The organism is Halomonas sp. LC1, from assembly GCF_030247125.1.
Classification (GTDB): domain Bacteria; phylum Pseudomonadota; class Gammaproteobacteria; order Pseudomonadales; family Halomonadaceae; genus Vreelandella.
Window position 1 is genome coordinate 173,014 of sequence record NZ_JASSPG010000005.1, and the last position, 167,831, is coordinate 340,844.

148 protein-coding genes, 1 tRNA gene and 2 riboswitches (1 of these 151 running past the window's edge) are annotated in these 167,831 nt (G+C 58.8%); of the genes, 62 read left to right on the forward strand and 87 right to left on the reverse strand.

The window, feature by feature from the left end:
* The 5 genes from QIT27_RS09790 to QIT27_RS09810 form a co-directional block, all read left to right on the forward strand.
* Nucleotides 1-717, forward strand: the 3' portion of a protein-coding gene (locus QIT27_RS09790) for an aminotransferase-like domain-containing protein (protein ID WP_285263667.1). Its footprint begins 702 nt before the window's first position; the window shows 717 of its 1,419 coding nt (coding positions 703-1,419); the start codon falls outside the window, past its left edge; it ends in the stop codon at nt 715-717.
* A gap of 77 nt (nt 718-794) precedes the next feature.
* Nucleotides 795-1,490, forward strand: coding sequence for a transglycosylase SLT domain-containing protein (locus QIT27_RS09795; protein WP_217352972.1), 696 nt, complete (start codon nt 795-797; stop codon nt 1,488-1,490).
* Between the two features lie 11 nt (nt 1,491-1,501).
* Nucleotides 1,502-2,242, forward strand: a complete 741-nt coding sequence (locus QIT27_RS09800; RefSeq protein ID WP_285263668.1) for a sulfite exporter TauE/SafE family protein — start codon at nt 1,502-1,504, stop codon at nt 2,240-2,242.
* 70 nt (nt 2,243-2,312) lie between these two features.
* A complete protein-coding gene (locus tag QIT27_RS09805; protein WP_285263669.1) occupies nt 2,313-3,509 on the forward strand; it encodes a M24 family metallopeptidase in 1,197 nt (398 codons plus the stop codon).
* 135 nt (nt 3,510-3,644) lie between these two features.
* Nucleotides 3,645-4,016: a hypothetical protein gene (locus QIT27_RS09810; RefSeq protein WP_253506391.1), complete on the forward strand. Its 372-nt coding sequence runs from the start codon at nt 3,645-3,647 to the stop codon at nt 4,014-4,016.
* A gap of 25 nt (nt 4,017-4,041) precedes the next feature.
* Here QIT27_RS09810 and QIT27_RS09815 read toward each other — a convergent pair whose 3' ends face one another.
* Nucleotides 4,042-5,598 carry an RNA/DNA-binding domain-containing protein gene (locus tag QIT27_RS09815; RefSeq protein ID WP_285263670.1) on the reverse strand — a complete coding sequence of 519 codons (1,557 nt, stop codon included), beginning with the start codon at nt 5,596-5,598 and terminating at the stop codon, nt 4,042-4,044.
* A 298-nt stretch (nt 5,599-5,896) separates the two neighbouring features.
* Here QIT27_RS09815 and QIT27_RS09820 point away from each other — a divergent pair, with 298 nt between their 5' ends.
* From QIT27_RS09820 to QIT27_RS09830, 3 genes are all read left to right on the forward strand, one after another.
* Complete coding sequence (locus QIT27_RS09820) at nt 5,897-7,015, forward strand: alkene reductase (protein WP_285263671.1); 1,119 nt, start codon at nt 5,897-5,899, stop codon at nt 7,013-7,015.
* Nucleotides 7,016-7,182: 167 nt separating this feature from the next.
* A complete protein-coding gene (locus QIT27_RS09825; protein ID WP_285263672.1) occupies nt 7,183-7,650 on the forward strand; it encodes a TspO/MBR family protein in 468 nt (155 codons plus the stop codon).
* Nucleotides 7,651-7,678: 28 nt separating this feature from the next.
* A complete protein-coding gene (locus QIT27_RS09830; protein WP_159343360.1) occupies nt 7,679-8,269 on the forward strand; it encodes a cell division protein ZipA C-terminal FtsZ-binding domain-containing protein in 591 nt (196 codons plus the stop codon).
* A gap of 3 nt (nt 8,270-8,272) precedes the next feature.
* Here QIT27_RS09830 and QIT27_RS09835 read toward each other — a convergent pair whose 3' ends face one another.
* The 3 genes from QIT27_RS09835 to QIT27_RS09845 all read right to left on the reverse strand — a co-directional run bounded on the left by QIT27_RS09835 (nt 8,273) and on the right by QIT27_RS09845 (nt 11,777).
* Nucleotides 8,273-9,859, reverse strand: coding sequence for an ABC-F family ATPase (locus QIT27_RS09835; RefSeq protein WP_159343361.1), 1,587 nt, complete (start codon nt 9,857-9,859; stop codon nt 8,273-8,275).
* 128 nt (nt 9,860-9,987) lie between these two features.
* Nucleotides 9,988-10,839 carry a sirohydrochlorin chelatase gene (locus QIT27_RS09840; protein WP_285263673.1) on the reverse strand — a complete coding sequence of 284 codons (852 nt, stop codon included), beginning with the start codon at nt 10,837-10,839 and terminating at the stop codon, nt 9,988-9,990.
* Nucleotides 10,840-10,865: 26 nt separating this feature from the next.
* Nucleotides 10,866-11,777 (reverse strand): histone deacetylase family protein, encoded by a 912-nt coding sequence (locus QIT27_RS09845; RefSeq protein WP_285263674.1) that lies wholly within the window; start codon nt 11,775-11,777, stop codon nt 10,866-10,868.
* A 38-nt stretch (nt 11,778-11,815) separates the two neighbouring features.
* On the opposite strand from QIT27_RS09845, the gene QIT27_RS09850 reads away from it, so the two are divergent.
* Nucleotides 11,816-12,403, forward strand: coding sequence for a gamma-glutamylcyclotransferase (locus QIT27_RS09850; RefSeq protein ID WP_062374154.1), 588 nt, complete (start codon nt 11,816-11,818; stop codon nt 12,401-12,403).
* On the opposite strand, the gene QIT27_RS09855 is transcribed toward QIT27_RS09850, so the two are convergent.
* The gene (locus QIT27_RS09855; RefSeq protein WP_016915214.1) at nt 12,394-12,921 is read right to left on the reverse strand and encodes an HPP family protein; all 528 of its coding nucleotides are present in this window, start codon (nt 12,919-12,921) and stop codon (nt 12,394-12,396) included. The genes QIT27_RS09850 and QIT27_RS09855 overlap by 10 nt on opposite strands.
* A gap of 158 nt (nt 12,922-13,079) precedes the next feature.
* Complete coding sequence (locus QIT27_RS09860; protein WP_044630200.1) at nt 13,080-13,373, reverse strand: hypothetical protein; 294 nt, start codon at nt 13,371-13,373, stop codon at nt 13,080-13,082.
* Between the two features lie 228 nt (nt 13,374-13,601).
* Nucleotides 13,602-13,692, forward strand: a riboswitch (glycine riboswitch).
* 8 nt (nt 13,693-13,700) lie between these two features.
* Nucleotides 13,701-13,808, forward strand: a riboswitch (glycine riboswitch).
* Between the two features lie 59 nt (nt 13,809-13,867).
* On the opposite strand from QIT27_RS09860, the gene QIT27_RS09865 reads away from it, so the two are divergent.
* Complete coding sequence (locus tag QIT27_RS09865; RefSeq protein WP_285263675.1) at nt 13,868-15,109, forward strand: D-amino acid dehydrogenase; 1,242 nt, start codon at nt 13,868-13,870, stop codon at nt 15,107-15,109.
* A gap of 66 nt (nt 15,110-15,175) precedes the next feature.
* Here the strand turns inward: QIT27_RS09865 and QIT27_RS09870 are convergent, their stop codons facing one another.
* The 3 genes from QIT27_RS09870 to QIT27_RS09880 all read right to left on the reverse strand — a co-directional run bounded on the left by QIT27_RS09870 (nt 15,176) and on the right by QIT27_RS09880 (nt 20,478).
* Nucleotides 15,176-16,093 carry a GGDEF domain-containing protein gene (locus QIT27_RS09870; RefSeq protein WP_285263676.1) on the reverse strand — a complete coding sequence of 306 codons (918 nt, stop codon included), beginning with the start codon at nt 16,091-16,093 and terminating at the stop codon, nt 15,176-15,178.
* A 187-nt stretch (nt 16,094-16,280) separates the two neighbouring features.
* Nucleotides 16,281-19,334 (reverse strand): efflux RND transporter permease subunit, encoded by a 3,054-nt coding sequence (locus QIT27_RS09875; protein WP_285263677.1) that lies wholly within the window; start codon nt 19,332-19,334, stop codon nt 16,281-16,283.
* Nucleotides 19,324-20,478 (reverse strand): efflux RND transporter periplasmic adaptor subunit, encoded by a 1,155-nt coding sequence (locus QIT27_RS09880; protein ID WP_285263678.1) that lies wholly within the window; start codon nt 20,476-20,478, stop codon nt 19,324-19,326. The genes QIT27_RS09875 and QIT27_RS09880 overlap by 11 nt, the downstream gene beginning before the upstream one ends.
* A 99-nt stretch (nt 20,479-20,577) precedes the next feature.
* On the opposite strand from QIT27_RS09880, the gene QIT27_RS09885 reads away from it, so the two are divergent.
* Nucleotides 20,578-21,228: a TetR/AcrR family transcriptional regulator gene (locus QIT27_RS09885; protein WP_159343369.1), complete on the forward strand. Its 651-nt coding sequence runs from the start codon at nt 20,578-20,580 to the stop codon at nt 21,226-21,228.
* Between the two features lie 70 nt (nt 21,229-21,298).
* Here QIT27_RS09885 and QIT27_RS09890 read toward each other — a convergent pair whose 3' ends face one another.
* A complete protein-coding gene (locus tag QIT27_RS09890; protein ID WP_285263679.1) occupies nt 21,299-23,431 on the reverse strand; it encodes a PhoX family protein in 2,133 nt (710 codons plus the stop codon).
* A gap of 216 nt (nt 23,432-23,647) precedes the next feature.
* Here QIT27_RS09890 and QIT27_RS09895 point away from each other — a divergent pair, with 216 nt between their 5' ends.
* Nucleotides 23,648-23,986 carry a DUF6482 family protein gene (locus QIT27_RS09895; RefSeq protein ID WP_285263680.1) on the forward strand — a complete coding sequence of 113 codons (339 nt, stop codon included), beginning with the start codon at nt 23,648-23,650 and terminating at the stop codon, nt 23,984-23,986.
* A 156-nt stretch (nt 23,987-24,142) separates the two neighbouring features.
* A complete protein-coding gene (mgtE, locus tag QIT27_RS09900) occupies nt 24,143-25,501 on the forward strand; it encodes a magnesium transporter (protein WP_159343372.1) in 1,359 nt (452 codons plus the stop codon).
* 66 nt (nt 25,502-25,567) lie between these two features.
* Here mgtE and QIT27_RS09905 read toward each other — a convergent pair whose 3' ends face one another.
* The 8 genes from QIT27_RS09905 to QIT27_RS09940 all read right to left on the reverse strand — a co-directional run bounded on the left by QIT27_RS09905 (nt 25,568) and on the right by QIT27_RS09940 (nt 36,182).
* Nucleotides 25,568-26,689, reverse strand: a complete 1,122-nt coding sequence (locus QIT27_RS09905) for a Gfo/Idh/MocA family protein (protein WP_285263681.1) — start codon at nt 26,687-26,689, stop codon at nt 25,568-25,570.
* A gap of 78 nt (nt 26,690-26,767) precedes the next feature.
* Nucleotides 26,768-28,270, reverse strand: coding sequence for a CoA-acylating methylmalonate-semialdehyde dehydrogenase (locus QIT27_RS09910; RefSeq protein ID WP_285263682.1), 1,503 nt, complete (start codon nt 28,268-28,270; stop codon nt 26,768-26,770).
* Between the two features lie 35 nt (nt 28,271-28,305).
* Nucleotides 28,306-29,208, reverse strand: a complete 903-nt coding sequence (iolE, locus tag QIT27_RS09915) for a myo-inosose-2 dehydratase (RefSeq protein ID WP_285263683.1) — start codon at nt 29,206-29,208, stop codon at nt 28,306-28,308.
* An 83-nt stretch (nt 29,209-29,291) separates the two neighbouring features.
* The gene (iolD, locus tag QIT27_RS09920; RefSeq protein ID WP_285263684.1) at nt 29,292-31,139 is read right to left on the reverse strand and encodes a 3D-(3,5/4)-trihydroxycyclohexane-1,2-dione acylhydrolase (decyclizing); all 1,848 of its coding nucleotides are present in this window, start codon (nt 31,137-31,139) and stop codon (nt 29,292-29,294) included.
* A gap of 1 nt (nt 31,140) precedes the next feature.
* Nucleotides 31,141-33,099, reverse strand: coding sequence for a bifunctional 5-dehydro-2-deoxygluconokinase/5-dehydro-2-deoxyphosphogluconate aldolase (locus tag QIT27_RS09925; RefSeq protein ID WP_285263685.1), 1,959 nt, complete (start codon nt 33,097-33,099; stop codon nt 31,141-31,143).
* A 67-nt stretch (nt 33,100-33,166) separates the two neighbouring features.
* On the reverse strand, nt 33,167-34,051 hold the full coding sequence (locus QIT27_RS09930) for an ATP-binding cassette domain-containing protein (protein ID WP_285263686.1): 885 nt from the start codon (nt 34,049-34,051) through the stop codon (nt 33,167-33,169).
* Between the two features lies 1 nt (nt 34,052).
* The gene (locus QIT27_RS09935) at nt 34,053-35,183 is read right to left on the reverse strand and encodes an ABC transporter permease (RefSeq protein ID WP_285263687.1); all 1,131 of its coding nucleotides are present in this window, start codon (nt 35,181-35,183) and stop codon (nt 34,053-34,055) included.
* Between the two features lie 54 nt (nt 35,184-35,237).
* The gene (locus QIT27_RS09940) at nt 35,238-36,182 is read right to left on the reverse strand and encodes a sugar ABC transporter substrate-binding protein (protein ID WP_285263688.1); all 945 of its coding nucleotides are present in this window, start codon (nt 36,180-36,182) and stop codon (nt 35,238-35,240) included.
* 229 nt (nt 36,183-36,411) lie between these two features.
* On the opposite strand from QIT27_RS09940, the gene QIT27_RS09945 reads away from it, so the two are divergent.
* From QIT27_RS09945 to QIT27_RS09965, 5 genes are all read left to right on the forward strand, one after another.
* Nucleotides 36,412-37,275 carry a MurR/RpiR family transcriptional regulator gene (locus QIT27_RS09945; protein ID WP_285263689.1) on the forward strand — a complete coding sequence of 288 codons (864 nt, stop codon included), beginning with the start codon at nt 36,412-36,414 and terminating at the stop codon, nt 37,273-37,275.
* Nucleotides 37,276-37,318: 43 nt separating this feature from the next.
* Nucleotides 37,319-38,326, forward strand: coding sequence for an inositol 2-dehydrogenase (gene iolG, locus QIT27_RS09950; RefSeq protein ID WP_285263690.1), 1,008 nt, complete (start codon nt 37,319-37,321; stop codon nt 38,324-38,326).
* An 11-nt stretch (nt 38,327-38,337) separates the two neighbouring features.
* Nucleotides 38,338-39,141, forward strand: coding sequence for a 5-deoxy-glucuronate isomerase (gene iolB / locus QIT27_RS09955; protein ID WP_285263691.1), 804 nt, complete (start codon nt 38,338-38,340; stop codon nt 39,139-39,141).
* A 121-nt stretch (nt 39,142-39,262) separates the two neighbouring features.
* On the forward strand, nt 39,263-40,006 hold the full coding sequence (locus QIT27_RS09960) for a sulfite exporter TauE/SafE family protein (RefSeq protein ID WP_285263692.1): 744 nt from the start codon (nt 39,263-39,265) through the stop codon (nt 40,004-40,006).
* A gap of 135 nt (nt 40,007-40,141) precedes the next feature.
* The gene (locus QIT27_RS09965) at nt 40,142-41,533 is read left to right on the forward strand and encodes an alpha-amylase (protein WP_285263693.1); all 1,392 of its coding nucleotides are present in this window, start codon (nt 40,142-40,144) and stop codon (nt 41,531-41,533) included.
* Nucleotides 41,534-41,611: 78 nt separating this feature from the next.
* Here the strand turns inward: QIT27_RS09965 and QIT27_RS09970 are convergent, their stop codons facing one another.
* Together QIT27_RS09970 and QIT27_RS09975 are read right to left on the reverse strand one after the other, a co-directional pair.
* On the reverse strand, nt 41,612-42,313 hold the full coding sequence (locus QIT27_RS09970; protein WP_285263694.1) for an HAD family hydrolase: 702 nt from the start codon (nt 42,311-42,313) through the stop codon (nt 41,612-41,614).
* A gap of 76 nt (nt 42,314-42,389) precedes the next feature.
* The gene (locus QIT27_RS09975; protein WP_285263695.1) at nt 42,390-45,089 is read right to left on the reverse strand and encodes a bifunctional diguanylate cyclase/phosphodiesterase; all 2,700 of its coding nucleotides are present in this window, start codon (nt 45,087-45,089) and stop codon (nt 42,390-42,392) included.
* 204 nt (nt 45,090-45,293) lie between these two features.
* Here QIT27_RS09975 and QIT27_RS09980 point away from each other — a divergent pair, with 204 nt between their 5' ends.
* Entirely contained in the window at nt 45,294-46,823 is a 1,530-nt protein-coding gene (locus QIT27_RS09980) for a sensor domain-containing diguanylate cyclase (RefSeq protein ID WP_285263696.1), read from the forward strand.
* 9 nt (nt 46,824-46,832) lie between these two features.
* Here QIT27_RS09980 and QIT27_RS09985 read toward each other — a convergent pair whose 3' ends face one another.
* From QIT27_RS09985 to QIT27_RS10005, 5 genes are all read right to left on the reverse strand, one after another.
* Nucleotides 46,833-48,137, reverse strand: a complete 1,305-nt coding sequence (locus tag QIT27_RS09985; RefSeq protein WP_253018436.1) for a TRAP transporter large permease — start codon at nt 48,135-48,137, stop codon at nt 46,833-46,835.
* A 23-nt stretch (nt 48,138-48,160) separates the two neighbouring features.
* Complete coding sequence (locus QIT27_RS09990) at nt 48,161-48,724, reverse strand: TRAP transporter small permease (RefSeq protein WP_285263697.1); 564 nt, start codon at nt 48,722-48,724, stop codon at nt 48,161-48,163.
* A gap of 76 nt (nt 48,725-48,800) precedes the next feature.
* On the reverse strand, nt 48,801-49,790 hold the full coding sequence (locus QIT27_RS09995; RefSeq protein WP_253018441.1) for a TRAP transporter substrate-binding protein: 990 nt from the start codon (nt 49,788-49,790) through the stop codon (nt 48,801-48,803).
* Nucleotides 49,791-49,803: 13 nt separating this feature from the next.
* A complete protein-coding gene (locus tag QIT27_RS10000) occupies nt 49,804-50,796 on the reverse strand; it encodes a LysR family transcriptional regulator (RefSeq protein ID WP_285263698.1) in 993 nt (330 codons plus the stop codon).
* 5 nt (nt 50,797-50,801) lie between these two features.
* A complete protein-coding gene (locus tag QIT27_RS10005) occupies nt 50,802-50,960 on the reverse strand; it encodes a hypothetical protein (RefSeq protein ID WP_285263699.1) in 159 nt (52 codons plus the stop codon).
* Between the two features lie 363 nt (nt 50,961-51,323).
* Here QIT27_RS10005 and QIT27_RS10010 point away from each other — a divergent pair, with 363 nt between their 5' ends.
* The 3 genes from QIT27_RS10010 to QIT27_RS10020 are packed head-to-tail and all read left to right on the forward strand — an operon-like array spanning nt 51,324 to nt 53,706.
* Nucleotides 51,324-52,076, forward strand: coding sequence for a 5-oxoprolinase subunit PxpA (locus QIT27_RS10010; RefSeq protein WP_285263700.1), 753 nt, complete (start codon nt 51,324-51,326; stop codon nt 52,074-52,076).
* Nucleotides 52,073-52,777 carry a 5-oxoprolinase subunit PxpB gene (pxpB, locus tag QIT27_RS10015; RefSeq protein ID WP_058577450.1) on the forward strand — a complete coding sequence of 235 codons (705 nt, stop codon included), beginning with the start codon at nt 52,073-52,075 and terminating at the stop codon, nt 52,775-52,777. The genes QIT27_RS10010 and pxpB overlap by 4 nt, the downstream gene beginning before the upstream one ends.
* Nucleotides 52,774-53,706 (forward strand): 5-oxoprolinase subunit C family protein, encoded by a 933-nt coding sequence (locus tag QIT27_RS10020; RefSeq protein WP_285263701.1) that lies wholly within the window; start codon nt 52,774-52,776, stop codon nt 53,704-53,706. Before pxpB ends, QIT27_RS10020 begins: the two co-directional genes overlap by 4 nt.
* A gap of 42 nt (nt 53,707-53,748) precedes the next feature.
* On the opposite strand, the gene QIT27_RS10025 is transcribed toward QIT27_RS10020, so the two are convergent.
* The 6 genes from QIT27_RS10025 to QIT27_RS10050 form a co-directional block, all read right to left on the reverse strand.
* A complete protein-coding gene (locus QIT27_RS10025; protein WP_285263702.1) occupies nt 53,749-55,269 on the reverse strand; it encodes a sodium:solute symporter family protein in 1,521 nt (506 codons plus the stop codon).
* Nucleotides 55,262-55,450, reverse strand: coding sequence for a hypothetical protein (locus QIT27_RS10030; RefSeq protein WP_159343386.1), 189 nt, complete (start codon nt 55,448-55,450; stop codon nt 55,262-55,264). The genes QIT27_RS10025 and QIT27_RS10030 overlap by 8 nt, the downstream gene beginning before the upstream one ends.
* Before the next feature lie 139 nt (nt 55,451-55,589).
* A complete protein-coding gene (gene katG / locus QIT27_RS10035) occupies nt 55,590-57,746 on the reverse strand; it encodes a catalase/peroxidase HPI (protein WP_285263703.1) in 2,157 nt (718 codons plus the stop codon).
* Between the two features lie 247 nt (nt 57,747-57,993).
* Complete coding sequence (locus QIT27_RS10040) at nt 57,994-59,436, reverse strand: NAD(P)(+) transhydrogenase (Re/Si-specific) subunit beta (protein ID WP_285263704.1); 1,443 nt, start codon at nt 59,434-59,436, stop codon at nt 57,994-57,996.
* Nucleotides 59,437-59,452: 16 nt separating this feature from the next.
* Nucleotides 59,453-61,024: a Re/Si-specific NAD(P)(+) transhydrogenase subunit alpha gene (locus QIT27_RS10045; RefSeq protein ID WP_285263705.1), complete on the reverse strand. Its 1,572-nt coding sequence runs from the start codon at nt 61,022-61,024 to the stop codon at nt 59,453-59,455.
* Nucleotides 61,025-61,239: 215 nt separating this feature from the next.
* The gene (locus tag QIT27_RS10050) at nt 61,240-62,163 is read right to left on the reverse strand and encodes a LysR family transcriptional regulator (protein WP_285263706.1); all 924 of its coding nucleotides are present in this window, start codon (nt 62,161-62,163) and stop codon (nt 61,240-61,242) included.
* A gap of 168 nt (nt 62,164-62,331) precedes the next feature.
* Between QIT27_RS10050 and speB the strand changes: the two genes are divergently transcribed.
* Nucleotides 62,332-63,234: an agmatinase gene (gene speB / locus QIT27_RS10055; protein ID WP_285263771.1), complete on the forward strand. Its 903-nt coding sequence runs from the start codon at nt 62,332-62,334 to the stop codon at nt 63,232-63,234.
* A gap of 29 nt (nt 63,235-63,263) precedes the next feature.
* Here the strand turns inward: speB and QIT27_RS10060 are convergent, their stop codons facing one another.
* The 8 genes from QIT27_RS10060 to QIT27_RS10095 all read right to left on the reverse strand — a co-directional run bounded on the left by QIT27_RS10060 (nt 63,264) and on the right by QIT27_RS10095 (nt 74,137).
* On the reverse strand, nt 63,264-63,494 hold the full coding sequence (locus QIT27_RS10060) for a hypothetical protein (protein WP_159343394.1): 231 nt from the start codon (nt 63,492-63,494) through the stop codon (nt 63,264-63,266).
* Between the two features lie 87 nt (nt 63,495-63,581).
* The gene (locus tag QIT27_RS10065; RefSeq protein WP_285263707.1) at nt 63,582-65,345 is read right to left on the reverse strand and encodes an ABC transporter transmembrane domain-containing protein; all 1,764 of its coding nucleotides are present in this window, start codon (nt 65,343-65,345) and stop codon (nt 63,582-63,584) included.
* A gap of 90 nt (nt 65,346-65,435) precedes the next feature.
* Complete coding sequence (locus QIT27_RS10070; protein WP_159343396.1) at nt 65,436-66,119, reverse strand: LuxR C-terminal-related transcriptional regulator; 684 nt, start codon at nt 66,117-66,119, stop codon at nt 65,436-65,438.
* Nucleotides 66,120-66,324: 205 nt separating this feature from the next.
* A complete protein-coding gene (locus QIT27_RS10075) occupies nt 66,325-66,882 on the reverse strand; it encodes a response regulator (protein ID WP_253018469.1) in 558 nt (185 codons plus the stop codon).
* A 352-nt stretch (nt 66,883-67,234) separates the two neighbouring features.
* The gene (locus tag QIT27_RS10080; protein WP_285263708.1) at nt 67,235-69,205 is read right to left on the reverse strand and encodes a diguanylate cyclase; all 1,971 of its coding nucleotides are present in this window, start codon (nt 69,203-69,205) and stop codon (nt 67,235-67,237) included.
* Between the two features lie 108 nt (nt 69,206-69,313).
* Nucleotides 69,314-71,431, reverse strand: a complete 2,118-nt coding sequence (locus QIT27_RS10085) for a putative bifunctional diguanylate cyclase/phosphodiesterase (protein ID WP_285263709.1) — start codon at nt 71,429-71,431, stop codon at nt 69,314-69,316.
* A 122-nt stretch (nt 71,432-71,553) separates the two neighbouring features.
* Complete coding sequence (locus QIT27_RS10090) at nt 71,554-73,293, reverse strand: methyl-accepting chemotaxis protein (RefSeq protein ID WP_350338769.1); 1,740 nt, start codon at nt 73,291-73,293, stop codon at nt 71,554-71,556.
* A 637-nt stretch (nt 73,294-73,930) separates the two neighbouring features.
* Nucleotides 73,931-74,137, reverse strand: coding sequence for a cold-shock protein (locus QIT27_RS10095; RefSeq protein WP_159343401.1), 207 nt, complete (start codon nt 74,135-74,137; stop codon nt 73,931-73,933).
* Between the two features lie 306 nt (nt 74,138-74,443).
* Between QIT27_RS10095 and QIT27_RS10100 the strand changes: the two genes are divergently transcribed.
* Nucleotides 74,444-75,613: a M20 metallopeptidase family protein gene (locus QIT27_RS10100; protein WP_285263711.1), complete on the forward strand. Its 1,170-nt coding sequence runs from the start codon at nt 74,444-74,446 to the stop codon at nt 75,611-75,613.
* Nucleotides 75,614-75,681: 68 nt separating this feature from the next.
* Nucleotides 75,682-77,187: an AbgT family transporter gene (locus QIT27_RS10105; RefSeq protein WP_285263712.1), complete on the forward strand. Its 1,506-nt coding sequence runs from the start codon at nt 75,682-75,684 to the stop codon at nt 77,185-77,187.
* Nucleotides 77,188-77,189: 2 nt separating this feature from the next.
* On the opposite strand, the gene QIT27_RS10110 is transcribed toward QIT27_RS10105, so the two are convergent.
* Nucleotides 77,190-78,086, reverse strand: coding sequence for a LysR family transcriptional regulator (locus QIT27_RS10110; RefSeq protein ID WP_285263713.1), 897 nt, complete (start codon nt 78,084-78,086; stop codon nt 77,190-77,192).
* Between the two features lie 266 nt (nt 78,087-78,352).
* On the opposite strand from QIT27_RS10110, the gene dctP reads away from it, so the two are divergent.
* The 4 genes from dctP to QIT27_RS10130 all read left to right on the forward strand — a co-directional run bounded on the left by dctP (nt 78,353) and on the right by QIT27_RS10130 (nt 82,049).
* Nucleotides 78,353-79,393 carry a TRAP transporter substrate-binding protein DctP gene (dctP, locus tag QIT27_RS10115; protein WP_285263714.1) on the forward strand — a complete coding sequence of 347 codons (1,041 nt, stop codon included), beginning with the start codon at nt 78,353-78,355 and terminating at the stop codon, nt 79,391-79,393.
* 84 nt (nt 79,394-79,477) lie between these two features.
* The gene (locus QIT27_RS10120; protein WP_285263715.1) at nt 79,478-79,999 is read left to right on the forward strand and encodes a TRAP transporter small permease; all 522 of its coding nucleotides are present in this window, start codon (nt 79,478-79,480) and stop codon (nt 79,997-79,999) included.
* Entirely contained in the window at nt 79,996-81,273 is a 1,278-nt protein-coding gene (locus QIT27_RS10125; protein WP_285263716.1) for a TRAP transporter large permease, read from the forward strand. Before QIT27_RS10120 ends, QIT27_RS10125 begins: the two co-directional genes overlap by 4 nt.
* Before the next feature lie 50 nt (nt 81,274-81,323).
* Nucleotides 81,324-82,049, forward strand: coding sequence for a M15 family metallopeptidase (locus QIT27_RS10130; protein WP_285263717.1), 726 nt, complete (start codon nt 81,324-81,326; stop codon nt 82,047-82,049).
* Here QIT27_RS10130 and QIT27_RS10135 read toward each other — a convergent pair.
* Together QIT27_RS10135 and QIT27_RS10140 are read right to left on the reverse strand one after the other, a co-directional pair.
* Entirely contained in the window at nt 82,046-82,969 is a 924-nt protein-coding gene (locus QIT27_RS10135) for a LysR family transcriptional regulator (protein ID WP_285263718.1), read from the reverse strand. The two genes, QIT27_RS10130 and QIT27_RS10135, sit on opposite strands and share 4 nt — an antisense overlap.
* Nucleotides 82,970-83,733: 764 nt before the next feature.
* Nucleotides 83,734-83,810, reverse strand: a tRNA-Arg gene (locus tag QIT27_RS10140).
* Between the two features lie 155 nt (nt 83,811-83,965).
* Between QIT27_RS10140 and QIT27_RS10145 the strand changes: the two genes are divergently transcribed.
* Genes QIT27_RS10145 through QIT27_RS10155 form a run of 3 tightly spaced genes read left to right on the forward strand, consistent with a single transcriptional unit; the run spans nt 83,966 to nt 86,744 of the window.
* Nucleotides 83,966-84,964 carry a TRAP transporter substrate-binding protein gene (locus QIT27_RS10145; protein ID WP_285263719.1) on the forward strand — a complete coding sequence of 333 codons (999 nt, stop codon included), beginning with the start codon at nt 83,966-83,968 and terminating at the stop codon, nt 84,962-84,964.
* Nucleotides 84,964-85,488: a TRAP transporter small permease gene (locus QIT27_RS10150; RefSeq protein ID WP_230834376.1), complete on the forward strand. Its 525-nt coding sequence runs from the start codon at nt 84,964-84,966 to the stop codon at nt 85,486-85,488. The genes QIT27_RS10145 and QIT27_RS10150 overlap by 1 nt, the downstream gene beginning before the upstream one ends.
* Nucleotides 85,485-86,744 (forward strand): TRAP transporter large permease, encoded by a 1,260-nt coding sequence (locus QIT27_RS10155; protein ID WP_285263720.1) that lies wholly within the window; start codon nt 85,485-85,487, stop codon nt 86,742-86,744. The genes QIT27_RS10150 and QIT27_RS10155 overlap by 4 nt, the downstream gene beginning before the upstream one ends.
* Here QIT27_RS10155 and QIT27_RS10160 read toward each other — a convergent pair.
* The 10 genes from QIT27_RS10160 to QIT27_RS10205 form a co-directional block, all read right to left on the reverse strand.
* Entirely contained in the window at nt 86,711-87,160 is a 450-nt protein-coding gene (locus tag QIT27_RS10160) for a carboxymuconolactone decarboxylase family protein (protein WP_285263721.1), read from the reverse strand. The two genes, QIT27_RS10155 and QIT27_RS10160, sit on opposite strands and share 34 nt — an antisense overlap.
* Before the next feature lie 3 nt (nt 87,161-87,163).
* Nucleotides 87,164-88,117 carry a D-2-hydroxyacid dehydrogenase family protein gene (locus tag QIT27_RS10165; protein ID WP_285263722.1) on the reverse strand — a complete coding sequence of 318 codons (954 nt, stop codon included), beginning with the start codon at nt 88,115-88,117 and terminating at the stop codon, nt 87,164-87,166.
* A gap of 99 nt (nt 88,118-88,216) precedes the next feature.
* Nucleotides 88,217-90,001 (reverse strand): methyl-accepting chemotaxis protein, encoded by a 1,785-nt coding sequence (locus QIT27_RS10170; protein ID WP_285263723.1) that lies wholly within the window; start codon nt 89,999-90,001, stop codon nt 88,217-88,219.
* Between the two features lie 298 nt (nt 90,002-90,299).
* Complete coding sequence (ureG, locus tag QIT27_RS10175) at nt 90,300-90,932, reverse strand: urease accessory protein UreG (protein WP_159343460.1); 633 nt, start codon at nt 90,930-90,932, stop codon at nt 90,300-90,302.
* A gap of 26 nt (nt 90,933-90,958) precedes the next feature.
* The gene (locus QIT27_RS10180; RefSeq protein ID WP_285263724.1) at nt 90,959-91,672 is read right to left on the reverse strand and encodes an urease accessory protein UreF; all 714 of its coding nucleotides are present in this window, start codon (nt 91,670-91,672) and stop codon (nt 90,959-90,961) included.
* On the reverse strand, nt 91,662-92,207 hold the full coding sequence (gene ureE / locus QIT27_RS10185; protein WP_285263725.1) for an urease accessory protein UreE: 546 nt from the start codon (nt 92,205-92,207) through the stop codon (nt 91,662-91,664). The genes QIT27_RS10180 and ureE overlap by 11 nt, the downstream gene beginning before the upstream one ends.
* 157 nt (nt 92,208-92,364) lie before the next feature.
* Nucleotides 92,365-94,080 (reverse strand): urease subunit alpha, encoded by a 1,716-nt coding sequence (ureC, locus tag QIT27_RS10190; protein WP_058579803.1) that lies wholly within the window; start codon nt 94,078-94,080, stop codon nt 92,365-92,367.
* 161 nt (nt 94,081-94,241) lie between these two features.
* Nucleotides 94,242-94,550 carry an urease subunit beta gene (locus QIT27_RS10195; RefSeq protein ID WP_285263726.1) on the reverse strand — a complete coding sequence of 103 codons (309 nt, stop codon included), beginning with the start codon at nt 94,548-94,550 and terminating at the stop codon, nt 94,242-94,244.
* 23 nt (nt 94,551-94,573) lie between these two features.
* A complete protein-coding gene (gene ureA, locus QIT27_RS10200; protein WP_016915359.1) occupies nt 94,574-94,876 on the reverse strand; it encodes an urease subunit gamma in 303 nt (100 codons plus the stop codon).
* A gap of 33 nt (nt 94,877-94,909) precedes the next feature.
* On the reverse strand, nt 94,910-95,794 hold the full coding sequence (locus QIT27_RS10205) for an urease accessory protein UreD (RefSeq protein WP_285263727.1): 885 nt from the start codon (nt 95,792-95,794) through the stop codon (nt 94,910-94,912).
* Between the two features lie 317 nt (nt 95,795-96,111).
* On the opposite strand from QIT27_RS10205, the gene QIT27_RS10210 reads away from it, so the two are divergent.
* Nucleotides 96,112-96,522: a DUF2946 family protein gene (locus QIT27_RS10210; protein ID WP_285263728.1), complete on the forward strand. Its 411-nt coding sequence runs from the start codon at nt 96,112-96,114 to the stop codon at nt 96,520-96,522.
* Between the two features lie 128 nt (nt 96,523-96,650).
* Nucleotides 96,651-98,015, forward strand: coding sequence for a PepSY-associated TM helix domain-containing protein (locus tag QIT27_RS10215; RefSeq protein WP_285263729.1), 1,365 nt, complete (start codon nt 96,651-96,653; stop codon nt 98,013-98,015).
* 17 nt (nt 98,016-98,032) lie between these two features.
* Here the strand turns inward: QIT27_RS10215 and QIT27_RS10220 are convergent, their stop codons facing one another.
* The 6 genes from QIT27_RS10220 to QIT27_RS10245 all read right to left on the reverse strand — a co-directional run bounded on the left by QIT27_RS10220 (nt 98,033) and on the right by QIT27_RS10245 (nt 107,418).
* Nucleotides 98,033-98,578 carry a copper chaperone PCu(A)C gene (locus QIT27_RS10220; protein ID WP_285263730.1) on the reverse strand — a complete coding sequence of 182 codons (546 nt, stop codon included), beginning with the start codon at nt 98,576-98,578 and terminating at the stop codon, nt 98,033-98,035.
* Between the two features lie 48 nt (nt 98,579-98,626).
* A complete protein-coding gene (locus tag QIT27_RS10225) occupies nt 98,627-100,000 on the reverse strand; it encodes a diguanylate cyclase (RefSeq protein ID WP_285263731.1) in 1,374 nt (457 codons plus the stop codon).
* A gap of 264 nt (nt 100,001-100,264) precedes the next feature.
* On the reverse strand, nt 100,265-103,486 hold the full coding sequence (locus QIT27_RS10230) for a type I restriction endonuclease subunit R (protein ID WP_285263732.1): 3,222 nt from the start codon (nt 103,484-103,486) through the stop codon (nt 100,265-100,267).
* A gap of 89 nt (nt 103,487-103,575) precedes the next feature.
* Nucleotides 103,576-104,514, reverse strand: coding sequence for a COG2958 family protein (locus QIT27_RS10235; RefSeq protein WP_285263733.1), 939 nt, complete (start codon nt 104,512-104,514; stop codon nt 103,576-103,578).
* Nucleotides 104,511-105,857 carry a restriction endonuclease subunit S gene (locus tag QIT27_RS10240; RefSeq protein ID WP_285263734.1) on the reverse strand — a complete coding sequence of 449 codons (1,347 nt, stop codon included), beginning with the start codon at nt 105,855-105,857 and terminating at the stop codon, nt 104,511-104,513. Before QIT27_RS10240 ends, QIT27_RS10235 begins: the two co-directional genes overlap by 4 nt.
* Nucleotides 105,847-107,418, reverse strand: a complete 1,572-nt coding sequence (locus QIT27_RS10245; RefSeq protein WP_285263735.1) for a class I SAM-dependent DNA methyltransferase — start codon at nt 107,416-107,418, stop codon at nt 105,847-105,849. The genes QIT27_RS10240 and QIT27_RS10245 overlap by 11 nt, the downstream gene beginning before the upstream one ends.
* A 193-nt stretch (nt 107,419-107,611) precedes the next feature.
* On the opposite strand from QIT27_RS10245, the gene QIT27_RS10250 reads away from it, so the two are divergent.
* On the forward strand, nt 107,612-108,061 hold the full coding sequence (locus tag QIT27_RS10250; protein ID WP_285263736.1) for an Xre family toxin-antitoxin system antitoxin: 450 nt from the start codon (nt 107,612-107,614) through the stop codon (nt 108,059-108,061).
* Nucleotides 108,058-108,522: an RES family NAD+ phosphorylase gene (locus QIT27_RS10255; RefSeq protein WP_285263737.1), complete on the forward strand. Its 465-nt coding sequence runs from the start codon at nt 108,058-108,060 to the stop codon at nt 108,520-108,522. The genes QIT27_RS10250 and QIT27_RS10255 overlap by 4 nt, the downstream gene beginning before the upstream one ends.
* Before the next feature lie 16 nt (nt 108,523-108,538).
* On the opposite strand, the gene urtE is transcribed toward QIT27_RS10255, so the two are convergent.
* The 10 genes from urtE to QIT27_RS10305 all read right to left on the reverse strand — a co-directional run bounded on the left by urtE (nt 108,539) and on the right by QIT27_RS10305 (nt 120,500).
* Entirely contained in the window at nt 108,539-109,246 is a 708-nt protein-coding gene (gene urtE / locus QIT27_RS10260) for an urea ABC transporter ATP-binding subunit UrtE (protein ID WP_188639728.1), read from the reverse strand.
* Nucleotides 109,246-110,082 (reverse strand): urea ABC transporter ATP-binding protein UrtD, encoded by an 837-nt coding sequence (urtD, locus tag QIT27_RS10265; protein WP_159343467.1) that lies wholly within the window; start codon nt 110,080-110,082, stop codon nt 109,246-109,248. Before urtD ends, urtE begins: the two co-directional genes overlap by 1 nt.
* Nucleotides 110,079-111,224 (reverse strand): urea ABC transporter permease subunit UrtC, encoded by a 1,146-nt coding sequence (gene urtC, locus QIT27_RS10270; RefSeq protein WP_062359185.1) that lies wholly within the window; start codon nt 111,222-111,224, stop codon nt 110,079-110,081. Before urtC ends, urtD begins: the two co-directional genes overlap by 4 nt.
* 3 nt (nt 111,225-111,227) lie before the next feature.
* Nucleotides 111,228-112,838 carry an urea ABC transporter permease subunit UrtB gene (urtB, locus tag QIT27_RS10275; RefSeq protein WP_285263738.1) on the reverse strand — a complete coding sequence of 537 codons (1,611 nt, stop codon included), beginning with the start codon at nt 112,836-112,838 and terminating at the stop codon, nt 111,228-111,230.
* A gap of 83 nt (nt 112,839-112,921) precedes the next feature.
* Complete coding sequence (gene urtA / locus QIT27_RS10280; RefSeq protein ID WP_285263739.1) at nt 112,922-114,274, reverse strand: urea ABC transporter substrate-binding protein; 1,353 nt, start codon at nt 114,272-114,274, stop codon at nt 112,922-112,924.
* 377 nt (nt 114,275-114,651) lie between these two features.
* Nucleotides 114,652-116,151, reverse strand: coding sequence for a tripartite tricarboxylate transporter permease (locus QIT27_RS10285; RefSeq protein WP_253018525.1), 1,500 nt, complete (start codon nt 116,149-116,151; stop codon nt 114,652-114,654).
* 49 nt (nt 116,152-116,200) lie between these two features.
* Nucleotides 116,201-116,683 carry a tripartite tricarboxylate transporter TctB family protein gene (locus QIT27_RS10290; RefSeq protein ID WP_159343471.1) on the reverse strand — a complete coding sequence of 161 codons (483 nt, stop codon included), beginning with the start codon at nt 116,681-116,683 and terminating at the stop codon, nt 116,201-116,203.
* Nucleotides 116,684-116,790: 107 nt separating this feature from the next.
* Complete coding sequence (locus tag QIT27_RS10295; RefSeq protein ID WP_285263740.1) at nt 116,791-117,786, reverse strand: Bug family tripartite tricarboxylate transporter substrate binding protein; 996 nt, start codon at nt 117,784-117,786, stop codon at nt 116,791-116,793.
* Nucleotides 117,787-118,035: 249 nt separating this feature from the next.
* Nucleotides 118,036-118,767, reverse strand: a complete 732-nt coding sequence (locus tag QIT27_RS10300) for a response regulator (protein WP_253018529.1) — start codon at nt 118,765-118,767, stop codon at nt 118,036-118,038.
* A 38-nt stretch (nt 118,768-118,805) separates the two neighbouring features.
* Nucleotides 118,806-120,500 carry an ATP-binding protein gene (locus tag QIT27_RS10305; RefSeq protein ID WP_285263741.1) on the reverse strand — a complete coding sequence of 565 codons (1,695 nt, stop codon included), beginning with the start codon at nt 120,498-120,500 and terminating at the stop codon, nt 118,806-118,808.
* Nucleotides 120,501-120,629: 129 nt separating this feature from the next.
* Between QIT27_RS10305 and QIT27_RS10310 the strand changes: the two genes are divergently transcribed.
* Nucleotides 120,630-121,376, forward strand: coding sequence for a DUF481 domain-containing protein (locus QIT27_RS10310; RefSeq protein ID WP_253018533.1), 747 nt, complete (start codon nt 120,630-120,632; stop codon nt 121,374-121,376).
* Between the two features lie 12 nt (nt 121,377-121,388).
* On the opposite strand, the gene QIT27_RS10315 is transcribed toward QIT27_RS10310, so the two are convergent.
* From QIT27_RS10315 to QIT27_RS10325, 3 genes are read right to left on the reverse strand one after another with little or no spacing between them, the layout of a single operon-like run.
* Nucleotides 121,389-122,159, reverse strand: a complete 771-nt coding sequence (locus tag QIT27_RS10315; protein WP_159343475.1) for an ABC transporter permease — start codon at nt 122,157-122,159, stop codon at nt 121,389-121,391.
* A gap of 11 nt (nt 122,160-122,170) precedes the next feature.
* Entirely contained in the window at nt 122,171-122,953 is a 783-nt protein-coding gene (locus tag QIT27_RS10320) for an ABC transporter ATP-binding protein (protein ID WP_285263742.1), read from the reverse strand.
* Nucleotides 122,953-124,008, reverse strand: coding sequence for an ABC transporter substrate-binding protein (locus QIT27_RS10325; protein ID WP_285263743.1), 1,056 nt, complete (start codon nt 124,006-124,008; stop codon nt 122,953-122,955). The genes QIT27_RS10320 and QIT27_RS10325 overlap by 1 nt, the downstream gene beginning before the upstream one ends.
* Before the next feature lie 394 nt (nt 124,009-124,402).
* Between QIT27_RS10325 and QIT27_RS10330 the strand changes: the two genes are divergently transcribed.
* The gene (locus QIT27_RS10330) at nt 124,403-125,956 is read left to right on the forward strand and encodes a BCCT family transporter (protein ID WP_285263744.1); all 1,554 of its coding nucleotides are present in this window, start codon (nt 124,403-124,405) and stop codon (nt 125,954-125,956) included.
* Between the two features lie 20 nt (nt 125,957-125,976).
* Here QIT27_RS10330 and QIT27_RS10335 read toward each other — a convergent pair whose 3' ends face one another.
* Nucleotides 125,977-126,798 (reverse strand): flagellin N-terminal helical domain-containing protein, encoded by an 822-nt coding sequence (locus QIT27_RS10335; RefSeq protein WP_285263745.1) that lies wholly within the window; start codon nt 126,796-126,798, stop codon nt 125,977-125,979.
* 109 nt (nt 126,799-126,907) lie between these two features.
* Nucleotides 126,908-127,354: a 2-amino-4-hydroxy-6-hydroxymethyldihydropteridine diphosphokinase gene (gene folK / locus QIT27_RS10340; protein WP_253018539.1), complete on the reverse strand. Its 447-nt coding sequence runs from the start codon at nt 127,352-127,354 to the stop codon at nt 126,908-126,910.
* Nucleotides 127,355-127,620: 266 nt separating this feature from the next.
* On the opposite strand from folK, the gene QIT27_RS10345 reads away from it, so the two are divergent.
* Nucleotides 127,621-128,373 carry an SDR family oxidoreductase gene (locus QIT27_RS10345; RefSeq protein ID WP_285263746.1) on the forward strand — a complete coding sequence of 251 codons (753 nt, stop codon included), beginning with the start codon at nt 127,621-127,623 and terminating at the stop codon, nt 128,371-128,373.
* 55 nt (nt 128,374-128,428) lie between these two features.
* Here QIT27_RS10345 and ybiO read toward each other — a convergent pair whose 3' ends face one another.
* From ybiO to trhO, 5 genes are all read right to left on the reverse strand, one after another.
* The gene (ybiO, locus tag QIT27_RS10350) at nt 128,429-130,792 is read right to left on the reverse strand and encodes a mechanosensitive channel protein (RefSeq protein WP_285263747.1); all 2,364 of its coding nucleotides are present in this window, start codon (nt 130,790-130,792) and stop codon (nt 128,429-128,431) included.
* A 199-nt stretch (nt 130,793-130,991) separates the two neighbouring features.
* Nucleotides 130,992-131,423, reverse strand: coding sequence for a YqaA family protein (locus QIT27_RS10355; RefSeq protein ID WP_159343483.1), 432 nt, complete (start codon nt 131,421-131,423; stop codon nt 130,992-130,994).
* A 19-nt stretch (nt 131,424-131,442) separates the two neighbouring features.
* Nucleotides 131,443-132,267, reverse strand: coding sequence for an IclR family transcriptional regulator domain-containing protein (locus tag QIT27_RS10360; RefSeq protein WP_159343484.1), 825 nt, complete (start codon nt 132,265-132,267; stop codon nt 131,443-131,445).
* A 102-nt stretch (nt 132,268-132,369) separates the two neighbouring features.
* Nucleotides 132,370-133,170: an enoyl-CoA hydratase gene (locus QIT27_RS10365; protein WP_285263748.1), complete on the reverse strand. Its 801-nt coding sequence runs from the start codon at nt 133,168-133,170 to the stop codon at nt 132,370-132,372.
* 107 nt (nt 133,171-133,277) lie between these two features.
* Nucleotides 133,278-134,237 (reverse strand): oxygen-dependent tRNA uridine(34) hydroxylase TrhO, encoded by a 960-nt coding sequence (gene trhO / locus QIT27_RS10370; RefSeq protein WP_285263749.1) that lies wholly within the window; start codon nt 134,235-134,237, stop codon nt 133,278-133,280.
* 225 nt (nt 134,238-134,462) lie between these two features.
* On the opposite strand from trhO, the gene QIT27_RS10375 reads away from it, so the two are divergent.
* Complete coding sequence (locus QIT27_RS10375) at nt 134,463-135,152, forward strand: pirin family protein (protein ID WP_285263750.1); 690 nt, start codon at nt 134,463-134,465, stop codon at nt 135,150-135,152.
* An 81-nt stretch (nt 135,153-135,233) separates the two neighbouring features.
* On the opposite strand, the gene serA is transcribed toward QIT27_RS10375, so the two are convergent.
* Nucleotides 135,234-136,478, reverse strand: coding sequence for a phosphoglycerate dehydrogenase (gene serA, locus QIT27_RS10380; RefSeq protein WP_159343488.1), 1,245 nt, complete (start codon nt 136,476-136,478; stop codon nt 135,234-135,236).
* Nucleotides 136,479-136,755: 277 nt separating this feature from the next.
* Here serA and xseB point away from each other — a divergent pair, with 277 nt between their 5' ends.
* The 5 genes from xseB (at nt 136,756) to QIT27_RS10405 (ending at nt 141,342) form a co-directional block, all read left to right on the forward strand.
* Nucleotides 136,756-137,031, forward strand: a complete 276-nt coding sequence (gene xseB, locus QIT27_RS10385; RefSeq protein WP_159343489.1) for an exodeoxyribonuclease VII small subunit — start codon at nt 136,756-136,758, stop codon at nt 137,029-137,031.
* The gene (gene ispA / locus QIT27_RS10390; protein ID WP_253018542.1) at nt 137,025-137,918 is read left to right on the forward strand and encodes a (2E,6E)-farnesyl diphosphate synthase; all 894 of its coding nucleotides are present in this window, start codon (nt 137,025-137,027) and stop codon (nt 137,916-137,918) included. Before xseB ends, ispA begins: the two co-directional genes overlap by 7 nt.
* Nucleotides 137,919-137,921: 3 nt before the next feature.
* Nucleotides 137,922-139,847: a 1-deoxy-D-xylulose-5-phosphate synthase gene (gene dxs, locus QIT27_RS10395; RefSeq protein WP_285263751.1), complete on the forward strand. Its 1,926-nt coding sequence runs from the start codon at nt 137,922-137,924 to the stop codon at nt 139,845-139,847.
* A gap of 43 nt (nt 139,848-139,890) precedes the next feature.
* Nucleotides 139,891-140,652, forward strand: coding sequence for a co-chaperone DjlA (gene djlA / locus QIT27_RS10400; RefSeq protein ID WP_285263752.1), 762 nt, complete (start codon nt 139,891-139,893; stop codon nt 140,650-140,652).
* Nucleotides 140,653-140,715: 63 nt separating this feature from the next.
* Complete coding sequence (locus tag QIT27_RS10405) at nt 140,716-141,342, forward strand: glutathione S-transferase family protein (RefSeq protein WP_159343493.1); 627 nt, start codon at nt 140,716-140,718, stop codon at nt 141,340-141,342.
* Here the strand turns inward: QIT27_RS10405 and QIT27_RS10410 are convergent, their stop codons facing one another.
* From QIT27_RS10410 to ribA, 3 genes are all read right to left on the reverse strand, one after another.
* Nucleotides 141,343-141,882, reverse strand: coding sequence for a hypothetical protein (locus QIT27_RS10410; protein ID WP_285263753.1), 540 nt, complete (start codon nt 141,880-141,882; stop codon nt 141,343-141,345). It abuts the gene before it with no gap.
* A gap of 20 nt (nt 141,883-141,902) precedes the next feature.
* On the reverse strand, nt 141,903-143,072 hold the full coding sequence (locus QIT27_RS10415) for a zinc-dependent alcohol dehydrogenase (protein ID WP_285263754.1): 1,170 nt from the start codon (nt 143,070-143,072) through the stop codon (nt 141,903-141,905).
* A gap of 164 nt (nt 143,073-143,236) precedes the next feature.
* Nucleotides 143,237-143,872 carry a GTP cyclohydrolase II gene (ribA, locus tag QIT27_RS10420; RefSeq protein WP_253018552.1) on the reverse strand — a complete coding sequence of 212 codons (636 nt, stop codon included), beginning with the start codon at nt 143,870-143,872 and terminating at the stop codon, nt 143,237-143,239.
* Nucleotides 143,873-144,093: 221 nt separating this feature from the next.
* Here ribA and hemE point away from each other — a divergent pair, with 221 nt between their 5' ends.
* The 8 genes from hemE (at nt 144,094) to QIT27_RS10460 (ending at nt 152,120) form a co-directional block, all read left to right on the forward strand.
* Nucleotides 144,094-145,209, forward strand: coding sequence for a uroporphyrinogen decarboxylase (gene hemE, locus QIT27_RS10425; RefSeq protein WP_159343496.1), 1,116 nt, complete (start codon nt 144,094-144,096; stop codon nt 145,207-145,209).
* The gene (gene speE, locus QIT27_RS10430) at nt 145,206-146,066 is read left to right on the forward strand and encodes a polyamine aminopropyltransferase (protein WP_285263755.1); all 861 of its coding nucleotides are present in this window, start codon (nt 145,206-145,208) and stop codon (nt 146,064-146,066) included. Before hemE ends, speE begins: the two co-directional genes overlap by 4 nt.
* Nucleotides 146,067-146,154: 88 nt before the next feature.
* On the forward strand, nt 146,155-147,180 hold the full coding sequence (locus tag QIT27_RS10435; RefSeq protein WP_285263756.1) for an amino acid ABC transporter substrate-binding protein: 1,026 nt from the start codon (nt 146,155-146,157) through the stop codon (nt 147,178-147,180).
* A gap of 214 nt (nt 147,181-147,394) precedes the next feature.
* Complete coding sequence (locus QIT27_RS10440; RefSeq protein ID WP_159343499.1) at nt 147,395-148,420, forward strand: amino acid ABC transporter substrate-binding protein; 1,026 nt, start codon at nt 147,395-147,397, stop codon at nt 148,418-148,420.
* Between the two features lie 84 nt (nt 148,421-148,504).
* Complete coding sequence (locus tag QIT27_RS10445; protein WP_285263757.1) at nt 148,505-149,695, forward strand: amino acid ABC transporter permease; 1,191 nt, start codon at nt 148,505-148,507, stop codon at nt 149,693-149,695.
* 20 nt (nt 149,696-149,715) lie between these two features.
* Nucleotides 149,716-150,816, forward strand: a complete 1,101-nt coding sequence (locus tag QIT27_RS10450; RefSeq protein ID WP_159343501.1) for an amino acid ABC transporter permease — start codon at nt 149,716-149,718, stop codon at nt 150,814-150,816.
* A gap of 85 nt (nt 150,817-150,901) precedes the next feature.
* Entirely contained in the window at nt 150,902-151,630 is a 729-nt protein-coding gene (locus QIT27_RS10455; RefSeq protein ID WP_139526244.1) for an amino acid ABC transporter ATP-binding protein, read from the forward strand.
* Nucleotides 151,631-151,727: 97 nt separating this feature from the next.
* Nucleotides 151,728-152,120, forward strand: coding sequence for a RidA family protein (locus QIT27_RS10460; protein WP_083023016.1), 393 nt, complete (start codon nt 151,728-151,730; stop codon nt 152,118-152,120).
* Here QIT27_RS10460 and QIT27_RS10465 read toward each other — a convergent pair.
* A complete protein-coding gene (locus QIT27_RS10465) occupies nt 152,117-152,704 on the reverse strand; it encodes a histidine phosphatase family protein (RefSeq protein WP_285263758.1) in 588 nt (195 codons plus the stop codon). The two genes, QIT27_RS10460 and QIT27_RS10465, sit on opposite strands and share 4 nt — an antisense overlap.
* 89 nt (nt 152,705-152,793) lie before the next feature.
* Here QIT27_RS10465 and QIT27_RS10470 point away from each other — a divergent pair, with 89 nt between their 5' ends.
* The 3 genes from QIT27_RS10470 to QIT27_RS10480 all read left to right on the forward strand — a co-directional run bounded on the left by QIT27_RS10470 (nt 152,794) and on the right by QIT27_RS10480 (nt 157,445).
* Entirely contained in the window at nt 152,794-153,225 is a 432-nt protein-coding gene (locus tag QIT27_RS10470) for a host attachment protein (protein ID WP_044629926.1), read from the forward strand.
* A gap of 101 nt (nt 153,226-153,326) precedes the next feature.
* On the forward strand, nt 153,327-155,195 hold the full coding sequence (locus tag QIT27_RS10475; RefSeq protein WP_285263759.1) for a methyl-accepting chemotaxis protein: 1,869 nt from the start codon (nt 153,327-153,329) through the stop codon (nt 155,193-155,195).
* A 144-nt stretch (nt 155,196-155,339) separates the two neighbouring features.
* On the forward strand, nt 155,340-157,445 hold the full coding sequence (locus QIT27_RS10480) for a methyl-accepting chemotaxis protein (RefSeq protein WP_285263760.1): 2,106 nt from the start codon (nt 155,340-155,342) through the stop codon (nt 157,443-157,445).
* Nucleotides 157,446-157,448: 3 nt separating this feature from the next.
* Here the strand turns inward: QIT27_RS10480 and QIT27_RS10485 are convergent, their stop codons facing one another.
* Nucleotides 157,449-158,375 carry a LysR family transcriptional regulator gene (locus QIT27_RS10485; RefSeq protein WP_044629892.1) on the reverse strand — a complete coding sequence of 309 codons (927 nt, stop codon included), beginning with the start codon at nt 158,373-158,375 and terminating at the stop codon, nt 157,449-157,451.
* A 191-nt stretch (nt 158,376-158,566) separates the two neighbouring features.
* Here QIT27_RS10485 and QIT27_RS10490 point away from each other — a divergent pair, with 191 nt between their 5' ends.
* Nucleotides 158,567-159,343, forward strand: a complete 777-nt coding sequence (locus tag QIT27_RS10490; protein WP_159343505.1) for a ferredoxin--NADP reductase — start codon at nt 158,567-158,569, stop codon at nt 159,341-159,343.
* A 161-nt stretch (nt 159,344-159,504) separates the two neighbouring features.
* Here the strand turns inward: QIT27_RS10490 and glnK are convergent, their stop codons facing one another.
* The 3 genes from glnK to QIT27_RS10505 all read right to left on the reverse strand — a co-directional run bounded on the left by glnK (nt 159,505) and on the right by QIT27_RS10505 (nt 161,753).
* Nucleotides 159,505-159,843: a P-II family nitrogen regulator gene (glnK, locus tag QIT27_RS10495; RefSeq protein WP_009098335.1), complete on the reverse strand. Its 339-nt coding sequence runs from the start codon at nt 159,841-159,843 to the stop codon at nt 159,505-159,507.
* 263 nt (nt 159,844-160,106) lie between these two features.
* A complete protein-coding gene (locus QIT27_RS10500) occupies nt 160,107-161,354 on the reverse strand; it encodes an ammonium transporter AmtB (protein ID WP_159343506.1) in 1,248 nt (415 codons plus the stop codon).
* Between the two features lie 60 nt (nt 161,355-161,414).
* The gene (locus QIT27_RS10505; protein ID WP_058579766.1) at nt 161,415-161,753 is read right to left on the reverse strand and encodes a P-II family nitrogen regulator; all 339 of its coding nucleotides are present in this window, start codon (nt 161,751-161,753) and stop codon (nt 161,415-161,417) included.
* 371 nt (nt 161,754-162,124) lie between these two features.
* Here QIT27_RS10505 and QIT27_RS10510 point away from each other — a divergent pair, with 371 nt between their 5' ends.
* The 5 genes from QIT27_RS10510 to QIT27_RS10530 all read left to right on the forward strand — a co-directional run.
* A complete protein-coding gene (locus QIT27_RS10510; RefSeq protein WP_159343507.1) occupies nt 162,125-162,466 on the forward strand; it encodes an accessory factor UbiK family protein in 342 nt (113 codons plus the stop codon).
* A gap of 245 nt (nt 162,467-162,711) precedes the next feature.
* On the forward strand, nt 162,712-163,647 hold the full coding sequence (locus QIT27_RS10515) for an AraC family transcriptional regulator (protein ID WP_285263761.1): 936 nt from the start codon (nt 162,712-162,714) through the stop codon (nt 163,645-163,647).
* Nucleotides 163,648-163,789: 142 nt separating this feature from the next.
* Nucleotides 163,790-165,886 carry a TonB-dependent siderophore receptor gene (locus tag QIT27_RS10520; RefSeq protein WP_285263762.1) on the forward strand — a complete coding sequence of 699 codons (2,097 nt, stop codon included), beginning with the start codon at nt 163,790-163,792 and terminating at the stop codon, nt 165,884-165,886.
* A gap of 109 nt (nt 165,887-165,995) precedes the next feature.
* Entirely contained in the window at nt 165,996-166,865 is an 870-nt protein-coding gene (locus QIT27_RS10525) for an ABC transporter substrate-binding protein (protein WP_285263763.1), read from the forward strand.
* A gap of 117 nt (nt 166,866-166,982) precedes the next feature.
* On the forward strand, nt 166,983-167,831 hold an 849-nt coding region (locus tag QIT27_RS10530), incomplete at its 3' end, for a YifB family Mg chelatase-like AAA ATPase (RefSeq protein WP_285263764.1).

Below are 167,831 nucleotides of genomic sequence, written 5' to 3' on the forward strand. Positions count from 1 at the left end.
CGGCCTGAAGCTGGTCATGCCTTGCCCGCCACTCCCGGCCCCGTGGCGCTGGCTTACCTCACCGGCTCGCACCACTATCCGCTCAGCGTGCCGACCAGCGCCGAGCATAAACAGCGGCTGTGTGAGGCGTTATCGCCCACCTACGTGGTGGAAGATGACTATGAATTTAACCGCGACGACCACCCCAACCTGCTGTTCGATGCCCACTCTGAACGCCATTTGCTGGTAGGCTCTTTCTCTAAGATGATGTTTCCCGGCCTGCGGCTGGGCTACTTGGTGGTGCCGCGCCATTTGGCAGGGCCCATGAACCGCCTGCGCAGCGAGCTGTTTCGCGAGGGCCGTATGCTGGACCAAGCCGTGCTGGCCCAGTTTATTTTTGATGGTGATTTGGATGCCTGGTGTCGGCGCATTCAGCGGGACTATTTAGGCCGCCAGCAGGTGCTGCACGACCAGCTGCGCTCGCTGCCCCACGTGCGCTCGGTGTCGGCTCCCAGCAGTGCCATCAGCCTTTGCGTGGAGTTCGAGCCGGGCATTAACGATGTGGCCATCGCGCAATCGTTACTGAAAGAGCACTTAATCGTGCGGCCGTTAAGCCCAGTGTGTGCGCCGAACGACCCACGCGTTGGTTTGGTGATGGGGGTGGGCATGCTCTCTGGGGAAACGCTGGTGCGAGAGGCACAGCGCCTGCGCCGCTGCCTGGAGCCGCTGCTGCGCTAAGCGCCCAACGCGCTTTATCCGTCATCAGTACACTACACAAAACGTGAGCAATACGTCTTATCCACAAGGACCGTCCTATGCATCGCCCTGTTGATAGCTTTTGGGTCTCTACGCTCTCTTCCGCTGCTTCCTCTTCCACCGCCCAGCTACGCGGTTGGCTGGCCGTCGCTGCCCTACTGCTGCTCTCTGGGTGCGCTACTTTTGCGCCCAGCCCGCCGGAGGATCAGACCAATATCTGCGAGATTTTCCGCGAACAGCCTAGCTGGTACGACTACGCGCAAGCGTCGGAAGAGAAGTGGGGAACGCCCATCGCGACCCAAATGGCGTTTATTCAGCGGGAGTCCTCGTTTCGCAGCCACGTGCGCCCAGACCGCAAATACTACCTTGGCTTTATTCCCGGCCCGCGCCCCTCTTCCGCCAAAGGCTACGCCCAAGCTCAAGACCCGGTGTGGGGCGAGTACGAAGACCAAGCGGGCAGCCTATTTGCCCGGCGCACGCATATGAAACACGCCACCGATTTCATTGGCTGGTACAACGCCCGCACTCGCGCGCAAACGGGCATTTCGCTCAACAATCCTGAGCACCTCTATTACGCCTACCACGAGGGCGCAGGCGGCTATCAGCGGGGCACTTATCGCAGTAAACCCCAGGTGCTCAACGCAGGCCGCCAAGTGGCGAGCCTTTCCAACCGCTACCAGGCCCAGCTCAACAGCTGCCAGGCAGAGTTCCAGTGCCGCAAGTTCTATCAGGTGTGGCCATTCTGTCGTAGCTGAGGGCGTCTTTCATGACACTGTTAATGGGATTCGCCTTTGTCGGCGTGGTGTTTTTCACTTCCATGCTCTCCGGCGTATTTGGTATGGCGGGCGGGCTGGTGTTGCTGTGGTTCCTGCTGGTGATATTCCCCGCCAGTACTGCCATGGCCGTGCATGGCGTCATTCAGTTAACGGCCAATGCCTCTCGGGCGTGGCTTTCGCGGCGCTTTATCGTGTGGCGCATTGTGGCGCTTATGGCGCTGGGCGTACTCAGCGCGGCTGGGCTTCTGCTGCTGTTTAACTACACGCCCAATGCGGCCACTGTTTCTTTATTAATCGGGCTGCTGCCCATCTTGGTCTGGACGCCCAAGCACTGGTTCCAGCTCGATGCCCATCGCGCCAGCCACGCGTTTTGCTGCGGCATCGCCTCGGGTGGCCTCACGATTGCCGCCGGGGTATCCGGCCCGCTGATCGATATCTTCTTTGTGCGCTCGCAGATGGACCGCCGCCAAGTCGTGGCCACTAAGGCCATGATTCAAGTGGTCGCCCACTCCATTAAAATTCTCTTCTACTTAGGTGCCGCCCTTGCGCTCAGCGTGGGTGAGTGGAGCATCGTGCTACTGGCCGCCCCATTTGCCATGCTGGGCACCCAAACCGGCACACGGATTCTGCACCGCCTGACCGACGCCAATTTCCGCACCTGGACCCGCTGGATCGTCACCGGCATTGGGGTGTTTTACTTCCTGCAGGGGGTGTATCTGTTAACCCGTTAATCGTTGAGGGCCTTCGCGGCACGCTTTAGAGGGCGACCTATACTGACCTTACCTAACGCTGGAGGTCGCCATGGATTACCACCACTACCGCGAAGCCCTTGCCGCATCGCTTGCCCAAAGCGAGCTACCCTTTTCCCCCGCTGAGTATCAAGCGCGCCTTGAGAAGGTGCGCCACGCCATGGCCCAGCGCGAGCTAGACGCGCTGCTGCTCACCGACCCCGCTGATATTAACTACCTCACCGGTTATCACACCTTTGAGGTGTCGGTGCATGCCTGCTTGGTCTGCACGCAAGACAAGCTCGTTCTTCAAGTGGCTTCGATTGAAACGGGGGCTGCGGTGGTGACCGCCCGCGTCGACGAAATTATTGGCTACCGGTGGGAAAACCTGGATGAAATCATCGCTCCACTAGCCGACCTGTTAACCCCCTGCCCGCGTATTGGCATCGACGGCTGGAGCAGCGGGCTGCGGGTGGGCGTGATGGACGCCTTAGCCAAGGCGGTGGGTAAAGAGCGCTTTTTTGAAGCGGGCGAACTGCTTGATGCCATCAAAATCGTCAAAAGCAGCGCCGAACTTGAGATGCTCAAAGAGAGCGCCCGCATCACCGCCGCTGGCTTAGAGACGGCGATGGCCGCCATTCAACCCGGCATGACCGATAACGACATTGCCGCCATTGGCGCTAAAGCGCTCCTCGAAAACGGCAGCGAGTTTATGAGCCTGCAGCCTATCGTGACCAGCGGGCACCGCATTGGGGTGATTCACGTGAACCATAAACGCCGCGTGATTCAGGCCAACGAGCCCGTGTTTTTAGAGTTCGGCGCAGCGTATCAGCGCTACACCGCACCGATGATGCGCACCGCCGTAACCGGCACCCCGAACGCCGCTCTCACCGCCACCCAAGAGCTCTGCCGCTCGATGTTTGAAAACCTCTGCGAGGCCATGCGCCCCGGCCACTCTTTTGATGCCGCCGCCCAGGCCGCTGATACCCTGCTGGCCCCTCAACGCGACCAACTGTTTTTCTCCGGAGTGTTTGGCTACGCCGTGGGCGCGCAGTTTCCGCCGAGTTGGGTAGAAGGCACGGGCTACATTGCCAAAGGCCAAACGCGCACCTTTGAAGCCAACATGGTGTTTCATTTACCGCTCTGCCTGCGGGTGCCCGGCCAGTGGGGCGTTGGCTTAAGCGATACTGTGGTGGTCACCGAACAGGGTGCCAAGCCGCTCACCAACAATGATTGGCAGCTTTATCAGGCCCGTGATAATGGCCCTTGAATAGTTCGAGACAATAGCCTGAGATTGACACCGCGATTGAGGGAGGCTATCTTCACCATAAATGCAAATGAGAAACACTCTCTTTTTAGCCAACACCTTGGTAGATAAAGAGCCGTTGAGGTAAAGGGACGTCACATGACCAGTGAACAGCGCCAGCTTCGTCAAACCCTGCTGTTTTTACGCACATCGTTTGAAGCCGTTCAGCACTCGATTGCCGGACGGCTAGAAGACCCGCTTCCCTGCTGGCTAGACACCAGCATGCTCTCAATGCTCTCCCGAGAGCTGACCCGCTGCTGCCAGCAGGCCAAGCCGCTGTTCGCGCCTGCGGTTGTGGAGCAGCTCTTTATCGCCTCCCAACAGTGCGACCTGCTGCTCAAACAGTGCCCCGGCGTACTCAGCAGCGCCGTCTGCCACCGCCAGCTCAGCGCCATTATGCTGCCGCTCACCAGCGCCATCGGGCAGATTGATACGCCGGTTAAACGTCGCTGGCCTTGGTCGAGAGGATAGCCACGAGCAAACCACGCTCAGTCAATTAACCTTTATTTTTGGCAAGTATTTGCTTACCCAACGCGGTTAATCGATATTTCTGAGTTGGGCTACGTGGCGAGTCGGGCTGAGTCATTTCAATCAACCCAGAATTAAGCAGTGGATTCAGCACCGCCGCACGGAACTTGGTTCTGTTGGAGCGCCCCACTACGTTCATCAAACGTGTGATAGGGGCTTCTTCAACACAAGCCTGAAGCAGATCTACTTGCTCCTTACTTAGTCCTTGCTTAGTCCCTACTTGGTCAGTGACATCAGGGGTGCCCTCAACCGCAGTAACCTCATCAATCAAAAAACCTGTATGAATAGGCAAGCGAATTAAGAAGTAGCTACGCTCATCGTCGGTTTCGAATATCGGCTCTGGAGAATTGTTCGCCTTCATCACGCGAAGAATCTTTGGCACACCCGTTGAACGTCCTTCGGTTAAATCCAGCTCTTTTAAAAACTCACCAATGCGCCGATTGCGGTAACGGCGGCTGACGGCTTTACCTGCCTGCAGGTCTTGCAAGCGGATAGAGCGATCTGGCCCTGGGAAACTCAGTACCATCAGCTCTTGACCATCAATACGTATTTCAATGGGTTCACGAATTTCATAGGAGCGATGGTACACGGCATTTACCACCGCCTCTTCAATAGCAGCCAGCGGAAAATTCCAGAAACGCTCAGCCTGAGGACGATCAGCGTGTTTGGTTACGCCCTCTTTAAGGTAGTTGCGATTGATATAGTCCAAGGCATCACGAGTGATGCGGCCAAGCGGCCCCTTAAACACTTTTTCTTCGAAATGATCACCACCAGCTCCGTCTGGAAAGTACACCACGTCTATTTGGGTGGCTGGAAAGAAGTGCTCAGGTTGTTCATTAAAAAACAGCAGACCTACATGCTTGGGGAAAGCCATTTCGCTTGGGCCACCCACCACGTTCATGCGGCGACCCAGGGTTTCAATATCCAACTCGCGGGCTTCAGCCAATAACTCACTACCAATGTCGTGCAAAAAATCACGCATTAAATAGGGAGAAAGGTCGCTTAATTTTGCCGATTGGCGATAGCGATCATCAAAAGGCACGGTGGCTGCTAAGCTCAGCAGCTCACGCTCATCCTGCCCCGAGGCCTTCACCGTGCTGGTATGTTTACGCAGGTAATAGGCCCAATCACTCTTCTTGCTCAGGCTAGTTTTGGCTTTATAAGGGCGTGTTTCTCCGCCAGGAGCCCACAACACCAGAATTGTGGCCCCCTGAATCTCGTAGGTAGCGGTGAGCGGATGATAGTGCGGCGCAATGGCTGAGTGCCCAAGATTTAACAGCTCTTTTTGAATGGCATCGATTTGCTCAGGTAACAGACCAATAGGTGGCAACTGCGGCTGGCCATTTTCTTCAGCAACCCCCACCAACACATAACCGCCACCCAAGTTGTGGAAGTCATTAGCGAAAGCACACAAGGTGTGCAGGATGGACTCAGGGTTCCAGCCCTCCTTGTACTCGACCCTCTCGCTTTCTACGGTGCGGTGATGGAGCAGGTCATTAATATTGATGGGGAGCTTAGGTTTCATGCTGCTTGCTCGGGCACTGGATTGAGGTATTAAGCACGCGTTAGCCCCTATCATGTTTAAGTTAACCTCATGATGTAGAACGGTGCTGGCAAATGCAATTCTGTGATGAGAGACCACACCAGAGGCATTCTCCACCGCCTTGCCCCCTCCTCAACCACGCCTCATTTACTCGGCGGGGTTTTGTTTTGCGCGTCCGTCCCCATTAACTAGGGCATAGCATCGTCGTTGGCGCTTACTAGTAAACTGGTCTATTCTATTCGCCACGATGATAACCACTGCTTCAAAGGAGTTTTGCCCTATGGCGTACGAGACGCTGTTTACCCCTACCACGCTAGGTAGCCTGAACATTCCTAACCGCGTCATCATGGCGCCGCTGACCCGTTCGCGCACGCCGGATAGCGTGCCGGGCAAGATGCAGGAAGCTTATTACGGCCAGCGCGCCGGTGCGGGCCTGATCATTAGCGAAGCCACCAATATTTCTCCCACTGCCCGTGGTTATGTGTACACACCCGGCATCTGGACCGATGAGCAGGAAGCAGGCTGGAAAGGCGTCGTGAATGCCGTTCACGCCAAGGGTGGTCGTATTGCTCTTCAGCTGTGGCACGTGGGCCGCGTTTCCCATGAGATGGTGCAGCCCAACGGCCAGCAGCCGGTAGCCCCTAGCGCGCTGAAAGGTGAAGGCGCTCAGTGCTTTGTTGAATTCGAAGACGGCACCGCTGGTCAGCACCCCACCAGCACGCCACGTGCGCTGGAAACCGACGAGATTCCTGGCATCGTGGATGATTACCGCCAAGCGGCCATCCGTGCCAAGCGCGCCGGGTTCGATATGGTCGAAGTCCACGCTGCCAACGCTTACCTGCTGAACCAGTTCCTGGCCACCGGCACCAATAAGCGCACCGACCAGTACGGCGGTTCGCTGGAAAACCGTGCCCGCTTCCCGCTGGAAGTGGTCGATGCGGTCGTGGAAGTGTTTGGTGCTGAGCGTGTCGGCATTCGTATGACGCCGTTCATCGAGCTGTTCGGCTTGACCGACGATGAGCCGGAAGCGATGGCGTTCTACATGGCAGAGCAGCTCTCCAAGCGCGGCCTCGCCTACCTGCACCTCAACGAGCCGAACTGGGCGGGCGGCGACATCACCTTCCCTGCCGGTTTCCGTGAGCAGATGCGCGAACGCTTTAGCGGCAGCCTGATCTACTGCGGCAACTACGACGCCGAGCGCGCCGAAGCACGCATCAGCGAACATACTGCCGATGCCGTGGCCTTTGGCCGCCCCTACATTGCCAACCCGGATCTTCCGGAGCGCTTCCGCGTGAACGCCCCGCTCACCGAGCCGAACCATGAAACGTTCTATGGCGGCGATGAGAAGGGCTACACCGATTATCCGTTCATGGATAACGGCTATGACCGCATGAGCTAAGCCTCTTCGCGATGCGCAGGGCTGGGTTTCCCCTTTTGGGGGAACCCTTATGGACGAAAAGCATCACTTAGGTGGTGCTTTTTTTATGCCTACGTGTTTTAAAACGCTGCTAGGCTACTGATTCTCTCGTTTTAACGCGCGTTTCTTTACTCACGAACAGGTGGTTTATGCTCGCTTCGCTGTTGGCGCTGCTGGTCTCATTGCTACTGGTGGGTGCCGCTGCCGCCACGGGCGCACGCTTTCGTCCCGATGGTTGGTACCGGGCGCTGCGCAAACCTCGCTGGACGCCGCCCGATCTCGCGTTCCCCATCGCCTGGGGGATTCTCTATCTCTTGATGGCGATTGCGGCTTGGCGGATTTATATGGCGGACGACTCGCCACTGCGTAGCGCGGGCCTTGCTGTGTATGGTGTGCAGCTGTTGGTCAATGCGGCGTGGTCATGGCTGTTTTTTGGGCGCAAACAGATGGCCGCCGCGCTGGTGGATATCGTGCTGCTGTTGGGGCTGATTACGCTGGCCATTGGCCTGTTTGCCCAGGTGAATAGCCTCGCCGCGTGGCTAATGGTGCCTTACTGGCTGTGGGTCGCTCTCGCGCTGGCACTCAACGCCACCATTTTGCGATTAAATAGCGCCTAAGGGTTAACTAACAAAAGGGTGTTACCCCATGGATACAACGTCACTGCCCGTTCTACTGGCCTTTGCCTCGCTGCTGTTAGGGGTGCTGGCCGTAGTGATTTTCGCTTACGTCGTAGTGCCCAAACGACGTCGCGCCAAGGCCAAGGCCGAAGCAGCAGAGGCACCGGTCGCCGCGCCTACGCCGCCGCCAGCGGAAGAGCCGCCGCCCGCTCCCGCCAAGCGCACGGGGAAGGTCAAACAGCACTCGCTGTTCGTCATTTTCAACCAGCCGGATGTCACCACCGATGAGCGATTGACCGAGTGGCTGCGTGGCAAGGGCGCCCATTACGACGCCATCAAGAAGGTGTTTTTGATCGACGGCCAGCAGGCATCTAACCCGATTACCGTGGCCAACGCCTTCCCGCCTGGGGAAATGCCCGACCTGCTGCGCGGGGAAACCCACGAGCCCATTCGGGGGGTTAGCCTGCTGGTGAAGCCGCCGCTGCACAAACGCCGCAATCAGCAGATGCACGTGTATGTGGAACTCGCCAAAGAGATGAACGAGACCTTCAGCGGCGACATGCTGGATGCCGACCGAGAGCCAGCCACCGAGGCCACCTACGCTCAAATCATTGGTTAAGCGCTACACCACGCCCTGGCTGCGCAGGTAGTCGTCGTAGCTGCCGCTGAAATCGACGATGCCATCCGGCTGCATGTCGATGATGCGGGTGGCGAGGCTGGAGACGAACTCCCGGTCGTGGCTAACGAACAGCAGCGTGCCGGGGTAGTTCTCCAACGCCAGGTTGAGCGCCTCGATGGACTCCATATCCAGGTGGTTGGTGGGCTCGTCCATCAGCAGCACGTTGGGGTTGGTGAGCGTTAGCTTACCGAACAGCATTCGCCCCTGCTCGCCCCCCGAGATCACCTTCACCGACTTGTTGATGTCGTCGCTGGAGAACAGCATGCGGCCCAACGCGCCGCGTACCACCTGCTCACCGCCTTTGGTCCACTGGCCCATCCACTCGAACAGCGTGGCGTCATTGGCGAAGTCATCGGCGTGGTCTTGGGCGAATACGCCAAGCTCGGCGGCATCGGTCCACTTCACTTCACCGGCGTCTGGGCGAAGATCCCCCGCCAGCGTTTTCAGCAGGGTGGTTTTGCCAATGCCGTTAGGGCCGATGATGGCAATGCGCTCACCTGCTTCCACGGTCATGGAGAAACGCTTGAACAGCGGCTCGCCGTCGTAGCCTTTGGTAATCGCCTCCACGTTCACCGCGTTACGGTGGATCTTCTTGTTTTGATCAAAGCGGATAAACGGGCTCACCCGGCTGGAGGGTTTGATGTCCTCCAGTTTGATCTTGTCGATCTGGCGCGCCCGCGAGGTGGCCTGCTTCGCTTTGGAGGCGTTGGCCGAGAAGCGGCTGACGAACTGCTGCAGCTCGGCAATTTGCGCCTTCTTCTTGGCGTTGTCCGCATGCTGACGTTCGCGGGCCGCAGTGGCCGCTGTCATGTAATCGTCGTAGTTGCCGGGGAACAGGGTGATTTCGCCGTAATCCAGATCCGCCATGTGGGTACACACACTGTTCAGGAAGTGACGATCGTGGGAAATGATCACCATGGTGCTGCTGCGCGCTTTTAGAATCTCTTCCAGCCAGCGGATAGTATTGATATCCAGGTGGTTGGTGGGTTCGTCCAGCAGCAGCACGTCTGGGTCGGAGAACAGCGCCTGGGCCAGCAGCACGCGCAGCTTCCAGCCAGGCGCGACTTCACTCATGGGGCCGGTGTGCTGTTCGATAGGAATGCCCAGGCCCAGCAGCAGCTCGCCCGCGCGGGACTCGGCGGTGTAGCCATCCAGCTCGGCGTAGCGCACTTCTAAATCCGCTACGGCCATACCGTCTTCTTCGCTCATTTCAGGCAGCGAGTAGATGCGCTCGCGCTCGGCGGCCACTTTCCACAGCTCGGCGTTGCCCATGATAACGGTGTCGATGACCCGTTCGTTTTCGTAGGCAAACTGGTCCTGGCGCAGCTTACCCAGCCGGGTACTGCTATCCAGCATCACCTGGCCAGACGAGGGCTCCAACTCGCCTCCCAGGATTTTCATAAAGGTGGACTTACCGCAACCATTCGCGCCAATCAACCCGTAGCGATTGCCGTTATTAAATTTGACGGAAACATTTTCGAACAGGGGCTTGGCCCCAAACTGCATGGTGATGTTGGCGGTTGCGATCAAGATAGAGGCCCTGGTTAACGAGGAAGCGCTGTTGGAGAAACGAGCACGCTTGCAAAAGCTCGCGATTCTACGCGCCTTTGGGCAACGTTACATCTCCCCTTGCGCGCTTCCCTTAACCGGGCACTTGACTACTGCGCAGGCATTTCAAGCAGAAAGCGTTCTCCGTCAAGCGCTTGGCGCAGGCGTGAGTGTAAAATCTCAACGATCCCCTGGTGCTCGCCGACCAACGCGGTGGTCGTCACCGTCAACCCACTGTGGCGCTGTTCGGCGGCGGCGCAGATCTCGGCGATATCGCCACCCTCACCGGCATGACGACCTGGGGAGAGAAACAGCATCGCCAGCACCACGTTCCCGCTGCTGAATTCAGGCGTATCCAGCAGGTGCTCCAATAGCGGCTCGTTAAAGCGGTACTCGTCGCCGTCACGTCGCTCCATGGAAGCCGCCGCCACGCAGCGCACGTCGTCGCCCAGCAGCACGCTCAATTGCCCAGCCAGGCGGTTACGCACGGCGGTAACGTCGGGAATGGGGCTGCCGTGGTCCACCAGCGCGACCTTGGCAGCGCCTTGTTCAGGCAACTGCGCACGTACGTTATTGGCCAACAGCTGTGCCAAGCGCAGATCGTTACTCCCAAGTTCATCTACCAGTGGCTGAGCAACCCGCACCGACACGTTAGGAAAACGGGCCTGTAGCGCGGCCATTCGCTCCGGCAAGTACCCCGTTAGCGCTTTACTGGGGCCGAAGAAAAACGGCAGCACGATAATCTCGGTGGCGCCTGCCTCGGCGCTGCGTTCGGCGGCGGGGCCTAACGTAATGGCGGGAATGCCATCGACCTCTTCAGCGGGGATTTTATTGGAGTGCAGCAGCGAGGCCGCCTGAACAGTCTCCCCTAGCGTCTCGCTCAACGCGGCCGCCACCCGGCGCAGATTATGGGTCGCCTGGGGGCGCAGAGAGCCGTTATCGACAAGAAAAATAGCGCGCATCGCGTTCGTCCTTTTCAATCAAAGCGTTAATGAGCCGCCAGCACATCCGCAGCGGCTCGATGTAGCTGGGCGTGACGTGTAGCCAGGGCGGCAATATCGCGGTCGTAGCCGCCGCCGATGACCGCCGCCACGGGAATGTCAGACTCACGACAAAGGTTCAACACGTAGTGATCCCGGGCATAGAGCCCGTCGCTGCTGAGCGATAAGTAGCCCAGTCGGTCATCGTGATGCACATCCACCCCGGCATCATAGAGCACTACGTCTGGCTGGTACGCGGCGAGTACCCCAGGCAGCCAAGACGCGAGTTCGGCCAGATAAGCCGCATCCTCCATGCCGTTGGGCAGGTCGATATCCAGGTCGCTTTTTGCTTTGCGGGCGGGGAAGTTACGCGCCGCGTGCATGGAAAAGGTAAACACGCCGGGTTCGTTGGCAAAGAGCCGCGCGGTGCCATCGCCTTGATGCACGTCGCAATCCACAATCAGCACCCGCTCTACCCAGCCCTGCGCCAGCGCGTGGGCGGCGGCCACGGCTAAATCGTTGATCAAACAGTAGCCGCTGGCGGCATCCGCATGGGCGTGGTGCGTGCCGCCCGCCGAGTTGCAGGCAAGCCCGGTGGTCAGGGCCGCTTCCAGGGTGAGCAGCGTGCCGCCGGTTTCCAGCCGCACTCGTTCCACCAAGGCTTGCGACCACACGAATCCACTACGTCGCTGAGCGGCACGATCGAGCTGGCCGTACAAAAACGCCTGGACGTATTCACGGGTGTGCACGCGCTGGAGGCTTTCTATGGTAGCCGGTTGGGGCGTGTGCCACTCGATGGGGCAGGCCAGCGTTTGCTCACCCAATAGCTGCCGAAGCAACCGAAACTTTTCCATGGGGAAGGGGTGATTGGCTGGTAAATCAATCGTATAACCCGGATGATGAACCACCGTTAACGCCATGCGCGTGCAGCCACTTTGGTCACAAATGTAGATCGCTTATGTTGCTTGATACCACGACGTTAAACCAGCAAAGAAACTTCTTCGACGGCCATGCGGATATCTGGCTTTTTGGCTACGGTTCGCTGATTTGGAAGGCCGATTTTGACTATTTAGAGCGCCGGCCTGCGGCGATTACCGGCTGGGCGCGGCGCTTCTGGCAGGGCTCCCACGACCACCGCGGCACGCCGGAAGCGCCGGGGCGTGTGGCGACGCTGATTCGTGCCGAAGGTGCGGTATGTCACGGCATGGCCTACCGCATCACCCCAGAGGTGCTCGCACCGTTGGATGTGCGGGAGAAAAACGGCTACCTACGGGAAAAAGTCACGCTGACGTTTTTGGATGAAGCGGGTAACCCTGACGCCGACCAAGCGCCTAGCGAGGGGCTGATTTATCTGGCCAGCGAAGACAACCCAGCGTTTTTAGGCGATGCCCCGCTGGCCGACATCGCCCAGCAAATTGCCCAAGCCCACGGCCCCAGCGGCCCCAACAGCGCTTACTTGCTGAACCTCGCCCAAGCGCTGCGCGAGCTGGGCACCGAGGATGCGCATATTTTTGCCCTGGAAGCGCAGCTACAGCGCTACCAGTAGCGCGGATAGCGGCGGTGGCGCGCCAAGTTATTGACCAGAATCGCCACCACCAGCATGACGATGCAGCCTGCGCCAATGGGGATCAGAGGATACCACCAGCCCAACTGATGCACGCTGGCACCGCCTGCCACGGCAATCAGCGCAGCGGCAGCCCCTGGCGGATGAACGGTATGGGTAAGCTGCATGACCAAAATGGAGAGCGACACCGCCAACGCCATCGACAGCGGCGTGGCCCCCAGCAGTTGGTAGCAGCCCACGCCCACACAGGCAGAGAGCACGCTGCCAAACAGCACATGGCTGGGCTGGGCAAAGGGGCTTTCCGGGGCGGCATAAATCAGCACCGAGGTTGCCCCGAACGAGCCCACGATCAACAGCTGCTGGGAGAGCCACTCGGCGCTTAGCCAGCAAATCAGCGCCATGCCAGTAAAGGCACCCAGCCACGACCAGCAGGCATCCTGCCAGCCCACCCGGGGGCGCGGCGTTCGTTCTCCGCGCATCTTGCCAAGATACGTTTTCATCGCACTCGCCTTTGCACAAAAAGAGTGCAGATGATGACAAAATGCACCAAAGAAGCAAATGACGATGCGTCATAGTGACATGAATGAGGCTCAGGACCTCTTTTACGGATTCTAGCTACGCACGAGGGAAACGCTTTATTTTCCCTATCGTCTTAGTACTACATCATCAGCCACGATAGGATAAAGAGCCCAATCAGCGTGCGGAAAATGCCGCCAATGATGGAGCCACGCAAAAACGCACGCAGCCCACCCCACAGCACCAGCAGGCCGATGAGCAGTATCGCGAGGCTCAAGAACGAGTCGTTGATCCCCAGCGAACGCGTCAGACCGCCGATAAAGTCGTCAAAAGCACCGAAAAAGTTGGTGAAGAGCCCCACCAAAAACTCCACCACCACGCGAATGGCATCGCCTATCGCCTCGCCGATGCCCTCAAAAAATCCGTTTGCCTGCATGCGCGTTGTCCATTGCTTGAAGATGATTGATCGAAGGTAATCGCTCGAAAATAGCTCGTTGAAGATAGTTCGTTGCAGATAGTTCGTTGCAGATAGTTCGTTGCAGATAGTTCGTTGCAGATAGCAAGCATTGTGTGTGAAAACACGCAGCCTGGCAAAGCCACGCGATTGAGCGGCTTCCACCTTTCGCCTATTCCCTTTTTAGCACCGCCGCGTTACAACGTTAAGTACGCAGTTGCGGGAGAGACTGGTACACGACACCAGCGCCGAAGGAGCAACGACCCCGGAAACTCTCAGGCCAACGGACCGCAGCCGCTAACGTTTTTACCAATACGTTCCGAAGAGCGGTTGATGACGGCGTCACTCAGCCCACCGAAGGAGCAAGCGCCACATCATCGGCGTGAATCTCTCAGGTTCCATGACGGAAGGGGTACGCCTAGCAAACACGTTTGCTGGGGTATCACCCGACGCTCATACAATCTGTGGAGAGACTCATGCAACGCATTGCAATTATTGGCGGTGGTATTACCGGTATTACCAGCGCCTACGCCCTCGTGAAACGCGGCTTTGACGTCACTGTGTTTGAAAAGCATCGCTACGCCGCGATGGAAACCTCGTTTGCCAACGGCGGGCAGCTTTCTGCCTCCAACGCTGAGGTATGGAACCACTGGCCAACGGTCATCAAAGGCCTGCGCTGGATGCTAAAAAACGACGCCCCACTGCTCGTCAACCCTCGTCCTACCTGGCACAAGCTGAGCTGGTTTGCGGAATTTATCGCCGCCATCCCCCGCTATGCCGACAACACCATCGAAACGACGCGCCTCGCCATTGCCGCCAGGGAGCATCTGTTTCAGTGGGCGCAAGACGAGCAGATCGATTTCGACGTGAAACAAAAAGGCATTCTGCATATCTACCGCGATAAAGCGGGCTACGAGCATGCCGCTAAGGTCTCACAGCTTCTGCACCAAGGCGGGCTCGAGCGTAGGGCGGTCACACCAGAAGAAATGCGCGCCATCGAACCCACGCTCGCGGGTAGCTACTACGGCGGCTTCTTCACCGAAAGCGACGCTACCGGGGATATTCACAAATACACCAACGGCCTCGCCAAGGCCGCGGCCAAACGCGGCGTGCGGCTGAACTACGGCCACCAGGTGACCGACCTGGGTGCGGATGAGAACAGTGCCTGGGTCAGCGCTTCCGTCGACGGTGAAAAGGTACGCCAAAGCTTTGATAGCGTGGTGGTGTGTGCCGGGGTCGGCAGTCGTGCCATCGCCGCCCAGCTGGGCGACCGCGTGAACATCTACCCGGTCAAAGGCTACTCCATCACCGTGCAGTTGGACGATGCAGCCTCACAGCAGGCCGCACCGACGGTGAGCTTGCTGGATGACGAGACCAAGCTGGTGACCAGCCGTCTGGGGAACGACCGTTTCCGCGTGGCCGGTACCGCTGAGTTTAATGGCGCGAACCGCGACATTCGTAACGACCGGATTCAGCCGCTGGTGCGCTGGGTAGAGCAGTGCTTCCCCGGCGTGAGTACTCAACGAGTGGTGCCTTGGGCGGGCCTGCGCCCGATGCTGCCGAATATGCTGCCTAAAGTCGGCCCTGGCAAATTGCCGACCGTTTTCTACAACACGGGCCACGGCCACCTGGGCTGGACGCTATCTGCGATTACCGCTGAAATGCTCGCCGACGCCGTAGATCACTCCACCGCCACCTCGCTAATCGCGACGCACTAGGCAGAGCCATCACTCAAAACGACCAAAGGGGCCGCTGGGCCCCTTTTTGCTAACATGCCATATTTGCTAACACGCGACGCGGTCTCGTCCGCTCTCTTTCGCTTGGTAGAGCGCGTTATCGACCCGTTTCATCATGCTTTTGGGCGTGTCGTTCGCAGCCGCTTCTGCGACGCCTAAACTGACGGTCACGCGCTCGGCGCCTGGAAAGGCGGCGCTTCCGATACATTGACGAATTTTCTCGGCAAGCCTGGCGGCCTGCTCAAGGGACGTTTCCGGGGCCAGAATGATGAATTCCTCCCCTCCCCAGCGGGCGCAGTAGTCCGCACTACGCAGATTGTCTTCCAGCAGTGCCGCCAAGGCGCGCAGGACCTGGTCGCCCACATCGTGGCCTTGGCTGTCGTTGATCGCCTTGAAGTAGTCGATATCGAGCATGATGAGCGAGAAAGGCCGCACATAGCGGTTCAAGCGCCCTAGCTCGTGTTTTAACAGGTAATCGAACCGGGCGCGATTCATCAACCCAGTCAGCATATCGGTGGTGGCGAGACGCTTGAGCTCGGCCTCTTTTTCCACCCGTTGGGTGATGTCGCGCTGCACCAATACCAACACGTTATCGGCATATCCGGGCATCGACATGGCGGTGACACGCCACTCGATGAGCGGCCGCGGCGCCTTGGAGAGCAGCGCTTCCTCAGCGTGGTCCAAGCCGGAGAGAGAGCATCCCAGGCCCAGCTTGCCACCCGACAAGGCGTGGTGGAGCTGGGTCAAGAGCTGCTCGTTCGCCGCCTCTTGATGGACGATTTTAGGCGACGCGCCCAACCAGTGGTCGCGATCTCCTCCCCAAAACTGCACGTACTCCTCGCTGACGTCCAGTATCCGAATGCCCTGGCCGTTAGGCCGTCCGCCGAGTACCGCGACGGCCTGACTGCTGGGTTCGCTGATGGACAGCGGCGCTCCTTGCGTTTGATTTTGCGGGGTTTCTACCATAGTTCATCCAATGAAAGTCGGCGCCTGGGCCGTTTCGTCCCAGAAACGAGCCGTGATCCAAGCGCGATATGCCTCTCGACAATACGTACCCTTTCTGCGCCGACCACGTCGCCATTACACAAAGGATACGCTCGTTTACTAAATAGCAATATAGTCCACGTTATGAATAAGCGAAAAGGGCTGACCGTTACTCGGCCCTAGCGACCCACAGCCGGTAAAGCGCTGGCGTGAAGAAAAACGACACCAGTGTGGCCAAGAGTAGTCCAAAGCCCACGGTTTGCGCGAAAGGTGGCCAAAGCCCACCGGCGGCCACCATGAGTGGAATGAGCCCGGCAAAGGTCGTGATGGTGGTCGAGACGATGTGCCGACTGGTCGGCCCGCTAATGACCGCCAGCATGGCTTCCCTATCGCCTTGCCGAGCCGCAGGATCATCATCGAACGCGGCAATGATGATGATCGTTGCGTTGATCGCCACCCCCACCAACCCCATGATGCCGACGATGATCACGAAGCCGAAGGCGTGGCCGCTCAGCAGCAGTGCTACGACCCCCATGCCCATCGCCTGGGCACCGGCAATGAACACAATGGCGGCGCGGCGGAAGGAATTAAAGGCCAGTACGACCGTGGCCACCATGGCAATCACTAGCAGCACGACCGAGGCGAGCAGTTGGCTAACCGCTTCGTCACGCTCGGCGGCTTCCCCACCGGTCTCGATCCGATAACCGGGAGGCAGGCGTATCTCACCCGCATCGATGGCTGCTTGCAGCTTGGCATCGAGCTGCGCCATGGAGACGGCCGGCAGCGCATCGGCCACCAAATAGCCCTGCACGAGCTGCACGCGCTCGGCGTTACGGCGGGTAATGACGCTCCACGACGGCGCCAGATAGCTCTCGGCCACGGCGGCCAGCGGTAACCCCTCGCTGACCTGGTCGCTGACCAGGCGCAAGGCGGCCAGCTGCTCGGCATCGGTGCGCCACGCATCGGCATAGCGCACGCGTACCGGCAACTGCTGAGTATCTTCCAGCAAAACACCCGCAGGCTGGCCAGAGAGTGCGGCCCCCACCTGCTCGGCTAGGGTCTGGGGCGACAGTCCGGCATCGCTCAGCGCTGTTTGGTCGATCTCCAGCATCAGGCGTGGCAGGTCCTGCTGCATCCCGGCACGCACGTGGGTCACCTGGGGAAGCTGGTGCATCAGGCCCGCCAGCTCTAACCCCAGAGAAGAGAGTATGTCGAGATCGTCACCGTACACCCGTAGTTCGATAGGGGCTTGGAACGGCGGCCCCTGCTCGTACTTGCGTACAACGCTCTGGGCTTGGGGAAAGCGTTGGTCAAGCGCTTGCTGCAGTTGGGGCACTTGCTGGCGAGTGACGTCCAGCGATGCCGTATCGACGATGAGGTGTAAAAACGCCGGGTTGTTGTCCTCGTTCGTTAGCACGTTGTAATACATCATCGGCGCGCTTTCACCGACGAACGCAGACACACGCACCACGCCCGGCAGCTCGCGCACCATACGCTCGACGTCGTGGGCCAGCGATTCCGTTTGCGCCATGCTGCTGGCAGGAGGCAGGCGTACTTCCACGTGGAACTGATCGCGGTCGGCGGGCGGGAAGAACGCCACGTCCAGCGTGGGCATCAGCGCCATGCCCCCCACCGGCACGCAGAGCGTGATCACCATGGCGGCCACTGGGTGGCGCAGTGCACTGCGCACCGTACCTCGGAAGGCACGCTTGAGCGCATTATCCCGCGGGGCGGGCGGTTTGGCCGCCACTTTGGCCAGCAACATGGGCGATAGCGCGGGCACCAGAAACAGGGAGATCAGGTAGGAGCTGACCAGGGCCACCATCACCGCCATGGCGAGCGGCCCGACGAACTCGCCCGCCGGGCCCGGCATGAGCACGATGGGCATGAAGGCCAGCACGGTCGTCAGCGTGCTAGCAAGCAGCGGCACCGCCAAATGGCGCAACGCATCCCGAGTCGCGACCAGCGCGGAATCGCCCTGCAGAAAGCGCTCCCGCAGGGCATTGGTCATCACGATCGCGTTGTCCACCATCAGACCCAGCGCGACGATGATGCCGATAATACTCATCTGGTGGATTTCCATGCCCAACGGCCGGAACAGCGCCAATGTCAGCAGGGCGGTGGCGGGAATGGCCAGCCCCACGGTGAGCGCCGAACGCCACCCCATGGTCAGAAACAGAATACCCACCACCAGCACCAACCCCATCAGCAGGCTAAGCGCCACGTCGCTCAACCGCTGATTGGTGTAGCTGGCCTGCTCGAACACTTCCTCGACGGCGAGCCCCACCGGCAGCTCATCGGCGAAGGCCGCGAGTCGCTCCTGCGCCCGTGCCACCCAGAGATCGATCCGCTGACCAGGCGCCATGCGCGCGCCCACGAACACCGCTCGCTCACCGTTGAGCAGCGCCACGGCGCTGGGTGGGTCTTGTACACCGCGGCGCAGTTCGGCAATTTCGCCCAATTTGACGCTTTGCCCCTGCCGAGTCGTCACGTTGATCTCCCGCAGACGATCCAGCGCGTCGAATTCCCCGCTCAGCCCTACCGTGAGACGGTACCCTTGGGTGACCACCTCGCCAGCGGTGCGTCGTCCATCGCTGGCGTCGATGGCGGCAGCCAGTTGGCCCACGGAAAGTCCGAGGGCATTGAGCTCCAGCGGATCGACCATCACCTCGACCTGCTCGCCGGCCACGCCAAAGCGGTGGGTATATTCGGTGCCGGCCACCTGCCGAAACGCATCTTCCAAGCGTTCGGCGTAACGCTCCATGAGCTGTGGGTTGGGCGGCGTATCCAGCGTCCAACGCAGCGCGGCCACGAGGCTGAAGGCGTAGCCGCGATCATCTAACAACTCTGGAGTGTCTACCCCTTCCGGCAACGACGGTGCCACATCGCCCAGCTTATCGCGCACGCGGCTCCATACCGGCGCCACGTTGGTGACGTCGTCACCCAGTTCGAGACTCAGCAGCGCGATGCCTTGGCGAGACGTGGATTCCAGCACGCTGATCTCGGAAATGGTGCGTAGTTCTTGCTCGATCGGCCTGGCCACCAGCGCTTCGATCTGCTCTGGGGTGGCGCCTGGGTACGGCGCCAGTACCGTGGCATTGCGCGCGATGAGGTAGGGATCTTCTGCGCGCGGCAGCGTTTGAACGGCCGACAGCCCGGCGGCGATGAGCAGGCCCAGCGAGAGGGCCAGCAGGCGGCGATTGAACAACCACTCAATGCGCATGGGCCACGTCCTCGCTCAGCGTGACCTGCTGCCCGGGCGTAATGCGGTGAGTACCACTGCGAATCAAACGCATACCCGGGGCCAAAGTGCCCCGCACGAAGGCGTCATCCCCTTCGGTGTGCAGTAGCTCGACGCTAGCTTGCGCAACGCGGTAGCGGTCGTCCTCGTCTGGCTCGACAATCAATACGTTCCACAGACCCCGGTCGGCAGCACGCAGCGCCGCTAGCGGTACCCAATAACCGCTCGCGGGTTCGGTCATCGAGTAGCTCAACTCGGCCAAATCGCCAGGCACGGCAGCATGGTCGCCCGTCATCGCCACGACCAAGGTTTGTGTACGGCTGTCGCCATCCACTTGGGGCAACCGGGCACGCACGCTGCCCTCGATCGTTTGATCGTTCACCTGCAGCATCACGGCCTCCCCGACGGCAAACGTCGCCGCCAGCCGCGCGGGCAAGCCAAGGTGAGCCTCCAACTGGCGCGTATCGATGACATCGAACGCCGCCGTGCCGCTCGTCACGAGGCTTCCTACATCGATGTAGCGCTCGACCACTCGGCCCGCAAACGGCGCTTTGAGCGTGCTGTCTTCTAGATCGGCCGTGAGGCTATCGCGCTCGGCGGCCAACGCAGAGAGTCGCGCTTGCAGGGTCAACCGGTCGGTGCGGGCCTGATCCAACGCCGTACGGCTCGCAAAGTTGCTCTGGTTCAACTGCGCTTCGCGCTCTTCCTGACGCTGGGCCAGAGCGAGGCTCGCGCGTGCCTCTTCGCTGCGTGCTGCCACTTCGGCTAGGCGGCTCTCTAGCCGGCGGGTATCAAGGGTGGCCAACACTTCGCCCTGCTCAACTGCATCGCCTCGGTCGGCCAGCAGAGTCTCCACTCGCCCGGCCGGTTCGAAGGCCAACGATACCGACTGGCGCGCCACCACTCGGCCGGTTAAACGCACTTCTCGCGTCAGCGTGTCAGCCTGCGCCAGCGGCTGCGCCACGACCTGGAGCAGGGCGTTATCCGCGCCCTCCTGACGCGCCTGCTGAGCGCTACTACGCTGACTGGACACCAGCGCCACCACGACCAGCGTTACACCGATCATTAGCAACGCCGCCAGCGCACCGCGCAGCCGGTGCCCCCAAGAAGTCTTCAACGTACCCATGTTGGCCTCGAAATGGTTTATTCTTGAACGATAGCGTTCACTATAATATGTGTACATTACCGTTCAATAACTATTTACGTATGGGCATGGATTTCTTGCATGACAGACGCTCGACCGACGTCGCCTGACCAAAAACGCAGCGCAGGCCGCCCCAAAGACATGGCAAAACGCGATGCGATGCTGGACGCTGCGGCCTGCCTCTTTTTTCGCAACGGTTTGGAGGCCGTCACCATGGAAGCCGTCGCGCGGGAAGCCGGCGTGTCGAAAGTGACGGTGTACGGACATTTCGCGACGAAAGAGACACTGTTTGGCAGCGTCATCCGCCGCGAAACCGCGACGATCCGTCAAGGGCTGGCCCAACTTCCCGATACCCACGACGCCGTGCGCCAGTCACTGATCGAGGTAGGGGTCTGCATGCTGCGTTTTTTGCTGGAACCCCACGTTCTGGCGGTAGAGCGAGTCATGAGCCACCAGGGCGAGCAGCACCCCAAGCTGCTGAGGGCCTTTTTCGACGCGGGCCCGTGGGCTATCAGCCAGTGGCTGCGCGAAAAACTGGAAGGATTGGCCAGCGCTGGCCACCTGAGCCTACCCGACCCGGCACGCGCCGCCGACCAGCTCTGCAGCATGTGGCAGGGTATGCTGATTAAGGAGGTGCGGATGGGCGTGCGCCCCACGCCCACCGAGGAGGAAATTCAGCGGCAAATCACCAGCGCCGTCGATGTTTTTTTGGCAGCGTATGGGCGGCGCTGATGCGCATTAAAAAGCCCCGCCTTCGCGGGGCTTGGAGCATGGTTTAAACCGTTGATCGCGTGTTCGTGGTTCACACCCCCACCGGCCCACCATCGCGCTTCTGAATCACCACGGTGGCGGCACGCGGGCGTACTTGCCCACTCGCCGCCGCAGTGGCGTCTTGCACCAGGGCACTGCCATCCGCGGGCCAGTTGTCGGGGTGCTGGATGTTGATGAACAGCGCGGTTTTATCCGGCGTGGCAAAGATGCCGGTCACTTCGCAGCCGTTCGGCCCCACCGCAAAGCGTTTGAGCTGCTGCTGGTTGCTGCTGTTGATCACCGGCCCCGTACCGCGAATATCCTCTAACCCTTGGGGCACCACGGCCAATAGCTGGTCGTTGGTGTGCTCGGTAACGCCTTCATAGCCGTTGTCGGTCTGAATCCACAGGATGCCTTGGCCATCTTCACGCTCATCGAACCACAGGCCATCGGGGCTGGCGAACTGGTTCATCTCGTTTAGCCCGGAGTGGTTATCCGCGTCATCGGCCGCTGCGCCGAACACAAATACTTCCCAGGTGAAGGCGTTGGGCAAGCGGCTCTCCCGCCAGCGAATCACGTGCCCGGCCTCGTTATTGGCGCGGGGGTTCGCTGCGTTCGCCGGGGCGGTAGCGAACCCGACACCAGGCTGGCTAAGCTCGCTGCCGTCATTAGTGAAGGTGGCATCGCTGCCCTCGTCACTGCGCTGGGTGTTGTTCGTCAACGTGAGATACACCTCACCCGAGGCCGGGTCTACCGTGGCCCACTCGGGACGGTCCATCGGCGTGGCGCCCAGCAGGTCGGCGGCATCGCAGGTGTTGATGATGATGCCTGCCAAATCGTTCTCGGCTAGGCCAAGTGCGGCGGCCAGCGTGCGGCCATCCTGGGTCTTGGCGCTTGGTGTGAGTGGCAGCCACTCGCCGCTGCCATCGGCATGGAAGCGCGCCACGTAGAGCGTACCGTTATCCATGTATTTATTGCCGATGGCGAGGCGGTCGTAATCAGCGCCGGGGCGGTTGGCATCGGCGGGATCCCAGGCGGCATCAGAGACGTACTTGTAGACATACTCGTTACGGGCATCGTGGCCTGAATAGTAAACGATGGGCTTGCCCGCTTCTAATTTGCCCAGCCAGCACCCTTCATGACGAAAACGTCCCAGCGCCGTACGCTTCACCGCGCGAGCACCGCTGTAGGGGTCGACTTCTACTTGGTAGCCGAAGGTACGTGCCTCGTTGCGGTAGTCATCTTCGGCACGCTCACCGCGTGGAGTGATGTCAAAGCGCGCAAACTCACCGTTTTGCTCGGTGGCGTCGCCCGCTGAGGTGTCCCAGCCGTAGCGGCTTTTATCCGTGGGAATACCGATACGCGCATCATCCTGGAAGCGCTCGCCACGATTGACGAAGATATCGGGCCAGTTCTCTTCACAGGCGATATAGGTGCCCCAGGGCGTCACGCCGTTACCGCAGTTGTTGTTGGTGCCGCGGGTTTGCGTGCCGTCAGGGGAGAACTGGGTTTTTACGTAGTCGCTACCCGCCACGGGGCCGGCGAGATCCATCACCGTGGCGCTGGTGAAGCGGCGGTTATAGGGCGAATTGGCAACGTGAGACCACTGGCCGTTAGCGTCTTTCTCAACTTCAACCAACGTGACGCCGTGGGCATTGATTTCGGTGCGTGATTCGTCTGCGGGGCGCGCGCCCGCTTCGGCATTGGTCGGCCCACCTTGGGGTGCCCACAGCGCGTCTTGATCGATGTACTCGTTGTTCAGCGCCAGCACAAAACGGCGCGAGGCGTTATCCGCATCCAGGGCGAAACCAGCCATGCCGTCGTGGTGCATGCCCACGCTCATCGCCTGACGCTCGGGTGTCATGGGCTGGTCGGCCTGCCACTCCTGGCCTGCCTGCAGCGGCGTACCCCAGGGCACTAACACCTGGGCTACGTAGCCCTCCGGCACGACCACGGCATCGGTGCGGGAACCGCGTACGGCCTCAAAGGCCAGTGTGAGCGGCGTTTTCGCCTGCTCGCCTGCGAGCGCCTGCGCAGCCCCGCCAAACCCCAACATGGACGCTGCCGCCAACCCCAGGCCGCCTCGCATTACGTCGCGCCGAGAGACGTGCTGAGCCAACACCTCGGCAAACGGCTGGTTATGGCTGTGGTTAAACAGGCGGTGATCTTCGATTTCCTTGCTCATGGTGCTCTCCTCGTCATCGCTGGTCAGAACGGACGTCTGCGTTTGGGAAGAGACTATTAGGCAAAGATGAATTAACCATGACGCATTCACGACCGTTATATGACGATCCGTGCGCAAACGGTTGACCCTTGCCCACCAACACGCACCAAAAGCTATACAAATCCATCACACTCATTAGACTCTACATAAACACAGTTGAGCCAATGAGGTGCCGCTATGTCTTCACCACTCCCCCCTCGTTTGACCCTGGAAGAGCTTTCCCAACTGACCGCACCGCTGCCTGACGTCGAGCTGCATGGCATCGATATGGGCTGGTACATCGTGCGCCTGCATAGGGGCGCGTCGGTCAGCTTACTGGTCAACCCACAGGGCGAAACGAAAAGGTTCAGCGGCACTCAGTGGGTCAGCCGCGCGCTGGCACCGCTGGGCTTTACCCACGGCATCCTCACCTGGGCCGATGCCGCCGATGAGATGATTGGCAACCCGACACCACCAGTGTCAGCCCAGCAGCGGCTTGAGCATGGCGTCCGCGTGGCCTTTGCAACTCGGCACTAACACGTCCCGGTCTTACCTCCGCGATGCGGCATGACTCGCCATGATGGTAAAAAAGCCTTCATGGCTTTCAACCCCGCCTGTCGATAAGATTCATAACGAGCCATCAAGCGCTTTCAAGTAGTTGTGTCAAAAATTAATGATCAAAGGATGGACTCTATGCGCGATGAAGAGAAGTACACCAACACCGAGGAGCAGTTGCTCTATCTTCAAAAGTTGCTCGACGAGGAAGATACGGCTGCCCTGAACGAGCTATTCAACGAGCTCGATATCTTAGCGATTGCGCGCACCCTTGAGTCTTTTCCTGCCAAAACGCGTGACCTGCTGTGGGAGTACATTCCAGAGACGCTGCTCGGGGAAGTGCTCGCCGAGGTCGACGAGGACATTCGCGCCGATTACATCGAAGACCTAAGCGCCAGCGATGTTGAACAGATCGTCAAGGGGCTGGACGCGCAAGAAGTCGCGGAAGTTCTCGATGTCGCCGACGAAGAGATCAAAACCACCGTCTATGCCAGCCTCGATCAGGAAATTCGCGCCCAGGTCGAGAACCTCTACACCTACGAAGAGGACATGGTCGGCCGCTACATGGACCCGGAGACGGTCAATGTAAAACAGGGGGTATCACTGGAAGCGGTACAGCGCTATATCCGCATTCACCACCTGTTGGACGACGATTCTCAGCAGGTGATGATCACCGACAAAGACAAGCGCCTGCTCGGCACCCTGACGCTGATCGACTTGGTCAAGCAGCCTCAGGAGAGCACCGTCGACGAGTTTATGGACGATGCGCCTTACACGCTGAATGATCAGATGAAGGTGAGCGACGCCGCCGCCCTGCTGCGCTCCAAGGAGCTGCCCTTCGTGCCGGTGTGTAACAGCGACGGGCTACTGGTAGGCCAGCTGAACGCCGCCGACGTGCTGGAAATTACCCAAGACGATGCGGACATGACCTTGAAGCACATGTCCGGCGTCAGCGACGAAGAAGAGGTGTTCACCCCAATTCTGCGCAGCGCCAAGAGCCGTGGCATTTGGCTTGGTATCAACCTATTAACCGCGTTCTTAGCCGCCTTTGTGATTGGGCAGTTCGAAGCGGTGCTGGATCAAATCGTCGCCCTCGCCATCCTGATGCCGGTAGTCGCCAGCATGGGCGGGATTGCAGGCAGCCAAACGCTCACAGTGGTCATCCGCGGCTTGGCGTTGGGGCAAATTGCCGGTAACAACAAGCAGTGGCTCTATAATAAAGAGATGTGGGTCGGCATGAGCAACGGCTTAGTCTGGGCCCTAGTAGTAGGCGGCATTTCCTACCTGTGGTTTAGCGACCCGCTCATCACCCTCGTGATTACGTTGGCGATCTTCATCAACATGAGCCTCGCCAACCTTTCCGGCGTTCTCATTCCTTTGGTACTGAAACGCTTACAAATCGATCCCGCCCTCTCCGGCGCGGTCATCCTCACCACGGTCACCGACGTGGTGGGCTTTCTCTCGTTCTTAGGGCTGGCGACGCTGATTATTTTGTGATCAACGCGATGGAAAGGCGTTTGGGCCTTAATGTGAAGGCCCAAGCGCTATGTGCCGTAGCAACGGCTATATCATCACCCACTGCCCCGACTGATCTGACCTTTCGATGGCATCAATCAATCGGTTAACGCGTGCTGCTTCACGAAAGTCGGGGTAAAGGGGGCGATCATTGATAATGCCTTCGACCAGGTCGCGCACCTCAATAATTTTCTGATCGTTATAGCCCAAGCCGTGTCCGGCCGCAGGGCTGAAAGCAGCATAATCGGGATGTTCTGGGCCTGCTAACAGAGTGGTGAACCCGCGCCTACCGTTAGCATCAACATGACGATATAGCTGCAGTTCGCTCATGCGCTCCTGGTCAAACACAATGGCGCCTTTGGTGCCCGTGAGTGTGTAGGCCAAGCCCATTTTACGGCCAGCCGCCACCCGTGAAGTTTCGATATTGCCAATTAACCCCTGGTCAAACCGCAGCATGGCCTGAGCGTGATCGTCATTTTCAACTGCGGCCATTCCACTCCCGTCAGCCTTCGGTCGCATTGGGATAACGGTCTGCAGTTGTCCGCATACCTCTTTAATGCGCTGCCCAGTTAAAAACTCAGCCATGTTGAGAATATGTGAGCCAACATCGCCTAACGCACCGGTGCCTGCGGTCGCACGCTGTGTATGCCAATCGTGGGGCTTTTGCGGGTCAAGCAGATAATCCTCGTTGTGCCGCCCACGAAAATGAATCAGCTCACCAATTTCACCGCTGGCGACAATCTGGCGGGCAAGCTGGGTGGCGGAATTGCGAATATAGTTAAAGCCCACCAAGGTTTTGACACCCGCCTTTTCAGCCGCGGCGACCATCTCGTCAGCGTCTGCCGTGCTCAGCGCCAGCGGCTTTTCAGCATAAACATGCTTGCCAGCGGCAATGGCGGCCAGGGCCATCTCTTTATGTAGGAAGTTGGGCGCGCAAATATCCACTACGTCCACCGCACTATCTTCTACCAAAGCGCGCCAATCGTCGGTGGCGCGAGCAAATCCCCAGGCAAGTGCTCGGTTCTCCGCAATGGTAAGATTAACGTCCGCCAGCAGTTCGCAAACAGGTTTGGCGGGCAGCTCAAAAACGCTGGGCGCTGCGTTAAAGGCAATGGCGTGGGCTTTGCCCATAAAACCGGTACCAATGAGGCCAATCTTGAGGGTTTTCATTGTGATTATCCCTGTTGTTATAAAACAATAACGCCGAGCTGAGCCCGGCGTTGGTTGGTGTCATGCCCCGTAGCCTGTTTACATGGTCGGCATGGTGAAATGGTTGGTCTCTTCACGAATGCCGCTAGGCCAGCGCTGGGTGATGGTCTTCATGCGGGTGTAAAAACGCACACCGTCCGGACCGTGCATATGCAGCGGGCCAAACAGCGAGCGCTTCCAACCGCCGAAGCTGTGGAACGCCATGGGTACTGGGATCGGTACATTAACGCCGACCATGCCGACCTGGATTTGCTCGCAATACTGACGTGCGGCATCGCCATCGCGGGTAAAGATTGCCGTGCCATTGCCGTATTCATGGGCATTGATCATGCTGACCGCTTCGTCGAAGCTAGCCACGCGAGCAATCGCCAGCACCGGGCCGAATATTTCTTCAGAGTGAATTCGCATGTCTGGCGTTACATGATCGAACAGCGTGCCGCCGATAAAGTAGCCATCGCCCGCGCCATCAATCGTTGTTTGGCGACCATCGACTACGAGTTCTGCGCCCTCATCCACCCCGGACTGGATATAGCCCGCCACTTTATCGCGGTGCTCGCGGGTGATCAGCGGCCCCATATCGTTATCTGGGCCATCGACCAGCCCTGGCCCAACCGTCAGCTTATCCAGTTCGGCCACCAGTTTTTCGCGCAAACGATTGGCGGTCTCTTCGCCCACGGGTACGGCTACCGAAATCGCCATGCAGCGCTCGCCTGCCGAGCCATAGGCCGCGCCCATCAGGGCACCCACAGCTTGATCGAGATCCGCATCGGGCATGATCACCATATGGTTTTTGGCACCGCCCAGGGCCTGAACGCGCTTGCCATGGGCTGATGCGGTAGCATAGATGTACTCGGCGATGGGCGTGGAACCCACAAAGCTCACTGCCTGAACACGCTCATCAGTAAGCAGTACATCCACCGCTTCTTTATCGCCATTGACGACATTGAAGACGCCATCTGGCAGACCCGCTTCTTTAAGCAGCTCGGCTAGGCGCAGGGGTGTGGAGGGGTCTTTTTCAGAAGGCTTCATAACGAAGGTGTTGCCGCAGGCCAGGGCGATGGGGAACATCCACATGGGTACCATGGCAGGGAAGTTGAACGGCGAGATACCAGCGCATACACCCAGCGGCTGCATCATCGAGTAGCTATCCACGCCGGTGCCGACGTTCATGGAGTGCTCGCCCTTCTGCAAGTGGGGAATGCCGCAAGCAAACTCGACTACTTCCAAGCCCCGGGTCACTTCACCTTTGGCGTCAGAGAACACCTTGCCGTGTTCGCTGGAAATCATTCGCGCCAGCTCATCGGTGTGTTCCTCGACCAGCGCTTTAAACTTAAACAGGATGCGCGAGCGCTTCAGCGGCGAGGTTTTTGACCAGGCGACAAAGGCCTCGTCGGCGATGCGCACCGCTTCGCTGGTTTCGTCAGCGGTGGCCAGCGCCACCTGGGCGCTCTGCTCACCGGTGGACGGGTTATAAACCGGGGAAGTGCGCTGGCTCTGACCGGCGGAGAGCTGACCATTAAGATAGTGGGATAACGTTTGCATATAGGCTCCTGATTAAAAGGCGGCGCTGGCGCTGTTTAGCTGGCAATGTCGAAGCCTGCCTGCTCGGCAAGTTGACGTAGGTTGCGATAACCCAGGCGGGCGTAAGTCAGCGGGTGGGCGACTTCCGGGTCTTGTTCGGCTTCAACCACTAACCAGCCCTGGTAGCCCTGTTCGCACAGGTGGGTTAAGGCAGGCAGGAAATCCACATCGCCATCCCCTGGCACCGTAAACAGGCCGTCTAGCACGCCGTTTAAAAAGCTTTTATCGCGGTTGCGTACCGCATCCAGCACTGGGAAGCGCAGGTCTTTGCAGTGCACGTGATGAATCCGCTGGCTATAGCGTTTGGCAATGGCAAGCGGATCGCCGCCAGCCCCGCGCAAATGACCAAAATCAAGCAGCAGCCCTACGCCTTCGCCGGTGTTGTCCATTAAGCGTTCAACGTCGGTCTGGCTTTCGATCACCGTGCCCAGGTGGTGGTGATACACCAACTGAATGCCCTGGGATGTCAGGTAGTCGCCCACCACCTCTAAACCACTCAGCAGGCGCTGCCACTCTTGCTCGGATAGATGCGGACGCTGTGAGAGCGGGCGCTCCTGATCGCCATGCACACAGTGGGTGACTTCACACAGCACCATCACCTTCGCGCCGCACTCTTTGAGCAGGTTCATATGATCCTGAATGGCGTCAATCTCCTCTTCAGGCGTGCGCTCCAGCAAGCGTGCGGAGTACCAGCCAGACACAAGCGCCAAGTCGTGGGCGGTAAGCACCTGATTCAAGGCGTCGGGCGTTCGGGGAAATTTATTACCTAATTCAAAGCCGCTAAAGCCTGCTTCGCGGCCCTCTTGCAAGCAAGTTTCCAGCGGTGTTGCGCCGCCCAAACTGGGCAAGTCGTCGTTCGTCCAGGTGAGGGGATTGATGCCTAAAGTCACCGTTGGCATAGAACATTCCTTATGAGTGTTTGAGCATTCTCGGCGTTAGAGCGCTTTACCCTATCGCCGACTCTCTGCTGTATGGCATTCGATTAGCGGGCTTGGCGCTGCTTGGCCTCGCGATAACCCTGATAGGCGTCATTGACCTGCTCACGCTCGGAGACCTCGGGCACGGCGACGTCCCACCAAGCCCCGCCTTCCTCGGTGCTGGGTAACGGGTCGGTGTCCAGAGCGATCACGTACGTCGTGGTGGCGCTGCGGGCGCGCACCAGCGCTTGCTCCAGCTCGGCAATGCCGCTCACTGACTCACCCTCACAGCCCAGAGCTTTGGCGTGGGCGGCAAAGTCGGTTTTGGGGGCGCCCGCCTCGATAGTGCGGCAATCCTGCAGCAGGTTGTTGAATCCGGCACCGCCGGTGGCGTGCTGTAAGCGGTTGATACAGCCATAGCCGCGGTTATCCAACACCACGACGATCAGCTTGTGGCCCAGCATCACCGAGGTCGCCAGCTCTGAATTGTGCATCAGGTAGCTGCCATCACCCACCATCACCACTACTTCCCGTTCTGGCTTGGCCATCTTGACGCCCAGCCCGCCTGCTATTTCATAGCCCATGCAGGAGAAACCGTACTCGACGTGGTAGCTGCCGGGGCCCGAACATTGCCAGAGCTTATGCAGCTCGCCGGGCAAGCCACCGGCGGCGCATACCACGGTGGTATCGTTGCTAGCCTGGCGATTGACTGCACCGATCACTTGAGCATCAGTGGGCAGCACCAACCCTTGGTCGGCGGTCACTTTGCGTACGATTTCGGCCCATTCGCGCTTGAGTGTTCCGATTCGTTCGCGCCATTCATCGCCGCCGCGCCACTCGCCCAGCGCCGCATTGAGTTGGCCAAGCCCGATCAAGGCGTCGCAGCTAAGCGGCAGCGCTTGATGCTTGAGGCTGTCGAAACGGCCAACGTTGAGGGCGATAAGCGTTTTTTCGCTGCCGTCAAACAGCGCCCGGGAGCCGGTGGTAAAGTCCTGCAGCCGCGTCCCTACTGCCAGAATGACATCCGCCTGCTCCGCTAACTGGTTAGCGGCTGCGCTGCCGGTCACCCCAATGGCACCCACCGCGCAAGGATGGCTATCCGCCAGTGCGCCTTTTCCCGCCTGGGTTTCAGCCACCGGGATGCCCCGTATTTTGGCAAACTCGGCCAAGGCGTCGCAGGCGGCGGCATAATGCACGCCGCCACCGGCAATGATCAGCGGGCGTTTAGCCTGTTGCAGTGCGGCGATGGCTTGGCGAAGCTCGACAGCATCCGGCGGCGAGCGGCGAATGCGATGTACCTTGGGGGCAAAAAAGGCCTCTGGGTAATCGTAGGCAAAGGTTTGCACATCCTGGGGCAGTGCCAGGGTCGCGGGGCCACAGTGCTCGGGATCAAGCAGGGTGGCAATCGCCTGGGGCAGGCTGGTCAGCAACTGCTCGGGGCGATTAATACGGTCGAAGTAGCGCGATACCGGGCGAAAACAGTCATTGACGGTAATGGTCGGATCACCGAAATGTTCCACCTGCTGCAGTACCGGATCCGGTTCGCGGGTGGCAAAGGTGTCCCCCGGCAGCAGCAAGATCGGCAAACGGTTGGCGTGAGCGAGCGCCGCAGCGGTGACCATATTAGTCGCCCCTGGGCCAATGGAACTGGTCGCCGCCATTAAGCGCTGACGGCCATTAGCTTTGGCAAAGGCAATCGCAGCGTGGGCCATGGACTGTTCGTTATGGGCGCGGAAGGTGGGCAGCGTGTCTTGCACGTGGTAGAGCGCTTCACCCATTCCCGCCACATTGCCATGGCCAAAAATAGCAAATACGCCTTCAAACAGCGCCACTTCCTGGCCATTTATCTCAATACGCTGAGCGGAGAGATACTTGACCAGCGCCTGGGCCATGGTGAGTCGAATGGTGCCCATCTTACACCTCCTCTGTGTGAGCCAGGGTTTGCGGTCGCGCCTGCTTTAATTGCCGCCACGCCTTTATCAGTTCGGCATAGTTCTGGGCGACCCTCTCTATCAAGCTATCGTCGTCGATACGTCCCGCAAGCCAATCGCGGCTAGCACTGGAAAATAGAGTGCGCCCAACGGTGAAGCCTTTACAGCAAGCATGATTGGCTGCCGCTTCAAAGCCTCGTTTCATGTCGGCCATGGGAGCATCTAGACCAAGCAGTACGACCCCACGGCAATGAGCATCCTCACGCTCAATCGTCTCGCTCACCGCCTGCCACGCCGCATCTGACATGGCGGGAAGCTTCCACCAATCGGGGCGAATGCCCAGGTTGTAGAGCCGCTGCAGGCTGCGCGGCAGCGTGGTGTCATCGCTGGGCATATCGGCGGGAGGAATGACCTCAACCAACAGCTCAAGCCCATAAGCGCATGCCGCCTGATAGAGCTGGCGCAAACGTTCTTCTTGCTCCAGGCGCAGGGCAATCTCATCGTCTGGATGGTAGAACACCAGACATTTGATGATGTGTTCCCGCGGCCAGTGTCGCAGGCAGGCACCCAAGTCATCGCCATGCTGGAAACGCAGCGGACGTGAGCCGGGGAGCTCCACCGGGCGACCGATCCACCAGCCTTTGCCGCTGGCGTGATTGAGTGCGTCCTGGCCCAACACATCGTCGACCAGAATCGCAGGCGTGGAAACACCGCCTCGCTTGGCTCCCTGCTCGGCGGCGGTGACTAAGAGTTTTTTCAGCGCGGGGAGTCGCGCGCTATCCGCATGCTCGGTGCGGGCCATATCGGTGAGCTGGCGGCGATGGTCAAAGGCCAGTCCCAGTACTTCGGGCCACTGGGTTGGCACTCGGGTAGTAACGCGGTGCAGATGATTCAGTCGTTGATCGATATCCGGACGGGGCACCTCATCACGCCTAGTTAGATAATCGAATAACTCGGCCTCGGTGGGCATGGCGGGCGCGCAGCCGTGGCGAGAGACCACCAGCGCACCGCAGGCGTTGGCATAGGCAGCGCTGGTTTGCCAAGATTCGCCTCGCAGCCAGCCCCGCAGAAGTCCGCTCATAAAGGCATCACCGGCACCCAGCACGTTGAGCACCTCGACCTGTACGCCCTTGACCAAAATGCCGTCGTCGATGCGCTCAGGTATCGCGCCTTCAAACACCACGCACCCCATGGGCCCCAGCTTGCATACCAGGGTGGCGTCGCTCACGTCGCGCACCGCGCGCAGGGCCGCCAAGGTGTCCGTACTGCCTCCAGCAATGTGGAACTCCTCTTCGGTGCCCACGATCAGGTCGAAATCCGGCAGCCAATGCTGCAGGTCGGTGGTGACGGTGTCATCGGCGATAAAGCGGGTTTCACCGTCGCCGGGATTGGTCAGCCCCCACAGCACGGGACGGTAGTCGATATCCAGCACTCGCTTCACACCATAATGGGCGGCGGCGTCTAGTGCTTTGCGGCAGGCCCTGCGAGTGGTATCGGTAGACAGATGCGTACCGGTAATCGCCAACGCTTTGGCCCGGGCAATGAATTCAGGGTCGATGGCCTCGGCATCGATCGCCATATCGGCACAGTCGCGGCGGTAAAACAGCAGCGGGAAGCTCTCGCGGTCTTTTAACGCCAGCAGCACCAAGCCGGTATGGCGCTCTGGGTCGGTTTGTAGCGCGCTGGTATCCACGCCCACCCGCTCCAGCTCTTCGCGCACGAAGTTGCCCATCTGTTCGTTGCCCACCCGCGAAAGCATGGCAGACGTCAGCCCAAGCCGTGCAGTGCCGTAGGCCATATTGCCCGAGCTCCCCCCCAAGTACTTGGCAAAGCTCGCTACGTCCTCCAAACGACTGCCAAGCTGTTCGGCGTAGAGGTCAACCGCCACGCGGCCTAGACAAATAAGATCAAGCGGTCGGTGTTGCATAGTGTTGTCCAGCATAAACGTCTCCCCACGTTACTCCCCGTGGTATGGGGTCATCGCGATATACGTGAATGGCCGTAACGGATTAGTAACCGCCAGCAATACGTGGTGAAGGCTGCCCAGCACGGGGTGCCTCCTCATGAGCAACTTGACCGGCCACGCTGGTCTTCTTGGCGCTATCTTCTCGCTGGAATTCCGCAAGCTCCGCGTCCAGACTCTCAAGCTCGGCGCCCCCCGCCATCATGTTGAGTACCTCTTCGCGGGTGATATCTTCTTTGCGGAAGGAGCCCAAACTGCCGCCGCGTGACAGTAGGGTGAAGGCATCCGCCACGGGATAAGCGTGGTGGACGTTGTGGGTAATGAAGATAACCGCCAAGCCGTCGGCGCGCGCTTTGGCGATGTAGCGCAGCACCACGGAGGCCTGCTTGACCCCAAGGGCGGATGTTGGCTCATCCAAAATCAGCACTTTGGCGCCAAAGTAGACGGCTCGGGCAATGGCCACACACTGGCGTTCGCCACCGGAAAGCGTGCCCACCGGCTGGCTTGGGTCGCGTACGTCAATACCGATTTTGGCCATTTCTTCCTTGGCGATCCGATCGGCATATTTCCAATCGATACGCTTCAAGGGCCCCCAACCTACCGTTGGTTCACGGCCCATGAAGAAATTACGGGTAATCGACATTAATGGCACCATCGCCAAATCCTGAAAAACGGTGGCGATACCGGCGTCGAGTGCATAAGCCGGAGACTTGAAACGGGCGGGCTTGCCATCCAGCAGCATCTCGCCGTGGGTAGGCTGGTGAACACCGGAGAGGGTTTTGATCAGCGTCGACTTGCCAGCGCCGTTGTCCCCCAAAAGGCACATTACCTCACCGGAATAGACCTGCATCGAGATATCGCTCAAAGCGATCACACTGCCGAAGTGTTTGCTGACACTGCGCATTTCGATCATGGGCGTACGAGTGGTCATCTTATTTGGCCTCCATCGCCTTTTTGCGCATGTAATTGTTGAAAAGCACCGCCACCAGCAACATCACGCCCAGGAAGACCTGGAACCAGTCAGTATTGACACCGGTGTAAAAAATGCCCATTTGCACCATGCCGAAGATCAGTGCGCCCAGCGCCGCGCCAATGGCAGATCCATAGCCGCCAGTCAGCAAAGCGCCGCCAATGACCACGGCGATGATGGCCTCTAGCTCTTTCAACAAGCCGCGAATGGTATCCGCCGAGCCGGTATCCATGACCTGAATGCAGGCGAAAATGGTGGCGGAGAACGCGGTGAACATGAATAGTGAGATTTTGACGCGATGGACGGGCACCCCCGAGTTGCGCGCCGCATTGGCATCGCCGCCACTGGCGAATATCCAGTTACCGTAAGGCGTACAGAGCAGCACCCAAGTGGCTACAGCGGTTAAACCGAACCACCAGACGATGGAGACCGGAATGCCTGAGACGACAGGGTTGCCCGCAAAGTTGGTGGCGATCCAGCCATTGGCCGCCATCCAACTAAAGAGCCCCGTCGCGACTTCGCCCGAGAAGAGCGCCGCGAACCAATCACCGGGGATATGATCCTTAACGCCCCCCACCTGAGTACGCCCTGTCAGTAAGCGACTGATACCGATCGCCAAGCCACGCAGAATGAAGAGAAATCCCAGCGTGACGATGAACGAAGGCAACCCCGTGCGGTTCACCAGATTACCATTGATCCATCCCACGAAAGCGGCACATGAAAACGCTAGCAAGATGGCCGCCCACAGTGGCCAGCCATACTCGACGGCGGGTATGGCGATCAGGATGCCGGCCAAGCCGATCATCGACCCAATCGAGAGATCGAACTCCCCTCCAATCATTAGCAGCGCAGCCGCCGTGGCGATAATGCCTAGCTGGGCCGACACTTCGAGAAAATTGATGATGCCTGCGGGGGTAAACATTCCCGTGCCACTAGAGGCCACGATGAAGAAAGCAAGCACCAATACCGCACCGGCTAACGCCCCCAGCTCTGGGCGATTGAGGGCCTTCTTCCAAAAAGAGACGCGCTGGATACGTTCATCTTGATCCGCCGCGGCTGGTGCAACCGATTGTTTCGTTTCAGTGGAACTCATGGCGATCGACTCCCAAGGCCCGGCACCGCCGAGCCCTTTCCGATTAGCTCGTTATCAACGGATACCCTGGCTACTCAGCTCAATCACCTGAGCGGCGTTTTCCTGAGTGACAAATCCTGGGCCAGTGGCAACGTCTCCCGCAGGCAGCAGACCATTCTTGACGAACTGACCTAGGAACATGACGGGCAAGTAGCCTTGCAGGTACTGCTGCTGGTCGATCGCAAAATCGAGCTCTCCCGCATTCAAAGCTTCCAAAATGCCGGGGGAAAGGTCGAAGGTGCCAAGCGTGAACATCTCGGTGGCCCCCTGCTCTCGCAGGGCACGAATCATGGGGTCTGCCGTCAGAGCACCCAGCGTTAAAATACCCCGCACGTCACTGTTCTGGTTGAGATAGGCCACGATGGCATTGCGAATCGCCGTGGGGTCATAAGTGGTGGCTAGCTGTTCGGCGTTGCCATCGAAACCGTCTACAAAGCCGTCACAACGTTGATCCAACCCTTGATTGCCTTGCTCATGGTTGACGCAGACACCTTTCTCAACGCCCATTTCCTGCATTCGCTCAGCAGCCTGCCGGCCCGCTTCGTACTCGCTCTGTCCCACGTGCAAACGGGCACCATAATCCCTGGCCACATCACCACCCGAGTTGATGGTAATGACCGGAATGCCGTTATCGACGGCATTCTGAACCACGCTACCCAGCGCATTTTCATCGGTGAAGGAGAGAATCAAACCGTCGGGGTTAGAGGCTACCGCCGCCTGAACGAGCTGTTGCATTTGGGCCATATCGAATGTGGAGGGTGCGCGATACTCCAAACTCGCCCCAACGGTTTCAGCCGCCGCTTCAGCGCCGTTTTTCACCACTGACCAAAAGGGGTCAGAGGGGACGCCATGCGTCACCATCACGAAACGACTGCTTTCCTGTTCTTGTGCCTGAGCAGCACCGGTTACTAATGCCGTCGCCGCAGCAGACGCGAGTAGCCATTGAGATAGACGTGCCATGAGTCATTCCTCTTAACGTTATCGTTGTTGGTAGGGAGGTGGCATTCGATGCCTTGACGCAATGGAATATAGGTTCCAAATACAAACCCTTGCAAATTATTTATTCTATACTTTGGTATAAATGGAACATTTATTCCAATCAACTAGACTGCATGACAACCAGCCATTTTGCTCGGCCCGTCGCGCCTGAGTGAATGAGGGGTACATGAGTTAACGCTAAGGAATTCGTATGCCGCAGCCACCACAAAGCTACCGTGAGCTGGAAACGCTGATCACCGCCGAGTACGCCACTTTAAGCAAACGTTTGCAGCAAACCGCGCGTTTTATGCTCGATCACCCTCAAGAAGTTGCTTTAGCGACCGTCGCTAAAATTGCCGAGCAGGCGGATGTCACACCCTCCACCTTGATTCGCTTGGCCAATAGCCTGGGCTTTAAGGGCTTTTCTGAAATGCAGCAGCTGTTTCGCAGCCGCCTGGTCGATGAGTTGCCCAACTACACCGAGCGCATTCGCGCGGTGCGCAGCGCTACCGGAGAAACCCCAGATAGCACCCAGCTATTGTGGGAGTTCGCCGATGCCAATCGCGCCGTTTTAGAGCAGCTTCCCAGCCGCATCAATCCAGAGAGCCTGGAGAAGGCGCTGGATATTTTTGAGCAGGCCCGCGCAATTCATGTGATGGGCGCCCGGCGAAGTTTCATGGTCGCCAGTTATATGACTTATGCCTTGGCGCATGTTGAGAAGCCCGCTTTACTGGTCAGTGGGTTAGGGGGTATGTACGGCGAGCAGCTACGCGCCATGGGCCCACACGACGCCCTATTGACGATTAGCTTCTCCCCCTACGCCGAAGAGAGCCAGAAAGCCTGCGAAGACGCCCATCAGCGCGGCCTCCCCATTGTGGTGATCACCGATTCGAACCTGAGCCCGCTGGCCCGTTTCGCGGATGTCGTCTTCGTGGTCAGCGAAGCCGAAGTAAAAAGTTTTCGTAGCTTGACCGCGTCGCTCTGCTTGACCCAGACCTTGGCAATTGCCCTGGGGGTGCGGCAAGACAAAACACGCGACAAAGAAAAGGGCCAGGACAAACAACATAAGGCCTAAACACCAAAAGCAAGCCAACAGTAAAAACAAAACAGGAGAGCTTATGAAAATCGCACTCATCGGCGCAGGTCGCATCGGCAAGGTGCATGCCCAGGCCATTCACTCGCACCCAAACGTAACCCTGGCCGCCGTGGCCGATTGTCATCAGCCTGCCGCAGAAGCGTTGGCCGAGCAGTACGCCAGCCGAGCGGTCTCTATGGATGAAATCTTCGCGGACGACGCCATTGACGCCGTACTGATTGCTTCAAGCACGCCCACCCATGCGGAGTATCTGGAGCGTGCCGCACGCGCGGGCAAGGCGATTCTGTGCGAAAAACCCATCGCCCTGGATTTAGCCCGCACGCGAGACGCTCTGCAGGTACTCAGTGAGCATCCAGTGACCTGTGCGCTAGGCTTTAACCGCCGCCACGACCCTCAGTTTTCGGCACTGAAAAAAGCGATTACCGAAGGCCGTATTGGCGCGTTGGAAACGCTGACCATCATTAGCCGCGACCCCTCTCCCCCGCCTGCCGAGTACGTGGCCGAATCCGGCGGCCTGTTTCGGGACATGATGATCCACGATCTGGACATGGCACGCTGGCTACTCGATGAACCCATCGAAAGCGTCTTTGCCGTCGGCAGTAGCATCATCGACCCAGCGATCGGCGAAGCGGGGGATGTGGATACCGCCATGGTGACCCTTACCACGACCAGCGGAAAGCTTTGCCAAATCAGCAACTCACGACGCGCCAACTACGGCTACGATCAGCGTATCGAAGCCTTCGGCAGCCAAGGCATGCTGCAAGCCCAAAACGAGAGCGATACACGGTTACGCTTTACCGGCGAGGCGGGGCAAGTGGAGGAGAAACCCAAGTGGTTTTTCTTGGAGCGCTATGCCGAGGCTTATCGGTTAGAGATTGGTGACTTTGTCGATGCTTGGCGCGAAAAGCGTGCTCCTCTAGCAGGCGCCCAGGATGGCTTGGAAGCCTTGCGATTAGCCGATGCAGCGGAGCGCTCGCTGCGCGAAGGCCGCAAAATCCTGCTTCAGGCTGATGCCAACCTTGATAAATAAAGGAGCAACGTATGGCTTCTCTACTAGTACGCCCCACCGCCCCAGATGCCCAAGGCATCGTGATCGACGTTACCCCAACATCGGCTGGCTGGACGCACGTTGGCTTCCGGGTGCACAAACTCGCCAAAGGTCAGTGCCTGGAGGCCAGCAGCGATTACCAGGAAGTGTGCCTGGTGTTGCTCACTGGGCGTGCCACGGTGACCAGCGGCGAGCACCGCTTTGAAGATATCGGCGAGCGCATGGATATCTTTGAGCAAATCCCGCCCTACGCGGTTTACCTACCCAATGAGGTTAGCTACTCGGTGGAAGCGACAACGGACTTAGAGCTAGCGGTGTGCGCCGCCCCTGGGCATGGTAACCATGCCCCACGGCTCATTACGCCTGGAAACATCAAGCAGAGCACCCGCGGCCAGGGCACCAACACCCGCCATGTACACGACATCCTGCCGGAAACCGAACCCGCCGATAGCCTGCTGGTGGTCGAAGTATTCACACCCGCAGGCAACTGGTCGAGTTACCCGCCGCACAAACACGATGTGGATAACTTACCCCACGAGTCGCTGCTGGAAGAGACCTACTACCACCGCATTAACCCTGAACAAGGGTTCGCCTTCCAGCGCGTTTACACCGATGACCGCAGCCTTGATGAAACCATGGCGGTGGAAAACGGCTGCTGCGTGCTGGTGCCTAAAGGCTACCATCCGGTGGGCGCTTCCCATGGCTACTCGCTCTACTATCTGAATGTCATGGCGGGCCCCAAGCGCGTCTGGAAGTTTCATAACGATCCCGATCACGAGTGGTTGATGAACACATGATGCGCTAGTGCTTTGCCCGCTAACATTTATCTAATGCTATCCTGTGTTGCCCCACTTCTGCGGGGCTTTTTTGTGACAGCTGTTTTCAATCACCCTATTTTTATCACCCTTTGAGGCCTCCATGCTCCCGGATTACTCCCTTATCGCCTGGCTGTTGATCGTTTTTTCGGTGTATCTCACCGGCGTCTCTAAAGGGGGCTTTGCGGGCGGCTTTGGTACGCTCTCGGTGCCGCTGATGGCGCTGGCGATTAGCCCCACCCAAGCAGCGGGGCTGCTGCTGCCGTTACTGCTGGTGATGGACGTCTTTGCCGTCAAAGCGTGGTGGGGCAAGCACGATCGCGCGGAGGTATGGCGCTTTGTGCCGGGGCTGTTCATTGGCGTGACGGTGGGAACGCTGCTGTTTGGCAGCCTGAGCGAGCAGGGCGTGCGGCTGGTGCTGGGTGTTCTATCGGTCATGTTTGCGGCCTATATGCTGCTCAAACCCGTGGCGAAAAAACCCATCTCCACCTACTGGGCGCTGCCCGCCGCAAGCGTGTGCGGTTTTACCAGCTTCATTGCCCATGCGGGCGCGCCGCCGATGAACATGTACCTGATGCCGCGCAAGCTCACTAAAGAAACGTTCATTGCCACCTGTACGGTGACCTACGCGGTGGTAAACACTATCAAACTAGGCCCGTATTTGTGGCTAGGCGAGGTCAATATGACCAGCGCCTGGGCATCACTACTGTTGGTGCCCGTGGCTTGGATTGGGGTACGTAACGGTCTTTGGCTACAGAGTCGCGTCAATGAAAAGCTGTTTTACCGCCTGGTCATTCTGGCCATGTTCCTGGTGGGCCTTAATTTGGTATGGCAAGCCGTGCGTTAGTCACCGGGGCCGATGGTGCGGACAAGCAGGCGCCCTCCTCCTCTTGTCTACGCCCCTCGGCGCTCTCGTAAGGAGGGTTTGAGTCACTCTGTATACCGTCATGTTATTCGCCACAATGACAACAAAGGTGATCTCATGTTTGCGAAATACTCCGTTGCCCTGGCTGCCAGCGCGGCACTGAGCATAGGGCTTTCCGCGCAACCTGCTAGCGCTGATACGTTCGTGCACTTATTTGAATGGCAGTGGGAAGATGTTGCCCAGGAGTGCGAAAATTGGCTAGGACCAAAAGGATTTAAAGCCGTACAGGTCTCGCCCCCACAAGAGCACATTCGGGGGGATGCTTGGTGGACTCGCTACCAGCCGGTCAGCTATCAGCTGGAAAGCCGCAGCGGCTCCAGCGACGCCTTTGCTGATATGGTGCAGCGCTGCAATGCAGCGGGGGTCGATGTGTACGCGGATGCGGTGATTAACCATGTGGCCCACGGCAAGGGCCAGGGCATTGCCGGCTCGTCTTATGACAATGAAGCACTGAACTATCCCCATTATCAGCGCGATGACTTCCACGAACCCTGCGGCATCGAACAGAGCGACTATACGCAAAATGCTGAGCGCGTTCGGCAATGTCAGCTAGTCGGCCTACCCGATCTGAACACGAGCGACCCCACCGTGCAGAGCCATATTGCGGATTACTTGGATACCTTGGCAGCACTGGGTGTGAGGGGTATTCGGGTCGATGCAGCCAAGCATATGGCCCCCAGCGATATTGCGGCCATTCTGGCGCAGGTAGATGAGCCGCTTTACGCCTTTCAGGAAGTCATCGACCTAGGCGGTGAGGCGATCAGTGCCACGGAGTATCAAGGTACGGCGGATATCACCGAGTTTCGCTACGGCGCGTCTCTTGGTGATATTTTCAACAATCGAGCCCTGGCCAACCTTCAGCAGTTTGGCGAATCGCCTGCCCTGCTGCCGAGCGATCAAGCCGTCGTATTTACCGATAACCATGATAATCAGCGTGGCCACGGGGCGGGCGGCAGCAATATTCTGACGCATCGAGATGATGCGCTTTATCGCTTAGCCAACGTGTTCATGCTGGCATGGCCGTATGGATACCCGAAAGTCATGTCGAGCTACGCCTTTTCCGACAGCGACCAGGGTCCGCCACAAGTCGCCGTCTACCAGCAGGGCGAGGCCCAATGTGGGGAAGCCTGGGTATGCGAACACCGCTGGCCCGAGATTGCCAATATGGTCGCGTTTCGCCAACAAGCCGACGGCTCAGAGGTCACCCACTGGTGGGATAATGGCCATCATCAAATCGCCTTCAGCCGCGAAGCCCAGGGCTTTATTGCGATTAACCGGGAGCCGCAAGCGCTCACCCACACCTTTCAAACCGATATGGCAGATGGCCACTATCAAAACGTGACGGCTGAGGGACAGTGTATCGTGGTAGAGGATGGTCAACTGACGTTGAGCGTTCCCGCCATGTCTGCGGTAGCCCTGCACGTCGGCGCTCCCTGTCCAGCCTCATAGCCTGGTCGTCTAACGGGCTCTGCCAGCAGAGCCCTTCAAAGAGATGTTATGGCGCGACTGGCAACTCTCGCCATGCGCTTAAATTGCCTTAGCAACTTGGGCAAGTGCGGATGCCCGCCAGTCTAAGCGTCGCCACCCTTCTACGCTAGCCACCTCGGCCAATACCGGGTCTGGGTTGACCGCTACGGCGCAATCCACGTACTGCAGCAGCGGCAGGTCATTGCGGGAGTCGGAGTAGAAAGTGGTATGGCTTGGGGTGATGGCGTGTTCTGCTAACCACTGCTGAAAGCGGATCACCTTGCCGCCTCGGTACGAGAGCACGCCTTGGCTAGCGCCGGTATACACACGCCCCTCCTCCGAAGTGGCGACTTCCAGCTCCACCGCGAGCACGTGCTCGATGCCCAACGCCGCCGCAATGGGGGCCACCAAATGGTGGGATGAGGCAGAGATCAGCACCAGGGTATCGCCCGCCTTTCGATGGCTTTCTAGGCAGCGCCACGCCTGATCGAAAATGCGCGGCTGCAAATGGGTGTCGACGAAGCGCTCCACCTCTTTTTCGACGTCGGACACTCGCCGCCCTTTCAAGGGAGCCAACGTCATGGCGAGGTACTCTTCCAACTTGAGCTTGCCCGCGTGATAGGCCTGCTGCATCTGCTCCGCACGCGCCATGAAGCGCTCCGCGTCGCTGATCCACCCTTGCTCAATCATCCATAAATTCCAGCGGTCGCTGCAGTCTCCATCCAGGAGGGTGTCATCAAGGTCAAACAGGGCCAGGCGCATGGGAAACTCCTATCGTCGCGGTTTGGCGCGCGTAGGGTATGCCAAGCATGATGACAGTAAGATGACGAACGCGCGCCTAACGGCTCAGCCAGGTACGGGCAAAACTGTCGGCCGACAGCGGTTTGCCAAACCAATAACCTTGCGCCTGATTGCACCCCATCTCGGCCAGTAGCGCTGCCTGGGCGGCACTCTCGACGCCTTCGGCGAGGGTTTTCATATCCAGCGTGTTGGCCATGGCGATGATCGTTTGCACGATGGCGCGATCGTGGTGGTTATCCAACATATCGCGCACGAACGAGATGTCGATTTTGAGCGCATCGGCTGCGAAACGACGCAGGTAAGAGAGCGAAGAGTAGCCGGTGCCAAAATCGTCGATGAACAGCGCATAGCCTGCTTGCCGCATGGCCTGGGTGATGATGACCGCCTGATCGGGGTCGCGCATGAAGTCGCTTTCGGTCAGCTCGATGGCAATCGCACTGGGCGAGACGCTGGAGGTGAGCGTGGCAATATGGGTGGTCAAGCGCGGGTCGGCAAACTGCTGCGCGGAGATGTTGATCGATAGCCGTCCAGGGAGCGGTGTACCCGCCGCCTGCCACTCGCTCAGCTGGCGAGCGGCCTCTTCCAGCACCCAGTCGCCGAGTAAACGAATCAGCCCGCGCTCCTCTGCCAGGGGGATGAACTCGCCCGGGCTTACCCAGCCCCACTCGGGATCGTGCCAGCGGCACAGCGCCTCTGCCCCGGTCAACGCTTGAGTGTGTAAATCCACTTGGGGCTGGAAGTAGAGTTCCAGCCGCCGCTCCAAGATCGCCACGTGCAGCCGCTCGGTCATCCATTGGCGGCGCTCCAGGGTATGACGCATGGTTTGCGTATAAGGAGAGATGTTGGTGTCGCGCTTTTTGGCATGGTGTAGCGCGATGCTAGCCGCATTGAACAGCTCGCTGGCCTTGGCGACATCGCCAGGGTAGCGCGCAAAGCCAATGCTCACGTCCAAATTGAAGACGCGATGATCCAAACGAATCGGCCGCTTGACCAAGCTGCACAGCTGTTTGACCACGTCATCCACGCTCGCGCGATCGATGTGAGGCAACAGCAGCGCGAACTCGTCCCCCGACAGTCGCGCGCAGTGCACGTTCGGCAGGTCCAGGTGACGCAAACGTCCCGCCACGGTGGCCAATAACTGATCACCAATGTGATGGCCGTGCAGGTCGTTGATCTCTTTGAAGCGGCGCAAATCCAACAGCAGCAGCGCCAGGGGCGACGTCTGCTCATGGGCAAGCTGGCCCATGTCGCGCAGATACTCCATGAACTGCACCCGGTTGGGCAAACCGGTCATGCTATCGGTGTAGGCCAGCTGATGCATATGGCGATGGTCACGGCGTCGCTCTAGCTCCGCGGCCGCTCCCGTGGAGAGAATCTGTAGCACCGACGTAGCAAAGGCATTGGTGGTTAACGGCGCTTGGTAAAACACCATCATCGCCCCAATGGCTTCGCCTTTCGCGTTATCCAGCCGTCGACCAATCCAGGCTTGTGCGCTCAGCGTAGCGCCCGGCAAGGTGAAGCGCTGGCCATGATGGACGACGCTCTCTTGTTCGAGTACGACGCGTTCGACCGGCGTATCGCGCAGCAAAAAGGTGTGATTCTTGCGAGGCTGACCGGCGACGACCAGGCTCACGGTATGGCCCGTGGTGGCGGGTAGCACATTATTGGGGTGGGGTGACGCTCCCTGGGGCGGCGGTACGGGCTGATCCAGTAGGGCAATGAACCCTGCATCGGCTTCCAATAGCGTGGTCAGCGTGGCGATCAGCTGCTGAAAGTAGTCATCGCCTACCCGGGAGGTCACGGTCGAGGCGACTTGTACGACCGCCTGCTGCACTCGCTGCGCCTCTTGCTGGTCGGTCACGTCGGTAATGAAGCCTTCCAAACAGAGCACGTCCCCTTCGTCGGAGAAAATGGCCTGCCCCTGTTCCCACATCCAGCGCTCGCTGCCGTCGCGATGCCGGATACGAAACGTCACCCGATAAGGGCGGCGCTGGCGAATCGCCGCCTGCACCTCCTGGAACAGCCGCTCTTGATCCTCCTTGTGCACGAGACTGGCAAAACTCGTCACTCGGCTGTGTTCCAACTCCTCCGGCCGATAACCGGTCAGCGCTTCGGCACCTTGACTCACTAACTGCATGGTCCAGTCGTGGTCATTCAGACAGCGGTAGGCCATGCCGGGCAAGTGATTGAGCAGGGTGTTCAGCCGCCGCTCGCTCTCTTTGGCGGCAGCCTCGCTTTTGCGCAGCGCGGCTTCTGCCTGCCGACGACCCAGCTCGGCACCCGCTTGTGCGGCGGCAATACGCAGAATTTCGTTCTCTAACCCATCGAATGCCATGGCACGATTGTTGAGCACGGCCAGTAGGCCAATGGCCGAGCCATCGGGTCCAAACAGCGGCAAGCCCATGTAGCTATCGGCACCGAGCTGGCTCAGGAGATCGTCTTCTGGAAAGCGGGACTGCACATCGCAGGCGTACAGGCAGGGCTCACGACCTACCACGGTTTCACAAGGGGTGCCCGCCAGCGGATAGGAGAGATTGGCTTGCAAGCCCCCTCTTGACCAAACGGCCAGGGTTTCCGCTATATTGGCATCAGTGACGACCGCCACCAGCGCATGGTCGACGGCCAGTAGATGAGCAAGCTGTTCCACCAGGGTAGCAAAGAAACAGGGCTGACCACTGCGTCCGACCCCTTCTGCCAACTGGCGAAAAATCTCTGCTGCTTCTTTCCTTGTGTGCATCGTTGCACTCGCTTATGTCGTTATAGAGCAGCTAAGCTTTGCCACTGTTTTAACAAAGCACGGCGACGTTTGCACCATAAACAGCTACCTTATGGAAGATGTCGAAAATGCCCAAGCGTATCGGTGGCCTTGGCATTATGATAAAAACATCTATCGCTATTCAGTTGACTGCCCGCTTCGCTGCACGGCATTTGAGGAGACACTATGACGGGGCCTACCGCCGTCAGCGAAACACTCTACACCTCGCTGGCTAACCAGCTTCCCAGCTTTCTCAGCAGCGCCTTGCTGCAATGCAAGCGACTACCGACCCTACCCGCCGTAGCGCTCAAGGTGCTAGACATCTCGCGCAGTGGCGACGCCACTTTGAGCGATTACGCCCGCGCCATCGAACACGACCCTGCCCTGACGGCCCGGGTCATGAGCGTGGCCAATAGCGTGCACTACCTGCGCGCGGCTCAGCCGCCTCATACCTGTTTCGAGGCGACCCAGCGCCTGGGGCTGGATGTCACCCTGGCCACGGTACTGAGCTTTTGCCTGTTTGAACATGGCCACACCGCCCGCAGTCGCCAGCACTTTTGGCAGCGCGCCGTCACGGCGGCCGTCGCCGCGAGCTACCTCGCGCAGCAGCTCTGCCCCCACCAGTCTGGGAGCGTGTTTACCTCGGCGCTATTGCAAGACATTGGCATGTTGGCCCTGCAAACCGCCTACCCCACCGACGCTGACCTGCTGTATGGCACCGAGCACACCTCCCACCTACATACCCTTCAGGTGGAAAGGCGCTATTTCGGCTGCGACCACGCTCTGGTGGGCGCTTGGTTGCTGGCAAAATGGGGCGCCCATGACGCGTTAGTGCAAGCGATTCACGGTAGCCACGACGGGCTCGATACCGAGGATAACGCTGCGCTCTGCCTACGGGTCTCCGGCTCGGTGGCCGATGCTTGGTTATCGGCCAATCCCGCTCAAGCATTAGCAGGCGTGATACGCCAGCTCCAGGCGTTAGCGCCTGCGAGCGAGTGGGCCATGTCGGGGCTGCTGGCACACCTGGAGCAGTCCCTTCCCCCCTTGATGGACACCCTCGGACTGAGTCAGCCCGTCCCGGTCGACAGCGTAGCGCTACTGCAGGAGGCTCAGCAGCTGCTCTTTGAGCACACCTTGGTGCTCAGCGCTCGCTTGGACGCTCAGCAAAAAGCACGCAAAACGCTGCTCAACGATTACGCCATGCTAGAGCAGCGCAGCCGGATCGACCCGCTGACCCAACTGGCCAATCGCGCTTGGCTGGAGGAGCAGCTACGCGCGCGCTTTCACCTCTGCCTATCGACCAAACGCACCATGTCAGTGGTGTTCATCGACCTGGACCACTTCAAAGTGCTCAACGATCGCTTCGGCCATCAGGCGGGCGATGAAGTGCTCACCCGTTTTGGCAAAATGCTCGCCTCGCTGATTCGCGTGGGCGACCTGGCGGGCCGCTACGGGGGTGAAGAGTTTCTGGTGATTCTGCCGGACGAGGATGCCGAGGGCGCGAGACGTTTTGCCGAACGCATTACTCGACGCTTGCAGGAGCGCCCCATGGCACGGATCGAGCAAGAGGCGCTTTACGTCTCCGTGTCGATTGGCGTGGCTTGCCTGACCGACGGCGGCTTTGGCAACGAGCGAGAACTGATCGATGCCGCCGACCAGAGTATGTACTTCATCAAACGCTCTGGCCGGGGCGGGGTGTCGGTGTATGGTCACTAACCCTGGCCGTCAGCTCGTCATGGCATAGGGCAGGTAGAGCGCGATGCTGGGGAAGAGATGCATGAGCGCAATGGCCAGCAGCATCAGCAAAAAGAACGGCAGCGTCGCTTTGGTGATGGTCAAAATATCCTTACCGGTCAACCCTTGGATGACGAACAGGTTAAAGCCAACCGGCGGCGTGATTTGCGACATCTCGACCACGATCACCAGGTAAATGCCGAACCAGATCAGATCGAAGCCCGCAGCGCTGATGACCGGCATGATAATCGCCGTCACCAGCAGGATCAGCGAAATACCGTCCAAAAAGCAGCCCATGATGAGCAGCAGCAGCGTCAGCGCAATGAGCAGCATCGTAGGCGAGAGCCCCATCTCACCAATCGCCTGCGCCAGCTTCATGGGAACCTGAGTAAAGCCCATGGCCGAAGTGAGGAACGACGCACCGGCAATGATGAAGGCGATCATGCACGCCGTACGCACCGCCGCAAACAGCGAGTCGGTAAAAATCCCTCGATTGAAGTGGCCGTTGAACCGGGCAATGATCATCGACAGCACCACGCCCACCGCAGCCGCTTCCGTCGGCGAGGCCAGCCCGCCGTAAATCGAGACGATGATGCCGCCGATCAGCAGCAAAATAGGCACCAGCGCCCAGGTATTGCGCAGCTTTTCGGCGAAGCTCATATCGGATTCATCGGCACCGGTGAGGCCTTCGCGGTTGCCTTTGAGCAGCGCCCACAGCACCAAATACGCCATGAACAGCGCCAAAATCATTAAGCCGGGACCAATGCCCGCCATAAAGAGCCGCGAGATCGACTGCTCCGTGACCACACCGTAAACGATCAGCACGATCGAGGGGGGAATCAGCAGACCCAGCGTGGACGCACTGGCCAGCGTGCCAATCGCCATATTGCTGTCGTAGCCACGACGCTCAAGCTCTGGCAGGGTCATTTTGCCCACCGTGGCACACGTTGCTGCCGATGAGCCGCACACCGCTGCAAACATCCCGCTACCAATGATATTGGTATGCAGCAAACGGCCCGGCAGGCGATTCAACCAGGGGGACAGTCCACGGAACATGTTGTCCGCCAACCCCGAGCGAAACAGAATTTCGCCCATCCAGATAAACATCGGCAGTGCCGTCAAATCCCAGCCATAGCTTGCCCCCCAAAAATCGGAGGCCAGAATGGGACCGGGGTCAAACGGGCTGAAAAACTGCAACGCAATCCATGCGGTGCCTATCAAGGCAAAGGCAATCCACACCCCGCTGCCCAATAGCAGCACCAGGGTCAACATAGTCGCTAAACTTAGTAGTAGCACGAGGGTCTCTCCCGAGTCGCTGCTTAATGCGCGTCGTTATCGTCGATGGACATGGCTTCCCGAAAGCTTGCCGGGTCGCGTATGGCAATGCGCCCAGCCATCCATAGCGCTTCTAATAGCGCCAAGGCCAAAAGCCCTACCCCAACGGCGAGCACCACCTGGGGAATCCATAGAGGAATCGACATAAAGCCCGATGACACATCGTTGTACTGCAGGCTTTCCCTCGCCAAACCGATCAGGCCATAGGCCAGCAAAACGCTGATGACCAACGCGACCAACAGTCCGAAGACCTCAAACCACACGCGCACGGCTGACGGCAGGCGTGAAATCAGTAAGGTCACTCGGATATGGGCATGATGAACAAAGGTGTAAGCCAGCCCCAGAAACGTGGCGCCCACCAATAAATAGGAGGCCATTTCCGACACCCCCGTAATACTGATACCGAGTCGGTTAACGCCCACCAGCACCAGTAGGGCATCCACTAAACGGAAAGTGACTTGGAGCGCGATCAGCGCACAAATGGCCACCATGCACGCTGCTGCGCCCCAGGCACCCAGGCGATAGAGTTTGTCGAATTTAAACGTCATGTTCGCAGTCTCACAGAGCGCGTAGGGGAAGGGGCAGCCCGCGAGCTGCCCCAGGCGTTACCGAAGCAACGAAGCTTTAGTTGCCACGCTGCGAGCGGTAGGTTTCCAGTGCCGCTTTGGCTTCATCGTCTGCACGAGACTGCCAATCGGCGAATAGCTCGTCACCGGCCGCCTGCAGTGCAGCCGCTACGTCAGCATTGGGCGTCGATACGCTAATGCCATTCTCTTGTAGCGCCGCCAGGCTTTCCTCGTTGTTCTCACGGCTCATCTGCCAACCGCGCTCTTCGGCACGCGCCGCTGCTTCCATCAGCGCGTCTTGAGTCGCTTCGTCTAAGCGGTCAAAGCTGCGCTGGCTGATGAAGACGATGTTCTTCGGCAGCCACAGGTTGGCATCGGTGTAATCGGTCACGTAATCCCACGCGGCCATCGAGTTACCGGTAGAGCTGGAGGTAATCATGGCGTCCACACGGCCCGTGCTGAAGGCAGTGGGAATATCGGACTCCTCGGTTTCAGTGGGGCTACCGCCCAGGTTATCGACGAAGCGCTGGGTGTTGATGTTCGGCGCACGCACGCGCAGCCCTTCGAACTGGGCCGGATCCGTCAGCGGCTCGGCGGTATAAATACCCTGCGCAGGCCAGGCGACGGCGTAGAGCGGAATCAGCCCTTCATAGGCGAACAGCTCGGTGATCATTGGCTTGGTGGCTTCCCACAGCGCGTAAGCATCGTCGTAGCTACCGGCCACACCGGGCAGCGTATCGACTTCGAAAATCGGGTCGTCGTTGGAAAGGATCGACAGGAACACTTCACCGGCATCGATGGTGCCGCGACGCACCGACGGTTTGATCTCCCCGTGGGACACCAGCGAACCGCCGCTATGGACGGTAATGGTGAGCTCGCCATCCGTGGCTTCTGCCACGTCTTCCGCGAACTGCTTGGTGTTTTGGGTATGGAAGCTGGCATCGCCGTAGGGCGTCGCCATGGTCCATTCAGCGGCCTGAGCGGTCGCGGCGGCGGCAAGGCTGCAAGCCGTGGCAAGAAGTAGGGGGGTAGCCAAGCGGGTACGCATAGGAAAAGTCCTCTTATTCATATTGATGGAGGTGCTGCACGGGGGTGGAGGAAGGAGCGCTAGGTGTGACCCAGCGTCCGGTAAAACACGTGTTCGTGATCTCGGTATGCTTTTCGGCGGCATACGCCAGCGCGCACTCCTGCGCTAAGCGCCCAACGCCGCGGCAGAAGCGCGGATGATTGGCGCTACGCCAAATCACATCATAGTGCATGGCGGGTAACGGCGCGGGGAGGGCCAAGCGGTAGAGCTCGCCACGCCGCCACTCATCCAACACGGTAGCGACCGGTAGCGCGCCAATCCCTAGGCCTTCGGTGGTCAAACGCACGATGGTCATCAGCGTACTGACGCTATGAATACGCGGCTGCGGCACCCCTTGCGCGGCGAGATAGCTCACCAGCTCTTCGTAAGGGCGCGCCAGCTTGCCAAAGGAGATGAACGGCAGCGTGGTGCACCACGCGTGGGGGCGTGCGCTCAGCATTTGGGCATGGCGTGGCGAGACGAACATGCCCATTTCGTAGGGGCTTAGCGTCTCTTGGTCGATCTGCTCGGGGGGCAGGTAGCCGTTCATGGCCAAGAGAATATCCAGCTCGTTGCTCATCAACCGCTCGTTAAGCGCGGGAGAGTAGTCGACGGTCAGTTCGATGATCAGCTTGGGGTAGCGCTCGGTGAGGCGCTGCATGAAGCGAGGAAACCAGCTATGGGCAATCGTCTCGATCGTGCCGAGCCGCAACGGTGCCGAGAAATCCTCTTCGCTGTCGAACAGCTTCAAGGCTTCATCGCGCTGAGCCAGCATACGCTCGGCGTGGAGAAAGAACTCTCGACCGCGCATCGTGGGCTGAATAGGCCGCGCCGAGCGCTCTAACAGCAGCTCGCCCACCGTGCTCTCTAGCCGTGAGATACGCTCGGAGACGGAGGGTTGCGTGATGTGTAAGCGCACCGCCGCTTTACGAAACGAGCCAAGCCTGACGGCCCATACGAAGGCGTCGAGTTCCTTAAAATCCAGCATCGTCTTCACCAGCCTATCAAAAGCGCATTCATGGAAGGCACCGCATCAGGCGCTTTCACCACGCCGCCCACCGCGGGTAACCCTGGTGAAGCGTCGCTATGCAAATGTGTGTGCAACCTGCCGTGCTGGGCACGGGCAAGCTGTCGCGGGGCTGGCAACCGCATGTGGTACTCCTCGGAAATCACCCTTCCCTAACCATTGTTATAAGTGTCGCAAACGCGCGACATACGGCGGATCAGGGCGTCTCTTTTGTAATCTTTTTTGAGTCGCTTTCTTTAGTTGATAATCGTATCACGCCCTAGCGTCAACTATTTTTCTACTAAATAACAGCATGATAGGAACCACCGATACTTAATATCGCTAAAAACGATTGGCACTTGAGACACAGGCTCCATATATTATTTTTGCGTTAACACAACCATAAACATACTGACTAACGAGTCATCATGATTAGCAAATGGTTTCCTCATTTAGCTGATTAATTGCGATATCAATTACTAACAACACGCAATCCTGCAGGAGACGTTATGGCGATTCCGCTGCTTAACTGCGATATGGGCGAAAGTTTCGGCAACTGGTCGATTGGTTTGGACGCCGATGTCATGCCCTACGTTGACTGTGCCAACATTGCCTGCGGTTACCACGCATCCGACCCCCACGTGATGCGCAAGACAGTAAAGCTTGCCGTTCAGCAAGGCGTAAAAATTGGTGCGCACCCTGGCTACCCGGATTTAATGGGCTTTGGCCGCCGCTCCATGGCCTGCTCGCCTGCCGAAGTGGAAGACATGATGCTCTACCAAATCGGCGCACTAGCGGGCATTTGCCAAGCGGAAGGCACCGCGCTGAGCTACGTCAAACCCCACGGGGCGATGTACAACGACATGGCTGCCAATCTGGCATTGCTGGAAGGTGCCATGCGCGCCGTGAAGGCGTTCGATGCCCGCTTGCCGCTCATGGTGATGGCCACCGCCAACCCAGAGCCGCATCGTCAATTAGCGGCAAAAATGGGCGTGACGCTGTGGTTTGAAACCTTCGCAGACCGCGCGTATGAGGCCACTGGGCACTTAGCCTCTCGCCGCCTGCCGGGGGCCGTGCACCACGACCAAGCCACCATCGTCGCCCAAGCCGTCACGCTTGCAAAAGGGGAACCCCTCACCGCCCGGGATGGCAGCGCCTTGTACCTGCCCTGCGACACGCTCTGCGTGCATGGCGATAACCCCGAATCCGTGGCCGCCGTGCGTGCCATTCGTGAGGCCTTTACGGCGCTGGAGTCCGCGTGAAACTGCGCTTAGAAACGGCAGCGATGGACGCCCTGACGGTGCGTCTGTTCGATGCCATTGATGAAAGCAATATGGCGTGGATCATGGCCGCCGACGAGGCGCTACGGCGCGCCTTCGATCACGCGCTGATTGATCTCATTCCGTCGTACACCACCCTGCTGGTGCACTACGACTGCCAAAAGCTCACCTTTGCCCAGGCCTCGACGCTCGCGCGCAGTGCGCTGCGCAATTTAACGCCCGCCGATGCCCAACAGGGCCAGCTCCACGAAATCCCCGTATGGTACGACGAGCGCGTTGGCCCGGAGCTACCCACCGTTGCCCAGCGCGCTGGGCTCAGCGTCGAGGCGCTGATTGAGCGCCACTGCAGCCACGACTACTGCGTGTTTGCACTGGGCTTTGCCCCTGGCTACGGCTTTATGGGCCTGGTGGATGAAGCCATTGCCACGCCGCGTTTGAAAACGCCCCGCCGCCGCGTGGCGGCAGGAAGCGTAGGCATTGCCGACCGGCAAACCGCGATTTACCCCCTGCTTTCGCCGGGTGGCTGGAACATTCTTGGCAGAACAGCCGTGCCGCTTTTCGAGCACGCCAAACGTGGCGAGCCGCTGCTGCGCCCGGGTGATAAAGTGCGCTTTAAGGCGATATCCCAATCAGAATTTGAAGCGGCCGGGGGCGATACGACCCCGCTGGAGGAGCGGTCATGAGCCAACCCATGTTGACCGTCAAGCAAGCCGGACCGCTGGCACTGATCCAAGACGCGGGCCGCTTCGGCGTCGGCCACTTAGGCGTGACTCAAGGCGGTGCCGCCGACTGGATCGCCTTCCGCTGGGCCAACTGGCTGCTGGGCAACCCGCTGGAGAGCGCCGCGCTGGAAATCGTCATGGGCGGCAACCTCACCCTGGTGGCCAATAGCGATGTGCGCCTTGCCCTCACCGGAGCCGACCTTGCCACCACGCTGGAGGGCCAACCGCTGGCGCCCAACGACAGCTTTAGGATGCAGGCGGGCCAAACGCTGGTCTTTCGCCAGCCGAAAAAGGGCCTGCGCGCGTACCTCGCCTTTCCTGGCGGGTTGGATGCGCCAACCGTGCTGGGCAGCCAAGCCTGCACGGCAAGGGAGCACATCGGCGGCCTCCACGAAGATGGCAAACCGCTCAAAACCGGCGATCAGCTCACCTGGAAAGGCAGCAGCGCCACGCCACGACAGTTACCTCAAGGCACCCAGCTTCCCCTGCCCGACTCAGAAGAAACCGTGCTGGACATGGTGCTGGGCTCCCAAGCCGCGCACTTTGCCGGGCGCAGCCTGTTCGATGCCTTCAACCAGCCCTGGACCGTGGACCAACGCGCCGACCGCATGGGCATTCGACTCACCGGCAAAGCGCTGAACAGCCGCCTGGGCGGCATCGTCTCTGAGGGGATTCCGTTAGGGGCGGTGCAGATTCCTCCCGATGGCCAGCCGATCATTCTGATGAACGACCGCCAAACCATCGGCGGCTACCCGCGCCTGGGTGCTTTGACGCCCATGGCCTGCGCCCGCCTCGCCCAGTGCTTGCCGGGCACCACGGTGCGTTTGCAGCCCATCAGTGCGACGCAGGCGCAGGCGGCCTACAGAGCGCAGTTATTGAAGTGGCAGTAAGGCTAAAAAGCCCCTAAGTAGGGGCTTTTATCGCTAGGGTGCCTAATGAGCCGCTTGCTTGGCCGCTGGGTCACTGGCGGGGCGGTGCTGTTTACCCAACTCTTCCGCGATGGCTGTAAAGAAGGCATCGGTAGCGGCTTGATGAGGCTTGGTCACAAGACTAACGCCAACAAACAGCACACTCGCGACCACAATTCCCCATACACCAGCAGGCAGGCCCAGCAACGAGTTACCGGTGGCATACATCAGCAGCACAAAGGCGCTGGTACCCACCACGCTGGTCAGTGCACCGGCAGCCGTGCCGCGCTTCCAATAGAAAGCACCGATCAGCGCAGGCACCATGGCCACCAAGCCCGATGAGGCGGCCACCGACAGCACCGCAATCAGGTCAAGCTGCAGCTCGGCGAACGCCAGCGCCATCAGTGCAATCACTGGCACCACACACTTACCCACCAGCAGTTGACGCTTTTCACTGACGTTCGGCTTGAGGTTGGCATAGACGTCGCGGGAGACCATGGACGCCAGGGTCAGCATGATCGAGTCGATGGTGGAAACGGCCGCCGCCATGATGCCGATCATCACTATTACACCTAATACGGGCGGCACGAACTCTGAGGCCAGTAGCGTGGGCGTGGCTAAATCGGCGCGCTCTAGGCTAGGGAAAGCGGCCAACGCCGAGAACCCCCACAGCACGGAGACCAGAGTGTAAATAAACCCGAACACCAAAAAGCCAATCAGCATGTGGCGCATTGAGCGCAGCGACGAGGGCATGAAAAGACGCTGACTGACCTGCGGATTCGACAGGCTAAAGAAGAACCAGGGAATGGTGAGCCCTAGGAAGGTCACAAAGCTGAATAGCCCTGGGCCGGGTACCGTCAGGGACTGAGGGTGCTCCGTTGCCAACGTATCGAAGAGTACGCTAAAACCGCCCAGGTGTTGGATCACCAAGAGCGCGACCAACGTGGACGCCACGATCATCATGATGGCCTGGAGCGAGTCGGTCCACATGACCGAACGAATCCCCGCGATATAGGAGAAGAAAATGGCGATCACCGTAGCCAGCACGACCCCAGTGGTAAACGTGATGGTGCCATCCGTCATCCCCTGAAGCAGATAACCCACCCCGGCGAGCTGGACGGCAGAATAAGGAATCAGGAAGATACAGCTCGCTATCGACACGGCCATGGCCACCGGCTTGCTATGGTAGCGGTGGCCCAGCATCTCGCTGGGCGTCACGTAGCCAAACTTTTTGCCAACTGCCCAGAATTTAGGGCCGAAAACCGCCACCAGCGAGACACCGGCAAAATAGATGATTTCAAAACCGAAGGCGCCCACGCCGCCCGCATAGGTCAGGCCTGCCAAGCCCACCATCATAAAGGCGCTATACGTCGTGGCACTGTAGCTCAGCGCCGAGACCAAGCCGTTCATTTGGCGGTTACCCAAAAAGTACCCCGACATGCTGTCTGAGCCGCCTTTCGCCGAGCGTTGGCGCGACAACATAGCGATGCCAATCGCGACGACCACATAGATAGCGATAGACCACCCAATGAGCGACTCAGTCATCGCCATGTTCCTTAAAATCTGAGGTGATGAACACGTTCAGCGCAATGATGACCAGTCCGGCCACGGTCCAGAACAAAAAGCTGCCGTACCACCGCGACACGTCGCTCAACAGCGTGTAAGGCACTAAATAGCTCAACAAGACAACGGCCCATACGAGCCATATCCATTTACTGCGTGTCATCGTCGATCTCGTGTTGTTACATGGGAGGGAAAGCACACGCTACTGTAGCAAAGCTGACGAACCAGCGGTGCCCAGACACGCATACAAAAAAAGGCACCCGCTAGGGGTGCCTTGGATAGTACGAAGAACCGTTGTTGGCTTACGACGCGACGTCGAAACGGTCGGCGTTCATCACTTTGGTCCAGGCGGCGACGAAGTCTTTAACGAACTTCTCACCGTTATCGTCCTGGGCATACACTTCTGCGTATGAGCGCAGCAGCGAGTTGGAACCAAACACCAGATCCACCCGCGAGGCGGTCCACTTCACGGCACCGGTCTTGCGATCACGGATCTCGTAGGCGTTGCTACCTACCGGCTTCCAAGTGTTCCCCATATCGGTCAGATTCACGAAGAAATCGTTGGTCAACTGGCCTTCGCGGTCGGTGAAAACGCCGTGTTTGGTGCCACCGTAGTTGGTGCCCAATACGCGCATACCGCCCAGCAGCACGGTCATTTCCGGGCCGGTTAAGCCCATCAGCTGCGCACGATCCAGCAGCATCTCTTCCGGCTTCACCACGTACTCTTTCTTCTGCCAGTTACGGAAGCCATCGGCCAGCGGCTCCAGCGGTGCGAAGGAGTCCGCGTCGGTCATCTCGGCGGTCGCATCGCCACGGCCTTTCAGGAAGGGCACGCGTACTTCGTAACCTGCTGCTTTCGCGGCTTTCTCGATACCGACGCTACCGGCCAGTACGATCACGTCGGCCACGCTAGCGCCGGTGTCTGCCGAGATCTGCTCATAGACGCTCAGCACTTTCGCCAAACGCTCCGGCTCGTTGCCCTGCCATGTATTCTGCGGAGCCAGACGGATACGGGCACCGTTGGCACCACCGCGCATGTCGGAGCCACGATAGGTACGGGCGCTGTCCCAAGCGGTGGCGACCATGTCGCTGATGCTCAGACCGCTTTCCGCGATTTTCTGCTTGACCACTTCTTCGCAGTAGTCGGTGTTACCTGCCGGAATCGGGTCTTGCCAAATCAGGTCTTCTGCCGGTACTTCCGGGCCGATGTAACGTGCTTTCGGACCCAGGTCACGGTGCGTCAGCTTGAACCACGCCTTCGCGAAAGTCTTCTTGAAGTACTCCGGATCGGCCATGAATTTTTCGCAGATGGCGCGATAGGTCGGATCCATCTTCATCGCCATATCCGCATCAGTCATGATCGGGTTGTGGCGAATCGAGGGGTCGCTGGCGTCAACCGGCTTGTCTTCTTCCTTAATGTTGATCGGCTCCCACTGATGGGCACCGGCAGGACTCTTTCTCAGTTCCCACTCGTAGCCGAACAGCAGATCGAAGTAGCCCATGTCGAACTTCGTAGGGTTGGTGGTCCACGCCCCTTCGATGCCCGAGGTCACGGCGTTACTCGCCTTGCCCTGCATGTTGGGGTTGCCCCAGCCAAAGCCCTGGTTTTCAACGTCAGAGGCTTCTGGCTCAGCGGCCAACGCAGAGGCATCACCGTTACCGTGACACTTACCGACGGTGTGGCCACCAGCGGTCAGAGCCGCCGTCTCTTCGTCGTTCATCGCCATACGGGCGAAGGTTTCACGCACCTGCTGGGCGGTTTTCAGCGGGTCCGGCTGACCGTTGACGCCTTCCGGGTTTACATAGATGAGCCCCATCTGGACGGCGGCCAGCGGGTTTTCCATGGTTTCGGGTTTGTTGACGTCGTCGTAGCGCTCGTCAGAGGGCGCGAGCCACTCTTTTTCGTTGCCCCAGTAAATGTCTTTCTCGGGCTCCCAAATATCGGCGCGACCGAAGGAGAAGCCGTAAGAGGGCAGGCCCATGGACTCATACGCCACGGTACCGGCCAAAATCATCAGATCAGCCCAGCTGATTTTGTTGCCGTACTTCTTCTTGATCGGCCACAGCAAGCGACGTGCTTTATCCAGGCTGACGTTGTCCGGCCAGGAGTTGAGCGGTGCAAAGCGCTGCGCACCGGTACCACCACCCCCACGGCCGTCAGCAATACGGTAGGTGCCTGCGGAGTGCCAAGCCATACGGATCATCAAACCGCCATAGTGCCCCCAGTCAGCGGGCCACCACTCTTGGCTATCGGTCATCAGCGCGTGAACGTCTTTTTTCAGCGCGTCGAAATCGAGCTTACGGACTTCATCACGGTAGTTGAAATCCGGGTCCATCGGGTCTGATTTGCGATCTTGCTGATGCAAAATATCCAGGTTCAACCCTTCCGGCCACCAATCCTTGTTGGACGTACCGGTCGAGGTGTTACCACCATGCATGACAGGACATTTACCGCTCATAGCTCTCTCCCTTATTGCTCTTAGCCTTGGTGATACCAAGGGAACAAATGCTGTGCATCTTCACGCTAGATGAGGTATCGACGCCCACCGTCGCTAGCGCAGGAATGCGTTATTCACGTGTCACAGTTTTAAAGCACCTTCGCAATAGTCACAATTTGCATTTAACCAACACGCTAATAGCTATTCCCAATCGTAAGGAACGGGGTGCCATGCGTCCCGTTCCTTAGCAGTCTACTGCGACACGGACTTACTCCACCAGCGGTAGCAGCGCATTCAGACTATCGCGGGCATCGCCGTAGAACATGCGCGTGTTCTCTTTGAAGAACAGCGGATTCTCGATACCCGAGTAGCCGGTGCCCTGACCACGCTTGCTGACGAACACCTGCTTTGCTTCCCACACTTTGAGCACCGGCATCCCCGCAATGGGGCTGTTGGGGTCCTCTTCGGCGGCTGGGTTCACGATGTCGTTGGAACCAATAACGATAACCACGTCGGTCGTGGCGAAGTCGTCGTTGATTTCATCCATCTCCAGCACGATATCGTAGGGCACCTTGGCTTCCGCCAGCAGCACGTTCATATGCCCTGGCAAGCGCCCGGCCACCGGGTGAATGCCGAAGCGTACGGTTTTGCCAGCGGCGCGCAGCTTGCGGACTAAATCGCTCACCGCCGTTTGGGCTTGCGCCACCGCCATGCCGTAACCCGGCACGATGATGATGCTGTCGGCATCGTTGAGCGCCGTGGCAACGCCGTTGGCATCGATGGACACCTGCTCGCCTTCGATCTCGGCAGCAGGCCCTTGGGAGCCTCCAAAGCCTCCCAAAATCACGCTGACGAAGTTGCGGTTCATCGCCTTACACATGATGTAAGAGAGAATCGCCCCGGAGGAGCCCACCAGCGCCCCGGTCACGATCAGTAGGTCGTTGGAGAGCGTGAAACCAATCGCCGCCGCCGCCCAGCCGGAGTAGCTGTTCAGCATCGAGACCACTACCGGCATGTCCGCCCCGCCGATGCCCATGATCAGGTGGTAACCGATAAAGAACGCCAGCGCCGCAATCACCAGCAGCGTCCAGAAGCCTGCGCCGTTGAGGTACATAATCGCCAGCAGCAGCGAAAGCACCGCCGCACCGGCATTCAGCATGTGGCCGCCAGGCAACTGCTTTGGCTTGCCATCCACTTTGCCAGCGAGCTTGCCGAAGGCTATCACCGAGCCGGTGAACGTCACCGCGCCGATAAAGATGCCTAGCACCACCTCGATTTGCAGGAACATCAGCTCATCGGGGGCTTTGGTCGCCACCAGCGCCGCAAAGGCGGAGAACTGGTCCAGCGATGCCTCAGCGGCACGAGCTGCCATCACCCGGCGACGCTCTAGGTCCGCGCTCCAGGCAACGAAGACCGCTGCCAAGCCCACGAAGCTGTGCAGCGCGGCCACGAGCTGAGGCATTTCGGTCATTTCGACCTTGCCCGCCACGTAAGCCCCGATGGCCGCGCCAATCAGCATCATGGGAATCAGCCACCAGTAGGCGCCAATACCGGGGCCGAAGGAGGTGAAAAACACCGCCAACGCCATCCCGACGATGCCGTACCACACGGCTCGCTTGGCCTTTTCCTGATTACTCAGCCCGCCCAGCGACAGAATAAACAGCACGCTTGCCGCAATCGCCGCGGCAGATACGAATCCTTGCTCTAACATATCGTCTCTCCGCCGCTTAGGATTTTTGGAACATGGCCAGCATCCGGCGTGTCACCAGGAAGCCACCCACGATATTGATAGACGCGATCAGTACGGAAATACCCGCCAGCACGCTCACCACCGCGCTGCCCGAGCCAATTTGTAGTATCGCTCCCAGAATAATGATGCCGGAAATGGCGTTGGTTACCGCCATCAGCGGGGTGTGCAGTGAATGGCTCACTTTCCAAATCACCTGGAAGCCAATGAAGCAGGCCAATACGAAGACGATAAAGTGCTGCATGAACGAAGCAGGCGCCACAAGTCCCAACAACAGCATGAGCGCGCCCCCTACGGCCAGCATGGTGACCTGGCGCTTGGTTTGCGCCTTGAAGGTGGCCAGTTCGGCGGCTTTCTTCTCTTCGGGCGTGGGCTCTTTCTCTTTTTTCTTCGGCTTGGCCGCGCCAATGGCTTTCACCTTCGGCGGCGGCGGTGGGAAGGTGACTTCCCCTTGGTGCGTCACCGTCGCGCCGCGAATCACATCGTCATCCATGTTGTGATGGATCACGCCGTCTTTCTCCGGGGTAAGGTCGGTGAGCATGTGGCGAATATTGGTGGCGTAAAGCAGTGAGGCCTGTGTCGCCATGCGCGAGGGGAAGTCGGTGTAGCCAATCACCACCACGCCGTTATCGCTCACCACGCGCTCGTCGGGCTGCGTCAGGTCGCAGTTACCGCCCTTCTCGGCGGCCAAATCCACGATCACCGAACCGGGTTTCATGGCGGCGACCATGTCTTCCAGCCAGAGCTTGGGCGCGGGCTTGCCGGGAATCAGTGCCGTGGTAATCACGATATCCACGTCCGGAGCCTGTTCACGGAAGCACGCGAGCTGCTTTTCGCGGAACTCAGGGCTCGAAGGGGCCGCGTAGCCACCGCTCTCGGAGCCGTCCTGGCTATCCTCGAAATCGAGGAACAGGAACTCGGCGCCCATGGATTCGATCTGCTCGGAAACCTCAGGGCGCACGTCAAAAGCGCGCACTACGGCGCCTAGGCTCGTCGCAGTGCCAATCGCCGCCAAACCTGCCACCCCAGCACCGATCACCAATACCTTGGCAGGCGGTACTTTGCCTGCGGCGGTCACTTGGCCGGTAAAGAAACGGCCGAAGTTATTGCCCGCCTCGATCACTGCGCGGTAGCCCGCAATGTTGGCCATGGAGGAAAGCGCATCCATCTTCTGCGCCCGAGAAATACGCGGCACCATGTCCATCGCGATGACGGTGGCACCCTGGGCTTTGCAGGTTTCCAGCAGCGCTTCGTTTTGGGCTGGCCAGAAGAAGGCAATCAGCGTTTGGCCTTCGCGCAGCCGCTTGGCCTCTTCATCAGAGGGCTCGCGAACTTTGATGACCACCTCAGCGTCGCGCCACAGCGCGTCGGCGCTCTCGATCACGGTGACGCCAGCATCGCGATAGGTGTCGTCATTGAACCCGGCGGCCAAGCCCGCCCCCGTTTCGATGAGGCACTCATGGCCCAGCTTTTGAAGATGCTTTGCGCTCTCGGGGGTCAGCGCGACCCGCGCTTCTCCCCGGGCACTCTCTTTTGGTGCGCCTATTTTCACACGCTTTCTCCCTTGGTTTGTCCCGCCAACAGCGCCGCACCCTCACCGCCAGCGTGTCATCGCTAGCGTCGTTGAGCGCTGTTCATTCACTGCGGCGCCAAACAACGCGCCAGCTAGCAGTTTAGGATCTAACGCCGAGCCTGCCAGTGACCATTCAACCTTTGCTTCAACTGCGTTGTTTATCTACAACACGTTGATCTGGAAAAGGGAGTGCTTTAACGGCGCACGGTGTTGGCAAAGGCGGTGAGTTCTTCGTACAGCCATACGTTGGCAGGCGCATTGGCGTAGAGGCTGTGCTGGATCAGCGTCATGGTCAATTCGGGAAGTTCGTCCGGTGGGGCCACCATGCGTACGGGCAGCATGGCAACGAAGCGATCGGCCATTTGGCGAGGCAAGGTAATGATCGCGTCGGTCAGCGCCACGACCCGTGCGGCGGCGATGTAGTTGAGGTTTTTCGAGATCACCCGGCGGCTCAATCCGTGCTGGGCGAGACAGCTCTCGATACGGCTGGGCAGCAGACCACTGATATCGGCGAGTTCTACGTGGAGCTGGCGGGCAAATGCCTCGAGTTCCAGCGCTTCCCCCACGTGCGGATTGTGCTGGGCCGCCAAACACACCAGCTCTTCGTGCATCCAGGGCGTTTGCACCACGCCGCTAGGGAGCGATGACTGGCGATCCAGCCCTACCACCATGTCTACTTGGCGCTGTTCTAGCGCGTCGCTGAGGACGTCGGGAGTAATCAGCTCGATGGAAAAACTAATCCCGGGGGCATAGCTCAACAGTTGGCTCAGAAACGCCGGGTACATGACCTCTTCGAAGTAGTCGGTGGTCGCCAGGGTAAAGTGCCGAGTGCTGGTCGCGGGGGCAAAGGTGGCTGGCGGTGCCAACCCCGCCTGTAACGACGTCAATGCCTGTTGCACCACGGGGAGCAGCGCCATGGCGCGGGGCGTGGGCTGCAGGCCCTGCTCGGTGCGTACCAATAGCGGGTCGTCTAGCGCGTCACGCAGGCGTTTGAGCGAATGACTGAGCGCTGGCTGGCTCAAGTGAAGCTTTTCGGCAGCGCGAGTGACGTGTCGCTCACGCATGAGCATCTCGAAGACCAGCAGCAAATTCAGATCAAAGTGGCGGAGCGACCGCATAGCGCCTCACTATTTATACAATGAATGATTTCATTCTAAACATTCATTTCATTCATCGCGAAAAATTCCTTATCGTCGCGCTGCGTCGAGCCATCCGCTCGCTTTCCACTCAACGCCCGTTTGCCGGTCAACCATAGGAGCACACGCTAGGTGACCCCATCACAGATCATGCCCAGCCTGTTTGGTGACGTTATCTCCACGTTTATGGGCGTGCCCAAAGCCACCGATCCCAACGCCACCGATGCCGACGTCGTGGTCAGCGGCGTGCCGTTCGACCTGGCGTGCTCTGGCCGTTCTGGCACGCGGATGGGGCCGAACGCGATTCGCCAAAGCACCGCCAACCTGATTTGGGAAGGCAAGCGCTGGCCGTGGGATTTTGCTCTGGAAGATCGCCTGCAGGTGTGCGATGCCGGCAACCTGGATTACGCCTACGGCGAGCCGGAGAGCCTGGTGGATAACCTGGAAACCCACGCCATGCGCTGGCTGAAAGCGGGTAAGAAAATGCTGACGCTGGGCGGTGACCACTACATCAGCCTGCCGCTGCTGCGCGCTCACGCCCGTGAGCACGGCCCGCTGGCACTGATTCATTTCGATGCCCATACCGATACCTATGAGCAAGGCACGCGCTTTGACCACGGCACCATTTTCCACCATGCCTTACAGGAAGGCTTGGTCGTGCCGGAGCACTCGCTGCAAATCGGTATTCGCACTAGCTATGACCGGAGCAACCATCCTTACGAAGTACTGGATGCCGATTGGGTGAACGACCACGGCCCGGCGGCGGTGCTGGAGCGGATTCGTGCGCGAGTGGGTCACCACCCGGCGTATGTCACGCTGGATATTGATGGCCTGGACCCCGCCTTCGCACCGGGCACCGGCACGCCGGTATGCGGCGGCATGTCCACCGACCTGATGCTGAAAGTGATGCGCGGCATGGTCGGTATGGAGCTGGTCGGCATGGACTTGGTGGAGGTGAACCCGGCCTACGACCACGGCGATATTACTTCGCTGGCGGCAGCCACGCTGGGATTGGAGTTCCTTTACACCCTCGCGGCCTCCAAAAAGGCGTAGGCGTTTCGCCGCTCACCTTGCGGAAGCGCTCAGCGTAGGGTCAGGTCAATGACCAGTAGCAGCGCCAGTGCCCCGACGGCCGGCCAAGGACTTTTCAGCACGACGCCAAACAGGGTGAGCGGAATCAAAACGGTCAGCGCTGCCAGCACATGCGGCAGCGCCGCCGCGCCGCTTGTCCACATACTGCCAATGACGAGCAACCCCAGTAGGCCTAAGCACAGCCCCAGCCAAACACCTCGTTGACGATATCTTGATGGCATTTTCTCGCCTCTCCTTACCCTATCCAACTGCCCTATCAGGTACCGTGCGTGGCCGCTGGCCTGTCATGGTGGCCAGTGGCGTGTCGCTCATGCGTGTTGTCCGAACTGCAGCGCCGCGAGGTGACGATAGAGATCACTGCGCTCCATCAGCGAGGCGTGCGTGCCGGACGCCACCAGCCGCCCCTCTTGAACGACCAGTAAACGGTCTGCATGCACCACCGTTGCCAAACGGTGCGCAATCACGATGCTGGTTCGCCCCTGCATCAGCCGGTCTAACGCGCGCTGCACCAATCGCTCGCTCTCTGCATCCAGCGCGCTGGTGGCTTCATCCAACAGCAGCACCGCTGGGTTTTTCAGCAGCGCACGGGCAATAGCCAACCGCTGACGCTGACCGCCCGAGAGCTGCACCCCGCCCGGCCCCAGCGGCGTATCGAACCCTTGCGGCAGCGCCTCAATGAACGCGAGCGCGTTGGCGTCTTGGGCGGCAAGGCGAAGCTGCGCTTCAGTGGCTTCTGGGCAGCCGTAGCGCAGGTTCTCCGCCACGGTGCCACTGAACAGTACCGGCGACTGAGCGACCAAGCCCAGCGCACCGCGTAGCTCGGACAGCGCCAAGGTGCGAATATCCACGCCATCCAGCATGACGTGCCCCTGATCAGGATCGTAAAAACGCAGTAGCAGTGCCAGCAACGTGCTTTTACCCGCACCGGAGGGGCCCACCACCGCGACCCGCTCACCAGGTCGAATATGAAGATCGATCGCGTCCAGCGCGGGCGTAGAGCGTCCAGGATACGTGAAGCGCACCTGCGCAAGCGTCAGCGCTCCTCGAAGTGGCTGAGCCAGCGTGACCGGCTGCGCCGGTGACTGAATGGTAGGTGGCGTCTCGAGCAGCTCCAGCAGACGCTCGGCAGCGCCAGCGGCGCGCTGCACATCGCCCGCCACTTCGGCCAGCGTCGCAACCGCGCCAGCGGCTAGCACGGCGTAGAAGATGAACGCGGAGAGTTCACCGGGGCTCATACTGCCTTCCAGCACCGCAAGACCGCCCTGCCACAGCATCACCCCCACAGCACTGAATACCACCAGCATGGCCACACCGGTCAGCCATGCCCGCTGGCGGGTACGCGCCACGGCGCTGCCAAACGCCTGTTCGACCCGCTGGCCGTAGCGGTGGCGCTCACCGGCTTCCTGAGTGAACGCTTGCACGGTCGGCAAGCCGCTGAGCGCCTCTTCGGCGTAGCGGCCTACTTCCGCCACGTGGTTCTGGCTGGTGCGCGAGAGCCGTCGCACCCGCCGCCCATACCACACGATGGGCAGCAGCGTCGCGGGAATGCCCACCAGCACCAGCGTAGAAAGCCAGGGCTGGGTCAGCAACATGAGTACCACGGCGCCAACCAGCATGACGCCATTGCGCAACGCCAAGGAGATCGATGAACCAAACAGGCTCTGCAGCACACTGGTATCCGCCGTCAGGCGCGAGGCGATCTCTCCGGCGGCACGGCCGTCGCTCGCGCTTTCGAAAAAGCTGGGCTCCAATGAGAGCAGATGCTCGAACACCCGCTGGCGTAGATCCGCCGCTAATCGCTCCCCAATCCAAGTGACTTGGTAGTAACGCAGCGCCGAGGCGGCCGCCAATAGCGCCACGATGCCAAGCAGGACCCCCAACGTCGTGGCAAGCGCATGGGCATCGGCCGCGAGAAAGCCTTGATCGATGACGCGTCTCAGGCCATGGCCCAGCAACAGCACGCTACCAGACGCGACCAATAGCGCGCCCCCCGCCAGCGCTACGCGCAGGCGATAGGGGCGAAGAAAATGCAGCAGCCGAAGAAGAACACGCGGACGAGAAGAGTGACTCATGGGGAGGACTCGGCAGCAGGGAACAGCCGTTGACCATAGCAGGCATCAGGCGTTTCTGCAGGGCCTACATGAAAACGTGACTGCCCGCGCCTAGACGGACTCACCGGTATCGTGAGGAGACGCCAGTAATCCCAAACGAATGGCTTCGTGCACTAGGCCCGCCGTGTGACGGACGCCCAGGCGACGCATGATGTCGGCGCGATGTGTTTCGATGGTTTTAATGCTGACATTGAGCTGGTCGGCAATCGCTTTGCTGCGAAACCCTTGGGCCACCAGCTGCAGCACCTCACACTGGCGCGCGGTGAGCGGATTGTCATGGGGCGCCTTCACGCCCAGCCATGACGCCACACTAACGAAATGCTCAGGCTCCATGGCCGTCAGCATGAACTGCTCGCCCCGGGCAGCCTTTTGAATGGCGGCCTCTAACGCCGCCACGTCGGCGTTCTTATGCAGGAGGCCGCATATGCCCGCTTCGAAAAGACGGTGTATGTAGCTATCGCTGGAGTAGCTGGAGAGAATGACGATGCGCAGCGTGGGACACAGCGATGTGAGCTGTGCCAGCAGTTCAACCCCTTTCAAGGACACAACGGCTGCGTCGATGAGCGCCACGTCCATGTCTTGGTTGGCGACTTCGCTTATCAATTGTTGCTCAGACCCGACCTCTGCCACCACGGTCATCTTGTCGAAGGTTTCAATCAAGGAACTGATCGCGGAACGCACAAGCCGATGCTCATCGGCCAGTAATATCCGAGTCGTATTATCTGAACGTTTCATGGAATATGCCAAAACCTTGACAAGGTAAAAACCTGCTGTAGAACCCCCTCGCAAGCACGGGTCCATTGTTATCTTGGTACCGGTCGAACGTCGGCACACCTCGTCACACAAACGTAAGGAAAACCCGCCACAAGCAACTAACTAAGCTTATTTGACCCGCACGTTAACTCACTGACCTGCAAAGCAGTATAAGCAAAAACCCTGATTATCGTTCCGATTCCAGGATGCCCAGGCGCAGCGCTTTTTCAAGCATGTCGTGTAATGCATCAAGGGTTTGTGGAGCGTTTGCCGATGCGCTGGTTCTATGCAACAGCGTACCGACATCTGGGCGACCAAACAGCCGCTTCAAAATGGTAGGACACAAAAACATCTCCCCCTTAGCCGCAGCGTGAAGGGCGACTTCCAGCTCGTCAACGCCCGCCTCCCGCAGCAAAAAACCGTGAGCCCCTGACTGAAAGACGCGCTTGACCTCGTCAACGCTTGGGTTGACGGAAATGATCACCACCCGCGTATCCAAACCAACGTTACGCAGCCGCTTGATGACCTCGACGCTGGTTTGACTGGGAAACTGGGCATCGATCAGGGCCACATCGACCGGTAACGCCGCCGTAATGGCATCCAACAGATGCGGGCAGGGCACGCTGGCCACGACATCGACCTGTGGGAAACGCTCGAGGACACGGCACAGCCCTTCTCGTATAAAGCCGCTTTCATTGACGACGACGACCCTAATCGTTGCCCCAGCACTGCTGTGCGAACTCATTGCGCACTTCTCCCAAAACCTGACTATCTTGCGGCGCGCCCTGCCGGTTAGAACGCTCCCTGTACTTGCTAAAGTGAATATCTTGGCCCGCTTTTATTGTTCATGAGCGTACGTTGGCTGGGTTAACCGTTATCGACATTGGATCAGGTCATTCTCTACATAAAAACCCTGAGTCGACGTTAAAAACACGGCTGACTGATCAGCCCTTAAATACGCTTATAGTTTAAAGCATGAGCGAAGACACGCCGAGATTTAGACTTAAGTTAAGAGCAGTTTAGTGGAACATAAGACGGTGTAGGCTTTATTTCATCAGGGAACTATTCGCACGCCAGCCTACTTTCAACGCTCGCGCTCAGTCATCGTTGACCTCGACCCGGTTGCGCCCCGACTCTTTGGCTCGGTAAAGCCCCACATCGGCACGCTTTAGCGCGGCTTTGAGCGAGGTTTCCTCGACCGATACCGACGTTACTCCTAGCGAGGCGGTGAGCCATAGCGTTCGCTCGAGCGCTCCTTCATGCACGGAGAAGGGCGTGGTTTGCACGGTGTGCCGAATACGTTCCGCCACCTGTACGGCCTGAGAGAGCGGCGTCGTGGGCAGCAAGATGGCAAACTCCTCGCCCCCCACGCGGCACAGCAGATCCTCTTGACGCAGTAACCGGGAAACGATGCGGGTAAACGCCTGCAGTACGTCGTCACCGGCATCGTGCCCATACTCATCGTTGATGTGCTTGAAATGGTCGAGATCAATCGTCACTAGCGCAATGGCATAGTCCTGGCGACGCGAACGGGCGATCTCAATGGCTGCCTGGGCCTGAAGATAGCGACGGTTGAACACCCCGGTGAGCGGGTCGGTCATGGCCTGTTCGCGCAGCTTCTCTTCCAGCTTTTTACGCTCGGTCAGATCGAACACGGTCGCCCGGGAGTGCACGAACCGCCCACCACGACGATAGGCAGAGGCTTGAATCATCACATGGCGCTGTTCACCGCTGCGGGTCAGCAGGCTGCACTCTGCACTACCGGACTGGTGCTCCAGCACGTCTTGAAACGCTTTATCGAATGCCGGTCGTGTCTCGGGTGTGATGAGCTCACGATACGCCATGCGCTGGAGGACTTCATCGGCCGAGTAACCTAGCCAGGCCAGCTCGGTGCGATTCATCTTGACCACGCGCCCAGCATCATCCAACGAGTGGTAGCCGCAGGGGGCGTTTTCGTACAAATCGCTCACTTCAATGGCGTGCCGCTGAGCCGCCCGGCGCAGCGTTCGCTGCCGCTGGCTGCTGATGGCCCACAGCATGCCAAACGCCACCGCCACCGCGTAGATCAACAGTAAGAACCACAGCACGGTCGTCTCTTCGTCGATCAGCGACGTCCAAGAGGGGGTGGGCAGCAGCACCCCCAGTTTCCAGGGGTAGTACGCATGCTCGCTATAGATATTGCCTGCCAAGCTACGATAGCGCTGGGTGCGAATATCTTCTGTCTGAAAATAGAGCAGTTGTCGATCCGCATTGACGAACCCTTCGCTGCGTTGTGCCATCGCCTGCCAGTAGTCGGGCGCCAATGTCGCCAGCGTCTCGCCAAAGTGCGCCGTTCCCTGGGGCAGCGCTGCTTTGTTCAATAGCCACTGTCCCTGGGCATTCACCAGCAGACTATGACCTTCGTGCCCCAGCCGCATCGCCTGCTGCAGGCCGCTGGTGAGATACCGCCAGTTGAGACTGAGCAGCACCACTCCTTGACGGCGCCCAGCCGCGTCAAACACCGGGGTCGAGACGTTCACGACGGGGATGATCTCGCCATCGAGCAGTTCGTAGTGAAGGTCTCGCCCGAGAGGGGTGAGATACAGATCTCTAGGCAGCAGTTGGCTGGCTTCTTGAAAGTAATCCATCTCCTGGTGACGGCGGCCGCTGACATGGGCGCCAGGCGCCACGCTCTGTGGCGCGCGCAACACCTCATGGCCCTGATTGTCGATCAGCACCAGTTTGGTATAGCGCGGGTGGTGGCTGATGATGGTATCCAGAAAACGGGAGAGCTGGGTCAGATCACCTGGCGGATAGCCCGGCTCGAGCAGTGGCGGCGCATTGTGTGTGGCAAGGTAGTGCCGCAGCGCGGGCATTTCCGCAATGGCCAGCACGGAGTTCAGACTTTCATTGATGTCGCGCGTCAACGCTTCCTGGCCTGCCTTCAACACGGCTCGCGCCTCGGTATGAAGGCTCTCGACACGTGTCTCCATGTGCACATGGAGCACGGGCAACAGCATGGCCGTTACTAAAATAAGCGGAACGCTCACGGCCAACAGCAAGCGAGTAGTTAAGCGGCGCAGTGACACTGGCGTATTTCCTGTCTTGGAGCCTGTCGCAAACGCGGGCTCTCATTACTGTTATTAGGAGGTCATATCGCGCTGCCGATATCATTTAGCAGCGCACTGGCGCGATCGTTAGGGTTGTGAGGGCGGGTTGAGCACCGGCGGTAGCTGGGTCAATACATCAAACGGCACCGGCTTGGAGAAATAGTACCCTTGCAGCAAGTTGCACTGGCGCTGCTGAAGGTCGCGCTGCTCCTCTTTGGTTTCGATGCCTTCGGCGACCACGGCCAGTTCCAAGTGGTGCGCCATGGTGATCACCCCCTGAACGATCGCGGCATTCTTAGCATTTTGGGCAATCCCACTGACGAACAGCCGGTCGAGCTTGACCTTGCTGATCGGCAAATCACGCAGGTAGCTCAAACTGGAGAAGCCCGTTCCAAAGTCATCCAACGCCACGCTGATGCCCAAGTCGCGGACATCGTTCAACAGCGCCACCGCCTGTTCGGTATTCGACATCAGCGTCCCCTCGGTCACTTCCAGCTCCAGCAAGGCGGGCGGCAGACCGCTGTTAGCCAGGGCGGCTTTGATCTCATCCATAAAGCCGCTGCGGCGAAACTGCATGGGGGAGATATTCACCGCCACGGCCAGCGGCGTTTCTCGCGTGGCATTCAGCTGGGCAATATCGTGACAGGCACGCTCTAACACCCAACGGCCGATGGCGATGATCTGCCCGGTTTGCTCGGCGATGGGCATGAACAGCGCAGGCGAGACTAGCCCCTTGGTGGGATGGTGCCAGCGAATCAACGTCTCTACGCTGCGCACACAGCCGCTGTTCGCATCGACGATGGGCTGGTAGTACGCTTCGAACTGCTGCTGTTGTATCGCCTCCTGCAGCTCACGGCGAATGATGACGTGCTCGGCGATATTGTCGATAGAGTCACCGCAGTACCACTGCCAGGTATTGCGCCCCTGACGTTTGGCGTCTTCCATGGCAAGGCTGGCGTGGTGCAAGAGGTCGTGGGGTTTCGTCACGCTACCTTTGTTCGACGCAATGCCGATACTGGCGCTGATGTGCAAGCAGTGCTGATAGAGCGTGAAAGGCTGCGCAATGACGGTCAATAGCCGCCCCGCGAGCGCAATGACGTCGTGCTCGTTTTGGAAAGGAGCCACTAGCACGACGAACTCATCGCTGGACAAGCGGGCCACGTGGGCACCGGCTGGCACGGTGTCCAGCAAGCGCTGCGCGACCGTTTTCAGCAGCAGATCTCCCATCCCGTGCCCTAAGGCATCGTTCACCGGTTTGAAATCGTCGAGGTCGAGATGCAGGACCGCCATCGACTGCGCCTGCTGGAGGCACTGCTGAAAACCGTTCTCCAAGCGTGCCTGCAGCGCCCCAAGGTTCGGCAGCCCGGTCAACGGGTCGTGGGAGGCTTGATAGGCCAGCCGCGCTTCTTGATCGCGCTGCTGGGTAATGTCTTGCTGGATACCGATGAAGTGTGTGCACAGGCCGTGCTCGTCGAACACCGGGCTGACCGATAGCTGGTTCAAAAACAGGCTGCCATCCCGGCGGTAGTTACGTAGCAGCACCTGAACGTCCTGATGCTGCGCGATGCCGCGCCGCATCGTCTCGATGGCCTCTCTATTGGTATCCTCGCCTTGTAAAAACCGGCAATTGCGCCCCAGCGCCTCGTCAGCGGCATAGTCGGTAATCTCGGTAAACGCGCTATTTACGTACACCAGCGGCAAGTGCGGCTGCGTCGCATCGGCCATCACCACCCCGTTAGGGCTTGCCTCGATCCCACGCTTGAGCAGGCGCAGCTCGCTCTCATCTTTTTTGCGCTGGGTAATGTCGCGAAAGATCGCGTACACCCCTATCAACTGGTCGTCCGCGATGATGGGAACGTGGCTAATGTCGAGCTGCACGGGCTCTTGGCAACCCACGCAAAGCGCTTGGTAATACTGATGCTCGCCGTTTAGCGTGGCTTCAAAGGCCGCTTGCGCAACCGCGAAGGACTCTGGATGCAGCAGCCGACGATACGCCATCCCCGCCAACTCGTCCGCCGCTTTCCCGGTGATGCGGGATGCCGCCAAATTGCTGTGTACGATGCGGCCATCACGGTCCAGCTCGCAAATCCCATCTGGGTGATAGGTAAACAGCGAGTGATAGCGCGCCTTCGCGTACAACGACACCGCCTGCGTGAGAAAGGTGAGAGATTTTTCCTTGGTACTGGCCAAGAACGGTATTTTCACAAACGTATCCACGGTGCTAAATCACAAAAGGCATTCACAACAGACAGCAATGAACGGCGAGCCATACGCCACGCCTCTACGACGGCCATGCCGTCGTAGAGGTCATGTCGGCGTCTGAGGTGTTAGAACGTTTCCCAATCATCCGTGGCCGCAGCCCGGCGAGCAGCGGGTACCGATGACGGTGCAGACGTTGACGCAACCGCAGGAGCCATCGCTTGCTGGCGCGGCTGAGTCGCGGTCGTGCTGAGCTTGAAGGTGGCGATCAACGCCGCTAGCCGATCGGCTTCCTCCTGTAACGATGCCGCCGATGTGCTGGTCTCTTCCACTAGCGATACGTTCTGCTGGGTGGCAGAGTCCATCTGGGTAATGGCGGTACTGACCTGATTAATGCCGCTTTCTTGTTCATTCACCGCCAGCGCGATCTCTTTCATAAGGTCATTGACCTGCTTCACGGCGGCCACGGTGCTCTCGATTCCCTCGCCGCTCTGCGCAGATTGCTGTGCGCCCTCTTTGATACGCGTGGCGATATCATCGATGATGCCGCGAATTTGCCCAGACGACTCCGAGGTCTTGGTGGCCAGCTTGCGCACCTCACCTGCCACGACCGCGAACCCACGGCCATGCTCGCCCGCGCGGGCCGCCTCTACTGAAGCATTCAGCGCCAGAATATTGGTTTGAAAGGCAATGCCTTCGATGACTTGAATGATGTCCTGCACGTGCTTGGAGTGTTGCTCCATTTCGCTCATGAGGGCCGTGGTTTGCAGCACCTCTTCACGGGCGTGGCTTGCCCGCTGTGAGGCCGTCATGGTGAGCTCGCTGGCCGAGCTAGCCGTCTGGTTGTTATGGGTAACGGTGGAGGACATCTGCTCCATGCTGGAAGCGGTTTCCTGGAGAGCGCTGGCCTGTTCTTCGGTACGCGAAGCCAAATCTTCGCTACCGCTGGCAATTTCGCGGGCGCTGTTCGCCACCATTTGGCTGGTGTGTGTCAGCGTCACCATCATATCGGTGAGCTTGGTCTGCATGGCACTCATGGCGCGATACAGCTGACCTACTTCGTTATTACCTTCGTCATGAATCGTGCTGGTCAGGTCACCCTGAGAAATATGCTCACAGATCGTCACGGCGCGACGTAGCGGTGAAACGATCAAACGACGCAAGCCCACCTGCAGCCCCACGAACAGCAGCAGAGACAGCACTAACACCGCAACGACGGTCCAGATGATGCGTTGACTCGCGGTGGAAGCCTCACTCTGCATCTCTTCGGCTAACTGCTCTGCAAAACGGGCAAACGCACGGGTGGCTTCGGTCATGGCACCCGCGCCCGCCTCCAAGCGACGCTCTTCTTCTGCCAGTTGCGCGACGTTGCCAGCAGCCACGGCATTTTTAAGCGAGGTAGTCACCAGTTCATTGAAACGTTCCACGACGTCCGTAAAGTAAGGATAGCGACGCTGCGCTTCGGTAATCTCGTAGGCCGTCAGCTCGGCAAACCGCTGCTCGGCCCGCTCCAGGCTATTGTGGGTTTGTTCGAGCGCCGTGGCGGCCTCAGGGTTTCCCTCAGTGCTGTAATCCACGAAGCGCGACAGCCGTAGTCGCATCTCCATGAGGTTGACTTCCATACGGTTGGCCGAATTGACTTGATCAGCACTCAATTCAGCTATTTCATTAATATCACTCAAACTATTACGCGAGGCGTTAATCGCAAGCGCGCTAATGACTATTACCATAATAATCAATAGTGTCATGGCAGCCGTTAAACTGTGCTGGATACGTATGTTTCTCATCACCCTGATCCCTTTCATAAGTTTATGGCAATAGACAAGCACGCCTGCGCTTTGAAGAGACGTGTGTTTAAGCAGAGGCATTCATTGGCTTAACGCCAATGGACGCTCAGAGAATATTCTTTTTGATTGAGAACACGGAGAAGGACGAAAGGCATACTTTGGTCCTATTTTTTATATGTTATAGGTATTATTTTACTTAGACCCCAAGAGGTCAATTGTGGTTACTATGTATATTCTTCGACAAGAAAAACGATAAAAATCATCTAATAAACAAAATACTTATATTAAAAAGCAATATAAAACCCTCTTGACATTATCGTTACTACCATAAAAATCAATGCGTTAACGGCATTTTGGAATATTTATACCCTCGTTCTCGTTTAGCGCTAAGCTTATACCGACTAGGCCACACCTCCTTCATCCTCTTCTACCACCAACGTCGATCAGGGTTTTTACTGATAAAGGTGTCTGATTGGCGACGCATAACAACACTCATACGAGAGACCGATGACCATGACCACCCCGACGCCTTCTACTGCGCCGCCCGCTGCGAACCGCCTACCCTGCCGAGGCTGCCTAGCAAACTGCCACCACTACCCTACCTGTGAAGGTAAGCCTTGGCGGTCATCGTCGGTACCGCAAACGCAAAAAACCCCGCTATAAGCGGGGTTTTTAAAGCTGACCGGCTAAGCCGGCTGCTAACATTCAATCTATGTGATTAATCCATCACTTGAATGTTCGATGCCTGAAGGCCTTTTTGCCCTTGCGTGACATCAAAAGCCACCTTTTGACCATCTTGCAGGGATTTAAAGCCATCAGCCTTAATTTCGGAGAAGTGAGCAAACAGATCGTCGCCGCCCGCTTCAGGAGAGATAAAGCCGAAGCCTTTTGCGTCGTTAAACCACTTGACGGTACCAGTTGCCATGATCGAAATCCTCGATGTAGCGAAAGAAATGCCGGGAAATACCCGAGTGACATTGGGTACAACAAGAAACTTTCACCAGGCTCAAACGCTAAATGCTTCGATACAGCTGACAACGTGCAACTTGCTAACCAACGAAGGGCAGTCTGCGCTTCTCAAAGCAGGACGTCAACCACATCACCAAAACGACTTTTGGGCAACGTTGCTCTCAAAGCAACAAACTCGCCCTTCAAAGCACTCGTTCCTACTCGCCAGGTCGCTTAGCGTTACCTACGCCCATAACGACACAGACAACGGCAAGGACAGGACATGCGTTCATCACCCTTTTTCACTTCACAACAAATCAGCGATGCGGTGGCTGTACGCCACCAGCTACACCAGAATCCAGAACTAAAATTCGAGGAAGCCGATACGGCTAAGCTAGTGGCTGAGCGGCTGAAAGCGCTGGGCTATCAAGTGACAGAAGGCATTGCCACGACCGGCGTACTGGCCGAGCTGGACACCGGCCGCGAAGGCCCAGTGATTGCCTTTCGGGCCGATATGGATGCGCTGCCCATCAAAGAAGCCAACGGTTTTGCGCACCGCTCCCAACGAGAAGGGCTGATGCATGCCTGCGGCCACGATGGCCACACCGCGACGCTGCTGCTCGCCGCTGAAGCCATTATTGCTAAGCGCGACCAGCTTTGCGGCTATATCAAACTGCTATTCCAGCCGGGCGAAGAAGGCGGCAACGGGGCCGATGAGATGGTGAAAGCGGGTGTACTCCAAAACCCACAGGTAGACGCCATTTTTGGCTACCACAACCGCCCTGGCTTTCCCGAAGGGCAGTTGTTCGTCAAACCCGGCCCCGCTATGGGCGGTAACGACACCTTCAAAATCACCATTGAAGGCGTCTCTGGCCACGCGGCCATGCCGCATTTGGCGGTAGACCCGATCTATGTAGGCGCTTCACTCGTGCAGCAGCTGCAAGGGCTAGTGGGCCGCCATAAATCACCACTGGAAGCAGGCGTGATTACCGTCGCGGCGTTTCATGCGGGCGACGCCGCCAATGTGATCCCAGGCCAAGCAGAGCTGCTGGTGAATATTCGCAGCGACCGGGAAAGCTCCCGCGCTGCATTGGTCGGCAAGCTGGAACAGGTCATTAACGGGGTGTGTTCCGCCCACGGCGCTCGTTTTCAGCTCGAGCATCAACACCAAATCCCTCCGTTAGTAAACGATACCGGTTGGTCGGAGCGTGTGTTGGCGATTGCCGCCGAACAAGGCGTCAGCGCCGATATTCAGCAACTGGACTATATGCCCACCATGGGGGCTGAAGATTTTGCGTTTTACCTGCAAGAAGTACCGGGGTGTTTCTTCTTTGTGGGGAACGGCGACAGCGCTTACCTACATAACGAACGCTACGACTTTAACGATGCCATTCTGCCCATCGCAGGCGGCATGTTTGTGGCACTTGCCACATCCCTGCTTAAGCGCGACTAAAAGCGCTAGCCGCCACGTTAAGTGGCATAACAACTTTGAATAACAAGGCTTTTTATAAGGAAACTGTCATGCAAGGTGTCCTCGCTTCCATCGAGCGGGTAGGCAATAAGCTGCCTCATCCGTTTATCCTATTCGCTATTTTGGCCGCCCTGGTGGTGGTCATTTCCGCTATTTTAGCCACGCTAGGCGTCTCGGCGATCAACCCACAAACCGAGGCAGAAGTGACCGTTCGCAGCCTGCTCTCCGCGGATGGTGTCGAGTTCATGCTGACCAGCGTGGTCAGTAACTTCGTCAACTTCCCACCGCTGGGGCTGATTCTGGTGGTGATGTTCGGCATTGGGCTAGCCGATAAAGTGGGCCTGATGTCGACGCTGATGCAGGTGAGCGTCGCCAAAGCGCCGCCCTCGCTGCTAACGTTCTGCGTATTTATGGCCGGTATTTGCGGCAGTATCGCCTCCGATGCCAACTACCTCATCCTGATTCCGTTGGCCGCCATGGTGTACTACTCGGTGGGCAGGCACCCGGTGGCGGGGGCTGCCGCCGCTTACGCAGCTGCCGGGGCTGGGTTTGATGCCAGCCTATTCATTACCGTGGGCGATGCGCTGTTTGCAGGTATCACGACCGATGCCGCACGCCTGGTAGACCCCGACGCTTACATCTCGCCCGTAGATAACTACTACTTTGTGGCCTGCTCAGTCTTTGTACTGGCCGCCGTCGGCACCCTGCTGGTCGATAAAGTGGTAGAACCTCGGCTACAGCGCACGCTCCCCATGGGTAAAGATTTCAAAACCGAGGTGGTCACGCCAACGCTGACGGAAGCCGAAAAGCGCGGCCTTAAGCGTGTAGGGTTGGCAACGCTAGCCTATATCGTCTTGGTACTGCTGGTGGTGGTGCCCGAAGCTTCGCCACTACGCAACGAAGATGGCGGTTTGATTCCTTCGCCGTTTCTGCGCTCGCTCGTGCCGCTGATGTTTATCTACTTCGTCACCATTGGGTTGGTGTACGGCATCACCACCGGCAAGATTACCAGCAGCCGCGATGTGCCCCAGCGCATGGCGGAATCGGCCAGCGACCTCGCCCCCACCCTGGTGCTGTTCTTCGCGATCTCGCAGTTTATTGCCTACTTCCGCTGGTCGGAGCTTGGCCAGTTTATCGCCATTGAAGGTTCAAACGTGCTGCAAAGCACCGGCTTTACCGGGCTCCCCCTCGTCGGGGCGTTTATCGCTATGAGTGCGGTGCTGAACGTCTTTATGACTAGCGGCTCGGCTCAGTGGGCGCTGATGGCTCCTGTGTTTGTTCCCATGCTGATGATGATCGATTTCGACCCTGCCTTCGTGCTGGCGATGTTCCGCATTGGAGATTCCAGTACCAACATCATCTCGCCCATGAGCCCCTACTTCTCGGTAGCACTGGTGTATATGCAGCGCTACAAACCGGACATGGGTCTGGGCACGCTGATCGCCACCATGCTGCCCCTTGCCATGGGCTTCTTGCTGGCGTGGTCAGCGTTTTTGATGTTCTGGCTGATGATGGGTTGGCCCATTGGCCCGGGTGTTTACATGATGGCGAACTAGCGCTACTGCATCGTCATCATCAACTTCCATAAATAGTCGGCAGCGGGCGAGAGCCTTCTGCCGACACGCTTCACCAAGTTGCCCTGGCTGCTGGCCGCCATGGGGTGATCAATCGGGATCGCTTTCAGCAGCCCCGCCTCAATCTCGCTGCGTGCAGCGGCCGCCGTCATGAACGAAACCCCAATCCCTGCGCTCGACATGCGCCGCGAAACAGAGTGCAAATTACAGCGATACGCCGGTGTGGCAGGCTGCCCCGCCGCGCCAAATAGCGCGTTTACAAACTGCTGAGAGCCAGACACATCGGGCAGAAAAATTAGCTTATGCTGCAGCAGTTCCGCCACGCTCACGCGCTCATGCCTTGCCAACGCATGGGAAGGCGCCACGAGCGCACACAGCGGCCCCCGCTCAAAAGAGTGGACCACCAAGCGCGGGTCGGAGATCGGCCCATAGGTAATGGCAATATCCACCTCGTCGCTGGCCACCATCTCATGGGGTTCACGGGGGTAGTAAATGCCGGTTTTGATCTCGATAAGCACATCTGGGTAGTGCTCAGAGACCCGCTTCATCACATGGTTGATAAAGCTATCCACAAAGCCATCGCCCACCGACACCACCACCTTCCCAGCCTGCAAGTTACGCAGCCGCGACAGCGTATCACCCAGCTCAGAGTTCAGCCGCCGCTGGGCCAAAAAGCCATCCACCACCAGCTGACCCGCCTCAGTGAGCATGACATGCCGCCCCTGACGCTCCAGCAACGCCATGCCCAGCGCCTGCTCCAATGAGCGGATCTGACGGCTAACCACCGACGGGTTGGTATGCAAATGCTCCGCCGCCGCGCGAATACCGCCGCAACTGCTGACTTCTAATAAGTAGAAAGCGCGTTTATCGAGTAGGGTCATTGAGGAAAGCTCTTTTACCTGCGCTGGAAATGCCTTAGACACATCATCTTTTGATAACGGAGTGAGCCTCATGGTTGTTGCAATAAAAACAACACATTCAGTATTGCATAGTCAACACAGCAACCTCTAGGCTGCATTGACGCTAAAAGATAAAAACTAAAAAAACCGAGTGATGCAACGCCAGTTGGCTATCGAGCCATATCACAAAAAAAGTAACTCAATGAATAGCGCCTTAGTTGGCGTTTAAGAGGCCAAAGGAGATCATAATGACACTTAACTTCTCTCGCGTTTCAATGAAAACACTTGCTGCTGCATGCCTTGCTGGTAGCGCGTTAATGGCAAGCCAAGCCATGGCGCAAACGACCATCAACCTAGGCTATAACGGCGCCCCCGATCCCGATAAAAATGCTGTACATGTGTTTGCAGAAAACCTAAAAACGCTGGTCGAAGAAAAAACCGATGGTGATATTCAACTGCGTTTATTCCCGAATAGCACCCTTGGGGAAGAGCAAGAGCGCATGGAACAAACCATGAGTTCGCCCATGTTGAACATTGCCTCGTTTGCAGGCGTATCGCCTATTGCCGATGAAATCTTCGTCAGCGCTATCCCGTTCTTGTTTGATGACTTTGAAGCTGCTCGTACGTTTTTTGATGAGGGTAGCTACTGGGAAGAAGTGGAGAACGTTGTTAAGGAGCGCGCCGGTATTGAAATGCTGGCAGTGGTAGAAGAAGGTGGCTTCCTTGCATTCACCAATGATGAAAAACCCATCTCACACCCGGATGATTTTGAAGGCTTACGCTTTCGTGCCATGGACCCAAGTCAGGTAGCGCTTTACGAATCCTTTGGCGCATCTGGTACGCCTATCCCCTGGACAGAAGTATATATGGCCCTGCGTACTGGGGTTGCTGATGGCCAAATGAACCCGCCCATGTATATCATTCTGGGTAGCCTCTATGAAGTGCAGGACTATTTGACGCTGGCCAATATCCAGTACTCCAATCAATTTTTGGTTGGCAACAGCCAAATGATGGAAAGCTGGGAGGCAGAGACCCGTAACGCCTTTATTGAAGCGGTGACAGAGGCGAACAAACAAGCGCGAGAGCATAACGAATCTCAGGTGGAAGAACGTATTGCTTACCTAGAAGAGCAAGGCATGGAAGTGATTCGCCCTTCTGAAGAAGACCTAACCGCCTTTCGAGATATTGGTCAGCCCGCCTACTTAGAGTGGCTAAAGGAGCGCGAGATCGATCAGCGCTGGATTGATATGGCGCTGGAAGATGCAGGCATGAGTGACCTGCTGAACTAAGCCTGTTCATCATTCATTGCGTTAGACAGGGCCGGATACGCCCGGCTCTGTCATCACCTTCCTTACCTAGCGGATAAGACTCTAATGCACGCGCTTCAAACTCGCATGCTGGCGATCACTCGCTCGCTTTCCCTTACGGTGGCTGCCGCTCTTTTGCTCACAAACTTGGGAGCCATTCTCTATGGCGTTTTTATGCGCTATTTCGTGGGCGGCGCACCGATATGGACCGATGAACTCTCACGTTTCCTCATCATTGGCACTGTGATGATTGCCGCAGGGGCGGTGTGGATAGAGGGCAGTCATATGCGTGTGGCATTGATAGAACGCCTACTCCCGAGACCTCTTGCGCGCCTACTCAACCTGTATCAATGGCTACTCACACTTGGTATCGCTTTAGGAGGTGCCTGGGTGAGCTACCACTATGCACAGTCAGTAGGCATGTTCACGACGTCTGGCCTAGGGGTTAGTCGCACAATACCAGTCATGTCGATGCCCATAGGGTTTACCTTGCTGGCATGGCACGTGTTCTGGTATGGCCCAGCACCATTGCCAACGCTAACCGAGCAAGGCGTTGAAGAGACTCATCCCGAGGAGCACTCCCAATGATTATGACAATGCTTGGTGTGTTTCTTATTCATGTACTCTTCGGTCTACCGCTATTTATCGCTTTATTAACCACCTCACTGGTCGGCTTTATGTTTGTCGACCCGGCCATGATCCCACGCATGATGCCGCAGCAATTTTTTGGCGGCATCAATGCCTTCTCGCTCATGGCGATTCCGCTGTTTATCCTCGCTGGTAATTTGATGAATGTGAGTGGCCTAACCGAGCGCCTCATGGGGCTCGCACGCTTACTCGTGGGACACATGCGCGGCGGAATGGGCCACGTCAACGTAGTATCGAGCGTTTTTTTTGCCGGGGTTAATGGTTCCGCTGTGGCAGATACCTCCGCCCTTGGTTCTCTATTGGTGCCCGCCATGGAAAAAGAGGGATATTCGCGCGCCTTTGCCGCTGGGCTCACGGCTGGCAGCTCACTGATCGGCCCCATTATCCCCCCTAGCATATTTATGATTCTATACGCCTCGCTTACCAACACCTCGGTGGGCGACCTTTTTCTAGCGGGGGTGATTCCTGGCCTACTGCTAGGTGTGGCGTTTATGGGAATGAATGCCTGGTACGCCTGGAAAAAGCGCATGCCCAAAAGCGGCCAGTTGCCTAGCGCAAAAGCCCTGGGCATCGCCACTGTAGTAGCACTACCCGCCTTAATTGCCCCGGTGATTATTGTGGCAGGCATTGTGCTGGGCGTGGTCACACCTACCGAGTCCGGCGCACTTACGGCTCTTTATGTAGCCATGTGCGGCGTTATGCTAGGCGGCTTAAAGTTCACCCAATGCTGGCAAGCCATCAAAGACACCGCTCGCCTTACTTCTGCCATTTTTCTAATTATGGCGGCCTCGGCCACCATTAGCTGGCTACTCTCCTACGCACAGGTGCCGCAGCAGTTTGTCTCTCTGCTAGCCCCTTATGCCGAAAGCCCGATCATCATCCTCTTGCTGCTCAGCGCCATTACCTTCGTGACCGGCATGTTTATGGAAGAAGTCTCGGCGCTAATGCTACTTACCCCAATTTTTGCACCGGTTGCCATGATGGCAGGCATCGATCCCGTTCACCTGGGGGTGATTATTACGCTCAACATCACCATCGCACTCATTACACCACCTATGGGTGCCTGCGTGTTTGTAGCAGCAGCGGTGAGCCGTATAGAAATAGTCTCGCTCTTTAAGACCATCTGGCCCTTTGTACTCACTGCTATTGCGGTATTACTGCTACTGATTTTCTTCCCGTCCCTAACACTCGTACTACCCCGAATTCTTGGATAATGATGATGCCCACTGCTTCTATAAACTCAGTCACCTCGGTCTTAGCACCTGTGCCCAGTTTGCCTTCGCCCGAGTGGCCAACCGTTAGCCGCATCGCCATTCAAGAGTGTCATGAGCGCCTGCTGCCCATGAGTTTAGCGCCTTCGCCCATCATGGTGTTTCCTGCCTACCAGCGGCTAGGAATTCCAGGGGCAATCCCAGAGTGTTTTGTGCGCGAAGGGGTGTATCTAGCCTTATTAGCGGCGGCAAGAAGTTTGCCCGAAGGAATTAATCTACTGGTTCTAGATGGCTGGCGGCCGTGGCGCGTACAGCAATACTTGTTCGATACGCTGCATGAAGCGATTAAACATCGTCACCCCAACGCTACCGAAGATGAGCTATTAAATCGTACACGTGAGTTTGTGTCGCTGCCCAGCCGTGACCCCTGCGCGCCAAGTCCTCACCTCACGGGCGGCGCAGTAGATGTCACTCTATGCAATGCTGACGGTATACCACTCGATATGGGTACGTTGTTTGATGAAGCGATCCCTGCCTCACATACCGACCACTTTGAGCAACTCATTGAACTGACGCCCGCCCAGCAACACGCGAGAGACAACCGCCGCTTGCTTTACCATGCGATGCATCAACAAGGCTTCACCAACCTACCTAGCGAGTGGTGGCACTTCGATTTTGGCGATCAGCTTTGGGCTCACTACGGAGGGCATAGCACAGCCTGCTATGGCCCTGCTGAATTAGACACCATTGAAAACCGCTGGCGGCGACAAATCGGCTAACAAAGCCGGGGCGCATCCGCAGAGAAAAAGCGCATACCGGTTCGTAAATGCTCTACGCACGTGGTGGCGGCAACCGTGAGCTGGCGGCCTTCTAAACTCACAATCTGCGCCCTGGCTCCGCTCATTACTGGGTAGGCCATGGGCAACGCCACAATCTCCCCACGGCTTATCTCATCAGCGACGGTTAGCTCGGGCATGAACGTGATACCAATGCCCGAGCGCACAAAATTCTTCAATACGGCCACGGAGTTAGTGTGCAAACGTGCATCCAAGTAGCGGCGCTCCTGGTGAGCCACCATGTTGACCATCTGACGCATCCCAAAAGGGTTATCCATTAACGCCAACGGCCACTGTTCGATATCGCTCAAAGCCGCTGGTCGAACCAAGTCGCTTAGCTCATGCCCCGGGGGCACAATAAGATCTAGCGGCTGAAGGGTTTCCACATGGCAATGAATTTGAGGGTCAACCGGAGGGGCATATAACAATGCGAGATCTACCTCCATTTCCTTGACCAGCGTCATCGCCTCGTTCACACCCGCCATACGGATTTCTACATTTATGCCGGCAAAGCGCGACATGAATGCCCCCAAGGGCGCTGCAATTAAATCGGCAATAAAGCCTTCCCCTACGGCAATTCGAACCTCGCCACGGGCCATTTCCTGAATCGCCATGAGCTGTGAAAGTACCGCTTCTTCTGATAGGCGCTGGGTATGGTAATGCTGAATTAGCAACCTGCCTGCTTCTGTCGCACGCATGCCACTACCGTGACGTTCGCACAACATAACGCCCAGCTCCTCTTCCAGCCCCTTCAGTTGGCGGCTAATGGCCGACGCATCCACATTAATATGCGCCGCCGCACGCCGAAGAGAACCCCGGCGCACTACCTCATTGAGATAAGCCAATGCTCGTTGGCTAAGCATGAATAAATATTCTCCCAAATGAACTCACCAGCCATAGGAAGCATTGCCGTGCTTCAGGATATTTTTACCCAATGACCATGGTCATTCACTATCCTGCCGAAGTGAGAAAGCATTACGTTTGAAGGTATAGGGTCTAGTGCTCAGAGCAATATGCCACTATCAGTGTGACTACCTCCAACTTCTATCCTCCCCATTCCTCTATGGTTTAGGCATGCTTCACCCAAGCCTGAAAAAATGCCTAGCAAGCCTGCCAAGCAAGACCACCTGTGCTTTTGGGACTCGCCTCCAGCAATAGAAATTGAACGATACACTGTAGCAGGATGAGCCCATTACCATCACATGACCAACCAACATCCAGATCTGATGGAAGTATAAGTACCATAAACAATCACAATAGATTTATTGCGACAGCTTGCAATATCAAGCCGACAAGAGCACAAACAACGAAGCCATATTAGACACGTTTTTTAGTGTTAACTACCTTGAATATTGGAAAGCGTTTCACTATCGCTCGCTTTCTGAACTCAACGTACAACTAAAAGAAAGGGGGTTAAAATGGCGGTTAAACACACTCCAACAAACGAAGTACATAAAGGCACTAAAGGCGGCAAGACAGGGTGTGGGTTCGATACCCGCGAACATGCCACTCACTGGGTAGCCACGTCAGAACGCATTACCTGTGCGAAAAACGGCTGCAAAAACTAAGACGAACGCTCAAAAACCAAAAAGCCCACGATCAACATCGCGGGCTTTTTAAGAAATTCTGGCGCGCCCGGCAGGAATTGAACCTGCGACCTTCGGCTTCGGAGGCCGACACTCTATCCAACTGAGCTACGGGCGCTTTGGGTGCGTATCGTACCCGTGTGGGCGGGCTGTGTCTAGCGGCGGGGCGGTTTTAGGCCGCCTTGTGATTGACCGTTTTCCCTGCGGTGGTGCATGCTCTGGGGGCAATTTTGCACCTCTTAACCACCCTTGGTTCGATTGGGAACATAATAAATGAAAACATTTGCACGTAGTACGCTGGCACTGGGCATCTCACTGGCGCTGGTTAGCGCCGCGAACGCCAACGATTTTGCGGATATGGACCCGGTCACGCTGCGTTTGGCCCACGTGGTCAACGAGCAGGATGGCTTCCATATTGCTGCCACCAAGTTTGAAGAGCTGGTGGAAGAGCGCACTGATGGCAAAGTGAATATCGAGATCTTCCCCAACGCCTCGCTGGGCGATGAGCGCACGCTGCTGGAAGGCATGCAGATTGGCACCGTAGATATGGGCGTGATCACCAACGGGCCGGTGGCCAACTTTGTGGAAGAGATGGCGGTGTTTGAACTGCCGTTCCTGTTCCCCTCCCCGGAAGCCGCTTATAGCGTGCTGGATGGCCCCATCGGCCAGGAGCTACTGGATAAGCTGGCAGACGTGAACCTGAAAGGCTTGGCTTACGCTGAGCGCGGTTTCCGTAACCTGACCAACAGCGAGCGGGCGGTGAATTCCCCAGAAGATCTGGATGGTCTACGTATTCGCGTAATGGAAAACCCGGTGTACACCGATACCTTCCGCGAGCTGGGTGCCAACGCGATTCCGATGGCGTGGACCGAAGCGCTCACCGCCATGCAGCAGGGCACCATCGACGGCCAGGAAAACCCGGTGAACGTGATTCACTCGTTCAAGCTGGATGAAACCCAGAACTATATGACGCTCTCTCGCCACACCTATGCGCCGGCGATTTTTGTGATGGGTATGCCCGCCTGGAACCAGCTCCCCGAAGCCGCCCAAGCGGTATTGGAAGAAGCCGCCCAGGAAGCCGCCGAGCATGAGCGCCAGGTGAACGCGGATATGGAAGCCGAGCAGCTGGCAGCACTGCGCGAAGCAGGCATGGAAATTAACGACACCCCGAATATGGAAGCCTTCCAAGCCGCCGTTGCGCCGGTGTACGAGAAGTACGGCGAGCAGTTCGGTGATTACCTGCCGCGTATCCAGGAGGCGCTGCAACAGTGATGTCGTTTGCACAGCCTCTTTTGACGCTGCTGCAACGCATTGAACGCGGGCTGGATGCCATCATCCAGCCCGTGGTGTTTGCGGGCATGGCGGCTTTAATTGGCGTAATCACGCTACAGATCGTTTCGCGGGTGCTGTTCAGCGCCGTGGGCTGGACCGAAGAGGTCGCGCGGTTTCTGCTGGTGTGGATCACCTTTTTAGCGGGTACGCTGGCGTTTCAGCGCGGGCGGCATATTGCCGTCACCTTTGCAGTAGATGCCCTGCCACTGCCGCTGCGTAAGCTGGCCAGGCTCGCGGCGCTGGCGATTGTGGTGGCGTTTATGATCACGCTGATCGTGATTGGCTACCGCTATATGCAGGTGCAGAGCTTCCAGAAATCCGCCTCGCTGCGGCTCTCGATGACGTATGTGTATGCGGTGATGCCGCTCGCGGCGGGCATCATGGCATGGTACGCCCTGGTGGATATGGTCGAGGTACTGGTGAACGGTGAACCCACGGCAGCCGACCAGGAGGAGCCGCTATGACGCTGGTACTCTTTGGGCTGTTCTTCCTATTTATGCTGCTGGGCGTGCCGATTGCCTTCGCGATTGGGGCCAGCTCGCTCTACGCGCTGTACCAATCCGGCGTGCCGTTGATGGTGGTCACCCAGCAGATGTTCCAGGGCATTAACTCCTTTGCTCTGGTGGCTATTCCAATGTTTATCCTGGCCGGGGATTTAATGGCTCAGGGTAAAGTCAGCGAGCGGCTGGTGAGCTTTGCCGATTCCCTGGTGGGCTTTATGCGCGGCGGGCTGTCGGTGGTTTCGGTAATGGCGGGCATGTTCTTTGCGGCCATTTCCGGCTCTGGTGCGGCCACGACGGCGGCGGTGGGTTCTAGTTTAGTGCCAGAGCTTAAGCGCAAAGGCTACGACCCCGCCTCAGCCGCCAGCCTGATTGCCGCCAGCGGCACCATTGGCGTGGTGATTCCCCCGTCGGTGCCGATGATTATCTACGCGGTGATTGCCCAGCAATCGGTCTCCCAGCTGTTCTTGAACGGCTTTTTGCCGGGGCTGGCGATGGGTATAGCACTCATGGCCATTGCAATTACCCAGGCGTATAAACGCAAGTACCCGAAAGGTACGCCGCTCTCGTTGGCCACTATTTGGCGCACGTTAAAAGCGGCCAGCTGGGGGCTGATGACGCCGGTGATTATTCTGGGGGGGATCTTTTCGGGGATTTTCACGCCGTCGGAAGCCGCCGTGGTGGCGGTGAACTACGCGCTGCTGGTGTCGCTGTTTGTGTATCGGGACCTAACCCTGCCCCAGGTGTATAAGCTGCTGATTCGCTCGGCGATGACCACGGCGGTGATTATGCTGGTGATTGCTATGTCGGCGGTGCTGAGCTGGACGCTCTCAAGCTGGCAGGTGCCCGGCGCGATTGCCCAGGCGGTACTGTCGCTCTCCACCAACCCCTACGTGATTATGCTGCTGGTGGTGGCGGTGATCCTGCTGACCGGGGTGTTTATCGAAACGGCCAGCGCTTTGATCATTCTGACCCCGGTGCTGCTGCCGCTGGTGCTGCAGCTGGGCATCGACCCGATCCACTTCGGGCTGATCATCGTGGTGGGGCTATCGATTGGCATGATTACCCCACCCGTCGCCATCAACTTGTACGTGGCATCGTCCGTTACCCAACTGCCGCTTGAGCGGATTACCCGCGCCATTATCCCTTACCTACTAGGGCTGATTGGCGTGCTGCTACTGGTAGTTTACGTGCCCATACTGCTGGGCTGGTCAGGCTGACGCGCCGCGTTAATCACCTCGCGGGCCGTGCGTAGCCCATCTATCGCGGCAGGGAAGCCGCAATAGGGCACGCACTGCAGCAGCACCTCGCGGATTTGCTCTTCGCTACAGCCGTTATTCAGCGCCCCACGTACGTGTACTTTGAGTTCGTGGGGTCTGTTCAAGGCCACCAGCATGGCAATGTTAATCAGGCTGCGAGTGTGCCGCTCTAGGCCAGGACGGTTCCAGATATCGTTCCAGCACTGTTGCGTCACTAGCTCCTGCATTGGCCAGCCAAACTCGTCGGCTTGGGCCAGCGCGGCGTCGACGTACTCATCCCCTAACACTTCGCGGCGGGTGGCTAACCCATCGGGGTTGAGCGCATCCCGCTTGCTCTGCAAAGAGCGCTCTGCTGAAGCATCACTGTTTGACGTCATGACTTAGCTCTCCTCTGCCAAGTTACGCCCTGGCGTGCCGGCATCAAACGCCAGCACGTTATCGAACGCATCGCCAAAGTAGAGCTCGTAGCTGTCTTTCTCCACGTAGCCCAGGTGCGGCGTGGCCAAGAAGTTGGGCAGCGCCAGCAGTGTATGCTCGATCACTGGCTCTTCATCGAATACGTCCACAGCGGCCATGCCGGGCCGCCCGGCTTTTAGTGCAGCCTCTAACGCGCCCGCCTCCACTAACGGCGCGCGGCTGGTATTTACCAGCACGGCCGTGGGCTTCATGCTGGCCAAATTCGCCGCTGTGACGATGCCGCGGGTTTCCGGGTTTAAGCGCAGGTGCAGGCTCAGCACGTCACTGCGCTCGAAAAACTCCTCTTGCGAAACCGCGACCTCTAGCCCTGCCGCTGCGGCCCGCTGGCGGGTGCCTTCGCGGCCCCATACCAGTACGTTCATTTCAAACGCTTGGCCGTAGCGGGCCACTAACTGGCCTATTTTTCCATAGCCAAATACGCCCAGCGTGCGCCCTTTCAGGCCGGTGCCCAGGGTGCGCTGCCAGCGGCCTGCCTTGAGGTTTTCCACCTCTTCAGGAATGCGCCGCATGGCAGAGAGCACCAGCCCCCAGGTCAGCTCGGCCGCCGCATAGGGCGAGCCAGTGCCTGCCAGTACCACCACGCCGTGCTCGCGGCAGGCGGCCATGTCCACATGCGCCGCGCCGCCACCGGTTTGGCTGATCAGCTTGAGCTTAGGCAGCCGCGCCAGCAACAACGCGGTAATTGGCGTGCGCTCACGAATCAGCACCAGCGCATCGGCGTCTTTGAAGCGTTCAACCAACTCGTCTTCATCGCTCACGGTGTCGGTGTAAATCGTGACCTGGTGCCCCGCCAGCTTGGCGAAGGCATCGAGTTCACGCACGCAGTCCTGGTAATCATCGGGGATGACAATATGCATCAAAGCGGCTCCTTGCTTAGTGAGCATTCAAAAAAGGGCTTACCGATTGGTAAGCCCTCCGTACAAGATCGCTGAGTGGCGGAAACGCCAGCTTAACGCTTAAAACTCTTCCCAGTCCTCTTCGCTGCCTTTGGCAAGCGCTGGTTTGGAGGAGAGCGTCGGGCGTTTGAGCTCTGGCTGGGGCTTGGCGCTGCTGGCAGGCAAGGCTTGCCGTGCGGCGCTGGCCGATGAGCGCGATGACGTTTGCGGGCCATCCTCGCCAAGCACAAACGAGTTGATCAGCTCGTTCAGATGCTCGGCATGACGGCGCATATCCGCTGCGGCGGTGGTGGACTCTTGCACCATGGCCGCGTTCTGCTGCGTCATGGTGTCCATTTCGGCCACGGCGGTGTTGATCTGCCCAATACCGCTGCTCTGCTCCTTGGCGCCGGCGCTGATTTCACCGATCACATCGGTGACCTTCGATACGCTTTCCACGATTTCACGCATGGTGGCGCCCGCATTGCGTACCAGCTCCGCGCCGGTGTGGGTATGCTGCACGGACGCATCGATCAGCGCGCGGATCTCTTTCGACGCGTTGCTGGAACGGCTCGCCAGCGTGCGAACTTCCTGCGCCACGACCGCAAACCCACGGCCATGTTCGCCCGCGCGGGCGGCTTCGACCGATGCATTCAGCGCCAGGATATTGGTTTGGAAAGCAATCGCATCGATCATCGTAATGATTTCACTGATGCGGGTGGCGGAATCGTTGATATCGCGCATGGTGCTTTCCACCTGCCCCATGGCCTCTTCGCCCTGGTGGGCCACTTCGGCGGTGGACTGCACCAGCTTGTTGGCCTGCTGGGCATTGTCGGCACTGTGGTTCACGGTGGAGGTAATCTCCTCCATGGAGGCCGATGTCTCTTGCAGATTGGCCGCCGCCTGCTCGGTGCGAGTAGCCAGCTCCTCGGAGCTACGCGAGATTTCACCAGCGGAGTGATAAACGCTGACCGTGCTGCGGCGTACGTCGCGCAGGGTATCCTGCATGCGGCTGACAAAGGCGTTGAACTGCACAGCCAAGTTGCCCACTTCGTCGTTGCTCTCGACCGAGAGACGGCGGGTCAGGTCGCCACGGCCTTGGGCAATGTCGCCCATGGCATCGGCCGTGCGCTTGATCGGGCCGACGATACGGCGCACCACGCCAAACGTCACCAGCGCAACCACGACGAACAGGATCGCTGCAAGCAGGGTCGCAAACATGATCGCGTCCCGCAGGTCGGCATTGGCCGCCGCTTCCAGCTCCGCCAGCGCCTCATCGACATCCGTGACGTAAACGCCAGCGCCCAGCATCCAGCCCCATTTCTCTAAGCGGTCCACATAGGAGTGCTTGGGCTGTGGCTCGTCGGTACCGGGATACTCCCAGGGATACTCGTAAAAGCCGCCGCCATCCTGGGCAATTTGAATCATGTCGCGGATCAGATAGTCGCCGTCGGGCGTCTGCAGATCGATGAGGTTGGTGCCCTGACGATCAGGCGAGTGCGGCAAGACGATATTGGTACCGTCATACTCGTACACGAAAATGTAGTTATTGCCCTCAAAGCGCATGGCCCGCAACATTTCCGCTGCTTGCGCCTTGGCATCGGCGTCATTGGCACCCGCCCGATCATAAATAGGCGCGATGGCGGTCGTCGCCATCTGAACGATATCGCGTACGGAGTTGCGGCGCTCTTCGATCAGCATCTCACGCTGTTCGGCAAGCGTATCGTTGGTATCTCCTATCCGGTCGTAGGCTTTGTAGGCCACTAAGACCAGGGTCACCAATAACAGTGGAATCAGAATCAGCATCAGCACCTTCGTTTGAAGGCTGAGGCCACGTTGTTGCTTCGTCTCGGAGAGGCTTGCCATTGTGTATCTTCCGGTTAAGTCATGGTTATATTATTGAATTTTTATGTGTTTATTATCGACTTAACGTACTTCAACTTTAACCCTCTTCCGCGATTTTCTTCTTTATAAGCAGCAAATTAAGGCACGAACGCGATTTTCATAACATACGTTAAGGTTTTCAGCCGCTTATCAGTTCACTGTAGCGATGTGGTGGCCAGGGACGGCCCGTTTTGGCACGACGCCAACCACAAAACAACGCTGCCCAGCGCCGGACTCACCGGGGCTGGGCAGCTTTTTTATGCGCAAAAACCGCTGGGGGCTATGCGGTGGCCGCCTGCGGGCGACGCTCGTCCAGCATGCCTTTATCGAGAATGAAGCGGATGATCTCTTCAAGCCCCACGCCATCGTAGAGATTGGTGAACACGAACGGGCGCTCACCGCGCATCTTTTTCGAGTCGCGCTCCATCACCTCCAGTGAGGCGTGAACCTGCTCGGCAATGTCGATTTTGTTGATAATCAGCAGGTCGGATTTGGTGATGCCGGGGCCGCCTTTGCGGGGAATTTTGTCGCCTGCCGACACGTCGATCACATAAAGCGTCAGATCAGAAAGCTCGGGGCTAAACGTGGCCGAGAGGTTGTCACCGCCGGACTCTACAAGCACCAGTTCAAGCTTCGGATGACGGGCGTGTAGCTCGTCAATTGCCGCTAGGTTCATGGAGGCATCTTCACGAATCGCTGTGTGCGGGCAGCCGCCGGTTTCAACACCCAAGATGCGATCCGCTGGCAGCGCATCGTGCTTGAGCAGGAAATCGGCGTCTTCGCGGGTATAGATATCGTTGGTGACAACAGCAATGTCATAGTGGTCCCGCAGCGCGGTACAGAGCTGCTTGAGCAGGGCGGTTTTACCTGAACCGACCGGGCCACCCACGCCAACGCGTAAACAGTGAGTCATGATTTTCTCCTAAATAACAACGCTCGTTAGCTTCTAAACAAGCGGGAATATTGGGTTTCGTGTAGGGCGCTGGCCAGCGCGACGCCGGGAAGCGCGGGGCCAATTTCGTCATCGTCTAGCCGCTGAGCCTTCTCGACGGCATTCACCAGCTCGCCACGTAACTGTTCGATAATGCGCTGGGCAGCAGTGTGGCCCAGCGGCAGCGCTTTACAGGCCACCGCCAGCTGGTTTTCCAGCCACGCCCAGCTAAAGCCGAGCTGCGCTTGACGCACAGGGATGCCGCGCTGGTAAGCCGCCCAGGCAAATAGGGTCACATAGCCTGCCTGCACCGGTAGCAAGGGCGTGAGTGAGTCTTCACTGGGCAGCCCTTCATGTTTGGGTAACAGGTCGAGACTGCCCAGTAGCCGCTTCAGCGATGCGCCCAGGCGGCTGTCTTCAGCGGCCAGTTCCGCGGTTTCACGGGTGGCGGCCAGCCAGTCGTCCCACTCTGCCACCGCAGCGCCATCCTGCTCCTCGAAAGCGCGATATAGCCGCTCGATCAGCGGCAGTTCACAGCAGCTTATGCCATCTTCCAGCACGCCGGATAGCCAATGAGAGAGGCTTGGCTCATCACTCACCCAGCCTAGTTCAAAGGCGCTCTCTAGCCCTTGGGAAAAGGCAAAGGCCCCAATGGGCAGCGCGGGGCTGACGAGCTGCATCAGGCCTAGCAGGGCGAGGTCTGAGGGCTGTTCAGTGTGCATGGTGGTGCTCATGCGCGTGGTCGTGGTCGTGGTCGTGGTCGTGGGAATGAGTGTGGCTATGACCGTGCGAATGGCCGTGCGAATGCCCACCGCCCACTTGGTTGTAGGCTCCCGGTTCGGGGTCGAAGGTGGCGTTGTGGTGCTCAAGCGTGGCACCCAGCAGCTCGGCCAGCTCTTCGAGGACATGGTCGGGTGGGAAGCGTACCCAGCCTCCTTTCGAATCTTCACCCAGCGCGAGCTGCACATGGCGGTTGCCGAGGTGGTAAGCAAGCCGTGCCAGGGGTAAGCCAGTACTCACTCGCGCGGTCACCACGGGTTCGATCGCGGCGCAAATGCGCACGATCTCGCCGTTTTCGGCTTTTAGGCCTTCACCATCGCGCAGTACGGGGCCGCGATCCAGAAACAGCCCCAGCGGCTGGCCACTGTCGCTCTCGGCTTTTAAACGGCCGCGAATGCGTAGCTCGAAGGGCAGTGTCAGCGTGTCGCTGGCGGTGCCCTCATCTATGGGGCCGAGGCGTTCAATCAGTTTCAACATCGATATCGTCCTGGTATAGCCTTTGAGGCTCGCCGGGAGCAGCCCTACGAGAGGGCGCTGTGAATACGTCCCTGTACGCTACTTTTGCCATCCATGGCAAAAGACCCTCTCTACGGGCTGCTCCCGGCTCTCGTGTCACGTGGGGTATACCCTACATTCAAAACAAGTGATACCGCTGCGCCAGCGGTAGCTCGGTCGCGGGTTCGCAGGTGAGCAGTTCGCCGTCGCAGCGCACTTCGTAGGTTTGCGGGTCGACGGTGAGTTCTGGGCAGGCATCGTTGAGCTTCATATCTTTTTTACGCACGCCGCGCACGTTTTTACAGGCGGAAAGCGTGCTTTGTAAGCCAAGGCGCTCTTTGATGCCTGCGTCAATCGCCGCTTGGCTGACAAAGTTGAGCCGGGTCTGGCTGGCGGCGCGGCCAAAGGTGCCGAACATGGGGCGGTAGTGCACCGGCTGCGGCGTGGGAATCGAGGCGTTGGGGTCGCCCATGGGCGCACCGGCAATCATGCCGCCTTTCAGAATCAGCGCGGGTTTGACGCCAAAGAAAGCAGGCTTCCACAGCACCAAATCCGCCAGCTTGCCGACTTCAATCGAGCCGACTTCATGGGCAATGCCGTGGGTAATGGCGGGGTTAATGGTGTACTTGGCGATATAGCGTTTAGCACGCAGGTTATCGGCCCCCAGCGCTTCATCTTCCGGCAACAGGCCGCGCTGCACTTTCATTTTGTGGGCGGTTTGCCAGGTGCGGCAGACCACTTCACCCACGCGGCCCATGGCCTGGGAGTCGGAGGCGATCATCGAGATCACACCTAGGTCGTGCAAAATATCCTCGGCGGCGATGGTTTCGCGGCGAATGCGTGAATCCGCAAAGGCGACATCTTCGGGGATATTGGGGTCCAGGTGGTGGCAGACCATGAGCATGTCGAGATGCTCGTCGATGGTGTTCACCGTATAGGGCCGCGTGGGGTTGGTGGAGGACGGCAGCACGTACTCTTTGGAGCAGGCGGTGAGGATATCCGGGGCGTGGCCGCCGCCTGCGCCTTCGGTATGGTAGGTGTGAATGCCACGCTCTTTAAACGCCGCTAGGGTGTCTTCCACGAAGCCGGATTCGTTGAGCGTATCGGTGTGGATGGCGATCTGCACATCGTACTTTTCCGCCACGCTTAAGCAGGTATCAATCGAGGCGGGGGTGGTGCCCCAGTCTTCATGCAGCTTGAGACCCATCGCGCCCGCTTCCAACTGCGCTTCGAGCCCTTCCGGCAGGCTGGCGTTGCCTTTGCCGAGCAGGCCGATGTTCATTGGCAAGTCGTCCACCGCTTGAAGCATTTTGCCAATGTGCCACTCGCCGGGGGTGCAGGTGGTGGCGTTGGAGCCAGTGGCGGGGCCGGTGCCGCCGCCGAGCATGGTGGTGACACCGCTCATCAGCGCTTCTTCCACCTGCTGGGGGCAGATGAAGTGGATGTGGGCGTCGATGCCACCTGCGGTGAGGATTTTGCCTTCACCGGCAATCACTTCGGTGCCGGGGCCAATCACGATTTCCACATCGGGCTGGGTATCGGGGTTGCCTGCTTTACCAATGGCGGCGATGCGGCCGTTTTGCAGCCCCACATCGGCTTTGACGATGCCCCACCAGTCTAAAATCAGCGCGTTGGTGATCACGGTGTCCATCACCGTGGCATCCTGGCGCTGACTTTGGCCCATGCCATCGCGGATGACTTTGCCGCCGCCGAACTTTACTTCTTCACCGTAGTGGGTGGCGTCTTTTTCGACTTGAATCCACAGCTCGGTGTCGCCCAGGCGCACGCGGTCGCCTACGGTGGGGCCGTACATATCGGCGTAGGCTTGCCGACTGATCTTGTTTACCGGTTTCATATTTGCCTCTGCCTCAAGCGTTGAGTCCAGTGCTGGGCGGCCATCGTCTGTGTGACACGCTGTGAATACATCCTTGTACGCTTGACTGCGCCATCCATGGCGCAGACAGTCACCCAGCCGATGCCCGCCCTACCGTCGGTTGTTCTTTATTAATCCGTTGGCTAATCGAGCGGCCCCATCACATCGCCACGGAAGCCGTAGATTTCCCGCTTGCCGACAAACGGAATCAGCGTGACTTCGCGGGTTTGGCCGGGCTCGAAGCGGATGGCGGTGCCGGCAGCGACGTCCAGGCGGTAACCCCAGGTTTTATCGCGGTCAAACACCAGCGCGGGGTTGGCTTCGGCAAAGTGGTAGTGGGAGCCAAGCTGAATGGGGCGGTCGCCGGTGTTGGCCACCTCCACGGTGATACGCTCGCGACCCGCGCACAGCTCGATATCACCCTCTTGTAACTGATACTGTCCTGGAATCATGGCGCTCTCCTAACGGTGGATGATTAGTTGATCGGCGTGTGAACGGTGACCAGCTTGGTGCCGTCGGGGAAGGTGGCTTCCACCTGCACTTCATCGACCATCTCCGCCACGCCTTCCATCACGTCGTCTCGGGTGAGGATTTCGCGGCCGTAGCTCATTAAATCCGCCACGCTGCGGCCATCTCGCGCACCTTCCATAATCTCAAAGCTGATCAGCGCTACCGCTTCGGGGTAGTTCAGTTTTAAACCACGCGCTTTGCGGCGCTCGGCAAGCTGGGCGGCGGTAAACAGCATCAGCTTGTCTTTGTCTCGTGGGGTCAGTTCCATGGAGTGTCTCCAGCGTTATCAGCGTGTTGCCAATTAAGTTAGCCAAATGCGCGGCGTATGCGCTTCGCGCTCGATCCAGCGCGGCCGAAGCAGGTGCCAGGCCTGTTCACACAGCGCCCAGGCTTCGTTACGGGATGTGCCTAGATAGCGCATCAGCAGTACGCCGTGGCGCACGGTTACCGCCCAGCGGGGGTTATCCGGCAGCGCTTCGCGCAGTGCTTCAATAGCCGCAGCGGCATCGTCAATACCCACCGCCCAGAGCGTGGCCTGCACCGTGGCGCCGCCCTGCCCCCAGCGGCCCGCAAAGCGTGGGTGCGCGGGGTCCAGCGGCTGGCGTTCAAGCCACAGCGGCTTGCCATCTAGGGTTAAGCGAAAGTGCTGTTCGATGCGCCCCGTGACATAGGGCAGATCGCTGGCCGGGCGTCCGAGCGCCATCACTTCCCAGCCTAGGCAGCGGGCATTACCCTGCAGCACAATATGGGTGCGCTGAGTACCCTTTGAGCCGTTAAACGCGATGGTTTCCTGGGGCAGCCACTCTAAGGCGCCGCCCTCTTCTACCGTCAGCTCGGTGTGCTGTGTCCAGGCCACGCCTTGGCTGTCGGCTTTGTAGAGCTTATTGGCAGCGGGTGTGGTGAGCAGCGCATGGGCTCCGCGCTCGATATGAGCACGGATGGTCAGCGCATCGCCGCTCACGAGCCCGCCGGGCGGGTGCAATACGTAAACGTGGCACGCTTCCTGGCTGCCTTCTGGGTAGAAGGGGCGCTGTACCCGTAACGGACCTTGGTGGCGCGCTTGCACTAACCGGGTCACGCCATCGCGGTTGGCAAAACGCAGGGCCAGCGAGGCGGCCCAGCGGCGCTCGGCGTCAAAGCGGTGGCCGGAACCAGCAGCGGGTGGGGCAAGTTCGCTCAACATCATGGGGCGCTGTCGCTTCCTTGTGGATAAATCATTACCTTACAAATGCAAGGAGTGCGCCAAAATGGTGAAAGTGCGATTCAGGCAGCGCCAAAACGCTTTTATAGCCTGAAGCGGCTCCCTTTATGCTGTTCAATCAGGGCAAAAAGCACCATAAACGAGCAAAAATACCTTCAAACGCACCAAATAAGTGCGGATACAGCACCCTCTTTCGCGGCAATACACCACAGCGTTAATCGCAGGCATCGGGTACTTTGCATCGGTATGACGCTGTAAACTGCTTAGCCGTCATTCAGGCAGCTCACAAAGCGTAGTTTGAGATGCGACCTTTCCGCTCAGCCAACTCTTTTTGGTATCGCACAGCGCTCTATTTAGCGTTCGTGGCGATCTACCTGCTCTTTGCTGGGCCGCTGTTCTCTCAATTGCAGTCTCAATGGCAGGCATTAGACCACTCTTCAGAACATGCACACGGACATGATGCCGCGTCGCATGAAACATCGGCGGGTCCGTCAGCTCATCACGATGACCCGCTGCATCACTGGTATCACCCGTGTGACTATTGCGGTATATGGCAAAAAACGCCTACCGCCCCTCTCCATTTACCCGCCATTGGCAGCGTGGCCTTTATCACACGTACGCCGCTGCCAGCGGCCTTTGCCCAGCGCGCTGCTGCGGTACAAGCCTACCCCCACGCCTATCCTCGCGCTCCGCCCTCGTTAAAGGTCATTTAACTCAAAGGGTTTACCTAACTGGCCAGCTAAAAACGGGCTTGGCTGGCAAATAAATATTGCGTCTTGAACGCCGTGTGAGCGCCGCTACGTGAGGGCAACACGGTGCTTTAAGCGCTTGGAGCGTGTGCATGACGACAATGAGTTCCACACAGACAACGCGCAAAGCGTCGCTTGATCTGTATCGCGCCGTTTGGCGCTGGCATTTTTATGCAGGCCTATTAGTCCTGCCTTTTTTAATCACGCTCTCGCTGACCGGGGCGCTCTATTTATTCGATGACGAGCTGGATGCGCTGATTCATTCAGATCTCAAGCGCGTGGAAGTTCAGCAGACCACCCAGCCTGCCGCCTCACTCGTTAGCTCGGCACTGCAGGATTACCCCGGCACGGCGGTGACATACACCTCGCCCGCCACCCCGGGAAGCTCAGCGGAAGTGACCGTTAACTCACTAACCGGCGAACGGCTGGCCGTGTACGTCAATCCCTATACGGCTGAGGTGCTTGGTTCGTTGGATGACCGGGGCACGGTGATGTGGACCGTTCGCTACCTGCATAGCTTCAAGTTCTTCGGGCAAACCCCGCGCAAGCTGATTGAGATTGCCGCGGGCTGGTCGATTTTATTGGTCGCCACCGGCATTTATCTCTGGTGGCCGCGCAACGGTAGGGGCGGCGTGGTGAGCGTGCGCGGCAAACCCAAAAGCCGAGTGTTCTGGCGCGACCTGCACGCGGTGCTGGGTATTTTTATTGGTGGGTTTATCGTGTTTCTGGCCATTACCGGCATGCCGTGGTCGGGCGTTTGGGGCGCACAGGTGAACGAGTGGGCCAACGGCAATAACTTTGGCTACCCGGCTGGCGTTCGGGTGGACGTGCCGATGTCCAACGCCTATTTAAGCGACCAGGGCAGCACCAGCTGGTCGCTGGAGCAGGCGCGAGTGCCTGAATCCATACAGCCTGCCGTGCCTGCCCCGCGCATTGGGTTGAACAACGCCGTGGCTCAGTTAGAAGCGCTGGGCCTGCAGCAGGGCTACAGCGTCAATCTGCCCAACACGGCTGCCGGGGTGTATACCGGTTCGATTTATCCCGATCACTTAACCCAGCAGCGGGTGATTCACCTTGATCAATATAGCGGTGAGCCGCTGCTCGATATGAGCTATGCCGACTATGGCCCGCTAGGCCGCTGGCTGGAGTTTGGGATTAACGTTCACTTGGGGCAGGAGTTTGGGCTTATCAATCAGCTCTTCCTGCTGGCGGTATGCATCGCCATCATCGTGATGTGCGTGGCCGCAGGCGTGATGTGGTGGAAGCGTCGCCCATCAGGTGCCATGGGCGTGCCGCCCTTGCCCACCGATAAACGCGTATTTCGTGGGCTGATCGCCCTTCTCGTGATTGGCGGCGTGCTGTTTCCGCTCGTTGGGGCGTCTTTGATCGTGATGCTGATCATCGACTGGCTGATCGTGCGACCACTTCAGGAACGCCGCCCCGCTCGCCAAGGCTAACAGGGCGGTGGGCCGACTTAGTGCGCCGCGTGCCCATGATCATGGGCACCTTCATGGTGACTCCCTTCATGGTGGCTCCCTTCTGGAGAGGCACCTACTGGCAGCACCTGAAGCTCGATCTCCATCGGCTCGGCGTGCTGGAATTCCAGCGTCACAGGGACGGGCTCACCCTCCACGATGGGTGAGCCCAGTTCCATCAACATCAAGTGTAAACCGCCCGGCGCTAGCGTCACGCTCTCGCCCGCCGGTAGCTCGATGCCACCGGGCAGGGGGGCCATGCGCATCACATCGCCGTCCATCTCCATAATATGAATCTCGACACGCTCGGTGATCGGGCTGGTCGCCCCCAGCAGCATGTCATCGCCATCGCCGTGATTGGTGAGAGTGACAAAGCCTCCGCCCGCTCCGGCTCCCGGCGGCGTTGCACGGGTCCAGGGTTGCGTCACTTCAATAGAGGAGTGGCCTTCCATGGCATCCGAGTGGTCGCTGCCATGATGAGCCGCCATCAGCGGAGTGCTCATGAACAGCATTGCGGTTAACAGCGTAAAACGGCGCATCAACATAGTGTTCTCCGTGGGTCACATCGCCAAAACCGAGCGCTTAACGCGATATTACTCAGTGACAGCGGCAACCACCACCCGATCACGCCCGCTGCGCTTCGCTTGGTACAGCGCTTGGTCGGCGCGCTGCATCGAGCGTTGGTAGTCTGGGTGGCCATCATGAAGCGTAACCCCGACGCTTACAGTGACGTTCAGTAGCGTATCGGCAGCGGCTAACATCGGCTCTTTGGCCACCGCGTGGCGCAGCCGTTCGGCAAACAGTCGGCTGCCGTCTTGATCCGTATCCACCAGTACAATCAGAAACTCTTCACCGCCCATGCGAAACACGTAATCGCCGCCTCGGGTCGAGCGGTCAAGGATACTGGCCACCTGCTGCAGTACGTTATCGCCAGCATCATGACCATGGGTATCATTAATTGATTTGAAGTGATCAATATCCACCATGAGCAGCGCAAAACACTTCTCCGAGCGCCGGGCGAGCTCAATTTCACGGTTCAGCACCACCGAGAGAAACTTACGATTGAGCAGGCGCGTTAGGCTATCGCGGCCTGCCTCAAGCCCCGAGGCGCGATCCAGAATATCGTCTAGCAGCATCAAAATTGTGCGCGCCGCATCACGAATGTTACTCAACGCGGCCAAACGAAGCTGGCTGTCTGGGTCGCCTAGCTGAGCGAGCCACTGCTCATCCACAAGGCGAATATGCCGGGAAATGGTGGTGATTTCCGGCGCGCCCTCAAAGGCGTGGCACGCTTTATGGTGATACCAAAGCCCAAACTCAGAGCTGGCTAATCGGGGCAAGGCGCTGGTCGCCTGCTGCGCGGCCACAGCAAACATAAGCGCGTTCTCCCAATTAAGCAGTGCGGAGCGCTGGCGCTCGCGCTCATCACCAATACTCTGGGTTAAAGAGAAAAGCTTATAGGCTTCTTCCATACGGGTATTACGATTATTCGCCACTGAATAGGCATGGCTCATTATTTCCATGGCCATATCAATATGATCAGACACGTAAACCGCTGCATCGCCGGAAGAGAGTTCAGCGCTAAAGGTGCTGTTAATGTGCTCATAAAGCGCCTGCTTTAACTGCCGTGCGCCATTAAGTACCAAGTTCACCGGGATATCGATACGCGCATGCACCTGTCCGACTTTTTCCTGCTGCTCGACCAGGGATTCAAAATCGGCGTGCTCGACGGCAAACATAGCGCTCAACCAGCGCTGCATAGAGGGATGCAGGCGATTTTTCACTTGGTCATGGGAGAGAAACAGCGAGGCGTGGGGATCCTCCATCATCACCTGATAGAAGTGATCAGCAAAATAGTCGCGGCGGGACTCCACCAGCGTCTCCACTGCTTGGCGAAGCGTCACCGGCGTACGCTCAAGGAGTGCTTGCCACTCAGCAGCGAGCTGATGTTTATCTTTATAACGCATACCCCACCCGATGGTTATTGTTGACACCCACCATGTTACACATAAAACCAAAGGGCCAATACAAACCTAGCGCAGGGTATTAAGCAATAAGCCCACCCTTTTGATGCTTTAAAAAGGGCGGGCATAGCGTGGATAACTCAGGCTACCTAAAACAGAAAGGAGAGCTTTAGCTAGGAACTTCCACCCCAGCAAGAAGCTAAGAGCACTATTTACACTGTATGAAAAAGCCGCGCCTCAAGGGGCATCCTCTGCCATGTTCCATTATTAAACACGATGCTGTTTGAAATTTTCCGCCTGCTCAAACACATCTCGATAGACCTCGGCATGAGTCACCGGCGGGTAGCCGTTTTTCGATAACAGCATGATCAACTCAACGCGAAGCGCTGCTTTAATATCCTGGCGATTATTCCAATCGGGGTATTTGGTCTTATCATCGACAACGGCCTTCACGTCTGCTGCCAGCGCCAACAGCCGCTCTTCTTCATAAGAAAACTGATACCTTAACGCCACCGCCTTCAGGATGTCGTAAAACGCCTTCTCCTCAACGGTGATACCCAGCTCTTCAAAGGAGCCCATTTCCTCTTTGAGCTGTGTCATCAAGTTCAGAAAGCTATCAACCGCTTCCTGGTGAACCTCGCTGGTGAAGGCGTCCTCCTCCTTGCGCTCGTTATAGAGCTCAACTAAAGAACGAAACTTTTTCGAGAACTCAATCGCCTTGTGCTGGTTCGTTTTTTTCAGTTCATTCAGCGCTTTCGCTAGCAGCTGCTTCAATAACTCAATCTTGGTGTTGGGTAGTTTGATTTTGTCCAGGCGAGCTAAGTAGTCCTCATCAAAAATATCGATGGTATCGGCACTTTCTTCACCCAACGCAAACACCGCCTCGACACCATCGGCGCGTAGCGCCTCACTGATCATTTCCCGCACTTTGGCATTCATCTGTGCGGTATCCGGCGCATCGCCCTTGGTCAACTTAAAAATAATCGAGCGCACAGCGAGATAGAAATGCACACGATCACGCTCAGCTTGACTCAACTTTTCGCTGCCACAGCAAACGTCATACGCTGCCTTGAGCCGTTTGACCAATGCCATGAAGCGCTTCTCACGCTTGCCCACGCTCAGCACAAATTCGGCCGCGCAGTTGAGACAATCAAGCTGCGCCAGCGGCTCGCCTTTGAAGTAGGCACTATCATCAAAGCCATGCATCAGCTTGGCCAGTAGATCCAGATCGTTTTTCACCGCAATCAGTGACGTCTGGATATCCTCGAAGCTGGTTTCATCGGCTTTCGAAAACTGAGCGAGCGCCTGGTTCATTTGGCGCTTGATGCCGATGTAATCAACGACCAACCCTTTATCCTTGCCCGCATAGTTGCGATTGACTCGGGAAATCGTCTGAATCAGGTTATGGCGCTGTACCGGCTTATCGATATAGAGCGTATCCAGGCTTGGGACATCAAAGCCGGTTAGCCACATATCCACCACAATAGCGATCTTGAAGTTGGATTTTTCCCGTTTGAACTGCTGGTCTAGCGTTTTACGGTACTCCTTGCTACCCAGCAGCTCGTAAAGCGCTTTTTCGTCATTCTTACCACGGGTCATCACCAAATTAACCCGCGCCATCGGCTTAAGCTTCTCGCGCTCTACCGTCGTTGGCTCGCTGCCTTCCTCAAAGGCGTTAATCTCTAACCAGTCAGGCCGGATAGCACCCACTTCTTGATAAAGCTGCCACGCAATCTCCCGGCTGCTAGAGACGAACATCGCCTTGCCACACACCGTCGAGCCCTCTTCCAAACGGCGCTCGTAGTGGGCGACGAAGTCTTCGGCCAGCACTCGAATTCTACCCGGATCGCCTAGAATCGAGTTCATCGAGGCCATCGCCTTCTTACTTTCTTCGATTTGATGCTCGTTGCTTCCCGCCTTGGCGCACTCTTCGTAGTAGTTTTCGATCTCGCGGAGCCGGGCATCGTCCAGCGTCACTTTGGCGGCACGACCTTCATAAACGATACGCACGGTGATTTCATCGTTGACCGACTCGCTCATGGTGTAGCTGTCGACCACCTCACCAAACACATCGAGCGTGGCGTCGATTGGCGTGCCGGTAAAGCCCACGTAAGTGGCGTTGGGCAGCGAACGGTGCAGGTAAAAGGCAAATCCGTAGGCCTTGCGCACACCCTTGTCAGTGATCTGTACCTTCTGATCCAAATTGATCTGGCTGCGATGTGCCTCATCCGAAATACAGATCACGTTACTGCGTTCGGTGAGCAGTTTCGTATCTTCGGTGAACTTATGAATAGTCGTTAGGAACACCCCACCGCTGCGCCGCCCGGCAAGCTGCTCGCGCAGGTGCTCACGGCTTTGAACCTCGACAATAGTGTTATCGCCGATATAGCCCCGCGCATTGGTGAACTGCCGCGAGAGCTGATCATCAAGATCAGTGCGGTCAGTGATGAGCACGATGGTGGGGCTTTCAAAGGCCAAGCTTTTCATCAAGCGCCGGGCGAGAAACTGCATGGTGAAGCTTTTACCACAGCCAGTCGCACCAAAATAAGTGCCGCCTTTTCCGTTACCTTCGGGCCGCTGCGCCGCCATAATGCTGTGATACAACTTGTTGACCGCGTAGAACTGCGGATAGCGGCAAACGATTTTCTCTTCCTGGTGAGACTTATCGGGAAAGAAAATGAAATCGCGCAGCACCAGCCGCAATCGCCGCTGATCGAAAAGCCCCTGCACCATGGTATGCAGTGAATCGATACCGTCTTTTTCAACAGACTCGTCACCGCTCACCTTGCGCCAGCTATAGAAAAACTCGTAAGGCGCAAAAAAGCTCCCCATGCGCGAATTGACGCCATCGCTGATCACGCACAGCGCATTGAACACAAACAGCTGCGGGATATCGCGCCGGTAACGGACGGTAAGCTGCTTCCAGGCTTCATGAATAGAGGTCTGGTGTTCCCCAATGGCGCTTTTAAATTCGAACACCACCAGCGGCAGGCCATTGATATAGAGAATTGCATCGGGAATGCGGTTATTCTCCTTGCCCTCGATCTTCATTTGGCTGACCAAGGCATAGCGGTTGGCATCCGCTGTGTAAGACCCTAACGGCTCGGCCACCTGAGCCAGGGGCTCGGCCGCAGGCTGAGCACCGAGCTGTTCCAACCCAGTGTCATCGAAAAGCTGAATGTGCAGGTCTTTTTCGGCAGGGTCTTCACGCTTGAGCAGAAAGCCATCCGCCAGCCAGCCACAGAAGGTTTTATTGCTCTCGTAAAGGTCACCGGGCGAGAGCCCTCGAAGGCGTACGATGATCGAATCGATCTCGCTATTGGTAATGCCGACATCGCCGTAGCGAAGCTGTAGAAAAGCACGCAGATCAGCTTCGATCAGCACGTCATGCGGTGCACAATCAATGCTTGCGCCTAACCGATGGGGATACCCCTGCTCGCCGAGCAGGGCAATAATGGCAGCTTCCAGCTTCGCTTCGGTAAACTTCATGCAGTCACGCCGTCGTTTTTTCACTCAACATATCATGATCGGCTGATAGACGCCTGCCTTGAAGGCTGCCCTTAAACGGGAGCACGGGCCTATTTATTCCACACGCTCTTAGTTAGCTTACCGGTCTGCTGGTAAATCCCCACCTGCTCGATAAAGTGATGAAAATCACGGTTTTCTTCAACGATACGATTGACCGACTGCCAATCAACGGCGAGCTTTTCCCGCGCAGGAATGAGAATTTGGCTATCGAACAACGAATCCGTATTGAGCAACAGCACTCCGATACCGTGCAGCGCGCAGAGCATTTGTAGCTCTTCTTCAACATTACCCAGCTCAGTGGCGACTAAATAGCCAAAGTGCGCCCAACTAGAATTGGAGACCGCCTGAAAAAAACATTGGCGCACATTGCCGGGCTGGAGCGTTTTCTTAACTTCGAACGACCATAGCCGCACCGTGCTGTCATTGCCGTGGCGCACGCAATCGCGCACCGCCTCATTCCACCCCTTATCAAGCGGTTGCAGCGCCACGATATCTGGATGCAGCCACTGGTTACCGCCTTTGCCCTTGCTGTTTTTTGAGGTTTTCTCGTTAATACGCTGGCACTGTAGCCCCAGCTCTTCATTTAAAAACTCAATCAACAGCGGATAGAGCGCCTGTTCGCTCAGCGTTTCTTCCTGGCTTGGCGCAAGCTCCGCCACCGGCGGGGCCTCGGGAACAGGTGCTTGGGCAAGCGCGTCTGCCTTAGCCGGGTTAGGCTCCCAGTAGTAGAGGCGCGGGCGCGGTTTATCGCGGGTCGCGACATTGGCGCAAAGTTGCTTGGCTTTTACCGTGCGGTCACCGCCAATTTCTGCCGCCACCTGGGCAATCAGCTTTTCTTCGGTGGCGTAATTGGGGTTCTGCTGCTTTTCCGCCATCGCTTCTGGATAGCGCTCCAAAAACTGCTTTGCCAGCTCCCGCGCCGTAAATTTCTGATCCGGGCAGGCTTTAAGTGTCTCGATAATCATTTGAACGCGGGTGGGCTGGCTCATGCAGGCTCGACCTCCAGGGCGGTTTCGACGGCGGCTTCGGCCTCTGGCAATTTGAGTTCGCCAGAGAGGAGTTTGGGGAGGAGGGTGTCGCGGAGTGCAGATAGACTTTCTGACTGCTTATTATTCAACGCGATTTTTTCAAAAAAACACGATACAGCCTTTTCAAAACAAACAACTAATCCAACCGGGGGGCATAACGCTGGAGAAGAATGAACATAATTCCTATTTAAACTTGGAACTGCCGAACCCGAGTTTAGCGCACCAAGATCCATTCTTCTCAGAAAATGATATGCATAATACGGCCCGGCAACTTTATAGTTACGCACATATAACGAGGTATTCAGTGGCCAATATTTTTCTAAAGACAAATAAACACTCCCAATCACACCGCTGCGACCAGTAATGACCCCTGGTGGTTCCATCTTGAACTCGCTATGTGTGCCATGGTGACCTCCAGCAGCAAAAACTGGATATGAGCCGTGTTCTCTTTTTGAGGTAGGTAAGTCAAAGCCCCGGTGGAGTTCAAATAAGTCTAATACCTTTCTACTCTCCCAACCCGCTGGCCCCCACCCCAGAGTTTCATCCTTCTCAAACCTATTTGGAAAAAGCCGCCGTGTCTCGGCTGAAAGGCGTGCGGGTGCTGGCTCATTGCCCGCTGCCCACATCGCCTGACGACGTGCGGCGCGCTCGGCCAGCGGTTTGGGGATGGGGTTGCAAGCTTCTAGTGCGTTGTCGATCACCGGATCGAAATCGACAAACCAGCTTTTAAACAGGGCCTGGGCCATCTGTTCGAGGGTTTGGTTGATTTGGGTGTTGAGAGTTATTTTCTCATCCAAGCGACATAAGATACTAGCAATTCTACGTTGCTCAGATAAAGCTGGAATAGGGAATCTTAATCGCTCAAGAGTCTGAAGATTAATATTATCTTGAACACTACCTGTCGCTTGCCGCTGAATATCTTTTCTTAACACCCGAAAGCAATACTCGATAAAATACACATTGCATTTTTCAGAATCAGCAATAAATCCAATAACGCTATCAGGAAAGCAAGCTGGAAAATTCAAAACACCAGTTTCAGCAATATTGGCAGCTATTGTGATGCATAATGTTCCTTCCGGCCAAAGCCTGCTCTGCTTTAAACCATCTTCGCTATACGTTTGCGAGTAGCAAGTAATTCTTCCACCAGATGCTTTTATGTCACCCGTTTGTACGAATGGATAAGGTCCACCGTAAAGGTGCTCCGCATACCTGGGACGGTATCTCGACCGGCCTCTATTGACCTCGCCAAGATCACTCAGCTTTACTGATGACCAACCGTTAGGAATGGAAAAATCAGAGCTCATAACCCAACCCCGCCAAATTCTTTCTAATCTGCCTCTCCAGCACTGCTGACTCGTCGAACTGTTTACTCAGTTGAGTGGTTAATTCAGCCATCTTTGTTTCAAACGGAATGCCATCGTCTTCGATCTCGGCAGCGCCCACGTAGCGCCCAGGCGTGAGCACGAAGTCGTGACCTTTGATCTCGTCAAAACTCGCGCTTTTGCAGAACCCGGCGATATCTTCATAAGTCCCGGCTTCCGGCTGGCCGCGCCAGGCGTGGAAGGTGCGGGCGATGGTGGCGATATCGTCGTCGGTGAGGTCTTTCTGCTTGCGACTGATCATGCTGCCCATCTGGCGGGCATCGATGAACAACGTTTCATCTTCGCGGTCGCGGTAGCCTTTCGCGGCGTTGGCTTTCTTGCTGTTGGTCAGGAACCACAGGCAGACCGGAATCTGGGTGGTAAAGAAGAGCTGGCCCGGCAGTGCAATCAAGCACTCGACTAGGTCGTCCTCGATCAACTGCTGGCGAATCTTGCCCTCGCCGCTGGTGTTGGAACTCATCGAGCCGTTGGCCATCACGAAGCCCGCTGCGCCCTGGTGGCTCAGCTTCGAGAGCATGTGCAGAATCCAGGCGTAGTTGGCGTTGCCGGTGGGCGGCACATCAAAATCGGCCCAACGCGGGTCGTCGGTCAGCTCGGCCGCCGCCCGCCACTGGCTCTGGTTGAAGGGCGGATTGGCCATGATGAAATCGGCCTTTAAATCCGGGTGCTGGTCGCGAAAGAAGGTATCTGCCGCTGCCTCACCCAGGTTGCCCGCAATACCGCGAATCGCCAGGTTCATCTTGGCAAGCTTGCGGGTGGTGTTAGCGTACTCCTGCCCGTAAATCGAGACTTCACGGCGGCTACCTTCGTGTGCCTCGATAAACTTGAGCGACTGCACAAACATCCCGCCCGAGCCACAGCAGGGGTCATAAATCTTGCCCTGATAGGGTTCGAGCATTTCAACAAGCAGCGTCACCACGCTTTTGGGCGTATAAAACTCACCGCCCCGCTGGCCCTCATTGGCCGCAAACTTGCCTAGGAAGTACTCATAGACCCGCCCGACGATATCCTCTTCGCTCTGGCCTTGCTCCTCTGTCACCGTGTCGATGTTGTCGATGGTATCAATCAACGAGCCGAGTTTGCTGGCAGGCAGATCAAGCCGTGAGAAGTAGTTATCCGGCAAGGCGCCAGCCAGCGAGGCGTTGTTCTTCTCCACCGTGCTCATGGCGGTGTCGATCACCAGCGCTAGGTTATCCTGCTTGGCGTTTTTCTGGATGTGGCTCCAGCGCGCCTCTTCCGGCAGGTAGAAGACGTTATCCTTGGCGTAGAAATCCACCATGTCGACGTATTCCGCGCCAAACTCCTGCTCGACTTTCTTCTGCTGCTGCTCAAATTTGTCGCTGATGAACTTCAAAAAGATCAGGCTCAGTACCACGTGCTTATACTCGGCCGATTCCACGCTGCCGCGTAACTTGTTGGCACTGTCCCACAGGGACTCTTCGAAGCCTTTGACGGCCCCTTTTTTTGCCTGCGCTTTTGCCATTTTGATCTCTGCCTTACTCAACATGAACCCGGCGTAAATGCCGAAAAAAATGTGGAGGAGTATAGCGAATACCCGCCTACCCTCGGTAGGGCTATTCCTAAAACGCTTTCTTTACCGCTCATCGCTTGACGCTTGCCCGCATACTCGCTATATCAATTGATACACCCTTGAATTATCAAACGAGCATGACGCCATGGATATTCACTTTTCTCAATATCAGCCCCCTAAAGCCGTGGCCTCTGGCTACTGGCAGCAGGTTGGTCTTCCTGCTCGCGGCCGTAAGCTGCATGAACTGCTACATGCAGGCGTCGAATATCGTGTTTACCCCCAGCTTGCCAAGGTGTCAGGTATTGAGCAGAAAGCGCTGGCACGCTATGTGGATATCCCTTCTGCCACGCTGAGCCGCCGCGCCAAGTCAGGCCGCTTCAAGATGGCGGAAAGCGACCGGTTATATCGCTTTGCCGAGCTTTTCAAGGCGGCGCTGGATCTGTTCGAGGGTGACGCGGAGGGTGCCCGTGCCTGGCTGCTCAAACCCAATGCTGGGCTAGGCGGACGTCGCCCTGTCGAAATGAGCGCTACCTCAGCAGAGTACCAAACGGTACTAAACCTGATTGGACGGTTGGAGCACGGGGTCTCGGTATGAGCGAGGTCACCGCTTACCGGCTGGTGAAGCGCAAGTTTCAGGAGACAGCGTTTGATGGCGAGGGCGCACGGCTTTACGGCGGGCGTTGGAACAGCCCAGGCAATGCCTGTGTGTATGTGGCGAGCTCAGAGTCGTTGGCGCTGCTGGAAATCATGGTGCATCTGGAAAGCTATCGGCTGCTCAACGCCTATGCACTGCTGCGCCTGACGCTGCCCGCAGAGAGTATTTTAAGCGTTGGCGTAGACGACCTACCGGACCACTGGCAGGAAGCGCCAGCACCTGCGGAAACCGCCGACCTGGGCGATGGCTGGCTAGCCTCCGGTCAGAGCTTGGCGCTGGCCCTGCCCAGCGTGGTGGTGCCGAGAGAGCTTAATTACATGCTCAACCCGGCCCACCCCTTGTTCGAGCAAGCCGTTGCCAGCGCCGAGGAACTGCCGTTCCAACCCGATCCACGGCTATAAACCGGGTGTGGATAACTTAAACCGTCAAATGCTGCTTAATCAGCTCGTTAGAGAGTTCGCTGATCTCGCCTTTGGCCACCGGGCGGCCGCGATCCATAATCACGAAGCGGTCGGCGTATTTACGGGCGAAGGGCAGCTTTTGCTCGACCAGCAGCACCGTCAGGCCGTCCTCTTTGATTAGTTGGCGAATCACCTGGCCGATTTGGGCGACGATATTAGGCTGAATGCCCTCCCCTGGCTCATCAAGAATCAGCAGCTTTGGTTCGATCACCAGTGCGCGTCCGATGGCGAGCTGCTGCTGTTGGCCGCCGGATAGGTCACCGCCACGGCGGTGCTTCATCTCTTTTAGTACCGGAAACAGCTCGTAGATACGCTCGGGGATTTTTTTCAGCCCATCGCCCCGGGCGGCCAGGCCGGTGCGCAGGTTCTCCTCCACCGTGAGCAGCGGGAAGATTTGCCGCCCTTGGGGTACAAAACCGATGCCCATGCGCGAGCGCGCTTCCACGGCTTTTTTGGTGAGTTCGATCTCGCTACCATCGCCCTGGTAGCGCAGCTGGCCGCTTTTCACCGCGACTTCGCCCATGATGGCTTTCATCAGGGTGGTTTTACCCACCCCGTTGCGGCCCATCACGCAGGTGCACTGCCCGGCGGGCACGTCTAGGTCTAAGTCCCACAGCGTATGGCTCTCGCCGTAGAACTGGTTGAGCTTTTCAATCGCCAGCATCAGGCGCTCTCCTCTTCATCCGACCCTAGATACACCTCGACCACTTTGGGGTCGTTGGAGACCTGATCCATGCTGCCTTCGGCCAGCACGCTGCCCTGGTGCAGCACGGTCACCTTGCGCGCTATCGAGCGCACAAAGCCCATGTCGTGCTCTACCACCACCACCGACTGCTTGCCCGCTAGGCCGGTGAGCAGCTCGGCGGTGCGCTCCATCTCCTGCTCGGTCATCCCTGCCACCGGCTCATCCACCAGCAGCAGGCGCGGGCGCTGCATCAGCAGCATGCCAATCTCCAGCCACTGTTTTTGGCCGTGGGAGAGAATACCGGCGGGCTGGAAGCGCAGCGCGGTGAGGCCGATGGTTTCCAGCACGTCATCAATGCGGTCTTTAATCTCCCCGGTCATGCGGGCGGTCAGCGTGGGGAAGATGCGCTTGTCGGCGGCCATGGCGAGCTCCAGGTTCTCGAATACGCTGAGCGCTTCGAACACCGTGGGCTTCTGGAACTTGCGGCCAATGCCGAGGCTAGCGATTTCCGGCTCGTTCATCTGCAGCAGGTTATGGCGGCTACCGAACCACACGCTGCCCTCGGTGGGGCGGGTTTTGCCAGTAATGATATCCATCATGGTGGTTTTACCGGCCCCGTTGGGGCCGATAATGCAGCGCAGCTCGCCGTCGTCGATGGTCAGGTTCAAATTATTGATCGCCTTGAAGCCATCAAAGCTGACGGTGACATCTTCCATATACAGAATCGGGCCGTGGCGCACGTCGACCGGCGAGGCCTCGGTGGCCATAAAATCAAACACCCGATCCCGCGCTTTTAGCGATTGTAATAGGCTCATGCGGCGGCCTCCTTGGGTGGATGATCATCCTCTTTGCGGCGCTTTAGGTGGCCTAACAGCCCCGCTACACCTTTGGGCAGCAGCACCGTGACCAGCACGAATAGCGCGCCCAGGGCGAATAGCCAGGCGTCGGGCATAATGCCGGTGAAAATGGTTTTGGCGTAGTTGACCAAAATCGCGCCGATCACCGCGCCGTACAGCGTGGCCCGGCCACCCAGCGCCACCCACAGCACGATTTCGATCGAGAACAGCGGTGAGAATTCGCTGGGGTTAATAATGCCCACCTGCGGCACATAGAGCGCCCCGGCAAGGCCCGCCAGCATGGCCGAGACCACAAACACAAACAGCTGGAAGCGCTCGACGCGGTAGCCAATAAAGCGCGTACGCGCTTCAGCATCGCGAGTGGCCACACATACCCGGCCCAGTTTGCTGGTGACGATTGCCCGGCAGAGGATATAACCCAGCGCCAGCGCCACGCCGGTGGCGATAAACAGCCCCAAGCGCGTGGCATCGCTACGCAGGTTAAAGCCCAGCAGCTCGCGGAAGTCGGTCAGGCCGTTATTGCCGCCAAAGCCCATCTCGTTACGGAAGAAGGCCAGCATCAAGGCAAACGTGAGCGCCTGGGTGATGATCGAGAGATACACCCCCGTTACCCGTGAGCGGAAGGCCAAAAAGCCGAACACCAGCGCCAGCAGCCCCGGTGCCAGTAGCACCATGGCAAAGGCAAACCAGGCCATATCGAAACCGTGCCAGTACCAGGGCAGGCTGTCCCAGTTCAGGAACACCATAAAGTCCGGCAGTACCGGGTGGCCGTAGGTGCCACGGTCACCGATTTGGCGCATCAGGTACATGCCCATGGCGTAGCCGCCAATGGCGAAAAACGCCCCGTGGCCCAGACTTAAAATCCCCAGGTAACCCCATACTAAATCCACCGCCACGGCGAGCAGTGCGTAGCTCAGGTACTTACCGAACAGGTTGACGGTGTAAGCGTTCACATGCAGCGGATGCCCCTGGGGCACCGCCAGATGCAGCACGGTGACCAGCAGCAGCGCGGCAAACAGCACGCCGAGGAAGGTCTGCGTGGCCCGCTCACCGAATGGGCGGGTCAGCCAAAACTGGCTGGAAGTTGCTTGCGTCATCATGGGTTAGCCCTCCGCAGCCCGGCCCTTCTGCGGGAAGAGTCCACGCGGGCGTTTTTGAATAAACAGAATGATGAAGACCAGCACGATAATCTTGGCCAGCACCGCGCCCGCCCAGGGTTCCAACACCTGGTTGATCACCCCCAGCGATAGCCCTGCCACCAGCGTGCCCCACAGGTTACCCACGCCGCCGAACACCACCACCATGAACGAGTCGATGATGTAGTTTTGTCCGAGGTTGGGGCCTACGTTGGTGAGCTGGGAGAGCGCCACGCCCGCCAAGCCCGCCACGCCGGAGCCCAGCGCAAAGGTCATGATATCAACGCGGGTGGCGCGAATACCCATAGAGCGCGCCATGGCGCGGTTTTGGGTCACGGCACGCACTTCAAGCCCTAAGCGGGTGCGACGCATAATCAGCATCAGCGCAGCGAACACTACCAGCGCAAAGCCCAGCACGAACATCCGGTTGAGCGTGAGCGAAAGCGCGTCGTTGATGACCAGCGAGCCGCTCATCCACTCCGGCGTCACCACGGTGCGGTTGAGCGGCGAAATCACCGTACGCACCAGCTGCTGCAGAATCAGGCTGATACCGAAGGTCGCCAGCAGGGTTTCCAGCGGGCGGCCTTTGAGGAACTGGATCACGCCCCGCTCAATGGCAATGCCCACCAGCGCGGCCACCATAAAGCCCGCCGGAATCGATAGAATCAGCGCTAGCCCCGGCTGGCCCGGCAGCAGTTGCTGCATCATCCAGGTGGTGTAAGCGCCCAGCATCATCAGCTCGCCATGGGCCATGTTGATCACGCCCATTACGCCAAAGGTAATCGCCAAGCCAATCGCCGCCAGTACTAACACCGAGCCCAAGCTCAAGCCGAAATAGAGCGTTTCCAAGCCGCGGTTAATCTTGAGCTGCTGCTCGATGCCGGTCAGCGCGGTTGCTGCTGCATCGGCAACAATCGGGTCGTCGCTATTCGCGGCACGGCCTAACGCCACGCGAGCACGCGGGTGAAGGCTGCCGGTGAGCGCCTCGACGCCCGCCATCTCGCCCTGCTCGGCGCGATAAATCGCCACCGCCTGGGCCAAGCGCGTGCGAACATACTCATCTTCCGCGTCGGCAATCACTGGCGCCAGCGTTTCGGCCAGCTCGCCGTCCACTTCGCCCAGCAAGCGGTCGGCGGAAGTGCGGCGGCGCTCGACGTTAGGCGAGTAGAGGTCCACCACGGCAATGGCGCTGCGCAGCTGGTTACGCAGCGCGTTGTTGATGCCGATACGGTCAAGGTCGCGGCGGGACATTTCGCCCAGCGGCTCGTTGGTCAGCGCATCCGCCACCGGCCAGTCGCGGCCACGGTTCTCGAGCACCAGCACAAAGCGGCCATCGTCGGTGCGTTGTAGGCGGCCATCCAGCAGTGCCTGCAGCCAGTCGCGGGCGCGCTCGTCATCGCTTTGTAGAATAGCGGCAATGGCTTCGCCTTTATCGCGGTAGGAGTCCACATCCAGCGCGGTCAACAGCGCGAGTGCTGCTTGGTCATCGGGAGTCGAGGAGCTGCTTTGTGCCTGCGCCGACACGGCGGTGCCGAGTAGCATCAGGCACAGCAGCCCCAAGGAAAGGAAACGCCTCATGGGGTTCTTCCTTTGGTGATCAAATGGGAGAGGTAGCGTGCTCCCCTACTGCGCCATTGCGCTGGCGCAGTAGGGGACGAAAGTTACTCGGCGAGCGCTGCTTCGGCTTCTTCTGCTGCGGTGCTGCCACCACAGGAACCGTTCACAACGTTAAAGTTGCCGCACTCCATGGGCTTGCGCCAATCAGAGATCAGGTCACGGGAGCCCGGCAGGTAATCCGACCACGCATCACCGGCCACGGTAGAGGGCGTTTGCCAGACGATATCGAACTGGCCGTTATCCTGAACTTCACCAATCAGCACCGGCTTGGTGATGTGATGGTTAGGCATCATCGCCGCGTAACCGCCGGAGAGGTTCGGTACGGTCACGCCGATAATCGCGTCTTTCACCGTATCCACATCGGTGGTGCCCGCTTTACGCACGGCTTCGGCCCACATGTTGAAGCCAATGTAGTGAGCTTCCATGGGGTCGTTGGTCACCGACATCTCGTCACCGGTGTGCTCAATCCAGGCGTCGATAAAGTCGTAGTTGGCGTCGGTATCAACGCTCATGAAGTAGTTCCAGGCGGCCAAGTGGCCCACCAGCGGCCCGGTGTCGATACCGGAAAGCTCCTGCTCACCCACCGAGAAGGCGATGACCGGAATGTCGGCGGCATCAATGCCTTGGTTAGCCAGCTCGCGGTAGAACGGCACGTTGGCGTCGCCGTTAATGGTGGAGATCACGGCGGTGGGCTTGCCCTCTTCACCAAAGCGGCGAATTTCGGAGACGATGTTCTGCCAGTCCGAGTGACCAAACGGCGTGTAGTTGACCATGATGTCTTCTTCGGCCACACCGTGCTCATCTTTCAGGAACGCTTCCAAGATGCGGTTGGTGGTGCGCGGGTAGACGTAGTCGGTGCCGATCAGCGCGAAGCGCTCGATACCCACTTCGTTGATCAAATACTCAACGGCAGGAATGGCCTGCTGGTTGGGCGCGGCACCGGTGTAGAAGACGTTTTCAGACGACTCTTCGCCTTCGTACTGCACCGGGTAGAACAGCAGGCCGTTGAGCTCTTCTACCACCGGCAGCACCGCTTTACGGGAAACGGAGGTCCAGTTGCCGAAGATCACATCCACTTCTTCCTGGGCCAGCAGCTCGCGGGCGCGCTCGGCAAACAGCGGCCAGTTAGACGCGGGGTCGACCACCACGGCTTCTAGCTGACGGCCCAGCAGGCCACCGGCTTCGTTCTGCTGCTCAATAAGCATTTCCACGGTGTCTTTCAGGGTCGATTCACTGATAGCCATGGTGCCGGAGAGCGAGTGCAGAATACCAACTTTGATGGGGTCGTCGTCTTGGGCCACCGCTTGCGCGCTGGCGCCCATCACAGCGGCGGTGATCAGGGCAGTGGCGAAACGGCTAAGGGTACGTGGGTGTGTCTTGCGCTGCAGTGTGGTCACTTGAACCTCCTTGCGCCCCTTATGGTTGGGGCTCGTGTTTGGGGTACCGCGACCAAGCGTTGTCGTTATTGAGGCGACGGGGCACTTGGTGCGTCCACTCGTGGGTCGCGAGTTACAACTCGTATTCACACGTCGCCATACACACTGCAAGGGGTGCGCCAATGTGGAACAAAGGCCACGATTAAAAATACAATCAAACACTTAGCTGTGTACAAAAAATACCGCTCAGACCACTTAGCACCAAGATGACGCAACGCGGCGGCGCCCATGCACGATTGTTATGCACCACCACGACGCTTTGCACCACGGGCGAAGGTGCACCATAAAAAAAAGCGCCCTCGCAGACGCGAGGGCGCTTTCGGGGTCCGCCAATAGTGTTAGTTCACAGCAGCAGCGGCTTTCGTGCGACGTTTTTTGAGCAGCGGCAGGCCAAGCGACAGCACGGCGATGACCAGGAGCGACAGCGAAATCGGCTTGTCGATAAAGGTAGTCCAGTCGCCACCGGAGATCTGCAGCGCCCGGCGCATGGACTCTTCCATGATGTTACCGAGAATCAGCGCAAGGATCAGCGGCGCAGTGGGGAAGCCAAACAGGCGCATGCCCAAGCCCAGCAGGCCAAAGCCCAGCAGTAGCAGCAGGTCAAAGACGCTGAAGCTCATGCCGTAAACGCCGATCATGCAGAAGATCAGAATCATCGACAGCAGCAGCGGGCGCGGCAGGTCGAGGATTTTAGCGATCAGCGGGATCAGCGGCAGGTTCAGTACCAGCAGGAAGATGTTGCCGATGTACATACTGGCAATCACGCCCCAAAACACATCCGGACGCTGCTCCAACATCATCGGGCCAGGCGTCACACCCATCACCAGCAGCGCGCCCAACAGGACCGCCGTGGTACCAGAGCCCGGCACACCCAGAGTTAACAGCGGCACGAAAGAGCCGGTACAGGCGGCGTTGTTGGCCGCTTCCGGAGCGGCTACGCCCTTGATGTTGCCCTGACCAAAGGTGTCGCCATCTTTCGCCAGGCGCTTCTCCATGCTGTAGCCCAGAAAGGAGCCAATGGTGGCGCCCGCCCCCGGCAGTACGCCGGTAAAGAAGCCCAGTACGGAACTGCGGCTAATGGGGCCCGCAATTTTCTTCACTTCACCGCGGCTCAGCTTCAGCGAGCCAATCACGTTGCGCGGCACCTCTTTACCACCGCCACCACGCAGCAGCATGTAGAACACTTCCGCCAAGGCGAAGATACCCAGCGCCACGACCAGGAAGTCGATGCCGTCGAGCAGTTGAATCGAGTTGAAGGTAAAGCGCTCGGTGCCGGTTTGCGTGTCGATCCCCACAATCGAGATCATCACGCCAATAACCGCCGCAATTAGACCTTTCACCAGCGACTTATCTGACAGCGACACCACCGCCGTCAGGCCCAGCACCATGAGTGCAAAGTACTCTGCGGGGCCAAAGCTCACCGCCACCTTGGAGAGCAGCGGGGCCACCAGCATCAAAAAGACCACCGAGACCGTACCGCCAATGAAGGAGGCGTAGGCGGCAATGGCCAGCGCCTTACCCGCCATGCCCTGCTTGGCCATCGGGTAACCATCGAAGGAGGTCGCTACCGTGCCCGCCACGCCGGGGGCGTTGAGCAGAATGGACGACGTCGAGCCGCCGAAGATAGCGCCGTAATAGACCCCGGCCATCAGAATCAATCCAGAAGAGGGCTCCATGGCAAAGGTAATCGGAATCATCAAGGCCAGCGCGCTGATCGGCCCTAGGCCGGGCAGCATGCCGATAATAGTACCGGCAAACACACCGGCGAATACGTAGGCGATATTGATTGGCTCAAGCGCGATGCCAAAGCCGTACATCAGATTGTTTAAGGCATCCATGGGAGTGTCTCTCGTTAAAACCCGCTATAGGTGCATCCGCACGCCATGCTTAAAACGGCAGTACGCCGGTGGGTAGGTAAACATCCATCACCCGCGTCATGGTCAGGTAAAGGGCCAGTACCACACCCAGCGATACCGCTAGGTTGACGCCATGGCGGCGATAGCCGTAATAGGCGGTTAAACCCACACTTAGTAGCGTGGAGGCCAGTACAAAACCCAGCGGCACCAGCAGGAACGCATAGGCGGCAATGGCCAGCGCGGTCACGATGACACGCGCCCAGGGAGTGAACAGCAGCGGCCCGTTAGTGGCTTCATGGTCGATTTCATCAGCCCCAGCAATGGCGCTCGGCTTCTCAAAAAACAGCAGCGCGGCCAGTAGCAGCAGCGATACACCCAGCACTTTGGGGAAGAGGTCTGAATCCACCGGACGCGGCAGAGGAAACGTGGGAATTTGCCAGGCCATGGCCAGATAAGCAGCCGCTACCAGTGCCAGTACGAGCGCTAGCCACTGGTTAACATTTAATCGAGTCATTGGAATTTCTCCGAAGATGCCAACGCAGTTGCGTTAGCCCTCGCGGTAACAGATAGAAGCATCCGGCGGCGCAGAGCCGCCGGCGTATCTCTAACGGGCGCTGGCGCTTACTGGCGCAGCAGGCCCAGGTCGGTCAGCACGCTGCTGAACTGCTCTTGCTGCTCATCCAGGAAGGTGCCGAACGCGTCGCTATCCTGGTAGGCATCGATCCAGCCCAACTGGTCGCTGGCTTCGCGCCATGCTTCGGTTTCGAGCATTTCAGCGAACAGCGTCTCGTAGTACTCGACCGCTTCTTCCGGCATGTCCGGGGCGCCCATCACACCGCGCCAAATATCGAAGGTGTAATCGAAGCCCTGCTCTTTATAGGTCGGCACGTCGGCCAAGCCGCCGCCCAGACGCTCTTCGGAAGAGACGCCCAATGCGCGCAGCTGGCTGCCTTCGCCCAGTTGGCCCACGGCTTCACCGGCTCCGCCGATCACCGCTTCGATATGGCCACCCATCAGGTTGGTCATGGCATCGCCGCCACCGGAGAACGGAATGTAGTTCACCGCAGAGGCTTCCATTCCCGCCGCCGAGGCCAAGCCCGCCACCGAGATATGGTCCATGGAGCCCGGCGCACTGCCGCCGCCCACACTCAGGCCGGGGTTGGCTTTGAGCGCTTCGAACAGATCTTCCAGGTCTTGGTACTCGGAATCCGCCGCGACCAGGATGATGGAGTAGTCGGTGTTGATCCGCGCAATCGGCGTGAAATCGGTATGGTCGTAGCGCGAAGCGCCTGCCAGCGGCACCAGAATCATCGGCGGGCTGGTGGCAAACAGTTTGTGCGGGTTGCCACTATCACGGGCGACCTGGGCCCACGCCACTGCGCCGCCGCCGCCGGGTACGTTGATGGCGGCAAAGCTTTCGTCTGCCAGGGACTCCTGCTGAATCACGCGGGACATGGTACGCACCAACGTATCCCAACCGCCACCGGGGTTCGCCGGGGCAACAAATTCGATAGAGCGGCTTGGGGTCCACTCTTGCGCTTGAGCAGAGGTCGTCATGGCCAGGGCGGCCATCGGCAGGGCAAGCACGGCGATGCGCTTCAAGGAAAGCGTAGTCATTGGCGTTCTCCACATTATTGTTCAGGCGTTATTATTCATACGGTGTTTTGGTGGGCGCGGCTTGTTGTGTGCGCCGAGTCATGAACCAAAAGCACGGCTAATCTGCATCACGCTTCGCGCGCGGTGATCAGCTTTGTGTGGTTACGCCGTGAACGTTAGAAGAGTGCCACCCCCATCGACAAGCTTGTGACCATTAACGACAAATTGTTCTTTTTGTGCGTTTTGTTCATTTTGTTCACACAGCGGCGCTCACAACGTTTCCAACCACCCTTTGGCGGCGCTCAACAACCGATAACGCCGCTCGGGGCGGCCCACATCGCCATACCCGAGTTCAGCGCTCAACGCTTGTTCCGCCACCAAAAACTCCAGGTAGCGTCGTGCGGTCGAGCGGCTGGCGCCCATGGTGCGAGCCACCTGCATCGCGGTAAGCGACTCGGATTCGGCGGCCAGCGCATCCACGACCCGGCGTAGCGTCAAGCGGTCGATGCCCTTGGGCAGCGTGCGGCTACCCGTGCGTGCGGGCTCGCTAGGCGTCACCCTTGCCAGCACGTGATCCAACTCGTCTTGGCTCATTTCAGCGCGGTTCGCCAGCGCTTCACGCTCGCGGCGAAAGCGGGTCAGCATCTGATTCATGCGGGCCGCTTCTATGGGTTTGATCAGATAGTCGAACACCCCGCCACGCAGCGCCTCGCTAATGGTTTCTACCTCTTTGGCGGCAGTCACCATCACAATATCCACATGCACATAGTCGCGGCGAATGGCCCACAGGAGCTCAAGTCCTTCAACATCCGGCAGGTAGGCATCCAGCAAAATCAGTTGAATCTCTGCAGCGTGCAGAGCCATCAGCGCTTTGGCTTCGCTGCCGTTGCGTGCCATGCCCACCACGTAAAAGCCCTCGCTCTGCTCGATAAAGGCGCGGTGGATATCGGCGATGCGAAAATCGTCTTCGACGACCAAAATGCCGTATTGCGTCGCAGACATGCGGTGTCCTCTTATTATCGTCGTATGCTCTTCACTCGTTATGAGGTCGGGGGCTGAGTGGCGGGATCGGCGCATAGTGAGCGATCCAGCACGGCCGTAAAACACGCGCCCCCCAGCTCGCTCTCTTCCAGCGTTATCGCGCCCCCGTGCTGGCGGCACAGCCTATCCACCAGGGCGAGCCCGATCCCCCGATGCTTGCCAGTCTTGGTGGAAAACCCGTCGGCAAAAATCGATTCGGCATGCTCAGCGGGCACCCCAGCGCCGTTATCTTCCACTTCGATAAGCAACTGCTCGCCGAGGTCGGTGAAAAACAGCCGCACCTGGGGCTGGTTACCGTGAGGGCCGTTGAGCGCGGCGTGGCAGGCGTTATCCAGCAGGTTGCCCACCACGCTCATCATCACCTCTTGGCCGGTAGGCGTCAGCGGGCAGGAGAGCGAGCTCTGCTCGTCGATCTCCAGGGCAACGCCCAGCTCGCGGGCGCGGGTGAGTTTGCCCAGCAGCGTGCCGCTCAGTACCGCATCCGCCACGTGGCGCATCAAAAAGCTCATCTGCGCCTGGGCGCGTTCGGTTTCCTGATGAATCAGCGCCAGCGCTTCGTCGATGCGCTGGAGCTGCAACAGCCCTGAAATGGTGTAGAGCTTGTTGGAGAACTCGTGAGCCTGGGCGCGCAGCATATCCACATCGCGGCTGGCCTGGGTAAGCGCTTGGGAGAGGTCGATGATCTCCCGGCGGCTGCGGAAGGTGGCCACGGCCCCCTCTATCTCGCCTTCATGGAGAATCGGCACCCGGTTGACCACCACCGGGTGATCCCCCAGCCACATCTCTTGATCGAACTCCTGCTCGCCGTGCTTCAAGACTTCCAGCAGCCGCGAGTTGGGCACCACCTCGCGGATCGGCTGCCCCAGCAGCACGTGCTCATCCGGCAGCTCTAAAAAGCGCCGCGCCTGCTGGTTCACCAAGGTGATATGACCATCCCGATTCACGGCGAGAATGCCTTCGTGAATCGACTGCAGAATGGCCTCTTTCTCCATTGCCAAACGGGCGATTTCGTAAGGCTCTAACCCTAGGATGATCTTTTTAAGGTGCTGCGATAGCCAGTAAGCGCCCGCAAACCCCAGCACAATCATGAGCGCCACCAGCGCCCAGCCGAGACTGGTGTAGCGGGCCACATCCATATCGACGCGGTCGAGCATAAAGCCCACCGAAACCACCCCGATAATGTTGCCCTCCTCATCCCATACCGGCGTCTTGCCGCGCATGGCGGTGCCCAGCGTGCCGGTGGCTTCGGAGACATAGGACTGTCCATAGATCAGCGCTTGGTCATTATCGCCGCCCACCATGGGCTGACCAATGCGCTCGGGCACGGGGTGGGAGTAGCGAATCGATTGGGCATTGCCCACCACCACGTAGCGTGCGCCGGTTTCCTGGCGCACTCGCTCGGCTTGCGGCTGAATGATGGCAGAGGGGTCAGCAGTGGTAAAAGCGTTTACAATCTGCGGCATCCCGGCCACGGTTTTGGCCACGGCCAGCGCCCGCTCGCCCATTTGGTGAGTGATGATCTCGGCTTTGCGATGGTTGAGATAGGTGCCCTGAGCCAGCAGCATACCCGCTAGCAGCAACCCCACCAGCATCATGACCTGCAGGCGGAAGCTGCGCTTATACCAGCGGCGCTTGGCACGGGTGCGGCGCCAGCGCTGTAACTCGGCCAGTGTTCTAGGGCGGGGGGCAGTCATAAGGGAACTCACTCTGCGCGACCGCGTCATTATGGCACGCAGCGCCTAATGGCCGTTAGTCGTTGCGCTGCCACCTCGCTGTGCTTTGATAACAGCCCCTTACCGATCCTACGCTCAAGGAGGAGTGTCGTGCGACACCTATTACGTTTTCTGGTTTTCAGCGGTACGGCATTGTGGGCCACGGGGGCCGTGGCCTATCCATTCTATGCCCCACCACCGCCTAAAGAGGACACGCCCGTGTTCAGCGGCGACGCGGAGCTGGGCTTTACCCACCTGTCAGGCAACACCGATAGCCAAACCCTGATCGGCAAAACGCGCCTGACTTGGCTCACGGGGCAATTGACTCATTCGCTACGGGGAGAAGTGCGCAACGTCAGCAAGGAGGGTGAGACCAGCGCGGAGCAGTACTTATTGGCCGGGCGGGAGCGCTATGATTTTAGCGGGCCACATTATCTCTTCGGCTTTGCCCGCTGGGAGAAGGACCGCTTTGCCGGTTACGACCAGCAGCTCTCAGTGATTGGCGGTTATGGGCGGCAGCTGCTGGAAAATAAGCAACATACGCTCTCATTGGAAGCGGGGCCGGGTTATCGCAATGATCGCCTGCGAGACGAAGACAATCAGCAGCTGCCCGTGGCCTATACCGCTCTGGACTATCGCTACCGGTTTTCCGAGTACGCAGATATTTCCCAAGAGATGTCGGTGGAGTACACGGATGAAAATACCACTGCCCGCTCGCTGACGGCGTTGACTGCTCGGCTCAATGCCAAGCTGTCGCTGCGCCTCTCTTATGAAGTGAAGCACAACTCCCAGCCCCCGGAAGACGCCACCGAGCGCACCGACACCACCACCAGCGCCTCGCTGCTGTATAGCTGGTAAGCGCGGTGGCCGCTAGCGGTGTTGCCCCCGGTGGGCCCACCCGGTCATGCGTTTTTCTAGCAGTGCGAACAGCTCGTACATCACCATGGCCATGGCGCTAATCACCAATAGTCCGGCGAATACCAAGCCCATACGCATCTGTGAGCCTGCGCTCATCATCAGATAGCCAATGCCTTGATTGGAGGCCACGGTTTCCGATACCACGGTGCCCACGAACGCCAGGGTGATGGCAATCTTGAGCGAGGCAAAAAAGTACGGCAGCGAGCGAGGCAGGCCTACCTTGAGCAGCACATCGATACGCCGCGCACCCAACACGCGCAGCACGTCCTCCATCTCGGGCTCCAGCGTCGCTAGCCCCGTGGCCACATTCACCACGATGGGGAAAAAGCAGATCAAAAACGCGGTGAGGATGGCGGGCACTGAGCCGATCCCAAACCAGACCACTAGAATCGGCACAAAAGCGACTTTCGGGATGGCGTTAAACCCCACTAATAGCGGGTAGCAGGCGTTATAGAGAAAGCGCGACGAGCCAACGATAAAGCCTAGTACCAGCCCCACCACGACGCCCAAGCCAAAACCGATCAGCGTGGTCCAAAACGTTTGCCAGGAGTGCATGGCAATCGGCCCTGAATACGTCACCAGCGCCTGTAGGGTGTCTAACGCGCTTGGGAAGATAAAGCTGGGTACGTTGAAGAGCCTCACCGAGGCTTCCCACACGACCACCAGGACAGCCACGGCGATCCAGGGCGCTAGCCGTTCAATCAGCTTGCTGTTATGGGTCATATTCATGTCCGTTAGGTACTGCGCACTTCGCCAATCTGGGCGCGTAGTTCCTGCACCAGATCGATAAAAGGCTTTTCATAGGTGGTTTCCAGCGCCCGAGGCCGGGGCAGCTCAATGGCGCGGCGCTCGATCACACGACCAGGGCGGCGGCTCATCACGTAGACCGTATCGGCTAAGAATGCGGCTTCACGCAGGTCGTGGGTTACCAGCACCACGGTAAACCGCTGGGCTTCCCATAAATCCCGCAGCACACACCAAAGCTCTTCGCGGGTGAAAGCATCCAGCGCACCAAAAGGCTCATCCAGCATTAGCAGGCGCGGCCGATGAATCAGCGCGCGACAAATCGAGGCTCGCTGCTGCATACCGCCCGAGAGCTGCCAGGGGTATTTATCTTCGTACTCGGCCAAGCCCACTGTGCCCAGCAGATCCCGCGCCCAGCCCACAAACTCCTTCCGGCGCTGGCGGAACTGCTTCCGGTAGGGCTCGACGATTTCCAGTGGCAGCAGCACGTTATCCAGGGTGGTGCGCCAGGGCAGCAGGTTGGCGTTCTGAAACGCCATACCGGAGATTTTCAGCGGCCCGGTCACGGGTGCATCGTCCACGCGCACGCTGCCCTGGGTGGGCGCGTGCAGCCCAGTGCATAGCTTCATAAAGGTGGATTTACCACACCCGGAAGGCCCCACGAAGGCGACAAACTCGCCTTCGTGGATATCGAGATTGATCTCTTCAATGGCGTTGCCGGTGCCGTCGTAGGCCAAGCTTACGTCATCAAAGCGGACAAACGCTGCCGACATTACTCGGCCTCCGGCAGCAGCATGCGCTCTTCTACCGGCGGTAGGTAGCGGGAATCAAACACTTGGTCGGGCGACGGCAGCGTGGGCAGTTCATAGGCATCCGCCACCAGTTGAATCGCCTGCATTAACCGCTCGTCATCCACGCCGCCCACGCCAAACTCGCGGGCATCGGGGGTATCCACCACGCTCTCCAGCGCCAGCTTCAAACGGCGGGTTTCCATCTCCACATCAATCAAGCCATCGCGGTTTTTTACGTACTCGATGGCGGCTTCCGGGTCGTCCAGCGTCTCACCCAGTGCGCGGTTAAAGGCGCGTAAGAATCCCTGAACCGCTTCGGGATTGGCTTCCGCGAAGGCTTCGCTAGCCAAAATCGCGTTGCCGTAGAGCGGCACGCCATAATCCGGGAACGGCATGATGGTCAGGTCATCTTCACTCATCCCGCGCTCTTCTAGGTTTAGCAGGCTGGTGAAGTAGAACCCGGTGATGGCATCCACGTCGCCGCGGGTCAGCAGCGTCTCACGCAGCGTAGGGTCGACGTTCTGCCACTCCACCGCATCAGATTCCAGGCCGTTGGCCGCGGCGAAGATGCCCCAAGCGCGGTAGCCGGTGTCAAAGGCAGGCGCGGCAATGGTTTTACCTGCTAGGTCAGCGGGGCTTTCGATCCCGCTCTCTTTACGGGCAAATACCGCGGCAGGCGTGCCGTCATAGACGATATACACGCCCTGAATACCAGGACCTTCAGGGTTTTCCGCCAGGAATTCGACCAGCGCGTTCAGATCGCCAAAGCCCATCTCATATGCCCCTGAGGCGACCCGGTTCACCGCTCCCGCCGAGCCGCTGCCGGAATCAATCTGCACATCCAAGCCCTCTTCAGCGAAGTAGCCTTTCTCAGCCGCCATCAAGAAGGGGGCGGCGGGGCCTTCGAAACGCCAGTCGAGCTGGAAACGGATGGGCGTCATGTCTGCCAGAGCGCTCGTCGGCAGTAGCGACAGCGCAACGCCACAGAGGGCGCTGGAGAGAAAGCAGGATTTGGCCAAGCTGGGGAGTTGGGTCATGGGTCAGAGCACCTTGTATACAATCGTTGCCTGACCGTTGCAGCAATACTGCCATTTTTTTATTTTCACTGTTTATTCATAGCGTTATAGAGCTTCCCACAGCTCAGGCCGCCTACTAAGCGTCCAAAATGGTGCAGCCACACTCAGATACGCACCAACTTCAAACATTTTTGCCCCAAACGTTAGACTTTGGTCTAACGCGTCGGTATACTGTGCGCAGTTTCCTGTCCTCGCGCCATTCATTGAATGGCGCTTTTTTTTGTTCTGAAAACGGGCCTGGACGACTAGCGTCTCGCTTAGCGCTCTTGCGCCGTTAAGTCGGCTCACGCTTTGGTTTGTTAAGCTAACGCGTTCCCCGCTCTTTCCTGCCAACTCCCATTCATAGGTGTTCGACATGAACCAACCTCCCCAACATGCCGAGGGGCCCTCGCGGTTTTCCCTCGGTGACCCTATTGTGCTGGTGCTCAGCATCGGCTTCATCGTGGCGTTCCTCGGGCTCTCGTTTTACGACATCGACCGGGTCGCCAGCTCTATCAGCGCAGGCTTTGCCTGGACGGCGCTGGTGCTGGGCAGCTATTTTCAGCTGCTGCTTCTACTGACGTTTTTCATTGCGATTGGCGTGGCATTAACTCCGGCAGCGAAAGCCAAAATCGGCAATCTCGATGCACCAGAAATGAGTACCTTTAAGTGGCTCTCGATCATTCTGTGTACGCTGTTAGCCGGTGGCGGGGTGTTTTTTGCCGCGGGCGAGCCGGTGTACCACTTCGTGGTCACCCCACCCGCCTTTGATACCGAGGCGGGCACCGCTGAAGCGGTCTCCGGCGCGCTGGCGCAGTCGTTCATGCACTGGGGCTTTATGGCTTGGGCAGTGCTGGGATCGCTCACCGCCGTGGTACTGGCCCACGCCCACTACGTGAAAGGCCAACCGCTGCAGCCGCGCACGCTGCTCTACCCGATTTTTGGGGAACGCCTGATGCGTGGCCCGCTGGGCAGCTTAGTGGATGCCTGCTGTGTGATTGCCTTAGTGGCGGGCACGGTAGGCCCTATCGGCTTTTTGGCCACGCAGGTGAGTTTTGGCCTGCATGAGCTGTTTGGCCTGCCGGAAGGCTACACGGGCCAGCTCATCATCCTGGCCGTGTTAGGGGCCATCTATGTGCTCTCTTCCATGAGCGGGGTGCATAAAGGCATCCAACTGCTGAGCCGCTTCAACGTGCTGCTGGCCTTAGCCATTGGCGCCATCATTGTGGTGTTTGGCCCCACGCTGTTTTTGGTGAACACCTACGTTTCCAGCATGGGCGCGTATGTCAGCGAGTTTTTCACCATGGCCACGATGACCGCTGAAACCGCCCCGGCGTGGTGGATGCAGTGGTGGACGGTGTTCTTCTTTGCTTGGTTTATCGGCTATGCACCGCTGATGGCGATTTTCGTGGCGCGCATTTCACGGGGCCGCAGCATTCGTGAAATGATTCTGGCGGTTGCCGTACTCGCTCCGATTGCCACTACCGTATGGTTTACGCTACTGGGCGGCTCCGGCATTTACTACCAGTTGACCGGGGTAATTGACCTGACCGAAGCGCTCAATAACTTCCAGTTTGACGTGGCGACCCTCACGGTGGCTCAAGCGCTGCCCGGCGGCACCTGGATGGCACTGGCGATTCTGCTGCTGACCACGATTTTTGTGGCCACCACCGGCGACTCCATGAGCTACGCGATTGCCGTTGTCGGCGCAGGCCATGACGACCCGAGCCCTTACATGCGCGCTTTTTGGGGCATTGCGATGGCCCTGATGGCGGCCGTGCTGCTGTATATGGGTGCAGGTCAAATTGGCGCGCTGCAGCAGTTTATCGTGATCACCGCGATCCCTGTGTCGCTGATTCTGCTGCCCTCGCTGTGGAACGGCCCGCAGGCGGCTTACGCCATGGCGCGTGAACAAGGCATCATCGACTAACGGTGATGGACAGCTTCTAACTACAGCCCTTCCAATAGCCGCAGAATCATCTGCGGCTGTTGGTTCACCCGGGTCAGCATCGCGATACCCACCTGCTGAAGCAGTTGGGCGCGAATAAGGTTGGAGACTTCTTGCGCGTAGTCGGCGTCTTGAATACGCGACTGGGCGGCGGAGGTGTTAATGATGTTGGTGTTGAGCCCGTCAATGACGCTCTCGAAGCGGTTCTGCACCGCGCCTAAATAGCTGCGCTGGCGGTCCACCTGCTTCATGGCCTCATCCACGACATCCATCGGTTTGGGCGTGGCCGAGCCATTATCTAATACGCTGAAATTATCCAACCCCAGCGCCTGACGCCCCATGGCAGAAAAGCGCACGCCAATCACATCCCCGGCGTTGGCCCCTACCTGAATATTGAGCGTTTTATCGCTCTCGATCAGCCGGATGCCGTTAAAGTTGCTCTGCTCGGCAATGCGATCGATCTCTTCCAACCGTTGGTCGATTTCTAACTGGATAGACGCCCGATCCGCTGATGAATTGGTGCCGTTGAGCGCCTGCACGCTGAGTTCGCGGATGCGCTGCAGGCTATCATTGATCAGGTCCAACGCGCCTTCGGCGGTTTGCACCATCGAAATGCCGTCGTTGGTATTGCGAATCGCCTGGTTCATACCGCGAAGTTGTGCGCCCATGCGATTGGCAATCGCCTGACCTGCCGGGTCATCCTTGGCGCTATTAATACGCAGCCCCGACGACAGACGCTCCATGGAGGTCTGCATCGCCTGCTGGCTACTGCGTAGATGGTTCATCACCAGTAGCGACGTGATATTAGTCGCAAGGCTGATCACGGGAGTGACCTCGAAATGAGCGCGACATGCGTGGTTAGCATCATTATCGACCGATAACCACGAAACGTGAGGCCTATACCTCAATAATATCGCGCATGCGCGTACAGAGTTACGAAGCCGGGCCTGCGCTGAGCGAGCGCCCGCTGGCCGCCAGCACGTCATCGACTGGACCACGCACGTAATCATGCTGGAAGTAGCCGTCGTCCACGACGTCGCCGTCCCAGGCCACGATATCCAAGTCCATGGTTCGCGGCCCGGATTTGATCGGCCCACGCACTCGCCCCAGGCGGTGCTCGACCGCTTTCAAATAGGCTTTGAAGGCATCACGCTCTAGCGTGGTGCGCACCACCAGCGCGGCATTGAGAAAATCGGGCTGCTGCTGAAAGCCGACCGGTGCCGTGCGGACGGCTTCGGAGCGAGCCACCAGTTCGCATTCACTGCTCAATATCTCTAGCGCCTGGGCGAAGTGGTGCTCTGGTTCAATATTGGACCCCACTGAAATCACGCACTCGTGGTACCGGGTGCTAGGTGTTGCATGTGACGACGTTGTTGGCATAGCGACATCCCAGATAAAAGCCGATGATGGAGTAACGAGACAAAGACGCTGACAAGATGCTTTCCAACAGCCGCGACGTTCACCGCGCCGTCATGGTTCGACGGGCTGATGTAAAGCGCTGATGCACAGCATCGAACCGCGCTTCCACAGAGTAGACCGTTGGCCATTTTGTTCAAGCTCTGTACAAGTTATTGACAAACGCTGCGCTCACGCAGAAAGTCTGGGGTATCAACGCGCGTCATTCACAACACAGCGAGGGATTCGTCATGCCAACACCTGCGGCACTTGTTACCGGCGGCGCCACACGCCTTGGCCGCCATTTTGCGGAAGCATTGGCCGACAAGGGCTTCGATATCGCCCTGCATGTCAACAGCTCCCGAGGGGAGGCCGAAGAAGTCGCCACGGTGATTCGTGGCAAAGGAAGGGAGTGCGAGATACTTCCCTGCAACTTTCTGAGCGACTCGCTGGAGACGCTGATTCAACAGGTGAAAACACGTTTCCCCGGCTTGAACGTGCTGCTAAATAGCGCCTCGGCCTACGAACCTGCCCCCATCGCACAGACCGAGCTGGCCATGCTGGAGACCCAGTTTCGGGTCAACATGTTCACCCCACTGCTCCTCACACGCCATTTTGCCGATGCGGTAGAGCACGGTCAGGTGATCAACATCATCGACAACAAAGTGGCCTACCACCAGTACCCGTATGCGGCGTACCTGCTTTCCAAGAAAAGTCTGGCCGACATGACCCGAATGGCCGCGCTGGAGTTTGCGCCACGCCTGCGAATCAACGGTATTGCGCCGGGTGTGGTGTTGCCGGCCTCACAACGCACGAGCGACTACATTCAGTGGCGTATCGAGGGTATTCCTGTGGATCACCAGGGTGACCCGGCCCATCTTGTACAAGCTTTGCATTACTTGCTGGATAACGCGTTCGTCGCAGGGCAGATCCTCTTCGTGGATGGCGGCGAGTCGATCAACCTGGAAGGTCGTCACTCCGAGAACTACCCTGGCCAGCGCTGACCCAACGCAATGAGGCCGCCCGAAGGCGGCCTCATGCACGTCACGATCTCAACGCTTAGGTTTCGTCGACATCGTCATGGTCCGGCTTATGGTGCTCCGGCTCATGCTGTAACGCGTCTTCGCTACGCTCTGACAACGGTGCCGTGTCGGTACGCTTCCGTTCGGCTTTCGCTTCCAGAATGCGCACGTTGGCAGGCGGTGTCTTGCCACCTTTGGTTTCACCAAAGTAGAGCGTGGTATGCGGGAACGGAATCTCGATGCCCGCCGCATCGAAGCGCAGCTTGACCAAGCGGTTGTAAGCACGGCCGACGGCCCACTGGTCGCCCGGCGTGGTTTTGATCACCACGCGGATGTTCACCGAGCTATCCGCCAGGGCCGTCACACCGGCCACGGTCAGGTCGGCCAACAGCTTGTTGCCATGCTCGTCGCTGGCCTTGAGATCTTCGAAGGCAAGCTGGAGCTGCTCGATGGCTTCGTCGATGCTCTCGTTATAGCCAATGCCGTATTCGCCCACATGGTTGCCGTACTCACGCATGTAGTTGGAGACGGTATCGACGCTAGAGAACGGTACGATATGGTACGTACCGGATAGGTCGCGAATCCCCACCGAACGAATGCTCAGACGCTCCGCCGTGCCGGTAATGCCACCCACGGTCACCACGTCGCCGGTATTCATGGCGTTTTCGACCTGAATGAACACCCCGGTGATCACATCCTGCACCAGCTTCTGCGCACCAAAACCAATCGCCAGACCCAGTACACCAGCACCGGCAATCAGCGGCCCGATGTTAATGCCGATTTCCGAGAGCACGATCATGCCGGTGATGGTCACCATGGCGATCGCCAGCGCATTACGGAACAGGCTCAGCAGCGTTTTGGCACGGGCAGAGGGTTCGCCATGCCCGGTTTCCGGGTTGAGCTTGTGCTCGATCAGGCTCGCCAGACCCAGCCATACGCCCAGCGACACCACCAGAATGACCGCCACGCTGATCAGGTTACCCACCAGGTTGGCACCGCGCTCGGAGGCGTACCAGGCGGCGAGATCAAAGGCCCCCCAGGCATCCAGCACCACCATGATCACCGCAACGACGATCACCGTGCGCAGCACGCGCAGCGCGTTGGGCACGTAGCTATTCAACCGGACTTCCAGCAGCGGCAGCTTACGGCGCAGGTCATCGGAGAGTTGAATACGACGACCAATGGTCTGTGTCAGGAACGCAGACAGCAGCAGGCCCACGACCACGGCGCCGAGCGTCTTCAACGTCGCGAAGAGGACGAAGGGCAGTGCATCGCCAGGACGGGTCAGGGTCAGCACGAGCACCATCAGGAAATAGATCAGCGCGAACAAATGCCATGTCCGGGCAAAGAGCTGCAGCGACACGCGGCTGGCCGTCAGCGTCGAGCGAGCGCCCATTTGATTCAGGTTATCGCGCAGACGCACGCGGTTTTTGAGCACCACGCCCACCGCATAGATGAACGCCAGCAGCATGATCAGCGTGCCGACCGCCTGCCCCAGAGAGGCCGCGATATAGAAGTTGACCAGCGGCACGACGACCATCAAGCCATACCCCACCATGCCGATTAGACGCGCCAGCCAGCGATTCCAGTAGGATGCCTCTTTGGCGGAAATCGGCAGCAGGCGGAGGCCTTCGTAGCGCGAGGAGAACAGCATCCGCACACCGGCCTTCAGCAGCTCGATGATCAGGAAAGCGTTCAAGAAGAGTGAGGCACGGGTAGAGAGCTCACCGGTTTCCCCCACCGCAAAGGTCGCAATCAGGTTACCGCCCACGTACGCCAGCGCTACCAGCAGCACGTCCAGCACGGCGGCAATCGCCACGCAGAGCACCAAACGCAGTACCGGGGTCAGGCCAGTGCCCTGCTGCGACCAAGCGCTGATCTTGGTAAACAGCGACTTTGCCAGGCGGCGAAACACCATGAAAATGGCGAAGGTCGCCACGATCACGATGCCTAGATTGATCGCGGCACTGATGAACGCCGCCATATCGAAGCTGCTGCCCGTACCCTGGCCGGAGAACATGTTGCCGACGATGGCCACGGCCTGCTCGATCTGCCCACCGACATCGCCCACCACGCGGCTGGTCAGTTCCGCCAACTGGCGGGGCAGCGACACGTCTTCAGGCGCCACGTTGCCCCCTGCTGCGGCCGCTTCTGGCGACAGCTCGGCCGCCACACCGGCGGGCAGCTCGGAGGCTTGATTGCGTAGCAGTTCGATCAGCTCCTGGCGGGCCTGCTCGTCTTCCAGCAGGTCGGCCAGCGCCGCATAAGAGGGTTGCTCTTCAGCGGCAGGCGCGTCGCTCTCGGCGCCTAGCGTGGTTTGCGCCATGGCTGGCCCGGCCAGCATGGCGAATAGCGTCAGCATCCAGACGCCTAGCCAGGGTAGTAAACGTAGTGACGTCACACCATAACCTCCCTTTGGGTGAGTATTTGCCATCCTGCATTCGTTAAGTTTCAGCCTATTAATGTTAAACACAGGATAGTGCATCCGCTAAGAATGCCAGCGTTGTATAACGCTTTGATTGAAGTGGCTAGGGTAACATGCCTCTATGCCAGAGACGTTAACGCGCCCGTTTTTTGCGCGCCAATGAAACCCGACCCCGTCATTGACAATGGGGTGCCAGCCACTGCTGCGCCATGACGATCAGCAGGCCGTAGCGCGCCCCTTTGGCCAGCACGATCCAGAGCAGTGCCCGCCACCAGGAAAGACGCATGACGCCCGCCAACACGGTGAGCGGGTCGCCAATCACGGGCACCCAGGAGAGTAGCAGGCTCGCTTCGCCAAAGCGGTGATACCAGCGCTCAGCGCGGGCAAGCCCTTGAGGCGACACTGGAAACCAGCGCCGATGTTGATAGTGGCGAGCGTAACGACCCAGCGCCACGTTGATCAAACTGCCCAGCGTATTGCCCGCAGTGGCGACAAGCCACACACCAACGGCAGGTTCGCCCATGCACCAAAGCCGCGCTAACCATACTTCCGAGCCGCCGGGCAGCAGCGTGGCGCTGGCCAGCGCCACCCAAAACAGGCTAAACACGTCACGTGCCCTCTAACGTTTAACGGGGCAGTTGACCACCGAGCTGCTGGGTGATCTCCGCCGCGATTTGACGCACCAGCGCCCCCAGCACCAGCAGGCGCTCTTCGGGAATGCGCGCCATAGGGCCCGAGACGGAGATGGCCGCCAACGGTGTGGCATGCTCATCGAAAATACAGGCCGCCACGCAGTGCAGGCCAATGGCATGCTCTTCCCGGTCGCAGGCAAAGCCTTGGGCGCGAATGGCGGCCATTTCCGCCTGGAGCGCCTCCGTTTGATAGAGGGTATTTTCAGTGACACGGGCCAGCTCGTAGCCGCCTTCTAACAGCGCGCTGCGCTCCTCCTCGCTCATCCACGCCAGCAGCGCCTTGCCCACGCCGGAGGCGTGCAGCGGCGCACGGGAGCCCAGCCGCGTAATCATACGCATCATCTGCGGGGATTCGTTTTGCGCCAGGAAGACCGCCGTGGCGCCATCGCGGATACCCAGGTTCGCCGTTTCGCCGGTTTCTGCGGTTAAACGACGTAAAAACGGGCGGCTTTTGGCCACCACGTCGCGAGCTTCTAAAAAGCTGTTACCAATGCGGAAGGTTTTGACGTCGATGCGCCACAGGCCCTGCTCGCTCTCCTGGGTGACAAAGCCCTGGCTTTGCAGCGCCTGCAGCAGGCGGTGGGTGGTGGAAGGGGCAAGGTCGGCCATCTCCGCCAGTTCCGAGAGCGCAAGACCCAAGGGGCTGGCGGACAAATACTCGAGTAGCGTGAGGCCGCGTACTAACGATTGGCTATGCCCACCGCTGGCTTTGGTGGCTCCTGCCGGACGTCCGACTGACCTGCGCTTGGCTTCACTCACCTGAGACTCTCCTGACGGCGCTGAATGACGTAAAAAGCCAGCAGGATAACGCGCTGCGCGGGCGCTGTCGCGTTTACGGAAACAAATTCCACCATTGGATGGCTAGCGGTGTTGCCACTGGGGCGGGCGTTTCTCGATAAACGCATCGATCCCTTCGGCCACGTCGTCGGCCAGCATGTTGCACGCCATGGTGTCGCCGGCAAAGACGTAGGCCTCATCCAGTGGCATCGCCAACTGACGGGCAAACATGGCTTTGCCGGTACGCACGGCCACCGCGCTTTTCGCGCAGAGGCTCGCGGTGAGCGCTTCAACCTCGGCATCAAGCTCGCCTTCTGCGGCGACACGATTTATCAGCCCCCACTCGGCGGCGGTGTCTGCGCTGATAAACTCGCCGGTCAACAGCATCTCCATGGCCCGCTTTCGGGGCACGTTGCGCGAAAGCGCCACGGCCGGGGTCGAGCAAAACAGCCCCACGTTGATGCCGGAAACCGCAAAGCGGGCGCTGCTGGCGGCCACGGCCAAATCGCAGCTAGCGACGAGCTGGCAGCCCGCAGCGGTGGCAATGCCCTGCACCTTGGCGATCACCGGCACGGGCAAATGGACGAGGCTTTGCATCACCTTGCCGCAGCGCGCGAACAGCGCTTGGTAGTAGGCTTTATCCGGGTTCGCGCGCATCTGCTTTAAGTCGTGGCCTGCGCAGAAGGCTTTACCGTTGGCTGCCAAAACCACGCAGCGCACGTGCTCATCTTGGATAATGTCATCCAACGCAGCTTGCAGCGCTTCCAACATCGTTTCCGACAGCGCATTGAAGCGCTCGGGCTGATTGAGAGTAAGCGTCACGACGCCCCCCTGCGCGGTGCGCAGCAGGCAGTCGTGGGAAGGGGACGCATGAGGGGACGACATGGCAGGCTCCTGAGCAGACGTTGCTACCCAGTCTAGCGCTTGCTTGGGCCGCCGAGGGCGCGCTACGACCAAAGTGGCCTCCCGCTCGGCGGAAGGCCACCTTTGGATTACGCCTTCTCGCGGGCGTCCTGGCGAGGGTTGTAACCCAGCGGGTGGGGTTCGCCGCGCGCCTTGGCCAGCTCGATCTGACGCTGACGCTCACGGGCGGCGGCGCGGGTTTTCTCGGGCAGCGAGTCGATGCAGTGGGGGCAGCTAATGCCCGGCTCATAGGCCGACGACTGCATATCTTCCTGGGAGATCGGCATCCGACAGGCGTGGCACTGCTCGTGCTCGCCTTCGGTGAGGTCGTGGCGAACGGTGACCCGGTTATCGAACACGAAGCATTCGCCGCGCCACAGCGACTTCTCTTCCGGTACCTTTTCCAGGTAGTTCAGCACGCCGCCTTTCAGGTGGTACACCTCTTCGAAGCCCTCTTTCAGCATGAAGCTGGAGGCTTTCTCGCAGCGGATACCGCCGGTACAGAACATGGCGACCTTTTTATGCTGCTCCGGATTGTAGTGCTCGCGCACGTACTCTGGAAACTCGCGGAAGGTGGTGGTTTTCGGGTCTACCGCGCCTTCGAAGCTGCCAATCGCCACTTCGTAGTCGTTGCGAGTATCGATCACCAGCACTTCGGGATCGGAGATGACGTCGTTCCAATTCTCTGGCTCTACGTAGGTGCCCACGGTGTCGTTAGGGTCGATGCCCGGCACGCCGAGGGTGACGATCTCTTTTTTCAGTTTGACCTTGGTGCGGTAGAACGGCGGCTCGTCGCAAAATGACTCTTTGTGGTCGATATCGGCCAAACGCGGGTCGGCGGTGAGCCAAGCCAGCAGCGCGTCGATACCTTCGCGGCTACCGGCCACGGTGCCGTTGATGCCCTCTTTGGCCAGCAGCAGCGTGCCTTTCACGCCGTTATCCAGCATGGTTTGGCGTAGCGGCTCGCGCAGCGCTTCGAAATCGTTCAGGGTGACAAATTTGTACAGCGCCGCCACCACGATGGGCGGTGTTGGAGTCGGGGTCGTCATGGAGTGCTCCTGGTAGTCGCCCTCGCAAAGGGCGGACCGGGTGAAATGAACGCGCGCATGATAGCAAAAAGCGCGCCCTCGGTGCATCTCGGCGCGTTTGACGCAGATCAAAGGGGCGCCAATCGTCGATTATTTCGACGACATCATTGAGAAAGCTTCACCCCACGTCACGCGCACTCGGTCGTATAGTAGGTGGCAACTTAACTCAGTGATGAGGTGCTTTTCATGAAGATTCGTCGTTCCAACGAGCGGGGCTACGCGGACCACGGCTGGCTGCGCTCTTACCACACGTTTTCGTTCGCCAATTACATGGATCCCAATCATATGGGCTTCCGCGCGCTGCGGGTGATCAACGAAGACCGCGTGGCCCCCGGCCACGGCTTTGGCGCCCACCCCCACCGGGATATGGAGATCATCTCCTACGTGCTCGATGGCGAGATGGAGCACAAGGACAACATGGGCAATGGCGAAGTGATGCGCCCAGGCGATGTGCAGCGCATGTCCGCAGGCACGGGCGTACTGCACAGCGAGTTCAACCACTCCAAAGAGAACGGGCTGCACTTTCTGCAAATCTGGATCGAAACCGCCCAGCGTGGCATTCAGCCCAGCTACGAGCAGAAGCACTTCCCCACCGCCGAGCGGCAGGGCCAGTGGCGCTTGGTGCTCTCCCCAGATGGTCGCGATGGCTCGGTGAGCGTGAATCAGGATGTCAATCTGTATGCCAGCCTGCTGAGCGCCGGAGACCACGTCACGCCCCCGCCCTCACGCTACGCATGGCTGCACGTGGTGAGAGGGGCCGTCGACGTGAACGGCGAACGACTCACCACCGGCGATGCCGCCGCTTTTACGCCGGACGAGCACGTTGAGCTGACTAGCCACGACGCCAGCGAAGTGCTGCTGTTTGATTTGGCCTAACAGCACCTAACTAGCAAGTGATATAACGCAAAACGGCCCCGTTGGGGCCGTTTTGGTAACAAGCGCTGGCTAGCTATTTGCTTAGCTATTCTGCGCCGAGTAGAGCACGCGAATCTTCAGCGTGTGCTCTACTTGCTTCAGCGCTTCCAGCGCCTGCGGGCCGTAAGCCTTGTCGACATCGATCACCACGTAGCCGACCTTATCGTTGGTCTGCAGATACTGGCCCGAAATGTTGATGCCGTTTTCCGACAGCACGCGGTTGATCTGAGAAAGCACGCCGGGCACGTTGTCGTGAATGTGCAGCAAACGGTGCTTGTCCGGATGCGCGGGCAGCGCCACTTCGGGGAAGTTGACCGAGGTGACCGTGGTGCCGTTGTCCGAGTACGTGATCAGTTTTTCGGAGACCTCGATACCGATGTTCTCCTGGGCTTCCAGGGTAGAACCCCCGATATGCGGCGTCAGAATCACGTTATCCAGGCCGCGCAGCGGGCTTTGGAACTCTTCGTCGTTGCCTTTCGGCTCGACCGGGAAGACGTCGATGGCCGCCCCATTGAGTTTACCCGCTTTGATCGCTTCGGCCAGCGGCTCGATTTCTACCACGCTGCCCCGGGCAGCGTTGATCAAAATCGCTCCATCTTTCATGGCCGCAATCTCTTTCGCGCCGATCATCCAGCGGGTAGAGGCCAGATCCGGCACGTGCAGGCTGACCACGTCAGAGCGACCGAGCAGCTCTTCCAAACTGCCGACCTGGCTGGCGTTGCCCATGCCCAGTTTGGTGATCACATCGTAGTAAATCACGTTGAAGCCGAGCGATTCCGCCAAGACGGAGAGCTGTGCGCCGATACTGCCGTAACCCACGATACCGAGGGTTTTACCGCGCGCTTCGTGGGAGTTCTTCGCCGACTTCAGCCAGCCACCCTGGTGGGCGCGGGCGTTCTTTTCAGGAATACCACGCAGCAGCATGATCGCCTCTGCCAGCACCAGCTCGGCCACCGAGCGGGTGTTGGAGTAGGGCGCGTTGAAGACCGCGATACCGCGCTTGAGCGCCGCATCCAGATCGACCTGGTTAGTACCGATACAGAAACAGCCAACACTCACCAGCTTCTCGGCCGCCTCGAACACGCGCTCGGTCAGCTGCGTGCGGGAGCGAATACCGATAAAGTGAACATCGCGAATCTTCTCGATCAGCGCCTCTTCATCCAGCGAGGTCGGCAGATGCTCGATGTTCTCGTAACCGGCGTTGTGAAAATTGTCCACCGCGCTTTGGTGGACGCCCTCGAGTAGCAGGATCTTGATCTTGCTCTTTTCCAGGGACGTTTTGGCCATGGCTGAATCAACCTCTATGGTCGGCGGCATGCGCCGTGTATCGGTTCACGGGAGGCCCGTATGGTAGCACAGCCGCTTGCGCTCCCGGTGGCTTGCCACGATGAAAAGTGTGCGCTTTCAAGATGAACGAAGCGCAAGTCGACGAATCAACCGATAGCGAGGGCAGACGCCACCCCCTCGCCTCGGTGTATACTGTGCGTTTATTTGACAGCATCCGCAGCCACACTCGTCGCCCTGGCGGACACTAGGGCGCCCGGAAAACGGTAGGCACTGCCCGATGAGCGACACCACACCCCCACAAGATTTTGCCGCAACGGTTGCCCAGCTCGAAACCATTGTGGAACGCCTGGAGTCCGGCGAACTCTCATTGGAAGACGCGCTGACCGCCTTCGAACAGGGCGTGCGGCTCACCCGCGACGCCCAGCAGCGCCTCGACAGCGCCGAACTGACCGTGCGAGCGCTGAGCGAAGATGCCGACGGCAAACCAAACGTTGCCCCGTTCGCAGGCACCCAGGAGGCTGGCGACGACAGCGAGGAGACGCCGCCATGGTAACCGCTCACGCCTCTCGACTGACCACGCTGCGCCAAGCCAGCAGCACGCGTGTGGACGCCACGCTGGCCGCGCTGTTCGATGCTCGCCCAGCGGTCGATGAGCGTTTGGAAGCGGCCATGCGCCACGGGCTTTTGGTAGGCGGCAAACGCCTGCGCCCACTGCTGGTCTATTTAGCGGGCCAAGCCCTCGGGGCGAGTGACGAAGACCTAGATGCTCCCGCGGCGGCCATCGAGCTGATTCACGCCTACTCGCTGATTCACGACGACCTACCCGCCATGGACGACGACGACCTGCGGCGCGGCCAGCCCACGGTGCACAAAGCTTTCGACGAGGCCACCGCCATTTTGGCGGGCGACGCCCTGCAGGCGCTGGCGTTCGAAGTGCTGGCCAGTCGCCCTTATCCTCGCTTGGGCCAGCTAGTCACCACGCTGGCGGTCGCCTCTGGCCGCGACGGCATGGTGGCTGGCCAGGCGCTGGATTTAGCCGCCGTGGGCGGCCATCCGGATGCCGACGCCATGGCGCACATGCACGCCCATAAAACCGGCGCGCTGATCGTGGCGGCCGTGCGTTTGGGCGGACTGGTCGCGGTGGAAGAGGACGACCCGCGTCTGGCCGCGCTGATTCGCTACGCCCGCGCCATTGGTCTAGCCTTCCAAATTCATGACGACATCCTGGATGTGACGGGTGACACCGCCACGCTGGGCAAAATTTCCGGCGCTGACGCCGCCCGTGCCAAGCCCACTTACCCAAGCTTGCTGGGGCTTTCGGGGGCGCAGCGCAAAGCGAACACGCTTATTGACGAGGCCATTGCCGCCCTCGCCCCGCTAGGCGAGCAGGCCGCACCTCTGGCCGATCTTGCCCACTATATGATCGAGCGCGACCACTAACACATGCCTATGAAGCTGTTCGACGAGATACCCCGCGAGCGCCCGGCGACGCCACTGCTCGACTCTTTTGATCATCCCGCCGCGCTGCGGGCCATGAACGCCAAACAGCTCGCCCAGCTAGCGGATGAGCTGCGCGCCTACTTGCTCTACAGCGTGGGCGTCACTGGCGGCCACTTTGGCGCAGGCTTGGGCGTTGTCGAGCTCAGCGTCGCACTGCACCACGCCTTCCACACGCCGAAAGACCGCTTGGTGTGGGACGTGGGCCATCAAGCCTACCCGCATAAAATCCTCACTGGGCGTCGCGATGCCATGCTGAGCATCCGCCAGCACGGCGGCCTGGCGGCATTTCCCCGCCGGGCTGAGTCCGAATACGACACCTTTGGCGTGGGCCACTCCAGCACCTCGATTTCTGCCGCCCTGGGCATGGCCCTGGCCGCTCAGGCGCAGAACGACCCGCGTAAGGTCTGCGCCATCATTGGCGACGGCGCGCTCACCGCCGGGATGGCGTTCGAAGCCTTGGCCCACGCCGGCCACGTCAACGCCAACATGCTGGTGATACTGAACGACAACGAAATGTCGATCTCAGAAAATGTCGGCGGAATTGCCACATACCTTGCCCGGGTGCTCTCCAGCAAGCCCTACCTCAAAATGCGCGAAGAGGGTAAAAAGGTGCTCTCCCATCTGCCCGGCGCCCTGGAGCTTGCCAAACGCACCGAAGAGCACATGAAGGGCATGGTCAGCCCCGCCACGCTGTTTGAAGAGATGGGCTTTCACTACTTTGGCCCCATCGACGGCCACGACCTCGAGGCGCTGACTCAAACGCTGCGTAACCTGCGCGACCAGAAAGGCCCGCAGTTCCTGCATATCAAAACGGTCAAAGGGAAAGGTTTCCTGCCCGCCGAAGCCGACCAGATTGGCTACCACGCGATTACTAAGCTGGAAAAAACCACCACGACCGTCAGCGCTCCGCTAGTGAAGCAAGCAGCGGCCCCCAAAAGCGCTGCGAAGAAAAAATACTGCAACGTGTTTGGCGACTGGCTATGCGACATGGCCGCCGCCGACCCACGCCTCATGGGCATTACCCCCGCCATGGGGGAAGGCTCGGATCTGATTCGCTTCTCGCAAACCTATCCCGAGCGCTACTTCGACGTCGCCATCGCCGAGCAGCACGCGGTCACCCTGGCCGCTGGCATGGCCTGTGAAGGCATGAAGCCGGTGGTGGCGATCTACTCCACTTTCCTCCAGCGCGGCTACGACCAGCTGATTCACGACGTGGCGGTGCAAGATCTCGACGTGACGTTCGCCATCGACCGGGCAGGCCTTGTGGGTGAAGACGGCCCCACCCACCACGGCAGTATGGATCTTTCGTTCCTGCGCTGTGTACCAGGCATGGTGATTCTGGCGCCTGCCGATGAAGCCGAATGCCGCGCCATGCTCAGCGCCGCCTACCACCATCCTGGCCCGGCTGCCGTGCGCTACCCCCGTGGCACTGGCCCCGGCGCGGTGATTCCAGAGCATCTGGAGCCGCTGGCGATTGGGCAAGCCCAGGTGCGCCGCGAGAGCACCAGCGACGGTGTGCGCATTGCGCTGCTGGCGTTTGGCAGCGTCAATAGCGCCGCCGCCGAAGTGGCGGAAAAGCTCAACGCCACTCACATCAACATGCGTTCGGTGAAACCGCTGGATCGCGACGCCGTGCTCCACGCGGCAGACGAGCATGAACTACTGGTCACCCTGGAAGAGAACGTGATCGCGGGCGGTGCGGGTAGCGCGGTGAACGAGCTACTGAACGCCGAAGGCGTTCAGGTGGAAGTGCTGAACTTAGGCTTGCCGGACGCCTTTGTGGAACACGGCACTCCCGCCGAGCTATTGCGCGACTGCGGCCTGGACGCTGAAGGCATCGAGCGCGCCATTCGTGCCCGGCTGCCGTAACCTTTGCGTGTGGCCCACGCGTTTTTAACCTATTGAGACGTTTATGTTATTTCTAATTATTGTGTTTGGTTTGATTGGCCTTGCCGTTGGTGGCCCCATTGGCTTACTCGTAGGTGGCGGCCTTGGCTGGTGGCTGGGTCGGCGCATCAGCCGTCGCTTGAATGCTGCCCGCGTTCAAATTCAAGAAGGCTTTTTGGAATCAATCTTCTCGGTCATGGGCTGCCTCTGCCAGGCCGACGGCAAAGTCACCGATGGCGAGCTAAACGTCGCCGAAAAGCTCTTCGATCAAATGCGCCTGCAGGGCGAGCACCGCGCCAAGGCACGCGCCGCTTTTGACCGGGGCCGCACGGCTGACTTCAACCTGGAAGCCGAACTGGCCAAGGTCAACCGCCTGACTCAACGCCAGCCGGTGCTGCGCCAAGTCTTTTTGCAGGTTCAGCTGAGCGCGATTGCCGCCGATGGCGTCCTGCACCCCGCCGAGCACGAGATGATTCTGCGCGTTGCCCGCGGCGTTGGCTGCAGCGATGCCGAAGTTCAGCAAATCGAAGCAATGCTCCACGGCGCTGCCGCGAACTCCCAAGGGGCCAGCGAAGAGGCGTTGAAAGACGCTTACCGCGTGCTAGGGGTATCGGAAGATGCCAGCGATGCTGAGATCAAAAAAGCCTACCGCCGCCTGATGAGCCAAAACCACCCGGACAAACTGGCCGGTAAAGGGCTACCTGAGAGCATGCGAGAGGTGGCCCAAGCCCGTACCAGCGAAATTGGTAATGCCTACGAGCGTATTCGCGCGGCACGCGGCCAGTAGCCCGTGACAGGCTTCCAGGGAGTGCTACAGTGAAAGCTTCACGGTACTGCCTGGAGTCGCCGAATGATCACGCTATACAGCTTTCCCAATTCCCGCTCGCTACGCGCTGCTTGGACGCTTGAAGAGCTGGGCCTAGAGTACCAGTGCCACCACGTGGCGCTGGATAAAGGCGAGGGGCAAAGTACCGAGCATCTTGCTCGCCACCCGGATGGCAAAGTGCCGGTGCTGGAAGATGGCGAACTCATGCTGTTCGAGTCTGCGCCTATCTGCCGCTATCTCGCCGAGCAGTATGGCGATGGCAGCCTGCTGCCACAAAGCGTGGCCGAGCGCGCCCAGGTCGACCAGTGGCTCAGCTTCATCGTCACCGAGATCGAGCAGCCGCTGTGGCTGCAGGCCAAGCACAAATTTGCCCTGCCTCAAGACAAACGCGTGCCGTCGGTACTCCCCACCGCCGCTTGGGAATTCCAGCGGGCGCTGCTCGCACTGGAGCGCCGCTATCGCGGCCAGGAAACGCTGGTCGGCGACACCTTCACCCTGGCAGATCTTTTCCTCACCCATACGCTGACCTGGGCGGCCAGCATGAAGCACCGCCTGCCGGAGCCCCTGGTGGCTTACCGCGCCCGTCACGCGAACCGCCCAGCGCTTGCCCGTGCCGCCGAAAAAGAGCAGGCGGCGGCGCAAGCCACCTGATTACACCGTGGTAGGCGAAGGGCGTTGGGGCGGCCCTGAAGCGTTGCTACCTTCGGTACGAGCGGCTCCCCAGGCACTTTCCAGCCCGTTAGGGAAGCCGCTGCGCTGGCGGTAATCGGGCGTGGCGCCGCCCTGGTAGGCATGGCGCTGACTCAACGCTTTGGCGCAGCTAACATCCACTACCGCCAGCACACCCACCGCGGTGAGCGCTAAATAGAGGTTCTCTTTATGCGATGGGTAGCGCTTTAACGCAAAGGTAAGCGCGGCAAAATCCAGCACATCTCCGCCAACTCGACTCCAAATTGCATTGGTCGGGTTATCCGACAGCGCGCCGATACCGCTGGCAATCTCCCGTGCCCCGCAAGCGCGAATGCTGTTGGCACGGTGGGGCATCCCCAGCGCTCGGCCCAGACGACGCGGGGCCACTAGCTGATACAACCCCATCCCCAAGCTTAGCCAACCCAAGCCTCTGGCTAACTTATCCGCTGGTGACATCGAGCGTTTTGACGCGTGAGAATGGTGCTTCATCGATGTTGTCATACTCTCCTCCCTGTGCAGTATCACGGCTTCAGTATGACTTTGACGCAGCCATCCTGTTTATCCCGAAAGGTTTGATACATCTCGGGCCCATGAGCTAAATCCACCGAGTGGGTAATCACAAACGAAGGGTCGATCTGGCCTTCGTCGATGCGCCGCAGCAGATCATCCGTCCAGTGGTTGACGTGGGTTTGCCCGGTGCGCACGGTGAGCCCTTTGTTCATCAGCGCTCCCATCGGAATTTTATCGACCAGCCCGCCATACACCCCAGGAATCGACAAAATACCCGCCGGGCGGCAGACATAGATCATTTCTCGCAGCACGTGGGCACGATCGGTTTCCAGCCACATGGCCTGTTTTACCCGGTCATACACCGAGTCCAGCGAGCGCGTGGCGTGGGCTTCGAGCCCCACTGCATCGATACACTTCTCCGGCCCTTTACCGTGGGTTAGCTCCTGCAGCCTGCCCAACACGCTTTCGTGGGCAAAGTTAATGGTGATCGCGCCACCTGCTGCGGCCATCGAGAGCCGTTCGGGTACGTTATCGATCACCACGACCTGTTTGGCGCCCAGCAGCACCGCGCTACGCACGCAGAACTGGCCAACCGGACCTGCGCCCCAGATCACGACGGTATCGGTAGGTTGAATGTCACACTGCACGGCGGCCTGCCAGCCAGTGGGGAAAATATCCCCCAGAAACAGCACCTGCTCATCGGTGAGCGTATCGGGCACTTTAATATGCGTGGTGTCGGCAAAAGGCACGCGCACAAACTCGGCCTGGCCCCCCGCATAGCCGCCCGTCAGTTGGGAGTAGCCAAACAGCCCGGCGCCGCCATGGCCAAAGACTTTATCTGCCAGCGATTTATTACGGTTGGAGCGCTCGCAAACCGAGTAGTTGCCACGCTGACACTGCTCGCATTCGCCGCAAAAAATGGTGAAGGGCACCACTACCCGGTCGCCTACCTTGAGGTTGGGCGTCTCGCTGCCCACCTCCATCACTTCGCCCATAAACTCATGGCCAAGGACATCGCCACAGGTCATACCGGGCATATAGTGGTCGTAAAGGTGCAGATCAGAGCCGCAAATAGCGCAGCTACTGACATTGATAATGGCGTCGCGGGGGTGTTCGATCGTGGGGTCGGGCACGGTGTCGTAACGGACATCGTTCTTGCCGTGCCAGCAAAGTGCTTTCATGGCTGCTTCTCCTTACATCGGTGCGCATAGCGTCCTGCCATGTATCACCATAGCTCAGACATACGGCAACCAAAGTTAAGAAAAAGCTTTTTTACAGGCGTTCGGCGACGTTAACGTCCTTATCGAGAAATTTAAGTTAAAAATGGTTCTTCGACGTAACCCACCTACCCCTTACGCTCGATATCCACATCACTGGCCTGGGTGAAGTCATCCAGCGCCATCATGTGGCCGAGCTTGCCTGCCTTGGTGGAGAGGTACTGCTCGTTATGAGGGTTTAAACCGGTGGTGATCGGCAGCCGCTCGACGACGTTCACGCCGTCGCGGGTCAGCGCATCGACCTTGCGAGGGTTATTGGTCATCAGTTTGAGCGCCGTGATGCCCAGCTGGTTGAGCATCGGCACGCAGAGGTCGTAGCGGCGCATGTCGGCACCGAAGCCGAGCTGCTCGTTGGCTTCGACGGTATCGGCCCCCTGGTCTTGCAGATGATAGGCGCGGATTTTGTTGAGCAGGCCAATGCCCCGCCCTTCCTGGCGTAAGTAGAGCAGCACGCCGCGCCCCTCTTCCGCAATGCGCTTCAGCGCTTCTTGCAGCTGGTAGCCGCAGTCGCAGCGCATCGAGAATAGCGCATCGCCGGTTAAACACTCAGAGTGCACGCGCCCTAACACCGGCTCGCCGCCGCTCACATCGCCCAACGTTAGGGCGATATGGTCTTTACCCGTGGCGTCGTCTTCGAAGCCATGCATGGTGAATGTGGCCCAGGGAGTGGGCAGCCGAGAGGCAGCAATGAAGCGAATGGTCACAGGTTTCCTCGCTGATTAACCAAACCAGTTAACCACACCAGTGTTGGCGAAGTGGGCGGACAGTTTACCAGGAAGCCACGCTGGCCTCACGGTCTTAGCGGGGTGCGACGATTTTTGCCACGGCTTGCGCCGCCACCCCCGGCGATCTTCACGTACAATTCCTATCTTCAGGTACGATGACTCCCTTACAATGCGGGCAAATTTCTCAAGAGCAAGTGTTTATGACCACCACACCTTTGCAAAACGACCGTTTTCTTCGCGCGCTGGCTCGCCAGCCCGTTGACCGCACTCCGGTGTGGATGATGCGCCAAGCAGGCCGCTACCTGCCGGAGTACCGCGCTAGCCGCGCCGACGCAGGCAGTTTTATGGATCTGTGCCGCAATCATGACCTGGCTTGTGAAGTGACCCTGCAGCCGCTAGAGCGCTACCCGCTCGACGCCGCGATTCTGTTTTCGGATATTTTGACCATCCCCGATGCCATGGGGCTGGGCCTCTACTTCGAAACCGGCGAAGGCCCCAAATTCAGAAAAACCGTCCGCACGCCGGAAGAAGTCGCCGCGCTGACGGTGCCAAACGCCGAGCGCGACCTGGACTACGTGATGCGGGCGGTCTCGACCATCCGCCGCGAGCTGAACGGCCGCATGCCGCTGATCGGCTTCTCCGGCAGCCCCTGGACGCTGGCGACGTACATGGTCGAAGGCGGTTCCAGCAAGGATTTCCGCCACCTAAAAACCATGCTGTACGACACGCCGGACACCATGCACCAGCTGCTGGATACCCTCGCGCAGTCGGTCACTGACTACCTGAACGCGCAGATTCGTGCCGGTGCTCAGGCGGTACAGATTTTCGATACTTGGGGCGGCGCGCTCTCCACGCCTGCTTACCTAGAGTTCTCGCTGCGCTATATGGAGCAGATCGTTTCCGGGCTGATCCGCGAACACGACGGCCGCCGCGTGCCGGTGATTCTGTTCACCAAAAACGGCGGCCAGTGGCTTGAGCATATCGCCTGCGCCGGTGCCGACGCGCTGGGTATCGATTGGTCAACCGAGCTTTCCGACGCCCGCGCCCGCGTAGGCCATAAAGTTGCCCTGCAGGGTAATTTAGACCCCAACGTGCTGTTTGCTCGCCCTTCGGCCATTCGCGCCGAAGTGGCCCGCGTGCTGGAGAGCTACGGCCACGGCCCGGGCCACGTGTTCAACTTGGGCCACGGCATCAGCCAGTTCACCAATCCCGACCACGTCACCGCCTTCATGGAGGCGCTGCACGACTTAAGCCCGCAGTACCATCAGGGCATTCCGACCCAAACGAACGACCAGTGCCCAGGAGCCAAGCAATGAGCGACTTACGCGACGACCAGTGGTTTACCGAAGTCTTTGATAGCCACGGCAGCGCTTTCTCGCTGAAAATCACCGAAAAACTGCTGGATGTGCAAAGCCCTTACCAGCACCTGGAAGTGTACGCCACCGAAACCTACGGCAACCTGATGGTGCTGGATGGCTGCGTAATGCTGACCGATCGCGACAACTTCCTCTACCACGAGATGATTGCCCACCCGGCGCTGTTCACCCACGCAGACCCCAAGCGGGTGGTGATCATTGGCGGCGGCGACTGCGGCACGCTGAAAGAAGTGCTGCGCCATCCGGGCGTTGAAAAAGTCACTCAGATCGACATCGATGAAGAAGTGACCAAAGCCTCCGAGCGCTTTTTCCCGTCGCTGGTGGAAGCCAACGGCGACCCCCGCGCCGAGCTGCTGTTTGCTGACGGCGTGAAATGGGTCGATGACGCCGCCGACGAAAGCATCGATGTGCTGATCATCGACTCCACCGACCCGGTAGGCCCTGCCGAAGGCCTGTTCAAAACCGACTTTTTGAAGCGCTGCCACCGCATTCTGAAAAGCGGCGGCGTCATGGTTCAGCAGAGTGAGTCACCGCTGTATCACAGCGGCTCGATTATCCGCGAGCTGCGTAACGACATGCGCGAAGCTGGCTTTGATAGCGTCGCCACCCTGCCCTTCCCCCAGCCGGTGTACCCCTCGGGTTGGTGGAGCGTGACACTGGCAGGCAAAGGCACCAACGTTGAAAGCTTCCGTGAAGAGGCTGCCGCCAGCCACGAAATGCCGCTACAGTACTACACAGTAGATGCCCACCGCGGTGCCCTGGCGCTGCCGCCCTTTATGCGTAAAGCGTTCGCATAAGTTTGCGGTGACGTTATGCATCAGGCCGGGCTCTGCCCGGCCTTTTTTATGCGCAAGTGTTGCTGCGCTCGACGTTAAGGAATAACAAATGAACACCACGCGTTGGTTAGGATTGGGAATCACTCTATTAGCCCCGGCCCTCTGGGTACCTGCCACGGCCATGGCCGATACCCTTGAGGCCATTCAAGAGCGCGACAGCGTGCGCTGTGGCGTTAACGCGGCCCAGCCCGGCTTCTCATCGTTAGACGACAACGACCAGTACCGCGGCCTGGATACCGATGTGTGCCGTGCAGTGGCAGCCGCTGCGCTGGGCGATGCCAGCAAGGTCAATTTTGTGCCGTTAGATTCAGTGGAACGCTTTGCCGCGCTGCAGTCGGGTGAGGTGGACGTGCTCTCCCGCACCACCACTTGGACCTCTAGCCGCGATACCACGCTAGGGATGAACTTCACTGGCGTCAGCTATTACGACGGCCAAGCGTTTATGGTGGCCAGCGACCTCGGCGTGCAGAGCGCCAAAGAGCTGGATGGAGCGGCTGTTTGCACCCAGTCAGGCACCACCAGCGAGCTGAATCTTTCCGACTACTTCCGCATTAACAACATGACCTACGATGCGGTGGTGTTCGATTCACCCGAGCAGTCGATTGCGGGCTTCGAAGCCGGCCGCTGCGATGTATTGAGCTCGGATGCCTCGCAGCTCTACGCCCAGCGCATCCAGCTGGCCGACCCCAACATGGCCGTGGTACTACCGGAGATCATCTCCAAAGAGCCGCTTGGCCCCGCCGTGCGCCAAGGCGATGACCAGTGGTTCAACATCGTGAAGTGGTCGCTGTTTGCCATGCTGAACGCTGAAGAGCTGGGCGTCAGCCAAGCCAATGTGGATGAACAGTTAAGCTCAGAAAATCCCGATGTGATGCGCCTGCTGGGGCAAGACGGCGACTTTGGCGAAGCCATGGGCCTACAATCAGATTGGGCTTACCAAATCGTCAAACAGGTCGGTAACTACGCGGACATCTATGACCGCAACGTGGGCGCGGACTCTGATTTCAACATTGCCCGTGGTCTGAATGCCCTGTGGAAGGATGGTGGGATTCAGTACGCGCCGCCCATTCGCTAGCGCGCTCGGTCACTCGCCAGCGGCTGCGCACCAAAAAGGCGCAATGCGTAGCCGCTGGCGCACTTTTTTGCACCAAGACCTTCGTTAAATTCGCTGATTTTACGTTGAAAAGCGCTGAATTTGCCGACATATCTTTTTTGGCACCTTCCTTGCTAGCTTTTAGTGATGCATCACCATGCATAACGACACTAAAATCGAGGAAGGGGAACACAACATGATCAATAAGAAACACCTGGTACTTCTGGCCTCTGCAGGCGCGATCACTCTTGCGGGCGTTGCCACCGCCCAAGCCGATACGCTGGAAGATACCCGCGAGCGTGGTGCCGTTCAGTGTGGCGTGAGCGACGGCTTACCAGGTTTTTCCGCCCCGGACGATAACGGCAACTGGCAGGGCCTGGACGTTGACGTCTGTCGCGCCGTCGCCGCTGCAGTACTGGGCGACGCGGATGCCGTCAACTACATCTCGTTGAACGCCGTCGAGCGTTTCACCGCGCTGCAGTCTGGCGAAGTGGATATTCTTTCTCGTAACACCACCTGGACCACCACCCGTGACACTACCCTGGGCCTGAACTTCACCGGCGTTAACTTCTACGACGGCCAGGGCTTCATGGTGTCTCGCGACCTCGGTATTACCAGCGCGGCCGAGCTGGATGGCGCAGCGATCTGTATCCAATCCGGTACCACCACCGAGCTGAACCTAGCGGACTACTTCCGTGCCAACGGCATGGAGTTCGACCCGATCGTTTTCGATACCTCTGAGCAAACCGTCGGTGGCTTCCAGGCTGGCCGCTGTGACGTTCTGACGTCTGACACTTCTCAGTTGGCCGCACTGCGCATTCAGCTCGACGACCCGGCTGGCGCCATGATTCTGCCGGATGTCATCTCGAAAGAGCCGCTGGGTCCGGTCGTGCGTCAGGGTGACGATCTGTGGTTCAACATCGTGAAGTGGTCGCTATTCGCCATGATCAACGGTGAAGAGTACGGCGTCACCAGCGAAAACGCTGAAGAGATGCTCAGCTCCGAGAACCCGGACGTGGCGCGTCTGCTCGGCCAGGACGGTAACTACGGTGAAGGCATGGGTCTCGAAGCCGACTGGGCTTACAACATCCTGAGCCAAGTGGGTAACTACGGTGAAAGCTTCGAGCGCAACGTAGGTATGGGTTCACCGCTGGAAATCGAACGCGGTGTCAACGCCCTGTGGAACCAAGGCGGCTTCCAGTACGCACCGCCGATTCGCTAAGCGTCTCGCTTGACCCCGGCCCGCCACCCCTTTGGGTCCTGGCGGGCCATTTGATTGACCTTCCGTATCGCGGAGACGCCACCCATGTCCGTAAGACCTAACGCTCGCCCCGTTGGCCAAAAGCCACCGTTCTGGCGAGACCGCGCCAAACGTGCGCTCATCTTCCAATGTCTGCTGATTGCCGCTGTCATCGCCTTTTTGTTCTATATCGTCGGCAACGTGCAAGACAACCTCTCCTCTCGGGGTATCACCACAGGCTTTGGCTTCCTGAGTAATACCGCCGGCTTTGGGATCGTACAGAGTCTGATCGACTACTCCTCCCAAAGCACCTATGGCCGCACCTTTTTCGTTGGCCTATTGAATACGCTGCTGGTGGGCGGGCTAGGCGTGATTGCCGCCACCCTCATTGGCTTCATTGTCGGTATCGCCCGTTTATCGCCCAACTGGCTGATCGCCAAACTGGCGGCGGCGTATATCGAAACGTTTCGTAATATCCCGCTGCTGCTGCAGATCTTCTTTTGGTACTTTGCCGTGCTGCGGGCGCTCCCCAGCGCGAGGGAAAGCCTGGCATTTGGCGAAGCCGTGTTCCTTAACGTGCGCGGGCTTTACCTGCCTGAGCCGCTGTTCGAATCAGGCTTTGGGCTGATTCCTGTCACCTTCGTGGTCGCCATCTCAGCCAGTATCGCGCTGGTGATTTGGGCGAAGCGCCGTCAGGAGGCCACGGGGCAGCGCATTCCCGCGTACTGGATCTCCTTTGCGCTGATCTTTGGCCTGCCGCTGCTGGTCATGCTCGTCACTGGCGTGCCTATCACCTGGGAAATGCCCGAGCTGCGCGGCTTTAACTTCCGCGGCGGCATCACGGTGATTCCCGAGTTCCTGGCGCTATGGTTTGCGCTATCGATCTATACGGCGTCGTTCATTGCCGAGATCGTGCGCTCCGGCATTCAGGCCATTTCTCATGGCCAAACCGAAGCGGCTCAAGCCCTGAGCCTGCCGCGTAACCTAGTGCTGCGCCTGGTGGTCATTCCTCAGGCGCTACGAGTCATCATTCCCCCGCTCACCAGCCAATATTTGAACCTGATCAAAAACTCGTCGCTGGCTACGGCCATTGGCTATCCGGACCTCGTATCGGTGTTTGCAGGGACCACGCTGAACCAGACAGGCCAAGCCATCGAGGTCATTGCCATGACCATGGCGGTCTACCTGACGATCAGCCTGCTGGTGTCCATGTTCATGAACTGGTTCAACGCCCGTGTGGCGCTGGTTGAACGCTAGGCTGAGGCGAGGAGCCACACATGATTCATAATCAAACCATGATCGAGCAGCGACCGGCGCCCAGCAGCTCCGTAGGCGCCATTGCTTGGCTGCGCACCAACTTGTTCAACGGCCCGATCAATACGATCTTCACGTTGATTGGCCTCTACATTCTCTATCTGCTGGTGGTACCCACCGTGCAGTGGGCGTTCATCAACGCCGACTGGGTCGGCACCACCCGCGACGACTGCTCACGGGAAGGGGCCTGCTGGGTCTTTATCAACGCCCGTTTGACCCAGTTCATCTATGGCCTCTACCCCAGCGAAGAGATCTGGCGCGCCAATATCGTGTTCGCCATGTTCTTTACCCTAATCGGCTGGCTGGCGATTCCCAAACTGCCTTTCAAACGCTGGGTGGCCATTTTTGCGCTGGTCGTTTTCCCGGTGTTGTCGTTCATACTGCTCTACGGCGGCTACTTCGACCTTCCCCAGGTGCCGACGCACCGCTGGGGTGGCCTGATGCTGACACTGCTGCTGGCCACGGTGGGCATGGTGGGCGCGCTGCCGATCGGTATTGTGCTGGCCTTGGGGCGACGCTCCAACATGCCGATCGTCAAAAGTTTCTGCGTGGTGTTTATCGAGTTCTGGCGAGGAGTGCCGCTGATCACCGTGCTGTTCATGGCCTCGGTAATGCTGCCGCTGTTCCTGCCTTCCGAGATGAACGTAGACCGCCTGGTGCGGGCGCTGATCGGTTTGACGCTGTTCCAAAGCGCCTACATGGCCGAGGTCATCCGCGGTGGGTTGCAAGCCATTCCCAAGGGCCAAGAGGAGGCGGCGGCTGCCCTCGGCATGACCTACTGGAAGCGCATGGGGCTGATCATTCTTCCCCAGGCGCTGAAGATGATGATCCCAGGTATCGTGAACACCTTCATTTCGCTGTTCAAAGACACCACTCTGGTCATGATCATCGGGCTTTTCGACCTTTTGGGGATCGTGCAAGCGGCCCTGGCCGACTCACGCTGGCTCGGCTTCTCGTTGGAAGGTTACGTGTTCGCTGCCTTCATGTTCTGGATTTTCTGTTTCAGCATGTCGCGCTACAGCCAGTACCTAGAACGCAAGCTGCATACCGGCCACAAGCGCTAACGCCGCTTTCATCAACGATTTTTAGCAGGATAGTGACATGACTCAAGCAGCGACCAACACCCCTGGCACCAGCCCCTCCGATCTGATGGTAGAAATGCGCGGCGTGAACAAGTGGTACGGCGATTTCCACGTGCTGCGCGACATTTATCTGGAAGTGAAACGCGGCGAGCGGATCGTCATTTGCGGGCCTTCAGGCTCCGGTAAATCCACCATGATTCGCTGCATCAACCATCTGGAAGAGCACCAAAAAGGCGAGATCGTGGTAGGCGGCGTACCGCTCACTCAGGACGTCAAACGCATCGAGCAGATTCGCCGCAGCGTCGGCATGGTGTTCCAGCACTTCAACCTGTTCCCTCACCTCACGGTGCTGGAGAACTGCTGTATCGCACCGATGTGGGTGCAGAAGAAGCCCCGCAAAGAGGCCGAAGCCATGGCCATGCAGTACCTGGAGCGCGTGCGCATCGCCGAGCAGGCCAAGAAATATCCTGGCCAACTCTCCGGCGGTCAGCAGCAGCGGGTCGCCATTGCCCGCTCGCTGTGCATGCACCCGGACGTCATGCTGTTTGACGAACCGACCTCGGCCCTCGACCCGGAAATGATCAAGGAAGTACTGGACGTCATGATCGAGCTGGCCGAAGAGGGCATGACCATGCTGTGCGTTACCCACGAGATGGGCTTCGCCAAGACTGTGGCCGACCGCGTCATCTTCATGGACCAAGGGCAAATCATCGAAGAGAACGCGCCGGAGCCGTTCTTCAATAACCCGCAATCCGAGCGCACCCAGCTCTTCTTGAGCCAGATTCTGGGGCACTAATCCTGTCTCCAGTGCCACGATGTACTGAACGTGGGCCTCCAGTGAGGCCCATTTTCATGGACCCTCTACGCCACAACATCACAACAAGTGAGTCATCATGGAAAAGCTCTTCATTGACCGCGCGCCGCAGCCCATCGCCCCGTTCTCACACGCCTGCCGGGTGGGCGACCTGGTCTTCATCACCGGCCAAATGCCCACGGTGCCGGAAACCAACGAGATGCTGCTGGGCACGTTTACCGAGCAAACCCACCGGGTGATGCAGAATCTGGCCATCGTGCTGGAAGAGGTCGGCAGTAGCTTCGAGTACGTGGTGCAGTCGCGGGTCTTCATCACCAATATGGGCCATTTCGATGAAGTGAATCAGGTCTACGCCAGCTACTTCCAACAACCGCTGCCCACCCGCACCTGCATTGGCGTGACCGGGCTTGCGGGCGGCGCGGATGTCGAAGTCGATATGATCGCCTGGATTCCTCCCAAAGCGGGCGCTTAACCACCCACGAGCGTAATGCTGGCAGGCAGTAGCGCAGGCTGCTCCCGATGCTGCGTCAGCGGCTTGCCCGCCAGCGCCGTAAGCAGAATTTGCAGGGGGTCGCCGTGGCTGACCACCAGCACCGTTTCACCCTCAAAGCGTTGCTCCAACGCTTCCAGCGCAGCAACCATGCGCGCCGCGACACACTTGACCGGCTCCACCTGCCACTGGGTGTGGTCGGCGTTCTGAGCATCGAAGGCCCACACCTCCGGGTAGTGGCTATCCGCCTTGCCCTCCAATTCACCAAAGTGGCGCTCCCTCAAGCGCTCCTCTTTTTGCATCTCCAACCCAAACGCGGCGGCCACTCGGGCGGCGGTGTGCGTAGTGCGTAAAAAGTCCGAATGCACGACCTGTGTGGGTACCGGCCAGTGCCACCGTGCGACGGTATCTGCCAGCTGCTGCTCGCCCTGCGGCGACAGCCCATACGCCAACAGCCCTCGCTCAGGGGAGCTGATGATGGTGCCTTGTGCGTTAGCCTGGCTATGGCCATGGCGCATCAGCAGATAGCGGTTTCGCCAATGATGACGTGAGTCGTCTATATCCATGCTCTTTTCTCTATGAAAACCGTGTTTGACCAAACACGGAACGGTTGCCATGGTTAAAGGGTAATCAATGACATGGAGGACGTATGACAATGACCACCTATATCGTGGTAGCCGACGCCGCTCGGGCACGTATCTTCACCCGTGATGCACTTCACCTCGCCGAGCAGGAGAGCTTGGTACACGCCGCAGGCAGGCTGCATGAAGGCGACTTGATCACGGACCGCCGCGGTGCCGATGTTCATGAGTCTACGTCAACGTCATCGCGCTCATCCGGCGAGGAGGGCGCGGCCTCCCAACATGAAAACGAGCTGTTTGCCAAAGAAGTCGCCCAGCGACTCTACACTGCGCGGGTGGACAACAGCATGGACAAGCTGATCATGGTCGCGCCTCCCAAGTTCTTGGGGCTGCTCAAAGAGAAGCTCGACAACCCCACGCAGAAGCTGGTCACCCACACGCTCTCGAAAGACCTCAGCAAAGCGTCCATGGCTGATATTCAGAACGCGGTCAGCGATCTTCGTTAACACTACAGTTAGCGCTTACTAACTTTTTTCCTGCTTTTTACTAAAGGCGTAGCCGCTCTCGCCGATACCCATCATGAACCCTGATGATCCCGAGAGCGACTATGTTTTCTTCCCTACGTTTACGTATTCTTCTAGCGGCACTCACGGCTATTACGCTGGCCCTGATCATAAATGGCATCGCCAGTTACCTAACGGTAAAACAGCACAACGCTCAACAGATCACCCGTAACTTGGATGCCGTCGTGCGCGGCAATAGCAGCGCGTTAAGCGAGTGGATCGCTTCGCGCAGTACGATGCTGTCTGGTATGGATGAAGCCATTGCTAGCGATGACCCTCGCGCTGCTTTGCGGCAGTTGACGACCTCCGGCAACTTCATGGCGACCTATATTGGCGTTGCGGCCAGCGGCGAAACCATCTTTTTTAATGGCTGGGAGCCACCGGCTGATTTCGACCCTAGGGAGCGTCCTTGGTACCAAGCAGCGGTGGAGGCACGTGACACCATTGTGACGGCCCCTTACATCGACGCTCAAAGCGGCGACTTGGTCGTAACGTTTGCACGCCCTTTTTACAGAAACGACCAACTACAGGCGGTCGTGGGAGCCGATGTCAATATTCGTGACATGGTCGCCATCGTGCAGGAAATTTCGCCGACTCCCTCTAGCTTTGGCTTTCTTGCCACCGGCGACGGCACCCTCATTGCCCACCCAGACAGTGAGCTGGCACTGGAACCAACGACCACACTCAACAGCAAATTGAATGCCGAGTATCTCAATACGTTATCCAACGCTCAGCAGCCGCACCCCTTGGCGCTACAAGGCAGCAGCAAGCTACTGATGGGACGCACCATCGACGGCAACAGCGGTTGGCAGTTGGTCGTCGCGTTAGACGAAGCAGAGGCCACCGCAGGCCTGCGCGCCATTGCCACCACGTCCATCGTTACCCTGCTGATCGTCGCGGCCATTACCGCCGTGGTCTTTGGCATATTGCTGTCGCTGCTGCTGCGTCGCCTGCTGGGCGTCCGCAATGCGATGGATAACATCGCCTCGGGCGAAGGCGACTTGACCCAGCGCCTTCCCGAGGAGGGCACCGACGAAGTGGCTCAAATTGCCAGCGCCTTCAATCGCTTCGTAGGCAAAATGGAAGACGTCTTGATCGACGTGCGCACCAGCAGCGAATCGGTGCACCACGCCGCTAACGAGATTGCCATGGGTGGCCAGGATCTCTCGCGCCGTACGGATAACGCCGCCTCGAGCCTGCAACAAACCTCGGCCTCGGTCGAAGAGATCACCAGCACCGTACAGCACACGGCGGCCTCAGCCCAGGAAGCCAACAAGCTCTCCCACGCGGCTACCGAAGTCGCGAAAGAGGGCGGTCAGGTGGTATCGAACGTGGTCACCACCATGGAAGACATCTCCGACGCTTCCAACAAGATTGGCGATATCGTCACGTTGATGAACAGCATCGCTTTTCAAACCAATCTGCTGGCACTGAACGCCTCGGTCGAGGCTGCCCGCGCGGGTGAACACGGCCGTGGCTTTGCCGTCGTGGCAGAGGAAGTACGCAAACTGGCTGGCCGTAGCAGCGACGCGGCTAACGATATCCAGAAACTGATCGAGGACTCGCAAGCCAAGGTGAATAACGGCACCTCGTTGGTGCGTAACGCGGGGAGTACCATGCAGGATATCGTCGAGCACATCACCCGCGTGACCGATGTTCTAGAAGAGATCAACGCCGCGACGAGCGAACAGAGCGACGGTATCAAGCAGGTCAATATTGCGGTGGCAGAACTGGACCGGATGACCCAAGAAAACGCTGCGATGGTCGAAGAGTCCACCACCGCCGCCGAGCAGTTGAAAGAGCAGGCGGATCACCTGACCGGGACGATCAGCAGCTTCAAACTCTCTCACACGGCATCGCCCGCGCTACAGGCGCCACAGGACCGTTTACCGCGCACGTCGGAGAGTTTCTAACCGGCAGCGCCTCCCTGGCCGCCTCCGCCCTCTTGCCTGCGGTGGTGGCCATGTCACGCGTTAGCCATGAATCTTTGTTCTACTGGTTCAAGGATGGCACTCGATACGCTCTTTCGCCTCTTGCTGAAACAGGACCGCTCCTCTATGCACTTTCGTTCCCTTCGCTCTCTCGTTTTGGCGTTGGCAGGCCCTTGCCTGCTTGCCGTCGTTGCCGCGCTAGTGGTGTATAACCTGATCGCGGCCGCCCGCACCCAACAAACCGTTGAAGAGCATACCCAGACGCTCATGCAAAGCGCACTGGACGCGCGGCTCGATGCCATTGCCGAAGCAGAGGGTGAACGGATTCAACGCGAGCTGGACAAGGCCATGACCCTGGCCAGCCAGCTCGCCACCACCAACGCCCTCATGGGCGTGGAAGATGCCGAAGGTCAGCGTGCGCTCTACCTGAGCCGCCGTCAGCTTTCCAACTTGGTACGGCAGACGGTTGCCGACAACCCGGCGCTGCTGGATGCGTTCATCGGCTGGGAGCCCAACGCCTTTGGAGACGACGCCCGCTTTGCTGGCGACGAGCGCTACGGCCACGATGGCAGTGGCCGCTTCATGCCCTGGTGGTACCGCACTGGGGATGGCTCGCTCGAGGTCTTACCACTAGGCGACACTATGGAGAGCGAAACCCGCCTCGCCAGCGGCGTGCGTGAGGGGGAGTACTACCTCTGCCCACGCGAAACGCTCGCCCCCTGTGTGATCGACCCCGCCGCCTACGATTACGACGGCGAAACGCAGCTGGTCACCTCGTTCAACGCACCGATTTTGGTGAACGGCGAATTTCGCGGTGTGGCCGGGGTCGACCTCTCGCTGAACTTCATTCAAACGCTGCTGCGCGACGCCAACGCCGCGCTGTATGACGGCGCAGGCCGTATGGCGCTGGTCGCCGGGCGCGGCGGCTTGGTGGCGGACACCAACGGCGAAGAGGCCCTGGGCCTGCCTGCCAGCAACGCGCTGAGCGACACGGCGCTTGACGGCATTGCCGAAGCCACATCACAAGGCAGCCTCTACAGCAGCATGGCCAACGGCATGTTTCAGCGCTATCAGCCACTGACCATTGGCGATACGGAGCAGCCGTGGGTACTAGTGCTACAGCTGCCCGAGTCCGTCGTGCTCGCCGAACTCAACGCGCTGCAGAACGTTTTGAGCGATCAGCGCCAGCAAAACACCCTAGGGATGACGCTGGTGGGGCTGCTGCTGGCGGCCATCGGCATCGCTGCCCTGTGGTGGATTGGTGGGCGTATTGCGAGTCCGCTCAAACGCTTAGCGAACAGAATGGAAGAGATCGCCTCTGGAAACGGCGATCTCACTCAGCGCCTGCCCGTGCATGGCCGCGATGAGAGCGCCGCCGTGGCCGAGCAGTTCAACGCCTTTGCCGAAAAAATTCAGGCCATTTTGCTGGACGTACGGCGCAGTAGCGAGGCCGTGAACCATGCAGCCAACGAGATCACCCAAGGCGGCCATGACCTGTCACGGCGTACCGAGCAAGCCGCTGCCAGCCTGCAAGAAACCTCGGCAGCGATGGAAGAGATCAGCAGCACCGTCAGCCACACCACCCACGCCTCCCAAGAGGCCAGCGGGCTGTCCAACACCGCCTCGCAGCTGGCTTCCCGTACCGACAAGGCGTTTGTGCAGGTGGTCTCGACCATGGATGACATCCGCGCGACCTCGGCAGAGATTCAGAGCATCGTCAGCGTGATCGACGGCATTGCCTTCCAAACCAACCTGCTGGCGCTCAACGCCTCAGTAGAGGCAGCGCGGGCTGGCGAGCACGGGCGCGGCTTTGCCGTGGTGGCCGATGAAGTGCGCAAGCTCGCCTCGCGCAGCAGCGACGCCGCTAAGGATATCCGCCAGCGCATCGATGCGTCTGCCGACAAGGTCGAAAGCGGCACGCAAATGGTACGCGACGCTGAAGCCGCCATGCACGAGCTGGCCGATAGCGTGACGCGCGTCACCCAAATGCTGGGCGATATCAGTACGGCAGCCGGTGAGCAGAACGACGGCATTAACCAAGTCAGCGTCGCGGTGACCGACCTGGATCAGATGACCCAGCAAAACGCCGCCCTGGTGCAAGAGTCCACCACCGCGGCCGAGCAGCTTAAAGACCAAGCGGACAGGCTGGCCGCGCTAGTGGGTGGCTTTACGCTAGAGGCGTCGCAGCATCAGGCTCAGGCGCTGCCAAGCCCTGAAAAGGCCAAGGTGTAACCGCTAGGGAATCGGTGGCAGCGGAATATCGTCACTGCGCTTGGCCCCGGCGGTCATTTCGCGGCAGAGCCTTAAAAACTCCCTCACGCCGGTGGTCAGGTACTTGTGGCGATGCCAGATAAAGGTGAACTGGCGCTTTAGATCCAACTCCGGCGTGGGCAGCGGCACCAAGCTGCCGCGCCGGAAGGCATCACGCAGTGCCAGCCGCGACACGCAGCCAATCCCTAATCCCGACTCCACCGCGCGTTTAATGCCCTCGGTATGCTCCAGCTCCAACAGCGTATTGAACCGGCTGCGACGGTGGCGGGCGGCATGCTCTAGCGTCATACGCGTACCGGAGCCCTCCTCGCGCATAATCCAATCCTCCCGCAGCAGTTGATCCAGCTCCAGATGCTCCCGCCCTGCCAGCGGGTGGCGCGGCGAGCAGAACACGCACAGCTCATCCTCGACCCAGGGCTGGCTGATAATCATATCGTCATCGCACTGCCCCTCAATCAGCCCCAAATCCAGCGAGTGCTGGCGCACGCCCTCGATAATATGCCGCGTATTGCGCACCGCCAGCCGCACCCGGCTGCCGGGATAGCGCTGCATGAAATCGCTGATCAGCAGCGTGGCCAGATAGTTACCGATGGTGAGCGTTGCCCCCACGTCCAATGCGCCCACGCCCTGCTGACCCCGCAGCAGCTCTTCGACCTCCTCGGCGCGGTCGAGCAGGGCCACCGCCTTGGGCAGTAGCTGGAAGCCGAGCGCGTTGAGTTTCAGCCGTTTCCCGATGCGATCGAGCAGCTGGCAGTCGAACTGGCGCTCCAGCTCGGCCAGCGCCGTGCTGGTAGCCGATTGCGACATGGCCAGCGCGCGCGCCGCGTGGGAAACGCTCTCGTGCTGGGCAACGGCTACGAAGACTTCTAGCTGGCGCAGGGTGTAGTGCATGACCAAAACCTATCTGTCGAGTGATCGGCGAAGGGCTATATCGATTTTAAAGATAAGCGTTATCAAGATAATTTGCTTAACAGATATACCACCCTTATTTAGAATTGAGAGAAACCTATAGAGCTATTTTTTATTCTTTTTTGGAATATGGCGAGCAAGGCTTAGGCTGCGCCGCCTCTGGAGGAGTGAGCATGAGCAAGTTTGCCCTAGAAGAAGTGCTAAGCGTTCACCACTGGAACGATACCCTGTTCAGCTTCCGCACCACCCGCGAGCGCAGCCTGCGTTTCAAAAACGGCCAATTCGTCATGATCGGTCTCGAAGTGGACGGCAAGCCCCTGATGCGCGCGTACTCCATCGCCAGCCCCAACTACGAAGACCACCTGGAATTCTTCAGCATCAAAGTGCCCGATGGCCCGCTCACCTCGCGCCTACAGCACCTGAAAGTAGGCGACCAAATCATGGTCAGCCGCAAGCCGACTGGCACGCTGGTGTGCGACGACCTGCTGCCGGGACGCAACCTGTATATGCTCTCGACCGGTACCGGCTTGGCGCCGTTCATGAGCCTGATTCAAGACCCGGAAGTTTACGAGCGCTTCGAAAAAGTCGTGCTGGTACACGGCGTGCGTGAAGTCTCCGAGCTGGCCTACGCCGACTTCATCACCAAAGAGCTGCCCGCCCACGAGTACCTGGGCGAAGAGATCGCCGAAAAGCTCGTGTACTACCCCACGGTCACCCGTGAAGAGTTTCACACTATGGGCCGCCTGACCGACCACATCCGCAGCGGCAAGCTTTTTGAAGACACCGGCCTACCGCCGATTGACCCGCGCCAAGACCGCGCCATGATCTGCGGCAGCCCGGCGATGCTGGACGACACCAGCGCGCTGCTCGACGAACTGGGCCTGAACATCTCCCCGCGCATGGGCGAGCCGGGCGACTACGTCATTGAGCGTGCGTTCGTCGAGAAGTAAGTGCTGCTTGGATGGTGAATGGTGAAGGGTGAATAGAAAATCGTAGCCCGTATCACCATCGCCTTATGCACAAAGCCCCTGTGGATGATATCCACAGGGGCTTTGTCTATTCAGCGCAACTCACTGTTCACGCCTTACCCTTCACTACTGACGCTTCACCGTTAAACCGCGTCTTTACCGGTTTCACCAGTACGGATACGGATGACCTGCTCAAGGGGCATCACAAAGATTTTACCGTCACCGATCTTACCGGTATTGGCGACCTGGGTAATCGCGTCGATCACCTGCTCGGCCATATCGTCGTCAACGGCGACTTCCAGCTTCACCTTGGGCAGGAAATCCACCACGTACTCCGCACCACGGTAGAGTTCCGTGTGGCCTTTCTGACGGCCAAAGCCTTTCACTTCCGTTACCGTAATGCCCTGCACGCCGATATCAGAGAGCGATTCGCGTACGTCATCAAGCTTGAACGGCTTGATAATGGCTGAGATCAATTTCATTGCGACATCCTCTAGCTTGGTGGCCCACTGTATCAAAACAGCGTTATTGAACGGTTGTCATAACCCATCAAGGTTGGCGGGGCGCTCGCATAGCCAAGCCCGTTACCCAGTCGGTTAAGCATACACCGCCCAGGGCGGAGAATAAAAAACCCGTACGTACCTAGCTCATAACCAGCGACGTGCCGCCGATGCGTAAACGACAAAAAGGCCTCCCACTCGGGGAGGCCACAAGGAGCACGCCAGCTCACATGATTAGCGCAAGCTTATTTCTTAACGCTAAACTCGGGGTAGGCTTCCAGACCGCACTCAGCGATATCGACGCCTTCATACTCTTCTTCTTCGCTAACGCGGATACCCATGACCGCTTTCAGCACCAGCCATACCACTAAGCTTGCGATGAAGACCCAGCCAAAGATGCCCACGATACCGATTAACTGTGCACCGAAAGAGGCGTCGCCGTTGGTGAGCGGCACTGCCAGCACACCCCAGATACCAACCACACCGTGTACGGAGATCGCGCCGACCGGGTCATCCAGCTTCAGCTTGTCGAGGGTCACGATGGCACCCACCACAATCAGACCACCTACCGCACCAATCATGGCAGCGCCCAGTGCTGACGGAGAGAGCGGGTCAGCGGTAATCGCGACCAGGCCGGCCAGCGCACCGTTCAGTGCCATGGTGAGGTCCGCTTTACGGAACCACAGTTTGGCTAGCACCAGCGCAGCAATCACGCCACCGGCAGCCGCTGCGTTGGTGTTCACGAACACTTGTGCAACGTTGTTGGCTGAACCGATATCGGACATTTTCAGCTCGGAGCCGCCGTTGAAACCGAACCAGCCCATCCACAGGATGAAGGTACCCAGCGTTGCCAGTGGCATGTTGGCACCGGGAATCGCATGGATAGAGCCATCTTTACCGTACTTGCCTTTACGCGGGCCCAGTACCAGCACACCGGCGAGCGCTGCAGCCGCACCGGCCAAGTGCACGATGCCGGAACCGGCGTAGTCGGAGTAGCCGACTTCAGACAGCCAGCCGCCGCCCCAGGTCCAGTAGCCAGACACCGGGTAGATGAATGCCGTCATCACCACGGCAAAGGCCAGAAATGCCCACAGCTTCATACGCTCAGCAACCGCACCCGAGACAATCGACATGGCGGTGGCCACAAACACCACCTGGAAGAAGAAGTCAGAGCGCATGGAGTAGTAAGGCGCATCGTCGCCACCGGCCAGCACCGCATCGGCGCTGTTTTCAGTGCCGATCAAGAAGCCCAGGTTCGGCAGGAAGCCGCCTGCGCTGCTGGAGTACATGATGTAGTAGCCCACCAGCAGGTACATGGTGCAGGCAATCGCGAACAGCGCGATGTTTTTCGTCAGGATTTCGGCGGTATTCTTGGAGCGAACCAAGCCCGCTTCCAGCATGGCGAAGCCAGCGGCCATCCACATGACCAGCACGCCGCAGATCAAGAAGTAAAACGTATCGAGCGCATAGCTCAAATCAGCTAACTCATTCATGAGGTGTTCCCCGTTATACTAAGCGAAGTTATACGTCATCAGCAGATCGATGGGCGACGCTTAAACGGCGTCGGCACCGCGCTCACCGGTACGAATACGGATCACATCTTCCAACGGCGTGACGAACACTTTGCCATCGCCGATCTTGCCGCTATTCGCTGCGTTGCAGATGGCGTCCAGCACGCTTTCCAGGCGCGCATCGTCCACGGCGACTTCCACTTTCACCTTGGGCAGAAAATCGACCACGTATTCCGCGCCGCGGTAGAGTTCGGTATGCCCTTTCTGGCGGCCAAAGCCCTTTACTTCAGTGACCGTAATCCCCTGAACGCCGTTGTCGGCGAGTGCTTCACGAACGTCGTCAAGCTTGAATGGCTTGATGATAGCGGTGATGAGTTTCATCCCGGATCTCCCCTGCTGGATCAGTCCCACTCGGTGGAAAGCGGCATGGCCGCCCGAATTTAGTGCTTGCCCTGCTAATGCGCATACCGTGCCATCCACTTTTTTATTTTTATATTTCAGATACTTAATCTATTCATATAAGCAACTGACGGTAGCTTTATGGCCTTGCTCACTCTCCTCCCCTCGGGCCCTGCACCATTAATGAGCATTCAAAAAAGCTAGCCGCTCCATTTCGATGCATTTGTCCGCTCCCCATCTGCTCACTATCCATTGCGCTTAATTAACAAACGGCACATGCGAATCCACGGCGGGTTGCGTATCCTTACTCACAAGCAGTTCACATTTATGCGTGATCGTTTAAGGAGAGAGCCATGGCGCCCCAAGACCGCATTAGCCGCTTAGCCCAGCAGATCGGCGACCGTTTGCAGAATGCGTCACAAGCCCCGGAAGATATTCAGAAAGGTGTCCAGCAGGTGGTACGCGGCGCGTTTGACCGCCTGGAGCTGGTATCACGGGAAGACTTTGATATTTTGATGGATGTGCTGCAGCGCACCCGCTCGCGGGTAGAAGCCCTAGAGCGCCAAGTGGCCAGTTTGGAAGCAGCGGTAGAGGCCTCTAGCACCACCGCCGCCACGCCTGTAGAAGCTGAAGTACCGCCCGCCCCTGTGCAACCTTCCAGCACAACTAAGCCAACCGCTGACGGCGCTGAGTAAGTACGCCGTTTTGCACGGCATGGGGCAGGTTCGGCTGCCCCACTTCTTGCCCCTACCTCTCTCCCACACTCTCGCCCGTCCTCTCTCTTGCTCTTAATTCAACACCTTATACCAGTGAACAAGAATCACTATCATTGACAACCCTAGTGATAGTGCTATCGTGCGCTTATCTGTAGCCTCCCGCGTGCCGTTAAGCACCAATACGGCGCAGGCACTATGCTCCACCCACGATAGCGACTGCCCCAATGCCTCAGCAGGAACGCTTAGCAACGCCTGAAATCACCCCCTTTTCGTTGGCCCAGCTTGGCCAGCGCTTCGGCATTCACTACCGCATTGAAGGCCCTACTTCTCCGCGCCAACCAGTCGCCACCGGTCATGTTCATGACGTTAGCCTGCGCCACGGGATTCACTTAACGCTTTCTGATTTGCAGGTAGAACGTGGCTATACCTCCACGTCTTACCAAAGCGTGCCATGGTTCTTGAGCGTTATCTTGGAAGGCACTATTCATCTCCAAATGGGCAAGCAGCAGATACAGCTCTCTGCAGGAGATGGCGTATGCAGCCACTTTGATGCCCGGCACCCACTCACGGTGCATCAACCTGTTCAGACACGCCTTCGTACTGTGAATATTGCGGTTCTGACCACTGCACCCTTAGGCCTACCCACCCCGCCTGATGCTTCATGTTTGCATTGCTGGAAGCTCCCCAAGGCCCTCTGCGAAACGCTTTGCACCATTAGTGAGCAACCGCCCACGCTCTGGCGACAAGCGCTGGTATGGCAGGGGTTAGCATTGCAGTTGATTGGGTTAGGCTTGCCAGAGCGTCTGACAGCGCTACCCGAGCAAAAACGCCTTTCTACCCGTGATCGTCATTGCCTCACGGCACTGCACTCGCGCATTGCTCAGCATCCCGCCGAGCCTTATAGCCTCACCGCATTAGCCAAAGAAGCCGCTATGAGCCCTAGCAGCCTGCGCCAGAAGTTTCGCGCCTGCTACGGCTGCACGCTGTTCGACTATATTCGCCAAGTGCGATTACAGCAGGGGTACGAGGCACTGCAACGAGGTGAGAGCGTGCAACAAGCGGCCCATCACTGTGGGTATCGGCATGCCAGCAACTTCTCCAGCGCCTTCAAGCGCCACTTCGGTTTTTCCCCTCACGAGAGGAATCGCTCCAGCTTATAGCCCGCGCTTGAGTTCCTTCCGCGTGTACAAACATGTCAGCGCGCATAGCAGGCTTGGCACGGCGCATACCTTTATGGCGTCATAAAAAGCAATAATTCTCATTGCTTAATAACACTGATTCCACTTCCTCCCAGGATCACTTATGGCCTCCACCCATCGTCTGTTTCTACTGGCCCCCTTGAGCAGTGCGCTGTTCATCGCGCTGGCAACGCCTGCTGCGGCACAGCCGAGCACTGCCTTAGCCACCGTCACTGTGACTGCCCAACAGGCGGCGACCAAAGTTGCTACGCCCTTTATCGAAACCCCACAGAGCGTTTCGACCATCACCGAAACGCAGATGACGCAACGCGGCGTCAGTACCGTACAGCGCGCCACCGACTACACTCCCGGCGTGTACAGCAACCAAGTAGGGGCTTCTAACCGTTTTGATTACCTGGTGTTAAGAGGCTTCTCCGATGGCAGCTTGAGCAACACCTTTTTAGATGGTTTGAAGGTGATGGGCGACGCCAACTCCCATAGCAGCATGCGCATCGACCCCTGGTTTTTAGACAGCATCGAAGTGGTGCGCGGCCCTGCATCCGTGCTGTATGGCCGCGCCTCACCGGGCGGCGTGGTGGCCCTCAACAGCAAACGTCCTGAATTCGAGCCGGGCGGCGAGCTGCGCGTTAGGGTCGGTAATAATGATCAGCGCAGCGCTGCGTTTGATCTCACTGGCCCGCTGGGGGAAGAGCAGCGCGTTGCGTTTCGCCTCACCGGCATCGCCAGCGCCGCCGATACCCAGTTTGGCCCAGCCGAAGAGGAGCGCTACGCTATTGCGCCACGGCTGACCTGGGACATGACCGACGCCACCAGCCTGACCGTCGAAGCGTATCTTCAGGATGAGCCAGAAGGCGGCTACCACTCCGGCGTGCCTTATGAAGGCGCGGTGATCGCTCGCAATGGCCGCCAAATAAGCAATAACTTCTTCGATGGCGAAGCCGATTACGACGCCTATAAGCGCACCCAGCGCATGCTCGGCTATACCCTTGAGCACCGCTTTAACGACCGCGTATCCGCCCGCCAACTGCTGCGCTATCTCAATTCAGACGTGACGCTAAATCAGGTGTATGGGTTTGGCTGGGCATCGCCGACCTCAAACGCACTGGCCCGCTACTACTCCGGCAGCGAGGAATCGCTTCAAGCCTTAACGGTGGATAATCAGTTAGAAGCCCGCCTGACCAACGGCTTCATGGAGCACACCCTGCTGTTGGGAGCGGATTACCAGCAGCGCAAGAACGAGGTTGCCTGGCCTTCCGGCGCGTTCCCCTCGTTGGATGCCTTCAACCCGGTTTACGGCAGCGAGCCGCTGGCGTTCTACGCGCCCATCCGGGAGAACCACGAGTTGGAGCAAACCGGCATCTACCTTCAGGATCAGATCACCGTCAATAACTGGCGCGTGACGCTAGGCGGGCGCTTTGACTGGGTAAATATCGACAACACCAATCGCGACAGCGGCGCTACCAGCGCGTTGAGTGACACCCAATTTAGCGGCCGCGCTGGGGTGGTGTACCTGTTCGATAACGGCATCGCCCCCTACGTCAGCTACTCGACGGCCTTTACCCCCACCAGCTTCGTCGATGCCAACGGCGACCTGCTCGCTCCCATGGAGGGCGCACAGTGGGAAACCGGCTTGAAATACCAGCCCAACGACCGGCAGCAGTACAGCGCAGCGCTGTTCCACATTAGCCAGGAGAACGTGGCTACCAAAGAGCAGCCTACCGACCCCTACCGTGCCGTAGGCGAGATTGAGTCGCAAGGCATTGAGCTGGAAGCCCAAACGCAGCTCACCGAGGCGCTCTCGCTCCAGGCAGGCTACAGCTTTACCGACATTACTTACGCCAAGAGCGACGACGGCAACCAGGGCAATAACGCCATTTACTCACCCCGCTATCAAGTACAGCTGTGGGGCCACTATGCCGTGCAGAAGGGTTGGCTAAGCGGTGTGGATATCGGCGTGGGCGTGCGCCACTACGCTGACATTGCCGCTGACCGCGCCAACACCGCCACCGTGCCGGACTACACCCTCGTTGACGCCACGCTGGGCTACGACTGGAGCCAAGCAGGCCTCAATGGCGTCGAAACCCGCCTGAATGTGCACAACGCGCTGGATAAAGAGTACGTGGCGTCGTGTAACTCGCTGGAGTACTGCTATTTCGGTGCCGAACGCGGCGTCACCGCCAGCGTTCATTACCGATTCTAAGCAGCGACCACACCCAGGCGCCCGCGCCCTGTGCATGCCTGGGTGTTTCTATTTGCAATTGATAAACAGACTCGTTTAAATAAGGCGCTTATTGCTAGGTACTAACCTCATGCGCTGTTTCCCCCGACTGCTTATCCTGGCTCGCCGCAGCCTGCTTGCGGCTGGCCTGCTGTTGTCTACCGCCAGCCACGCCCAATGGGCCACCATCGACTGGACCATTGCCGAGACGTTGCTGGCCATCAAGGCCCCCGTGAGCGGCATTGCGCAGCAGCCCGCCTACCACGACTGGGTGGGCGAGCCGCGCATTCCCGAGCATGTGATGGATATTGGCCTGCGCACCCAGCCCAACTTCGAGCTGCTGGCCCAATCGCCTCCCGAGCAAACGCTGCTCTCGCCTATGTTTACCGGGCTAATTCCCCGGTTGGAGAAAATCGCCCCGGTAGGCACCTTCGCCCTCTACTCACCGGGCGCGGAGACATGGCAAGAGATGCAGAGCCTCACCCGTCAACTGGGCGAGCTCACCGACCGCAACGCCGAAGCCGAGGAGCTGATCGAGAGCACCCAACAGCTGATGGCCGAGCTGCGCCGCCAGCACAGCGACTCGCCACCGCTGCTGATGGTGCAGTTTATGGATGCCCGCCATGTGCGGGTGTTTGGCGAGAACAGCCTCTACAACGCCGTGCTAGAACAACTTGAGCTACCCAACGCCTGGGACCAACCCACCAACGCCTGGGGGTTTTCACTGGCCGGTATTGAAGCGCTGGCACGCTACCCCGATGCCACGCTGGTCATCGTCGACCCACTCCCCGCAGGCGTGGAAGAGCAGTTGGAAGGGAGCGGCCTCTGGCAGCACTTACCCAACGTGCAAAACGGCCGCCTGCTTCGCCTACCACCAGTGTGGAGCTTTGGTGCACTGCCCTCCGCTCAGCGCTTTGCCCGCGAACTCACCAGCGCGTTGAATGCCCATCACGCTGACTAGCCCGCCATCAGCCTGCCCACCTGAGTAGCGCACAAGGCCTGACATAAAGTAGGCTTAGCCAACGAGATAGCTCATTAAACTGAGTGAGCCGATTGGTAGACGTTGCGAGGGAGCGCCATGACACTAGCGATTGTGGCCACGCGGGCAGGCGTGGGGTTGGAAGCACCGGCGGTACATGTAGAGGTTCACTTAGCCAACGGTTTGCCGGGTTTAACCCTAGTGGGGTTGCCGGAAACCGCCGTGAAGGAGAGCCGCGAGCGGGTGCGCAGCGCCTTGATCAACGCGGGTTTTGATTTCCCCAACACCAAGCGCATTACCCTCAACCTCGCCCCGGCGGATCTGCCTAAAGAGGGTGGCCGCTTTGATTTACCCATTGCGCTGGGCATTCTCGCGGCCTCGGGTCAAATCCCGGTGGATGCGCTGGAAGGTATGGAGTGCGCGGGCGAACTGGCCCTGGATGGCAAACTGCGCGCTGTACCCGGCGTGCTGCCGTTTGCGCTGGCCACCCGGCGCGCCAACAAAGCGCTGATTGTGCCCCGCGCCTGTGCCGATGAAGCGGCTCTGGCAGGCGATTTACCGGTGCTGCCCGCCGACTCTCTCTGGCAAGTGGTGGCTCACTTGCTGGGCCAGGAGAAAATTCCGCCCCACCAGCTCTCAGCCTCCGTCAAATCCACCGCCCCCATGGCGGACTTAGCCGACGTGCGCGGCCAGCATCAGGCCCGCCGGGCGTTAGAGGTCGCTGCTGCAGGAGGCCATAACCTATTGCTCGCAGGCCCACCCGGCACCGGCAAAACCATGCTCGCCAGCCGCTTACCCGGCATTCTGCCGCCGCTGTCAGAGGATGATGCACTACAGGTGGCCGCAGTGCGCTCGGTATGTGGCTTGGCGCTGGAAGCCGACTGGGGCCAGCGACCTTTTCGCCAACCCCACCACAGCGCGAGCGCTGCTGCACTGGTCGGCGGCGGC

What these genes read in the sequence shown, in the direction of transcription:
- iolB (WP_285263691.1), top strand. Translation starts at nt 38,338, where the DNA reads ATGGCTTCTCTACTAGTACGCCCCACCGCCCCAGATGCCCAAGGCATC.
- QIT27_RS10170 (WP_285263723.1), bottom strand. Translation starts at nt 90,001, where the DNA reads ATGGCAAGCCTCTCCGAGACGAAGCAACAACGTGGCCTCAGCCTTCAA.
- QIT27_RS10065 (WP_285263707.1), bottom strand. Translation starts at nt 65,345, where the DNA reads ATGAGTCACTCTTCTCGTCCGCGTGTTCTTCTTCGGCTGCTGCATTTT.
- QIT27_RS09895 (WP_285263680.1), top strand. Translation starts at nt 23,648, where the DNA reads ATGTCTTCACCACTCCCCCCTCGTTTGACCCTGGAAGAGCTTTCCCAA.
- katG (WP_285263703.1), bottom strand. Translation starts at nt 57,746, where the DNA reads ATGAGCGGTAAATGTCCTGTCATGCATGGTGGTAACACCTCGACCGGT.
- QIT27_RS10155 (WP_285263720.1), top strand. Translation starts at nt 85,485, where the DNA reads ATGACGCTGGTACTCTTTGGGCTGTTCTTCCTATTTATGCTGCTGGGC.
- QIT27_RS10415 (WP_285263754.1), bottom strand. Translation starts at nt 143,072, where the DNA reads ATGAAAGCACTTTGCTGGCACGGCAAGAACGATGTCCGTTACGACACC.
- QIT27_RS10030 (WP_159343386.1), bottom strand. Translation starts at nt 55,450, where the DNA reads ATGACACGCAGTAAATGGATATGGCTCGTATGGGCCGTTGTCTTGTTG.
- QIT27_RS10040 (WP_285263704.1), bottom strand. Translation starts at nt 59,436, where the DNA reads ATGTTAGAGCAAGGATTCGTATCTGCCGCGGCGATTGCGGCAAGCGTG.
- urtD (WP_159343467.1), bottom strand. Translation starts at nt 110,082, where the DNA reads ATGAGCCTATTACAATCGCTAAAAGCGCGGGATCGGGTGTTTGATTTT.
- QIT27_RS10320 (WP_285263742.1), bottom strand. Translation starts at nt 122,953, where the DNA reads ATGTCGGCAGCGTTTGTCCGCTTTGATGACGTAAGCTTGGCCTACGAC.
- QIT27_RS10180 (WP_285263724.1), bottom strand. Translation starts at nt 91,672, where the DNA reads ATGCACACTGAACAGCCCTCAGACCTCGCCCTGCTAGGCCTGATGCAG.
- QIT27_RS09795 (WP_217352972.1), top strand. Translation starts at nt 795, where the DNA reads ATGCATCGCCCTGTTGATAGCTTTTGGGTCTCTACGCTCTCTTCCGCT.
- QIT27_RS09995 (WP_253018441.1), bottom strand. Translation starts at nt 49,790, where the DNA reads ATGCGTACCCGCTTGGCTACCCCCCTACTTCTTGCCACGGCTTGCAGC.
- QIT27_RS10210 (WP_285263728.1), top strand. Translation starts at nt 96,112, where the DNA reads ATGCGACCTTTCCGCTCAGCCAACTCTTTTTGGTATCGCACAGCGCTC.
- QIT27_RS09925 (WP_285263685.1), bottom strand. Translation starts at nt 33,099, where the DNA reads ATGCTGGACAACACTATGCAACACCGACCGCTTGATCTTATTTGTCTA.
- QIT27_RS10365 (WP_285263748.1), bottom strand. Translation starts at nt 133,170, where the DNA reads ATGTCGTCCCCTCATGCGTCCCCTTCCCACGACTGCCTGCTGCGCACC.
- QIT27_RS09990 (WP_285263697.1), bottom strand. Translation starts at nt 48,724, where the DNA reads ATGACGTTTAAATTCGACAAACTCTATCGCCTGGGTGCCTGGGGCGCA.
- QIT27_RS09965 (WP_285263693.1), top strand. Translation starts at nt 40,142, where the DNA reads ATGTTTGCGAAATACTCCGTTGCCCTGGCTGCCAGCGCGGCACTGAGC.
- QIT27_RS09855 (WP_016915214.1), bottom strand. Translation starts at nt 12,921, where the DNA reads ATGAAAACGTATCTTGGCAAGATGCGCGGAGAACGAACGCCGCGCCCC.
- glnK (WP_009098335.1), bottom strand. Translation starts at nt 159,843, where the DNA reads ATGAAATTGATCTCAGCCATTATCAAGCCGTTCAAGCTTGATGACGTA.
- QIT27_RS10165 (WP_285263722.1), bottom strand. Translation starts at nt 88,117, where the DNA reads ATGCATATTGTCATCCCCGATGATTACCAGGACTGCGTGCGTGAACTC.
- QIT27_RS09810 (WP_253506391.1), top strand. Translation starts at nt 3,645, where the DNA reads ATGACCAGTGAACAGCGCCAGCTTCGTCAAACCCTGCTGTTTTTACGC.
- QIT27_RS10285 (WP_253018525.1), bottom strand. Translation starts at nt 116,151, where the DNA reads ATGGATGCCTTAAACAATCTGATGTACGGCTTTGGCATCGCGCTTGAG.
- QIT27_RS10025 (WP_285263702.1), bottom strand. Translation starts at nt 55,269, where the DNA reads ATGACTGAGTCGCTCATTGGGTGGTCTATCGCTATCTATGTGGTCGTC.
- QIT27_RS10480 (WP_285263760.1), top strand. Translation starts at nt 155,340, where the DNA reads ATGCACTTTCGTTCCCTTCGCTCTCTCGTTTTGGCGTTGGCAGGCCCT.
- QIT27_RS10330 (WP_285263744.1), top strand. Translation starts at nt 124,403, where the DNA reads ATGAACCAACCTCCCCAACATGCCGAGGGGCCCTCGCGGTTTTCCCTC.
- urtC (WP_062359185.1), bottom strand. Translation starts at nt 111,224, where the DNA reads ATGATGACGCAAGCAACTTCCAGCCAGTTTTGGCTGACCCGCCCATTC.
- QIT27_RS10230 (WP_285263732.1), bottom strand. Translation starts at nt 103,486, where the DNA reads ATGAAGTTTACCGAAGCGAAGCTGGAAGCTGCCATTATTGCCCTGCTC.
- QIT27_RS09805 (WP_285263669.1), top strand. Translation starts at nt 2,313, where the DNA reads ATGGATTACCACCACTACCGCGAAGCCCTTGCCGCATCGCTTGCCCAA.
- QIT27_RS10060 (WP_159343394.1), bottom strand. Translation starts at nt 63,494, where the DNA reads ATGCCATCAAGATATCGTCAACGAGGTGTTTGGCTGGGGCTGTGCTTA.
- ispA (WP_253018542.1), top strand. Translation starts at nt 137,025, where the DNA reads ATGGTAACCGCTCACGCCTCTCGACTGACCACGCTGCGCCAAGCCAGC.
- iolG (WP_285263690.1), top strand. Translation starts at nt 37,319, where the DNA reads ATGAAAATCGCACTCATCGGCGCAGGTCGCATCGGCAAGGTGCATGCC.
- QIT27_RS09865 (WP_285263675.1), top strand. Translation starts at nt 13,868, where the DNA reads ATGCAACGCATTGCAATTATTGGCGGTGGTATTACCGGTATTACCAGC.
- QIT27_RS10020 (WP_285263701.1), top strand. Translation starts at nt 52,774, where the DNA reads ATGAGCCAACCCATGTTGACCGTCAAGCAAGCCGGACCGCTGGCACTG.
- QIT27_RS09935 (WP_285263687.1), bottom strand. Translation starts at nt 35,183, where the DNA reads ATGAGTTCCACTGAAACGAAACAATCGGTTGCACCAGCCGCGGCGGAT.
- QIT27_RS10520 (WP_285263762.1), top strand. Translation starts at nt 163,790, where the DNA reads ATGGCCTCCACCCATCGTCTGTTTCTACTGGCCCCCTTGAGCAGTGCG.
- QIT27_RS09960 (WP_285263692.1), top strand. Translation starts at nt 39,263, where the DNA reads ATGCTCCCGGATTACTCCCTTATCGCCTGGCTGTTGATCGTTTTTTCG.
- QIT27_RS10435 (WP_285263756.1), top strand. Translation starts at nt 146,155, where the DNA reads ATGAACACCACGCGTTGGTTAGGATTGGGAATCACTCTATTAGCCCCG.
- urtE (WP_188639728.1), bottom strand. Translation starts at nt 109,246, where the DNA reads ATGCTGGCGATTGAAAAGCTCAACCAGTTCTACGGCGAGAGCCATACG.
- QIT27_RS10460 (WP_083023016.1), top strand. Translation starts at nt 151,728, where the DNA reads ATGGAAAAGCTCTTCATTGACCGCGCGCCGCAGCCCATCGCCCCGTTC.
- QIT27_RS10235 (WP_285263733.1), bottom strand. Translation starts at nt 104,514, where the DNA reads ATGAGCCAGCCCACCCGCGTTCAAATGATTATCGAGACACTTAAAGCC.
- QIT27_RS09890 (WP_285263679.1), bottom strand. Translation starts at nt 23,431, where the DNA reads ATGAGCAAGGAAATCGAAGATCACCGCCTGTTTAACCACAGCCATAAC.
- QIT27_RS09930 (WP_285263686.1), bottom strand. Translation starts at nt 34,051, where the DNA reads ATGACCACTCGTACGCCCATGATCGAAATGCGCAGTGTCAGCAAACAC.
- QIT27_RS10050 (WP_285263706.1), bottom strand. Translation starts at nt 62,163, where the DNA reads ATGCGGTCGCTCCGCCACTTTGATCTGAATTTGCTGCTGGTCTTCGAG.
- QIT27_RS09905 (WP_285263681.1), bottom strand. Translation starts at nt 26,689, where the DNA reads ATGAAAACCCTCAAGATTGGCCTCATTGGTACCGGTTTTATGGGCAAA.
- QIT27_RS10135 (WP_285263718.1), bottom strand. Translation starts at nt 82,969, where the DNA reads ATGCTTAGCCAACGAGCATTGGCTTATCTCAATGAGGTAGTGCGCCGG.
- QIT27_RS10095 (WP_159343401.1), bottom strand. Translation starts at nt 74,137, where the DNA reads ATGGCAACTGGTACCGTCAAGTGGTTTAACGACGCAAAAGGCTTCGGC.
- QIT27_RS10110 (WP_285263713.1), bottom strand. Translation starts at nt 78,086, where the DNA reads ATGACCCTACTCGATAAACGCGCTTTCTACTTATTAGAAGTCAGCAGT.
- QIT27_RS10325 (WP_285263743.1), bottom strand. Translation starts at nt 124,008, where the DNA reads ATGACCCAACTCCCCAGCTTGGCCAAATCCTGCTTTCTCTCCAGCGCC.
- dxs (WP_285263751.1), top strand. Translation starts at nt 137,922, where the DNA reads ATGCCTATGAAGCTGTTCGACGAGATACCCCGCGAGCGCCCGGCGACG.
- QIT27_RS10410 (WP_285263753.1), bottom strand. Translation starts at nt 141,882, where the DNA reads ATGACAACATCGATGAAGCACCATTCTCACGCGTCAAAACGCTCGATG.
- ureE (WP_285263725.1), bottom strand. Translation starts at nt 92,207, where the DNA reads ATGTTGAAACTGATTGAACGCCTCGGCCCCATAGATGAGGGCACCGCC.
- QIT27_RS10470 (WP_044629926.1), top strand. Translation starts at nt 152,794, where the DNA reads ATGACCACCTATATCGTGGTAGCCGACGCCGCTCGGGCACGTATCTTC.
- QIT27_RS10125 (WP_285263716.1), top strand. Translation starts at nt 79,996, where the DNA reads ATGATTATGACAATGCTTGGTGTGTTTCTTATTCATGTACTCTTCGGT.
- QIT27_RS10120 (WP_285263715.1), top strand. Translation starts at nt 79,478, where the DNA reads ATGCACGCGCTTCAAACTCGCATGCTGGCGATCACTCGCTCGCTTTCC.
- speE (WP_285263755.1), top strand. Translation starts at nt 145,206, where the DNA reads ATGAGCGACTTACGCGACGACCAGTGGTTTACCGAAGTCTTTGATAGC.
- QIT27_RS09825 (WP_285263672.1), top strand. Translation starts at nt 7,183, where the DNA reads ATGCTCGCTTCGCTGTTGGCGCTGCTGGTCTCATTGCTACTGGTGGGT.
- QIT27_RS10505 (WP_058579766.1), bottom strand. Translation starts at nt 161,753, where the DNA reads ATGAAACTCATCACCGCTATCATCAAGCCATTCAAGCTTGACGACGTT.
- QIT27_RS09850 (WP_062374154.1), top strand. Translation starts at nt 11,816, where the DNA reads ATGTTGCTTGATACCACGACGTTAAACCAGCAAAGAAACTTCTTCGAC.
- QIT27_RS10195 (WP_285263726.1), bottom strand. Translation starts at nt 94,550, where the DNA reads ATGATTCCAGGACAGTATCAGTTACAAGAGGGTGATATCGAGCTGTGC.
- QIT27_RS09800 (WP_285263668.1), top strand. Translation starts at nt 1,502, where the DNA reads ATGACACTGTTAATGGGATTCGCCTTTGTCGGCGTGGTGTTTTTCACT.
- QIT27_RS09840 (WP_285263673.1), bottom strand. Translation starts at nt 10,839, where the DNA reads ATGCGCGCTATTTTTCTTGTCGATAACGGCTCTCTGCGCCCCCAGGCG.
- QIT27_RS10315 (WP_159343475.1), bottom strand. Translation starts at nt 122,159, where the DNA reads ATGACCCATAACAGCAAGCTGATTGAACGGCTAGCGCCCTGGATCGCC.
- QIT27_RS10295 (WP_285263740.1), bottom strand. Translation starts at nt 117,786, where the DNA reads ATGACTACGCTTTCCTTGAAGCGCATCGCCGTGCTTGCCCTGCCGATG.
- QIT27_RS10465 (WP_285263758.1), bottom strand. Translation starts at nt 152,704, where the DNA reads ATGGATATAGACGACTCACGTCATCATTGGCGAAACCGCTATCTGCTG.
- QIT27_RS10500 (WP_159343506.1), bottom strand. Translation starts at nt 161,354, where the DNA reads ATGAATGAGTTAGCTGATTTGAGCTATGCGCTCGATACGTTTTACTTC.
- QIT27_RS10160 (WP_285263721.1), bottom strand. Translation starts at nt 87,160, where the DNA reads ATGACGTCAAACAGTGATGCTTCAGCAGAGCGCTCTTTGCAGAGCAAG.
- QIT27_RS10205 (WP_285263727.1), bottom strand. Translation starts at nt 95,794, where the DNA reads ATGATGTTGAGCGAACTTGCCCCACCCGCTGCTGGTTCCGGCCACCGC.
- QIT27_RS10145 (WP_285263719.1), top strand. Translation starts at nt 83,966, where the DNA reads ATGAAAACATTTGCACGTAGTACGCTGGCACTGGGCATCTCACTGGCG.
- QIT27_RS10290 (WP_159343471.1), bottom strand. Translation starts at nt 116,683, where the DNA reads ATGACTCGATTAAATGTTAACCAGTGGCTAGCGCTCGTACTGGCACTG.
- iolD (WP_285263684.1), bottom strand. Translation starts at nt 31,139, where the DNA reads ATGGGCACCATTCGACTCACCATGGCCCAGGCGCTGGTCAAGTATCTC.
- xseB (WP_159343489.1), top strand. Translation starts at nt 136,756, where the DNA reads ATGAGCGACACCACACCCCCACAAGATTTTGCCGCAACGGTTGCCCAG.
- QIT27_RS09975 (WP_285263695.1), bottom strand. Translation starts at nt 45,089, where the DNA reads ATGCACACAAGGAAAGAAGCAGCAGAGATTTTTCGCCAGTTGGCAGAA.
- QIT27_RS10090 (WP_350338769.1), bottom strand. Translation starts at nt 73,293, where the DNA reads ATGCCTCTGCTTAAACACACGTCTCTTCAAAGCGCAGGCGTGCTTGTC.
- speB (WP_285263771.1), top strand. Translation starts at nt 62,332, where the DNA reads ATGCCCAGCCTGTTTGGTGACGTTATCTCCACGTTTATGGGCGTGCCC.
- QIT27_RS09970 (WP_285263694.1), bottom strand. Translation starts at nt 42,313, where the DNA reads ATGCGCCTGGCCCTGTTTGACCTTGATGACACCCTCCTGGATGGAGAC.
- QIT27_RS09940 (WP_285263688.1), bottom strand. Translation starts at nt 36,182, where the DNA reads ATGGCACGTCTATCTCAATGGCTACTCGCGTCTGCTGCGGCGACGGCA.
- serA (WP_159343488.1), bottom strand. Translation starts at nt 136,478, where the DNA reads ATGGCCAAAACGTCCCTGGAAAAGAGCAAGATCAAGATCCTGCTACTC.
- QIT27_RS10240 (WP_285263734.1), bottom strand. Translation starts at nt 105,857, where the DNA reads ATGAGCTCTGATTTTTCCATTCCTAACGGTTGGTCATCAGTAAAGCTG.
- QIT27_RS10250 (WP_285263736.1), top strand. Translation starts at nt 107,612, where the DNA reads ATGGATATTCACTTTTCTCAATATCAGCCCCCTAAAGCCGTGGCCTCT.
- QIT27_RS10440 (WP_159343499.1), top strand. Translation starts at nt 147,395, where the DNA reads ATGATCAATAAGAAACACCTGGTACTTCTGGCCTCTGCAGGCGCGATC.
- QIT27_RS09860 (WP_044630200.1), bottom strand. Translation starts at nt 13,373, where the DNA reads ATGCAGGCAAACGGATTTTTTGAGGGCATCGGCGAGGCGATAGGCGAT.
- QIT27_RS10300 (WP_253018529.1), bottom strand. Translation starts at nt 118,767, where the DNA reads ATGTCTGCGACGCAATACGGCATTTTGGTCGTCGAAGACGATTTTCGC.
- QIT27_RS10450 (WP_159343501.1), top strand. Translation starts at nt 149,716, where the DNA reads ATGATTCATAATCAAACCATGATCGAGCAGCGACCGGCGCCCAGCAGC.
- QIT27_RS09945 (WP_285263689.1), top strand. Translation starts at nt 36,412, where the DNA reads ATGCCGCAGCCACCACAAAGCTACCGTGAGCTGGAAACGCTGATCACC.
- QIT27_RS10525 (WP_285263763.1), top strand. Translation starts at nt 165,996, where the DNA reads ATGCGCTGTTTCCCCCGACTGCTTATCCTGGCTCGCCGCAGCCTGCTT.
- ureC (WP_058579803.1), bottom strand. Translation starts at nt 94,080, where the DNA reads ATGAAACCGGTAAACAAGATCAGTCGGCAAGCCTACGCCGATATGTAC.
- QIT27_RS09980 (WP_285263696.1), top strand. Translation starts at nt 45,294, where the DNA reads ATGACGGGGCCTACCGCCGTCAGCGAAACACTCTACACCTCGCTGGCT.
- QIT27_RS10455 (WP_139526244.1), top strand. Translation starts at nt 150,902, where the DNA reads ATGGTAGAAATGCGCGGCGTGAACAAGTGGTACGGCGATTTCCACGTG.
- QIT27_RS09820 (WP_285263671.1), top strand. Translation starts at nt 5,897, where the DNA reads ATGGCGTACGAGACGCTGTTTACCCCTACCACGCTAGGTAGCCTGAAC.
- QIT27_RS10245 (WP_285263735.1), bottom strand. Translation starts at nt 107,418, where the DNA reads ATGGCAAAAGCGCAGGCAAAAAAAGGGGCCGTCAAAGGCTTCGAAGAG.
- QIT27_RS09830 (WP_159343360.1), top strand. Translation starts at nt 7,679, where the DNA reads ATGGATACAACGTCACTGCCCGTTCTACTGGCCTTTGCCTCGCTGCTG.
- hemE (WP_159343496.1), top strand. Translation starts at nt 144,094, where the DNA reads ATGACCACCACACCTTTGCAAAACGACCGTTTTCTTCGCGCGCTGGCT.
- QIT27_RS10445 (WP_285263757.1), top strand. Translation starts at nt 148,505, where the DNA reads ATGTCCGTAAGACCTAACGCTCGCCCCGTTGGCCAAAAGCCACCGTTC.
- QIT27_RS10075 (WP_253018469.1), bottom strand. Translation starts at nt 66,882, where the DNA reads ATGAGTTCGCACAGCAGTGCTGGGGCAACGATTAGGGTCGTCGTCGTC.
- QIT27_RS10345 (WP_285263746.1), top strand. Translation starts at nt 127,621, where the DNA reads ATGCCAACACCTGCGGCACTTGTTACCGGCGGCGCCACACGCCTTGGC.
- QIT27_RS10100 (WP_285263711.1), top strand. Translation starts at nt 74,444, where the DNA reads ATGCGTTCATCACCCTTTTTCACTTCACAACAAATCAGCGATGCGGTG.
- ureA (WP_016915359.1), bottom strand. Translation starts at nt 94,876, where the DNA reads ATGGAACTGACCCCACGAGACAAAGACAAGCTGATGCTGTTTACCGCC.
- QIT27_RS09875 (WP_285263677.1), bottom strand. Translation starts at nt 19,334, where the DNA reads ATGCGCATTGAGTGGTTGTTCAATCGCCGCCTGCTGGCCCTCTCGCTG.
- QIT27_RS09870 (WP_285263676.1), bottom strand. Translation starts at nt 16,093, where the DNA reads ATGGTAGAAACCCCGCAAAATCAAACGCAAGGAGCGCCGCTGTCCATC.
- djlA (WP_285263752.1), top strand. Translation starts at nt 139,891, where the DNA reads ATGTTATTTCTAATTATTGTGTTTGGTTTGATTGGCCTTGCCGTTGGT.
- QIT27_RS10405 (WP_159343493.1), top strand. Translation starts at nt 140,716, where the DNA reads ATGATCACGCTATACAGCTTTCCCAATTCCCGCTCGCTACGCGCTGCT.
- mgtE (WP_159343372.1), top strand. Translation starts at nt 24,143, where the DNA reads ATGCGCGATGAAGAGAAGTACACCAACACCGAGGAGCAGTTGCTCTAT.
- QIT27_RS10375 (WP_285263750.1), top strand. Translation starts at nt 134,463, where the DNA reads ATGAAGATTCGTCGTTCCAACGAGCGGGGCTACGCGGACCACGGCTGG.
- QIT27_RS10255 (WP_285263737.1), top strand. Translation starts at nt 108,058, where the DNA reads ATGAGCGAGGTCACCGCTTACCGGCTGGTGAAGCGCAAGTTTCAGGAG.
- QIT27_RS10490 (WP_159343505.1), top strand. Translation starts at nt 158,567, where the DNA reads ATGAGCAAGTTTGCCCTAGAAGAAGTGCTAAGCGTTCACCACTGGAAC.
- QIT27_RS10510 (WP_159343507.1), top strand. Translation starts at nt 162,125, where the DNA reads ATGGCGCCCCAAGACCGCATTAGCCGCTTAGCCCAGCAGATCGGCGAC.
- QIT27_RS09815 (WP_285263670.1), bottom strand. Translation starts at nt 5,598, where the DNA reads ATGAAACCTAAGCTCCCCATCAATATTAATGACCTGCTCCATCACCGC.
- iolE (WP_285263683.1), bottom strand. Translation starts at nt 29,208, where the DNA reads ATGCCAACGGTGACTTTAGGCATCAATCCCCTCACCTGGACGAACGAC.
- QIT27_RS09885 (WP_159343369.1), top strand. Translation starts at nt 20,578, where the DNA reads ATGACAGACGCTCGACCGACGTCGCCTGACCAAAAACGCAGCGCAGGC.
- QIT27_RS10225 (WP_285263731.1), bottom strand. Translation starts at nt 100,000, where the DNA reads ATGCGTTATAAAGATAAACATCAGCTCGCTGCTGAGTGGCAAGCACTC.
- QIT27_RS10305 (WP_285263741.1), bottom strand. Translation starts at nt 120,500, where the DNA reads ATGACTGCCCCCCGCCCTAGAACACTGGCCGAGTTACAGCGCTGGCGC.
- QIT27_RS09910 (WP_285263682.1), bottom strand. Translation starts at nt 28,270, where the DNA reads ATGCAAACGTTATCCCACTATCTTAATGGTCAGCTCTCCGCCGGTCAG.
- QIT27_RS10150 (WP_230834376.1), top strand. Translation starts at nt 84,964, where the DNA reads ATGTCGTTTGCACAGCCTCTTTTGACGCTGCTGCAACGCATTGAACGC.
- dctP (WP_285263714.1), top strand. Translation starts at nt 78,353, where the DNA reads ATGACACTTAACTTCTCTCGCGTTTCAATGAAAACACTTGCTGCTGCA.
- QIT27_RS10215 (WP_285263729.1), top strand. Translation starts at nt 96,651, where the DNA reads ATGACGACAATGAGTTCCACACAGACAACGCGCAAAGCGTCGCTTGAT.
- QIT27_RS10005 (WP_285263699.1), bottom strand. Translation starts at nt 50,960, where the DNA reads ATGCGGTTGCCAGCCCCGCGACAGCTTGCCCGTGCCCAGCACGGCAGG.
- QIT27_RS09880 (WP_285263678.1), bottom strand. Translation starts at nt 20,478, where the DNA reads ATGGGTACGTTGAAGACTTCTTGGGGGCACCGGCTGCGCGGTGCGCTG.
- QIT27_RS10070 (WP_159343396.1), bottom strand. Translation starts at nt 66,119, where the DNA reads ATGAAACGTTCAGATAATACGACTCGGATATTACTGGCCGATGAGCAT.
- QIT27_RS10000 (WP_285263698.1), bottom strand. Translation starts at nt 50,796, where the DNA reads ATGCTGGATTTTAAGGAACTCGACGCCTTCGTATGGGCCGTCAGGCTT.
- ureG (WP_159343460.1), bottom strand. Translation starts at nt 90,932, where the DNA reads ATGACTCACTGTTTACGCGTTGGCGTGGGTGGCCCGGTCGGTTCAGGT.
- QIT27_RS10010 (WP_285263700.1), top strand. Translation starts at nt 51,324, where the DNA reads ATGGCGATTCCGCTGCTTAACTGCGATATGGGCGAAAGTTTCGGCAAC.
- QIT27_RS10105 (WP_285263712.1), top strand. Translation starts at nt 75,682, where the DNA reads ATGCAAGGTGTCCTCGCTTCCATCGAGCGGGTAGGCAATAAGCTGCCT.
- trhO (WP_285263749.1), bottom strand. Translation starts at nt 134,237, where the DNA reads ATGACGACCCCGACTCCAACACCGCCCATCGTGGTGGCGGCGCTGTAC.
- QIT27_RS10485 (WP_044629892.1), bottom strand. Translation starts at nt 158,375, where the DNA reads ATGCACTACACCCTGCGCCAGCTAGAAGTCTTCGTAGCCGTTGCCCAG.
- QIT27_RS10475 (WP_285263759.1), top strand. Translation starts at nt 153,327, where the DNA reads ATGTTTTCTTCCCTACGTTTACGTATTCTTCTAGCGGCACTCACGGCT.
- QIT27_RS10515 (WP_285263761.1), top strand. Translation starts at nt 162,712, where the DNA reads ATGCCTCAGCAGGAACGCTTAGCAACGCCTGAAATCACCCCCTTTTCG.
- urtB (WP_285263738.1), bottom strand. Translation starts at nt 112,838, where the DNA reads ATGAGGCGTTTCCTTTCCTTGGGGCTGCTGTGCCTGATGCTACTCGGC.
- QIT27_RS10220 (WP_285263730.1), bottom strand. Translation starts at nt 98,578, where the DNA reads ATGTTGATGCGCCGTTTTACGCTGTTAACCGCAATGCTGTTCATGAGC.
- folK (WP_253018539.1), bottom strand. Translation starts at nt 127,354, where the DNA reads ATGCCAACAACGTCGTCACATGCAACACCTAGCACCCGGTACCACGAG.
- QIT27_RS09845 (WP_285263674.1), bottom strand. Translation starts at nt 11,777, where the DNA reads ATGGCGTTAACGGTGGTTCATCATCCGGGTTATACGATTGATTTACCA.